This window comes from Pseudomonas sp. R4-35-07 (genome assembly GCF_003852235.1).
Lineage (GTDB): Bacteria > Pseudomonadota > Gammaproteobacteria > Pseudomonadales > Pseudomonadaceae > Aquipseudomonas.
The window spans coordinates 2,964,985-3,195,670 of record NZ_CP027732.1; the positions used below are offsets into that span (position 1 = coordinate 2,964,985).

Sequence of the window (230,686 nt, forward strand, 5' to 3'; positions counted from 1 at the left end):
GGCTCAATGGTCAGCAAAGCGCATTTTGAGAAAGTGCGGTCCTACATCGAGCATGCCAAGGACGAAAAGCTGACTGTTCTGGCGGGCGGCAATACTGTTGACAATATCTTCGTAGAGCCGACCATCCTGGACGGAGTAGGGCGTAGCAGTCGCCTGTTCCAAGAGGAAATTTTCGGCCCTGTGCTAAGTGTCACCACCTTCAATACCCTTGATGAAGCCATCAAGCTGGCCAACGATACGGCCTATGGTTTGGCAGCGTCGGCGTATACCGGCAACCTGCGTAATGCGCTGAAGCTCTCACGCGGCATCCGCGCCGGCATTGTGACCGTCAACTGTTTTGGAGAGGGGGATGCGTCTACACCCTTCGGTGGTTACAAGGAGTCGGGGTTCGGTGGGCGGGACAAATCCATCTGGGCGCACGACCAATACACCGAGATAAAAACCATCTGGATCGACGCCTCCTGAGTGCTGCAGAGGGCGTGACGGCCTTATCGCCCCAGTCGCGGGACTGGGGCAATTCCGAGGCTGTAAAGGGGTGGGGCGAGCTGGGAAGCAACCGACGGAGTTGTCGTGAATAGCGAGCAAGGTCTCTACGAACGGCTGAAGCAACAGATCCTGACATTGCAACTGTCGCCCGATCAGTTGCCTGCCCAACGACACCTAAAGACTCTCAGGGTCGCCAAAAAACATCTGAATCCGCGACCGCAACCAACGCTCCCCCGGATCATTATCCTGCGACCCACGCCACGCCATGTGCAGCTCAAACGAACGCACCGGCAGCGGTGGGTCTTCGGCTCGCAAACCACCCGCTGAGGTCAGCGCCTCAGCCGCATAATCCGGTACGGTGGCGAGGATATCGGTGCCCGCCAGTAACGTGCCCAGCCCATTGAACTGGGGCACGGCCAGCACGACGTGGCGTTTGCGATCGAGCTTTTCCAGCTCTTCGTCGATAAACCCGCTCAGGTCACCGGCAAACGATACCAAGGCATGCGGGCGGGCGCAGAAGTCGTCCAGGCTCAGTGGGCCGGGTACGCTGTCGGCGCGCAGCAGTTTCGGCAGGCTGCGGCGCAGGACCTTGCGCTTGGCGTTGGCCGGCAGGTCGGCGGTGTAGCTGACGCCGATGGAGATTTCGCCGGAGGCCAGCAAGCCAGGCATCAGGATGTAGTTGACGCGACGCACCACCAGCACGATGCCGGGGGCTTCGGCGCGCAGGCGTTTGAGCAATTGCGGCAGCAGGGCGAATTCCACGTCATCGGACAGGCCGATACGGAATACCGCAGTGCTGGTAGCTGGGTCGAATTCGGCGGCGCGGCTGACGGCGGTGGAAATCGAGTCCAGGGCCGGGGAGAGCAGGGCGAAGATTTCCACGGCGCGGGCTGTTGGCTCCATGCTGCGCCCGGTGCGTACGAACAGCGGGTCGTCAAACAGCCCGCGCAGGCGTGACAAGGCCGCGCTGATGGCCGGCTGGCCGAGAAACAGTTTCTCGGCGGCGCGGGTCACGCTGCGCTCGTGCATCAAGGTTTCGAATACGATCAAGAGGTTAAGGTCGACACGACGCAGGTCGTTACGGTTCATCTTGTGTCCTGGAAGAGTCAGCGAACTTGACGAGAGCGGCCATATCCAGAACCTCCAAGGTTCCGTTCAGAAGCATGACCGGCATGAATCTTACGGGGAAAGGCTGGTACTCTGCACAAGATAATTGAGTTTTCCTACGATAGCTGAGGTCTATGCCTCACATGCGGAATCAATGACAGACATGTCGACTATTAATGGCGACCGGTGGTCTTACCGGGAAAGCCCAGATAGAGTTCATGGCATTAGAGGTTACTTTGACGAGGTTTGCGATGTCCCGCACGATTCGTTTTCACAAGTTTGGTCCGGCCGAGGTGCTCAAATGCGAAGAGCATGCAACCGCGCAGCCCGCACCGGGCGAAGTGCAGGTGCGTGTCGACGCGATTGGTATCAGTTGGTACGACGTTTTGTGGCGTCAGAACCTGGCGTCGTCCCATGCACGCCTGCCGTCTGGCCTTGGCCATGAAATGGCCGGCGTGGTTGTCGCCCTGGGCGACGGCGTGGACGACTTGGCGGTGGGCGACAAGGTCGCCAGTTTTCCTGCCGAAAGCCCTAACGATTACCCGGTGTATGGCGAGCAGATCGTTCTGCCCCGTTCGGCCCTGACCCGTTACCCGGATGTCTTGAGCCCCATTGAAGCGAGCGTGCACTACACGCCGCTGCTGATTGCCTACTTTGCCTACATGGACCTGGCGCGGGTCAAGCCTGGGCAATTTGCGTTGGTGACCGATGCCAGCCACTGCGCCGGGCCTTCGTTCGTGCAGTTGGGCAAAGCCTTGGGGGTACGGGTGATTGCCGCGACCAAAGACAGCGCGGAACGTGAATACCTGCTGTCGCTGGGGGCGGAAAAGGTCATCGTCACCGAAGAGCAGGACCTGCTCATGCAAATCAACAAAATCACGGGTGACCGTGGCGTCGATGTGGTGTTCGACGGCCTGGGCGGGCCGCAGATGTCGCTGCTCGGTGACGTGCTGGCGCCGCGTGGCAGCCTGGTTTTGTATGGCCTGCAAGGCGGTAACCAGACACCTTTTCCGGCCTGCGCCGCGTTCCAGAAGAATATTCAGTTTTTCGTGCATTGCATCGGCAACTTCACCGGCAAGCCGGAGTTGGGCATCATCCAGGACCAGGTGGCGTTGCAGCGCGCTTTGCGGGATATCAACCAACTGACTGCCGACCGGGTACTGGTGCCGTTGAAAACCACGGTGTTTCCGTTCAGTCAATTCGTCGAAGCCCACCGCTATATGGACGAATGCCCGTGCCGCGAACGAGTTGCGTTGCAGGTTGAAGCTGTTTGAGCTGTAGGAGTATTCGCAAATGAATACTCCAGCGTCTGCGCGGATGCAGCAGATGCGCCATTTGTCAGGGCTTAACCCACGATCGGGTTGAGCCACTCCGAGGGCGTTGCGCCCTGCAAACAATACCTTTGGCCCTTATGCCGCCCTGAAATCCAGCGCGGCGCTGTCGTGTGGGCGTCACTGAAGTTCGCGCCGCAGATCATCTGAACTGCTTTCCTGCGCGGTTCTGTATCTATTAATCATTAGTTGAGTGCCGATAATTGCGGCTTAACCATCATCTCAAGGATTGAGCAATGATCAGCTGCCCGACATTACTGTCTTGTATCAGCAAACTAACGAGGCGTTACCTTGCCCGTCGAAAAAAACGTTCGAAACATCCCTTCTTCTTGCAAGAAGCCAGATTAAGTGGGTGATTTATTATTTGTCGGAGGTTTCGCTAATTAATTAGTTAACGCGCTGTAGGATAGTGTCGGAACATTCCTAGGAGTTGCCACTTGAGCACACGCGACTGCGGGTTAGCGCGTCTGTCTGTGGGATGGGGTGCCCGCGACTCAGGTGTCCGCTCCGGTAATTTTGTTGCAGGGTGCTAATGTTTAATCATTCTTATGCCCTGCCGCGCAAGACAGACCTACAGATGTAATGGGTCAGGCAACGACGTCACAGAGTTGCTTGAAACTGATATTTCAACTCAGGTAGTAGAACAATGAGCGCAATTCACGAACAAGCCATGAACTATGTTTATCAGCAAGTTCTGCAACGTTTGATGGGGCACTTCACGCGTGCCGAACGGACTGCACTTCAATTGTTGATCCAGCGAATCGTGGTGGCGGCAGGCGGCATGGAACATGTGGGTAACTATAAAGTATTGATCGCCCACGGCGGCGGCGAAGTCAGCAGTTATACCCTGGCGCTGCTGCGCGCGGCACAGTTGAGCATCGCCGGCCGTACGCCCAAGACCTTTCACCTGCGCGTGGCGACGCTGCGGCATGCAGGGATGACCCAGGCCACACTGGGCAGGCTGAATGAGGGCTATAGCGCGCTGTTTTTTCACGATGACCCTCGGGTGGAGGTGTTGATGGTGGAAAATCAGGAGGTGCAGCCTTTCAATCATCAGCGGCCCGCTTCCAGCGCCGGCCGTGAGGTCAACCAACGCGACCGGCTAATGATCGGGCACCTGACGTCCGGGGATGTGCGTGCCACGCTGTGCAATGACACTTACCTGGCCCTGGGGGATTTCTACCAGCGTGTGAGCGCGTGGAACGGCGGCGTGCATGCGCTGGTCAGCGGCGATTCTGCGCGCAAGCAAAGCCAATACCTGGCCTGGCTGAAGCGTTCGGCCCTGGCTGCGGGTGTCGCTGTCCCGCCGCGCCAGTCCGCGTCGCTCAATATTCTGTTCGCGCGCATGGAAGAGTGGAGTACCGGTTGCTACCGCGACCTCTACGGCGAGCAATACGTGGAGGCCCAGAGCCCGGGGCATGGCGGGCACCGCCATCTGGCTTATATCGGGGTTGCCGACCTGCTCGACGAGGTTGACGTTGCCTCGTCACCGCTGCTCACCGAGTTCCTGGCCCACAAACCGGACCCGTTCGACTTTCACTTCAGCCATCCTGACTATCCCAACCCGTTGCTCATGGCGCATCTGCACGGGTTGCAGGCCCAATGCCTGCGTGAGCTGTCCTACGGCGAAGGCGTCGAGGCTTTTGTGCGGCAGGCGAGAGACGCGATGAGCCATCGACACATTCCAGACACCTTGATCGACGCATTGGGCGGCCACGATGGGCGCGTATTGTCGACGACCTATGCCCAGGAGTTCTTCGGCCTGGACGAGGGCCAGTTGACTTGCCTGTTGTTCTCGCCCTTCATCCATCATGGCGAGCGCCTTGAGGGTTACCTGCGCCAATGCCACCCCGGCATGCTGGTGGGGCTTCCCGAGTTGCACAAGGCGCTGCAGGGCAAACCCGCCGCAGATATGCTGCAGCAGTGGCTGATTGATACCAGCGGCCTGCCATTGCCTCTGTTACAAAACCTGTACCGCAAGCGTCCTCAGCAGGCGGGTCGTTGCACCCAGGCGCGCAAACGGCGTGGGGCCCAGGCGCAGATTGCGCAAGTGTCGGGGCGTTAGCCGCGTGCCTGTGCGTGCGAACTCGGGCGGGCGCTCATGAGACTGCGCGGGGAGCGGCAAGCGGATTTTGCCTACCAGGCGGTGTACCGCTACATGATCAACCTGATCAACGAAGTCAGCCTGGAAAAACCGGTAAAGCTGCCGTCCCTGCGGCAGTTGTCGACCCGCTTGAAGGTGTCGATCTCGACGATCCAGTACGCCTACTCGATATTGGAAAAGGAAGGGCGGATCTACTCGGTGGCCAAGTCCGGCTACTTTGCCTGGCCGGTGGCCGCTAACGCGCCAATGGCCACGAGTGGGGACTTGCTTGAGCGCCTTTACGCGGCAGCGCGGCGGCCTGGCATGGTGGTACTCAGTGGCGACGAACCGGCGCTGCTGGGCTCACTCGATGGTGCGTTGCTTTCACTGGAGCGCCAACTGATCCGCCGCTATCCGCACCACCTGCAAACCCACTCGCAACCCTCCGGCGTCTGGGAGCTGCGCGCGGCGCTGGCGGCACGTTATACCTCATCGCCCACGCGCTGCTGGCAGGCGGATGAGGTGTATATCGGCGCCGACGTGCGTGGCGTCCTGGAGATCCTGATTGACGCCCTGGGCCTCAAGGGCACCGTGGTGGTGGCCGAATCACCCTGCGATTATCTGGTCTTGCGCCTGTTGCAGGGGGCCGGCGTGCGGGTAATCGAATTGCCCTGGCTCGCCGACGGCCGCTTCGATCTGAGTACCTTTGAACACCTGCTCAGCCACGAGCCGGTGCACCTGGTGGTGCTGTCATCGGTGGTGAGCATGCCGTCGGGCAGCGTGCTGTCGGTTCAGGAGCGCATGCAGGTGGCGCAATTGCTGGACCGATTCGGCTGCTGGCTGCTGGAGAATGACACCTTTGGCGAACTGAGCTTCGCACCGTCCTCCGTGTCCCTGCGGCACCTGGTCGACCCTGAACGGCTGATAGTGTTCTCTTCGTTCGAGAAGATCCTTGGCCCGGAAGCACCGTTTGGTTTTGTACTGTCGCGCCAGCTGAGCCGCGAGCTGCAGCGTCAGTTTTTATTGCGTGCATTCCGGTTGTCGTCGATTCGTCAGCGCGCCATTGCCCGCTTGTACGAAAGCGGACGGTATGACCAGCATGTGCAGACGTTACGCCAGCGCCTGCGTGAGCAGGCACAGGCTATGGGCCTGCGCCTGGATGCACGTCTGGAGGGGTGGGTGAGCTATCGGATGCCCGTCGCCGGCGCAAGTTTCTGGCTGCAGTCGACGGCGGCTGTGGACATGCGCCATGTGTTCCAGCGCATGGTCACGCAGCAGGTGGTGATCGCTCCCGGTGAGCTGTTCAGTCTCAGCGGTTTGCATCACCAGCATATGCGCCTGGGGCATGCGTTCAGCGGGCATCCGAACCTGGACATCGCCTTGGATACATTGGCCGAGGCACTGCAGCAGGCGCAGATTTGACGCGTATGAAATTTCTATATTAGTTGTGGGATCGATACCGTCGCGCCGTAGTCCAAGTCACCGTAAACTGTCATTTTTCCGAATCCTTATTTTTCTCGAGGTTTATGCATGACTATCAGTCCTTTTGCGGGCAAGCCGGCGCCAGCCCAGTTGCTGGTGGACATCCCGCGACTGGTCACGGCCTATTACACCGGCCAGCCTGATGCAGCGATCTCCACCCAGCGCGTGGCCTTTGGTACCTCCGGGCACCGTGGCAGCTCGTTCGAACTGAGCTTCAACGAATGGCATGTGCTCGCGATCAGCCAGGCCATCTGCCTGTACCGCCAGGCCCAGGGCATCGACGGCCCGTTGTTTGTCGGCCTGGACACCCACGCGCTGTCGACGCCAGCCGGCGCCAGTGCGCTGGAAGTGCTCGCCGCCAACGGTGTACACGTGATGCTCGCCGAGGGCGACGAATACACACCAACGCCGGCAATTTCCCACGCGATCATCTGCTACAACCGTGGCCGCACCAGCGGGCTGGCGGACGGTATCGTCATCACGCCGTCCCACAACCCGCCGCAAAGTGGCGGCTACAAGTACAACCCGCCTAACGGTGGCCCGGCCGACACCCACGTCACCAAGTGGATCGAAGCCAAGGCCAACGAGCTGCTGGCCAACAAGCTCGCCGGAGTCAAGCGCATCACCCACGCCCAGGCGCTGAAGGCCGATACCACGCACCGGCATGATTACCTCAACAGCTACGTGGCCGACCTGGTCAATGTGATCGACATGGACGCCATCCGCAGCGCCGGCCTGCGCCTGGGCGTCGACCCGCTGGGCGGAGCAGGGGTGCGCTACTGGTCGGCGATTGCCGAGCACTATCGGCTGAACCTGGAAGTGGTCAACACCGAAGTCGACGCTACCTTCCGCTTCATGAGCGTCGACTGGGACGGCCAGATCCGCATGGACCCGTCTTCCAGCTACGCCATGCAAGGCCTGATCGGCCTCAAGGAGCGCTTTGATGTGGCGTTTGCCTGCGACCCGGACCACGACCGTCACGGCATCGTGACCCCGTCCGGCGGGCTGTTGGCGCCGAATAACTACCTGGCGGTGTCCATCGACTATCTGTTCCAGAACCGTCCTGACTGGCGCGCCGATGCGGCGGTGGGCAAAACCGTGGTCAGCAGTGGCCTGATCGATCGCGTCGCCGCGCGCATCGGTCGTCGTTTGTACGAAGTGCCGGTGGGCTTCAAATGGTTTGCTGACGGTTTGTTTGATGGTTCGCTGGGGTTTGGTGGCGAAGAAAGCGCCGGGGCTTCATTCCTGCGCAAGGACGGTACGGTCTGGAGCACCGACAAGGACGGCCTGATCCCGGCTTTGCTTGCGGCCGAAATGACCTCGCGCAAAGGCCAGGACCCGAGTCAGATCTATCGCGGCCTGACTGACGCCCTCGGCGAACCCTTTGCCATCCGCGTTGATGCCAAGGCCACGCCAGCGCAAAAAGCCCTGCTGGGCAAACTGTCGCCGGAGCAGGTGACGTCCACGCAATTGGCCGGCGAAAGCATCCAGCAGATCCTCAGCCATGCGCCGGGTAACAACCAGGCGATCGGCGGCTTGAAAGTGATGACCGAAAACGGCTGGTTCGCCGCGCGTCCATCGGGCACCGAGGACATCTACAAGATCTATGCCGAGAGCTTTATCGACGAAGATCACCTCAAGCAGCTGGTGGAAGAGGCTCAGGTACTGGTAGACGGAGCAATCTCCCAGTAATCACGCAACACCCATGTGGGAGGGGGCTTGCCCCCGATAGCGATGTGCCAGTCGATATATTCGATGCTGATCCACCGCCATCGGGGGCAAGCCCCCTCCCACATTAGATGCCAACATGGCTTGAGGTCAGGCTAAGTCAACCAACACAATCTCGCTGTCTTCAATCGCCGTCACCCGCAACACCTGCTCATCGGCAACCGCCACGCCGTCTCGAGCCTGCGCACGCAAGCCGTTGACTTCAATCGTCCCCGTTGCCGGCACCAGGTACGCCCGGCGGCCGCTGTCCAGCCGATACTCGGCACTTTCCCCGGCCTTCAGATTAGCCGCCACCAGGCGTGCATCGGCACGAATGCGCAGGCTTTGCGTGTCTCCGGCCTTGCCGCTGGCCAAGGTCACGAAGCCTTCGCGCGCACCCTGTGGAAACGGCCTGGCGCCCCAGGAAGGCGGCAAGCCGGCCTCATTCGGGATGATCCAGATCTGGAAGATCTTGGTCGGCGTGGCTTCCAGGTTGTATTCGCTGTGGGTGATCCCGGTGCCAGCGCTCATCACCTGTACGTCGCCAGCCTCGGTACGGCCCTTGTTGCCCAGGTTATCGGCATGACTGATCGCGCCTTCGCGCACGTAGGTGATGATTTCCATGTCACGGTGCGCGTGCTGCGGGAAGCCGCTGCCCGGCGCAATGATGTCGTCGTTCCACACCCGCAGGTTGCCCCAGTGCATACGCTCGGGGTCATGGTATTCGGCAAATGAAAAGTGATGATGGGCGTCGAGCCAGCCATGGTGGGCGCCGCCCAGGGTGTTGAAGGGTCGAAGTTCAAGCATGATCGTCTCCTGTGGATAGCCCTATGGTCCGTCAGTGCATGATCGATAAAAAGCGTAAAAAATGCCTGATTCCTATCTGTTTATTTGATGTTTATCTCAGGTATCAACTTTCACTTCATCGCCTAACCGCATGAGATCAAAGCATTTGGCTGGAACTGAGCGGCAATTCCGGCGACCATGGCGCACTGTAAAAACCTAGCTCATCGCAGGAGTCCGCGTGCCGCACCCACAGCCTGATCTGCCCCCTGAACTGCGCCCCCTGGCTGAAATGCCGCTACTGAAACGGCTTGCCGCGCGCCTGTTCGGCCATGGCCTCACGCGTTTGCGCGCGCAGCACCGGTTTTCGTGGTTGCATGGTCAAGCCGACGGTTTTCGCAGCGGGCATGAAGCCGGGGTGGAATACGGTTATCGCGAGGGCAAGGCGGACGGTTTGGAGGAGGGCCGGCAAGTCCTGCTGATCCGCGATTTCCGGTCCGATGAACACCGTGCGCCAGGTATTGATGACAGCCTGTTCGACGACTGGCGCTTGCCGCTTACCGCTGACATCAAAAAGCGCATCAAGGCCGACGTTGCACGTTTGCTGCCGACACACGCCCAGCCCAGTGCGGCGCAGTGGAAGATGATCTTCAGCGACACGCCGTCCACTTCGGTGATTGCCGGGGCCGGCGCGGGTAAGTCGACCTCTCTGGTGCTGCGCATCCTGTTGCTCACCCATTACCTGGGCTTCGAGTTGAGCTCGATGACCGTGGTGACGTTTACTCGCGAATCGCGCAAAGACTTCATCCAAAAGCTCATGCACATTCTCAGCTTATGGGGCCAACCCCTTGACCATAAAGAAGCCCAGGCGGTGGTGCGCACCTTTCACTCACGCATCCTGCCGATGGTGCGCAGCCTGCCGGGCTTTGAGCGACTGCAAGCCTTCGAGAACCTCAGCGCCGGGTTCGAGGATGCCGACAGCAACCCGTTCGACCTGCGCATCAACGACGCCCAGCGCCAGCAGATGAACGCGTGTTACCACCGCTTGCACGGCCGTCATGCACGTTTTCGCGAGTTGATCGCACCGCTGGCACGCCATGGGCTGCAGCTCAAGGAACTGGAGCGTGATCATCCCGATGTGCAGAAGCGCGTGGCGGTCACGGAATTGGCGGCCAAGCGTGACGAAGAACTCTGTGACGTCATCGAGGACCTGTGGTTTCGTGCAGGCGCCTGGCCCATCAAGGGCATCGAACCGAGCCGGCAAACGTTTGAGATCAATGGCGCGCAGTTTCATTGCCATGGCTATATCCCTGAACTGGACGCCTGGGTAGTGCTGGGCTTCGATTCGCGGGAAAACCCTCAGATCAGCCGGCCAAATGCCAAGCTGTCCGTGCGCGCAGAGTGGGCGGTAAAGCGCACGCTGTTTCAAGCTTTCTGTCGTAAGCCATTGATATGGTTGGATAGCTACGATTCTTCACGAAGAGTGTTAAGTTGCCTGGCGGGCGATGCCACGGCCGGGCCCGGGTTTGATTACAAGGTCAAGGGCGAGCTTGCCTCGGCGCCGCTCCTGGACAGCTTCGTCATGGCCGCCGGCTTTATCGAGAACCTCGGGTTGGATGTGCCCACCGCCGTGGGCCGGATGAGCTTCGCCAAAGACGATCCGGACCGCTTGTTCTTCGAGGCTCTGGGTATTTTCTGGAAGGCTCTGGAAGACCACTTGCTTGAGCAATCGCCGCCGATCATGACCTATAACCGCATGTTTTCGTTGTTTGGCGAAAACACCCCCGAGAACCTCAAGCTGCTCAGCGACGCGCTGCTGCGGCCGATGTCGCACTTGATGATCGACGAATTCCAGGATGTGTCGCCGCAGATCGTCTCGTGGATCCGCGCCAGCCTGCGTGAAATCCGCAGCCGTGGCCCGGCGATGCACGTTGGTCGCGGGGCGCAGCGTTCATCGTTGCTGTGCGTAGGGGATGACTGGCAGTCCATCTATGGCTGGCGCGGTAGCTCGCCCAAGTACTTCATGGAATTCAACAAGGAGTTCACCTCGCCGAGCACCACCCGCGTCATGCTGAGTGAGAATTACCGTAGCCACCAACACATCATCGACGCTGCCGAGCACATCGTGCGCAGTGCCCCGGCCATTCCCGGCAAGAAGGCGAAGGCCGCTGGCGAGCCCAGGCCCTTGGTGCCCGTGGTGGTGCTGGAGCGCGACGACGCGGCGTTGGCCCGGTAGTTGATCGAGCACTATCAGCGGGGCGATACAGTATTAATGTTGTATCGAAAAAGCAGCGATAAGCTGTTGATAAAAGAGCATATTCAGGCGGTAGTTAATCTGGATTCCAGCTTGCCGCCCCAGGCGCGCAGGCTGAAACAGCTGACCTACCACAGCGCCAAGGGCCTGCAGGCGGATGCGGTGTTTCTACTCGGGGATTGCCAACACCTGACCAGCTCGCCTTACAAGAACCAGGTCTACCGTATGGCGGGCCTGGGCAAGGATGGCGACAGTGAGGCGTACGACAACGCTCAAAAAGACGAAGTGCTGCGCCTGGCCTACGTCGGCATCACTCGCGCGGTCAGCCACTGTTATTGGTATGTGGAAAAGCCCGAAGGCCAGGCGGTGAATGTGCCAAGGGCATCGGAGCAAGTAGACGGCAGGAAAGTATTTTTTGAAGATTTGCGCGGTTAATGTGGGAGGGGGCTTGCCCCCGATGGCGGTGTGCCAGTCGACCTTTCAGTGGCTGACCCAGCGCTATCGGGGGCAAGCCCCCTCCCACAATTGGATTTCACAGGTCTGCGGATATTGATCAGGCCCGCAACGACAGAGGCGGCACAAAACACTCCAGCTCAGCCTCCACCGCCTCGATAATGCGCTCCACATCGGCGGCGTTCATCACGGTGGCGCAGGGAATGCCGGCGATCGCGATCAGCGTCTCGCCGCTGGCCCGGTCGAACAGGCGGGCAACCATGCTGCCGGGGGCGTCCATGCTCCCTTCGAAGCCCATCGGATGAAAATGCCAGCGCATCAGCTGACAGGCGTTGGGGAATGTCACTTTGTTCATGTTGCCTACCTTGTTCATTGAGCGCTTCCTTTAGCTCGCGGCAGGGGCCAGGACCTTCACTAGTCATGGCATCGAACCCTCAAAATAGCATTCGTTCGCAAGACGAGGTGTTTTTTTCAGGCCCGTTCGGCGGTTCTTTACCTGACATTGACCTGGATCATGTTCCAAGCCTACGGATTGTCCAGGTCATGCTCCAATGACTGGATAAACAACATCGGCCTGCTGGCGTTGTCGGTGATTCTGTATTGCATCAGTGGCCGGTTGAGTCCGGTCTTTCAGAAATTGTAAGGAGTGGTTATGCGCGCACGTCAATTGGGCATCACCCTGGGGCTGGGCACGCCTGGGAAATGGAATGCGATCACCGATGTGCCCGGCGTCCGCGTCGGCCATGCCACGCTCAACAGCGAGGTCGGCGCCAAGCAGGTACGCACAGGCGTCAGCGTGATCCAGCCGCGCCCTGGCGAAGCACGCCATCAACCCTGTTTTGCCGGGTACCACGTGCTCAACGGCAATGGCGACGCCACCGGCCTTGAGTGGATCCGCGAAGCGGGGCTGTTGACCACGCCGATAGCCATCACCAACACCCACAGCATCGGCATCGTGCGTGACAGCTTGATCGCTCTTGAGCGTGAGCGCCTGGCTGACCCGGCGGTGTACTGGTGCATGCCGGTGGTGATGGAAACCTATGATGGCTTGCTCAACGACATCTGGGGTCAGCATGTGCGCCCTGAGCATGTGCGTGAAGCTCTGGACAAGGCTGAGTCGGGCCCGGTGCAGGAGGGCGCGGTGGGGGGCGGCACCGGGATGATCTGCCATGAGTTCAAGGGCGGCATCGGCACGGCGTCGCGGCGGTTGCCGGCAGAGCAGGGCGGCTGGACCGTCGGCGTACTGGTGCAGGCCAACCATGGCAAGCGCCAGGAGCTGCGGATCGATGGTTATCCGGTCGGTCGCTACTTGATGCAGATCGCTTCGCCGTTCGCCGACCGCGGCACACCGGGCATGGGCTCCATCGTGGTGATCATTGCCACGGATGCGCCGCTGTTGCCCCATCAATGCCAGCGCCTGGCGCAGCGCGCCTCCATCGGTATCGCGCGCACCGGCGGCGGCACCGAGGATTCCAGCGGCGACCTGTTCCTGGCCTTCGCCACGGGTAACCAGGACTTGCCGCCCGCCGATTACGGGCGCAGGGACTTGCCGCACAGTACGGTATTGCGCATGGTCAACACCGACCACATCTCCCCGCTGTTCAGCGCCGCCGCCGAGGCGGTGGAGGAGGCGATCATCAATGCCTTGCTGGCCGGAGAGGACATGACCACCCAGGACGGCGTCACGGTGCCGGGCCTGGCCGGCGAGACGGTATTGGAGGCGCTGCACACATGTGGCTGGCGTAATGTCCCGGTAAAAGGGGGCAACGCAGTTTAATGGTGTAAGTAGTGGCTCTTTAATGTTGCCAATGACACCGTGACAATATATTGGATCCCTTATTCAAGTAGGCCGCGCAACTAGCGCGGCTTTACCTGTATTTAATATTTAAATATCGCTGCGCGCTATTCGGTCACCTAAACACAACCGTCCCCAACAAACGCTACGCACGACTTCCTCAAGTTGCATCTGGGTCAGCTTTTCCCCGCTGAAATATGTGTAGACGAAAGATTTCAAATTGTGTCAGTTTTCTTACGCCTTCAAAAGAGGTGAGTGATAGGACTATCCTCGCCCGCGAGGTTCCTATCGAACAAAGACTGATGCACTTGCAAACAAGGAAGTACGTTTATGTCAAAAGTAAAAGACAAGGCTATTGTATCTGCCGCGCAAGCCAGCACTGCTTACTCGCAAATCGATAGCTTCAGCCATTTGTATGACCGTGGCGGCAACCTGACGGTCAATGGCAAACCGTCCTACAGCGTGGACCAGGCAGCCACCCAGCTGTTGCGGGATGGCGCCGCGTACCGGGACTTTGATGGCAACGGCAAGATCGATCTGACCTATACCTGCCTCACCTCGGCATCCTCGAGCACCATGAACAAACATGGCATCTCGGGCTTCAGCCAATTCAACGCCCAGCAGAAAGCACAGGCCGCACTGGCCATGCAATCCTGGTCGGATGTTGCCAATGTGACATTTACCGAAAAGGCTTCCGGCGGTGACGCACACATGACCTTCGGCAACTACAGCGGCGGCCAGGATGGCGCGGCGGCTTTCGCCTACCTGCCCGGCACCGGTGCAGGCTACGACGGCACGTCGTGGTACCTGACCAACAACAGCTACACGCCGAACAAAACCCCGGACCTGAACAACTATGGCCGGCAGACCCTGACCCACGAAATCGGCCACACCCTGGGCCTGGCTCACCCTGGCGACTACAACGCCGGGAATGGCAACCCGACCTATAACGACGCGACCTATGGACAGGACACGCGTGGCTATAGCGTCATGAGTTACTGGAGCGAGAGCAACACTAACCAGAACTTCAGCAAAGGCGGGGTCGAGGCTTACGCTTCCGGTCCGCTGATCGACGATATCGCCGCGATCCAGAAGCTCTACGGTGCCAACCTCAATACCCGCGCCGGTGACACCACCTACGGTTTCAACTCCAACGCCGGGCGCGATTTCCTCAGCGCCACGTCCAATGCCGACAAGCTGGTGTTCTCGGTATGGGACGGTGGTGGCAATGACACCCTGGACTTCTCCGGCTTCACGCAAAACCAGAAGATCAACCTCAATGCCACCTCGTTCTCCGATGTCGGCGGCCTGGTGGGCAACGTTTCCATCGCCAAGGGCGTGACGGTCGAGAACGCCTTCGGTGGCGCGGGCAACGACCTGATCATTGGTAACCAGGCCGCCAACCTCATCAAGGGCGGGGCCGGCAACGACCTCATCTACGGTGGCGGCGGTGCGGACCAACTGTGGGGCGGCGCCGGCAGCGACACCTTTGTGTTCGGTGCCGTGTCCGATTCCAAGCCAGGAGCGGCGGACAAGATCTTTGACTTCACCTCAGGTTCGGACAAGATCGACCTGTCCGGTATCACCAAAGGCGCGGGCGTGAGCTTCGTCAACGCGTTTACCGGGCATGCCGGCGACGCGGTGCTGTCCTACGCATCAGGTACTAACCTGGGTACGTTGGCCGTTGACTTCTCCGGGCACGGCGTGGCGGATTTCCTCGTCACCACCGTTGGCCAGGCGGCTGCCAGCGACATCGTGGCGTGATGTAAAGCGCGGCGCTCCGGCGCCGCGCTCCAGGATGGAGCCAGGCAATGCAGCGTTTTTCCAAAGGGGTCACCCTATTGATCGTGTCGGCAGGAGCCCATGCAATGGCGAGCAGTCTTGTTTTACCCACTACCGCACAGTTGGCGGGGCATTGGCAGTTGCACCAGGATGACCAGGTGTGTGCGCTGGACCTGCTCGAGCAGCCCAACAGCCTGGGGGGCGATGTGGCGTGTGCCGCGCAATGGCTGGGCGATAAACCGCTGACGTGGTCGCCGACGCCGGACGGCATCTGGCTGATGAATGCCGAAGGCAGTGGCATTACGCACTTGAATCGCCAGAAGGAAGGCGAATATCAGGCCCGCACTAAATCTGGAGCCATCGTGGTGCTGCAACGTACACCTTAGTTTCAGGTTATAAGCTTATAACTTCATTTATTAGTTGGCCGCCCGCTATTCAGGGGGTAGGGCAACTAGTGCGCGTACTTTGGGTTCATGGAAGATAAGAAGATATGGCCAAGCCCCATACCGTTGCACCCTTGTTCAAGGCGCTGGGTGAATACAAGAGCATCTTGATCAGCGTTTGCTGTTTTACCGCGCTGATTAACCTGTTGATGCTGGTGCCCTCGATTTACATGCTGCAAGTGTACGACCGCGTGCTGTCCTCCCAGAATGAAACCACCCTGGTGATGTTGACGTTGATGGTCGTGGGGTTCTTTGCGTTTATAGGCCTGCTGGAAGTTATCCGCAGTTTTATCGTGATCCGCATCGGCGCCCAGTTGGAGCGGCGGTTCAACTTGCGCGTGTACACAGCCGCATTCGAACGCAACCTGCAACGTGGGCAGGGGCACGCCGGGCAGTCCCTGGGCGACCTGACCCATATTCGCCAGTTCATTACCGGGCCTGCGTTATTCGCGTTTTTCGATGCACCGTGGTTTCCCATCTACCTGTTCGTGATTTTCCTGTTCAACCTGTGGCTCGGCGTGTTGGCCACGGCCGGCGCGGTGCTTTTGATTGCACTGGCCTGCCTCAACGAATATCTGACCAAAAAGCCCCTGGGCGAAGCCAGCGGTTATTCCCAACAGTCGACTCAGTTGGCCACCAGCCATTTGCACAATGCCGAAACCATCCAGGCCATGGGCATGCTCGGCGCGCTGCGCCAGCGCTGGTTCGCGGTGCATTCGCAGTTTCTCGCCTTGCAGAACAAGGCCAGCGACACCGGTTCGGTGATCACCTCCCTGAGCAAATCTCTGCGCCTTTGCCTGCAATCCTTGGTGTTGGGCCTCGGTGCGCTGCTGGTGATCAAGGGCGATATGACCGCCGGGATGATGATCGCCGGTTCCATCCTGATGGGCCGGGTACTCAGCCCCATCGACCAGTTGATCGCCGTGTGGAAGCAATGGAGTTCGGCCAAGCTGGCCTACCAGCGCCTCGACGAGCTGCTGCGCGAATTCCCGCCGCAGGCCGAGCAGATGGCCTTGCCGGCGCCCAACGGCCAGGTCAGCTTCGAACAGGTCAGCGCCGGCCCGCCGGGTCGGAGCCTGGCGACCCTGCACCACGTCAACTTCAACCTCGGCGCCGGTGAAGTGCTCGGTGTGCTCGGCGCCTCGGGTTCCGGTAAATCCACCCTGGCGCGCGTACTGGTAGGCGTGTGGCCGACCCTGGCCGGCACCGTGCGCCTGGACGGCGCGGATATTCACCGCTGGGACCGCGACGACCTCGGCCCGCATATCGGCTACTTGCCCCAGGACATCGAACTGTTCAGCGGCAGCATCGCCGACAACATCGCGCGCTTTCGCCAAGCCGACCCGCAGCTTGTGGTGAAGGCGGCGCAACAGGCCGGGGTGCACGAGTTGATCCTGCGCCTGCCCCAAGGCTACGACACCCTGCTGGGCGACAACGGCGGCGGCCTGTCCGGCGGGCAGAAGCAACGCGTGGCCCTGGCCCGCGCACTGTATGGCGGCCCGCGCCTGATCGTGCTGGATGAGCCCAACTCCAATCTCGACACCGTCGGCGAAGCGGCGTTGGCCAGCGCCATTATGCAGATGAAGGCCCAGGGCAGCAGCGTGGTGCTGGTGACGCACCGTTCCTCCGCATTGGCTCAGGCTGACAAGTTGCTGATCCTCAACGAAGGCCAGTTGCAGGCCTTCGGACCCAGTCAGGAAGTGCTGCGCGCGTTGTCCGGGCAGCAGGAGGCACCGAAGGAAAAAACCGGCGTCAGCTTTAGTCGCCAGTATCAGGCCGGAAGGAATCCAGGCGCATGAGCAGCCTTATAGTTGAACAACACGACGCACGTTTCTTCGTCCGCATGGGCTGGCTGCTGACCGTGGTCGGCGCCGGCGGTTTTTTCCTCTGGGCCAGCCTGGCGCCGCTGGATCAAGGCATTCCGGTGCAGGGCACGGTGGTGGTGTCGGGCAAGCGCAAGGCCGTGCAAACCCTCAGCCCCGGCGTGGTCAGCCGGATTCTGGTGCGCGAAGGCGAGGCCGTGAAGCAAGGCCAGCCGCTGTTTCGCCTCGACCAGACCCAGCACCAGGCCGACGTGCAGTCGCTGCAAGCCCAATACCGCATGGCCTGGGCCAGCGCTGCGCGCTGGCAGAGCGAACGTGACAACCTGCCAGGTGTGCGCTTTCCGGCCGAACTGAGCGCCAACCCCGACCCGGCCCTGGCGCTGGTGCTCGAAGGCCAACGCCAACTGTTCAGCAGTCGGCGCGAAGCCTTTGCCCGTGAGCAGGCCGGCATCCGTGCAAGCATCGATGGCGCCACCTCGCAGTTGGGCGGCATGCGCCGCGCCCGCAGTGACTTGAGCGCCCAGGCGCAATCCCTGCGTGAGCAACTGAGCAACCTGCAACCCCTGGCCGACAACGGCTACATCCCGCGCAACCGCCTGATGGACTATCAGCGCCAGTTGTCCCAGGTGCAGCAGGACCTGGCGCAAAACGCCGGCGAGACTGGCCGCGTCGAGCAGGGCATTGTCGAGTCGCGCCTCAAATTGCAGCAGCACACCGAGGAATATCAGAAGGAAGTGCGCAGCCAACTGGCCGATGCGCAACTGCGCAGTCTGACCCTGGAGCAGCAACTGACCTCCGCCGGGTTCGACCTGCAGCACAGCGAAATCAACGCGCCGGCCGACGGCATCGCGGTCAACCTCAGCGTACACACCGAAGGCGCCGTGGTGCGGGCCGGTGAAACTCTGCTGGAGATCGTGCCCCAAGGCACGCGCCTGGAAGTGGAAGGGCACTTGCCGGTGCACCTGGTGGACAAGGTCGGCACGCACCTGCCGGTGGACATCCTCTTCACCGCCTTCAACCAGAGCCGCACCCCGCGCGTGCCGGGGGAGGTGAGCCTGATTTCCGCCGACCAGATGCTCGATGAAAAGACCGGCGCCCCCTATTACGTGCTGCGCACCACGGTCAGCGAGGCAGCGCTGGAAAAACTCCACGGCCTGGTGATCAAACCGGGCATGCCCGCCGAGATGTTCGTGCGCACCGGCGAGCGCTCGTTGCTCAATTACCTGTTCAAGCCGCTGCTCGACCGCGCCGGCTCCGCGTTGACCGAGGAATGAGCATGAAACCTGTGTTCATCGCCTTGCTGTTCAGCTGCGCCAGCGCGCACGCCGCCATGGGCCCGTTCGATGTGTACGAGCAAGCCCTGCGCAATGACCCGGTGTTCCTCGGCGCGATCAAGGAGCGCGACGCCGGCCTGGAAAATCGCACCATCGGCCGCGCCGGCTTGTTGCCCAGGCTGTCGTACAACTACAACAAGGGCCGCAACAATTCCGAAGCGCACCTGCCCGATGGGCGCGGTGGCAGCTATCGCGACGACCGCAACTACAACAGCTACGGCTCCACCTTCAGCCTGCAACAGCCGCTGTTCGACTACGAAGCCTATGCCAACTACCGCAAGGGCGTGGCCCAGGCGCTGTTTGCCGATGAAAGCTTTCGCGACAAGAGCCAGGCGCTGCTGGTGCGGGTGTTGAGCTACTACACCCAGGCGCTGTTCGCCCAGGACCAGATCGACATCGCCCGCGCCAAAAAGAAAGCCTTCGAGCAACAGTTCCAACAGAACCAGCACCTGTTCCAGCAAGGCGAGGGCACCCGCACCGATATTCTCGAGGCGGAATCGCGTTATGAGCTGGCCACCGCCGAAGAGATCCAGGCCCTGGATGAGCAGGATGCGTCCCTGCGCGAGCTGGGTGCGTTGATTGGCGTGCAAAGCGTCAACATCGACGACCTGGCACCGCTGAACCAGGGTTTCGCCGCGTTCACCCTATCGCCGGCCAACTATGACACCTGGCATGAACTGGCAATCAGCAACAACCCGACGCTCGCCTCCCAGCGCCAGGCCCTGGAAGTGGCGCGCTATGAAGTGGAGCGCAACCGCGCCGGGCATTTGCCCAAGGTCACTGCGTACGCCAGTTCGCGCAAGCAGGAGTCCGACAGCGGCAACACCTACAACCAGCGCTACGACACCAACACCATCGGCGTCGAAGTCAGCGTGCCGCTGTATGCCGGTGGCGGCATCTCGGCGTCCACGCGCCAGGCCAGCCGCGCCATGGAACAGGCCGAGTACGAGCTGGAAGGCAAGACCCGCGAAACCCTGATCGAACTGCGCCGCCAGTTCAGCGCGTGCCTGTCGGGGGTGAGCAAGCTGCGCGCCTATCAAAAAGCCCTGGCTTCCGCCGAGGCGCTGGTGGTGTCGACCAAGCACAGCATCCTGGGCGGCGAGCGGGTCAACCTTGATGCATTGAATGCCGAGCAGCAGCTCTACAGCACCCGCCGCGACCTCGCCCAGGCGCGGTACGACTACCTGATGGCCTGGACCAAATTGCACTACTACGCGGGCAACTTGCGTGACACCGACCTGGCCAAGGTGGATGAAGCCTTCGGCCCGGAGAGAAAGCTGTAAGGGCGGCAATAACAATAAACAGGAGTGTACGGATGATCACGGATTCACCACGTTTCAAACCTTTCACCGCAGGCTCATTGCTGCTGTTGTCCGTTGCGGCACAGGCGCAATACGCCGAAACCGGCCAGCCGGGTGATCCCGCCAGCTGGAGTTCCGCCGAGTTCCAGAGCGACTGGGGCCTGGGGCGCATGAAGGCGGATGAAGCCTATGCCGCCGGGATCAGCGGCAATGGCGTGAAAATCGGTGCGCTGGACTCGGGTTTCGATACCAATCACCCCGAGGCGGCCAAAGACCGTTTCCACCCGGTCACCGCCAGCGGCACCTACGTCGATGGCAGCGCCTTCAGCACTACCGGCGCGCTCAACCCGAACAACGACTCCCACGGCACCCACGTCACCGGCACCATGGGCGCGGCCCGCGACGGCGTGGGCATGCACGGCGTGGCGTATAACGCGCAGGTGTATGTCGGCAACACCAACGCCAACGACAGCTTCCTGTTTGGCCCCACCCCGGACCCCAAGTATTTCAAGACGGTGTACACCGCTCTGGTGGATTCCGGCGTGCGCGCCATCAACAACAGCTGGGGCAGCCAGCCCAAGGACGTCAGCTACCAGACCCTGGACGACCTGCACGCGGCCTACGCCCAGCACTACAACCGCGGCACCTGGCTGGATGCGGCGGCGGATGTGGCCAAGGCTGGCGTGATCAACGTGTTCAGCGCCGGCAACAGCGGTTACGCGAACGCCAGCGTGCGCTCGGCGTTGCCGTACTTTCAGCCGGAACTGGAAGGCCACTGGCTGGCGGTGTCGGGGCTGGATAAAGCCAACAACCAGAAGTACAACAAGTGCGGCATCGCCAAATACTGGTGTATTTCCACGCCCGGTGCGCTGATTAACAGCACCATCCCGGACGGCGGTTATGGTGTGAAATCCGGCACCTCGATGTCGGCGCCCCATGCCACGGGCGCGTTGGCGCTGGTGATGGAACGCTATCCCTACATGACCAACGAGCAGGCGCTGCAGGTGCTGTTGACCACCGCCACGCAGCTCGACGGTTCGATCACCCAGGCGCCCAACGCCATCGTCGGCTGGGGCGTACCGGACCTGGGCCGGGCGATGCACGGGCCGGGGCAGTTGCTCGGTGCGATGGACGTGAACCTGGCGGCCGGGCAGGGCGATGTGTGGAGCAACGGCATGTCTGACCAGGCATTGCTCCAGCGTCAGGCGGAAGACCGCGCCGAGCACGGCGCCTGGCAGCAAACCCTGCTCGATAAGGGCTGGCAAAACGGCGTGGGCGCCACGGCCAGCCAGCAGGACCAGACCGACTACGCCGTTGGCAACGCGCGCGATCAAGCCGCAGCGAATCGCGTGTACGAAGGCAGCCTGATCAAATCCGGCGCGGGTAGCCTGGTGCTCAGCGGCGACAGCACCTATCGCGGCGCGACCACCGTCAACGGCGGCCTGCTGGCCGTGAACGGCTCGTTGACCTCGGCCGTCACCGTCAATAACAGCGCCACCTTGGGCGGTTCCGGGCGTATCGGCGCGCTGTCGGTCAACAACGGCGGGCGTGTCGCGCCGGGCAATTCAGTGGGCACGTTGCAGGTGGCGGGGGATGTGAACCTGGGCGCAGGCTCTACCTACGCGGTCGAACTGACCCCGACCAGCAGCGACCGCATTGTCGCCGGCGGCAAGGCCGTGCTCGGCGGCGGTACAGTGACCCTGGCCCTGGAAAACAGCCCGACGCTATTGAGCCAGAGCCAGGCCCAGAGCCTGATCGGTCGCCAATACTCGATCCTTGAAGCGGCCGGCGGTATCCAGGGCCAGTTCGGCCAAGTGCTGCCGAACTACCTGTTCCTCGGCGGCACCCTCGACTATGCCGCCAACGGCGTGCAACTGGCGGTCGGGCGCAATGACGCCAGCTTTGCCAGTGTCGGCGCCACCCGAAACCAGCGCGCCGTCGCCACGGCCGCTGAGCAATTGGGCGCCGGCAATCCGGTGTATGAAAGCCTGCTGCAGTCGGACTCGGTTGCCACGGCGCAGCAGGGCTTGCAGCAGTTGTCCGGTGAAATCTACCCGGCCGTGGACGCGATGTTGATCAACGACAGCCGCCAACTGCGCGACGCGGTAGGCGAGCGTCTGCGCCATGTGCCGGTGGCCGGTGAAAGCAACCTGTGGCTCAAGGCCCTGGGCGCCTGGGGCAAGTCGGACACTCGCAGTGAAACGGCGGGCGCCACCACCTCCGTCGGCGGCTTGCTGGCCGGGATCGACGGCGCACTCGACGAACAGACCCGCATCGGCGTGGTCGCTGGCTACAGCGATAGCTCGTTGAGCCTGGGCGGCGGCACGCATTCATCGGCGTCTATCGACAGCTACCACTTCGGTGCCTATGCCGGGCGCGAGCTGGGCGACTGGCGGGTGAGCGTCGGCGGTGCCTACAGCTGGCATCGTGGCGATGTGAAACGTGACCTGCAATACGACGAGGTCAGCGGCAAGCAGAAAACCAAGCTGGATGCGCGCACCGCGCAGCTGTTCACCGAAGCCGCCTACCGCATCCACCTGCAACCGCTGGCACTGGAGCCGTTTGCCAACCTGGCCTACGTGCACCTGGACAGTGAGTCGTTCCACGAAAAAGGCGCCGCAGCGGCCCTGGAACGTGGCAGTGATCGCCGTGATGCCGTGCTCGGCACCCTGGGCCTGCGGGCGTTGAAAACCCTGGCGTTGAACGACCATCAGCAACTTGAGCTGTCGGGTTCCCTGGGCTGGCAGCACAGCCTCACTGCCGTCGAATCCGAAGAGCATCTGGCGTTTGTCGCGGGAGGGCCTTCTTTCGCCGTGCGCAGCGCGCCGTTGCTGCGCGATGCGGCCCTGGTGGGCGTGCAGGCGAGCCTGGCGCTGAGCCCGTCGACGCGGGTCAACCTGGATTACAACGGCCAATTGGGTGGACGCGAGAAAACCCAGGGCGTGGGGCTGAGCCTGAACTGGCAGTTCTAGGGGGAACACCGCAGTTCAACTGTGGGAGGGGGCTTGCTCCCGATGGCGGAGTGTCAGCCACCGAATGTACTGACTGATCCACCCCCATCGGGAGCAAGCCCCCTCCCACCTTGGAAGTGGTTCACATACTGGCAACAAGAAAACTAAGGAAGGTCACCGTGAAAAAACGCAAGTCAGGGTTAACTACCGCCATCCCCACCGGCCCGGGCTATCCGCTCAAGGCCTTGAGCAGCGTGCCATACGGCGCGTTGTTGTGTTGCCTGGCAAGCCTGGGGACCGCCCAGGCCGCACCCTATGTGGAAACCGGCAAGCTGGGCGACGCCGCCAGTTGGCGCAGCAATGAGTTCAAGGCCGATTGGGGCCTGGGCGCGGTACATGCCGACACCGCGTATGCGGCGGGCTACACCGGCAAGGGCGTCAAGCTGGGCATCTTCGACCAGCCGGTGTACGCCCAGCACCCGGAATTCGCCAGCCCCAACAAAGTGGTGACGATCGTCACCGAGGGCATCCGCCAATACACCGACCCGTATATCCCGGTGAAGGCCGGTGATGCGTTTCGCTATGACGGCACGCCGTCCCTGGGCTCCAACGGCAAGCTGGGCAACCACGGCACCCATGTCGGCGGCATTGCCGCCGGTAACCGCGACGGCGGGCCGATGCATGGTGTGGCGTTCAACGCGCAAATCATCAGCGCCGAAAACGGTGACCCAGGCCCGGAAGACGGGATCATCCTGGGCAACGATGGTGCGGTGTACAAAGCCGGTTGGGATGCACTGGTGGCCAGTGGCGCGCGGATCATCAACAACAGTTGGGGCATTGGCATCGGTGATCAGTACGCCAAGGGCGGCCGCGATCCCGCCTTTCCGAACTTCACGGTCAATGAAGCCCAGGCGCAATTCAACACCATTCGGCCGATTCTCGGCACGATTGCCGGTGGTGCCTATCAAGGTGCGATCGACGCCGCCCGCAGCGGGGTGCTGACCATTTTTGCCGCCGGCAACGACTACAACCGCAACAACCCGGATGCCATCTCCGGCCTGGCGTACTTCGTCCCCGAGATTGCACCGAACTGGCTGTCGGTGGCGGCCCTGCAGCAGAACCCGGACACCAGCAGTGCCAACCCGTACGTGATCAGCACCTTCTCTTCGCGCTGCGGCTATGCGGCGAGTTTCTGCGTGTCGGCACCGGGCACCAAGATTTTCAGTTCGATCATCAACGGCACCAATCTGGACAACCTCACCACCGACTACGCCAACTTCAACGGCACTTCCATGGCCGCGCCCCATGTGGCCGGCAGTGCAGCAGTGCTGATGGAGCGCTTCCCGTACATGAGTGGCGACCAGATCTCCACGCTGCTCAAGACCACCGCCACCGACCTCGGCGCGCCAGGCATCGATTCGCTGTACGGCTGGGGCATGATCAACCTGGGCAAGGCAGTCAATGGCCCGGGGATGTTCATTACCGCCGAGGATATTCCGGCTGAGTTTCGCATCGACGGCGCCTATGGCACTGGCCAGTTCGTCGCGGACCTGCCGGGCATCGGCGCGGTGGTGGATGCCGGCAAACCGACCCAGCGCGTGTGCAACGACGTGCATTGCGGGCTGGATGTATGGAGCAACGACATCGCCGGGCATGGCGGCCTGACCAAGCAGGGCATTGGCACCCTGGTGCTGACCGGCGCCAACACCTACAGCGGCCCGACCCTGGTCAACCAAGGCTTGCTGGCGGTCAACGGCTCGGTTACCTCCGACGTGACCGTCAGCCAGAGCGGCGTTGTCGGTGGCTCCGGGCGTATCGGTTCGCTGAGCGCAAACAGCGGCGGCACCGTGGCACCGGGCAACTCCATCGGCACGCTGAACGTGGCGGGCAATGTCACCTTCGAGCCGGGCTCGACTTACGCGGTGGAATTGTCGCCCACCAGCAGCGACCGTATCGTTGCCGGCGGCACCGCCACGCTGAACGGCGGCACCGTGACCCTGGCCCTGGAAAACAGTCCGACCCTGTTGAGCGCGACCCAGGCGCAAAGCCTGATCGGCCGCCAGTACAACATCCTGCAAGCCGCCGGTGGCGTCACTGGCAGCTTTGGTGCGGTACTGCCTGACTACCTGTTCATCGGCGGCACCTTGAACTACGCGGCCAATGGTGTGCAGCTGGACGTGGCACGCACCAACAGCTTCGCCAGTGTGGCCGCCACACCGAACCAACGCGCCGTCGCCGCCGCCGCCGAGCAATTGGGCGCGGGCAATGGGGTGTATGAAAGCTTGCTGCTCGCCCCGACAGCGGCTTCGGCACAAGGAGCGTTCCAGCAACTGAGCGGCGAAGTCTATCCGGCGTTGGAAACCGCGTTGGTCAATGACAGCCGCTACGTACGCGAAGCGGTAGGCGAGCGCCTGCGCAACGGTGAAATGGGCGCGACCAGCCAGGCCATCGACAGCCGTGGCAACGTGTGGGTCAAGGCGCTGGGTGCATGGGGCAAGACCGACAGCCGCAACGACACAGCGGGCTACACCACTTCGATCGGCGGCATGCTGGCCGGTGTCGACGGTGCCCTCGACGACGCGACACGCATCGGCCTGGTGGCGGGCTACAGCGATACCTCGTTGAACATGGGCAGCGATACCCATAGCCGTGCGTCGGTCGACAGCTACCACTTCGGCGCGTATGCCGGGCATGAAATCGGCGCCTGGCGCCTGAGCGGCGGCGCCACCTACAGCTGGCACCGCGCCGATGTGAAGCGCGACCTGCAATACGGTGACGTCAGCGGCAAGCAAAAAGCCAAGGTCGATGCCCACAGCACCCAGCTATTCACCGAGGCGGCATACCGCGTCAACCTGCAACCACTGGCCCTGGAGCCGTTCGCCAACCTGGCCTACGTGCACCTGGACACCGATGGCTTCGCCGAGAAGGGCGATGCCGCCGCGCTGAAAAGCGGCGACGACAGCCGCGACCTGGTGCTGAGCACCCTGGGTGTACGCGCCTTGAAAACCTTCAACGTTAACGATCACCAGCAACTGGAAGTGTCCGGCACCCTGGGCTGGCAGCACAACTTGAGCGGCACCGACTCTGAGCAGCACCTGGCGTTTGCCTCGGGTGGCCCTTCGTTCGCGGTGGAAAGCGCGCCGATGGTGCGTGATGCCGCACTGGTCGGTGCGCGGGTGAGCCTGGCGTTGAGCAAGGATGCGCGGGTGAACTTCGATTACAACGGTTTGCTGGCCAGCAAGGAGAAGGTGCACGGCGTCGGTTTGAGCCTGGACTGGGCGTTCTAAGGCTACACACCCCCTGATGGAGTCCGTCAGGGGGTGACAGGTGTTTTCGCTTTCTCTACAAATCCAACAACAGAGAGGCAATACCATGGGTATCTTTGACTATAAAAACCTCGGGACCGAGGGCTCCAAAGTGTTGTTCGCCGATGCGATGGCGATCACGTTGTATTCCTACCACAACCTGGATAACGGCTTCGCCGTGGGGTATCAGCACAATGGCCTGGGCTTGGGCCTGCCGGCCACGCTGGTCGGGGCCTTGCTGGGCAGCACCGATTCCCAGGGGGTGATTCCCGGCCTGCCCTGGAACCCCGATTCGGAAAAAGCCGCCCTCGACGCGGTGCAACAGGCCGGCTGGACGCCCATCAGCGCCAGCACCCTCGGCTACACCGGCAAGGTCGATGCCCGGGGTACCTTTTTCGGTGAAAAGCCAGGCTACACCACGGCCCAGGTCGAGGTGCTGGGCAAGTACGATAACGCGGGCACGTTGCTGGAGATCGGTATCGGTTTTCGCGGCACGTCCGGGCCGCGTGAACATTTGATCACTGATTCTATCGGCGACCTAGTCAGCGACCTGCTCGCCGCCCTCGGCCCCAAGGACTACGCAAAAAACTACGCTGGCGAAGCCTTCGGCGGCCTGCTCAAGAACGTCGCCGAGTATGCCGGTGCCCACGGCCTGAGTGGCCACGACGTGGTGGTCAGCGGCCACAGCCTGGGAGGGCTTGCGGTCAACAGCATGGCCGACTTGAGCGACAGCAAATGGTCGAGCTTTTACAAGGATTCCAACTACGTGGCCTATGCCTCGCCGACCCAGAGTGCCGGTGACAAGGTGCTGAACGTGGGCTACGAAAATGACCCGGTATTCCGTGCGCTGGATGGCTACTCCTCCAACCTGTCGTCGTTTGGCGTGCACGACAAGCCCCATGAGTCCAGTACCGATAATATCGTCAGCTTCAACGACCACTACGCGTCGACGCTATGGAACGCGCTGCCGTTTTCCATCCTCAACCTGCCGACCTGGGTGTCGCACTTGCCCACCGGCTATGGCGACGGCATGACGCGCATCCTCGACTCCGGCTTCTACGAGCAGATGACCCGCGATTCTACGGTGATCGTTGCCAACCTGTCCGACCCGGCGCGGGCCACCACCTGGGTGCAAGACCTCAACCGTAATGCCGAAGCGCACCAGGGCAATACCTTCATTATCGGCAGCCACGGCAACGACCTGATCCAGGGCGGCAAGGGCGCAGACTTTATCGAGGATGGCAAAGGTAACGACACGATTCGCGACAGCAGCGGACATAACACCTTTCTGTTCAGCGGGCAGTTTGGCAATGACCGGGTGATCGGCTATCAGGCGACGGATAAGCTGGTGTTCGACGGGGTAGGGGGCAGCACGGATTATCGTGACCACGCCAAGGTGGTGGGCGGCGATACCGTGATCAGCTTCGGCGCCGACTCGGTGACACTGGTGGGTGTGAGCAGTTTGTCGGGGGAGGGGATCGTGATCGGCTAACTATTGGAACGCGGTCAAAACTGTGGGAGGGGCGGTGCGACGATTCGACTTGCTCCCGATGGCGGTGGGTCAGCTACACATAAGCTGGCTGACAGACCGCCATCGGGAGCAAGCCCCCTCCCACAGTTTTATTGTTCCTTGCGCACCGTCGCCACGTCAGCGGCCTTGATACGGATGCGCTTGCCGGCGATATCGGTGAACTCATAGAAGCCGTCGGCGGTTTTGGCGTTGGGTGTGTCCTTGGTCAAATACTGTGTGCCGTTTTGCAACGTCACCACGGTTTGCGTGGAGCAACCGGCCAATACCAGAAAAGTGAGTGCAACCAGCGGCAGACCCAAATTCTTCATGTTCATTACCCTTACCTTTACCTTGAAAAGCCCCGCAGCGTCTGGCTGCGGGGCATAAATGTTACGCGATCAGCTCCCACATCTGATCGCTTTTTTGCAAAAAGTTGCAGGCGCCATTTATCTATTACCGATTGCAACAATGCGTTTGCGACGGCACTCTGTATGCATAACCAGTAGTTGATTGCTCTGCGCCATGGCCCACCCCCTTGAAGACCCCTTGTATTACCTGCACAACTTCCGCCAAGTGCTGATCGGGTTGCAGCAGCGCTACGCCGATTTGCTCGACCCGGACGAATTGCAGTTCATTCAGCAATTCGACAGGTTGCCGCAAGCGTCCCAGGCGTTATTGGTACGCATGGTCATGCGCAAGGGTGTGCATTTTCGTGGAGCAAAGCTCGATTACCTGGAAATCGGCTGCCCCCATGCGGCCATGCAGCCACTGCTGGCGAGCGGTTGGGTCGATGATCAATGCCTGTTGGGCTTTGATGAACTGTTCGGCTTGCTGCAAAAAGGCGAACTGCTCATGGCCTTCAAGCCCTGGATCGACCAGCCCAGCGCCAGGAAGTCCGACTGGCTGGCGCCATTGGCTGCGCGGTTCAATGAACGCCGCAGCTTTGCCCGTTGGTGCCCCGAACTGCAGGACGTGCTCTACAGCCTCACCGTGATGGAGCTGTGCGACCGCCTGCGCCTGATGTTTTTCGGCAACCTCTACCAGGACTGGTCGGAGTTCGTGCTGGCGGACCTGGGCATTTACACCTATGAGAAGGTGCCGTTCTGCGCCGAGTCCCGTGGGTTGCGCAGCCGCGCCGACGTGGAGGGCTGTGTGTTCCTGCACCAGTGCCAGCAAGCGTTTGAGGCGGGTGAGGCGCTGGAAACGGTGTTGGCCCACATCGCCAGCTTGCACACCGACAACCCCTGGCTGGAAAAACGCCGCGCCAAGTTGCTGTTCCAGATCGGCCAATGCTGTGAACGCAGCGCCGAACTGGGCTTGGCCGAGCAGATCTATCGCGGCTGCAGCTATCCCGGCGCGCGCGCACGATTGATCCGCGTATTGGAACGCCAGGAGGCTTATGCGCCCGCCCTGGCGTTGGCCGTCGCCGCGCAACAGGCGCCGGAAAGCGCCGCCGAGCAGCAACACCTGCTGCGCGTAGTGCCGCGCCTGCGGCGCAAGCTGGGTGAGCCGAAGGTGGCGAAGGCCAAGCCGCGGCCCCTCACGCGCCTGGACCTCGCCTTGGCATTCCCCGAGCCGCTGATGTCGGTGGAATATTGCGTGCAGGCCCATCTGAGCGAGCCGGACGCGCCGGTGCATTATGTGGAAAATGGCCTGATCAATTCGCTGTTCGGCCTGCTGTGCTGGGATGTGATTTTCGCGCCGCTGCCGGGCGCGTTTTTCCACCCGTTCCAGCGCGGGCCGGCCGATTTGCACAGCGAAGACTTCCAGCAACGCCGCGCCGCCTTGTTCAGCGCGTGCTTCGAGCAACTGCGCGACGAGCGCTACAAAACCACTATCCGCCAACGCTATGTGGACAAATGGGGGATTCAATCGCCCTTCGTGTTCTGGAACCTGCTCAGCGAAGAGCTGCTGGAGCAAGCGCTGACGTGCCTGCCTGCCGAACACTTGCGCTACTGGTTCGAGCGGCTGCTGCTGGACATTCGCGCCAATCGCACCGGGATGCCCGACTTGATCCAGTTCTGGCCGGCGCAAAAAACCTACCGCATGATCGAGGTCAAGGGGCCTGGCGACCGCCTGCAGGACAACCAACTGCGCTGGCTGGAATTCTGCGGTGAGTACCAGATGCCGGTCACGGTCTGTTATGTGCGCTGGGCAGAGTCCGCTTGAGCTATAGCGTCGCGGTGCGGGCGTTGTGTGAGTTCACGGCCAAGGTCGGAGACCTGGACCTGCGCTTTACCCCATCGCCCAGCGCTCAGGAAGGCATCGTCGGCCATCGCACGGTGGCGTCGCGGCGCAGCGCCCACTATCAGAACGGAGTGGCGCTCGAAGGCGAGTATCAGCAACTCAAGGTACGCGGCAGGGCGGACGGCTATGACCCGGACAGCAATCGCCTCGAAGAAGTAAAAACCTATCGCGGTGACCTCCAGGCCCAGCCGGCCAACCATCGGCAACTGCATTGGGCCCAGGTCAAGGTCTACGGTTGGTTGATGTGCCAGAAGCTCGGGCTCGATGACATCGAACTGGCGCTGGTGTACTTCGATATCGTCGGCGAGGGCGAAACCCTGCTCAAGCAACGCTTTACCGCGCCCGACCTCGAACATTTCTTCAACCAGCAATGCGCGCTGTTCCTGCACTGGGCCCACCAGCAGATGCAGCACCGTGAAGCGCGCAACCGCGCCGCCCAGAGCCTGGCGTTTCCCCACGCCGAGTTTCGCAGCGGCCAGCGCGCGCTGGCCGAGTCGGTGTACAAGGCGGTGAGTACCGGCCGCTGCCTGATGGCCCAGGCGCCTACCGGCATCGGCAAGACCGTCGGCACGCTGTTTCCGCTGCTCAAGGCCCTGGCACCGCAGCAATTGGACACGGTGTTTTTCCTCACCGCCAAGACGCCTGGGCGCAAGTTGGCGCTGGACGCCGCCCAGGTGCTGTACGACAGCAGCCCCGACTTGCCTCTGCGGGTGCTGGAACTGGTGGCGCGGGACAAGGCGTGCGAGCACCCGGATAAAGCCTGCCACGGCGATTCGTGCCCGCTGGCCAAGGGCTTTTACGACCGCTTGCCCGCCGCGCGCCAGGCGGCGTCCGGGATGCGACTGCTTGATCAACGTAATCTGCGCGAGGTGGCGCTGGCCCACGACGTGTGCCCGTATTACCTGAGCCAGGAAATGGCGCGCTGGACCGACGTTGTGGTCGCCGACTACAACTACTATTTCGATTTTGGCGCGATGCTCTTTGGCTTGGCCCAGCTCAATCAATGGCGGGTTGCGGTGCTGGTGGACGAAGCCCATAACCTGGTCGAGCGCGCGCGTTCGATGTACAGCGCCAGCCTCGATCAGTACAGCCTCAAGACCCTGCGCGAGAGTGCGCCCGAGGTGCTGAAAAAGCCCTTGCAGCGCCTGAACCGTGAGTGGAACGCTTTGCACAAGGACCAGCTCGCGCCGTATCTGGCCTACGCGGCCAAACCCGACAAGCTGCTCCAGGCCCTGAGCTTGTGTGCCAGCGCCATGGGCGATTACTTCAACGAGCATCCCGAAGCGCTCAATGGCGACCTGCAAGCCTTTTACTTCGAGGCGCTGCAATTTGCCAAGGTGGCTGAGCTGTTCAATGAGCATTTCATCTTCGATATCAGCAAACGCACATTCAGCGGCAAGCGCAGCAGTTCGACCCTGTGCCTGCGCAACGTGGTGCCGGCCGAATTCATCCGGCCCCGGTTGACCGCCGCGCGCAGCAGCGTGCTGTTTTCCGCAACCCTGAGCCCACGCCACTATTACGCCGACCTGCTCGGGTTGCCGGCGGACACCGCCTGGGTCGACGTCGAATCGCCGTTCCAGGCCGAGCAATTGCGGGTGAGCATCGTCGAGCGTATTTCCACGCGCTTTGTGCATCGCCAAGCGTCGCTGGAACCCATCGTGGCCTTGATCGCCCAGCAATTTGCCGAGCAACCCGGCAACTACCTGGCGTTTTTCTCAAGCTTCGATTACCTGCAACAAGTGGCGCAGCTGATGGCCGAGCGTCATCCGCAGATTGCGCTGTGGTTGCAGTCGCGGGGCATGGCCGAGGCGCAGCGCCAGGCCTTTCTGGACCAGTTCACCCAGCACAGCCAGGGCATCGGCTTTGCGGTGCTGGGCGGCGCCTTTGGCGAAGGCATCGATCTGCCCGGTGCGCGCCTGATCGGGGCGTTTATCGCCACCTTGGGCTTGCCGCAGCTCAACCCGGTGAATGAACAGATGAAGATTCGCATGGGCGCGATCTTCGGCGCGGGGTATGACTACACCTATTTGTACCCCGGTATCCAGAAAGTCGTGCAGGCGGCGGGGAGGGTGATCCGCAGCCAGCACGACCGCGGGGTGGTGATGTTGATCGATGACCGTTTTGGCGAAGCGCGGGTGCGGCAGTTGTTGCCCAGGTGGTGGTCGATTGATAGCTGACAGGTGGACTGCGGTCCATGTGGGAGGGGGCTTGCCCCCGATACCGGTGGGTCAGCTACACATAAGCTGGCTGATAGACCGCCATCGGGGGCAAGCCCCCTCCCACAGTTTGATCCGGGGTGGGCTTAGACCACTTCCAGATAGGAGCTTTGTATCGATCGCGCCAACTCGCGCACGCTGTCGATAAAGTCCGTCAGCCGTGTGTGCAGCCCGTCTTCCAGGATCTCATCGATGCCCGTGTACCTGAGCCGCGCCTCGAACTCCGCCGCCAGGCGCTGCGCCGTGCGCCCGTAGCTGCCGGGCAGGTCCGCGAGGATATGGCTCAGTTCCTCGATGCACGCATGCAGCGAGCGCGGCACATCACTGCGCAGCAGGAGCAACTCCGACACCGAGCGTGCATTCAAGGCGTTCGGGTACAACTCGGTATACGCCTCGAACGACGATAACGCGCGCAGCAGGGCGCTCCACTGGTAATAACCGCGTGCCGACAGGTCGCTGACTTCTTCGGACTCTTCACCAAACATCTCATAACGCGCATCCAGCAGGCGCAGGGTGTTATCCGCGCGCTCGACAAAGGTGCCCAGGCGAATGAATCGATAGGCGTCATTGCGCATGATGGTGCCTGAGGTCGCGCCGCGAAACAGGTGCGAGCGTTGCTTGACCCAGTCACAGAAGTGGCTGATGCCGTGTCGCGCCAGGCCGCCGGCGGCGATGCTGCGCATTTCCAGCCAGGTGGCGTTGAGGTTCTCCCACATGTCGGCGGTGATGCGTCCGCGCACCGCGTGGGCGTTGCTCCGGGCGGCGCGCAGGCAGTTGTAGATGCTCGCCGGGTTTTCTTCATCCAGGGCGAAGAAATGCAGCATGCGTTCGGCGTCCAGTTGCGTGTGGCGCTCCAGGTAACTGTCCAGGGTGCCGCTGCTGAGCAGTGACATCGCCAGTTCATCCAGCCCATCGCTGCGCCCGGCCTGGGGCATCAACGACAGCGAATAGCTGACTTCCAGCATGCGCGCCAGGTTCTCGGCGCGTTCCAGGTAGCGGGACATCCAGTACAAGTCTGCGGCGGTTCTACTCAACATACTCAGCCCTCCACCACCCAGGTGTCCTTGGTTCCGCCGCCTTGCGACGAGTTGACGATCAGCGAGCCTTCACGCAACGCCACGCGCGTCAGGCCACCGGGCACCAGGCGCGTTTCCTTGCCCGACAGCACAAAGGGGCGCAGGTCGATATGCCGTGGCGCGATGCCGTTTTCGACAAAGGTCGGGCAGGTCGACAGGCTCAGGGTCGGCTGTGCGATGTAGGCGTGGGGCCGGGCCTTGATGCGCTGGCGGAAGTCCTCGATCTCGGCGGCGCTGGACGCCGGGCCGACCAGCATGCCGTAGCCGCCGGAGCCCTGGGTTTCCTTGACCACCAGATGCTCAAGGTTGGCCAGCACATGGGACAACTCCTCCGGCTTGCGGCACTGGAAGGTCGGCACGTTTTGCAGCACCGGCTCTTCATCCAGGTAGAAGCGGATCATGGCCGGGACATAGGGGTAGATCGACTTGTCATCCGCCACGCCGGTGCCGATGGCGTTGGCCAGCACCACGTTGCCGGCGCAATACGCCGCGACCAGGCCGGGCACGCCGAGCATCGAGTCGGGATTGAACGCCTCGGGGTCGAGGAACGCGTCGTCAATGCGCCGATAAATCACGTCCACAGCCTTGGGGCCGTCGGTGGTGCGCATGAACACCTTGAGGTCGTGGACGAACAGGTCGGCGCCTTCCACCAATTCCACGCCCATCTCCCGGGCGAGGAAGGCGTGTTCGAAAAACGCGCTGTTGAAGCGGCCCGGCGTCAGCACCACCACGTTGGGGTTGTCCAGGCGGCTCGAGCTTTTCAGGGTCTTGAGCAGCAGGTTGGGGTAGTGGTCGACCGGCGCAATGCGCTGCTTGGCGAACACTTCCGGGAACAGGCGCATCATCATCTTGCGGTCTTCGAGCATGTAGCTCACGCCGCTGGGAGTGCGCAGGTTGTCTTCGAGCACGTAGTAGGTGCCGTCGCCGTCGCGCACCAGGTCCACCCCGGAAATATGCGAATAGATGCCCCGGTGCAGGTCGAGGCCGACCATTGCCTGTTGATAGCCCTCGTTGCCCAGCACCTGGTCGGCCGGGATGATCCCGGCCTTGATGATGCGCTGGTCGTGGTAGATGTCGGCGAGGAACATGTTCAGCGCGTTGACCCGCTGGATGCAGCCACGCTCGATCACGCTCCATTCGCTGGCGGGGATGCTGCGCGGGATGATATCGAAGGGGATCAGGCGCTCGGTGTCCTGTTCGTCGCCATAGAGGGTGAAGGTGATCCCGGCGCGGTGGAATAACAAATCGGCTTCGCGGCGTCGCTGGGCCAGCAGTTCCGGCGGCGTGTTGGCCAGCCAGCGGGAGAAATCCTGGTAGTGCGCGCGGCAAACGCCTTGCGCGTCATTCATTTCGTCAAAGAAAGATCGAGCCATTCCAGTACCTTGTCAGTGCCGAGGGGAGCGCGGGGGGCACTGCCGCTTTTAAACGCATTTTTTATGAGCCCGTGGTCGAGGGTGCCAACGGGCCTGGTCCTTACTTTCTTATGGGGTCGGCTCTGGGTCGGGGGGTAACGAATGCTCCTGAATGTGGGCAGATGAATGGTTTAAGCAAGGCGTGTGCCGGAACCGCTGAGACACGCTGATTCTCCCGCTGGAGTGCGCAGCACGTCCTGTTGCAGGGCCATTGCCGCCCGGCGCAAGCAAGCGCCCGCGCCACAACGCTTCAATTTGGTGCGCGACAAACTTGAACTTCACCCAAGCGCGCTTCTTCTAATAAGCCTTGAAACCTTGTGGAGCCCCTCGTCGTGCCCAGAATCATTTCGCCCAACACCCCGGAAGCGGCCCTGACCGACCACAGCGAGCACAACGCCAAGATCTTCGGTTCGCCCAAGGACCGTCTCGACTTCTATCGTCGCGAGATCCAGTACGAAACCAGCATCCTGGCCAACCGCACCGACGCCTACCTCACCGCCCAGTCATTTCTGGTCATTGCCTTCGTCTCCGGGATGGGCAATCTCAACCCGGAGTGGGGCAAGCTGTTCACCCTGCTGGTGCCGGCCATTCTCGCCGCGCTGGGGATCCTCAGCTCACTCAACGCCTGGCCGGGCATACGCGCCGCCTACGAGATCATCGATCACTGGCACTACAAGCAAAGCGAGCTGCTGCGCAGTGAACCGGTGATGGGCATGGCCTACGATGACTCGCCGTTGTTTTCCGAAATGGAGTCGACCCACAAGGGCTATCGCAAATCGCTGCTGTTTTCCATGCGCGCGCCTTGGCTATTCATGGGGTTCTGGCTGGTATTGGGCATCTACGCCTTCTACATCCAGGTCGACAACCCGTTGCGATGAGCAATCGTACGGAACTTCATCCAGTAACGCGGCGCCTTAGCATTACGGGGTATAGATTCCCCACAGGCCTGTAAGAGGTGTGCCATGACGACAAACAACGATCCCCAAACCAGTAACCGCAACGACCCAGCGATCGACGGTGGCGAGCCGGCCCCCAGCACTGGCGCCGATGCGCCCAAAGATCCAGCGCCAGCAAGCGACCCAAAGGCCAAGGAAAACGACTACAGTCCAGACTTCAAGCCTGAGCCGCTCGAGCCCAAGCCTGAAACCGATGCTGATATCGACACCCAAGGCGGTTAGAGGAGACAGTTATGTCAAAAGAACTGGATGAAGAACTCAACGATCCTGGAAATGAAGACCCAGGTTCGTTGATGGACGATGCCGAAGTGCCGCTCAACGACTTGGATGAAGCGGCGGACGTCGGCAACACCGAGGAGCAGGACTGATCCGATGGCTGCCAAGGGGGCTCGAGCTTGCAGCAAACGTCTTGCTCGGGCTGCCCACCGGCCTGCGCCCGTTGCGATTACAGCGGCCAGGCGTCACGTTTTTTGCACGGCACGGCGCTCGTACCACGCCAGCATCGGCTGAGTGCTCAGGCCATGCACGACAATGCTCAAGGCGATCACCGACACCGTAAGGTCCACGGCTACCGCGCTGCTGGTGCCGATCAGGCCGTGATTGAGGGCATAGAACAGGTAGAAGATACTGCCGATCCCGCGAATGCCGAACCAGCCCATCAAGCCGCGTTGGCGAAGATCGATCAGGCGTCCCCAGGGCATCGCCAATACGCTCAGCGGCCGGATCACGCAGAACAACAACGCCGCTATCGGCAGGGCGCGCCAATCCCAATGACTGGCCAGCACGATCCCCAGCACCGTCACCAGGAACACTTCCATCGAACGCTCCACCAGCCCGCCGAACGCGAGCATGTCGCCCATCATGACTCCGGCGGCAATTTGCGTGTCTTCCAGCGCGCTGACATCGCCGTGCAAGGCTTTTTCCGGCGCGACTTCCAGATGCCCGACCACGGGTTGGGCCAGGTGCTCGGACGGTGTCTGCGCTTTGCCGCTGGATTTGAATTCGGCCTGGCGCAACCCCAGCCCGGCGGCGAATACCGCCAGGAAGCCATAGCCACCCACGGCTTGCGCCGCCACGTAGGCCAAGGCAATCAAGGCCAGGGTCAGGTAATCGTTGGGCGACAGGGTGCTGTCGGCATTGGCGATGCGCATGCGCAAGGTCACACGCCCGATGCCCCGGCCCATCCAGTAGCCAATCAACAAGCCGGCCGGCACCGCCCACAGCAGGTTCTTCAGTACCCAGCCACCCAGCCAGTCACCGTCGAAGCCGCCGTGCTGCATGAACAGCAGCGCGAAAATCACAAAGGGAAAAGCCGTGCCATCGTTCAGCCCGGCTTCACCGGACAAGCCGAAACGCAGCGGGTCATCGTCCTGGGCATTGTTGACCTGGACCAGGCCGGCCAGCACCGGGTCAGTCGGTGCGAGCATGGCGCCGACCAGCAATGACGCGCCCCATGACAACGCCAACAGATAGTGCAACGCCAGGCACACGCCGAAGATGGTCAATAGCATCACCGGCCCGGCCATGCCGAAGGCGATACGCCAGGTGCGATGCTTGAGGGGCAGGCGCAGTTTCAAGCCGCTGACGAACAGTGAAAACAGCACCGCAACTTCAGTCAGGTGCTCCATCCAGCGGGCCGAGCCCTTGATGTCCAGGTGCAGCAGGTTAGCGCCCATCGGGCCGATGGCGACCCCAAGCAACAGGCACACCGCCGAGGTAGTCACCGGCATCCAGCGCAGGTAGGAGGAGGTGAGGGCCAATATCAGCAAAATAGCCCCGAGTACGGCCATCCATAAAATAAATGTCATCAAGCGTGCATCCGGCCGTGGTCTATGCAGATTGGAGAGGCATGGCCGGACACAGGTTCAATGTGGTTTGACGCTTGCTAGCCGCAGTATCAAGAGCGCCGGAGTCATCGGTCAACGCGCGGGTACCAGGCGCTCCAGCAGCAGACGCTCCAGGGTGGAAGCCGGCAATGGTCGGCTGAACAGGTAGCCCTGGATCTGGTCACACCCGGCCTCCTTCAAAAACGCCAGCTGATCCTGGGTTTCCACGCCTTCGGCCACCACTCGCAGGTTCAGGCTGTGGGCCAGTTCGATGATGGTGCGGGTGATGGCCGCATCCTGTGGGTTGGAGGTGACTTCGCGGATGAAGGCGATGTCGATCTTCAGGGTGTCGATGGGAAAACGGCGCAGATACGCCAGGCTTGAATAGCCGGTGCCGAAGTCATCGATGGAGATTTTCACGCCCATGGCGCGCAGGCGCTGCAGGCTGGCGATGGTGCGCTGAGTGTTCTCCATCAGCGAGCTTTCGGTCAGTTCGACCTCCAGGTAATGGGCCTGAACCCCGGTCCTGGCCAGGGTATGGGCGATATCGGCAATCAGGTCGCCTTCGATCAATTGGTGACCCGAGACATTCACCGACACTTCCACAGCGCCGATAACGCCGCGTTGCCAGGTCGCGATCTGTCGGCACACGCTGTCGATCACCCAGCGCCCGACAATCACGATCAAGCCAATGCTCTCCAGTATGGGAATGAACACCGCCGGAGACACTGGCCCATAGCCTGGGCGCTCCCAGCGCAGCAACGCCTCCAGGGCGCATATCTGGCCACCGGCCAACTCGATCTTGGGCTGGTAGTGCAGGGTGAAATCCTGTTGCTCAACCGCCAGGCGCAAGTCCTTTTCCAGGTCCTGGCGCGCCAGGTCGTGCACGCTCATGCCGGTGGTCTGATCGGTTTGCCGCTGCAGTTGCTGCTCGAGCAACAGGCTATGGTTTTTCAACTGGTCGCCACGGGCCTTGAGCCGCAGCAGGTTGCGCACCCGCAGCCATAACTCGACGCGCTCCACCGGCTTGCTGAGGAACTCCTCAGCGCCGGTTTCCAGGCCACTGACGCGGGCGCTGGACTCGCTCAGGGCCGAGAGCATGATGATCGGGATGCTGGCCGTGGTTTCATCACCCTTCAAGTGGCTGGCCACTTCGTAGCCGTCCATGCCCGGCATCATGATGTCCAGCAGGATCAGGTCTGGCGGCTGTTGCGCCACGAACAGCAGGGCTTCTTCACCGCTGGCGGCGCTCAGGGTCTGGTAGCCCTCATGCTGCAGCAGGGTTTCCAGCAGCTTGCGAACCTGGGGTTCGTCGTCAACGATCAACAGCGTGGCGGGTTGGCTGGCCATGGAGAGGGCTCATGTGAGGGGGTTGATAGTCTTTTGCAGCAAGCTGTCGATCACCTGGTACAGCTCTTTGTAGCGCAGCGGCTTGATGATGTAGGCATCGCAACCGGCCAGGCGGGTTTTTTCGCGGTCCTCCTTCATCGCCATCGCGGTCAGGGCGATCACCGGGATATGGGCGGTGATGGGGTCTTGCTTGAGCAGAGACGTGGCGGCCAGGCCGTCCATGCCCGGCAGTTGGATGTCCATCAGGATCAGGGCCGGTTGTTTTTCCCGGGCCAGGGTCAGGCCGATTTCGGCATCGGCGGCCCACAGCACCGTGTGCCCGGCGTTGATCAGCAGCAAGCGGGCCAGGCGCATGTTGGCCTCGTTGTCTTCGACGATCAGGATGTCGGCCATGACGCCTCCGGGGCACGATGCAATGGCAGCCACACTACGAAGCGGGCGCCCAGGCCCACGCGACTGGCCACAGCGACGCTGCCGCCGTGCAGGTCGGTCAGTTGCTTGACCATCGCCAGCCCCAGGCCCGTGCCTTCAAACTTGCGCGCCAGGCTGCTGTCGATCTGGCTGAAGGCCTTGAACAGCTTGCTCATGTCGTCTTCGGCGATACCGATGCCGGCGTCGCTCACGCTCAGTTCCAGAAACCGCTGGTGCGCGCTGGGTTGCAGGGCGAAGCCATGGGCCGGCCAATCCCCCGGCACCTGGCCGACCTGGGCGCGGCTGACTTCGCGCACCGCCAGGGTCACGCGGCCGCCGTGTTCACTGAACTTCACCGCATTGGCCAGCAGGTTGTAGATGATCTGCTTGGTCTTGCGCAGGTCCAGCGCCAGCACGCCGAAATCCGTCGCACATTCGAGCTTCAACTCGATGCGCTGCAGCGCGGCCTTTTCCCGCACGATCAGCAAGCTGTTGGCCAGCAACCCGTCGAGCGCCACGGCTTCCAGCTCCAGGTCCATCATCCCGGCCTCGACCTTGGACAGGTCGAGAATGTCGTTGATCAGCGACAGCAAGTGCTGCCCGCTGGTGAAAATATCGCCGATGTATTCGCGCTGCACTTCGCTCATATCGCCCACCAGGCCATCCTTGAGCGCTTCGGAAAAGCCGATCACCGCGTTCAGCGGCGTGCGCAACTCGTGGGACATGGTCGCAAGGAACTCGGACTTCATGTGGCTGGCGTGCTCCAGCTCCAGGTTCTTTTCTTCCAGCGCGCGCTCGAAGCCTTTGCGTTCGGCTTCCTCCTGCTTGCGTGCGGTGTTGTCGGTACCGATCAGCAGGTAGCCAATGATGGTGTCATGGCGGTTGCGCAAGGCGGTCACCGAGACCATGGCCGACAGGCGACTGCCGTCCTTGCGGATATAGGTCAGTTCATAAATGTCTTCGATGCCACGGGAAGCCTTGAACACCAGGGCTTCGAAACCCGGTGTGATCGGCGTGTCGAGTTCCAGGCTGAGGGCAGCGGCGCGGGTGATCAGTTCGGCAGGGTCGGAGATGTCGGCGGGGGTGATGCGGTTGAGCACATCGGCAGCGGCGTAACCGAGCATGCGTTCGGCGCCGACATTGAAAATCTGGATCACGCCTTTTTCGTCGGTGGCGATGCTGGAGAAATACGCGCTGTTGAAGATCGCATCCTGCAGCGCACCGGTCTTGAGCAAGGTTTTCTGGCGTTTGAACTCAACGATCTTTTCAGCGCGTGATTGGGGCGGGTCGGGTAGAGGGGTGTCCATTGCCAAGCATTCCGTGAACTTCAGGCCTGCCATCGGCAGAGCACGATGGCGTGGAGCATGCTCATTGACGATCGCGCGAACGCGACGCGCAGGAGATGCGTTCTTGGGACAATAGCAGAAAACATAGCGTTTTGATGGCTACGCCATTCATTTGACGCTTAAAAGCCGGCGCTACAGGGCTTTGCGTATTTTTGGCTGGGTGAAACGTTTCATCATGCAAATAAATGCGCACGCAAGCGCTTGCGTAAGCAAATGTATCTGGACTAGAGTCGGCAGCACTCGACAACAAAAACAATAAATCCAGGAGCTCATCCATGAGCCTTGAACCCTTGCTTGAGATGCAGGGCATCAGCAAAACCTTCAACGGTTTGCGCGTGCTCAAAAGCGTCGGCCTGAAGGTCTACCCCGGCGAAATCCACGCTTTGATGGGGGAGAACGGTGCCGGCAAATCCACGCTGATGAAAATTCTCTCCGGCGCCTATCAAGCCGACCCTGGCGGCGAAATCCGCATCGATGGCCAGCCCGTCGCGACCTTCACGCCTGCTACTGCAAAAGCCCTCGGCATCGCCGTGATCTACCAGGAATTGAGCCTGTGCCCGAACCTGAGCGTGGCCGAGAACATCTACCTGGGCCGCGAGCTGCGGCGTGGCTGGACCATCGACCGCAAGGGCATGCAGGACGGCTGCGTCGAGGTGTTGCAACGCCTGGGCGCCGAGTTCAAACCCTCGACGCCGGTCAGCGGCCTGTCGATTGCCGAGCGTCAACTGGTGGAAATCGCCCGCGCCCTGCATGCCCACGCCAGGATCCTGGTGATGGACGAGCCGACCACGCCGCTGTCCTCCCGCGAGACCGACCGCCTGTTTGCGCTGATCAAACAGCTGCGCGGCCAGGGCTTGGCGATCATCTACATCAGCCACCGCATGGCCGAGATCTACGAGTTGTCGGACCGTGTGTCGGTGCTGCGCGACGGCCAGTACATCGGCGAACTGAGCCGCGATGCGTTGTCGGCCGAAGTGCTGGTGAAAATGATGGTCGGCCGCGACCTCTCCGGCTTCTACAAGAAAGAACACGCCGCCTATAACCCTGGCAACGTGGTGATGCGCGTGCGTGACATGGCCGACGGCAAACGCGTGCGCCACTGCAGCTTCGACCTGCATGCCGGCGAAGTGCTGGGCATCGCCGGGCTGGTCGGGGCAGGGCGCACGGAGCTGGCGCGACTGATCTTCGCCGCCGACCCACGCACCAGCGGTACCCTCGAAGTGGTCGGCAAGCACGTCACCCAATTGCGCACCCCGGCCGATGCGATCCGCGCCGGCGTGGTGTACCTCACCGAAGACCGCAAGGCCCAGGGCCTGTTCCTCGACATGAGCGTGGCCGACAACATCAATGTGTGCGCCTGTGTGCCGGATGCCCACGCCGGCGGTGTGCTGGATCGCAGCCATGGCGCACAGCGCGCCAACGACGCGATCAAGGCGCTGTCGATCCGCGTGGCGTCGGGCAAGGTCAATGTGGGCGCGCTGTCCGGTGGCAACCAGCAGAAGGTGTTGCTGGCGCGGCTGCTGGAGGTCAAGCCCCATGTGCTGATCCTGGATGAGCCCACCCGTGGCGTGGACATCGGCTCCAAATCCGAGATCTACCGCATCATCAATCAATTGGCCCAGGCGGGTGTCGGCATCGTGGTGATTTCCAGCGAGCTGCCGGAAATCATCGGCACCTGCGACCGTGTGCTGGTCATGCGCGAAGGCCAGTTGGTGGCTGAAGTCGGCGGGGCCTCCGGTCACGTCATCTCCCAGGAACGTATTATCGACCTCGCCACCGGTGGCGATCAGGTGGTGGTCAATGGCTGAATCGAATATCGCAACACCAACGACGGGCAAGGCTGAACGCGTACGCGAGCTGATGCGCACGGTGGGCATGTTGCCGGTGCTGGTGCTGCTGCTGGTGGGCTTTGCCCTGGCCAGCGAAAACTTCCTGACGATGCAGAACCTGTCGATCATCACGCAGCAGGCCTCAGTGAATGTGGTGTTGGCGGCCGGCATGACGTTCGTGATTCTCACGGCGGGTATCGACCTGTCCGTCGGCGCGATCCTCGCGGCGTCGGCGGTGGTCGCCCTGCAGGCGTCGATGTCGCCGCAGTTCGGCATGTTCGGGATTGCCGCCGGTATCGGCTTCGGCCTGTTGCTGGGCCTGGTCAACGGCGGATTGATCGCGTTCATGCGCCTGCCGCCGTTTATTGTCACCCTCGGCGCGCTGACCGCCATGCGCGGCTTGGCGCGCTTGCTGGCCGATGACAAGACGGTGTTCAACCCGGATTTGCCGTTTGCCTTTATCGGCAACGACTCGATCCTCGGCGTGCCGTGGCTGGTGGTCATCGCCGTGGCCGTGGTGGCGCTGTCGTGGTTCATCCTGCGCCGCACAGTGATGGGCGTGCAGATCTACTCGGTGGGCGGCAACCCGGAAGCCGCGCGGCTGTCGGGAATCAAGGTGTGGAAAGTGCTGTTGTTCGTCTACGCCATGTCCGGCGCCCTGGCCGGGCTTGGCGCGGTGATGAGCGCCTCGCGCCTGTTCGCCGCCAATGGCTTGCAATTGGGCCAGTCCTACGAGCTGGATGCGATCGCGGCGGTGATCCTCGGCGGCACCAGTTTCACCGGCGGCGTCGGCACCATCGGCGGCACGCTGATCGGCGCACTGATCATCGCGGTGCTCACCAATGGCCTGGTGCTGTTGGGGGTATCGGATATCTGGCAGTACATCATCAAGGGCATCGTGATCATCGGCGCGGTGGCGCTGGATCGCTATCGCCAGTCCGGCGCCCGAACCTGAGTTCATTCCTACAACAATCACAAGAGAGACCGCCATGAACGTCAAACGTATCTTCCCCGTCATTGCCTTGGCTGCCCTGATGTCCCAGGCCGTGCAGGCCCGCGAACTCAAGGCGCTGGGCATCAGCATGGGCTCGTTGGGCAACCCGTATTTCGTGACCCTGGCCGACGGCGCCACGGCGCAGGCGAAGGCACTCAACCCCAACGTCAAGGTGACGTCTGTGTCGGCTGACTATGATTTGAGCAAGCAGTTCTCGCAGATCGACAACTTCATCTCGTCCAAGGTCGACCTGATCCTGATCAACGCCGTCGACCCGTCCGCCATGGCCTCGGCGATCAAGAAAGCCCGCGACGCCGGCATTGTGGTGGTGGCGGTGGATGTGGACGCCAAGGGCGTGAACGCCACGGTGCAGACCGACAACGTCGAAGCCGGCAAGCTGGCCTGCCAGTACCTGGTGGACAAGCTGTCGGGCAAAGGCAATGTGATCATCCAGAACGGCCCGCAAGTCACCGCCGTGACCGACCGTGTCAAAGGCTGCAAGGCCGCCCTGGCCACCGCGCCGGACATCAAGGTGCTGTCCGACGACCAGGACGCCAAGGGCTCGCGCGAAGGCGGCCTGAACGCGATGCAGGGTTACCTGACACGCTTCCCGAAAATCGACGGGCTGTTCGCGATCAACGACCCGCAAGCCATCGGCAGCGACCTGGCGGCCAAGCAGCTCAAGCGCAGCGGCATCATCATTACCTCGGTGGACGGCGCGCCGGATATCGAGAATGCGCTCAAGACCGACACACAGATCCAGGCCTCCGCCAGCCAGGACCCATGGGCCATGGCCCAGACTGCGGTGAACGTCGGCAATGACTTGCTCAATGATAAGGCCCCGGCCGAAGCGGTGACCCTGCTCACGCCCAAACTCATCACCCGTGACAACGTCGGCAGCTACAGCGGCTGGTCGAGCAAGCACTGATTGACTCAAGGGGAGCGCGCCGTGGTCACCATGGACGACGTGGCAAGCAGGGCCGGCGTGTCGCCGTCGACCGTGTCCCACGTGTTGAACGGCACCCGCAAGGTCAGCCCGGCCACGGTGCAGGCGGTACAGCGTGCGATCCGGGAGCTGGGCTACATCCCCAACACCCTGGCGCGCGCGCTGGCCCGTTCCACCACCAACACCATTGGCGTGGCGATCTCGGCGCTGTCCAACCATTACTTCAGCGAGACGGTGCACGCGATTGAAACCGAGTGCGCCCGGCACGGCTACATGATGCTGTTTGTCGACACCCACGACGACCCGGAGCAGGAATTACGCGTGGTCACCGCGCTGCATCACCGACGGGTGGACGGGATTGTGCTGGCGCCGTCGAACGGCTCGCTGGCGCTGGACTACCTGCGCGCCAATGAGCTGCCTGCGGTGCTGGTCGATCGCATGATGAGCGAGCAGTTCGATCAGGTCGGGGTGGAGAATAGCCAGGCCACCCAGGCGTTGATCGAGCACCTGATCGCCCACGGGCACCGGCGCATCGGCTTTATCGCCGGGCGTGCGGGCTTCAGCACCACCGATGAGCGGGTGGCGGGCTACCAGGCCGCGTTGCAGGCGGCGGGGCTGGCGTTCGATCCACGGTTGCTGGTCAACGGCGGCTCCAATACCGAGCCGGCCCGCCAGGCCACCCGGCAGTTGCTGAGCCTGGCCGAACCGCCGACCGCCATCATGGCCGGCAATAACCTGATGACCCTCGGCGCCATGCACGCCCTGCGTGATGCACAGATCGAAGTGCCGGGGCACATGGCGTTGGTCGGCTTCGATGATTTCGAATGGGCGGACTTTTTCGTGCCGCGCCTGACCTTGATCGCACAGCCGGTCCAGCAACTCGGCGCCCGCGCGGTCGAGCTGTTGCTGCAACGCATGGCGACCCCCACTGCACCCAAGCACAGCGTGCGCCTGGCGCCACGCCTGCAGGTGCGTAATTCCTGTGGCTGTGATTGATCGGACCCACCCCGTATGAACCGTCCCGTTTCCCTTGGTATAGACCTTGGCACCTCCGAACTCAAAGCCATCCTCATGGACCTCGACGGCAACGTGCTGGCCCGCGCGGGCGTGCACTTGAGTGTGTCGCGCCGCCATGGCGGCTGGTCCGAGCAGGCGCCCGAAGACTGGTGGCAGGCCTGCCTTCAGGCACTGGATTCACTGCGCACCCATGAGGCGTTTGCCCGCGTGGCCTGTATCGGCCTGTCGGGGCAGATGCACGGCGCGGTATTGCTGGGGGCCGACAACCGCGTGTTGTACCCGGCAATCCTGTGGGACGACTCCCGCGCGGTTCGGCAGGCAGAACAACTGGGCACCGGCTATGCCGAGATCACCGGCAGTTTGCCGATGGCCGGGTTGACCGCGCCGAAACTACTCTGGCTGCAACAGCACGAGCCCGAGGTGTTCAAGGCGATTGATTGCGTGCTGTCGCCCAAGGATTACCTGCGCTTGCGCCTGTGCGGGGAGCGGATCAGCGAGATGTCGGACGCCGCCGGCACCCTGTGGCTGGACGTGGCGCGGCGTGAATGGTTTACCCCGATGCTGCGCGCCACCGGCCTGACGCCTGCGCACATGCCCCGACTGGTGGAGGGCGGTGCCGCAAGCACTGGTGTCACGGCCGCTGGCTTGGGCTTGTCGCCGCAGGTGGTGATCGCCGGGGGCGGCGGCGATAACCCGGCAGCGGCCGTCGGGATCGGCGCTATCGATGCCGGTGACGGGTTTATCACCCTGGGCACCAGCGCGGCGATTGTCGCGATTACTGCGCACGCCGCCGGCAACCCGGCCAGTGCGGTGCACAGCTTTTGCCATGCGCTGCCCGAGCGCTGGTACACCATGGGCGCCATGCTGGCCGGCGCCAGTTGCTTGCGCTGGGTAACGCGCCTGACGGGCACGGCGGATGAACAAACGCTGTTGGAGCAGGTGCAGGCGCAACTGCCAATCGAACACGCGGTGCCGCTGTCCACCCCGTTGTTTCTGCCGTACCTGGCGGGTGAGCGTACGCCGCATAACGACCCCTTGCTGCGCGGCGGCTTCATGGGGCTTGGCCATGACTGCGCACCGGCGATGCTTGGCTATGCGGTGATGGAAGGCGTGGGGTTTGGCTTGCTCGACGCCTGGCGCGCGGTGCAGTCGACCGGGGCTGAGGTCAAATCCTTCGCGCTCGTCGGCGGCGGGGCGCGCAGTGAGTATTGGGCGCAACTGCTGGCGAATATTCTGCAGCGGGAGGTTTTTACCCTGCATGGCAGCGAACTGAGCGCGTGCATCGGGGCGGCGAAATTGGGGTTCATGGCCATCGGGGAGGGCGCTGATTTGCTGGCGGCGGGGATGCCGGTGAAGGCGCGGTATGTACCCGATGAGCAAGTGCAGCCGGTGTTGGCGGCGCGGTATGGCAAATTCCAGGGGTTGCTTGCTGCAGCCAAAGCCCTCCGGGATTGAACAGGATCATTCCCACGCTCTCGCGTGGGAATGCAGCCCGTGACGCTCTGCGTCATCTGCTCACTTGCAGCGGTTGGCGAGACGCGGAGCGTCCCAGGAGGCGTTCCCACGCAGAGCGTGGGAACGATCAGTGTTCTGCGTGCTGTCAGTCGGTCAACGGCGGCAAGCGCCGTTTCACCGGGGTTTTTTTAACGATGGCGGTGTTGGTTTCGGCATACCCATTAATCCGGTCGAGCAGGCTGTCCAGGTGGTCCATGGTGCGCACATGCAGGCGGGCGATGAAGCAGTCTTCGCCGGTGACTTTGTCGCATTCGGTGAATTCGGGGATTGCCTGGATCTGGCGTTCCACTTCCTGCAACTTGCCGGGCAGGGGACGGATGCGCACGATGGCCTGCAGCAGGTAGCCAAAGTGTTTGGGATCGATATCGACGGTGTAGTGGGTCAACACGCCGCGCTCCTCCAGGCGGCGCAAGCGCTCGCCGACGCTTGGCGAAGACAGCCCGGTGATGCCGGCCAGGGCTTTGAGGGACAGACGCGAATCATCCATCAAGGCTGCGATCAGTTGCTGGTCGATGGTGTCAATCATGGTACTCGCCTAATAAGAAAAGGTAACTTGAGGTTTTGGCCTTTTTTAGTCGCTGGAGCGGCTGTCGGGCAGCTTGCCATAATTGCGCCTCACTTGAGGAGCATCAATCATGGATACAGCTGTCCGTCGCGGAACCTGGGAAATGATCGCCGCCATGCTGATCTCCGGCACCATCGGCTGGTTTGTGCTGGTGTCGGGCGTGTCGGTGATCGAAGTGGTGTTCTGGCGCTGCGTGATCGGCGCGCTGGCGCTGCTGCTGGTGTGCGCCTGGCTCGGCTACCTGAGGCTGGACTTGCTCAGTTGGGCCAGGTTCGGGCTGGCGGTACTCAGCGGTGTAGCCATCGTCGGCAACTGGCTGCTGCTGTTCGAATCCTACTCGCGTGCGTCAATCGCCATCAGTACGGCGGTGTACAACGTGCAACCGTTTCTATTGGTGATGCTGGCGGCGCTGTTTCTCGGAGAGAAAATCACTCTGCAGAAAATGGCCTGGTTGAGTGTGGCGTTCCTGGGCATGCTGGCGATTGTCACGGCCCATGGTGAACAACCGGCTGGCGAGGACTATTTGACCGGCATCGCGCTGGCCCTGGGCGCGGCGTTGTTGTACGCGATTGCAGCGCTGATCATCAAGCAACTCAAGCAAGTGCCGCCGCATTTGATGGCGTTGATCCAGGTGGCCACCGGCGCGGTATTGCTGGCGCCGCTGGTGCCTTGGGACCGCTTGCCCACGTCGACCGATGCCTGGGCAGCACTCGCCACCCTCGGCCTGGTGCACACGGGGTTGATGTATGTGTTGTTGTACGGGGCGATACAGAAGCTGCCGACTGCGATGACCGGCGCCTTGTCGTTCATCTACCCGATTGCGGCAATTTTCGTCGACTGGATCGCCTTCGGGCATCGCCTTGGATGGCTGCAATGGTTGGGCGTGGCGGCGATTCTGCTGGCGGCGGCAGGGTTGCAGCGGGGCTGGTGGTGGCCCCGTAGCTTCGGTAGGAGCGAGCTTGCTCGCGAAGAACGCTAACGATAACGCAGCTCATCGGGTTAACACGCCGGCGTTCTCAGGTTTTTCGCGAGCAAGCTCGCTCCTACAGAGGGTCAGTGTGTGCCCTGGAAAATGATGTTTTCCGGGTTGAAATGCTCCACCGCGCTGCCCGGCTGCGGCAATCCGAGGATGTGCCCCTTGATCTTGCCGACCACGTGCATTTCGCACGGTTTGCAGTCGAACTTCAGCGTCAGTACCTCATCGCCATGGATCAACTGCATCGGCGCCACCTTGGTTTTCACCCCCGTCACGCCCTTGGCCTGTTTAGGGCACAGGTTGAACGAGAAACGCAGGCAGTGCTTGGTGATCATCACCGGCACTTCGCCGGTTTCTTCGTGGGCCTCGAAGGCGGCATCGATCAGCTTCACACCGTGACGGTGGTAAAAGTCGCGGGCCTTCTGGTTGTAGACGTTGGCCAGGAACGACAGGTGCGCGTCCGGGTACACCGGCGGCGGCGTGGTCTCGGCCTTGCGTCCACCGCGCGGGTGCGCGGCGACGCGAGCGACGGTCAGCGCTTCGATCACTTCACGGCGTAGCGCCTTGAGCTGCGAGTTGGGAATGAAGAACGCGTGCGGCGCGTCCAGCTCGATGCGGGTGGCGTGGTACTCGGTAGTACCGAGCTGGCCCAGCAGGTCGCGCAGGGTATCCAGGGCCTGTTCCGGCTTGTTGGCCACGCCAAACGGGCCGGGCAGGGTGACGCTGGCGCTGATGCCTTCTTCGCTGGTGGCGGTGATTTGCAACTGTTCTTCACGCAGGCGCGCCACCCACGCCAGGCCGATACGGCGCTCGGCCGAGGTCTTGAGCAGCGCCTGTTGCCAGTTATGGTCCAGATTGCGGTTCAACGGGTGATTCGGGCGCAGCTGGTGCAGGCCCGCCGGCATTTCGTTCGGTTCGACGCGGTAGCGATAGCGCTTCTCGCCGTCTTCCTCGAATTCGCCCTTGGGCTCGGCGATGTTGGCGCGGAACCCCACCACTTCACGCTTGACCAGTACATTGAGGCCGTCGCCGTTGGACAGCGGCTCATGGGTGACCACCTGCAAGTCGCGCTTGCCGGCTTTTTCCACCACACCCACCGGCAGGCCGGTGAAGGTCGGGGTGTCGAAGGCGCCGATATCGATCTTGCGGTCGCTGACAAAGTAGTCGGTACTGCCACGGTGGAAGGTTTTTTCCGGGTCGGGCAGGAAGAAGTGCGCGGTACGCCCGCTGGAAGCGCGGGCCAGGTCCGGGCGGTCTTCGAGGATTTCGTCGAGGCGCTGGCGGTAATAGGCGGTGATGTTCTTCACATAGCCCATGTCCTTGTAGCGGCCTTCGATCTTGAACGAACGCACGCCGGCTTCGACCAGTGCGCGCAGGTTGGCGCTCTGGTTGTTGTCTTTCATCGACAGCAGGTGCTTTTCAAAGGCGACGACGCGGCCCTGATCATCTTTCAAGGTATACGGCAGGCGGCACGCCTGGGAGCAATCGCCACGGTTGGCGCTGCGGCCGTTCTGCGCGTGGGAAATATTGCACTGCCCGGAGAACGCCACGCACAAGGCGCCATGGATGAAGAACTCGATGGCGGCATCGGTCTCGTCGGCGATGGCGCGGATCTCTTGCAGGTTCAGCTCGCGGGCCAGTACCAACTGGGAGAAACCGGCCTGGTCGAGAAACTTGGCGCGGCCCAGGGTGCGAATATCGGTCTGGGTGCTGGCGTGCAGCTCGATGGGCGGAATATCCAGCTCCATCACGCCCAGGTCTTGCACGATCAAGGCATCGACACCGGCGTCGTAGAGCTGGTGGATCAACTTGCGCGCCGGCTCCAGCTCGTTGTCATGCAAGATGGTGTTGATGGTGGTGAAGACGCGAGCGTGGTAACGGCGGGCGAATTCCACCAGTTGCGCGATATCGCTCACCTCGTTACAGGCATTGTGACGGGCGCCGAAGCTCGGCCCACCGATATAAATGGCGTCGGCGCCATGCAGGATAGCCTCGCGTGCGATGGCCACATCGCGGGCAGGGCTGAGCAATTCCAGGTGATGCTTGGGCAAGGACATAGTTTTTTTAGTCAGGCTTGTCACGGTCGAGGCGGGCATTGTAGCTGCGAAAAGTCTTACCGGCATCTACCACAGGGCTGTCGGGCTCATGGACCTGCCGCTGATGGCGGTGGGTCAGTCACACATGCACTCACTGACACTGCCTCATCGGGGGCAAGCCCCCTCCCACAGTTTGACCGAGTTCGGCATCCCGACCCGGTTGGCTCCGAGACCTTCTCGCTGTGTTTACCCAGGCTGTCGGTATGCGCCGATCCAATGTGGGAGGGGGCTTGCCCCCGATGGCGGTGGGTCAGTTACACATGCACTGCTGACACTGCCCCATCGGGAGCAAGCCCCCTCCCACAGTTTTGACCCAGTCAGGCCTTGGCCGCCATCGCCGTTACTTCAACACGCATACCTTCTACAGCCAACGCGGCAACACCCACCGCAGCCCGTACCGGCCATGGCTTGGCGAAAAAGCGTTTGTAGACTTCGTTGAACGCGGCGCGGTCGGCCATGTCGGTCAGGTAGATGGTCAGGTGCATGACCCGGTCCATGGAACTGCCGGCGTTTTCCAGCGCGACTTTCAGCGCTTGCAGGGTGCATTCGCTTTGCAGCGTGATATCGCCCAGCTCCAGGCTGCCGTCGGCGTGGGTTGGAATCTGGGTGGAGACCAGGATGCCGTTGAAGCCGATCACGTCGGAAGAGATCGAGTCGGCATCCGGGTCAGGTGTGAAGGTCAGGTCGTGGTTGGCCATGGGTGCCTCATGTTGGCAGGAACGAAAAGGCGCCATGGTCCCTGAAAAAACCACCTGGGGCAAACCAGGGGTTTACTCTTTCACGTCCATGAACTCCTCAGCCCACGCCACATAGCTCTCCGGCAATGTGTAGGTGTGGGTCAGCTCGGTCGCGCTGAGGTTCGAGGTGCTGTGGGTCAACTGCCGTTGCGCGCGCAGGCTGTCGTAAGTGGCCTTGATCGCGGCAAAGTAGGCGCCATGCCCGGCCACCACGATGCGCACGCCCAGGCTCGCCAGGCGCTCGCTGTCGTGCAGTTGGGGGTTGCCGTAGGTCACCAGCATCAGCGGTACCGTGAGGTTTTCGGCGATTTTTTCCAGGTGGTCGAAGTCTTTGACGCCGACCATGCAGATTCCGTCGGCGCCGGCCTTTTCATAGGCCTGGGTGCGCGCAATCACGTCTTCGGTGGGCAATACGCCGGCGTTGGTGCGCGCGATGATCGACAGTTCAGGATCGACACGCGCCTCCAGAGCCGCCTTGACCTTGCCGATGCCTTCTTCGACGGAGATCAAGTCCGTGGATTTACGCCCGAATTGCGCAGGCAGCAGGGTATCTTCAATGGTCAGCGCCGCGACGCCAGCGCGTTCCAGCTCTTCAACCGTACGCATCACGTTCAGGGCATTGCCGTAGCCGTGGTCGGCGTCGGCAATGAACGGCAACTGTGCGACGCGGCCGATGCGGGTGGCCTGTTCGACGAACTCACTCAGGGTAATCAACGCGAAATCGGGTGCCGCCAGTACCTGCAGGGAGGCGACGGAGCCGCCGAGAATACCCACCTCAAAACCCAGGTCGGCCGCGATACGGGCGGACATGGGGTCGAAAACCGAGGCGGTTTCAACACAGATGGGCGTGGCAAGCAGTTCGCGGAAGTGACGGCGCAGCGCTGAGTGAGAAATCTTGGGCATGTTCTTTCCTGGCTTTGGTCATCGTCAAGTGACGATCAATGTCTATTCGTGGTGGCGTGAGATTACCACGCAGACGGGCAGGGGTTGATGACGTTTGAATGCGCAAGAGGCGTCTTGCGCGGCGATGCGCGAATAAAATGCAATATGTGCATTTTTAGTGAATTACGTTATGCAATATAAATATTTTACATGTCTTTCTTATAACCTCATCGTAATGCCCCTTACGACTATCGCCGAGACCGCACGCGCGGATCGACTTGACGTGCCTCCCATGGCATCTGGAGACGAACGTGCGTTACCTGTCAAAACTGGCGACCGGCATGGCCGCCGCATTGATCTGCTTCACCGCCCATGCGCAAACGCTGGTAGTGGGCGATCAAAGCTATAACGCCCAAGCCGCGATGGAAGCGGCGGGGGTGCTTGAGGATCTTCCCTACACCCTTGAATGGAAGCAGTTCACGGCCGGATCGCCGGTGGCCGAAGCGCTCAACGTCGGCAGCCTGGATATCGGCCTGCTCGGCGACGCGCCGGTGTTGTTCCTGGGCGCATTGGGCGCGCCGATCAAGGTGATCGCCGTCAGCCGGCAAAACCTGGCGGGCGTGGCGATTCTGGTCAAGCAGGATTCGTCGATCCACAGCCTGGCGGACCTGGCGGGCAAACGTGCAGCCATCTGGAAAGGCTCCTGGAGCCAGCAACTGCTGCTGAGCGCACTGGATAACGCCGGCGTTGCCCGCGACGCGCTGCAGTTGCGTTACCTCAGTGCACTGGATGCGTCCCATGCGCTGGAAGGCGGCTCGGTCGATGTCATCGCCACCTGGGAGCCTTATGTGACCCAGCAGGAACGCCAAGGTGCACGGGTACTCGCGACGGCCGAGGGGTTGATTCCCGCCCAGAGTTTTATCGCCGCCAATGCCACTGCGGTCGACGACAAACGCGCGCCCATCAACGACTTTCTCCAGCGCCTGAAAAAAGCCCGTGACTGGGCACGCCAGAGCCCGGCCAACACCAACGCCTACGCTGACGCATGGGCCAAACGCACCCGCGCCGACGCTGAAATCGCCCGCGCCTGGTTTGCCAGGGCACGCACCACGGTTGAACCGCTGACTGCCCAGGCACCGGTCGAAGCGCAAAAGACCGTGGACTTCTTCGCCAGCGAAGGCCTGATCAAGGCTTACCCGGCCGCCAGCCTGTTCGACCCGTCATTCGCTGCGGCCCTGCAGCCCGCCGTCGCCCAGGCACAGCCCTGAATACACCAAGGAATCTCTCTGACATGACCAAACGACAGCTCAAACTGGGCGCCTTGACCATGGGTTGCGGTGGGCCGGGTCGCCACAATTTGTGGCTCGACCCGCAATTGCCGGCCGACGCCAGCGTAAACATCGACTGGTACATCGATATCGCGCGCCAGGCCGAGGCGGCGTTGTTCGACTTGATCTTTATCGTCGACAGCCAGTTCATCACCCCGGGCTCGCCTTCCCATTACCTCAATCGCCTGGAACCGCTGACGCTGTTGTCGGCGCTGGCCGTGAGCACGCGGCATATCGGCCTGGTCGGTACGCTGACCACCTCCTACAACGCGCCGTATAACGTTGCGCGGCGCCTGGCTTCCCTGGACCTGATCAGCAAAGGCCGCGCCGGCTGGAACGTGGTGACCAGCGGCGATGCCGGTACCGCCGGCAATTACAGCCTTGATGAGCATTATGACTACACCACGCGCTACAGCCGCGCCGCCGAACACGTCCAGGTGGTGCAGGGGCTGTGGAACTCCTATGAGGACGACGCCTTCGTGCGCGACCGCGCCACCGGCCAGTTTCTCGACCCGAGCAAACTGCATAGCCTGAATCATCAGGGCGAACACTTTGCGGTGGCCGGCCCGCTGAACATCCAGCGCTCACCCCAGGGGCAGCCGGTGATCTTCCAGGCCGGGGATTCAGAGCAAGGCCGCGACCTGGGCGCCGCCACCGCCGACGTCATCTTCACCCATGCCGCCAGCATCGAGCAGGGCCAGGCGTTTTACCGGGATATAAAGGGCAGGGCGCTGCAACGCGGACGCGATCCGGAGCAGGTATTGATCATGCCCGGCGCGGAAATCTATGTGGGCGACACCGATGCCCACGCCCGCGAAATCGAGCAGCATTATCATCAGGTCGACCATAGTTTCGAGCTTGCGCTGAAAGAATTCGGGCGTAATTTCGGCTGGCACGACTTCAGCCAGTACGACCTGGATGCGCCATTCCCTCAAGAAAGCCTGGAGGCTGCGCGCAGCAGCTTTTTCACTGCGGCCAAACGCATCGCCGATCAGGCCCGCGAGAAGGGTTTCAGCCTGCGCCAGGCCGTCGAGTTTGGCCGCCAACTGCGTCCAGGGGCCTTCACCGGCACGGCCGACACGGTGGCGCAAAAAATGGCGGATTGGCTGCACGCCCGCGCCGTGGATGGTTTCAACATCTACATCGGGCACCCGGAGCAGTTCACTCGCTTTACCCGAGAAGTCATTCCGTTGCTGCAGGAACGCGGTGTTTACCGGACCGCGTATGAAGGGAGTACGTTACGCGAGCGCCTGGGGCTGGAAATTCCGCAGTTTGCACGGCGTTAAGCCGTGCCTGGCGCAATTGCCGTGCGGATCTCTATAGTTCACTCACCCCCACAGCGCACTCAACGGCGCTGTGCAAACCAGCCGAAGACTGAGGTGAGCCTGATGAACCGTGAATTCAGCCGCACATTGTCCGATCCCCACCAAGTGGACGCCGAGTACTTCGAGTACAGCAAGGCCGCCAACCCCATCAGTGCCAATCTCATACCGCGCATTCCCTACCACAGTTTTCCTGCCGCGCTGTATGACAGCGGCCCTTCACGCGTCGTCCCGCTGGACCTCAGCGACGCCCTGGGCTGCGAAGGCCCGGCCACAGGTCCCGGATTGTGCGCCAACTTTATGCGACTCAACCGTGGCGACACGCTGGCCGTGCAACCCAACGCCACCTCCCAGGTGTTCTACGTGATCGCCGGGGAGGGCCGCGTGGTGCAGGCCGAGCATGAGATTCAATGGTCCAAAGGCTGCTTTATCGCGCTGCCGGGTTTGCAGGCGGCGCACTTCAGCGCCAGCGCGGATGCGCGCCTTTACTACGTGCACGATGAACCGTTGCTGCGCTACCTCGGGGTGGCACCCAGTGCAGATCGCTTCACACCGACGCTGTACCCCGCAGCGCTGGCCAACGCCAAGCTGCGCGAAGCGGCGGATGATCCGCGTGCCCAGGACCGCAGCCGCATCAGTATCCTGCTGGGCAATCGCAACTTTCCCCAAACGCGCACCGTTACCCACGTACTGTGGGCGATGTACGGCATCCTGCCGGCCGGATCGGTGCAAAAGCCCCACCGGCACCAGTCGATTGCCCTGGATTTCATCATTGACTGCCCGCCAGGCTGCTACTCCCTGGTCGGCACCGAGCTGGACACGGATGGGCAGATCCGCAATCCGGTACGGGTCGACTGGTCGCCCGGCCTGGCGTTCGTGACGCCGCCTGGGTATTGGCATGCGCACTTCAATGAATCCGACACCGAGGCGTTCCTGATCCCGATCCAGGACGCGGGGCTGCAAACCTACCTGCGTGCGTTGGATATTCGCTTCAGCTGAGTCGTGCGTCTATGGTGATAACAACGATCACACAGACACGAGGAGGTTTACCCATGAACGATTACCCAGCGGGCGACACCGATTCAGAAGCGCGCAACCGTTCGATCGGTAATGCCATAGGCCTGGCCGCCGATGAAGTCGAGTTGTGGGTGGCTTCGGTGGAAGAAGACGGCAGCGGCATGGGCTATGTGCTGACGTTTTCCACGGACACGCCCAGCGAAATCCTCGCCAAGGTCGAGGGGCTGGGCGCTGACCGCACGATTAATATCGGTCCGATTGACTGAGCCCTGTAAGGCCGGTAGCCATTCACGGCTGCTGGTGAAATGCGATTTGTCGAACATGACTGTTCCTCCGTTACACTTAGCAGCGCCTGATGCCAGGTCACTGTAGGAGCGAGCTTGCTCGCGAAAAACGCCCAGGCAATGCGTTTATTCTGGATAAACGCGGGGGCCCTGAATTTTTCGCGAGCAAGGGCTAGCCGCCCGCCTCGCTCCTACAAAAAGCCTTGACTGACCAACACGATGTCCACCATGGAGCAGGTCAAATGATTCGCCCGCTGTTCATTTCGCTGGACGGGCCCAAGGGCACCGGCAAGACCACGCTGCTGGAGGCTGTTACCTCAGCATTGAGGGCAGACGGCAAAAAGGTGATCCGACTATGCGAAAAAAAGAGCGATCCCTATCGGGGTGAAACCATGATGCTGGTCAACCAGCTCGTCAGGCATCCCAGCCCGGCACTGGAGTTGGCGGTGTGTGAGCGATTTGCTGACAGCCGTGGCTGGATTTCCCGGCATGTACTGACCAAACAGCCTTCTGACAGCATCATCCTGATTGACCGCTGGTACCCGTCTGACGCGGCGTTTCGTCGACTGATGCCATTCGCGCAGATTCTAAAGTTGAACATCGAGCGAGGCGTGCAGGTGCCAGACCTGCATGTCGGGGTAGTCACTGACGCTGAAACGTCATGGGCGAGGGCGGCGGCACGAACACGTGGGCTGGGCAGTACGGTGCTGCACTCCGTGGAAGAACAGGTGGCCTGCACGCTGGGGTTCGAGCGAGAGGTTGCCGATCACGGTTGGGTGCTATGCCGTAATGAAGGATCGATCGAGGACGCCACGGCGCAGGTGGTTGCTGAGATCTATGGCGTGCTGAGTGAGCGCTAGCAGTTCCGTATCGCACTGTATCTACAGGCCCTGCGGATACTTGCGGATTCAATAGACCGCTTTACCGACATATCCGCGATACCTGCAGGCGATTCAATTGGCGCCAGCGAGGGACACCCCCTCGGCCAATTGAGCAGGTAGCGCCATGTTATTGATCGCCTTTCTCGGCGGCATCGTCACGGTACTCAGTCCGTGCATTCTTCCCGTCGTGCCGTTTTTATTCGCCCGTGCCGATCGCTCGCCAGCGTCGGTGGTGTGGACACTGCTCGGCCTGGCGCTGACCTTTGCCCTTGTGTCCAGCCTCGCCGTGGTCAGCAGTGACTGGGTGGTGACCGCCAACGGCATTGGTCGCCAGCTCGCCCTGGTGGTGCTGGTTCTGTTCGCCCTGTCGTTGCTTTCCGCCAAAGTCGGTAACGGGTTGATGCGGCCGTTGACGGCACTGGGTAATCGCCTCGATCCCGCCACGCGCAGATTGTCGGGGCCCGGCGCATCGCTGCTGATCGGGGTCGCAACCGGATTGCTCTGGGCACCGTGCGCGGGGCCCATCCTCGGAATCATCCTGACCGGCGCAATGCTTCAAGGCCCGAGCGCGCACACCAGCCTGCTGCTGTTGGCCTACGGCTTGGGCAGTGGCGTCTCGTTGGGCGTGCTGATCTTCGCGGGCCGAGGCCTGGTGTCTCGGTTGAAGTTCTCACTGCCCGTGATTGCCTGGCTGCGACGCGGCACAGGGCTGGCCGCGCTGGTGGTTGCGGGGCTGATCGCCAGTGGCTCACAGAGCCAATTACTCGCCGGCACTTCATCCCAGGGCGCTGCCAAGCTGGAGCAGTCGCTGCTGAGCGGTGTGCCCAAAGTCACTGATTACCTGGTGGACAGCGTCAAGGCCGCGACCACACCTGACCTGAGTGCCAAGGGTGAAATGCCGTCCCTGTCGGGCGCCGTCCAGTGGCTGAATTCACCCGAACTGAGCAAGGAGTCGTTGCGAGGCAGAGTGGTGTTGGTGGACTTCTGGACGTTCGACTGCATCAATTGCCAGCGCAGCATTCCGTATGTGAACGAGTGGGCAAAGAAGTACGAGAAGGAAGGGCTGGTTGTCATCGGCGTGCACACCCCGGAGTATCCCTTTGAAAGGGTGATAGACAACGTGCGCAAAAACGTAGCGAAGCTGGGCCTCAACTACCCGATCGCGATCGACAATAACTATGCGATCTGGCGCGCATTCGACAATCAATACTGGCCCGCACACTACCTCGTCGACGCCGAAGGCAAGATCCGCTACACCCACTTCGGCGAAGGCAGCTACGACACTCAGGAAAAAGTGATCCAGCAGTTGCTGGCGGAGGCTAAGAACAAGGGGTGATGACTATTGGGGATGATCCATAGGCGTCTTTGCGGAAAGTTTCAGGGTTCGCGGCAGTGTCAACTCCACACACAGACCGCCGCCCTCCCGGTTAACCAAGCGCAGGGCGCCTTGCAGGGTAAGCGCCAGTTGTTGCGAAATCGCCAAGCCCAGCCCTGTGCCACCGGTTTCCCGGTTTCGCGAATTCTCCACGCGATAAAAAGGTTTCAGCACTTCGGGCAATTGGTGGTCAGGTATGCCGGGGCCACGGTCCAGCACTTGAATCAGCAGCCCACCGTCCGGCTGGCGCTGCGCGATGATTTGCACCTCTGACCCGAACTTCAAAGCGTTGTCCACAAGGTTCACCAACACTCTGCGAAGCGCGTGGGGGCGGGTATCGATGGCTGCGCCGCCGTCAGCTTTTAACGCCACTTGCTTGCCGGTATCGAGGTAGTCAAAGACCAGGCTTTCCAGAAAGGAATCGACATCCACGCGCTGGCTGGGCTCATTGGAACCCGCCATGCTCCGCGCGTAGGCCACGCCTTCCTGGACCAGGTGCTGCATTTCCTCCAGGTCGTTGCAGAGCTTGTCCTTTTCCATCGAATCGTCCATGAACTCCGCGCGAAGCTTCATCCGTGTGATCGGGGTTTGCAGGTCGTGGGAAATCGCTGCCAACAGTTGCATGCGTTCCTTGACGTAATTCGCAATGCGCTCCTGCAGGGTATTGAAAGCCACGGCCGCGTAGACCACTTCGATTGGCCCTTCCTCCTTGAGCGGTTCGCCCTGGCCATTCGGATCCAGGCCGTCTACCGCTTGGGAAAGCCGCGTCAGTGGCCGTATGACCGTGCGTACGGCGAGCCAGGTGCAGACGAACAGCAGCAACAGTTGCGCAACCAGAACTGCCGGTAACCAAGGTGATAGCGGCATCACCAAGGGTCGTACATCAATCGTCAGGGGGCTGCCGTCCTTGAGGCGCAAGTGGGCCTGATAATGAGGGCGCGCATCGGCAATATCGCTGAAGCTCAATGGGTAGTCCCGGCCCAGCGTGGCTTGCATGGAGCGCACGGAGACGGGAGCGCTGGTCATGTCCATTGGCGTGCCCGGCTGGCCCTCATCAAGTTCGTATCGGTAGTTGGGGTGTTCCAGGCGCGGCAACCAGGCCTCACGCTCATTGTCCGGCAACCGCTCGAGTATCGCCAGTGAGGTGGTCAGGTCTTGTTCGAAATTGTCCAGCATCAACATCTTGGCACTTTGGTAGCGCTCATAGAACTGCAGCCCGAATGACAATCCATGGGCCACCGCCAGGCTCACCAGGAAGATCAGTGTCAACCGCGAGGCCAACGTGCGCGGCCAACGCGTCATGGTCATGGCTGTGCTCCTGACACTTGCACCGCATAGGTAAAGACATAGCCCTCGCTGCGAACAGTCTTGATGTAGGCAGGATCGCGGGCGTCGTCCTGCAGCCGGTGGCGCAACCGGCTGACGAGCAAGTCAATCGATCGGTCGAAGAGGTCGGCGTCCCGGCCCTGGGTGAGGTTGAGCAACTGATCGCGGTTCAGCACGCGCTGGGGGTGATCGAGGAAGACGCGCAGCAAGCGATACTCCCCGCCACTTAACGTCACGATGGTGCCTTCGCTGTCCAGCAGGTGTCGAGCCGTGGTGTCCAGCCGCCATTTGCCGAATGCGAGCAGCCGGCCTGCTTCGGTGACGATCAGGTTGGGCGGCAACATGCGGGTGCGGCGGAGCACGGCGTTGATTCGCGCCAGTAACTCCCGGGCGACAAAGGGCTTGGCCAGGTAATCGTCGGCGCCCATCTCCAGGCCGATGATTCGATCCGTATCGTCATTGCGCGCGGTCAGCATCAGAATCGGCGTGGCCTTATGCTTGCCTGCGCGCAGTTCCCGACACAGCACCAGCCCATCGTCTCCGGGCATCATGATGTCCATCACAATCAAGTCGACCGGCGTGGACGCCAGAAAGGCACGCATCTGGCGACCGTCCGCCACTACCGTCGTGCGCAGCCCGTTTTTCTGAAGATAATTTCCCACCAGCTCTCTGATCTCGCGGTCATCGTCGACGATGAGGATGTGATCTACGTGCTCCACTTGACTCACCTTTATCCCTGTTTAACGGCGTTGAAGAAGGTGGCGTCGAGTATATCCAGGTGACGCTTTCCAGCTGATAAAACTTTTGCACCAGACTCGCCTGGGTGGGTTTGTATCGTTGTGTATCTGCGCCGCAGCCAGATACACAGTGATTCGTTCAAGGCGGTTGGTGACACATACCGGATACCTGCGGGGCGTTAAATGAACCCATCGAGAAGGCGCAGCCCCTCTCCAACTGATGGCTCATCTAACGCTCGGAGATCTCGTTATGCCCTGGAAAAACCCCGTGAGGATGGGCGTGTTTGGTTTGGCCCTGGTCGCAGGCAGCGGCGGTGCCTGGGCCGCCGAAGCGTCAGTTGCCAGTTCGGCCACGATCCAACCCGAATCGATCCGGCCTTACCGAATTCATGTCGATGAAGCTCAACTGACCGATCTCAAACAGCGCATCGCCGCGACCCGCTGGCCAGATAAAGAGACGGTCAATGACGTCTCCCAAGGCGTGCAGCTGGCCCAGGTTCAGGCGTTGGTGAAGTATTGGGGCAACGGCTATGACTGGCGTAAGGCCGAAGCGAAGCTCAATGCGCTGCCTGAATTCATCACCACCATTGACGGCGTGGATATTCAGTTCATCCATGTCCGCTCGCGCAACCCGAATGCAATGCCGCTGCTGCTGACACACGGATGGCCGGGCTCGCAGTTCGAGTTCCTGAAGACCATCGGCCCGCTGACCGACCCTGTGGCTTACGGCGGTAAGGTCGAAGATTCGTTCGACGTGATCATCCCCTCGATCCCCGGTCACGGCTTTTCCGGCAAGCCCACTGAATTGGGCTGGGGGCCGGATCGCGTCGCGAAGGCATGGGATGTGCTCATGAAGCGTCTCGGATACTCCCGCTATGTTTCCCAGGGTGGCGATCACGGCTCGGTGATATCGGATGCACTGGGTCGCCTGAATCCGCCGGGTCTGTTGGGCATTCACTTGAACATGCCGGCCACCATTCCGCCCGAGCTGGTCAAGCCGATCAACAGTGGTGACCCGGCACCTGTCGGGCTCAGCGAGCCTGAACGCAAGGCGTTTGAGTCCCTGAGTACCTTCTTCGGCCGCAACGCGGCATACGGCGCAATGATGGTGACCCGCCCGCAGACCATCGGCTACCTGCTGGCCGACTCGCCCACCGGTACGGCGGCGTGGATGTATGAAAAGTTCGCCGCCTGGACCGACAGTGACGGTCAGCCTGAGCGGGTACTCAGCCGTGACGAGATGCTGGACGACATCAGCCTGTATTGGCTGACGAACGTCGGCGCATCGTCATCGCGCTTCTACTGGGAAAACAACAACAACAATTTCAGCGCCGCCGCGCAGAAAACCGCAAGTATTAAGGTGCCGGTGGCAATCACGGTCTTCCCCCACGAAATCTATCAGGCACCCAAAAGCTGGGCGCAACGCGCTTATCCCTCACTGGCCTACTACAACCAGGTTAACAAGGGCGGCCACTTCGCTTCCTGGGAACAACCGCAACTATTCAGCGAAGAATTGCGTGAGGCCTTCCGGCCACTGCGCGCCAAGCTCGGCGTAACGAAGACCGCTCAGTAACGCCTACCCAACCCTGTCAATACACCGGGCCGTTATGCGGCGGCTCGCTACGGAGAAACATCATGGAGATGACCTTGCTGAACAACCAGAATAAATCCGGCCGCCTGCGGGGTGTTGCCCCCTCGCTACTGGCAGCAGCGTTGCTGCAATTCGGCGCCGTGGCGGCAGGGTTTGCCCAGGCCAGCGCTGCTGACGTACCGGCCTCCACGGTGGCCGCTATTACGCCGGGCGCTCACACTTCGCTGGGTGACCTCAAGCATGTGAAAGCGGGTCTGCTGGACGTTTCCTACGCGGAACTCGGCCCCGCCGATGGCCCGGTGGTTATTTTGCTGCACGGCTGGCCCTACGATATCAACGCCTTCGCTGATGTCGCGCCGGCTTTGGCGGACAAGGGCTATCGGGTGTTGATCCCGTCTGCCCGTGGGTATGGCGACACGCATTTTCTCTCGGCCAAGACCGTTCGCAATGGGCAACCCGCTGCGCTGGCCACCGACCTGATCGACTTCATGGACGCACTGAAAATCAACAAAGCCGTGCTGGGTGGATTCGACTGGGGCGCCCGCACTGCCGATATCGTTGCCGCACTATGGCCGGAGCGCGTGAAAGCCCTGGTGGCGGTCAGCGGATACCTGATCGGCAGCCAGGAAGCGGGCAAAGCACCACTGCCACCCGCCGCCGAGTTGCAGTGGTGGTACCAGTTCTACTTCGCAACCGAGCGCGGGCGTCTAGGCTACGAGAAAAACACCCATGACTTCGCCAAGCTCATCTGGAAGCTGGCGTCGCCAAAGTGGAATTTCGACGACGCCACGTTTGACCGCAGCGCGGCATCCCTGCAAAACCCGGATCACGTGGCCGTGTCGATGTTCAACTACCGCTGGCGCCTCGACTTGATCAAAGGCGAGCCCAAGTACGACGCGATCGAGAAGAAGCTGGCGGCATTCCCTACCATCAGCGTGCCGACCATCACGATGGAAGGCGATGCGAACGGTGCGCCCCATCCACCGGCTGAAGCGTATGCAAAACGGTTCACCGGCAAGTATGAGTATCGCCTTGTCAGCGGTGGAATAGGCCACAACCTGCCTCAGGAAGCGCCGCAGGCTTTCGCCCAGGCGGTGATTGACGCCGATCATCTCTGACAGGGAGCGTCACCATGAAACTCATGCATCTGTCCGGGGCTGTTGCAGCGCTTGCGCTCACCCTCGCTGGCGTCGCAGCGGGCGATTCCGCTGGCGGTGACGCTTCGCCGATCTACGGCGTGAAGATTCCCGAAGGCTATCGCCAGTGGCCGCTGATTGCGCCAGCGCAGGAAGCCGCGCCCTTGGATGAACTGCGCGCCGTGGTCGGCAATAACCTGGCAATCAAGGCCTACCAGGATTCAGCGCTGCCGTTTCCCGATGGCACGGTGCTGGTGAAACTGGCGTGGAAGCACGTCCAATCACCCGAGTTCGAGCCCGCCTCAATACCCGGTGCGGCCACCACGGTTCAAGTCATGGTGAAGGATTCGAAGCAGTACGCGGCGACCGGTGGGTGGGGCTTTGGGCGTTTTATCAACGGCAAAGCGGTCGACCAGGCTCAGCACGAGACGTGTTTTGCCTGCCATCAAGCGCGCGTCAAAAACCATGATTTCGTGTTCACCCGGTACGCCCCATAACCCCAAGTTCAAGGAGTTCTCCATGAAGAAAATCATTGCCTCGCTGGCAGTCGCTGCCTCTGTGTTGGTCGGTGCTGACGCGTTCGCGCAGACTGTGAAGCCGACGGTCGTGCTTGTTCACGGCGCCTTCGCCGACGCCTCGAGCTGGAACGGCGTGGTCAAGATCCTCGAAAAGGATGGCTACACCGTTGTCGCCGCAGCAAACCCGTTGCGCAGTGTGAAAAGTGATGCCGCATCCGTCGCCTCGCTGATCGCGAGTATCAAGTCGCCCGTTGTGCTGGTGGGGCATTCCTACGGCGGCAACGTCATCAGCGAAGCGGCCAATGACCAGGCCAACGTCAAGGCGCTGGTCTACGTGAGTGCGTTCGCTCCCGACACCGGCGAAACCGTCGCCGGCCTGGCTGGCAAGTTTCCCGGCAGCACCTTGGGGCCAACCCTCGCAGCGCCGGTGCCATTGAGTGAGGGTGGCAAGGATCTGTACATCCAGCAGGACAAATTCCACGCGCAATTCGCCGCTGACGTGCCCGCCGCTGAAGCGGCAGTGATGGCCGCCACCCAGCGTCCGGTCACCGAAGCCGCGCTGAATGAGCCGTTTGGGACGCCAGCGTGGAAGCACATTCCAAGCTGGGCTATCTACGGCGACAAGGACAAGAACATTCCGCCCCAGGCACTGGCCTTCATGGCCAAGCGCGCGGAGGCTAAAGCCGTGGAAGTGGTGAAGGGCGCCTCCCATGTGGTGATGGTTTCAAACCCGGCGCCCGTTGCTCGCTTGATCGAAAGAGCCGCGACGGCGAAATGAGCGCCCTATAAAGCCCCCAAGGTGAAGCCTATGTACACCCTCAGCACGAGCTATATAGACGGCACATTTGTCCCGGTTCGGGGCACGGAGAGCTTGCTGATTATTTCTCCCACGACCGAGAACGTCCTCGGGACGGTCACGCTGGCAAACCGCGAAGATGCGGTGCTGGCCATCGAAGCAGCCGCGCGGGCCCAACGTTTATTCGCCAGAAGTCCTAAGGCGCAGCGGATTGACATGCTCAGAGCGCTGCAAGCTGCGGTATTAAGGAACGCCGATAGCATTCGCGACTCTGCCATTGAAGAGTACGGCGGGGTCTACTCGCGTACTCAATGGGTAAGCCAGTACGTCTCGCAGAGCTTTGCGAATGCTATCCAGACGCTTGAAGACTACCCTCTGGTGCGAACAATCGGCGCGGCGCGGGTATCAATGGAGCCGGTGGGTGTCGCAGCGCTGATTGTGCCGTGGAACAGTGTCGCCGGAACCGTCTGCAGCAAATTGGCCTCGGCTATCGCCGCAGGTTGTACCTCTGTGATCAAGCCCAGCGAGCTCAGCCCCCTCCAGACACAGGTGATTACCGAGGCGCTTCACAGCGCGGGGTTACCGGATGGACTGTTCAATGTCTTGCTGGGCAGAGGGCACGACGTTGGAGATGAACTGAGCACCAACCCGACGGTTGCGAAAATTTCATTCACGGGCTCTACCCCAACCGGCAAGTTGATTGCGCGTGCAGGCCTCGACAGCCTGAAGCGGGTGAGCCTGTCGTTGACCGGCAAGTGCGCCTCGATTCTGCTGGAGGATGCAGATTTGGCGAGTGCCATCCCGATGATCGTGAATGCCGCGTTCATGAACAACGGCCAGGCCTGTGTCGCTGGCTCGCGACTCCTGGTGCCGAGCCAGCGGGCAGACGAGGTCGTTGCTGCCGTGAAGGCCTGTGTTGATGGGTTGGTGGTGGGCGACCCATGGCGTCCCGATACCAGCCTGGGGCCGCTGGCCAGTGCAGCGCAGTTTGATCGAGTCCAGCATTTCATCCGCCAGGGCTTGGAACAGGGGGCCCGACTCGTCGCTGGCGGGGCAGGGCGCCCGGACGGCATCGACAGAGGCTACTTTGTCAAACCAACGGTATTTGCCGATGTGACGAGTTCAATGGCGATCGCGCAGGAAGAGATATTCGGGCCGGTGCTGTCAATCATGACCTACGACTCCGAGGAACAGGCTGTCGAGATTGCCAATGACACCATTTACGGACTGCAGGCCTATATCTTCGGTAAAGATCTCGACCGCGCCAAGCGTATGGCCTCCCAGCTTGAGGCTGGCACCGTCTTGATCAATCGTGCCACTCCAGAATTACTTGCACCCTTTGGCGGTTTGAAGCAGTCGGGGATAGGCAGAGAGTTTGGCGTGCATGGCCTGGAAGCGTTTCTTGAGGCTAAATCGGTGGTGGTGGGTTAGGCGTCAGCGTTATGTCTCCTAGCTAACGACAAATGGGGATGTCAGTGAAACGGTCACAGCGCTGCGAGCGAGGACAACTCGACCTTGTGGCGGGCGAACGCACCCCAATGCCGATCAGTTAAGCGAAAGTGGTTCATTGTAGGAGCGAGCCTTAACTGGCGGGCGCCAGGGCTTGCCTGCGTTGGGGCGGAGAAATAACTCCAAAACCAGGCGCTGCAATCGCGCAGCGCCCACCCATAAATCAGGGCTGCAAACGCCGCACCCTCCAGCCCGTATCGCTGCGGTCATAGCGCAACCGCTCATGCAACCGTTCCTGCCCATTCCCCCAGAACTCCAGTGACTCAAGTCGCAACTCGAACACGCAATACCCCTCGGGACGCGGCAGTGGGCCTTGCGCCTCGGCCAGTTGCCTGGCGGCGTTGCGCATGGCTTGCACGTCTTCTAAATCTTCACTCTGGTGCGATACCGATGACATCGGGTGCGTCGCATACGGGCGCTTGAGCCATGCTTCATCGGCCTTGGCATCTGGCAGGCGCACGGCCTGGCCATTGAGGATGATCTGCTGACTGGTCTCGCGCCAATACAGCACACCCGACGCCCACGGGTTGTCGGTCAGTTCACGGCCTTTCTGGCTGCCAGCATGGGTGCTGAACAACAGCCCGGCGTCGCTGATTTCACTGATGACCACGATCCGCGTGGAGGGCCGGCCCTGGCGGTCGGCGGTGGCCAGCGCCAGGGCCTTGGGTTCGCGGATGCCCACGCGGCGGGCACGCTCCAGCCAGTTGTGCAGCACGCTCATGGGGTCGGCGGGCAGTGTCTGATATTCGGGGAAGGGCGCATCCAGTGTGCCGGTGAGGGATTCCGACATACCTTTACCCAGCAGCGGCTTGCCTTGCAGTGAAAGGTTCATAACACGATGCTCCCGCGTCCGAACGTGACGCCATGACCGGATACCTCGACTCGCGTCAGTTGATCGGCGCGGCCCTCGGCTTTGGCGAACATCAGTGAAGGGCGGCCGATTTCCACGCCCTGCAAAATCTCCACGGGTTGGCCGAACGCTATCTGGCCGTGACGCGCCAGGTGAATCGCCAACGGCCCGGCAGCAGAACCAGTGGCCGCATCCTCGACCACGCCGTAGGCCGGCGAGAACATCCGGCTGCGCCAATGCCGTCCCGCGCCGGCAAAGCAGTTGATGGCCATGTCGTGGAAGCTGGACAGCGCGCGATGGTCGGGGTGCAGGGCCGACAAGGCTGCAATGCTCGGCAGGCCGACGAACACATGGCGCGGCCCGTTGTGATAAATCTCGATGGGAAAGGTCGACTCGCTGATGCCCAGGGCCTCGAGCAATTCAGCGTCGCGGCCCAGGGCCGTCCAGGTCGGGATCGGCTGGTCCATGCTGGCGGCGATCACGCTGCCGTTCTGGCGCTCGAGTTCAAAAGCGATGGTGCCCATTTCGGTTTCCAGGTACAGCCGGTGATTGTCGGTGTGCGCACCCAGGGCAATGGCCGTACCCAGCAACGGGTGGCCGGCGAAGGGCAGTTCGTTGACCGGGGTGAAAATCCGGATCAGCGCATCCCCACCGTTACGTGGCTTGAGCACGAAGGTGGTCTCCGACAGGTTCATTTCTCGGGCGATGCGTTGCATCTGCGGGGCCGGCAAGTCGTCGGCGTCAAAGAACACCGCGACCGGATTGCCTTCCAGCGGCACGCTGGCAAAGGCGTCGATGATGACGTAGTTGTGCATGGTTATCTCCCGGCGGCCGAAACGGTGCTGTCGACAGGTGCGTGGATGAGGGCGTGCCGCAGCAGGTCGGCGATGATGCGCGGGCCTTCCTGGGTCAGCAGCGACTCGGCATGAAACTGCATGGAGGCAAACGACGGCCCGCGCAGCGCGTGGACCTCGCCGGTCTCGCTGTCGCGGCTGATCTCGACCGTGCCGATGCCATCGATGTCCAGGCGGTCACTGGAACTTTGGGCCGCGAATGTGTTGTAGAAACCCACCCGTTCGGCGTTGCCGAACAGGTCGATCTGTTTTTGCACGCCCTGGTTGGGAATGGCCTTGCGTTGCAACTGCAGGCCCAGGCACAGGCTTAGCACCTGATGACTCAGGCACACCGCCAGGAACGGTCGCTGCTGGCTGAGCAGGGAACGGATGGCTACGTGCAGATGGTCGATTTTCGGCAGTTGGACATCGCTTGGGTTGCCAGGACCGGGGCCCATGATCACCAGGTCGTAACCGTCGAAACTGTACTCGTCGCTGAAGCTGCACACCGTCACCACCAGGCCCAGCGCCCGCAGCTGTTTGGCGATCATCGAGGTGAAGGTGTCTTCGGCGTCGACGATCAGCACATGTCGCCCGCTGAAGTCGGCTTGGGTTTGTTGGCGCTGCTGGCTGTCCATCAACCAGAAATCCGAGACGTAGGCATTGCGGCTGGCCAATGCTGCGCGCACCTGCAGATGGCCACCGAAGCGCGAAGGTGCCTGGTTTTTCAGTGCGGCGATCAGGCCGGCGGCCTTGGCCCGGCTTTCAGCAGCTTCGGTCAGCGGCTCGGAGTGGCGCACGATGGTCGAACCCACGCTGATGCGTACCTGCCCGCTGTTATCGATGTCGGCGGTGCGAATCAGGATCGCCGAGTCCAGGGAGCGTCCGCCTTTACCATCGCTGCCGATCAGCGCGGCCATGCCACTGTAGTACGCACGGCCTTGCGGCTCATAGCGCTGGATCACCCGGCAGGCGCTCTCCAGCGGGCTGCCGGTGACCGTCGGGGCGAACAGAGTTTCGTGCAGGATCTCGCGCACATCGCGGCGGGTCTTGCCTTCGATGAAGTACTCGGTGTGGGCCAGGTGCGTCATTTCCTTGAGGTAAGGACCGAGGACGTGTCCGCCGTCTTCACAGATGCGCGCCATCATTTTCAGCTCTTCGTCGACCACCATGTACAGCTCATCGGCCTCCTTGCGGTCAGCCAGGAAGTCCATGACGTCGGTCAGGCTGGGTCCGGCGGGAGGGTAGCGATAGGTGCCGCTGATGGGGTTCATCACCGCGAGCCCGTCCTTTACGCTGATGTGGCGCTCGGGGGACGCGCCGACAAAGGTGCGACTGCCGGTGTGAATGATGAATGTCCAATAGACGCCTTTTTCCCGCTCCAGCAGATGACGAAAGAACGACAGCGCACTGGCCGGGCCGTACTCACTGATCTCGGCCAGAAAGGTGCGCTTGATCACGAAGTTGGCGCCTTCCCCGGAGCCGATTTCGTTGGCGATCACTTGGCTGACGATCTCGGCATAGGTGGCGTCGCTGAGGTCGAAGCGTTCGTTGTTCAATTGAATCGGCACGTTGGGCAGCGACGCCAGCAACTGCTCAATGCCGATGGACTGCTGCTCGGTGATGTTCATCGCCAGCAACGGTGACCCATCGTCCACCGCCTCGAAGCCGCGTTCGGCAATCTGGCGGTAGGGAATCAGCGTCAGTACATCCAGGCGCGGGGCACCGATCGACGGGGCAGGCAAGTCGATATCGGCCAGTACCTGCGGCTGCGACATCTCGCCGATCAGCACGTTCAGCAGCCCGGGACCGCTGGATTCCGGACGATACAAGAGGGCAAACGGTTCGGGCGTCGGTTGCAGGATGCGTTCCATGAGGCGGGCGGCGGCTTGGCTCATAGCACCACCTCGTCGGTGGTGACGACCATGGCGCAACGGCTGGCGGCGTATTCCATGGCCATCCAGTGATGCTCCTTGCTGAAGTCGGCGATCGCGTCGGCAACGAGGAAGGGTTGGATGTCGTTGGAGTAGGCATCCACGCTGGAAATCAGTACCCCGACATGCGCATACACCCCGCACAGGATCAACTGGTCGCGCTCGCCGGCGTGCATGCGTTGCAGCAAGTCGGAATTGAAGAAGGCGCTGTAGCGCCACTTGGTCAGCAGCCAGTCACCCGGTTTGGGCGTGAGGGCGTCGACCACCTCGCGGTCGGCCGGGCTGGCCTGCATGCCTGGGCCCCAGAAATCCTTGAGCAGCCCGCGTTGCTCCGCGTTCATGCTGCCCGGTTGGGCGGTGTAGGCCACTGGCACGTCGTTGTCGGCGGCCCACTGGCGAATGCGCGCGGCATTGCTCACGACTTCTTCACGCAGGGCCTGGGGCAAGGGCCGCAGGAAGTAGCGCTGCATGTCATGCACCAACAGCACGGCGCGCTCGGGGTCGATACGCCACTGCGCGAGGTTGGAGGGCAGGTCGCGGGAGGTGGGCAGGGCGTAAGGGACGATCGATGGAATGCCGGTCATGGCGACAAACTCCAGTCAGAGGGAACCAAGGGTGGAGGAGGGCAGGTTTGCCAGGCCATCACCGCAGCAATGGCTTGCCTGGGGTTCAGGCGCGGGTCGCACAGGCTTGTGTAGTGGCTGGCAACCTGGTTCAGGCCGGCGGCATCGGAGGCGCACTCGCTGACGTCATCGGGGGTGGTTTCCAGGTGCAGTCCGCCGGCCACGCCACCAGCGGAGATCACGGCATGTTTGAAGGCGGTGATTTCCTCGGTGATGGTTTGCACCATGCGGGTCTTGTTGCCGCAGGGCGCGACGATGGTGTTGCCGTGCATCGGGTCGCTGAGCCAGATGATCTGGTGGCCGGCACGGCGCACCGCTTCAACCAGCGGTGGCAGGCGGTCGGCGACCTTGTGGGCGCCCATGCGGGCGATCAGCGTCAGCCGGCCGGGCTCGCGCCTGGGGTCCAGGCGCGAGCACAGGCTCAGCAGCTGGTCCTGGGTGATGTCCGGGCCGACCTTGCAGGCCACCGGGTTGAGTACTTCGCTGAGCAACGCTACGTGAGCGCCGGTCAACTGGCGGGTACGCTCGCCAATCCAAGGCCAGTGGGTTGAGCCGAGAAATACCCGGCCCTGTTCGTCCTGGCGCACTTGCGGCAGTTCGTAGTCGAGCACCAGCATTTCGTGGCTGGTCCAGGCGGGAGAACCGCTGAGCGACTCCTTGCCGGCCGGGTCCTTCCACCCCAGATGCTGCATGATGTCCTGCGCGGCGCGATAGCCGCGCACCAGGCGTTGCGCATCATGCTGGCGATGGCCGCTGACTGCCTCCCGACCGTTGACCATGTCACCGCGATACACCGGCAACTCGACATCGCCGATGCGTTCGCTGTGGTTGGAACGCGGTTTGGCAAACTGCCCGGCAATCCGCCCCACCCGCACCACCGGTTGCTGGGTTACCAGCCGGAACGCACCGGCCAGAATGTCCAGCACCGCGGCTTTGCGCGTCACATGGCTGGGCGCGCTTTCATCCATGTCCTCGGCGCAGTCGCCGCACTGGATGATCATCGCTTCGCCAGCCGCGACCCTCGCCAGGGTGGCACGCAGGACCAGAATGTCTTCGACGCGAATCAGTGACGCGCTGTCCCTGAGGTAGGCCTGCGCGTCATGCAATTGTGAGGGTTCGCTCCATTGAGGCTGCTGGAACGCTTCACAATTTAGAACCCGTTTCAGTAAGTCTTCCATGATGCGATCACTCTCCCAAAGGATTAAGTAGGGATGCCTTCACGCTTGATGTGCGGTACCGCAATACCCAAGGCGCGCAGTTGTTGAAAGACGTTCATGAATTCACGATTGCGTTTTACTTTGCCGTCCTCCAGTTCGAAAGAGTGCAGGAAGTGATTCTCGTAATAACCTTCCGGGTAACCCGGAAAGAGAATCTTGCCGTGACCATCGCACTCGACCCAAATATGGTTAGGGTCATCGGTTTCAAACACCTTGACGTTGTACCATTCCCAATCCGGGAAGCACTTGAGTGACCAAACAGCGTGTTCGGCCAATTTGGCTTTGCCACTGATTACAATCGGGGCGCCGGTATCCGTGGTCCATAAGCCGCCGGAACCGTCTTCAGTGAATAGTTCATGACGACGCAGGCGATCCTGGCCTTTGGTGCGCATGTATTGCTCGACCGTGGCGCGGTTTTTGCGACGTAGTTCAGTGTCATTAGTTGTCAGTTGTTGTGCTGCGCTGGTAGACATGCTCAATCTCCAATGGATAAAGGGCTTATGAGGCGGGGATCCCTTCACGCTTGATGCTTGGAATCGGGATGCCCAAGGCGCGAAGTTGCTCGAAGGGGTTCATGAATTCACGGTTTTGCGTGATCTTGCCGTTGTCCAGCTCGAAGGAATGGATGTAATGGTTTTCGCAATACCCCTCCGGGTAACCGGGCACCAGGGACTTGCCACGGCCGTCGCTTTCCACCCAGAAATGGTTGGGATTGTCGGTTTCAAACACCCGGACGTTGTGCCATTGCCAGTCTGGAAAGCACTTGTCCAGCCACACGCCGAGGGCGGCGAGTTTCGCGTGGCCTTTAAACACAAGGGGCTCACCGGTTTCGGTGTTCCAGGAGCCGCCGCTGCCATCCGGCGTGAACAGCTCATGCCGGCGCAGGCGATCTGCGCCGTTAGTGCGCATGTACTGTTCAACCGTGGCGCGATTTTTTTGGCGAAGTTCGAGCTGATCATTAAAACCGCCAGTGATAAGCGAAGCAGGCATGGGCAGCGTTCTCCTTAGTTGATTAAGGTTTAAAAAATCAAGTAAATATTTAGTTAATTACGCATGGCCGTATCTAACAGTTGTTTTAACTGTCGTGCCTTCGCGGCTGTTCCGAGCGGTGTTGTTTATACACCCGCATTTCCGGGGCTTGGAACTACCAGATCTTGTAGTGGCTCAAGCCTGAGTGGTGCGGTGCGGGCTGTCGGATAGGTTGTTGCAGTATTATGAATGGGCAGGTTCATTCGTCGGCCGAGAAACAGTGGCCTATGGCTAGTTAGTTGGGTTAGTCATAAGAAATCTAGTGCTAGTGCGAAGCAGTCTATGGCGCTGGGATTTTGTGTTTGACATGAGTTCAGGTTGGTTTAGTCTCATATCTCCTTTGGAGCTTTATAGGTGTTCAAAATGGAATTAGGACAGCTGTTGGGATGGGATGCTTATTTTTACAGTATCTTTGCGCAAACCATGAACATGGAGGAATTCACGGCGGTTTCATTGAGGGTCTTGCGTGAACTGCGGTTTGATTTCTTTGCTTATGGCATGTGCAGTGTGACGCCGTTCATGCGGCCCAGAACCCATATGTACAGCAATTATCCCGAAGACTGGATACAGCGCTATCAGGCAGCTAACTACGCAACGATCGACCCTACGGTGAAACACAGCAAAGTCTCGTCGGCCCCTATTTTGTGGAGCAATGAGCTGTTCCGGGGCTGCCCGCAGCTGTGGTCTGAAGCCAACGATTCGAATCTACGCCACGGCCTGGCACAGCCCTCGTTCAACACCCAGGGGCGTGTCGGGGTGTTGAGCCTGGCACGCAAGGACAACGTCATCAGTCTTCAGGAGTTCGAAGCATTGAAGCCGGTGACCAAAGCGTTTGCCGCGGCGGCCCTGGCGAAGATTTCCGAGTTGGAAAGCGACGTTCGTGCGTTTAACACCGATGTGGAGTTCAGCGAGCGGGAATGTGATGTGTTGCGCTGGACCGCAGACGGCAAGACCTCGGAAGAAATTGGCGTGATCATGGGTGTGTGCACCGACACCGTGAATTACCATCACCGCAATATCCAACGCAAACTCGGTGCCAGCAACCGCGTGCAGGCCGTGTCTTACGCGGTCGCGCTGGGCTATATCTGAGGTTCATCGACTGCGCCGAGTCGTCCAGCAGGACGACTCGGCCGGTATCATGCGGTCTCTTCCAGAAACGCCCCGGACGTGAAGGCTGAAGGCATGCGCGCACCACGGTGGTGTTCACGGTGAGCCGAGAGTTTGATCGCGAGGATTTTTTCGTCCTGGTGCAGGGTGACCGGCCCCAGGCGTTCGTAGTTGACCCCATTGATTTTGTAATAGCGCTCCATCGTGCTGTTGACGATGCCGACGATGGCATCGGCGCCTGCCAAGCGAGCGGTCTTGAGACTTTTCCAGAACAAGGGCATGGCCAATTGCGGTTCGCGGGTGGTGAAACGTGTCATTTCCCAGATGGCGGTATGCTTGGGCGGTGTGCCTGCGCAGGTATGGCTGAAGACGCCCTCCAGCAGGTTGGGGAATATTGTGGGTATCAGGCGGGCGCAGCCTACAATGCAATGATGCTCGTTGAACGCCAGGAGGTAGCGGGCGTGCTCCGTGTCGTATTGGTCCCACTCACAACCGGCCTGATGCGGCTGGATGGGCAATCGCCATCCAAGTTTCTCGACGAATTGTTCGTGCCGAAAGCGACCTAACATGAGTTTGAGCTCGTCACTCATTTCGCTCAGCGTATGCTCTTCCATGTGCATGACAGGATGTTCCTTGGGGAGGGGGCAAGTGCGGGTTTTTATAGAGGACTTGTAGAGGCTTGGCACCTACAAGATCTTGTAGTGGGCTCTATGCGCCATTTTTACTGAACTACCGAAACCCATAATGATCTAGCGTCCATTGCAGGCTCAGAAAAGATCTTTGCGGGTGAAATGAGATTTATCTGAAGTGGAACGCCGTCTCAGGCAGAGTAGGCCCTAAGACGGTGAAAACAGATGCGTTCCAATCAGGTGTTTGAGGAATGAACGATGTTGAATTTTGATGAGCGCCCCAGAGACGCGCGCGAGCCCAGCGAGTACGAGAAGCTGGTCGCGATGGGAACTCAAACGCTCGATGCCATTCCCGGGGCTATCTATCTCTGTGACCACAACGGGTGGCTCGTCCGATTCAACAGCGAAGCGGTCGAGCTGTGGGGCAGGACGCCGGCGCTGGGGGAGGGCGCAGACCGCTTCTGCGGTTCGTATCGCCTTTATTCCACAGATGGCACGCCGTTGGCCGTTGACGAATGCCCGATGGCCTCGACCCTCAAGGCGGGCCAGTGCGCGCGTAACCAGGAAGTCTTGATCGAGCGCCCTGACGGATCGCGATTCGTGGCACTCATGAGTATCCGCACGCTGAGAGACCGGGAGGGACACATCCAGGGCGCAATCAACTGCTTTCAGGATGTCTCGACGCACCACGCCATCGCCGAGGAGCTGCGACGCAAAAGCTGCGACCTTGAGGACTTTTTCGAAAACAGCGCCGTGGGCCTTCATATCGTCAGCGGCGAAGGCATTATTCTGCGGGCCAACAAAGCCGAGTTGTCGCTGCTGGGCTATTCAGCGGACGAGTACATCGGCCGTCACATCACCGAATTCCATGTGGATGAGCCGGTTATCGGTGACATCCTCACCAAGCTTGGCAGCGGCGATTGCCTGAACAGCTATCCGGCGCGCCTTAAAGCCAAGAACGGCACCATCAAGCATGTCGCGATTACCTCCAATGGGCGCTTTGAAAACGGCAAATTCTTCAATACCCGTTGTTTCACTATCGACGTGACCCGCGTGCACGACGCCGAAACCGAGCGCCAGGAGAGCGATGACCGCTTGGCGGCGACTTACGAGGCGGCGACCATCGGCATTGCGGAAGCAGGGGAGGACGGTCGCCTGCTGCGGGTGAACGATGCCCTGTGCACCATGCTCGGTCGGTCTCGCGAGCAACTGCTGGCGATGACCTTCTTGGACTACACCCATCCAGACAGTGTCGAGCAGGACGCGGCGTTATACGCACGGCAGGTGGCGGGCGAACTGGACAATTACGTGTTGCGCAAACGTGCCGTAAAGCTCGATGGCCAGCCGATCTATCTGGATATTCACAGCTCATCGGTAAGGGCTGCCGATGGCAGGTTCCGCTACGGCGTGCGGGTCATCCAGGACGTGACGCTGGCCCGAGAGATGGAACACCGCGTGCGCGAAAGCGAGCGACACATGCGCAACCTGCTGGAGGCGCTGCCGGCGGCCGTCTACACCACCGACGCCGAAGGGCGCATCAACTTCTATAACGGCGCGGCCGTCGAGTTGTCGGGGCGCACACCGCAACTGGGCGACCTGTGGTGCGTCACCTGGAAACTGTTCAACACCGATGGCACGTATCTGCCTCACGACCAATGCCCCATGGCCGTGGCGCTCAGGGAAAATCGGCCGGTGCGGGGCGTGGAGGCCATTGCGGAACGCCCGGACGGCACTCGCGTGTCCTTTGCGCCGTATCCGACCCCTCTGCACGATGCCGACGGAAACCTGATCGGTGCGATCAACATGCTCGTGGACATTACTGAGCGAAAGCAGGCAGAAGACCGACAGAAAAACCTGATCGATGAACTCAATCACAGGGTCAAGAACACCCTGGCCACGGTCCAGTCCCTGGCGGCGCAAACCGCGCGCAGCGCGCAGGATGCCAACGAAGGCTATGTCCGCTTCGAAGCCCGGCTGCTCGCGCTGTCGCGTGCCCACGACCTGCTGACGAAGCGGCATTGGGGCCACACTCCACTGAGCGTGCTCGCCCATGAAGTGCTAATGCCGGTATTCGGCGATGAACCTGGGCGCATCATGATCGCCGGTGATGCCATTGATGTGGACACCCGCGTCACCCTGAGCCTCACCATGACCCTCAATGAGCTGGCAATCAACGCCCTGAAATACGGTTCGATGTCGAACGAGACCGGGACACTTTACGTGAACTGGAGCGTTCAACCCCAACCGGACGGCGCGCTACTCACCCTGGACTGGCGCGAGGAGGGCGGCCCTGCGGTGATCACGCCAGAGCGCAAAGGGTTGGGTTCACGTTTGATGCAGCGCTGCATCGAGCGTGATCTAGGCGGTTCTTTCGAACTCGACTTTGCCCGGGAGGGCGTTCATTGCCGCTTTTCGTTCATGGTCGTTGAGAACACACCATGACCGTGTTCCCAGGGCTCAGGGTGCTGCTGGTTGAAGACGAAGGCGCCATCGCGATGTTGATCGAGGGAATGCTCGAAGACATGGGATGCACGGTAGTCGCCTCCGTGGCCCGACTCGCGAAGGCACTCGAAAAGGCCAGTGTGCTCGACGTCGACCTGGCGATTCTGGACGTGAACCTGGCGGGAGAACGCGTGTTTCCGGTTGCCAGTGTTTTGCGTGCACGCCACATTCCGTTTTTATTCAGCACGGGGTATGGAGCCAGCGGTTTGCCGGAAGAGTTTGCTGACTGCCCGGTTTTGCATAAGCCGTTCGCGGAAAAGGATCTTCGGTTGAAGATGGCGCTGACGTTGAATGAGGCGTGATCAGAGCGCGGTTTATTGACGTCAAATCATAATTGTGTAGGACGCCATTCAGTTGCCCGATTGTCCGCCGATACCTATTCAAGTCGTATCCGTTGACGGTAAAACCGAGGGTCAGTCCATGTTCAATAAAACTATAAAAGATGAACTGGAGGCCAGGAAGGCTGAAGTAATGGGTTACAAGGGATTGTTCGAAGCACTGGGCCGCTCCATGGCGGTGGTCGAGTTCGATCTGGACGGAAAAGTGCTGCGAGCCAACGATAATTTTCTCGCCACCATGGGCTATAGCGCCGACCAATTGCTTGGTAAGTCGCATCGAGACTTCTGCCCCCCTGCGTTAACTCGCAGCGCGGATTACAGCCAGTTTTGGGCGCAACTGCGTGCCGGTACATTCGTGTCGGGGACTTTCCAGCGAATTAACGCGATGGGGCAGAATGTCTGGCTTGAAGCCAGTTACAACCCGGTGCTCGACGAGCGCGGCCAAGTGAACAGGATCGTCAAGTATGCATTGGACGTGACTGAAAAAGTCGCTCAAGAAGCGCTGGCGCAGGGCAAGCTGGCCGCGCTGGATCGCGCCATGGCTGTGATTGAGTTTGACCTCACGGGCAATATCCTCTCGGCCAACGACAACTTTCTACACACCATGGGCTACGGCCTAAACGAGCTCAAGGGTAAGCACCACCGGCTGTTTTGCGAGCCAAGCTTGGTCAATAGCAGCGAATACAGCGACTTCTGGCGTCGATTGAACGCCGGAGAGTTTTTCAGTGGTCAGTTCAAACGTATCGGCAAAAACGGACGGGTAGTCTGGCTGGAAGCGACCTATAACCCGGTGTATGACGCTGACGGCAAATTGTCGAAGATCGTCAAGTTCGCCAGTGATATCACCGCGCGCATCGAGCGCTTTGAAGAGGACTCGCGCGGCGCTTCCCGGGCGTACCATATTTCCGCCGAGACCGAGAAAGTCGCCGAACAGGGCGCCCAAGTCATCCAGGAAACAGCCAGAGAGATGCGCCAGATAGCCGAAAACATTGGTGCGTCGGCGCGGCTGGTCGGTCAGTTGGGTGACCGTTCCGAACAGATCACGGCCATCGTCAATACCATTCGCGGTATCGCTGATCAGACCAACCTGCTGGCCCTCAACGCCGCCATTGAAGCCGCTCGAGCGGGCGATCAGGGCCGAGGCTTTGCGGTAGTGGCCGACGAAGTCCGGCAACTGGCAGGGCGCACCAGTCGCTCGACTGCGGAAATTGCCGAAATGATCGGCAAGATCCTTTCCGAAACCCGTGATGCCGTCGCCAGCATGAACGCTACTCAAGAGGGTGCGCAACGCGGCGTAGGCCTGGCCGATCAGGCTGGCTCGGTGATATTGCAGATTCGCAGCGGCACCAGCGACGCCGTCGCGGCGGTGAGCATGTTCGCCTCCAAACTCGACGAGTCAGAAGTGATTCCCAAAACTGCTGTTAGTTGGGTTGGGTAAGAGGTTAGAGCAGGTGCGTACTTAAATTGTAAGGGTACGGGGTCATGCCCATTCATGCGTGCAGACTGGATCACGCGCGTAATGGCTGCCGCCGGAAATTATCAGCTCGGTACAAACCGGCGCCATTGATGCTGCACTGACCATTCAAAACAGCCAGGCACGTTGCATGGCGTAGAGTCAGCGGTGGAGGTTTGATTGGGACATGCCTGCCTTAATACTCAATTTAACAAGTGAACTATGTCAGATGTTTTATCGAGAGCATAACGTTCAAAAACAAAAACCTGAACTAAAAAAAGCGACTCGTAGGTTCGCCACAATAGGTTCACATCCGACCTTTCATTCGGCACTTCGGGAGGAATAATGGATACTGGCATTGTGCCCCCGTTTTCTATTAACATCAAACGACTAGCGGGCATTTCGTTCGCTCAATAGGGCATACGGTATGGACACCTTCTCGCAACTGAATGCACTGCGCACCAGTTCTGGTTTTGCCTCTCTTAGCCGTTACACGAGGGCATTTGATCTTTTCAGAGTGATGGGCGTGAGCTCCAAAGAGCTCGTTCATTCGAACATTCTCGCCGCCCTCATGGATGAGCATGATGCTCATGGTATGGGCGCGTTGTTCAGAGATGCTTATGTGGTGTCACTTGGACAATTGCCTTGTATCGGAACGCCTTTGTCACAACAAGTACGAGAAAGCACGGCCGGGGCAAAGGCAAAGATTGCCAGGGAACTAGCTCACATTGATATTTTGCTCGACTTCCCCTGCCTGCGCCTCGTCATTGCGGTTGAAAACAAGATATGGGCGGCGGACCAGCACAACCAGGTCGCCAGCTATCAGGAGGCGTTGTGCGAACTTTACCCACACTATGAGTCACGCGCGTTGGTTTACCTCACCCCGACGGGGAGGGAATCTCCCACTGTCGACGTCCACTCCAGCGTGCCTGTGTATTACCAATCCTATGGTGAGTTGGCGGCCCTTTTACATCAGTATCAACCCATGGCTACCCAAGCTGCCGGCTATTTTATTGACCAGTTCATAACTCATATAGAGAAGACGATGTCAGGTAACACTGAGTTGAGCTGCCTTTGTTGGGAGGTATTCCAAAAGAACGAAGAGGCTTATGCCCACCTCGTCAAGCACTACGAATACTGCAAGACGCGCAAGATGACTGAATTGTTTAACCGTCTGCGTGAGCGTTTGGCTAGTGATCGCCTGTTTGAGCATTTTGAGGGCGAGATGGAAACTATGTTCTCATCTAATCCAGACAAACAAAAATACGATTTGGATATTCGCCTGCGAAGTTGGCCTGAGGGCGTAGGGGTCAAGATATACAAACACAGTTGGTTTGGGGTATTTCCATTCTTTCGCGCAAAGGATCTTGAAGCGCTGATCCCTCGGCTGCCCTCGTTCACGAAACCTGCACATGCCGTTCCGGACTGGAAAGATTTGTACTTCGCCTCGACTCGCTTTTTGATCAAGGAGGATCGTTGCGTGCTGGAACAGGGTGACAAGCTGACGGAGGCCTATCTTGATGACGCGCTGACGCGTGTGCATGACTGCATAATTGAAATCAGTGTAACGCTGGAAAAGTCGTGTTCCAGTAGTAGCGAGAAATAGTCACCAAAGGCTCCGTGGCGGATTGCCGGCATCAGGTGTTCGACGCAGATGTCCGCCAGAGGGGCGAGCCGACGTGAGGTGACGCAGGTCAATAATTTCTAATTTACCAAGGACGAAAAAACCAATGGCGCTATTTATTCAGAAACCGATTTTTTGGAATACGGGCGACTACCTAGCCCCTTCGGGAGTCATCGGATCAAGTGGGTTCCCTGAAGCAAACGGATATGGTCATGAAGAGTGGAACAACTCTCCCAAAATGGTCCTGTCGCGTGGAAATAATCGTTTTCGGGTGTTTCACACTGAAGGATTGGGCGTAGCGCCAATAGACGAAAATGCGGGGCAGACATTTGTATTCTTGACGGCATCGCACGATGGTATTCAGCAGCTAGTTGGCATAGCAGGTAACGCATTTGGTCTGTTGGATGAGCACCATCGGGCGCAACGTGAAGACATTGTTCGCGAGTTATCGCTGAGCGGTCTTTGGGAAGATGCTTGGCGGATTGAGAATGTCCGAAAGCAGTTTGAAGGGAACCAAAGGAAATTTCTAAAAGCGTGGAAAAAGGACCTGCATTGGATTCCAAACTGGATTTGTCCCGAAGATTTTTTCTGGTGGTTTGATAAACCGATCACTTTAGACCCACGGACGATTACGGGGAAGAAAAGGATGCTTGGAATGTACAGTAGATACACCTATTTGGACCTGCCCACAGTGGGTCGAATTATGGATGCCATTCCAGGGGGGCAGCGAAATGAAAAATGGAATCGCCTGATCGACGCTATTCAATGTGCCCCTGCCGAACCATTGCCACCCGGGGAGATTGACGAGGGAAATGAACCCATCACGGAGGTGCTGACTAGAGTTAACGCACGTCGGGGCCAGGGTAAATTTCGCGAGGATCTGATGCAGGTTTGGGGGGGAGCCTGTTCAGTAACGGCGTTGGCGTGCAAAGAGATTCTTCGCGCGTCTCATGTGAAGCCTTGGGTGGACTCTAATGCTAAACAACGCCTCGACCGTCATAACGGCCTTCTCTTGTCGGCGAATTTGGATGCCTTGTTCGATAAAGGGCTTATCACGTTCGATAGCTTGGGCCAAATGCAGATTTCGAAACGCCTTGATGACAAACATAGGCAGACTTTAGGTCTACCTAAACCGCTTCGTTTTGTCCCAAAGGAACTTGTTCCTTACCTTGAATACCATGAGAAAGAGGTCTTCCAAGACAGCAGAAGCGGCATCACACTCTGATCGGAGCGGATTGTCGTTAGTGCCGAGTGGATTCTTGGCTTCAGTCATTTTGCGCCGTCCGGGCAGCCTAACGATGAATGTTTATGCTGTCTTTCCGCTTTCCAAGTGCCAATCCTTCCGTATCCCCCTTGCTGAGTAACGCCAACGCCAGTCCCGTAGCAGGACTGGCGATTGTATATCAGCGCTTGTCAGGTGGCGTCTGCCGGTTTACGACCGGCTCTTCGGATCTTCGCTGATATTCCGTGGTAGGCGGCGGAGGAGGCGTCTTGTTTTCGTTGTTGTGTACTTTTTTATCAGTCATTCCGTGAGCACTCTGATGGTTGTGAGTATCGCGAGTAGCATGAAAAAACCGGCGCCCCAAACAAGCTCTTTGTAAGCCAATTCCAGGGGTCTGGATTTTTCATCAATGGCGGTTTTGAGTTTTTCCAAGGTGTCGATGTAGCAATTATAGATGTGAAGCTTTTGCTGCTCAGCGTCAACGACCAGCAAATAGTCAGCTGTGCGGCGACTTGAAGGAAGACTTGGACATTCGCTGATGCGCAGGGCGCTTAACGCATGCCCCCATGAGCAGGTCACGCAGAAAGCGGCGGCGGCAAAAGATAAAAATATCATCAAGCCCAGCGGGGATGAAACCTGGAAAAGTATTCCGTTTTTCAGTCCAGCCAACGCACTTACTGCTGCAATCACAATCGAAACGGCAGTCAGGAATTTTGCGCATTTGTTTTCAAAATGATCGAAGCGGTCATGTTCTTCTTTAAAACGGTCCTTCAAGTAACTGATTGTCTCGTCCATACAATTGTGTACCCGTTGAAAATTCATGAGGTCGAGCAAATATTCGGGCTAACTACTCTACAGGGATTGGTATGATCAGTGTTCAGTCGGGGGGTGGTAAATGAGCATCGAAACTTACCGAAAGCAGGTAACCACCTGCCAGCAAAATATTGCCAAGCTGCAGTCTGACAAGGGGAAGGTGGCCGTTAAAGCCGCAGCGGCGTCGAAAAAAAAGCAAGATGCTTTGACTGCTGCACGCCGGTCGACAAGCGCTTCCATAATCAATTTGAGGGAACGGGAGGCAGAGCGCCATGCCTCCGACCAGAGCAAGGCCCAGGTCGACATGGCTAAGCTTGATAGTAAGATTGCCGATGAGCATAAGAAGCTTGCTGCTGCTCAACACAAGTTTGACCAGGAAGTGGCCCGCGAACAGAAAAAGCACGATGAGGTAAAGAAAAAGCGCGAGGCCGATCTGAAAAAACAACAGACCGAACAGAAACGTGCGGAGCAGGCTCAGGAGCGTCGTATGCGTGAGATTGGGGCGGGGTTGGCTAGACATGAGGGTTTGCACGCAGAAACTGCTTCGCAGATTAAAATGCTAAAGGCATTACCAGAGCAGATCACTGTACTTTTTATGGCGTCAGATCCAGGAACCAATAAGCTTGCGCTTGATGAGGAAGCACGATCTATTGGGGAAAAGCTTCGGGCCTCAGAGCATCGGGATGCCGTAAATTTTCAGACGCGTTGGGCAGTCCGACCGATGGATATCCTTCAGGCTATCAACGAGCTTAAGCCCACGGTTGTGCATTTCAGCGGCCATGGAACGTCTGCTGATGCGCTGGTGCTTCAAGATGATTCCGGAAGGCCAAAACATGTGTCCAAAGAGGGGATTGTTAGTGCAATCGCATTCGGTTCTGAAAGCGTGAAACTCGTGTTCTTCAATACGTGTTTCTCCTTCAATCAAGCGCAGAGCTGTATTGAAAATGTGGACGCTGCAATCGGCATGAGGCGGGAGATTGGCGACGATGGTGCTCGTGTCTTCTCTTCGCAGTTTTACTCAGGTATCGGTTTCGGACACTCAATTCCTAAGGCGTTCGCGCAAGCCAGATCTGCGCTGATGATGGAGGACCTTTCCCAGGCCGATATTCCCGAACTCCATTTGAAGGAGGGGCTTTCTGAGGAAGAGTTGACGCTGGTGCGGCCCCGGAGGGTCTGAGAATAATGACCGCTAGTATGTCGTGAGCACGATGCTGAGATTGAGCTGACGTAGATGAATGAAAAGAGTTTGAGCAATAGAGCTGCTTAATTATCCTACACAACAAGCGACAAGCGCTGACCGGAGCAGCCACGTTATTCAATGACTCGCCATGAACATGAACCGCATGGCCCGTTGAGAGATTGGACGTCAGAAGCGGGTTTGTCGAATCAGTACCTTATGAACCTCATGAACGTTTCTGACATAGCACCTCGTTTAACAAGTGGGCGATGTCAGATGTTCATAAGACGCTCCCCAGCGCACTGCACTTGGCTCAATAGCTCAAAACGAATGCGATTGTTCATCGAGTTATGTTCATGGACGAGATTTTCCGCTCGTCTGGTCGATCCGAACTAGCGAATTCGAACCGTGAAGATTGAACTGGCGCGGCATCACTTTGTAGAAGGTGGCGTCAGTGACCTGATTGAAATTCGCGAAGGCGATGCACTCGACAGCCTTGCCAGCAACCTGCCGCGGACGGTCGATCTGTTGCTGCTCGATGGCGCCAAGGCGTTGTACGGCGACGTATTGAGTCTGGTTGAAAAACACCTGCGCCCCGGTGCACTGGTGATCGCCGACAACACTGACTATTGCCCGGAATACCTGGCTCACGTGCGCTCGCCGCAGAACGGTTATCTCAGCGTGCCGTTCGGCGATGACATCGAAGTATCGATGCGTCTGGGCTGAGTCATCACCTCGCCGGGCCTCGGGCGGCGACCCGGCGTCGCCTCAGCGCGAACGATCAGATCGCTGCCCTGGCGGGGCGGACAGCCTCAACCAGTTGAAGGTAGTTGCCCAGCATCGCCAGGCCTTGCTGGGTCATCACTGACTCGGGATGAAACTGCACGCCATAGATCGGCAATTCCCGGTGCCTCAGCGCCATGATCTCTCCCGGGTTGCCGTCGTCATCCAGCGCATGTGCCGTTGCGATCAACGGGTCGGGCAGGGTGCCTGCCACCAACGAGTGATACCGGGCGACTTGCAATCCGTCGGGCAGGCCGTTGAACAAGTCGCGACTGTCGTGACGGATACGCGACACTTTCCCATGCAGGACTTGGCGGGCCCTGCGCACCTCACCGCCAAAAGCGGCGGTTATACACTGATGACCCAGGCAGATGCCCAGGATCGGCAAGCGGCCCGCAAAGTGCTGGATGGCTGCAAGAGAAATGCCCGCTTCGGCCGGAGAGCAAGGCCCGGGCGAGATAATCAGCGATTGCGGGGCCAGGTCTTCGATTTCTGCCAGGGTGATTTCATCGTTACGACGCACTTCAATATCAGCCCCGAGCATTCCCAGGTATTGCACGACGTTCCGGATCAACTGACTTTTCTCCATGGTTTCCTGCCACTCGCGTTCGGCGACCGAGTCCTGCACCACGCCGGCACCAGCCTGAACATAGAGGCGAGCGTCGTGCAGCAGGGCGGTTCGGATCGCAATCGCCAGGTCGGCCCGGCCGTTCCAGTCCAGGTACCCGATGGCCCCGCCATAGACTCCGCGAGAATGCGGTCCAGTTCGGCAATGATCTCAAGCGCCCGCACTTTCGACGCCCCGCTCAGGGTGCCAGCCGGGAAAATGCTTTTGAGCAGCTCCAGGCCACTGACATGGTCAGGTATCTGGCCGGTCACCGTCGAAACGATGTGCATGACATGGGAAAACAGTTCCACATTCAGCAATTGGGTCACGTGCACGCTGCCCACGCTGGCCAAGCGGCCGAGGTCATTACGCGACAGATCGACGAGCATCATGTGCTCGGCAATTTCCTTCGGATCAGCGAGCAACTCCTCCTTCAGGCGATGGTCTTCGGCCACCGCATTGCCCCGGCGACGCGTGCCTGCCATGGGCCGGGTCGTGACCGTTTGCGCTTCCTGTCGAAACAACATTTCGGGTGATGCGCCGACCACCTGGCAGTCGCTAAGGTTGAGCAGGTAGCGGTAGGGCGTGTCACATAAGTCATACAAGGAGCGATAAAACGCGACGGCGTCTTCCTCGAAAGGAAGGCTCATGCGTTGGGATAAAACGACCTGCATCACATCGCCTGCAGCGATGTAGTCCTTGATACGTGCCACGGCCTCAACGAACGCCGGCTGCGGGAAGGCCGACTGAGCGCCAAGCGGAGTCACTTCAGTCAATTGCACGCAAGGCGCGGGCGCAACGAGCAGTGGACGCAAATGCGCAACCATCCGGTTCAGCCGATCCAGCCCGTGCTGATAATCACCCAGCGCCTTCGGGCATTCATGCACGATGCAAAAGGCCAGACGCTTGCGATGGTCCAGCACGATCAGGTCGGTGCTGATCAATTGCAGTACGTCAGGGAGATCAAAACCTGAGGGTTTGCGCGGGACTCGACGCAGACGAGGCTCGATCAGGCGAGTCGTTTCGAAACCGAAATAGCCGAAGAATCCTCCGCTGAATGGCGGAAGACCTGGGCAGGACGGGATACGAAAGTCCTTTTGTACCCGAGCCAGTTCTGCCAGCGGATCGCCGCATTCAGTCCTGATGGACAGTTCGCCGTCGCGATAAAGGCGCAGGCCCCCTTCATCAGCGCGTTATCGAGCGATTTGATTTCCAGTCACTGTGTAAGGGTTACCGGATTTATGTATCCGTCACACCTTTGACAATCATCGTTTCTTTGTAATGACGTCACTCATGTATTGATGCAAGTCACGCAGATCATTCACGCTCCAGGCATGTGGCGGTATCTTCACGCCATTCTCTCGCAACGTTTTTGGAATCAGGCTTCCACTGGGGCGAAGTATTATTGAGGACACAATCACGCCCGGATAATCATTGAGACGCTTCTTGAACGCAGCCGTTGTAAGGTCTGGCGTTGGTGGATTGCTTTTATTGGCCAGCGGCCCTGTTCCCTTGATGTCGGGGCCGTGACACACGGCGCATCGCTGTACAAAAAGGGCTTTTCCGTTGGCGTTGTCGGCAAAGGAAAGTGATGTCTGAAGCAGCGATAAAAATCCTAGTAAACCGATAAGTGATCTTTTCATTTTTCTGTGGCCTTGTTGATCCATCAAGTCGCAAGCGACACCGCCATGCACCGCGCTATCTCTGTGGCCAGAAGTCGCAAATGTACCGATGTTGATTCATGAGGCCGATAAAATTCGTCGCGCGCTTCAGAAAAAGAAACGAGCGGCGCGTCGTTACGCATATGTTTGAACGTCATGCCGTAAAGGCTTTATTTGATTTGAGTACTCGTCAACCGACGAGGGACGACTTCATGCCGAGGACGTAATAACGCCAATCATTGATGCGGCATCGAACAGAGGCTGAAAGTGTACGAAGTGCCCGGGAGGGAAAGGCAAGCGAAAGAGAAGATGGATTTATAACAGTGATATGAAACATGCCAATCCCTTGAGCGTTATTGTGGTTATTACAATGAGTACTATCCTCACTCATGGGCGTTACGATCACATTTGTTTCTGGATATGTCAATATCAAAAATCAAATTGACAATATTGCTTTCAACGCTTGTTCCGGGAACGGATTCTCCGCAGCGCCAGGGCGAATCAGTGTGCGAACGATCTGTAGTTGCGTATCTGTCAGGCTGCGGTAACGAGTGCGGTCGGGACGAGCATTGATGATGTGGCCCTCAAAGCGCCGCTCAATGACGTCAGCAACATCGGCAAATACCACGTTGATGTCAGCCTGTGCGGCTGAATTCTGACGGGCGCGCGGGATGTAACGGGTGACACACCAAGATAGGTATTTCTTCAGCAGGCGCAGGTACTGGTCACGTGTTCGTGAACTGATCTGCTGAAAAAGTACAGTGCCAGGTTTGCCGATTCGGGCAATCAGATTATCGGCATGACGGCCACTTTGGAGCCAAATAGCGTAACCATCCAGCAAAGCCAGAATCGCCTCAAAGTGGCAGGCCAAAATGGCCTCATCGATATCCAGATCTCGGCGTTTGGCATAGGCGTAGAAAGCCTGGATCGCGCGCAGGTGCGCCGCAGCCGTATTGTAAGCGCGGTGCCTGAGTTTGAGTTGGACGTAGATGAACGGAATGAGTATGGGCAACGGAGTCGCATCACCAGCTTGTACAAGTAGCGGTAGTCGTTGACCTGAAGAGAAACGGCACTGAATCAGTCTCATCGGCAGCCACCTCATTCAAGGATTCGTCATGAACACTATGGACATAGCCCGTTGAGAGAGTAGGCGTCAACACGAATTCGTCGAATCAGTCACTTAGGCAGCTCATGAACATTTATGACATGGCCTGTCGTTTAACATAATATACATTATGCGTACCTATAGATATTCCATACAGGGCGTCTCCCAGGTACATTTCATACCCCAGCCACATCCCCTCAGGATTCTTCCTCATGCATGAAGCAGCCCATCAGATCATCGATCTTTACGAACGTCACGCTCAAACATGGGATCAAGTTCGTTCACGGCGCCTCGTTGAACAATGCTGGCTGGATCGTTTTCGTCAGGCCATGCCGATTGCGGCTGGTCATGTCCTCGACGTTGGCTGTGGTTGCGCCGAACCCATGGCAGCTTATTTGATCGACGCCGGTCACGCTGTATGTGGGATTGATTCGTCCATGGCGATGATCACCCTGTGTCGGCAACGTTTCCCGCAGCACGCCTGGCATGTGGCCGACATGCGCCAGTTGGCGCTGAATCAGCGTTACGCTGGCATTCTGGCGTGGGACAGTTTCTTTCACCTGACGCCTGATGATCAGCGTCGAATGTTCCCGATTTTCCAGGCCCATGCCCAGCCTGGTGCCGCAATGATGTTTACCAGTGGCACGGCACATGGCATTGCGCTGGGCAGCTTTGAGGGCGAAACGCTTTATCATGCCAGCCTGGACCATGGTGAATATAATGCGCTGCTCAATGCCCACGGTTTCAGCGTCGTTGAGCAAATAACAGAAGATCCGGAATGTGGCGGGCATACGATCTGGCTGGCTGTTTTCGGCTGAAATCGACCTGTTGCCCTGCCCGTTTATATAGATATATCGTATAACTCAACTAAATGACTATTTAGTATAGTTATATCTACCGATCACTAATCAGCAAAGAATCTTCAATAACCACCCGCCGCCGTCATCGCTCCGCCCACGATCGCAATTCCTGAACTACTGCCCAAACGTGTCGCCCCGGCTTCAATCATCTTTAAAGCCGTCGGATAATCGCGCACACCGCCGGACGCCTTTACACCAACCCCTGCACCCACGGTCTGGCGCATCAGTGCCACATCTTCGACCGTAGCTCCGCTTCGGCTGAAGCCGGTGGAGGTCTTGACGAACGCCACACCCAAGTCGCGGCAGATTTCGCAGGCCTGGACCTTCTGCTTGTCGTCGAGCAGACAGGTTTCCAGTATGACCTTCAACGGCACGGCGCCGCAGGCCTTGTGGACCAGGGCGATGTCTTCGCGCACGGCGTCCAGCAGCCCGTCTTTCAACCATCCGATATTGAGCACCATATCGATCTCCCCTGCCCCGGCGGCAATTGCCCGTTGGGCTTCGAAAGCCTTGGTGTCACTCAGGCCGGCCCCCAATGGAAAGCCCACAACAGCACAAATCACTACGCTTTTGTCTATCAGGCATGACGCGGCGTAAGGTACTTGACCCGAGTTCAGGCATACGGAGTAAAAGCCGTGTTCGCGGGCCTCTTCGCACAAGGTTCGGATCTGCTCACGGGAGGCGTCGGGAGCCAGCAGGGTGTGATCGATGTACTTGGCCAATGCTGCGGGTGGAAGATTGTTCATTTAACGAGCCCTTGCCTGTATGTTGCCAATGATTGTGGCGCGCGCGTCACAGTGCGCACATAAAATAGTTACAATAATAACATTTAATGTTACTTATTTAACAACAACAATCAACCCCTGGAATACTCGTGGACAGTAGAAAAGCCGAGCGACTGAAGCTCATTCAACAAGCCTTGCAGGACCAGAATGCCATTCACTTGAAGGAAATGGCCGCGCTGCTGGAGGTTTCCGAAATGACCCTGCGCCGCGATCTCAACCACTTCAGCGATCATTTGCGCCTGCTGGGCGGCTACATCACGCGAGTCGGCAACGAGGCCGGCGATTATCGCGTGGCGGAGCAGGACACGCGTCACGTTGAGGAAAAACGCCGCATCGGAAAGCTCGCTGCCCAGTTGATCCAGGCCGGTGACACGGTATTTTTTGACTGCGGCACCACCTCGCCTTTTGTGGTTGATTTCATTCCCGATGCGCTGGAGTTCACGGCGGTGTGCAGTTCGCTGAACGTGCTGCTCAAACTGCAGAACAAGCCCAATTGCCACATCGTGTTGTGCGGTGGCACCTTTCACCGCAAGAACCAGGTTTTTGAAAGCCGCGCCGAAAGCAGCATCCTCGACAGCGTGCGCCTGACATGGGCCTTTGTGACCGCCGCCGGCGTCAGCCAGGAATTCGGCGTGACGTGCTTCAACTTCAACGAAGTCGAGGTCAAGCAAAAGGTCATACGCCAGGCCCAGCAGCGCGTGCTGCTCGCCGATTTCAGCAAGTTCGACACGGTGCGCACCGCTCACTTCGCCGCCCTGGAAGACTTTCATTACGTGGTCAGCGACAAGAAAATCCCCCGTAGCTACAAGGAAGTCATCCAGGCCAACGGCACGCAATTGCTGGTCTAACCCAACAGCTTCTGCCGCTCCTGCGCACTCAAGTAGCCGGTGGTGACACTGAACGAAGCGCTGGCTCCAGCCGCCAGCACACGCACGTGACCTTTGGCTTTCTCGGCGTTATAGCCCTCGGGTTCACAGGTGGACGGCAGAACGAACGCCGCCACTTGCTGATCCGGCGTGTACAGGATCCAACGCGCGGCGTGCTCGAACTGTTCGGGACGGTAACGGGTGTAAAACGCCGCGCCATTGGGATGATCGAGTAGAAAATGCGCCTGGCCCGCGGCGTCAGTGGCAACACCATCAAAGAAAAACACGATCTCGGGGTCGTACAGTGACGGCTGTTCAAGGCAGGCCAACTGAGTCGGGTGCTCGGCCAGTCGGGCCATGTAGGCGCTCCAGGCTGGCGTCGGCTTGACGTGGTCCGGCACGCTGGTACGCAGGCGCAGGCGTTGCACGCCCAACGGTTCGACAAACCGCGCACCGGTCACAAACGCGTAGTTCATGTGGGCCATGTACATCAGGTCCATGGGCTTTCTGGCCAGGTTCGTCACGTCCATATTGATATCGAACAAGGCCGAATCGGCGCGCAATGTGACGCTGGGGCAAGCCAGGTAACGATCGCCGAACCCCTTGGCGTACTGATACGAGCCGCCCAGGCGCAAAAAGCCCTCGCCCACTTCCAGCCAGGCCGTGTCCAGGGGCGCGCAGGGCATTTCGCCGTGCAAGGCGTGCGTGTCGTCCGGCGTCGGGCAACCATTGCGCAGCAGGCCACTGTGAAACATGAAGCAGCCATAGGTGTCGATGACCGTCGGGCTGGGCCGAGGTTGCTCGAACAGGTTGTTCATAGTCAGGTTGCAACCGTCGAACTCGGCTGACCAGATCATCTGTCCTTGATAAGGCAGTACCACCAGCTTGCCACGGCTGTTCTCCAGGCTCAGGGCCAACACACCGGACGCATAGGTCCAGGCACTGACCTTGAATGCAGGGGATTGCAGGAGGATCTTTTCCTGCTCGCCAAACACCGCTCGGTACAGTGGGATACGTGTATTCATGAGGCCACCGCCCCGGTGGCGCCCGCCGGTAAGGTGCCGGGTTGGCGCATGCACTTGAGCGCATACATCACGATCACGATAAAGCACAGTAACGGCACGCTGTAAGCCAGCTGCATGTTGCCGCCGCTGGCGTCGGACAGCAGGCCCTGGAAGATCGGGATCACCCCGCCGCCTACAATGCTCATCACCAGCAATGAGCCACCGACACCGGTGTCTTCACCCAGGCCATCGATGGTCAGGCCGTAGATGGTCGGCCAGCAGGGGCCGAGGAAAATGCTCACGCCGACTGCTGCATACACCGCCGAAATGTTCGGCACCAGAATGGTATAGGCCAGCAGCACGATACACAGCACGCCGTAGATTGCCAGGACCTTCGCGGGGTGCAGCCGCCGCATCAACAGGTTGGCGATCAGCTTGCCGACAAAATACGCGGCAAAGGTGGTCAGCAAAAACCAGGAGGCGCTGCGCTCGTTCATACCGCCCATTTGCATGGCCAGGCGAATGGTGAAACTCCACACGCCGACCTGGGCGCCCACGTAAAGAAACTGCGCCAATACGCCAAAGGTAAAGCGTGGGTTGCGCCACAGCCGGCCCAGGCTCTGACGCAGACTGCCGGGCTTGCTGCCAGCGGGCTTATTGCCCTTGCAGGCGGGAAATCGCGTAATGGCGATCAGGATAAAGATCAGCACCAGCACGGCGATCATCCACTTGTAGGGCAAGAGCGTGGACTGGATCATTTGCAACTGCGCAACCGCCGCCTCGGAAGCGCTCATCTGCGTCAGTTGTTCCCTGGTGGCGTCCGTGTCCTTGAACATCACAAAGCTGCCTACGTACACCCCGGCCATTGCGCCGAATGGGTGGAAGGTTTGCGAAATGTTCAAGCGTCGGGTCCCGGTTTCCCGTGGCCCCATCAGTGTCGAATAGGTGTTGCACGCAGTTTCAAGGAACGACAGCCCGGCGGCTATCACAAACAGCGCCAACAGGAACATGCCGTACTTGGCCGTGGACGCCGCCGGAAAAAACAACAGGCAGCCGAACATATACAGCAGGAGGCCGATCAGGATCGTGCTCTTGTAGCTGAAGCGACGCACCACCATCGCGGCCGGGATCGCCACGAAAAAGTAGCCCAGGTAAAACGCCGACTGCACAAAGGCGGTCTGGAAATCACTGAGCAGAAACGCTTTCTTGAAATGGGCGATCAGCACGTCGTTCATACTCGCCGCCGCCGCCCACAGCGCAAAGATGCTGCACAGCAGGATAAAGGCGAACCAGGGCGTGCGGTTCAGGTAGAAGCCATCGGGAGTCGGTTGCAGCGCAGGTTTGTTCATTATTGTTCTCCGGGCTGGGTTGGGTATTACCGCTGTTGCTGGAAACGCGTGAACGTTTCGTGGTCGGGATAAGACGTTTGCGTACCCAGCGCCATGACCGAGCACGCGGAATACGCTACCGCCTGTTCAATGGCCTGACGGATATGGCCGTCGCGGTTCCAGTGGTGAATGAAGCATCCGATAAAGGCATCGCCGGCCCCCGTGGTATCACGGGCCACCACCTGTACGCCGGGCACATGGAATTCGCCCTCTTCGCCCACGTACAACGCACCGTGCTCGCCAAGGGTGACGATCACGTGGCGAATGCCGCTGGTGAGAAGGCTGCGCGCGGCGGCCTGGGCCGAGGCCGGCGAGTTCACGACGTGACCGGTGATCAGCGCCAGTTCCGATTCGTTGGGGATCAGGAAGTCCAGCTGCGCCAAGTGCTCGGCGCTCAACCCGGTCAGCGCCGGTGCCGGGTTGAGCAGCACCGCGATAGCGTGTCGGTGAGCGAATTCGATGGCGTGGTAGACCGTCTCCACGTTGATTTCCAACTGCAGCACGATCAGCGTGCACTCACGCAGGTCCGCTGCAGCGGCATCGATGTCCGCCGGCGACAGATGCGAATTGGCTCCTTTGACGATCAATATGCTGTTGTGCGAGTCAGTTCGCACGAAGATCGGCGCGACGCCGCTGGAAACACCCGGCACGCGCTGCACGTAACGGGTGTCGATGCCAAAGCGTTGGAAGTTGGCCACAGTGTTGTCGGCAAACATGTCGTCGCCGACCTTGCTTAGCATTAGGACATCAGCCCCCAACTTGGCGGCCGCGACGGCCTGGTTGGCCCCCTTGCCGCCGCAACCGAGGGCAAAACCCGGCGCTTCGAGGGTCTCGCCCTGGGCCGGCATGCGGTCGATGTAGGTAATCAGATCAACCATGTTGCTGCCGATGACTGCGATCTTGCTCATTGCTATTCCACCTTGTTACGGCACGACGAGGCAAGGCGTGCCGCTCTTGTTTTGTTATTTAAATAACATTAGGTGTGAATATTCAATCTTTTTTTGTGGGATCGAATCAATTTTGCCGGATGGTCTTACCCGGTTCCCCTTTCTGCGGACAAAAAAAACCGGCCTCAGAGGCCGGCCCTTGATCAACAGGTCTACACGCTGAACCGATCCACCGACTGCGACAATTTCCCGGCCAGGCCGGCCAGCTCATCGGTGGTCGCGGCTGTTTCACCGATGACGCGGCTATTGTTTTGCGACATACCGGCAATCATTTCCACTTGATGGGCAATTTCATTGCTGGCCAGGCTCTGCTCGCCGATGGTCCGGGAGATGTCATTGACCAACTCCGTGGTGCTCAAGGTGGCCTGCAGAATCTCGCGAATGGCGCGCTCCACATCGGCGGTCACGGCCATGCCTTTGTCCACCTGGGCGACGCCCTCCTCCATACTGGTCACCGCCTCCCGGGTGCTTTGCTGGATACGCCCGACCATGCTGGCGATTTCCTGGGTGGAGGCGCTGGTGCGGCCGGCCAGGCTGCGCACCTCGTCGGCAACAACGGCAAAACCGCGCCCTTGTTCACCGGCGCGAGCGGCTTCGATGGCGGCGTTGAGGGCCAGCAGGTTGGTTTGGTCGGCGATGCCCTTGATCACTTGGATGATGCTGTAGATGGCCTCGGATTCCTTGTCCAGGGTGCGAATGACCAGAGCCGATTGCTGGGCGGAACGAGCAATGCCGTCCATGTCGCTGACCACTTGGTGAATCACCCGGCCGCCGTCCTTGGCCAGGGCTTCGGCCTGGTTGGCCATGTCCAGCGCGCGCCCGGCGTGGCGAGTGATTTCTTCGATGCTGGCGGTCATTTCGCTGGCGGCGGCGGCCATGGTGCTGGCGGCGGCGCTTTGCTGCTGGCTGCTGCCCGCCACTTCATGGCAGCCCTGGCTCAGTCGTTCGCTCACGCCATTGACGCCATGGGCATTGCTGCGCACCACGTCGATCATGCCGCGCAGGTCGCGCTGCATGGTGGCCAGGCTGCGAATCAATGAACTGGCTTCGTCCTTGCGGTTGGGCTCGACAATCGGTTCGCTCAAGTTGCCGCTGGCGATACTCGCGGCGATGCGGCTGGCTGCTTGCAGAGGCCCCATGATGCTGAGGATTACCCAGCGTCCCTGGGCCAGCAGTAGCAACAGGCTGGCGATCAGTACCGCGCCCAGGATCAGATTGGCGTTATGGATGGTGCGTTGGGTGGCTTCGCCCGTGCGTTCGGTATGGCTTTCGATCAACTCGCTGAAGGCGCCCATTTGATCTTCAAGCTGGCTGAAGGCTTTATTGAAGGTTTCAAGCTCCCCGCGAGCGCCTTCGGGGTTGCCCAAGGCCAGCGCGACGATACGCTCGGCGGCGCCGATGTAGGTGTCCAGGCTGGGCTTGATGTTGTCGAGATTGATTTTGAGCGTGGCTTCCAACGGCAACTTGAGGTTGGCGTCCAGCGACTGGCGAAAGTGCTCGGCGTGCTCCTTGAGCGAGCTGTTGACCTCTGCGGCGCTGGTGGTGCTTTTGCCCAGGCCTACCAGCATGGCGGACAACACATCGGCTCGCAGCGCGTCATGCATCATGTCGGCTTCCATGTGGTTGCGCAAAACGGTCATGCTGACCTCGTTTTCCTGCACGGCAGCGCTCATCTGCCGGTTTCCAAGGTAACCGGCCAGGCTCATGACCGCGGCGGTCAGCAACCCGGTCGCAATCAACAGCGTTAAGCGTAACTTGATCGTCATGCGGATATCCCCCTACCCAAGCGCCGATGCGTCGTTACTAGCGTTATCGGCATCACTGGCTGTTAGTGAAGCTCAAGTTTGCGGATCTGCGCGGATACCTTAAGCTGGGCGTCTTTTGCCTGCCCGGGACACCCATGCCTCAACGTATTGCCCACCTCGCCTTGCTGCTGGGGTTGATCACCGCCATCGGCCCGTTCGCCATCGACAGCTACCTCCCCGCCCTCCCCACCCTGGGCGCCAGCCTGCAGGCGTCGCCCGCCGCCGTGCAGATGAGCCTCACGGTATTTTTCATGATCATCGGCGTCTGCCAGCTGTTCTACGGGCCGCTCAGCGATGTATATGGGCGCAAGCCGCCGATCTATGCCGGCCTGGTGATTTTCGCCGTGGCCAGCGTCGGTTGCGCACTGGCGCCGACCATTGAAGTGCTGATCGGGTTTCGCGCCCTGCAAGCATTTGGCGCGTGCGCCGGCATGGTCATCCCGCGAGCGATCGTGCGCGACCTCTATACCGGCCATCAGGCCGCGCGCTTGATGGCGTTGCTGATGCTGGTGATGAGTGTGTCGCCGATCCTCGCGCCCCTGGCCGGCAGTGTGGTGATTTCACTCTGGAGCTGGCGCGAGGTGTTCGCCGTGCTGGCGGTGGTGGCCGTGCTGTGCCTGGTGATGACCGTTGTACAACTGCCCGAAACCCACCCGGCCGAGCGGCGCCTGGGCATAACCCTGGGCGGTGCGATCCGCAGCTACGGCGCGCTGCTGCGCGACCCGGTGTTTATCGGCCTGGCGGTGGTCAGCGGTTTTGGCCTGGCCACGTTCTTTGTGTTTATCGGCAGCGCGCCGTTCGTGTATATCCAGTATTTCGGCCTGACGCCTACCCAGTTCAGCCTGTGCTTTGCCGTCAACGCCGCCTCGTTTTTCGCCATGAGCCAGCTGACGGCCCGCCTGAGCGCGCGCTTTGGCCTGGCACCGTTGATTCGCTGGTCGGTAATTGCCGTGGCGGCCGTGATGGCGTTGCTGGCGGCCACCACGCTGTGGGGCGATAGCCTGGCGTTGATGATGACCCTGCTGTTTGTTGGCTTCGGTTTTCTCGGCCTGTTGTTGCCGGCCGCCGGAGTCTTGTCGCTGGAGGATCACGGTGCGGTGGCAGGGTCGGCGTCGGCGTTGCTGGGCGCGATTCAGATGGTCACCGCCGCTGTGTCCATGACGCTGGTGGGGCTGTTCGCCGACCATACGCCTGCGCCGATGCTGGTGGGGATCGCGCTGTGCGCGGCCGCCGCCCTGCTCACGGTGATATGGACGCTGCGCCGCTTGCCGCCGCACCTGGCGAGTGCTTGAACCTTACAAATCGAAGCGATCTACCGCGCGCCGCCGCTCATTGTCGTCACGCACGTCATAGCTGGCGGTGGTCTGGATGTTGGTGTGATGGGCCAGCTTCTGCGCGATCGACAGGTCATGCTCCTCGATCACCCGGGTAATGAACGAGCGGCGAAAATCATGGGGCATGATCTTCACGCCCACCTGGTCCCCGCGCTGGCGAGCGATGTAGTAAATCGCGTGTTTAGTGATGCGTTCCCGGGTGATATGGCTGCCGCGACGGATACGGTTGAACAGGAACGGGTCGTCCTGTTCGCCCTCCTTGAGTTGCCCGCGACGAAACTCCAGCCAGGCTTGGAGCTTGGCGAAAGCCCAGTCTGGCGCGTACTTGATCAGCTCTTTATCGCCCTTGCCGATCACGCGCAAGCTGCGCTGCTCAAAATCGATCTGCGCCAGGTCAAGGTTGACCGACTCCGATTTGCGCATGCCCGAGCCGTACAGGATGCCGATCACGGCGGCATCGCGCAGGCCTTGCGGGCGCGGGTCGGCGGCGCAGACCTCCATCATTTCGCGGATCAACGTGCGGCGCAGGTTACGCCCCTGCCCCAGGCGCGTACCGGACGCGGCCTTGACCGAGCGCATCTTCAACAAGTGTTCCTGGCTGATCAGGCTCATCCGCCATGCTTCGTTCATCACCCCGCGCACGGCATTCACATACAGCGACGAGGTGTTCGGCGCATAGCCGTCTTCGCGCAACGCAGCAACCAGGGCGATTACCTGTTCGGGCTGCAGCAGGTGCCAGTCGATGTCTTCAAGGTTGACGTCTTCAAAGCCCAGGCGGTCGGCGGCGTCCTGCAGCACGTAGCGCATGGTCAGCTGGCTGGAGGGCGCCAGGCGGGTGAGATAAAGGGTCAGCGGGTTGCGGATGGACTCAGTCAAGGTAGATCAGCCTTTGGATTAAATATCACGAGCAATCTATTGATTAATCGCGATATTTATTGAATTGGCGAGGGCCGAGTCTAGCGCAATCCGGGCACTGCCATCAAATCACGGCGCCACGTCATCCTCTTCCGTGGGCTGCTGGGGTTGGGTCTGGGACTGGCTCCAGTCGGCGTCCTGTTTTTTCATCAGCGCAAACCAGTGCTGACGCATGAACGCCAGGTAGCTGTCCGGCGCCTTGGCAAAATCCTTCTCGTCGCCATAGCAGCCCGGCAGCGGTAGCTCGGTGCCCTGCTCTTTGTACTGGCTGACCAGCGCCTGCTGCGCGGCAACGCTGCAATCGGTCGGCAACGGCATGCCGCGCAGGGCGCCGGCGTCTTCGTCCCACCAGGCTGCGCCGAAACGGTCGACGCCGCGCAGGCGATACTTCTCGGATTTGCCGGCATGCATGATCAGCTTGAATTCATTGGGGCTCACGTCGCTGGTGCAGGTGCGCGAGTAGCCGACAGTCGCCTGGGTCGTGCCGTCACCCAAAAGGTCGGTGACTCGGGTGGCTGCCGTGTCAAAGTGCAGCCCGGCGTCGAACTCGCACTGGCGCACATCGTCGTAAAGCATCCACACGCGCTTGGGATGCTCGCCGGCCAGCAGGTACTGGGCCGCGTAGACAAAGGCCGACTGGGTGCCATCGTCGTCTCGCTCGCTGACCTGTTCGGCCAGCACCAGCAGGTTCTTGCCCTGGCGGTCGTCCCAGGTATAGGCAGCGACCTGCTTGCCGCGTACTTCGACGCCCTCCGGTACCTGGTCAATGCTCGCCAGGGTCACACCCTCATCGGCCCGCACTGTGGTGACACAGGCGACGCACACTAACAATCCGATCAACACCGGCCGCAACTGGCCGCGTAAAAGCTGCACGCTATTCATCCGAGTACCCTGGCAAGAGATGGCTTACTTTACCGGCACTTGAAGGGCAATGCAGAGAAGATTGTTGAATACAGGCAGTGGAGCCATCACGTGCGCCGATCACCTGAACCAAATACGTGCCAGCCCGTTCCTATTCGGCTGAACATTCACAAGGTTTAACACCTTGGCCACATAGCTGAACACTGGCTGTCTACCTGTCAAATAAACGAGTTTTTCATCCGCCTTTCATATTCGTTGAACATTTTTGCGCTTAACCTTATAGGCATCACTTCAGAACAATCCGGGGTTTATCGACTAACCTGTTGATTACACTTTATCTTTAGTGCCGTTTTGTCATCTGCGGGCCGTAGTTTTGCCCAATAATCGCTGCTGTTTTCGCGCTCCAAGTTGCTCCAGCCGAGGTCATTAATCTTTGAAACCCTACCCCATTCATTGCGTATCGATCGTTATTCCGGTCTATAACGAGCAAGAGAGTCTGCCTGAGTTGCTGCGCCGCACCACGGCCGCTTGCCAACAGCTGGCCTACGACTACGAAATCATCCTGGTGGATGACGGTAGCCGCGACAATTCGGCGCAATTGCTCGAAGACGCCGCCGCCGAAGATGGCAGCAAGGTGGTGGCGGTGATTCTCAACCGTAACTATGGCCAGCACGCCGCTATCATGGCGGGTTTCGAACAGTGCCGCGGCGAAGTGGTGATTACCCTCGACGCCGACCTGCAAAACCCGCCGGAAGAAATCCCGCGCCTGGTGGAACAAGCCGCGCTGGGCTACGACGTGGTCGCCACGGTGCGCAACAACCGCCAGGATTCGGCCTTCCGTCGCTGGCCTTCGCGCCTGATCAACCTCGCCGTGCAGCGCTCCACCGGCGTGGCCATGACCGATTACGGCTGCATGCTGCGCGCCTACCGCCGCACCATCGTCGACGCAATGCTGGCTTGCCGCGAACGCAGCACCTTTATCCCGATCCTGGCCAACGGCTTCGCCCGGCACACCACGGAGATCCTGGTGCACCACGCCGAGCGTGAACACGGCGAATCCAAATACAGCGCTATGCGCCTGATCAGCCTGATGTTCGACCTGCTCACCTGCATGACCACCACGCCGTTGCGCCTGCTGTCCATCGTCGGGTTCAGCCTGGCGGCGCTGGGCGTGCTGTTTGCCTTCGCGCTGATCGTCATGCGCCTGGCCTTCGGTGCCACTTGGGCGGGCGACGGCCTGTTCGTGCTGTTTGCCGTGCTGTTCGTATTCACCGGTGGCCAGTTCATCGGCATGGGCCTGCTGGGCGAATACCTGGGGCGCATGTACAGCGATGTGCGCGCACGCCCGCGTTTCTTCATTGAAAAAGTGCTGCGCAACCAACCGGCAGCACCGGCTCCCGTGGTCGTCGTCGATGGCCTGGTGTCTTCCCATACTTCTACTTCTTCTTCCGATCAGGTCCAGTCATGAGTTCAAAAGCCGTTGTATTCGCCTACCACGATATTGGCTGTGCGGGTATCGAAGCCCTGCTCGCTGCGGGCTACGACATTGCCGCCGTGTTCACCCATGCCGACGACCCCAAGGAAAACAACTTCTACGGCTCCGTCGCCCAGCTGTGCGCCCGCAACGGTATCCCGGTGCACGCCCCGGAAGACGCGAACCACCCGCTGTGGGTCGAACGCATCGCCAAGCTGAACCCGGATTTCATCTTCTCGTTCTACTACCGCAACCTGCTCAGCGAACCGCTGCTGGCCCTCGCCCGCCAAGGCGCATTCAACCTGCATGGTTCGCTGCTGCCCAAATACCGTGGCCGCGCGCCAGCCAACTGGGTGCTGGTCAACGGTGAAACCGAAACCGGCGTGACCCTGCACCGCATGGTCAAGCGTGCCGATGCCGGCGCGATCCTGGCCCAACACAAAGTCAGCATCGAGCGCAGCGACACCGGCCTGAGCCTGCACGCCAAGCTGCTAGAGGCCGCCAGCCACCTGCTGCGCGACGCCCTGCCGCAACTGGCCCAGGGCAAACTGGCTGAAACTGCCCAGGACGAAAGCCAGGCGACCTGCTTCGGCCGCCGTACCGCCGCCGATGGCAAGATCGACTGGAACAAGCCCGCCGAAGCATTGTTCAACCTGGTGCGCGCCGTGACTCAGCCTTACCCTGGCGCCTTTTGCGCGGTGGGCGAGCACAAGCTCATCGTTTGGCAGGCCGACGTGGCCAAAGGCAACGAAGGCCTGGCGCCGGGCCGCGTGATCAGCGTCAACCCGCTGCGCATCGCCTGCGGTGAAGACTCGCTGGTGATCAAGTTCGGCCAGCGCAACGACAACGGCCTGTACCTGGCCGGCCCGTCCCTGGCCGATGAACTGGGCCTGGTGGACGGCTCCGTGCTGCGCGGCGCCGAGTCGGGCCGCAAGCCACGCCGCACCCGCGTGCTGATCCTGGGCGTGAACGGCTTTATCGGTAACCACCTGTCCGAGCGCCTGTTGCGTGACGACCGCTATGAAGTCTACGGCCTGGATATCGGTTCAGACGCCATCGAGCGCCTGCGCAGCCACCCCAATTTCCACTATGTGGAAGGCGATATCAGCATTCACACCGAGTGGATCGAGTACCACATCAAGAAGTGCGACGTGGTGCTGCCGCTGGTGGCCATCGCCACGCCGATCGAATACACCCGCAACCCGCTGCGCGTGTTCGAGCTGGATTTTGAAGAAAACCTCAAGCTGGTGCGCTACTGCGTCAAGTACAACAAGCGCGTGATCTTCCCCTCCACGTCCGAAGTCTATGGCATGTGCCAGGACCAGTACTTCGACGAAGACACCTCCAACCTGGTAGTGGGCCCGGTCAACAAGCAACGCTGGATCTACTCGGTCTCCAAGCAGCTGCTCGACCGCGTGATCTGGGCCTACGGCGACAAGGGCCTCAAATTTACCCTGTTCCGTCCGTTCAACTGGATGGGCCCGCGCCTGGACCGCCTGGACTCGGCGCGTATCGGCAGCTCCCGCGCCATCACCCAGTTGATCCTGAACCTGGTGGAAGGCACGCCGATCCGCCTGTTCGACGGTGGCGAGCAGAAGCGTTGCTTCACCGACATCGCCGACGGCATCGAAGCCCTGGCGCGCATCATCGATAACGACAAGGGCGTCTGTGACGGCCAGATCATCAATATCGGCAACCCGGAAAACGAAGCCAGCATCCGTCAGTTGGGCGAAGAGCTGCTGCGTCAGTTCGAAGCGCACCCGCTGCGCGGCAACTTCCCGCCGTTCGCCGGTTTTCGCGACGTGGAAAGCAAGGCGTTCTACGGCACCGGTTACCAGGACGTGGCACACCGCAAGCCGAGCATCGAGAACGCCAAGCGCCTGTTGAACTGGGAGCCGACCGTGGCGATGAGCGAGACCATCGGCAACACGCTGGACTTCTTCCTGCGTGAAGCAATGCTTGAAATAGCGGATAAAAAGTAATGAAGGCAGGCCTGCGCATCGACGTCGACACCTACCGAGGCACCCGTGAAGGCGTGCCACGGCTGCTCGAGTCCCTGGACGAAGCCGGGATTAAAGCGACGTTCTTCTTCAGCGTCGGGCCGGACAACATGGGGCGCCACTTGTGGCGCCTGATCCGCCCGCAGTTCCTGTGGAAAATGCTGCGTTCCAATGCCGCCGGCCTGTATGGCTGGGACATCCTGCTGGCCGGCACCGCCTGGCCGGGCAAGCCGATTGGCCGTGACCTGGGGCACTTGATGCGCCAGGCCAAGGCCGCCGGGCATGAAGTCGGCCTGCACGCGTGGGACCACCACGGCTGGCAGGCCAACACCGGGCGCTGGAGCGACGCACAACTGGTCGAGCAGATCCGACGCGGCGTGGATACCTTGAGCGACATCCTCGGTGAGCGGATCGACTGTTCCGCAGCCGCCGGTTGGCGCGCCGACGAGCGTGTTGTGCAAGCCAAACAAGCCTTCAACTTTCGCTACAACAGTGATTGCCGGGGCACCAGCCTGTTTCGACCGACCCTGGCCGATGGCAGCGCGGGCACCCCACAAATTCCGGTAGACCTGCCGACCTTCGACGAAGTCGTCGGGCCGGTAGTGGCTGCCAAGGACTTCAACACGTTCATCCTTGACCGGTTCAATGCGTCGAAGCTGAACGTCTACACCATTCACGCAGAAGTAGAAGGGATTCTGATGGCCCAGGATTTTCGCCAGATGCTCGCCCAGGCAGGGCAGCGCGGCATTGAGTTCACCCCGTTGGGCGAGCTACTGCCCGCCGATGTGACCACCCTGCCCCAGCAACAGCTGGTGCGCGGCGCATTGAGCGGCCGCGAGGGTTGGCTCGGAGTGCAGCAGGCATGATCCGCCGCTGGGCATTGCCCTTGCTCCTGTTGGCGTTTGGCGTGCTTTACCTGTTACCGCTGGCCACCCACGGCCTGTGGATTCCGGATGAAACCCGCTATGCGCAGATCAGCCAGGAAATGCTGCTGACCGGCAAGTGGGCCGCGCCGCACTTCATGGGCATTCGCTATTTCGAGAAGCCGGCGGCGGGCTACTGGATGATCGCGCTGGGCCAGGCGATCTTCGGCCAGAACCTCTTCGGCGTGCGCTTTGCGTCGGCCTTGAGCACCGGCTTGAGCATCCTGCTGGTTTACCTGATGTCCCGCCGGTTGTGGAACGACCCGCAGAAAAGCCTGATCAGCAGCGTGCTGTACATGAGTTTCGTCAGCGTGGCGATGCTCGGCGGCTACGCCAATCTGGACCCGCAGTTCACCTTCTGGGTCAACCTCACAGGCGTAGCCTTGTGGTTCTGCTTCGACAGCCGCACGCAACGGGCCAGGTTGTGGTCCTGGGCCGTAGTCGGCCTGGCCTGTGGCATGGGTTTCATGACCAAAGGCTTCCTGGCGTGGTTGCTGCCGGTGTTGATCGCCCTGCCCTACGCCCTCTGGCAGAAACGCTCGACGGAACTGTTCAAGTTCGGCCCGGTGGCCGTGGCTGCGGCGATCCTGGTCAGCTTGCCATGGGCCCTGGCCGTGCACCTGCAAGAGCCGGATTACTGGCACTTCTTCTTCTGGCATGAGCATATCCAGCGCTTTGCCGGTGAAGACGCGCAGCACGCCGAGCCGTTCTGGTATTACCTGCCGTTGCTGGTGGCGTTTACGCTGCCCTGGGTTGCGCTGCTGCCGTCCAGCCTCAAACAGGCGTGGCTGGACCGGCGCCTGCCGAACACCGCGTTCCTGCTGCTGTGGCTGCTGATGCCCCTGGCCTTTTTCAGCCTGGCCAAAGGCAAACTGCCCGCCTACATCATGCCGTGCCTGCTGCCCCTGGCCTTGCTGATGGGGTCGACCTTGAGTGACAAGCTCGCTCAAGGCCGTGGCCGCGTATTGCGCATCAACGGTTGGCTGAACCTGGTCATCGGCGTGCTCGCCCTGTTGGCAATCATCTGGTTCCAGTGGAAGAAACCGGTGTACGAACCCGGTGAAGAAACCCTCAGCCTGGTGCTGCTGTTTACCTGTCTGTTCGGCTGGATCCTGGCCAACCTGTTTCAGGCGGCGCGCCCGTTGACACTGTGGGCCGCGCCGCTGATCGGCAGTGCCTTGCTGGTTGCCCTGGTGCCCGCCGCACTGCCCCATTCGGTGGTTTATAACAAGACCCCGGACCAGTTCATCATCGATCATGCCGAAGAACTCAAGCCTTCCATTGCGCTGTTGAGCAACGACCTGGGCGCCTCCGCTGCGCTGTCGTGGCGCCTGAAACGGCCCGACATCACGCTCTACAACACCTCTGGCGAAGTGAAATACGGCCTGGCTTATGCGGACACCGCCCAGCGTCTGGTCGACCGCAATCGAATCCAGGCCTGGATGGCCGAAACCCGCCGCAGCGGCGCCGTCGGCGTGGTGATGCGCGTCAACAGCCAGGGCGAAAGGGAAGAGCTCGCCCTACTGCCTGCAGATGGCAAGCGCTATGCGCAGGGCAATATCGTGATTCTGATTTTCCCGCAGGTCGCGCAATGATCACCCTGCTTCTGTTACTCAGCGCCTGCCTGCTCACATGCGCGGGCCAGGTCTCGCAGAAATTTGCCGTGGAAAGCTGGCGTGAATTGCCCGACGGTTGGGCGCTGAAGCTGCGCTCACCCTGGTTGTGGTCGGCCCTGGTGTGCCTGGGCATGGGTTTGCTGGTGTGGCTGCTGGTGTTGCAGCGCCTGGAAGTCGGGATTGCCTACCCGATGCTCAGCATGAACTTTGTCGTTGTCACGCTGGTGGCGCGCTTTGTGTTTGCTGAACACATCGATGGCCGCCACTGGCTGGGCGTGGTGCTGATCATTGCCGGTGTTGTGCTGCTGGGGCGCCAGGTATGAGCCGGATGCGCGGTTTCGCCCTGGCCCTGGGCAGTGTCGGCCTGGTCAGCGTGGCCCAATTGGGCATGCGCTGGAGCATGACACGCCTTCCGTTGCCGGATGCGTGGCTGAGCGCCTTGAGCAGCGCCAGCATCGACCTGAGCGCCCTGGGCGTGGTGGCCCTGGCGATCAGTGCCTATGCACTGTCGATGCTCTGCTGGCTCGGCGCGCTGAAGCACTTGCCCCTCGGGCGCGCTTACTCGCTGCTGAGCATCAGCTACGCGCTGGTGTACCTGCTGGCCGCCTGCCTGCCGGTATTCAACGAACACTTTTCGCTTGCAAAAACCCTGGGGGTGGCCTTGGTCATCCTCGGCGTACTGGTTATCAACTCTCGTCGTGCTAGCACCTCAAGTCCCAGGAATACCCCATGAAAATCAGTGTATTTGGTAGTGGTTACGTCGGCTTGGTACAGGCCACCGTATTAGCCGAAGTCGGTCACGATGTTATTTGCATGGACGTTGACCGGAGCAAGGTCGAGTCGCTGCAGAAAGGCCATGTGACGATCTTCGAGCCGGGCCTGGCGGCCATGGTCAAGGAAAACCTGGAAAGCGGACGCCTGCATTTCACCTACGACGAAAAACTCGCCGTCGAGCATGGTGAGGTGCTGTTCATTGCGGTGGGTACGCCGTCGGATGAGGACGGTTCGGCCGACCTCAAATACGTGTTGTCGGTGGGTGACGCGGTGGCGCGCCATCGCGTGGCGCCGGTAATCCTGGTGGAAAAGTCCACTGTTCCCGTCGGCACCGGCGACACCCTGCGCGCGCATATCGAAAAAAACCTGCGCGCCGCCGGCCGTGAGCTGCAATTCGATATTGTCTCCAACCCGGAATTCCTCAAGGAAGGCTCGGCCGTGGCCGACTGCCGCCGCCCGGACCGCATCATCATTGGCTGTGAGCGCGAAGAAGTGCGGGAGGTGATGCGCGACCTGTACGCACCGTTCAACCGCAACCATGACCGCATTATCTTCATGGACCTGCGCAGCGCCGAACTGACCAAGTACGCCGCCAACTGCATGCTCGCCACCAAGATCAGCTTTATCAACCAGATCGCCGAGCTGGCCGAACACCTGGGCGCCGACATCGAAGCCGTGCGCCTGGGCATTGGCGCCGACTCGCGCATCGGCTACCACTTCATTTATCCCGGTTGCGGCTACGGCGGCTCCTGTTTCCCCAAAGACATGCGCGCCCTGATCCACAGCGCCAAGCAGGCCAACTGTTCCAGCGACCTGCTGGAAGCCGTGGAAGCGATCAACCAGCGCCAGAAAAGCAAGTTGTTCGAGCGCATCAACGCGTTCTTCAAGGGCGACCTGCGCGGTAAGACCTTCGCCCTGTGGGGCCTGGCCTTCAAGCCCAACACCGACGACATGCGTGACGCGCCGAGCCGCGTGCTGATGGAAGCCTTGTGGGCCGCCGGCGCCAATGTACGTGCGTTCGACCCCGAAGCCATGCAGGAAACCCAGCGCATCTATGGTGACGACCCACGACTGATGCTGATGGGCACGCCGGAATCCACCCTGGGCGGCGCCGATGCGCTGGTCGTCTGCACCGAGTGGCAGCAATTCAAGGCACCGGACTTCGACCTGATCCACCAGCGCCTGAAAACCCCGGTGATCTTCGATGGTCGCAACCTGTACGACGGCGAGCGCCTGACGCGCAAAGGCTTCAAATACTTCCCGATTGGCCGTGGTGACTCGTGCGAGTTGCCGATCCCCCAGCAAAACTGGGTGCAACAGGCCAAGGCAGGCTGATCAGTGCACAAGGTTCACCCGCCCCTGCTCACGCCAACGCTGCGCCGACAGTCACTGGGTCTGGGGCTGTTGGCGCTGCTGCTGTTCATCGCCGGCAGCTGGCACCAGGCGATTATCGGCTTCGACTCACGCTTCGTGGTGTTTGCCCAGGAGATGCTGCGCCATGGGCCGAGCTTCTTTCCCACCACTTACGGCCAGCCGTATGCCGATTACCTGGCCACCTCGACCCTGCTGACCTGGCTGCTCTCCCTGCCTATCGGCCAGGTCACCAGCTTCACGGCCTGGCTGCCCAGCGCTGTGGCTTCGGCGTCGATCGTAGTGCTGGTCTATCGACTCACCGCGCCCTACTCCGTGCGCTGGGGCCTGCTGAGCATCGCAATGTTGCTGCTCAGCAGCACCTTTATCAGCCAAACCCGCGCCGTCTCCCTGGACCAGATGCTCGCGGCCGTGACCCTGGCGGTGTTCTACCTGGGGTATGCCCATGAGCATTTTGCTGCGGCCAAACGCCTGCACTGGGTGTTTGCGCTGTTGATGCTGGGGTTTGCGATTCGTGGGCCAATCGGCCTGGTGATTCCTACCGGGGTGCTTTGCAGTTATTACCTGATCAACCGTCAATGGCGCCAGTTGTTCAGCTTCGGGCTGCTGGCGCTGGCCTTGCTGGCGGCGTGTATCGGCCTGCTGTTGCTGCTGGCCAAGCTCAGCGGTGGCGAAGACTTCATGCGTGAGGTGATTCGCATGCAGTTTCTGGGGCGCATGGATGGCAGCGAAGGCTCTGGCGGCGTGCTGTATTACTTCACCAGCTCCCTCGGCAACTACGCCCTGGCCTATCCGGTGGCGCTGCTGGTGCTGCTGGCCGTGGTGAGCGGCGGCCGCCGAGCGCCAGACCCGGCGTTGAAGCTGGTGCTGTACTGCGCGGCGGCGGGTGTCTTGGTGATGCTTGGCTTGTCGGTGCCCCAGGCTAAAAAGGCGCGGTATATCCTGCCGATGCTGCCGATGGCAGCGATCATTGCCGCGTATCCGTTTCAGGTCGCCCAAGGCCGTCTGTTCAGCGGATTACGCGGTTTGATGCTGGCGCTGTGGACGCTGCTGCCGGCGCTGTTGGCGGTGGGCCTGATCGTTGCGCGACGGCGTTACCCGCAACTGTTGGCCGATCTCGGGCCGATGTTTGGCGTACTGGCGGTGCTGCAGGTACTGGCGTTGTTGGCACTGTTCCGGGCTCGACTGCGCCCGGTCGGTGCGGCATTCGCCGCAGTCATGGCGATCTGGACGACTTACATCATGGTGGTCGAACCCTTGGAGCGCAGCCTTTACGACACCCGTACGTTCACCCTGGCGGCCAAGGAGCAGATCCTGCAACAACCGGCGCCATTGGTCTTGCATGCGTTGGGCAAAGACGCAAAAGCCATCAAGTTCATGGTCAACTTCAATTGCGACAAGGTTCCACTATTTACCCAGTTGCCCGTCGAGCTCCAGCCTGTTCAGGCGCCCGCCTGGCTGGTGATGAGCCAGGCCGACTTTAACAGCCTGACTGACCCACGCTTGCGTGCGCTCACGCCGACGCTCACCGGGGCGTTCGATATGACCCCCTACGTGTTGTTGCACCTGGAGAAAAAAGCACCTCTTTGAGTGTGTTTGCAGCCGTCACGTAAGAAAAACGCCCGCTTATAAACCCCCTGGGCGTTTTTCATCATAATCACCGAGAAACCCCCTACAGTGCTTTGCGTAACGGCCGCTGAACTTCGCCTTCCGGTGCCCGGAGCCCAACTGTAGACTCGTTTGCAAGGGCATTAACTATCTACCACCCGTATCAAGGGCTGCCTGTAACAGCCCTGGTCAGGGAACCTGCATAACGACATAACAACAAGGAGGGCAATGCCGTGCGAGAGGATCGGTTATCTGTAGCCGCGCCGAGACTGGATCGGTTGAGGGGCTTACGTGACGCGCTGGTAGCGTTGAAGGGGCCGCTGGCCGACGAACCAGGCTTGCAGGCGAACCTGCAAAAACGCCTGTTCAATGAGGAAGTCGACAGCCTTGTACTGGGCAAGATCTGCACGCCCGCCGCCCATAACACCAATCGGATCTTTTTTGACGAAGCTCCTTAAGTACATAATTTTTGCATTCAACCCTCATTAATATGCATTGGCGCCGCTGCAACTCAGTTGGCACACTGTTTGGGTTCCTTCCCCCAATGTTGGAACTTTCAAGGGCTTTTCCGGGAAACCAGGCAGGCCTTTTTTTTCGCCCTCAGTTTCAGGACCCCTCTTCAATGCTCGCTCGCTGGTTACCTGCTGCCATCAATACCCGTCCTTCCGAATGGAGTCGCGCCGCCATCGGCATGGCCTTGGGCACACTGCTCAGTGTCTGGGTGTGTGCCCAGGTGTTCGGCATGGAAGTCGCCCTGCACCTGCTCGGCCCGCTGGGGGCGTCGGCGGTGCTGCTGTTTGCCGTGTCGTCGGGGGCGCTGGCACAACCCTGGTCGATCATGGGCAGCTATCTGTGTGCTGGCGTGGTGGCATTGCTCGTGGCGCGGGTGTTGGGACGCACCCTGGGCAGCGCTTGCCTGGCGGCGGGCATGACGGTCGTGCTGATCTGCTGGCTGCGCTGCCTGCATCCCCCGGCCGGTGGCCTGGCCATGACGCTGGTACTGGCCGACCCTGCCTCCATCGCCCTCGGCTGGCACGAACTGGCACCGGTCATGCTCGGCGCCGCTGCCCTGCTGGCGTGTGCGCTGGCCTACAACAATGCCACCCGCACGCGTTATCCCAAGGGACAAGCCGAACCGGTACCTGTCATGCTCGGCAGCGCGCCGGTGACCGACCCGGCCATCACCGCCGCCGACCTCAAGTTGGCATTGGCCGACATGGAGCAGTTCTTCGACGTCGAGCCCACGGAGCTGGAGCAATTGATTCATGCCGCCGAAGGCCATGCGCGACGGCGCAGTATCGGCGAAGTCCTGGCCAGTCGCGTGGTTTGACGCGGTGTGCATAAATGCAACAACGACCTGCATGATTCCGGGTTGTAGGCGGCAAATTTGCGCTGGTACGATCACGCGATAGTTCGCCCGCGAACATCTTGATAAAGAACAATAAAAGCAGGGAGTTAGTGATGACTGCTCAGGTGTCCTCCGAAGCACGCCACACCGATATTCAGCAGGAAGAAGTACTCAGTGAGGTGCGTAACCATATCGGTTACCTCACCCTCAACCGCCCCACCGGCTTGAATGCCATCACCCTGGACATGGTGCGTCTGCTGACGACGCAGCTGCAGGCCTGGGCCGATGATCCGCTTGTCTACGCCGTGGTGCTGCGCGGTGCCGGCGACAAGGCCTTCTGTGCCGGCGGCGATATCCGTTCCCTGTACGACAGTTTCAAGCGTGGCGACACCCTGCATGAAGACTTCTTCGTCGAGGAATACGCGCTCGACCTGGCCATCCACCATTACCCCAAACCCGTGCTGGCCTTGATGGACGGCTTCGTGCTCGGCGGTGGCATGGGCCTGGTACAGGGCGCCGACCTGCGCGTCGTGACCGAGCGCAGCCGGCTGGCGATGCCGGAAGTGGCCATCGGCTATTTTCCGGATGTGGGTGGCAGCTACTTCCTGCCGCGTATTCCAGGCGAGCTGGGGATTTACCTCGGCGTCACCGGGGTGCAGATCCGTGCGGCGGACGCCCTGTACTGCGGCCTGGCCGATTGGTACCTCGACAGCGTCAAACTGACGGAGCTTGGGCACGCGCTCGACAGCCTGCAATGGCGCGACTCGCCCCTCAAGGACCTGCAAGGCGTGCTCGCCGGTCTGGCCGTACAACAACTGCCGGATGCGCCGCTGGCGGCCTTGCGCCCGGCCATCGACCATTTCTTCGCGCTGCCGGACGTGCCGAGCATGGTCGAGCAGCTACAGCAAGTCACCGTCGCCGACAGCCACCATTGGGCGCTGACCACCGTCGCCCTGATGCAGACCCGTTCGCCCCTGGCCATGGCCGTCACCCTGCAGATGCTGCGCCGTGGGCGCCACCTGCCGCTGGAACAGTGCTTTGCCCTGGAGCTGCATCTGGACCGCCAGTGGTTCGCACGCGGCGACCTGATTGAAGGGGTTCGCGCGTTGATCATCGATAAAGACAAGAACCCGCAGTGGAATCCGCCCACCCTGCAAGGGCTGGACGCCGACCATGTCGACAGCTTCTTTCACGACTTCAAGCAGATTGAGAAATAAGCCATGCAAGATCTTGAATATACTGAAGAACAAGTGATGATCCGCGACATGGCGCGTGACTTTGCCCGAGGTGAAATCGCACCCCACGCCCAGGCCTGGGAAAAGGCCGGCTGGATCGACGACGCCCTGGTGGCCAAGATGGGCGAGCTGGGCCTGCTCGGCATGGTGGTGCCGGAAGAATGGGGCGGCACCTACGTGGATTACGTCGCCTATGCCCTGGCCGTGGAGGAAATTTCCGCCGGGGATGGCGCCACGGGCGCACTGATGAGTATCCATAATTCAGTGGGTTGCGGCCCACTCCTCAACTACGGCACAGAGGCGCAGAAACATACCTGGCTGGCCGCGCTTGCCAGCGGCCAGGCCATCGGTTGCTTCTGCCTGACCGAGCCCCAGGCCGGCTCTGAAGCCCATAATCTGCGCACCCGTGCCGAACTGCGCGATGGCCAGTGGGTGATCAACGGCGCCAAGCAGTTTGTCAGCAATGGCAAGCGCGCGAAGTTGGCCATTGTGTTCGCCGTGACCGACCCGGAGCTGGGCAAGAAAGGCCTTTCGGCATTCCTGGTCCCCACGGATACCCCGGGCTTCGTGGTCGACCGCACCGAACACAAGATGGGCATTCGCGCATCGGACACCTGCGCCGTCACCTTCAACCAATGCACGGTGCCCGAAGCCAACCTGCTGGGCGAGCGCGGCAAAGGCCTGGCCATCGCCCTGTCCAACCTGGAGGGTGGGCGCATCGGCATCGCCGCCCAGGCCCTGGGCATCGCGCGGGCCGCTTTTGAGGCGGCGCTGGCCTATGCCCGTGACCGGGTGCAGTTCGACAAGGCGATCATCGAACACCAGAGCGTGGCCAACCTGTTGGCCGACATGCAAACCCAACTGAACGCCGCACGCCTGCTGATCCTGCACGCCGCACGCCTGCGCAGCGCCGGCAAGCCGTGCCTGTCGGAAGCGTCCCAGGCCAAGCTGTTTGCTTCGGAAATGGCTGAAAAGGTTTGCTCGAAAGCGATGCAGATTCATGGCGGGTATGGGTATCTGGAAGACTATCCGGTGGAGCGTTACTACCGGGATGCGCGGATCACGCAGATATACGAAGGCACCAGCGAGATTCAGCGGATGGTGATTGCCAGGGAGTTGAAGAATTATCAGCTCTGACTGATAAGGGTTGATCATTCCCACGCTCTGCGTGGGAATGCCACCTGGGGCGCTCCGCGTCCCGCTAACGATGGCCACGGGTGACGCAGAGCGTCACGGGCTGCGTTCCCACGCGGAGCGTGGGAACGATCTTGACTCTCCACAGCTACTTGTCTTTGAACTCCGGTGCGCGCTTGGCCACAAACGCCGCCATCCCTTCCTTCTGATCCTGGGTCGCAAACGCTGCATGAAACACGCGGCGCTCAAACCGCACGCCTTCGGACAGGCTCACTTCAAACGCGCGGTTCACGCTTTCCTTGACCATCATGCTGATCGGCACCGATTTGCCGGCGATCAGGGTGGCCACTTTCAACGCTTCGTCCAGCAGCTCGTCAGCAGGCACGATGCGCGCAACGATGCCGCAACGTTCGGCTTCTACAGCATCGATAAAGCGCCCGGTCAGGCACATTTCCATGGCCTTGGCCTTGCCCACCGCACGGGTAAGCCGCTGAGTACCGCCCATGCCCGGCAGCACGCCCAGGTTGATCTCCGGCTGACCGAACTTGGCGCTGTCACCGGCCAGGATGAAGTCGCACATCAGCGCCAGCTCGCAGCCACCACCGAGGGCGAAGCCGTTCACGGCGGCAATGATCGGCTTGCGGCGGTTGGCCACGCGGTCGCTGTCGCTGAACAGGTCGTCCAGGTAGATCTGCGGGTAGGTCAGCTCGGCCATTTCCTTGATGTCCGCGCCAGCGGCGAAGGCTTTCTTCGAGCCGGTCAGCACGATGCAGCCGATTTCCGGATTGGCTTCCAGGCCATCCAACGCCAGGTTCAACTCGCTGACCAGTTGGGCGTTCAAGGCGTTCAGTGCCTGCGGGCGGTTGAGGGTAATCAGCCCGACGCGGCCCTGGACTTCGAGCAAAATGGTTTCATAACTCATGTATCGGCTCCTTAAAGATTGCGTGAGATGACCATGCGCTGGATATCGCTGGTGCCTTCGTAAATCTGGCAGACACGCACATCGCGGTAGATCCGCTCCAGCGGGAAGTCGCTCAGGTAACCGTAACCGCCGAGGGTTTGCAAGGCGGCCGAACAGACTTTCTCGGCCATTTCCGAGGCGAACAGCTTGGCCATCGAGGCCTCGACCAAGGCCGGTTTGCCGCTGTCACGCAGCGCTGCCGCGTAATGGACCATCTGCCGGGCGACGGCAATTTGCGTGGCCATGTCGGCCAGGCGAAAGGCCACGGCCTGGTGTTCAATCAGCGCCTTGCCGAAGGTTTCACGCTCGCGGGCGTAGTCGCGGGCCGCTTCAAAGGCGGCGCGGGCCATGCCCACCGATTGCGCGGCAATGCCCACGCGTCCGCCTTCGAGGTTGGCCAGGGCGATCCTGTAGCCCTCGCCCTCCTCGCCCAGACGGTTGGCGACCGGCACCTTCATGTCTTCAAACAGGATCTGGCAGGTATCCGATGCGTGCTGTCCCAGCTTGTCCTCGACCCGCGCCACGGTATAGCCCGGCGAGTCGGTGGGAACGATAAACGCACTGATGCCGCGCTTGCCCGCCGCCGGGTCAGTGACCGCAAACACAATCACCACGCCGGCGTTTTGCCCGGAAGTGATGAATTGTTTGCAGCCGTTGAGCACGTAATGATCACCGTCAAGGCGTGCGCGGGTTTTAAGGCTGCTGGCGTCGGAACCGGCCTGGGGTTCGGTCAGCGCAAAGGCGCCGAGCATGGCCCCGCTGGCCAGGGGCTTGAGGAACTGGTCTTTCTGCTGGTCATTGCCAAATTTGAGGATCGGCACGCAACCCACCGAGTTATGCACGCTCATGATGGTCGAGCAAGCCCCGTCGCCGGCGGCGATTTCTTCCAGGGCCATGGCGTAGGCCAGGTAACCCGTGTCGCAGCCGCCCCATTGTTCCGGTACCAGCATGCCGAAAAAGCCCAGTTCGGCCATTTCACCGACGGCCTCCCTTGGAAAGCGATGCTCGCGGTCCCATTCGGCGGCGAACGGTTTCAGACGCTCCTGGGCAAACTGCCGGGCCGCGTCGCTGATTTGCAATTGTTCGTCATTAGGCAGCATGGTCAGTCCTTAATACAGGCATTCAACGGCCATGGCCGTGGCTTCACCACCGCCGATGCAGATGGCAGCGACCCCGCGTTTGAGGCCTTTCTGGCGCAGGGCCGAGAGCAAGGTCACCAGGATGCGCGCGCCCGAGGCGCCGATCGGGTGGCCCAGGGCGCAGGCGCCGCCGTGCACGTTGACCTTGCTGTGGGGAATCTCCAGTTTGCTCATGGTCACCAGGCTGACCACCGCGAACGCTTCGTTGATCTCGAACAGGTCGACATCCGCCACGTTCCAGCCGGTTTTGCTCATCAACTTACGGATCGCGCCGACAGGCGCCACCGGAAACAGCCCCGGCTCATCGGCGAACGCCGCATGCCCATGAATCACCGCCAGCGGCTTGAGGTCGCGTTGCCGTGCATCGGACTCACGCATCAACAGCAGCGCCGCCGCGCCATCGGAGATCGAGCTGGAGTTGGCTGCAGTCACCGTGCCGCCGTCGCGGAAGGCCGGTTTGAGGCTGGCGATCTTGTCCAGCTTGGCCTTGGGCGGCTGTTCGTCATGCATGATGGTCTTTTGTTCTTTGCCAACGGTGACCTGGACCGGGACTATTTCGGCGGCAAAACTGCCGTGGGTGATGGCTTCCTGCGCACGCGTCAGCGAGGCAATCGCAAAGGCGTCCTGGGCTTGCCGGGTAAAACCGTTGTGCTCGGCGCAATCTTCGGCAAAGGTGCCCATCAGGCGGCCCTTGTCGTAGGCGTCTTCCAGGCCGTCGAGGAACATGTGGTCGAGCACCTTGCCGTGGCCCATGCGATAGCCGCTGCGGGCGCGGTCGAGCAGGTACGGCGCGTTGGACATGCTCTCCATGCCGCCGGCAATCACCACGTCGACGCTGCCGGCGCGCAACGCATCGTGGGCCAGAATCGTCGCCTGCATGCCGGAACCGCACATCTTGTTGAGGGTGGTGCAGCGGGTGGCTTTGTCCAGCCCGGCGCCCAACGCTGCCTGGCGTGCCGGCGCCTGGCCGAGGCCGGCGGGCAGCACGCAGCCAAACAACACCTCATCGACGGCGTCGCTGGCGATACCCGCGCGCTCCACCGCCGCACGAATCGCGGCGGCGCCCAGTTGCGGTGCGGTCAGGCCCTTGAGGTCGCCCTGGAACCCGCCCATGGGCGTGCGCACGGCGCTGACGATAACGATAGGATCGTTCATGAAGAGACCTCCTTACTTGGCAGCCATACGCAAGGCACCGTCAAGACGGATCACCTCGCCATTGAGCATGCTGTTTTCAATGATATGCCGCACCAGGGCCGCATATTCGGCGGGTTTGCCCAGGCGCGGCGGAAACGGCACGCCGGCGGCAAGGGAATCGCGAACTTGCGGGGTCATGCCGGCCATCATCGGGGTTTCGAAAATGCCGGGCGCGATGGTCATCACCCGGATACCAAAACGCGCTAATTCCCGTGCGGCCGGCAGGGTGAGGCTGGCAATCGCGCCTTTGGAGGCGGCATACGCGGCTTGACCGATCTGCCCGTCGAACGCCGCCACCGAAGCGGTATTGATGATCACACCGCGTTCGCCATCGGCATCCACAGGTGTTTCAGCGATAGCCGCTGCAGCCAGGCGCAGCAGGTTGAAGCTGCCGATCAGGTTGACGTTGATCACCTGGGCGAAGCTGGCCAGGGCGTGCGGGCCGTTTTTGCCGAGGATTTTCTCACCGCGCACCACACCGGCGCAGTTGACCAAGCCATGCAACCCGCCAAAGGCGGCAACGGCGGCGTGCACGGCGGATTCGGCAGCGGCTTCCTGGCTGATATCCGCCACGGCGCTGCGGGCGTTATCGCCAAGTTGCCGGGCCTTGGCGGCGACGGCATCGGCGTTGAGGTCTACCAGCATGACCTTGGCACCCGCTGCGACCAGCATGTCGGCAGTGGCCGCACCGAGGCCCGAAGCGCCGCCGCTGACCAAAAATACCTTGTTTTCAATCTGCATCATGGTTTCCTTTTCAACGGATCACGCCACGGCCGCCTGGGCCTTGGCGATTTCCTGATTACGCAAAATAAAGCGTTGCAGCTTGCCGCTGGGGGTCTTGGGCAAGTCGCTGACGAATTCGATTTCCCGCGGGTACGCATGGGCCGCCAAGCGCTGGCGCACATGCAGGCGCAATTCTTCGGCGAGTTCCGGAGTCGCGCGGTACTGCTCGTTGATCACCACGAAGGCTTTCACCAGTTCGGTGCGCTCCGGGCAGGGCTTGCCGACCACGGCGGCCTCGACCACCGCCGGGTGTTCGACCAGGGCGCTTTCCACGTCGAACGGTCCTACGCGGTAGCCGGAGGTGGTAATCACGTCATCACTGCGCCCGACAAAACTGATGCTGCCGTCCGGGTTGAGCTCCACGGTGTCGCCACTGAGGTAGTACTTGCCGACAAAGGCTTTGGTGTTGACGCCTTCATACCCGGCGAACCAGCACATTGGCGATTGCTCACGGTCGATGGCGAGAATGCCGGGCTGACCGGCAGGCAGTTCCTGGTAATTGTCATCCAGTACCACGATGCGATGCCCAGGCGAGGCGAACCCTGCCGAGCCGACATGCACCGGATGCACCAGGCCATGGTGATTGCACAGCACCATGCCCAGTTCGGTCTGCCCGTAGTGATCATGGATGGTCACGCCAAGGTTGTCGGCGAACCAGCGGATCACCTCGGGGTTCAGGGGCTCGCCGGCGCTGCTGACGATGCGCAGCTTGCCCTTGATCGAGCGGGCGAACGGCTCGCCGCCGGCGATCAACAGCCGATACGCGGTAGGCGAACCGGTGAGGTTGGTGATGCCGTATTTGTTGATGATCCGGCAGGTGCTTTCAACGCTGAAGGGGCCATCGTAGAAGGTGATCGGATGCCCCAGGGACAGCGGCCCGGTCACGCCGAAGTAGATGCCATAGGCCCAGCCCGGATCGGCCACGTTCCAGAACGCGTCTTCTGGGCGCAGGTCCACCGCGTCGCGGGTGTAGCTCTGGAACGCGACAATCGCCTTGAGCGGTACCGACAGGGCTTTGGATGGGCCGGTGGTGCCCGAGGTGAACATCAGCAGGAAGGGCTCGTCGCCCCCCAGCAGCACGGGCTCGCAGACGTTCGAGTGGTTGGGCAGTTCGGCCCAGAAGCTGAAATCGCCGCGTACCAGGCCTTCGCCCTTGGCCCCGGTGACCGTCACGATGGTGGGGCAGCCGTCCACGTCGGTGAGCTTGGGCCGGTTCATGGCATCGGTGACGACCAGCGCGGCGCCGGAACTGTTCAGGCGATGCTCGATCGCCTTGGGCCCGAATGCGGTAAACAACGGTTGATAGACCGCGCCGATACGCCAGGTGGCGAACACCACCACCAGCAGTTCGGCCGTGCGCGGCAACAGGCCGGCGACTTTATCGCCGCGCTTGACGCCCTGGGCCAGCAGGAAATTGGCGAAGCGTGAGGCCTGGTCCTGCAAGTCGGTGAAGGTCGCCGTGGCGCTGCGCCCGTCCCTGCCCTCCCAGAACAGCGCAATGCGCCCAGGCAATGCGTGACGGTCACAGCATTCCACACAGGCGTTGAGCGCCTGCAGGTTGCCGGCAAGGGCGGCGTCGACGGTGTGTTGGTAATCGAACTCGGTGGTGGCGGCCAGGTAATCACGCATCGCTTCAGTTCCTTGTGTGTTTTTGTTTTAAGGACACTTTCCAGGCGGTCAATCGCTCTCAAATAGTCGCCCTGCAGCGGCGCTACGAGCAATGGTCAAAGCCTTCAACATGGCTGACCGGTTTGGCCAATCGGGTTTGACACTCGCCCTGCACTGGCCGAAGCTTGAGGCTTTGTACCTGTACCCTGCCTTCGGACGCCTGCATGTCAAAGTCACGCCGTTACGCCATCGTCGGCCTGTGCGCCCTGTTGTCGATTTTGTTGATCACCTGGTTTTTCGCCCGCGCAACGCCGGTGGCCGTGCCGCCGGCGATTGCCCACGGTTATTCCCAAGCCTTGAAGCAGGCGCGCAACGGTGAGCCGGGCGCGGCGCGGGTGTTGTATCAACAGCTGGGGCGGCCGGACCTTTCACCTGAGCGCCGCGCCGCGCTGCATGCCGAGCTGCCCAACTACCCCAGCCCCCAGGCGTTGAAGTTGGCAGATAAAGACTTGGCCAATGAATCGCCACGGGTGCGTGAAGCGGCAATTCACAGCATTGTCGGCCTGGTACCTTCCGGCCAACGCACCTTGTTGCTCGGCCCGGTGCTGGATGACCCCGAGCAGCAGGTGCGCTTTGCCGCCGCCAACGCCCTGCTCGGCCTGTCGCCGGACACCCTGGGCCTGTACTTCGGCCCGCTGCAGCAAGTGCTCGACGAGTTCGCCAATGCCCTCAAGGCCCAACCCGAGACCGCCGAAAGCTGGATTCAACTGGCGCGCCTGTATATCCACAGCGCCCTGCTGCCGGAGGCGCAAAATGCCCTGCAGCAGGCCATGCGCCTGCAACCGGACAACCTGCAAGCGGTGGTGGCGCAGATCGAGCTGCTGGATAAACAGGGCAAGACCGACGAATCGCGCCAGCTGCTCGCACAGCAATTGGCGGCGCACCCGGAATCGGCTTACCTGCAACACGCCCTGGGCATGTGGCTGCTGCACCATGGCGCGCGCCCCTATGCCTTGCTCGGCCTGTCCAAGGCGGTGGAGCTTGAACCGGACAATCAGGACTACCGCTACGACCTGGCCACCACGCTGCACGACCAGGAAGAGCTCGAGGCTGCCCAGCGCCAGTTGGAAGACATCGTGCAGCGCCACCCGGCCAATCGAAAAGCGCGGGTGCTGCTGGTCAATTATTGGAAAGAGAGCGGCCAGTTGCAGAATGTCCAGGTGCTGCTGGCACAGCTTGAGCAACAGAACCCGGATGACCCCGCGCTGCAGCAGGGTCTGTGACCGCGCTCAAAAAAATGCATGGAAGATGCCGGCGCCGCGCACAAATAATTCAAAACGTTGAACCGCCACAGGTCGATACGGTCAAGTGAATATGGCGCGCCACAGCGGCGCGCACCCAACTTGTACGTGACCTGAGGGCACTTCTTGTCTACATCTAATTCGCTTTTAAGTGAAAAGGCAGCCACTGGTATCGAAGGTCTTGATGACATTCTTGCCGGGGGGCTATCGCGCAGCCACTTGTTCCTGCTGGAAGGCGAGCCTGGCACGGGTAAAACTACCGTCGCCCTGCACTTCTTGCAGGCGGGAGCGAAAGACGGTGAAAAATCTCTGTATATCACCCTGTCCGAAACCGAACATGAGCTGCGCCAAGGCGCCAAGTCCCATGGTTGGGACTTGGACGACAACATCCATATCTTCGAATTGACCCCGCCGGAAAGCCTGCTCAACGCCGAGCACCAGCAGAGCCTGCTGTACTCCTCGGACCTTGAGCTGGGCGAAGCCACGCGGCAGATTTTCGAGGTGGTGGAACGGGTCAAGCCGACCCGCGTAGTGGTCGACAGCCTGTCGGAGATCCGCCTGTTGGCGCAGAGCTCCCTGCGCTATCGCCGGCAGATCCTGGCGATCAAGCACTACTTTGTGCGGTATGACGCCACGGTACTGCTGCTCGATGACCTGACCACCGAATCCCTCGACAAAACCGTTCACAGTGTGGCCCACGGCGTGATTCGCCTGGAAGAACTGACACCCAGTTACGGCGCCGAACGCCGCCGGGTGCGGGTAGTGAAATACCGTGGCCAGAAATACCGTGGCGGCTTTCACGATTTCACCATCATGGGCGACGGTGTACACGTATTCCCTCGCCTTGTCGCCGCCGAACATCGCGGCGGCTACACGCGCCAGACCATGAGCAGCGGCATCCCCGAACTCGACGCCCTGATGGGCGGCGGCGTCGAAACAGGTTCCAGCAGCCTGATCCTTGGCCCGGCCGGCACCGGCAAATCGCTGATTTCAATGGTCTTCGCCGCCGCCGCCGTACAGCGTGGCGAAAAGGCCGCGCTGTTTATCTTTGACGAAGAGATGGGTTTGCTGTTCGAGCGCATGCATAACATGGGTATCGATCTGGCTGCGATGCAGGCCACCGGCAACCTGTTGATCGAACAGGTCGACGCGGCCGAGCTGTCTCCTGGGGAATTCTCCCACCGAGTACGGCGTTGCGTGGACGAAGGCGGCATCAAAACCGTGGTCATCGATAGCATCAACGGCTACCAGGCCGCCATGCCGGAAGAGAACGCGCTGATCCTGCACATGCATGAACTGCTGCTGTACCTGAACCGACGGGGTGCCGCGACGTTCATGACCGTGGCCCAGCATGGCCTGGTCGGCGATATGCAGACGCCCGTGGATATCACCTACCTGGCCGACACCGTGATCCTGCTGCGTTACTTCGAGGCACTGGGCAAGGTTCGTCGGGCCATTTCGGTGATCAAGAAACGCACCGGTACCCATGAGTCGACGATTCGCGAGTACCGCATCAGCAGTCGCGGCATGACCGTTGGCGAACCCCTGGATAATTTCCAGGGCGTACTGCGCGGCATCCCGATCTACATGGGCGCCGGCTCGCCTCTGCTCAAGGAAGAGGGAGTGTGACGTCCCTTACCCCAGTCTCCGAACGGGCCGTTATTCTTGCGCCTTTGGGGCGCGACAGCTCGTTGGCGCTGATGATGCTCAAAGAGGCCGGCTACCATGGCGTGGTTGCCGGCAGCCTGGCCGACTTGTGCGAAGCACTGCACGAGGGCGCCGGCGTGCTGATCATTGCCGCCGAAGCCTTGCGGGGCGTGGACATGGAGCCGCTGCTGGAGTACCTGCACCAGCAGCCGGCCTGGTCGGACTTGCCCATTGTACTGATGACCCATCACGGCGGCAGCGAGCAAAATGGCTCGTCGCATCTGAGCGGACTGTTGGGCAATGTCACCTTCCTTGAGCGCCCCTTTCATCCTGTCACCCTGATCAGCCTGATCAGCACCGCCCTGCGTGGGCGGCGCCGGCAATACGAAGCCCGGGACCGTTTGGTCGACCTGAGCGCCAGTGAACTGCGCCTGCAACGCACCCTGGAAACCCTCGAACAGCAAGTGGAAGAACGTACCGCGCAATTGCGCAGCAATGAAGAAGCCCTGCGCCAGTCGCAGAAAATGGAAGCCGTCGGCCAATTGACCGGTGGCATCGCCCATGACTTCAACAACATGCTGACCGGCATCATCGGCAGCCTGGAACTGCTGCGCCGGCGTGTGGCACGGGGCAAGCTGGACGATCTGGACAGCCTGATCGACCTGGGCGTCACCTCGGCCAACCGCGCTGCTGGCCTCACCCATCGCCTGCTGGCGTTTTCGCGCAGGCAATCGCTGGACCCGAAACCGGTGGAGATCAATAAACTGGTGACCTCCATGGGCGAACTGCTGGAACGCAGTATCAACGAAAGTATCTGCCTGCAAATGCGTTTGAGCGACACCCTGTGGACGGCCGAAGCCGACCCGAATCAATTGGAAAGCGCCCTGCTCAACCTGGTGATCAACGCGCGTGACGCGATGCCCAGCGGCGGCAGCCTCACCGTGGAAACCACCAACCGTCACCTCGACAGTGTATTCACAGCCGCCTATGGCACCTTGAGCCCGGGTGACTACGTCGAGTTGAGTGTCAGTGACACCGGCTGCGGCATTCCAGAGAGTGTCATGGGCCGAGTGTTCGACCCCTTCTTCACCACCAAGCCGATCGGCCAGGGCACGGGCCTGGGGCTGTCGATGATCTATGGGTTTGCCCGTCAATCCCGGGGGCACGTCACCCTGCACAGCGAAGTGGACAAGGGCACCACCGTCAGTTTGTTCCTGCCGCGTTTTGTCGGGGAAATGGTTGAGGATGCCGCAGTGAATCCGGCCCTGTTGCCGTTCGCCAATGACGGAGAGACCGTCCTGATCGTCGAAGATGACCCGGCGGTACGGGTGCTGGTGAGCGCGGTGCTCAAAGAGTTGGGATACGCCTTTGTCGAAGCCGGTGACGCCAGCACGGCGGTACCGATCATCGAATCCGATCAGCGTATCGACCTGTTGATCAGCGACGTTGGCCTGCCTGGCATGAACGGCCGGCAATTGGCGGAAATCGGTCGACAAATCCGCCCTGACCTCAAAGTGCTGTTCATCACCGGTTATGCCGAACATGCAGCGGTGCGTGGCGGGTTTCTTGACCCCGGCATGCAGCTGATTACCAAGCCGTTCACGTTCGACCTGCTGACCGAGAAGGTGCGCGAGATGATCAGGGACTAGGGCTGCACGGCAGCCCTGGAGGGCGTCAGGCCAACAGGCGCTGGATATGCTCCTGCAGCGTATCCAGGTCAAACGGCTTGGCCAGGATCGGCGCATTGCGCGTGATCGGGCTGTCGCAGTCGAGAATTTCCTGCGGATAACCGCTGATAAAGATCACTTTCAACTCCGGGCGCACCTTGAGCGCCGGTTCGGCGATCTGCACGCCGGAAATGCCGCCGGGCAGGCGGTAGTCGGTGACCATCAGGTCCAGGTGCGGTTTGGTCGCGAGGATTTCAAACGCCTCTTTTCCATTGACCGCCTTCAACACCCGATAACCCAGGCCCGCCAGGTATTCACCCAGCACAAACATAATGGATTCGTCGTCTTCGACGATCAGTACGACATCTTGCGCATCTTCACTCATGGGAAGCCTTTGTTCGGTCAGTTGCTGGTGTTACGACCATGGGGTCACGTAGAGGTTGCGTCCAGGTGACGATTGATTTCATGCCGTCGCCTGAAGCGGCAGGCACACCCGGAACAGCGCGCCCTCGCCTATCTGGCTTTCGACCTCGATGGTACCGCCGTGGGCTGCGACGATCTGTTCGGAAATGAACAGCCCCAGGCCCAGGCCGGCCGCCGCGTGGTTGACGGAAACCCGCTCGAACTGCTGAAAAATGCGCTTCTGGTTCTCTTCACTGATACCAATGCCGTGGTCACGCACTTCCACGCGCGCTTCGCCGTGTTCGGTGTAAACCCGCACCTCGACCGGGCTCTTGGCGCCGTAGCGCAGGGCGTTGGTCAACAGGTTGGTGACCACCTGCTCGATGCGGAACTCATCCCAATGGCCTTCCACCGGCTCGTCGGCGACCAGATGCATTGACGATTCGGCGGCAGCGACCTGCGGCTCGAAGTTATGCACCAGGTTGCGCACCAGTTGCGCCAGGTCAAAGCGCGCCGGGCGTATCGACAGTTTGCCGGTGCGGATGCGCGACACGTCGAGCATGTCCTCGATCAGGCGGATCAGGCTTTTGATCTGGCGCTCATCGCGGTCGACCATCGCGTGCATCTTGTCCAGCGTGAACGCCGCAGCGTTGTCGCGGGCCAGGTGCATCTTGCGCAATTGGGTTTCCAGGATCAGCCCGTTGAGCGGCGTGCGCACTTCGTGGGCGACGATCGACATGAAGTCATCGCGCATGCGCACGGCCTGCTCCAGCTCGGCCTGGGTGGCCTGCAGGCGCGTCAGCAGCAGTTCCTGCTCGCGGCGGCTGCGCTCCAGGGCTTCGACCTGCAGCTTCATCGCCTTGCTCTGACGGTACAGGTCAACGAATACATTGACCTTGCTCTTTACCGCGTGGATATCCAGCGGTTTGTGCAGGAAGTCCACCGCGCCGCTTTCATAGCCCTTGAAGGCGTAATTGAGTTCGCGGCCGGCGGCGCTGACGAATACGATCGGGATGTTCTTGGTCTTTTCGGTGCCGCGCATCAGTTCGGCCAGTTCGAAACCGTTCATGCCAGGCATCTGCACGTCGAGGATCGCCATGGCGAATTCATGTTCCAGCAACAGGGACAACGCCTCGTCGGCACTCAATGCCTTGAATACCTGGCGGTCTTCGCGCTTGATCAGCGCTTCGAGGGCCAACAGGTTTTCCGGCAGATCGTCGACGATCAGCAGTTTGGCCTGGACAGTACTTAACATGGGGAAGGTTCCAGGGAAGCCAGCAATGAGCCAATCTGGCTCAAGGAAAGAATATGGTCGGGTGTGTGCAACGCCAGGGCCGCCAGGGGCATCACGGCAATCCGGGCTTCAGCGGGATCCTGCACAACGGTGATGCCGCCCGATTGCTTGACGTGGGCCAGGCCGCGCGCGCCGTCCTGGTTGGCGCCAGTCAGCAGGATCGCCAGCAGGCCTCGTCCGTAGGTATCGGCGGCTGAGGCGAAGAGAAAATCGATGGCTGGCCGGGAATGGTGCACGCGGTCCTCCTGGCTCATGGATAGGCTGCGGTCGTGCTCCACCGACAGATGATAGCCGGGGCCGGCGAAATACAAGGTGCCCGCCTCGATCGACTCTTTGTCCCGCGCCTCCTTGACCGGAATGCGCAAGCGCCGCGCAAAGACCTCCGCCAATTGGCTGCGACGTTCATCCGGCAGGTGCAGCACGGCAATGATCGGCAGGCCGAACGTATTCGGCAGCCTGCCGAAAATACTCAGCAACGCCTCCACGCCGCCGGCGGAGGCGCCGACGACGATGGCTCCAATCCCGATAATCGGGGTGATTGCAGCGTCGCTCATAATTTGCGGTAGATCCGTTCCTGTTTGACCAAGGGTTCGAATTGCTTGCTGTAGGCGGAAAAATCCAGGGTTTCCTTGCTGCCCAGCACCAGGAAACCGCGATGGCACAGCGACTCATGAAACAACCCAAACGCCCTGTCTTGCAACTTTTTATTGAAATAAATCAAGACGTTGCGACATGAAATTAATTGAGTTTCTGAGAATACGCTGTCGGTCGCCAGGCTATGGTCGGCGAACGTGACGTTCTCGCGCAGCGTCTTGTCGAAGATCGCGTTATCGTAAGCTGCGGTGTAGTAGTCGGCAAATGAGCGTTGTCCACCGGCCTGCTGGTAATTGGCCGTGTAGGCGCGCACGTTCTCCAGGGAGAAGATGCCTTGCTTGGCCTTGTCCAGCGATGCCGGGTTGATGTCGGTGGCGTAGATGATGGTGCGCTCGAGCAAGCCTTCTTCGCGCAGCAGGATCGCCATGGAGTAAACCTCCTCGCCCGTGCTGCAGCCGGCGATCCAGATCTTGATCGACGGGTAGGTCTTGAGCAGCGGCACCACTTCCCGGCGAATTGCGAGAAAGTGCGAGGGGTCGCGAAACATCTCGCTCACGGGGATCGTCAGGAACTGCAGCAACTGCATGAACGCGGCCGGGTCGTGCAGCACCCGCTCCTGCAGCGCGGAAATGGTCGCACAGTCGAACTGGCGCAAGGCATGGGCCACCCGCCGTTTGACCGACGCACCGGAGTAGTCGCGAAAGTCGTAGCTGTACTTGAGGTAAATCGCCTCGATCAACAGGCGCAGCTCAATGTCGCTGCTTTTGTCCAAAAAACTTCGCTCCACTTAAATGCGTTCCATCTTTGGTAGCCACACGCGAATCAACGAGAACAGCCGGTCCAGATCAATCGGTTTGGCCAGGTAGTCGTTGGAACCTGCCGCCAGGCAACGCTCCTGGTCGTCCTTCATGGCCTTGGCCGTCACGGCGATGATCGGCAGCTTCTTCCAGCGCGGGTCCTGGCGGATCAGGGCGGTGGCTTCGTAACCGTCCATCTCCGGCATCATCACGTCCATCAGTACCAGATCGATATCCTCGACTTCATTGAGCTTGTCGATCGCTTCGCGGCCGTTGCGCCCGATCACCACCACGGCGCCTTTGTGCTCCAGGGCGCTGGTCAGGGCAAAGATATTGCGCACGTCGTCGTCCACAAGCAGGATCTTGCGCCCTTCGAACACCTTGTCGCGGCTGCGCGCGGTCTTGAGCATCTTCTGGCGGTCATGGGACAGCTGGGATTCGACTTTGTGCAGAAAGAGTGTGACTTCATCGAGCAGGCGCTCCGGAGAACGGGCGCCCTTGATGATGATCGAGCGCGAATACTTGCGCAGTTCGGCCTCTTCGTCGCGGGTCAGGTTGCGCCCGGTGTAGACAATTACGGGCGGGAACGAGCAGATATCCTCGGTGGCCATGCGCTTGAGCAGCTCGTTGCCTAGCATGTCCGGCAGCTTGAGGTCGATGATCATGCAGTCGTAGACATTGGTGCGCAGCAGGTCCAGTGCAGCCTGGGCGTAGCCGACATCGGTGATTTCAATGTCATCGTCGCCGATCAGGCGGGCAATGCTGTCGCGCTGCAGGTCGTCATCCTCGACCAGCAGCACGCGCTTGACCTTTTGCGTCAGCTTGGCTTCCAGGCGCGCGAACACGTCCTTGAGCTCTTCACGGGTGGTGGGCTTCACCGCGTAACCGATGGCGCCCATGTGCATGGCGGCTTCGACGCGGTCTTCCACGGAAATCACATGCACCGGAATGTGCCGGGTATTGGCGTGCGCCTTGAGACGCTGCAGCACCGTCAGCCCGGAATGGTCCGGCAGGCGCATGTCGAGCAGGATCGCGTCGGGGACGAACTCCTCGGCCAGGCTGTAGCCTTCGTCAGCACCGTGGGCGACCAGGCAGTTGTAGCCCAACTCATGGGCCAGGTCGAAGAGGATGCGCGCAAAGTTCGGTTCATCTTCCACCACCAGAATGCAGCGGGTAGTGAATGGCCCTTTGTCACGGTCGTCGGCAAAGCGCGGGATAGGCTCGGCATCGGCAACCGGCAACGTCGCAACCTTTACGGGCGCGGGGGCCGGTACCGCTACGGCCTGGCGCGGGGCCTCGATCGGCGCGGCGTCTTCAGCGCGCTCAACATACTGTTCCGGCAATACCAGCGTGAAAATGCTGCCCTTGCCCGGCTCGCTGGCCACGCTGATGTAGCCGCCCAGCAAGTTAGCCAGGTCACGGGAAATGGACAGGCCCAGGCCGGTACCGCCGTAACGGCGATTGGTGGTGCCATCGGCCTGGCGGAAGGCTTCGAAGATGCTTTCCTGTTGATCCTGGGCGATACCGATGCCCGAGTCGCGCACGGTAAAGGCAATGCCCTCCCCCGGTGCGCGGGACACCGTCAGGCTGACATCGCCCTGCTCGGTGAACTTGATGGCGTTGGACAGCAGGTTCTTGAGGATCTGCTCCAGGCGCTGGCGATCGGTGAACAGCAAGGCCGGTGCGCCTTCCTGCAGGTCGATCTGGAAGCCCAGATTACGATCCTTGGCCAGCGGCTCGAACATGCCGCGCAGGCCATCCACCAGGCGTTCGACGCTGGAGTTTTCCGGGCGCACTTCCAGCTTGCCGGCTTCTACCTTCGAAATATCCAGGATGTCATTGATCAGGTTGAGCAGGTCATTGCCGGCCGAATAGATCGACTCGGCAAACTTGACCTGTTCGGCACTGAGGTTTTCCTGGGGGTTCTCGGCCAGCAACTTGGCCAGGATCAACGAACTGTTCAGCGGCGTGCGCAGCTCGTGGGACATGTTGGCGAGGAACTCGGACTTGTACTTGCTGGAGCGTTGCAGCTCATCGGCGCGGTCTTCGAGTTCCAGCTGCACCCGGTTGAGTTCGATGTTCTTGCGGTCCATGGCATCGCGCTGATCGGCCAGGGTCTGGGTCTGTTCGGCCAGTTGTTCGTTGGTCTGCTCAAGCTCCGCTTGCTGGGTTTCCAGGTGCGCCTGGGACTCCTTGAGGATGCGTGACTGCTCTTCCAGCTCTTCGTTGGCGGTCTTGAGCTCTTCCTGCTGCACTTGCAGCTCTTCGTTGAGCTGCTGGGTTTCAGCGAGTACTTCCTGCAAACGCTGGCGATAACGCGCGGCTTCGATGGATGTACCGATATTGCCCGCGATCAGTTCCAGCAATTCGACATCGCGTTCTTCCAGCGGGCGCAGGAAGCCCAACTCGATCACGCCGTTGACGCGGTCGTCATCGCTGGTCGGCACTACCAGTACGCTGCGGGCCGCGCCCTCGCCCAGCCCCGAGCTGACCTTGAAGTAGTCCACCGGCACGTCGTCCAGGCGGATCAGGCGATCGAGCTGGGCGGCCTGTCCCACAATGCCTTCGTCGCTGTAGATCGCTTGTTCCAGCTGCGCCTGTTCGCGGGAGAAGCCGTAGGTGGCCACGCGTTTGAGCCCGCCGTGTTCTTCGCGCACATACAACGCTCCAACGGCCGAGCCCATGTATTGGGCAAAGAACTGCAGAATATTGCGGCCCAACAGGTTCAGGGTCAGCTGGCCGAGCACCTGTTCGGCCAGTTCAGTTTGGCCGTTGCGCAGCCAGGCTTGCTGCTCCAGGCGCTTGGCGATCTTCTTTTGTGACGCGAGGCTTGCGCTGTAACTGTTTGATAGTTCAACTAAGTTTTTTCGGCCGACATACGCCAGAAACCCACTGAGCCCGAGTACGAACACCAGGTACAGGGTGACGCTGAGCACCGTGGTGCGGGTGACCTCTTCATTGCGGGTGATACGGAACTGCTGCTCCATCGCCACCGCGTCGTCATATTCCTTGCGAATTTCATCAGTCAGGCGCTTGCCCCGGCCCGCCTTCACCGCACCGCGGAAGTCGCCGCTGTCGCGCTGCAATTCAATCATCGACTGCGCGTAGTTGTTCCACTCTGCCTGCAACGCTTCAAGACGCTTGAGGCGGTCGACCTGCTGCGGGTTGTCGGCCACCAATTCCTGCAAATTGCGCAGGTCGGCAATGATTCGCGGCTTGGCCACCTCGTAAGGGTCGAGGAAATGCTCGTCACCGGTAATCAGGAAGCCGCGCATGCCGGTTTCCAGGTCGACCGTCAGTTTGGACGACTCATTGAGGTTGTTGATGACCCGGTCGGTGTGCTCCACCCACTGGATCACCGACAGCAAGTAAGTGATCAGGAAAACGAAAAACACCGCACTGAGCACACCCACGCCCAATGGCAGGGCCACATTGCGACCCAGGAGTTTACGGAAGCTCTTTTCATCAACTGACGACGCGGGAGTCATGGGCATGCCTTGGCCAAGTGCGGAAAAACCGGGAGTTTGCCCCAAAGTGACGGCCAAGACCATTTTTCTGGAATGATTTGGTACAGATTCCTACGATAGAACAGGCTATTCTGACTGGTCTTTTCTATCGTTTTTACCGCCCGACGGAACTTGTCGATAACCTGCGCTTACTCAAGTAACAGGTCGGTCAGAACGGCCGCTGGTAAAAACCTCGTCTTTTTTGGGAACGCCTTATTATGTCTAGCTCCACCATCCTTGTTGTCGAAGATGACGCTATCGTGCGCATGCTGATCGTCGATGTGCTTGAGGAGTTGGAGTTCACGGTACTCGAGGCCGCCGATGCCGAAGAGGCGCTGAAGATTGTCGAAGGCAAAGACACGGTCATCGACCTGATGATGACCGACGTCGGCCTGCCGGATATGGACGGTAAGCAACTGGCGACCAAGGTGCGCGAACTGCGCCCCGCCCTGCCCATCCTGTTCGCCAGCGGCTATGCCGAAAACATCGACGTGCCAGCCGGTATGCAGGTGATTGGCAAGCCATTCTCGATCGATCAACTGCGCGATAAAGTCAAATCGATGTTGCCCACATGATCCCTTGTCCTTTTGCAGGTTTTTAACGTGACGTCCGGGAAATAAAACAGGAAACTCATCGCCTTTATTTCCCCGTCAGTCAAACGAACTCTGGAAGGACGCAACAACATGATTGGACAACCCGCGCGCCTGGTGTTGGCGAGCCTCTCGATACTCCTGAGCACCAGCGCCTGGGCCGACTTCACGGCGACGCCGACCGAAGCACGGGCCATTGCCAAGGAAGCCTATTTGTACGGCTATCCTGTGGTGCAGATGTACAAGACGCTCTATACCCAGGCCGTTGATAAAGGCGGTGTCAACTACAAGGCCGCGTTCAATCACATCGGCAATACCGCGCAGGTTTTCACCCCCAAGGACACCGCGTTCGTGACCCCGAACTCGGACACGCCCTACTCCTTCGTCTGGATGGATCTGCGCAAGGAACCCTTGGTGCTGACCCTGCCCAAGGTCGAAGACAACCGTTACTACTCGGTGCAGTTGATCGACCTCTATACCCACAATATTGCCTACCTGGGCACGCGCAGCACCGGCAACAATGGCGGTCACTACATGATCGCGGGGCCCGACTGGAAGGGTCAGCAGCCAGTCGACATCGACCGCGTGGTCTACAGCGAAAGCAATATCGCCTACGCGCTGTATCGTACCCAGTTGTTCGATGAAAAAGACTTGAGCAAGGTCAAGCAAATCCAGAGCGGCTACAAAGTGCAGCCGCTGAGCAGCTACGTGAAACAAGCGGCCCCGGCCAAAGTGCCGAAGATCGAGTGGCCCAAGCCAATGGCGAACATGAGCGACAGCCCGCAGTTGTTCCGCTACTTGAACTTCATGCTGGCCTTTGCTGCGCCGCAGGACAGTGAGAAAGACCTGCTGGCGCGTTTTGCCACCATCGGCATCGCCCCCGGCGCGCCCTTCAAGTTGAACCAACTGACCGCCGAACAGCGTAAAGCGCTGGAGGACGGGATTGCCGATGGCAAAGCCGAATTCGCCGCCTTCAAGAAAGACAAGATCGACACCCACCAGGTCTCCAGCGGGGAGCTGTTCGGCAGCCGTGACCGCCTGAAAAACAATTACCTGTACCGTTACGCTGGCGCCAACCTGGGTATTTTCGGCAACTCTACCGACGAAGCCGTTTACTTCACCTACTTCGATGACAGCGAAGGCAAGCCGGCCAACGGCGCACGCCGCAGCTATACCGTGCACTTTGCCAAGGACCAGCTGCCGCCCGCCGATGCGTTCTGGTCGCTGACCATGTACGACGCCAAGACCAAATTGCTAGTGCCCAACCACAAGAAACGTTACCTGATCAACTCACGCATGCTGCCTGAGCTGAAGCGGGACGCCGACGGAGGCCTGACCCTGGCGCTGCAGCATCATGAGCCACCGAAGGCCGAACAGAGCAACTGGCTGCCCGCCCCCACCGGGCCGTTCTTCGCGGTGCTGCGTATTTACCTGCCCAAGCCTGAAATCAGTCAATGGACGTTGCCGCCGTTGACGCCGCTCAAGTAACACCACGCGTGGCGGGACTCGACTCACAGTGGCCTCCCGTCGCGCGTTTATGCGTCATTGCTGTTTGAGCTTCAGAAAAGACTGATGCAGGTCGGTTGCCCATCCATCGATGACGTTTTTTACATCACCGGCCTTCATCACTTGAGTGTCGTTTGCCAGCGGCTTCCCTGTGCCTTTGCGCACCACCTGGGCAATCACTTTTGCGTTGGCGCCATCAAGGAACTGCGCCTCGGTGCCCAAGGTGGTTTGCTGGTCGCGAATCCCCGTGCCGGTACTTACCGCCGCCGCGACAAACGCAACCGGAATGAACTCGTAAGGCTTGAGCCCTTCGGTTTTACTGCTGACGGCCGTAATCGCTGCGCGCACGACGATCACCCCGGGGCCTGGGCCATTTGCCAACGGCATTGAACGGGCCAGTTCACGCTTGAGCGCCTGGTTGTAATAGTCGTTGATGCCGCGCAGGGTGCTGTCTGGAATCCGGGGGGTGGCTTGAGGCTTGGGATAGAACTGCGTGGGTTCGATGTACACCGCGCTGTAGCGGTTCAGGTCCAGTGTGGGATCGACCCAGCGCATTACTTCGGCTCCGGAGGGCGACTTGGCTTCCTTGAGTCGGCTGTAGTCCGACAGAAAGCCCGAATATTCGTCCGGTTGCGTGACCTTGCTGGCGCAGCCCGCCATGCTGATCGAGGCGATGCACAGCATGCTGACCATTAGCCTGAGTTTCATCGTTGGAGCTCCCCATCGATAGTTTGAGCTCTAGGTATAGCCAATCTTGGCAAAACGGGCTGCTTATTTTGGCCATGAGCCTTGGGGGGCGAAGCCACAGGTTGTCGGTGACGGCTCGGGAGCCGAAGCCTCTTAACTGGCGCCTCGCGTTCCAAATGTGGGAGGGGGCTTGCCCCCGATGGCGGCCTGACAGCCGACCAGAACGCTGGATCAGAGCAAGTACATATTCAGATCAAGAGCTTCGCATCGTGGTTACTTAGGCTGCAACAAAGGTGTGTAGATACCTATGCCCCGACGAGGGAGCGTCTGTAAATGCATCTGCTACTGACCCATCGCCATCGGGGGCAAGCCCCCTCCCACATTTAGCTCGCGGAGCATCAGTCAGGCAGTCGTCGGCCGCCTCGCCCCTCATGATCAGAATTGCTCAGCCGCGTTCGCGGGGGATCAGGCTCTGCAACTGCGCAGCCAGGAAATTGGCGTCGAAGCCGAAGGTATCCGGGTCTTTCAGGCCATTGGTCTTCTTCCAGAGCCAATCATTTTTATCCGCCGGCAGCACCAGCGACACGCTGCCATGCCGGGCGGCGGTCAGGCCCATTACCGCGACAGAAATAAACCCGTCCGCGCCCATCACGTCCGGCACGAACTCCACGCTTTTACCTGTGATGTTCACATTCAACTTCTCGGTCTTGAAGGTCGATGCCTCCACTGGCATGCTCGGACTGCTAGCGACATAGGCTTCCCGACGCACCTCCAGCAAACCTGCGCTTTTGACCGGTTCCAGCCACTGTTCGATCTGCTCGAACAACTCGCCAAGCTTCAGCGCCCAGCGCGCCGACTGCACCTCGAATTGTTGTTTTTTCTGCGCTTCGCTCTCGGCGTAATGACGAAGCATCTCGCCCAGTTGCTGTACATCGTCCATTGCGGATTTCCTTGGGTGAGCCAGGTTGCGAAGCCCGATCATGGCAGATACGTGCCTTCGGCGTACGGGTTATGGGCGACTGCGCCAGCGCCAGGCAGCAGACAGGTCATATCCGCTCAGTACCAGAGCAGTCCCAGGCCACCAAACGCGCATGAACTGCTCTGGTGAATTGACGGGCAACTGCACATGACTAATCCACCTTCGGTGAGTATGGTGGAATCCACATCCCCTGCCCGGAGCATCGCATGCGCACCATCGGCCTTATCGGCGGCATGAGCTGGGAGTCCAGCGCCGAGTATTACCGCATCATCAACCAGCAAGTACGCGACCGACTCGGCCCGCTGCGTTCGGCGCAACTGTTGATGTACAGCGTGGACTTCGGCCCGGTGGAACAGGCCCAGCACGCCGGGCGCTGGGACGATACCGCGCTGATCCTGGAAGACGCCGCGCGCCGTTTGCAGGCCGGGGGCGCCGAGTGTGTGGTGCTGTGTACCAACACCATGCACCGGGTGGCGCCGCGTATCGAGGCGGCGGTGTCGATTCCCTTCCTGCATATCGCCGATGCGGCGGGCGCTGCCGCCGTACAGGCGGGCACCTTGACCGTGGGATTGCTCGGCACTGCATTCACCATGGAACAGGACTTCCTCAAGGCCCGCCTGGTCGCACAGGGCCTGACCGTACTGGTGCCGGATGCGGACGAACGCAAAGCGGTGCATCGGATCATCTATGAAGAGTTGTGTGTGGGAGTGATCAGCGCCGAATCACGCGCCGTCTACCAGCGGGTGATCGAATCCCTGGCCGCGCGAGGTGCCCAGGCGGTGATTCTCGGCTGTACCGAAATCAGCCTGCTGATCAAACCCGAGCACTGCGACCTGCCGCTGCTGGACACCACCGAGCTGCATGCGCGGGCTGCGGTGGCGTTTGCGCTGGAGGACTAAACCGGCGTGCGCAGGCGCGCCATGCTCAAGGTGTCGACGAACACACCGTCACGCAGGGCGTAATCGCGCAAACAGCCTTCGACCTCGAAGCCGAATTTGCGGTACAGGTTGTGCGCCGCTTCGTTGTCGGCGTACACCGTGAGTTCTACGCGATGCAGGTTCATCCAGTTGTCGGCCACATCCAGCGCGGCGGTCAGCAACTTCGAACCCACGCCCTTGCCCTGCCAGGCCGTCGCCACCCCCATGCCGAGCGACCCCACATGCGCCTGGCGCACGCGCAGGTACTGTTCCAACCCCAATTGGCCAATCACTTCGCCGCCGTGCACCGCCACCAGTTGCAAACGGCGTTCGTTATCCATTACCAGGCGCTTGCGCCACGCTTCCACTGACTGAAAAGGCATTTGCAGCACCTGACGGCATACCGCCGGTTCGTTATAGAGCGCAGCAACGCCCTCAAGATGGGCCTCGGTGAAACGCTGGATCACGATATGGGGCTCGGGGGTGTGCATCGTATTTCATCCTTTGAAAGACACGTGGCCGCCCAGTGTAGGAGCAAATTCGGCGCCCTGGCGAGCCCTTGACCTCCCGTGTACCAGGCGGCTGGGTCGCAGGCTGGTTGAGTATTATCGGAAGTTGCTGACCAAACAACCGATACGGTCCTACATTCACGGCAGGCTTTACTTGAAAAACTCGGGCGGGTCCAACCCTGCAACCGAGTGTCTGCCAATTGATAAAACAACGAACGCTATCAGCCTGCTTTTTTGTCTCTGTGCTATTGGGGGGCAGCGCTTGTACGACGAAACAACTGCCTGAGTGGGGTATCCGCTGGCTGCCGGATTGCGCCGGCCGGCCCTTCGCCGGGCTGGATCCGGAGGTGGTCGCCAGGACGCAATGCGGCATCGCCACCGTGCCCCTGGACCACCTGAACCCCAGCCTGGGCAAGCTCAAGCTGGATATCACCCGCGTTTCAGCGTTGCTGCCCGCCGAGCGCGAAGGTGCCCTGTTTACCAATCCGGGCGGGCCCGGCGCCGAGGCCGACGGATTCACCGTGCTCCTGGCCTCCATATGGAAAGGCTACGCCGATCAGCCACAGGGTGAGGCCTATCGGCACCTGCTCAATACCTATGATGTGATCGGAATTACACCAAGAGGGATGGGCAGTGACCCTCAATCGCAACTGGTGTGCCGATCCGACGAGGACATCGTTGCGCAAAACGACATCACTGAAGATCGCAGTCCGGCCAATATCGAGGCTATCGGGCATAACGCTGGCGTACTGGCCCGGGGTTGTGCCAGCCAGAGCCTGGCGCCCTATATCAATACTGAACAAACGGCGCGGGACATGGAGCTGGTGCGTGTGCTGCTCAACGAACGCCAGCTCAACTACTTCGGCAACTCTTACGGCACATGGCTGGGCGCCTGGTACGCCGGCTTGTTTCCAAAGCAGGTCGGGCGCATGGTGCTCGACTCGAGTACAGATTGGACCGCCACGTTCCAGGACGCCTCGTTGGTTCAAGCACCGGAAAAAGAACGCGTGTTCGCGCGATTTGTTGCCCAGCGCGCCGCCGACGATCCGCACCGCTACCAGATGGGAGGCACCCCACAGGCAATAAGCGCGGTTTTCCTCGACCTGTTGCCTCAAGTCAGGGTGGCGCTGCGTTCAGACAACGAGTACTACAGCGCGCCTGAATACCTGATGGCTGCCCGCGCACTCAATCAGTGGCTACGTGAGTCGCCAGACCTGCCAGACGCCAAGCTGTTGGCCAACGCCGGAGCCCATCGATTCAGCCCCGACGCTGGCGTAAATGCGCTGGCGAAACAGGCCTTTGCACGCCTGCTCGACGTCATTCGCCGCCCGTCACCGTGGAATGGTCTGGCGCTTGGCCCCTTGAACCTCACGCCCCAGGAGTCCGTCCGTAGCACCGTGTTATGCAACGATTCAGTGTCCGCAGGCGAAGCATTCTGGACCGAAAAAGAAAACCAGTACGCCATCCAGTATCCGGTGGGGGGCAGTTTCTTCCCGTCGAGGCATTGCGCCGAGTGGCGCGGCCAACAGCTTGACGGGGTCCCGCAGCGAAGGCTGGCGCAGGTCGACGGCCTCTTTATGGTTCAGGCCGAATATGACGATCAGACGCCCGCAGCAGGTGCTCTCAAAGCGTTCAGAAGCGTGCCTGCTGCGCACATGACGCTGCTCAAGGGCGCCTACCGACACGGCGTTTCGTTCTCCGGGTTCAACGTCTGCGTAAACAGGAACGTCGGAGATTTTCTGGCCTATGGACGTAAACCTGACCGCTTCTCGATCTGCTACGAATCCCCCTGAACTCAGGTTCAGCCTCGCAGCGCTGTCCGCCATAGCCGGGCGATGTCCGCCGCACGCTCACGCAACAATCGCGGCGCCTCGCTGCATGCCTGGGCAAGACTCATCGGCCCCGAGGGCAGCGCAAAGGCGGCATCCACGCCGTGGGCGTACATCTGCTCGTAGCCATCGCCCAGGGTTCCGGCGATCACGATCACCGGGACATTGTGTTGCCGGGCAATACGCGCCACGCCAAACGGGGTTTTCCCGCGCAGGGTCTGGGCATCGAAGCGGCCTTCGCCGGTGATGACCAGGTCGGCGCCACGCACCACGGCGTCGAGGCCAACCAGCTCGGCCACCACTTCAACGCCGGCGCGGAACTGCGCGCCGAGGAATGCCTTCGCGGCGAACCCCAAGCCGCCAGCGGCGCCGCTGCCCGGTTCGTCACGCACGTCCTGGGCCAGCACCCTGGCGCAATGGTCGGCAAAATGACCAAGGGCAGCATCCAACTGCTGCACCTGTTCGGGGTTGGCGCCTTTTTGCGGGCCGAAAATCGCCGAGGCGCCGTGGGGACCGCACAGCGGGTTGTTCACATCCGCCGCGATTTCGAAGCAGACCCGCGCCAAGCGTGGGTCGAGGTTTTCCAGGTTAATACGCGCCAGGCCGCTCAACGCCAAGCCACCGGGTGCCAAGGGCTGGTTCTGGGCGTCGAACAACTGCACGCCGAGCGCTTGCATCGCGCCTGCGCCGCCATCGTTGGTGGCACTGCCGCCGATCGCCAGGATAATGCGCCGGGCGCCCAGGTCGAGCGCGGCGCGGATCAGCTCGCCGGTGCCATACGTGCTGCTGGAGCAGGCGTCACGCTGGCCCGGTGCAACCAACTGCAGGCCGCTGGCCTCAGCCATTTCGATGATCGCGGTGTGGCTGTCGGCCAACCAGCCCCAATGCGCCTGCACCGTATCGCCCATTGGCCCGCGCACGGCCTGGCTGCGCAATTGGCCGTTACACGCGGCGAGCACTGCTTCGACCGTCCCCTCACCGCCGTCCGCCATCGGGCATTGCACCAGCTGTGCGTCAGGCCAGACCTGAGCCAACCCTTGCGCAATGGCCTGGGCGACCCCTTCGGCACTCAGGCTGTCCTTGAACGAGTCGGGGGCGATGATGATTTTCATGGGCGTTCTCCGGTTTTTATAACGCCCATGCTGCCAGTTGGCACGGCGGATGACGCCGGTCCGATGCACAAGTGCGGCTGAGGTTTGTTGTTCATTTTTACAAAGCCTGGGGCAACAGTTGCACGCCCAGGTACAGCGCAAGCATGCCATCCAGGCTCAGCGGGTCGACGCCGCTCAGTTCGGCAATCCGTTCCATGCGGTAGCGCAGGCTGTTGCGGTGAATCCCCAGGGCATCGGCACAGGCCTGGCTTTGCCCGTCGTGGTCGCACCATGCGCGCAGCGTGGCCAGCAGTTGGCCGTTGTTGTCCCTGGCGAGGACTTTGCGCAGCGGGTTGAGCAATTCATCCAGGGCATCGTCGTTACGATGGCGCCAGAGCATGACCGGCAGACGATAGCGGTTGAGGATCAACAGGCGCGAATGCGGCAGGATATCGCGACCGTAGGCCAGCAAATCGCTGACACGGCGATAGCACCGGCGCAACCCGGCCAAACCTTGCGCCTGCCCGCCTACGGCGACCCGCAATACAGTCCAGCCCAGGCCGTCGAGCTTTTCCAGCAGGCGCGGGTTATCGATCTGCACTGACGCGGGTCGACACCACAACAGCGACAACGGCGCTGAACTGACGCACCAACTGTCCGGATAACGCGACGTCAGCCAGGCACTCAAGGCTTCGGCCGACTGCCCCGCGCCCAGTTCGAACAGGTAAGGCGTACGCGCCAGTTGCGGCTTGAGGCCCAGTTGTTGCGCTTCGTCGACCAGGCGCGGCGAGTCACCGGTATCGGCCAGCAGCAATGCCAGCAGGTCGTCACAGCGCTGGCGCCGCCACTGCTGCTCGGCCTGCTGGTGGCGGTGACTGACCAGCATCTCGGCGGTCATGCGCACCAGTTCGGCGTAGGTGCGCAGGCCTTGGGGTTCGCCGGTGATACCCAGCACACCGATCAAGCGCTGATCATGCATCAGCGGCAAGTTGATGCCAGGCAGCACACCCTTGAGGTGCTTGGCGGTCTGCCCATCGATTTCCACCACGCGCCCGTTCGCCAGCACCAGTTGGGCGCCTTCGTGGCGGGTGTTGATGCGTTCCGGTTCGCCGCTGCCGAGGATCAGGCCCTGGTTGTCCATAACGTTGACGTTGTAGGGCAGGATCGCCATGGTGCGATCGACGATATCCTGTGCCAGCTCATGATCAAGCTCGAACATGGGGCTATTTTCCTTCCAAAGCGAATTGGTCACCGGCACAGCGCAAAGCGGGCATGGCTGTGCGCAAGCACAAAGACAGTTGCCCATCGCGTCGCCGAGACTGTTTGGGCGATCAACGTTACCCTCGCATCGCTAAAAAACATAATAAAGAGAGACTCGCCATGTCACAGAGCGCCGCCGCAGCACTGGCCACCGATGACGATAAAAACGCCATCTACAAGCGCGTTACCCTGCGCCTGATCCCCTTCATCTTTATCTGCTACCTGTTCAACTACCTTGACCGGGTGAACGTTGGCTTTGCCAAGTTGCAGATGCTCGACGCGTTGAAATTCAGTGAAACCGTGTACGGCCTGGGTGCCGGGATCTTCTTTATCGGCTACGTGCTGTGTGGCGTGCCGAGCAACCTGGCGCTGACCCGGTTCGGGCCAAGGCGCTGGATAGCGCTGATGATGATCGTGTGGGGCACCTTGTCCACCTGCCTATTGTTCGTGACCACCCCGACGCATTTCTACACCTTGCGCCTGTTCACCGGCGCCGCCGAGGCGGGGTTCTTTCCCGGTGTGGTGCTGTACCTCTCGCAGTGGTTTCCGACGTTTCGCCGAGGCCGGATCATGGCGCTATTCATGTCCGCGATTCCGGTCTCCGGCCTGCTCGGCAGCCCGTTCTCCGGCTGGATTCTCAACCACTTTGCGGCAGGTCAAGGCGGCCTCGCCGGTTGGCAGTGGATGTTCCTGTTGCAAGGCATTCCCACCGTGATCCTCGGCGCCCTCGCCTACTTCCTGCTCAGTGACAGCTTCGCCCACGCCAAGTGGCTCAAACCCCACGAACGCGCGGTACTGGAAGCCGACCAGGCCACCGATCTTGCGAACAAACCGAAGACCACCACCGACTCCCTGGCCGAGGTGTTCAAGAACCCGGCGATCTGGGCGTTCGGCCTGATTTACTTCTGCATCCAGAGCGGCGTCTACGCGATCAACTTCTGGCTGCCGTCGATCATCAAGAACCTGGGGTTCAGCGATAACCTGGTGATCGGCTGGCTAAGTGCGATCCCGTACCTGCTGGCCGCAGTCTTCATGTTGCTGGTGGGCCGTTCCGCAGACTTGCGCAAGGAACGCCGGTGGCACTTGGTGGTGCCGATGCTGATGGGCGCAATTGGCCTGGTGATCGCGGTGAATTTCGCTACCACCCCGGCTATCGCCATTCTCGGCCTGACGATCGCCACCATGGGCGCCCTCACCGGGCTGCCGATGTTCTGGCCGGTGCCCACCGCCATGCTCAGCGCGGGCGCGGCGGCGGGTGGGCTGGCGTTGATCAACTCTATGGGCCAGATGGCCGGGTTTCTCAGCCCCTACATCGTCGGGTTCGTGAAGGATGCGACGGGCTCCACGGATGTGGCGTTGTACTTGCTGGCAGCGGTGATCGTGGCCGGCAGTGTGTTGGCGTTGCGCATGACACGCACCTTGAAGGTGTAAAGCGCCCATCGCCTGCAGGTATCGGAACGGGTGAAAGTGCTGCGGCGTTTTCTACAGGCGCTGCCAGACGTTGCTGAGCGCGTGAAGAAATACGCACAGGGCTTGTTCCAGAGCGTTGGTGTCTGGTATTGCATGAGCCACGTTTGCCTGCCATGAGGAGCTTTGCATGATTTACCGCACATTGGGCCAGTCCGGGTTGAAGGTCAGCGCACTGACACTGGGCACCATGATGTTTGGCGAACAGACCAGCACCGAAGACTCGCTGCGCATCATCGATAAGGCCTGGAGTCAAGGCATCAACTTTATCGACACCGCCGACATCTACACCGGCGGGCGCTCCGAGGAGATCGTCGGCGAGGCCATCGCGCGCAACCGCCAGGACTGGGTGGTGGCGTCGAAGGTCGGGATCGGCCCGGTGGATGGCGTGCCCAACCGCAACGGGCTGAGCCGCAAACGCCTGTTCAACGCGCTGGAGGCGAGCCTAGCGCGTTTGGACACCGATTACCTGGACATCTACTACCTGCACCGCGAGGACCACGACACGCCGCTGGAAGTCACGGTATCAGCGATCGGCGACCTGATTCGCCAGGGCAAAGTGCGCTACTGGGGGTTATCCAACTACCGTGGCTGGCGTATTGCCGAGGTCATCCGCGTGGCCGAGCGCCTGGGCGTTGACAGGCCCATCATCAGTCAGCCGTTGTACAACATCGTCAATCGCCAGGCCGAGGTCGAGCAAATCACCGCCGCGGCTGCCTATGGACTGGGCGTGGTGCCCTACAGCCCGTTGGCGCGTGGCGTGCTCAGCGGCAAGTACGCCCCCGACCTGACACCTGAACCGGGCAGCCGCGCGGCACGCCAGGACAAACGCATCCTGGAAACCGAATGGCGCGTCGAATCGCTGCGCATCGCCCAGCAGATCCAGCAATACACCCAGGGCCGTGGCGTGGGAATGGTTGAGTTCGCGATCGCCTGGGTGCTGAACAACGCGGCAGTGAGTTCGGCGATTGTCGGCCCGCGCACCGAGGCGCAGTGGGATGCATATACCGGGGCATTGGCGGTAGAGATCACGGCGCAGGATGAGGCGTTCGTCGACTCATTGGTAACGCCGGGGCATTCGTCCACGCCGGGCTTCAATGACGTCGGGCATTTCGTGTCGGGCCGAGTGACGCGTTCTCGCTGACCACGAAAACGCGTTCAAACCGCGCATTACACGAAAATTTACGCAAGCCCGCCCCAAAACAGCGCAGCGCTTTGACGCTAAAAGCACCATAATCCTCTGCTGGAATTGGATCTGAATCGGCTTTCGCGAGGACAGCGTGTCTAAAGGTGTTGCGTTATCGGTATTGGCCTCGGTGTTGTTCGCCGTGATGTATTACTTCACGTCCCTGCTCACACCGTTGAGTGGCCTGGAAATTTTCGGCTGGCGCATGTTGCTGACCGTGCCCTGCATGACCGTATTCATGGTAGTCAGCGGCGAATGGCGGCGGGTGTGGGAGTTGCTGCGTCTGCTGGCGGCCAGGCCGCGCTTGATCGGCGGCGTGCTGGTGTCGTCTGCGTTGCTCGGCGTGCAGTTATGGCTGTTCATGTGGGCACCGCTCAATGGCCGCAGCCTGGATGTGTCGGTGGGGTATTTCCTGTTGCCGCTGACCATGGTGTTGACCGGACGCCTGGTCTACGGCGAACAGTTGTCGCGCTTGCAGCAGATCGCCGTGGTATTTGCCGCATTGGGTGTGCTCAACGAGCTGTACCAGGCCGGCGGTTTTTCCTGGGCGACCCTGGTAGTGATCATCGGTTACCCCGTGTATTTCGTGGTGCGTAAATACCTGACCACCGACCATCTGGGCGGCCTGTGGCTGGACATGGCGTTGATGCTACCGGTGGCCTGGTGGTTCGTGCAAAGCGGCGAACAAGGCTTTGCGGTACTGGATGCACAGCCCAAGCTCTACGCGTTGATTCCCATGCTGGGCGTCATCAGTGCCTCGGCGCTGGTGAGCTATATCATCGCCAGCCGTTTGCTGGCCTTCAGCCTGTTCGGCCTGCTCAGTTATGTGGAGCCGGTGTTGTTGCTGGCAGTCGCGCTACTGCTGGGTGAAGGCATCAAGGGCGGGCAATGGCTGACCTATATCCCGATCTGGCTGGCGGTGATGGTGCTGGTGTATGAGGGATTCAAGCACTTGGTGCGTCAGCGCAAGGCTTGACTCGGTCAAAAATGTGGGAGGGGGCTTGCCCCCGATAAGGCAGTGTCAGTCAGCGCATATGTGACTGAGCCACCGCCATCGGGGGCAAGCCCCCTCCCACATTTGATCGCTATTGTGTCAGGGATTATTGCTTAGTCAGCGGTCAACACACCGCGACGCACCTGATCACGCTCAATGGACTCGAACAACGCCTTGAAATTGCCCTCGCCGAAGCCATCATCGCCTTTACGCTGAATGAATTCGAAGAACACCGGGCCCATCAGGGTTTCCGAGAAGATCTGCAGCAGCAGGCGCTTGTCGCCCTCGATCGAGGAGCCATCGAGCAAAATGCCGCGCGCCTGCAGTTGGTCCACCGGTTCGCCGTGGTTCGGCAAGCGGCCTTCGAGCATCTCGTAGTAGGTGTCCGGCGGCGCGGTCATGAAACGCATGCCGATCTTCTTCAGCGCGTCCCAGGTCTTGACCAGGTCGTCCGTGAGGAACGCCACATGCTGGATGCCCTCGCCGTTGAACTGCATCAGGAACTCTTCGATCTGGCCGGCGCCCTTGGAGGACTCTTCGTTCAACGGGATGCGGATCATGCCATCCGGCGCGCTCATGGCCTTGGAGGTCAGGCCGGTGTATTCGCCCTTGATATCGAAGTAGCGCGCTTCACGGAAGTTGAACAGCTTCTCGTAGAAGTTGGCCCAATAAGCCATGCGGCCGCGGTAGACGTTGTGGGTCAGGTGATCGATCACCTTCAGGCCGGCGCCCTGCGGGTTACGGTCTACGCCTTCGAGGTAGACGAAGTCGATGTCATAGATCGAGCTGCCTTCGCCAAAACGGTCGATCAGGTACAGCGGCGCCCCGCCGATGCCTTTGATCGCTGGCAGGTTCAATTCCATCGGGCCGGTGTCGATATGAATCGGCTGGGCCCCGAGTTCCAGGGCGCGCTTGTAGGCTTCCTGCGAGTTCTTCACGCGAAACGCCATGCCGCACACCGACGGCCCATGCTCGGCGGCGAAGTACGAGGCCAGGCTGTTGGGCTCATTATTGAGGACCAGATTGATCTCGCCCTGGCGGAACAGGTGCACGTTCTTGGAGCGGTGGGTTGCAACCTTGGTGAAGCCCATGATCTCGAAGATCGGCTCCAGGATGCCCGGGGTCGGCGAGGCGAATTCAATGAACTCAAAGCCCATCAGGCCCATCGGGTTTTCGTATTGGTCGGTCATGTTCGGTGCCTCATCATGCTTGCGGTAACAACTAGTTATTTACTAGCTATATGGTTATTTGCGGGCAAGGATGAGGTCAGCGGGTGGCGCACAGGAAAGGCCTCGCACGCTGCGGGCGAGGAAGTCACCAAAGATGAGGGGCGAACCGAGTTGCTTCATGTCATCAGTCTCTGACGGCGAGGCTTGCGTGAGCGCAAGTCCATATTCTTGTATGCGTAAATCGATTCTACACAGCGTAACCGTGTTTGTCCGTACTCTTATCAAATCTCCATTGCCTTGCCTTGCGCAAGGGGTTTGTTACACAGGTAAATGCCCAGCAGGATCACACCGCCGCCAAGCAGCATGGGCAGCGTCAGGTGTTCGCCAAGTAACAACGCCGCGCAAATGACGGCGGTCAGCGGGTTGAGCGCAATGAACACACCGGAACGCGTCGCGCCGATGCGCCGAATGCCATCGTAATAGCCGATATAGGCCAGGGCCGAGCCCATTATGCCCAGGTACCCCAAGCTGGCCCATTGCGACACATGCAGCACGCTCAGGCCCGCCAGGGTCATGCGCCCGGTGACAAGGATCGCAGCCAGGAGCATCACCGTGCCCAGCAGAATTGACCATGTCACGGTTTGCAACGGCCCCAGGCTTTGATTCAACTGGCGCGAGCCCAATGAATAGACGCCCCACCCGACGACGCAGCCGAGTATCAACAGATCGCCACGCCAGGCATCCACATTGCCCTGCAGCAATAGCGGGTTGCGACTGATAATGACAGCCGCCGCCCCGCCCAGGCACAGCGCAATACCCACGCACTTGGCGCGCTCCAGACACTCGTTGAACAACCACCAACCCGCCAGGCCGATCACGGCCGGGTTCAAGGCGACAATCAGTGAAGCCCGCGACGCATTGACGTAATGCAACCCATAGAAAAAGCACAGGTTGTAGAAAAAAATCCCGAAGAAACCCAGCGTCGCCAATTGCACCCATTGCCGTGGGCTCGGGCAGGTCAATCGGACCCGGGCGAACAGCATGTACAACGACAACGCCACGCTGGCCAGCACAAAGCGCAAGCTTGCCGCCAGTAACGGGTCTACCTGATCGGCCAGGTAGCGCCCGGCAACGAAGGTTCCGCCCCAGATAACGCTGACAGCGGCAAGCTTGAGATAAGTGAAACCATCAGCAATGCGGCGCATAAATTTGCTCGAAGAATAAGGGAGAGCCTATTCTTCAAGTAATGATCAATCATCGTAAAATGAGTCTTTCCTCATGACCCTGACCCAGTTGGAAATCTTTTCCCTGGTAGCTGAACTGCAAGGCTTTACCAGCGCCGCTCACCGCCTGGGTATCAGCCAGTCGGCGGTGTCCCATGCGATCAAGGCACTGGAGCAGGAGTTGGGTGTGGAATTGTTCCGACGTCACCAGACCCTGGTTGAACCGAGCGATACCGGCGTGCAATTGCTGGGGCGCGCCCGTGCCATGCTGGGCCTGGCCAACACGTTGCAGCAGGAAGCCGCCGACGCACGTGGCATGAAGCGCGGTACGCTGCGTATAGGCTCGTTCGGGCCCACTGCTTCAATCCGCTTGCTGCCCAACATCCTCAGCCACTTTCGGCAGGCTTACCCAGGCATAGAGGTACACATCGACGAAGGCCCCGACCGGCAGGTCATACACTGGCTGGATGAGCGGCGGGTGGATGTCGGGTTTGTCGTTTTGGAGCAGGACCGCTTCGATACCGTGGCGCTGTTGCAGGATCAATGGGTAGCGCTGTTACCGGCCGGGCATCGGTTAACCGCCCAGGCCGCGCTGCCCCTGCAAACGTTATGTGACGACCCGTTTATCCTGACTGAAGCCGGATCGTCGGAATGGGTCACGCACCTGTTCAGCCAGGCCCGATTACAGCCGAAGGTGCGTTACCGCTGCGCGCAGTTGCTCAGCACGCTGGAAGCGGTCAGCCGTGGCGACGGACTGAGCATTGTCGCGCAGGCATCGCTGCCGGCAGTCATCGATCCGCGTTATGTGGTGCGGCCATTGGCGCCTCAAGTGCCGCGCCAGATTGGTCTGGCTGTGCTCGACCGTCGCCAGTCATCACCCGCGACACTTGCGTTCATTGCAGTGGCGCAAAAGTTGTATCCCGCCCCGGTTTGAACTCGATCAAGCGCTGTTACGTTTTGCCGAGCACCGTGTGGCAATGCCATCTATCATCGGCATAGTCTCCCCTTTTCTGCATGGCTGCCCCTGTATGCCCCTGACCTCCCAAGGCCCACGAAACCGAGTCGCCTGCTATGTGTTCAGCGCAGTCTGCGGCCTGCTTCCCGTTTTGCTTGGGGTGGTAATTCTTTATTGGCAGGCCGAGCGCACGCTTGAGCAAAGCACCGCGCAAACGGCGCAGGAAGCCGTGCGTCAGTTCGACTTGATGCTCGACAACACCGCCGCCGCCGCCCAAGCGCTGTTACCACTGGCCGGCTTGCCGTGTGATAAGGCCGCGAAGCTGGCGCTGCGTGAGCAGGTCACTCGTCGGCCGTTCGTGCGCGCCACCACCTTGTCCTGGCAGCGAAACATTTATTGCAGTTCGTTGTTTGGCAGCGGTTATGAGTCGCCGGTCAACCCAGATGACTACGTTGACGGCAGTTTGTGGTTGATGAACGGTAATCCCGTCACGCCGGATACCGCGCTGCTGGTGTACCGGTTGGTCGACGGTGATCGAGCCGCGTTCGCCTCGATTGACGGCTATCACCTCACCAATGCCCTGCGCCTGATCAGCCGCTATGCCTTCCTGGTGCTGAAGGTCGGCCCCCATTGGCTGGACGCCGGGGGCAAGGTGCATACCAGCGCGTCACCGACGTTTGCCGTGGCCCAGCACTTTTTGGCCTCCAACCGCTATCCCTACAGCGTTGATGTGGGCATGCCCGAGGGTGAGGTGTGGCGTTACATGCAGGCGCGTTACCCGGCGGTGTTCAGTCTGGTGGTGTTTTTTGGGGTGCTGGCCGGCGTCCTGGCCCATTGGCTGCAGAAGCGCTCATCGTCGCCTACCCACGAGTTGCAACGGGCCTTGGGCGCCAACGAGTTCATTCCCTATTTCCAGCCGGTGGTGCGCGGCGACACTCGCCAATGGGCCGGCTGCGAAGTGCTGATGCGCTGGAAGCACCCTAAAGAGGGGCTGGTGCGGCCGGACCTGTTCATCCCCCTGGCCGAGCACTGCGGACTGATCGTGCCGATGACCCGCGCCCTGCTCCGCCAGACCGCCGCGCAATTGGCGCCGCATGCCGAGCACTTCAGCCCGGGCTTCCATATTGGTGTGAACATCACCGCGCGGCATTGCCACGATCTGGATCTGGTGGACGACTGCCGGGAGTTCCTCGCGGCCTTCCCGCCCGGCCAGGTCACCCTGGTACTCGAGTTGACCGAGCGCGAGCTGATCGAACCCACCGACATCACGCGCCGCTTGTTCGACGCTCTGCACCAGTTGGGCGTAATGATCGCAATCGACGACTTCGGCACCGGGCACTCCAGCCTGGGTTACTTGCGCAACTTCAATGTGGATTACTTGAAGATCGATCAAAGCTTCGTCGCCATGATCGGAGCGGATGCGCTTTCCCGGCATATTCTCGACAGCATCATAGAACTGTCCGCCAAGCTGGACCTGGGTATCGTGGCTGAGGGTGTGGAAACAGCGCAACAGTGTGATTACCTCATTGCAAAAGGCGTGGACCTTTTGCAAGGTTACCTGTTCGGCCGTCCGGTGCCCTGCGATGAATTCATTAAGGCGTTGACCCGCCATTGAATAGCCATCGACTTTAGATGAAACAATCTTATTTGGACAAAGACATGATTTACTCGAAGTGGATTAACCACTACAATTTTTCGTGCCGGCGATACACTCACGCAGGTGTTTTCGTTGAGTTAGCTTAATCCTCTTGGCTTAAGGCTTTCTTCGCAGTAGCTATCAGCTAACTACACTATTGGAGTACAGATTTTGTCCAGACTCGCCGAATTTCGCGCAGCAGAAAAAGCCCTTCAAGAGCAGCTCGCCCAGCTGGAATCGCTGAAGAACGACGCCGGGCTGAAGAAAGAAATCGAATTCGAAGAAAAGCTTACAAAGCTGATGAGCAGTTATGACAAGAGCCTGCGCGATGTGATCGCCATCCTTGATCCAAACCCGGGCAAATCGGCTGCTGCGGCCGTTCGTGCGCCGAAACAGCGCCGCGCACGTGTGGTCAAGGTTTACCAGAACCCGCATACCGGCGAGCTGATCGAGACCAAAGGCGGCAACCACCGCGGCCTTAAAGCCTGGAAAGAAGAGCACGGCGCAGCCACTGTAGACTCTTGGCTTCGCGGTTGATTAACATGCACTAACAGAAAGCCCCGCTTACGCGGGGCTTTTCGTTTGTAGGTTCACAAACGAAACTAACTTAAGTTCACATTCGTTCGCCTAGAACCATTCAAAGTTTGAGGCTATCACGCACCGAACTGACCTCATCTTTGCTGGCCTCGTACGCTTGCGCCTGGCCCGCATATGAAAACACGTAGGCTTTATCGACATCCACTGCCCCCACTAGTGTTTGCGACAGCACATGTCGACCGTTCTCGGTAATCACACAGGTAGTTTCCAGCGCCTCAAGACGGCTCAATGTAGCGGGGTGCATTTTGGTGCACACGCTTTGATAACCACCCTGGGCAAAATCTTTCTGGATGGATTTACGCATTTCCAGCAAAACGCCTTGAAGATTGACGTTATGCCCAGCCTCGATCGGCGTACCGGTCAACTCCATCACCATCAAGGTCTTGCCATTTTCATCATTTTTGATCGCGCGCTGTCGCGACACGCTCTGGGTCTTTCCGGTTGCGTTGCCATCGGGCTCAACTTCCTCGACCTGCCAGCCGCTGGGCCAATGAATTTCCGGCTCGGCCGCCAGTACGAACGGGCTGCCCAACACTAAGCACAACGTAGCCAATAACGGTTTACGAAACTCGATCATTGCCAAAAGCATCCAAGGTTCCAGCACCAAAGTTTGCGACCCGAGCCCCGCCCCTCGCAAGGGCCGCGTGAGCTTTTTCATTTGGCGCGATCGGCAGGCCTTGCGTATCATGGCTCGGCTGCACGGATGCTTGCCGCAAGCCAAGGGACCGCTTTGCCCCATTTTTTCTGGAGGGCCCATGAGCCTGCACGAACTGAACACCTTTCCCGGCGTTACTGCCCAACCCGACACCGCCACCACGAACTTCGTGTTCAACCACACCATGTTGCGGGTCAAGGACATCACCAAGTCGCTGGATTTCTACACCCGCGTCCTGGGTTTTTCCCTGGTTGAAAAACGCGATTTCCCGGAAGCCGAATTCAGCCTGTATTTCCTGGCCCTGGTGGACAAGGCACAGATCCCGGCTGACGCTGCCGAGCGCACCCAGTGGATGAAGTCGATCCCAGGCATTCTGGAACTGACCCACAACCACGGCACCGAAAACGACGCCGACTTCGCTTACCACAACGGCAACACCGACCCGCGTGGCTTTGGCCATATTTGCATCTCGGTGCCGGATATCGTCGCGGCATGCGAACGCTTCGAGGCCCTGGGCTGCGATTTCCAGAAGCGCCTGAGCGATGGCCGCATGAAAAGCCTGGCCTTCATCAAGGACCCGGACGCCTACTGGGTTGAAATCATTCAGCCAGCACCGCTGTAAAACAAAAACCCCATGATCGCTCGTGGGGTTTTTTATTTGCGCGCTGTTTTTACGCCGGCGCGGACGTGCGGATCAGATGGTCGAACGCGCTAAGGGAAGCCTTGGCGCCCTCGCCTACCGCGATGACGATCTGCTTATACGGCACGGTCGTCACGTCACCGGCGGCGAATACACCCGGCAATGAGGTCTCGCCACGCGCATCGACGATGATCTCGCCGCGAGGCGTCAGTTCCACGGTGCCTTTGAGCCAGTCGGTGTTAGGCAGCAAACCGATCTGCACGAAAATGCCTTCCAGGTCGATGGTCTTGAACTCGCCGCTGTCGCGGTCCTTGTAGGCAAGACCAGTGACTTTTTGGCCATCGCCCTTGACTTCACTGGTCAGCGCGCTGGTGATCACATCGACGTTTGGCAGGCTGTACAGCTTGCGCTGCAACACAGCGTCAGCACGTAGCTTGCTGTCGAACTCGAGCAACGTGACGTGGCTGACAATGCCGGCCAGGTCGATGGCCGCTTCGACGCCGGAGTTACCGCCACCGATCACCGCCACGCGTTTGCCCTTGAACAGCGGGCCATCGCAGTGCGGGCAGAAGCACACGCCCTTGGCCTTGTATTCCTGCTCGCCCGGCACACCCATTTCACGCCAGCGCGCACCGGTGGCCAGGATCACGGTCTTGGACTTGAGCGTCGCGCCGCTTTCGAAGCGAATTTCGTGCAACTCACCGGCATTCTTCGCGGGTACCAGGCTGCTGGCACGCTGCAGGTTCATGATGTCGACGTCGTACTGACGCACGTGGGCTTCCAGGGCACTGGCCAGCTTCGGGCCTTCGGTTTCCTGGACCGAGATAAAGTTCTCGATGGACATGGTGTCCAGCACCTGCCCACCAAAACGCTCGGCGGCCACGCCGGTACGGATGCCTTTGCGTGCAGCGTAGATCGCGGCCGACGAGCCCGCCGGGCCACCGCCGACAACCAGTACATCAAAAGCATCCTTGGCACTGATTTTCTCAGCCGCTTTTTCGATGCCGCTGGTGTCGAGCTTGGCGAGGATTTCTTCCAGGCCCATGCGGCCCTGGCCGAAGTTCACACCGTTGAGGTAGACACTGGGCACTGCCATGATCTGACGCTCATCGACTTCGGCCTGGAACAGCGCGCCGTCGATGGCCACGTGGCGGATATTGGGATTAAGCACCGCCATCAGGTTCAGCGCCTGGACCACGTCCGGGCAGTTCTGGCACGACAGCGAGAAGTACGTCTCGAAGCTGAACTCGCCTTTCAGCGCACGGATCTGTTCGATCACTTCGACACTGGCCTTCGACGGGTGGCCACCGACTTGCAACAGGGCCAACACCAAGGACGTGAATTCATGGCCCATGGGGATGCCGGCGAAACGCAGGCTGATATCGGCACCCGGGCGGTTGATGGAGAACGACGGCTTGCGCGCATCATTGCCATCGGTGTTCAGGGTAATCAGCGTAGTGAGGCTGGCTACGTCCTGCAAAAGAGCGAGCATTTCCTGGGATTTCGCACCGTCGTCGAGGGAGGCGACGATCTCGATCGGCTGGGTGACCCGCTCCAGGTAAGATTTCAACTGAGCTTTAAGATTGGCGTCCAACATACGGGCGATTTCCTTTAATTCTGGTATAAAAAAACGCCCGAACGAATCTCGCCCGGGCGTTTTTTGAGGGCGGTTGCAGCTTACTGGGTAGGTGCGGTTACCCGCCCTTGGGACTTCACAGACTTAGATCTTGCCGACCAGGTCAAGGGACGGAGCCAGAGTGGCCTCGCCTTCTTTCCACTTGGCTGGGCAGACTTCGCCTGGGTGGGCAGCGACATACTGAGCAGCCTTGATCTTGCGCAGCAGCTCGGAAGCGTCACGGCCAACACCGCCGTCGTTCAGTTCAACGATCTTGATCTGGCCTTCCGGGTTGATCACGAAGGTACCGCGGTCTGCCAGGCCAGCTTCTTCGATCAGCACGTCGAAATTGCGGGAGATGGTCAGGGTTGGGTCGCCGATCATGGTGTACTGGATCTTGCCGATGGCTGGCGAGGTGTTGTGCCAGGCAGCGTGGGCAAAGTGGGTGTCGGTGGACACGCTGTAGATTTCGACGCCCAGTTTCTGGAATTCGGCATAGTTGTCAGCCAGGTCTTCCAGTTCAGTCGGGCAAACGAAGGTGAAGTCGGCTGGGTAGAAGAACACTACGGACCACTTGCCTTTCAGGTCAGCGTCGGTCACATCGACGAAGCTGCCGTTTTTGAAAGCGGTGGCTTTAAACGGTTTTACTTGGCTGTTGATGATAGGCATCGTTGACTCTCCGTCAGGGGTTAAGAAGTTGATGAGGTGAATCCTACCCACTCCGACCGACGATGGCTCATTGGCAAACCTGATGCTGACGATTGGTTTTCCCTATCAGGCGGCTGTATTAATAGAAGAAATCTCACAGCAGCGGTTGAGTCGCCAGCGTCATGCCGAGAAAGGGCGTCGCTTCAACATAGCGCATGGCCGATTTCATGTCGCTCCAGCCGACGTAACTCATCAATGACTTCAAATCCCAGCCGCTGCGATGGGCCCAGGTAGCGAAGCCACGTCGCAGGGAGTGGCTGGTGTACTGCTCGGCGGGGATGCCTGCGCGCTCCAGGGCTTGACGCAATAAGGGGATCACGCTGTTGGGGTGCAGCCCCTCCTCCCCCAGATTGCCCCAGCGATCGATCCCGCGAAACACCGGGCCACGTACCAATGCCGAGGCACTGAGCCATTCGCTATAAGCCTGTACCGGGCACAAGCGCAACAGCGCGGGGGTGTGGTAGGTCTTGCCGAGGTTATCGCGGTCACTTTTGCTGCGCGGCAAGTACAGGCTGATGCCGGCCCCAGGCACTGCCTGGACATGCTCGATGCTCAAGCGACACAGCTCATCGCTGCGAAAGCCGCGCCAGAAGCCCAACAGGATCAGCGCCGTGTCGCGTTTGGCACGCAGCAAGCCGGGCTGATCCTGGTTTTCGGCGGCTTGCCTGGCGTCATTCTCAAGCGATGCAACCACCTGCTCCAGATGCGCGAGCTGCAATGGCTGCGCTTGCCGCTCCTGCGCCGGGTGCACGGCGCGGATGCCCTTGAGCACCTTGCGCACCACCGGCGCCTTGGTCGGGTCGGCAAACCCCTGACTGGTGTGCCACTGCGCCAAGGCCGAGAGCCGCAACTTCAAGGTGTTCACGGCCAGCACGCCCGCATGCGCCACCAGATAGCGCGCCACGCTGTCGCTGGTGGCCGGCAGGAACCCACCCCAACTGACTTCGAAATGCTCGATGGCCGCGCGGTAGCTACGGCGGGTGTTATCGCGGGTAGCGGCATTGAGGTAACGGTCGAGATCACTCATGACAGGGCCCATTCGTACTGCGAACGCCTGTATCGACGTTGAAAATGCGTGTGACACGGGATAATACGCCAATATCCCATCTGTTAAATAATGAATTCAAAGAGTTTTTCAGTCGTGATACAGTATGTATATACATATCATGTACCACAGTACGAAATCGATGGAGACCCCATGGCACGCGGCGGCATAAACAAAGCAGTAGTTCAAACGGCACGCCTGGCAATCCTCGCCCGCGGTGAAAACCCCAGCATTGATGCTGTACGCATCGAGATGGGCAATACCGGCTCGAAAACCACGATTCATCGTTATTTGAAGGAGCTGGACGAAAGCGAAACCCGGCAAACCATCACCGAAGCGCCTATCGACGATGAGCTGGGTGAATTGGTGGCACGCCTCGCACAACGCCTGAAGGAGAAGGCTCAGGAACCCATCGACCTCGCCCTGGCGCAGTTCGAACAGCAGAAAAGCGCCCTCCTCACTCAGCTTGAAGCCCTGCAGGAGGCCCATCACCAGTTGCAACAGCAGTTCGATATCCAGGCCGCCGCCCTCGCTGAGGAAAGCGCCGCCCTGCACACCGCCAGCACCAGCCTGCAGGCCGAGCAAACGCGTAATGCCGGGCTAAGCCAGGCATGCAGCGATTACGAACTGAGGATCAACGACAAGGACGAGCAGATTCGCTCCCTGGAAGACAAACACCTCCACGCCCGCGATGCGCTTGAGCACTACCGCAATGCCGTCAAGGAGCAGCGTGAGCAGGAGCAGCGCCGCCATGAAGGCCAGTTGCAGCAGGTACAGGCCGAACTGCGCCAGACCCAGCAGAGTGCACTGGTGCGTCAGGATGAAATCACTCAGTTGCATCGAGACAATGAACGCGTGTTGATCGAGCATCGGGTGACTGCCAAGGCGCTGAGCGCACTGCAGGAGCAGGTACGCAAAGACCAGGCGCTGCGGCTCGAATTGAACGAGAGGATTAGCCAGGTCGACAGCGAGCGCACGCTGCTTCAAGAGCGCCTGCGGGTTGCGCTGCTGGAAAGTCAGTCACGAAAGGACGCGCTGACCGAACATCAACAGGCCAACAAGGCGCTGGAACTGGACCTGATCAAGGCCCAGGCCAGCATTGAAGCGTTGCGCCTGGCCGCCGTCGTTGCAACGACGCCAGAGGCAACGCCCGAGTCCTGATCAGCTCTCCACAGGCGTGCGCATGGTGACGAACTCTTCCGCCGCCGTCGGATGCACGCCAATGGTCTCGTCGAAATGCTGTTTGGTCGCGCCTGCCTTGAGCGCGATCGCCAGGCCCTGCACGATCTCGCCGGCGTCGGGCCCAACCATGTGGCAGCCCAGCACTTTGTCGGTGTCGGCGTCGACCACCAGCTTCATCAGGGTCTTTTCCTGGCAGTCCGTCAGGGTCAGCTTCATGGGCCGGAAACGGCTTTCGAAGATCTGCACCTTGTGGCCGTTCTTCTTCGCCTCTTCTTCCGTGAGGCCCACCGTACCGATGTTCGGCAGGCTGAACACAGCCGTTGGGATCATCGCGTAATCCACCGCGCGGTATTGCTCGGGTTTGAACAGGCGACGCGCCACCGCCATGCCTTCGGCCAGGGCCACGGGCGTCAATTGCACGCGGCCGATCACATCACCAATGGCCAGGATCGACGGCTCGGCGGTCTGATACAGATCATCTACGCTGACAAAGCCACGCTCGTCGAGTGTGACACCGGTGTTTTCCAGGCCCAGGTTGTCCAGCATCGGCCGGCGGCCGGTGGCGTAGAACACACAATCGGCTTCCAGCACGCGACCGTCTTTCAAGGTGGCCTTGAGGCTGCCATCGGCTTGCTTGTCGATGCGCTCGATATCGGCATTGAATTGCAGGTCGAGGCCGCGCTTGGTCAGCTCTTCCTGCAAATGCTTGCGCACCGCGCCATCGAACCCGCGCAGGAACAGGTCGCCGCGGTACAGCAACGAGGTCCGTGCGCCCAGGCCATGGAAAATGCCTGCGAACTCAACGGCGATATAACCACCGCCCACCACCAGTACGCGCTTTGGCAGCTCTTTCAGGAAGAACGCTTCGTTCGAGCCGATGGCGTGCTCACGCCCTGGAATCTCAGGGATCTGCGGCCAGCCGCCCGTGGCGATCAGGATATGTTTGGCGGTGAAGCGCTGGCCGTTGATTTCCACCTGATGGGGATCAACCACGCGCGCATGCCCTTCGTGCAGGGTCACGCCGCTGTTGACCAGCAAATTGCGATAGATGTCGTTGAGACGGTTGATCTCGCGGTCTTTGTTGGCGATCAGGGTCGCCCAGTCAAAGTTCGCTTCACCCAACGACCAGCCAAAACCGCTGGCCTGTTCGAAGTCTTCGGCAAAGTGCGCGCCGTACACCAACAGCTTCTTTGGCACGCAACCCACATTCACACAGGTACCGCCCAGGTAGCGGCTTTCCGCCACGGCCACCTTGGCGCCAAATCCGGCGGCAAAGCGCGCCGCGCGAACACCGCCGGAACCGGCGCCAATTACATACAGGTCAAAATCGTAGGCCATTTCATTCTCCTCGGCAGGCCATCAGCATACCGACTTACATGGGGCTGAAAAACGAAAAAGCCACCCGAAGGTGGCTTTCACTTGAAACAGATGAGCAACGCTAAAATCAGTAAGCCTTGCCAGTCTTGTAGAAGTGCTCGTAGCAGAAGTTGGTAGCTTCGATGTAGCCTTCAGCGCCGCCGCAGTCGAAACGCTGGCCTTTGAACTTGTAGGCAATCACGCAACCGTCTTTGGCTTGCTTGAGCAGGGCGTCGGTGATCTGGATCTCGCCGCCTTTGCCTGGCTCGGTTTCTTCGATCAGCTTGAAGATGTCCGGGGTCAGGATGTAACGGCCGATGATCGCCAGGTTAGACGGTGCATCTTCCGGCGCAGGTTTTTCGACCATGTCACGCACGCGGATCAGGCCATCACCAATGTCGTCACCGGCAATCACGCCGTACTTGTTGGTTTCTGTCGGGTTGACTTCCATCACTGCAACGATGGTGCAGCGGTATTTCTGGTAGAGCTTGACCATCTGGGTCAGCACACCGTCGCCTTCCAGGTTCACGCACAGGTCATCGGCCAGTACCACGGCGAACGGTTCGTCACCGATCAGCGGACGACCGGTGAGGATGGCGTGGCCGAGGCCTTTCATCTGGGTCTGACGGGTGTAGGAGAACGAGCATTCGTCGAGCAGCTTGCGGATACCGACCAGGTATTTTTCCTTGTCGGTGCCCTTGATCTGGTTTTCCAGCTCATAGCTGATGTCGAAGTGGTCTTCCAGCGCGCGCTTGCCACGGCCGGTCACGATGGAGATTTCATTCAAGCCGGCATCCAGTGCCTCTTCGACGCCGTACTGAATCAGTGGCTTGTTCACCACCGGCAGCATCTCTTTGGGCATGGCTTTGGTCGCTGGCAGGAAGCGAGTGCCGTAACCGGCTGCTGGGAACAAGCATTTCTTGATCATATGAGTCCTTACAAAGGGCTGTGCGTACGGAATTCGGCGCAGTCTAATGAGGCCGCAGTCACCTTACAATGGGTCCTGCTGGCGCCGCGATGTCATCATAGAGAAAAAATGTCGGCGTAAGTTCCGCTGATCTTTCAACAGGCAGACTGACCGGCGCTTGGGGGTTGATGTTTCCAAGGGCTGCACCCTTTGTAGCACGCTTTTCGGCGTCCGGCACCGGGCTTGAATTACTTGGGCAAACCCGGAGTATTTGCGGCTATCATTGCACCCTTGAATCAGCTTACGAGATTGCTAATTAGATGTCAGAACCAAAAGGCGTAAACGGCTACCTGATCACCCAACGTACGGACGGCTGGCACCTGATCAACTTCCATGGCGACAGCGTCGCAGGCGTTTTCGAGACCGAAGCCATGGCGATTGCGGTAGCCGAAGTGTTTGTGGATGAAGCAGGTCATGCGTCGAGCAAGCGGCCAAAAGGCAAATAATCCACGTTGCCTTGCATCAAAAGCCCCGCCAAGCGGGGCTTTTTTGTGTTTGGCTGTACCTAGATGGCAGTTCGCTATAATCTTCCGCCAACGCCCCACAATAGTGTCAGCGCTCCCCTCAACACCTTCGAAGACGACTCTCTATGAACAAGATCCTGGCACTCACTGCGGTATTGGCGCTGGCTGGCTGCACCACCACGTCGGACACCTACCTGAAAAATGGTGAACAAGGCCTGACCATTGACTGCTCGGGCGAAGCCAACTCGTGGGCCAGTTGCTATGAGAAAGCTGACGCCTCGTGCGCAGGGACTGGCTACCGTATCGTCGGCACCGACGGCACCCCATCACTCAAGGAAAGCGAACAGACACTGGGCAAGGACGTGGGCAATTTCAAAAGCCGCAGCGTAGTGGTGGTGTGCAAGTAAGCCGTAGCACTACAGATGAACTTCGGCGAACTTGATCCCAAGGCTGCGCAGGATCTCAATCAAGTCATCCAGGCGCGGAAATGACTCGACCTCATCCTGATCATCCACCAGGAAGTAACTGCGGCCGTCACTCTTCTTGAAAAAGACGATCCACTCGCCCAGGTCGGCGGGGTTCTGGATGACGTGGGTCGCCGTGATCTGACCTTCAGCATGGCGGGCTTTAACGTGTTCTCGCTTCATAATGGGCGTTCCAGGCAGGGCATGCCGCTCAGGCCCAGGGGTTTGAGCGGCATTTTTGTAGGCGGTGACCGACAGTTTACCGGATGCCTTGCCCGATCAACACGCCATCTACCGTCTGGCCATAGAGATTGACGCCATCATTGGCGTGAAACTTGATGCGGGTCTTCTCTATCGATCCCTCGACCAGCCTCGGATCCTGGGGCCGCTCGTGGCTGTTGATGTACGCCGCGACATCCCATGCCTGCTGATCGCTCAAGCTGCCGACCTTGCCCAACGGCATGTTGTGCTTGATGAAGGACGCCGCCGTGTTGATCCTGTGCATACCGGCGCCCCAATTGTAGGAATCCTTACCCCATAACGGCGGCATGACATAACCCTCGCCCACCTTCTGCCCCTGCCCTTCAACGCCATGGCACACCGCGCATTGCCCGTTGTACACCTGCGCGCCCTGGGCCAGGTCGTAGCCTTTAGCCGGTTGCGCCACCTCGGGATAGCCGCGCCCGGGTAATTCAACCCCCAAGGGCGCTTTGCTGGAGAGCCAGTAGGCATACACCGACAGCGCGGTGATTTCGGGACTGTCCGCCGCCGGAGGGGTACCGCCGTTCATACTGAACTGGAAGCAGCCCTGCAAGCGTTCGGCAAAGGTATTGACCTTGTCATTCTTCTTGCGATAAGCCGGGTACATCGGGTACGCACCCCACAATGGCGCCGAGTTGGCCATGCGGCCTTGATCCAGATGGCAATTGCTGCAGTTGAGCCCGTTACCGACAAATTGCGGCGCCAGGCGCTTGGTGTCGACGAACAAACCATACCCCTGCCTGACCAGCTTGCCGTAGGCATTGTCCGGCAGTTCGCTTTCCTGAGGGGGTTGAAAGGCAGGGGCATTGGGGTGCGCAGCGGCCTGCAATTGGGATTGGTCTTCCATGGCGATCGGCGTGGCATAGGCGGGCACTGCCATCAACATCCCCATCAACATGAGCGCCTTCATGGCTTGGCCTCCAGCGGTAATGAGGCGAAGTACTGGGCCACGCCCTGCACCTCATCCGGGGTCAGGGATTTGGCGATGTGCCCCATCAGGTCATTGGGATCGTCGCGCCGTGCGCCGTTCTGCCAGGCGCCCAATTGCGCGGCCAGGTACGCCGCCGGCTGGCCGGCCAACGGCGGGAATGCGTCCCCCACACCGACACCGGAAGGGCCATGACAACTGACGCACGCGGGAATCTGCCGCTCCCACGCTCCTTGCAGGACCAGTTTCTGTATCGGGTTGGCAGGCATTTCGCTGCGGGGCATCCTGGCGGTTAAAGGGGCTGGCATCGCGGCCACAGCCTCGCTTAGCGCGGCGATTTCGGCGTCGGTGAGCGCCTTTGCCAACGGCTGCATCACCGGATTACTTCGCGCCCCACTGGCAAAGTCCGACAATTGCCTGCGCACGTATTGTGCGGGCAACCCCGCCAACCTGGGGAAACCTGCCGCCGCAAGCCCCAGCCCATCGGCGCCATGACACGCCACACACGGCATGGCGCCGGGCTGAGAGCCGCCCTCGGTATAAATTGTGTTGCCGTCGAGCGCGAAGGCATTACCCAACAGCAGCCATAACGCGCTTCCCACCAGTGCTCGTTCCAGAGACTTCATCACAGCTCCATCTTTATGGTTATAAGCTTAGGCATAAAAAGCATAACCATGCAGATAGTATGGGAATTAACCCAGCGTCACAACACCCCGAAACAGCCAAAAAAAAGCCCCACCCTGTAGGAGCGAAGGTGCTCGTGCCTACAGGGTGGGGCTTTTATCGGGTCAGTGCGTGGGATTCGCCTTGGCTTAACCGGAAATGCAATCTTCCCCGGCTTTCTTCACATCGCCCGGCCGAATCGGCACGTTGGACATGCTTTCATAAAGCTTGATGCTGCTACCGCTGGAGCGATCCTCGATTTCGAAGATCGCCGATGGATCGGCCGAGAACTTCTGCGGCACGATCACTTGAAAACCCTCTTTATGGCGCTCGATCTGCGGTGGACGACGTGTCGCCTCCAATTTGCGCACTACGCACGCAGCATATTCCTGCGGTTTTTTCCCGGAAATGACCACCAACGTAGGTGGGGTCTGCTTGATATCTGCAACCGAAGCACAGCCACCTATCGCCAAGGCCAGCACCAACACACTCCACTTCATACTAAAACCTCCGATAAAGACCCTACGACAGCGGGCGCAGGAGATTTCTCCCGCCGATGTAGGATTTATCTCTGAAAACTCGGTAAATAACTGTTTTAAATTGTCGAAGTCGTCGACGACGACCCGATAATAAACGCGCTGGGGCTGATAAACTCCATCTTATCCTACGTATCGTTCTGATTTTTCAGAAAAAGCCCTTCTGGAGACACCCCATGAAATTTATCCATCAACGTGAGCACCTCAACGAGGGAGACATTGTCGTCATCGAATGCTCGCAGACCTGTAATATTCGTCTCATGAGCGACGCGAATTTTCGCAGCTTCAAGAACGGCGGTCGCCATACCTACCACGGTGGGGCATTCGACACATTCCCGGCAAAAATCACCGCACCCAGCACTGGTTTCTGGAACATTACCCTAGATGTGGTCACGCGCCGCGCCATCAGCGTTACCCGCAAGCCCGCGTTGTCCCACAAGATTCGCATCGTTCGTCGCACCGGCACCAAGCTGAGCTGACCCCGAACACCGCAAGGAAAAAAGCTGTGACCACCACGACCAAATACGTCATCAAGTACAAGCTCAACGGCGAACGTCGCTTCGAATTTGCCCAGTTGACCAGCAATAGCGTTGAGGAAGCCAAGCAAGCCCTGGCGAAAATCCACGATGCGAGCGACGAAATTACTGACATCAACGTGAGCAAGGCGCTGTAAGCCATGCCGGGCCCTCCTGCTGACCTGTTTGCCGACGACGCCCTGCAACAGCCCGCAAGGCGCGAGAAGATTGGCGAAGAGTCTTATGTTCTGGGAGGCTACGCCCTGCCCTGGGTTGAGCGTTTACTGCCAGAGTTGCGGCGTATCCTGGCCCAATCGCCGTTTCGGCAGATGGTTACGCCCGGCGGCTTTACCATGTCGGCCGCGCTGAGCAGTTGCGGCAAGCTGGGCTGGACCACCGACACGTCCGGCTATCGTTACAGCCCGCTCGATCCGCGTAGCCAGCAACCTTGGCCGCCAATGCCCGACGTGTTGCGCGAACTGGCGATATCGGCGGCAAACGCGGCGGGCTTCCCCGATTTCTCACCGGATGCCTGCCTGATCAACCGCTATGTGCCCGGCGCAAAAATGTCCCTGCACCAAGACAAGAACGAGCGGCGTTACGATGCACCGGTGGTCTCGGTGTCCCTCGGTCTGCCGGCGATTTTTCTGTTCGGTGGTCACCAGCGCAGTGACAAGGCGCAAAAGATTTCGCTGTTCCACGGTGATGTGGTGGTCTGGGGCGGCGTGGATCGCCTGCGTTACCACGGGGTGATGCCAGTCCGAGAAGGCGTTCACCCGATCATGGGGCCGCAACGCATCAACCTGACCTTTCGCACCGCCGGCTGATTTGACCGCAAGCTTCGCCCGTTAACCCGCTGCACAACGCACCGCCCCCGTCCAGTGAATAAAACAGACTGGCCGGGCGCCAGGGGGCCTGCTAAAACAGCGCAACGCCTTACTGAAGCTGGAGACGCACCCCATGAGCACCTGGCCAGACACGCGCATTATCGATCTGCTGGGCATCGACCTGCCCATCATCCAGGCCCCGATGGCGGGAGCGACCACTACCGCCATGGTGATCGCCGCCTGTCAGGCCGGTGCGCTGGGTTCCATGCCTGCGGCGGCGCTGAGCATCGAGCAACTGCGCGAGGCGTTGACCGTCATTCGGCAAGCCGGCGTCCGCCCGCTCAATGTCAACTTTTTCTGCCATCAGGCGCCCGAGGCGGACGAAGCGCGCGACCGCGGCTGGAAAGCATTGCTTGCGCCCTACTACCGCGAACTGGGCGCCGATTTTGATGCGCCAACGCCAGTATCCAATCGTGCGCCCTTCAACGAAGCGGCGTGTGAAGTGGTTGAAACCTTCCGCCCTGAAGTCGTCAGTTTTCACTTTGGACTGCCGGAAAAATCCTTGCTGGCCCGGGTAAAAGCCACCGGCGCCAAAGTGTTGTCATCGGCTACAACGGTGGAGGAAGCGGTCTGGCTGGAAGAAAACGGTTGTGACGCCGTGATTGCAATGGGCATTGAAGCCGGTGGGCACCGGGGGATGTTTCTCAGCGACGACCTCAACAGCCAGATCGGCTTGATGGCGCTGCTGCCGCAAATCGTCGACGCCGTCAGCGTGCCGGTGATCGCGGCTGGTGGTATCGCCGATTCGCGCGCAATGGTCGCGGCCTTTGCCTTGGGTGCCTCGGCGGTGCAGGTCGGCACCGCGTATCTGTTCACCCCTGAAGCCAGCGTCAGCGCTGCCCATCACCATGCGTTGCGACATGCCCAGGCCAGCGAAACAGCCCTCACCAATCTGTTCACCGGGCGTCCGGCGCGGGGCATTGTCAATCGGGTGATGCGTGAGTTGGGCGCGATCAACCCCGCTGCGCCGGCGTTTCCACGGGCCGGTGGCGCGTTGATGCCGCTTAAGGCCAAGGACGAAGCCGGCTTCAGCAACCTGTGGGCAGGCCAGGCCTTGCGCCTGTGTAATGAACACTCAACTTATGACCTGACCCGCCATCTGGCAGCGCAGACCTTGGCCAAACTGCAACGGCAGCGTTAGCGCTTGGAACAACGCGGCACTGTACCGGCAGCAGGCAACCGCTATATATTCTCCTACATAGCGATACCCAGCCGTACATCCTCAAGGAGTTGTTTAATGTTGATCCGCGCCTCACGCCTGGCCCCCCTGCTTGCCGCCTTTGCCTTGGGTTCGGCGCATGCCGATGAGGTGCAAGTCGCCGTGGCCGCGAACTTTACCGCGCCGATCCAGGCCATTGCCGCCGACTTCGAAAAAGACACCGGTCACACGCTGATCGCGGCCTACGGGGCGACCGGGCAGTTCTATACCCAGATCAAGAACGGCGCGCCGTTCGAAGTGTTCCTCAGTGCCGACGACACCACCCCACAAAAACTCGAGGCCGAAGGCGATACCGTCAAGGGTTCGCGCTTTACCTACGCGGTCGGCACCTTGGCCCTGTGGTCGGCCAAAGAAGGCTACGTGGATGCCAATGGCGACGTGCTCAAACAGAATGCATTCAAGCACCTGTCCATTGCCAACCCGAAAGCCGCACCCTACGGCCTGGCAGCCACCCAGGTGCTGGCCAGGGAAGGCTTGATCGACAAGGTCAAGGACAAGCTCGTCGAAGGTCAGAACATCACCCAGGCCTATCAATTCGTCTCCACGGGTAACGCCGAGTTGGGCTTTGTGGCGTTGTCGCAGATCTATAAGGACGGCAAGGTGTCCAGCGGCTCGGCGTGGATCGTGCCGTCGTCCTTGCATGACCCGATCAAACAAGACGCTGTAATTCTCAATAAAGGCAAGGACAGTGCTGCCGCCAAGGCACTGGTTGACTACCTGAAAGGGCCGAAGGCCGCTGCGGTGATCAAGTCCTACGGTTACGCGCTGTAAATGCCGCTGACGAGCGCCGATTTTTCCGCGATCTGGTTGACGGTCAAACTGGCGTCGCTGACCACTGTGATCCTGTTGGTGATCGGTACGCCGATCGCCCTGTGGCTGTCGCGCACCCGTTCCTGGTGGCGCGGCCCGGTGGGGGCCGTGGTTGCGTTGCCATTGGTGTTGCCGCCGACGGTCATCGGTTTTTACCTGCTGTTGTCCATGGGCCCCCATGGCTACTTCGGCCAGTTCACCCAATGGCTCGGCCTGGGCACCCTGACTTTCAGCTTCGCCGGGCTGGTGATAGGGTCGGTGATCTACTCCATGCCCTTCGTCGTGCAACCGCTGCAGAACGCCTTCTCAGCCATCGGCACGCGCCCGCTGGAAGTGGCCGCGACCTTGCGCGCCGGTCCTTGGAACACTTTTTTCACGGTGATCCTGCCGCTGGCACGCCCGGGCTTCATTACGGCGTCGATTCTCGGCTTCGCCCACACCGTCGGCGAGTTCGGCGTGGTGCTGATGATCGGCGGCAATATCCCGGACAAGACCCGGGTGGTTTCGGTGCAGATCTACGACCACGTCGAAGCCATGGAATATGCCCAGGCCCATTGGCTGGCCGGCGCGATGGTGGTGTTCGCATTCCTCGTGCTGCTGGCGCTCTACTCCAGCCGTAAAACCAACATGGGCTGGAGTTGAGCGCGATGATTGAAGTACGTCTGCACTTGAAATACTCCGGCTTCGCACTGGACGTGGAGCTGCAACTTCCCGGCCGTGGCGTGACCGCCCTCTACGGCCCATCGGGCTCCGGCAAAACCACCTGCCTGCGCTGTATCGCTGGCTTGGAGCGCGCCGAAGACGGATTTGTGCAGATCAACGATGAAGTCTGGCAAGACAGCCGTAACGGGCGGTTCGTGGCGCCGCATAAACGCGCCTTGGGTTATGTCTTCCAGGAGGCGAGCCTGTTCCCTCATCTGTCGGTGCTGGCCAACCTGGCGTTCGGCCTCAAGCGCATCCCGCGTTTGCAGCGGCGTGTGGAGATGGCCCACGCCACTGAGTTACTGGGCATCGCGCACCTGCTTGAGCGCAATCCGCAGCATCTGTCCGGCGGTGAGCGCCAGCGCGTCGGCATCGCACGCGCGTTGCTCACCAGCCCCCGATTGCTGCTGATGGATGAACCCCTGGCGGCCCTCGACAGCCAGCGCAAAAATGAAATCCTGCCCTATCTCGAACGCCTGCACGACGAGCTGGATATCCCGGTGCTGTACGTCAGCCATGCCCAGGACGAAGTGGCGCGGCTGGCCGACCACCTTGTCCTGCTCGGCGACGGCAAGGTCCTGGCCAGCGGGCCCATCGGCGAAACCCTGGCGCGGCTCGATCTGCCCCTGGCACGAGGCGACGATGCCGGTGTGGTGGTCACGGGCAGCGTGATCGCCTACGACGATCACTATCAGTTGCTCACCCTGCAATTGCCCGATTGCCCGCTGCAGATACGCGTGGCCCACACGCCGATGGCCGTGGGCAAACAGCTGCGGGTAAAAATTCAGGCGCGGGACGTCAGCCTCAGCCACCAGGCGCAGGAACACAGCAGCATCCTCAATCGCCTGCCGGTGACGGTCATCCAGGACGTTGCCGCGGATAACAGCGCCCATGTACTGGTGCGCCTGGATGCCGGTGGCACGCCGTTGCTGGCGCGCATCACGCGGTTCTCGCGGGACCAACTGCAAGTGCAGCCGGGCCAGGCGCTGTGGGCGCAAATCAAGGCGGTGGCGGTGCTGGCCTAAACCATTTGGCACGACCGCAGGGCGACGCGGTCAATCAGACATACCGGCCTGATCCATTGCCAAGGAACCTGCACCATGCCCGACTCTTCGCCGCCCGTCGCTCTGCCCCGCGACCTGCATTACGTTGACGACACCCAACCCGGCATCCGCCGCAAAAAAATGCGCGGTAAGTTCCAATATTTCGGCCCCGACGGCGAGCGCATCACCGATGCCGATGAGATCAAGCGCCTGAATGCCCTGGCGGTACCGCCCGCCTACACCGATGTGTGGATCTGCGCCGACCCGCAGGGGCACCTGCAAGCCACTGGCCGCGACGCCCGTGGCCGCAAGCAGTACCGTTACCACACGCGTTGGCGCGAAGTGCGCGACAGCGACAAGTACGCGCGGCTGCAGGCATTCGGCAGCGCCCTGCCCAAGTTGCGCAAACAGCTGGAAGCCCAGATCGCCGAACCCGGCTTCACCCGCGAAAAGGTGCTGGCCACGGTGGTGATGTTGCTCGATGCCACGCTGATCCGTGTCGGCAATACTCAGTACGCCCGTGACAATAAATCCTACGGCCTGACCACCCTGCGCAACCGCCATGTGGACATCAAGGGCAGCGAGATAAAATTCCAGTTTCGCGGCAAAAGCGGCGTAGAGCATCAGATCAGCGTCAAGGACCGGCGCCTGGCCAGTGTGGTCAAGCGGTGCATGGAGTTGCCGGGGCAGAACCTGTTCCAGTACCTGGACGAGGACGGTCAGCGCCATACCGTCAGCTCCCAGGACGTCAATGCTTACCTGCATAGCCTGACCGGCGAAGATTTCACCGCCAAGGACTACCGCACCTGGGCCGGCACGGCCATGGCGCTGGCGGTGTTGCGCGAGTTGGCGTGGCAGCCGGAGTCCGATGCCAAACGGCACGTGGTGACCATGGTCAAGGACGTCGCCCGGCAGTTGGGGAATACGCCGGCGGTGTGTCGCAAGTGCTATATCCACCCGGCGGTGCTGGAGCATTTCAGCCTGGGTGAGTTGTCGAAACTGCCCAAGCCACGGGTGCGCAAGGGGCTGAAAGCCGAAGAAGTCGCCCTGGCCATGTTCCTTGAACAACTGGCCGCCGACTTGCCCGGGCAAGCCAAGGTGGGTTAGCCTCCGCCTCCCTTCTGAATCGCGGGACGATCGCCGACGTGAACAACTAAGCCTTCCAAAATGTATCTGCAACAAGCCCGCCTGGCGCGCTTGTTGGCCTGTTCGACATTTTCCTGGAGGTGCTGATGACTCACGTCAACCGGCTGCCCGTACTGGTCTCCCTGCAACACCTGTCTTTCCAGTTCGCCAATGGCGAAACCTTGCTGGAAGACCTCACCTTGTCCATCGACCACACGCCGACCGGCATCGTCGGTCGCAACGGGCGCGGCAAAAGTATCCTCGCGCAACTGATCGCCGGCATCCTGCGACCCTCCTCCGGTACGCTGAACGCACCGGCCCAGGTGGCTTACGTGCCCCAGACCGTGGTGGTGCGGCCGGGTGCGACCGTCGCCGATATCACCGGCACCGCCCAGTGCCTGGCCGCCCTTGCACGCATGGCCCAGGGCACAGGAGTGGCCGGTGATCTTGAACTGATTGATGATCGCTGGGACCTCGCCGAACGCCTGCGCGTGGCCCTGGATACGGCGGGACTGCCCTCGCTCAGCGCGACTTCCCGGGTCGACCGGCTCAGTGGTGGCCAATTGGCCAAGGTGGCGCTGATCGGCGCATTGTTGGCGGCGCCGCCGTTACTGATCCTCGACGAACCCAGCAACCACCTCGACAGCCTCGGGCGCGTTTGGCTGCTGCAGCAATTCGCGCAATGGCGCGGTGGCCTGGTGGTGGTCAGCCACGATCGCCAATTGCTCAACGCCATGGGCCGGATCATCGAACTGTCGCCCCTGGGTGCGCAGGTGTATGGCGGCAACTACGATGCCTATCTTCAGCAACGCGACACACAACGGCAGGCGGCTATCGCGGCGTGGGAACACGCCCGCGAACAGCGCAGCCGCGAACGCCGACGCTTGCAAAAAGATCATGACAACCTGCAGCGCAATGCGGCGCGTGCACGCCAATATGCAGCGACCGCCAACGTCGACCGGTTTACCAAGGCACGATGGAAAAGCGCGGCCACGCAAATCGTCAGCACTCTGGGCAGCGCCCATCATGATCAAAAAGACACCCTCAATGCGCAGGTGCGCCAAGCTTACGAGCGCGTGGTGGATGAGACGCCGACCTTGTTGGCCTTGCCGGGTGCGGCGGTGCCCAACGGCCGCCAGGTTCTGAGCCTGCAACAGGCACAGTTGCCCTGGCTGGATCCGCAGGCACCTTCCACCTTTCTGACGCTTGACCTGATCGGCCCCATGCGGGTGGCTGTGCGCGGGCCGAACGGTTGCGGCAAATCCACCTTGCTCAAGCTGCTTGCCGGGCAATGGCAAGCGCCCAGTGGGACGTGCACGGTGGCGCTGTCCTGCGCGTATATCGATCAGCACCTGACGCTGCTGGATGACCAGCGCACTGTCGTCGAACAGCTCAACCTGCTCGACACGCCGCTGGTCGAAGCCGAACTGCGCACGCGCCTGGCCTTGCTGCAACTGGATGCCTCGCGGGTGACCCAGCCGGCAGGCCAACTCAGCGGTGGCGAGCGGTTGAAAGCGGCGATGGCGATCGCTTTGTGGCGCGGCGTGCCGGCGCAACTGTTGCTGCTGGATGAGCCGACCAACCACCTCGACCTGGAGACGGTGAGTGCGTTTGAACAGGCCTTGAAAGGTTTTACCGGGGCATTGCTGGTGGTGTCCCACGATGAAGCCTTCCTACAGGCGACCGAGCCCAGCCATTACTTGAGCTGGCATAGCACGGGCTGGCGCCTGGAGCCGGTGTGAGGTGATTGCGCGCACACGCAAAGCGCCCTAGGGTAGTGGCCGAATAACTTCACTGGAAAGCCCTATGCTGCCTTCGCCCGCCAAGCCTTACACCAACGCCGCGCTCGCCCATCGACAGCGCTGGCGTGGGCGTGTGGGCTTAATGCTGGTGGCCGGTTTGTCGGTATTGGCAGGCATGACCGATGCCATTGGTTTCATGGCCAGCGGCGATTTTGTCTCGTTCATGAGCGGCAACACCACGCGCCTGGCGGTTGCGATCAGTGCGGGCGACCTTGGCCTTACCGGGCGGTTGCTGTTGCTGATTGCCACCTTCATCGTCGGCAATGCCTTGGGCGTGGTTGTCAGCCGCGTAAGCAAGCGTCGCGCGCTGCCCTTATTACTGAGCATCGCCGCGCTGCTCTGCGGTGCGGCGCTGCTGCCATGGGCCGAGACCTTGCCCGCCCTGTTAGCGGCGATTATCGCCATGGGCATGCTCAACGCGGCCGTCGAGCAAGTGAACGGGGTGCCGGTAGGGCTCACCTATGTCACGGGGGCGCTGTCGCGTTTCGGTCGCGGGCTGGGCCGCTGGTTGTTGGGCGAGCGCCGCAATGGCTGGCGCATGCAGCTGATACCTTGGGCGGGGATGTTTATCGGCGCCGTGATCGGCGCGCTGCTGGAGCAGCAGATCGGCCTGAGCGCCCTGTGGGTCAGCGGTGCGTTGGCGGGATCATTGGGCCTGGCGACCCTGGCGATTCCCCGGCGCTGGCAGTTGGGCTTCATGCCACGCTGAACAGTGGCCCCGGAAGGAGGTGCCCGCCCGACGTTTAAGCCTCGACATCCGTGTACCGGTAAAGAGCCATTACGTCGGGCGAGCGGTTGAATAATAGGCCAAATATGACCAAGGCAAGGTATTAAAGACAAGTGGCGAGTGCGGCCAAACGGCGTTTGGCGGGCATCGTGTCTTCTGCGGCGTAATACTTGACGGTAGAACCTGCGCCCGTGCTCAGCACATCCACAAAGTAGTCACCGCCGGTGGTGTACACCGTGAAACCCCCGGCCTCGGTGGCTTCCTTGAAGCCGCCGGCGTCGACGCCAAACACGCTTTCGTCCTGCCAGCCGTACTGGATGCATTGGGCGACCACCAGGGTCGCCTTGTCCGAGGCCATGGTCTTGTAAGGGCTGCCCGCGCGCGCCTCTTTCATCTTCGAACCCGCGCAACCGGCCAGTGCTGCCAGTACCAATGCGCCTATCACCGCTTTATGCATGCTCGTGCTTCCCTGGAAAAACCGTGACTCTACCATTGCGCCGCCGCCAACTGACGCGCCATGAATTTTGTTTCACTGTGCAGGCAAAACCGGATGCTTATAGTGGCCAGGCTCATTTTCAAGAAGTCCTCCTTCTGCCCGCCCTCCCGCGGGCTTTTTTTCGCCCGCGGCTCACAACCACCAGCGCAACAGATAGAACAGCACCATGCTCGACAACACGGTGATGAGCACGCTGCGCGTCCAAATCATCAGCGCCACGGCGCAGATCCCAGCCAGCAAATAGGGGTTGCTCGGGCTCAGGTTGAGCTGGTGGTCTTTGATGAAAATAATCGGCCCGCAAATCGCGGTGAGCATGCCCGGCACGGCGAACCCGAGGAACTCACGCGCCCCCCGGTTCAGCCGCACCGGCAGGCGCGGTTCGATAAACAGGTAGCGATTGAAAAACACCACTAGCCCCATCGCCACAATCATCAGATAGATCATCGCTGGCCGACTCCCAGGCGCTTGCAGGCGAACCCGGCGCCCATTCCCAACACCCCCGAGACCACCACCGCCGATTCCCAGTGCAGGTAACTCAGCCACACCGAGCACAACAGCGAGACGGCAACGCAGACCACCGTCGGCACGTCGCGCACTACCGGCGTGATCAGGGCGATAAAGGTTGCGGCAATCGAAAACTCCAGCCCCAACTGGTCCAGGCCGGGAATGCTTTTGCCCAGGACGATGCCGGCCAGGGTGAACAGGTTCCAGATGATGTAGAACGTCAGGCCGACACCCAGGGCATACCAGCGATTGAAGGTCTGACGGTCATAGTGGTTGACCAGCGCGAAGAACTCGTCGGTCAACAGAAAGCCCAGGCTCATGCGCCAGCGGGTGTTGAGCGAAGACAGCGTCGGGCGCATGTGCATGCCGTAGAGCAAGTGCTGGGAGGTCAGCAGCAAGGTGGTCAGCACGATGGAGATCAGGCTCGCGCCGCTTTTGACCATGCCGATCGCCACCAACTGAGCGGCGCCGGCGAACACGATGGCGGACAACCCTTGGGCTTGCAGCGGGGTGAACTGCGCATCGATTGCCATTGAGCCGGCGAGCAAGCCCCAGGGGGCACAGGCCAGGGATAGCGGAATAACAGCGATTGCGCCACGCGTGAACGCGTCATGAGGCAGGGCAGTAGGCATGGATGAGGCTCATCGACAGACAGTCGGCAAGCATGCCAGCGCGCCCAGGCACTTGTCTTGAACGATCTTGCTCAGGCGAGCTTTACCGACACCAGCTCCACCGAGTCGCGCGCTTCGCGCAGTTCGTAGGCGTCCTGGTTCAACCGGTGAATGGTGTTGAGCAGGCGCTGGCGCAGCACCTCATCGCTGAGTTTTTCGACGGCACGCATCAGGTCGAACGCAGCGGTTTCGTTATTTTCCGCGACGGAATCCAGGGTCTTGCGCAGGTTGCGAGTGGCTCGGGTCACGCGGGATCTTCCTTCATCAGCAATGGGCGGCACTTTAGGACATTCGTGTTTCAGTTTAATTTCAATCACTTGTGGCCGATTACGAGGCAGTTGATCCACGTCAAACGAAATCAGGATTTGGCTTACATCGAGGCTTATCCTCCTGTGCGAAGTCGCAAACAGGCAAACGCCATGGATAGGTCGGCCCCTACCCTGTTTAAATGCCTGGCCAACGCCACCCGAGCACAGCTGATGCGATTGATCCTGCGCAAAGGCGAACTTTACGTGGGCGAACTGATCCATGCCTTGGATGACAGCCCGCCAGGGTTGCAAAACGACGCGCGGCGTCTGGATGCAATGGGCGACAGATCACAACAGGCCAGCACTTGCTGAGCCATCGGAGCGTTTATTCATGCTTGTCGCAATTGCTATTTTCATCATCACCATCGTGCTGGTCATCTGGCAGCCCAGGGGCCTGGGCGTCGGCTGGAGCGCCTCCCTGGGCGCGATCCTGGCCCTGGCCTGCGGGGTGATCAGCCTGGCGGATATTCCGGTGGTGTGGCACATCATCTGGAATGCCACCGGCACCTTTGTCGCGTTGATCATCATCAGCCTGTTGCTGGATGAAGCCGGGTTCTTTGCCTGGACCGCGCTGCATGTGGCGCGCTGGGGGCGTGGCCGGGGCCGGCGATTGTTTGCCTATATGGTGCTGCTGGGCGCACTGGTGTCGGCGTTGTTCGCCAATGACGGCGCGGCGTTGATCCTCACCCCGATTGTGATGTCGATGCTGTTGGCCCTGCGCTTTTCGCCGGCGGCGACGCTGGCATTCGTCATGGGCGCGGGCTTTATCGCCGACACGGCAAGCCTGCCGCTGGTGGTGTCGAACCTGGTGAATATCGTCTCGGCGGACTATTTCAAGATCGGCTTCAATGAATACGCCGCCGTGATGGTGCCGGTGAACCTGGTCAGCGTCGCCGCGACCCTGGCGGTGCTGCTATGGTTTTTCCGTCGCGATATTCCGCAGTCATACGACCCCGCCGACCTGGAACAACCCGCCAGTGCCATACACGACCGTGCGACCTTTCGCGCCGGCTGGTGGGTGCTGGGTATTTTGCTGGTGGGCTGCTTCGCACTGGAACCGCTGGGCATTCCCATCAGTGCAATTTCCGCAGTATGCGCCGTGCTGTTGCTGGTGATTGCCGCCAAGGGCCACACGATCTCCACACGCAAAGTGCTGAAAGACGCGCCGTGGCAGATCGTGATCTTTTCCCTGGGGATGTACCTGGTGGTCTATGGCTTGCGTAACGCCGGCCTGACCGACTACCTGGCCACCTGGCTCGACACCTTCGCCAGCTACGGCGTGTGGGGCGCGGCCATGGGCACCGGCGTGCTCACCGCGCTGTTGTCCTCGGCGATGAACAACCTGCCAACGGTGTTGATCGGCGCGCTTTCCATCGAGTCGAGCCATGCCGTGGGCGTGGTCAAGGACGCGATGATCTATGCCAACGTGATCGGCAGCGACCTGGGCCCGAAAATCACCCCTATCGGCAGCCTGGCGACCTTGCTGTGGCTACATATTCTGGCGCGCAAAGGCATCACCATCACCTGGGGTTACTACTTCAAGGTCGGGATTGTGCTGACCGTGCCGGTGCTGTTGATCACCCTCGCCGCGCTCGCTTTGCGCCTGAGTTTGTGAAGGCAGGCGGTGTTCATTCATCCCGACACTGACGTATGCTCTCGCACTTTCTCGAAAGGACGCGGGCATGCTGACGATCTTTTTCTATGCGCTGGTTTTCGGTTTTGTGTTTTGCCTGTCTCCCGGCGCGGTGCTCGCTGAAACCCTGCGCCGAGGCTTGCTCTACGGTTTCACACCGGCCCTGTTGGTGCAGATTGGCTCGTTGGTGGGCGATGCGGTCTGGGCGGTGATCGGGCTGACTGGCATCGCGCTGCTGATCCAGCATGACGCGGTGCGCGTGCCGCTGACGGTGGTCTGCGCGCTCTACCTGGCCTGGCTGGGCATCCGCAGCCTGGTGGATGCGTGGCAGCTACCGCAAGTCGAAAGTGCACCCACCAGCTCCGGGAAAAACGCCCTGGCGGTGGGCGCGGCGATCTCACTGGCCAATCCGAAGAACATCGTCTACTGGGGCGCCCTGGGCAGCGCGTTGTCGGGCATCGTCGGCACCACCCCGAGCCATGGGCAAACGCTGATGTTTTTTGCCGGCTTCATGCTGGCGTCGGTGCTGTCATGCTTTCTGACTGCCGCGCTGGTCAACGTGCTGCGCAAGAATGCTTCGCCAACTTGGCAACGCATCAGCTATGGCGCCTGTGGCCTGGTATTGATTTATCTGGCCATTCTCGCGGCGCAGGGTATTTAACAGGCCGGGGCGCGACGGTGAGGTTTCAGGCCTTGGTCTGGTGCTCCAGCTGCACTTGCAACTGCGCATCGATTTGCAACTGGGCGGCTAAATCGTCCAGGTAATTGCGCTCCGCGTCCTGCTGGTCATCCACCAACATGACGCTGGCCAGATACACCTCGGCCGCCAACGCCGGGTCGCTGGCGAACTCGGCGAAATCTGCCGCATCCAGAGGCTTGGCGACTTCAGCGTCGAGCCACTGCTGCAATTGCGGGTCGTCGGTATGCTTGCCCAGCTCATCGGAGATCAACTGCTGCTCGTTCGCATCGATCCGGCCATCGGCCTTGGCGGCAGCGATCAGTGCGCGCAATACGGCGTGGCTGTGCGCTTCGATTTGCGCGCCCGACAGCTGATCGGCCGTTTGAAAGGCCTGCTGCGGCTGGCTCGCCTGTTGGCTCTGCCAGGCCTGATACGCCTTGTAGGCCATCATCCCCAGAGAAGCCAACGCAGCATAGTTCATACCACCGGCGCGCCCTTGCGCCGGGCGCGTTGCGGCGCCACCGCCCAACATGCCCCCCAGCCCACCCAATAGTCCACCCAGGCCGCCGCCGGCCGAAGCATTGCCGGCGCTGGTGCCTTTGAGCAGCCCGCCAAGCAGACCGCCCAACCCGCCGCCCGAAGAAGCACCGCCCTGCCCTGCGCCGCGCAAAAGTTGTTCCAGTAGATCGCTGGTATTCATGGTGTCGCCCTCCAAGGCGCATAGTGGTGTTAAATCAACCTTAGTCCGCCCCCGATGGAACACCATGACCGCCGGGCGGGCAAGCTTTATGATGGCGCCACCCCGCCATTCGAGAGGACGCATCGGTGAACCGCATTGAGCACATTGGGTTGATGGCCAGCTACAACCAATGGATGAATCGCAAGGTCTACGAAGCCGCCGGCAAGCTGACAGACGCGGCGTTGGTTGCGAACCGACAAGCGTTTTTCGGCTCGATCCTCGGCACCTTGAATCACCTGGTGCTGGGCGACACGGTCTGGCTCAAGCGCTTTGCCGAGCACCCGGCAGACTTTTCCGCGCTGCTACCCCTGAGCGCCATCGCCACACCCGTCGACCTGAGGCAGTTGGCGTTCGCAGACATACGCGAACTCTCGGCCCAGCGTGCCTGGCTGGATCAATTGATCCTCAATTGGGCCGACAGCCTGCAGGAAACCGACCTAGACCAGCGTTTGCGCTACCACACCATGCGCGGGGCAGCGGCTGAGAAACCGTTCTTCGGTCTGCTGGTGCATTTTTTCAATCACCAGACACATCATCGTGGCCAGGTGACCACGTTGTTGAGTCAGGCCGGGGTGGATGTGGGCGATACTGATCTACTGGCGTTGTTTGACTGAGAGCGACTGATCATTTCACCTTGCTGCTCAGCGTCTCCACACTGCGCTTCAAATCATCCAGGCTGCGCTTTAAGCCCTCGATCTCGCTTTTCTGCCGATCGATAGTGCTCTTCTGCTCGTCCAATGCACGCTTGAGGCTGGCAAGCTGACTCTCATTGCTACCGGTGCTGGAGCTATCCTTGCGCTTGAATTCGTCGAAGGCGCGGTCCTGATTCTCTACTTTACTTTTGAGGCTTTGCAGTTCGCTGGCGGTAAGTTTTCGCGCCTCTTTAAGCGCCTCAATATCCCCGACTTTGATACTCGACGGGTTCAACACTAACGCGGTACCCGGCCCCAATGTGGCAGCGGTCAGCGGGTCTTCCGACCACGCTCTGCGGTCACCCCACTGCACCGCACTCGCAGCCCGCGCCGGGGCGATTATCGCAGCGCTCAAAAAACCAACCATGCCTGCAGCCATCATCCAAGAATGCATACGGACCTTGCGCATCAACTGACTCCCTAAAGAACTGCCGAGGTGGCATATCGCTATGACTGTCAATTATAGAGCTTGTTCCTGGGTTGGGCCCATGCCATGGGAATAATCTGGAAGGCTGCGTAGATCACTGATCTGGCAGGTTTTTTCGGATAACTGTTTGTGCAGGAAAGCGTGCATCGAGGTTGCGTCGAAGCCGCTGGATCTATATATTCGCAACCCTGCTGCACCGCGCTACCGCCCGAATGGCGAAACTGGTAGACGCATGGGACTTAAAATCCCCCGCTCGTAAGGGCGTCCCGGTTCGATTCCGGGTTCGGGCACCATAGATATCAAGGGCTTGCCAGGGAAACCTGGGCAGGCCCTTATCTTTTCTGCTGCGCAATTACCCTTCTCCAGCGTTCTGCCGATCGATTGACTCCCACAGAAAATCAACCGAACTACGCACGCATCCCAAGGTTCTATCAGGAGACGCCTGGACATTTCCAGGCCAACCCGCATGGAGCTGAACATGTCTGACGATCTGAAAAACCGTGGCCCGCAAGACCGTGCTCGAGTGAACACCTCCGAAGCCTGGGAGTTGAAACATTGGACGAAAGAGTTTGGCGTGACTGAGCAACAGCTCAAGGAGGCAGTGAAAGCTGTTGGTCCAATGGTCGAGGACGTGCGTAAAAAACTCGGCAAGTGAGAGTGGTGACGCCCCTGCTGCATCAATTGAAGCCGCACCTGTTGCGGCTTCGATCATTGGCCAGATAGCCGTGAGAATGCGCTCTACGTCAACGAAGAAAAACCTTGTGGGCTTCTGATTTTCTTAATAAAGACGTACAGAACCAGCCCAACGACGCTAACCACTAAAAAGCTAAACCAGATCGCCCAGAGGGTCTTTTTAGCAGCCTCATGAAACGACATCGTGCCGGTATAATCCCGCTGGCTAAGGATGACATTGGACAACAGGTTGGTTGCAAGGCCTGCACTGAAAAAAGGGATCAAATACAGCACGACCTGATATTGATTTCGAAGATCCCTTTCTTCGGCGGTCGAGTCTGGCAAGAGTCCAAAAATGCTTTGAACCATCCCCAGAAAAAGTGCTGCCCATACGAGCAATAGTATCGATGCCGCCACATCCATCCATTTGGGGGTCTTGGGGTCGCGTATGGCAACCAACATTGCTGCTGCACCTAGACCGCCCAGAAGGGTAGCACCGATGTGAAAGTTTTTAATTAAGTCGAACAACTGCGCAATCTCCTGTCCAGGCTGAGATATTTGTCTTACAAAGAACCAAGACAAAAAAAGACAACCGTTTTAGCCTATTTCCATGCCCCTGCGAGGGCACTTAATTAATAGGATCACTCCATCCCCAACAATAAAAATCCGCCGCCCTACAAGCACCTCCACTTGAATATCCAATTAATTCATCCTGAACGGGTCAAATAGAACACTTTGTCCTAAAAGCTTCACTTTACGTATAAATTCCACCGTTAGCTTGACTGCTTCGGAAATCTTTGGATTTAAGCTGGCGGCTGCTAATAATTCGTCTACAAGTGCGTCAATCTGCGAACCAGAAAATATATCGTAGTCATCAAAACTCAAGTTGGAAAGCATTGGAAACTGCTTGCTATCCAGCTTGAAGAAAAGATTCGCAGCACTTAAAGGGATTTCAATTTTATCAAGACAACCCTCTTGCCCAGTGGCTGCTAGATCTTTATCCCACATCATTAAGTAATACATGATTTAAGTCTTAATAACTCATTAGTGTGCAGATAGGCCCCACAGCGCTGGCCGATGTAGGGTTTGATCAGACGCGTGCGCTCAGCCTCGGTCAGCGCATCGGCGCCGCCCAGCTCGATGGTTCTGATCGGGAAGCAGCGGGTGTCGACGGGGGTGGCCGGTGCTGCTGTCGCAGCGGACTGCCCGGCAGGTCTTTGAGTTCGTCGATGCGCCGTTGCTGCTGTTCGAGCAAACGGTCTTGGCGGTCGCGAATCAGGTCGGTGATGCCCGGCGTGTTCTGCGCCGTGGCGGCTTGCACCCACCCGGTGGTGCTCAAGCAAACGATAACGGACAGGCCGTCCAGACGTATCAAACGCCACATGTCTAGATCCCTCTATGTGGCTCAGTGCCACCAACGGGCGCGGATCTTAAAGTGGCATTTTGATGGCGTCAATTAAATGTAGAAATGTGTTTCGCTGGGCAGCCCTGCGCGATTCACACAAAAAAGGCGCTCCGTAGAGCGCCTTCTTACCGCCGATTGCGTTACTGCAAACTGACCTGACGCAACTCAGGCTTTGCCTCGCTACCAATCGTGATGCGTTTGGGTTTGGCCTCTTCAGGCACCTCGCGCAGCAGGTCGATGCTCAGCAAGCCGTTGTTCAGGGATGCGCCACGCACTTCGATGTGGTCCGCCAGGCGGAACGACAGCCGGAATGCACGTTGGGCGATGCCCTGGTGCAGGTAAGCGACCTTCTCGTCAGTTTCGCGTTTTCCGCCGGAAACCGTCAGAACGCCTCGTTCGACCTGAATATCCAGATCCTCCTCGGTCAGGCCAGCCACTGCGATGACAATCCGGTAGGCGTCATCACCGTGCTTTTCCACATTATGAGGTGGATAGGAGTTCGGAGCCTCGCTGCGCAGCGCCGACTCGAACAGGTCATTGAAGCGGTCAAAGCCCACCGATTGACGGAACAGTGGGGCCAACGAAAGGGTAGTAGCCATTTTAAAATCTCCTGAGTTTCTCCAAGTGATTTAGTACGCGACCCGTCTTCGGCATCGCGTGATCAAAAATTTATGGACGCACAAAAAGAATTCAAGAGGGCTGAGAAAAAATTTTTATCTGGCGGATAACGCTATCGCGAGAACTGCGGCGTTACCGCTTGTGCTCTAATCTTAAGCCCAGGCGTGCTTTAACCCGTGAGCGCCTGAGACAGCCCTTGAGGTACAAAAAAATGAAAATGACTCTCCCTGCCCTCGCATTGGGCATCCTGATTTCCCAAGGCGCCATGGCCGCCGGGGATGGCACAGCCGCCCTGGGCGGCGGTGTCGGCGGTGTGCTGGGCAATGTCGTGGGCCAGCAGCTCGGTGGTTCGACCGGCGCGGCCATCGGCGCTGGTGTAGGTGGCGCAGCCGGCGGCGCGGTGGGCGCGCAGAAAGGCAATCGCACGGAAGCAGCGCTTGGCGGCGGGGTCGGGGCTGCAGGGGGTTCGGTTATCGGTAACCACCTGGGCGGCAGTACCGGTTCGACCATCGGCGCAGGCCTGGGTGGCGCCGCCGGTGGCGCGGTGGGCAACAACCTGGCGGATGACGAGAGCAGCCATCGCTCCGACGGCCGCAAGCACAAGGGCAACAAGCATAAACACAAGAACAAGCACCGTTGATCTGACGCTGCCCGGGCTAAACGACGTTAAGCGCCGTTCAGCCCGGCCTGCCAGCCTTACATCGGCGTACTGCTGACCACGCGCAACGCCAGCCCTTCATACGCATCCAGCGTAATCGTGAACGTCCCCTCTTCCGTCAGGTCCCCTTCCACACGCTCATTGATGATGTCCACCACCGGCCCCGGCGCGATGTTGGGCAGGTGCAGGGATTCGGTGATCGGCGTGGCGCCGAAGTTCAGCGCAGTGATCTGCGTGCCCTTACCCGCCGGCAATTCATGAACCATGATCAGCAGGCCTGGGTGTTCTACATCCGGGATCAGGATCTGGCGGCTGGCGGCGATGTCATAGGCGCGGCGCACGCCGAGGATTTTCTGCAGCTGCGAGGCGAATGAGTCCGGGTCCTGCAACTGGCTGTTCAAGCTGCCATACAGGCTTCTGGAACGCGGCATCTGCCCGGCCGACAGCTCGGCGTCGGGGTTGAGGTCGACCAGATCGTAGGCGCCACGATGAATCCAGCGCGTATCGCCATCGGCCATCAGATGCGCGACTTCTTCGGCGGCCAACGGCAGCGCGCCCACCAGGTCCCAACCCGATAGCGCAAACACCCCAGGCTGCATGGCGTTGTACATCACCAGCAGCAAATGAATCTGGCGAATCTGCTGGATATCGGCGGCAGTGATGGTCTCCAGGTCACGAATGCCGAGGGCGGCGGTAATGATGCTGGCGGTGGTGCAGGACACGCCGTTGGTGACGAACTTGAGGTTATACGGCGCATGTTCACCGGTCAGGCGTTCGTACATCTGCTCACGGATATGCTCGCGCAGGATATTGCCGGGGAAGGTCTGGCCCTGGAACATAAAGCTGTCATGGGCATGCAACGTCCAGAAGTGAACCAGCTCCAGGGTCAGTTCATCGTGGTTTTGCAGCGCGTGGATCAGCGAGCCAGGGTCGATGCCGAGGCTGTGCATCTGGCGCAGCATCAGGCGCAGGAATTCAGTGTCGCCCATCAGCAACGCGTGCTGGTAGGCCGGCCGGGTGATGAAGTCATAGGACAGGTCGGCGCCGCCATGGGACATGGAAGCGATGTCGTCCACGGTGAGGTTGAGTTCCTGGAAACTGAAACCGCCGGCCTTGCGGATCGCCCCGCCGAGCAACTGGTTGCCGGTGATCGACAGCGGATGGCTTTCCGACCAGGCGCTGCCGTCAAGCTTGCGCTCTACGCCGAGGAAGCCGTTGGCGTCCAGGCGCAGGATCTTCGCACCCATCACATCGATGGCGTGCAGCGCGTCACCGATGATCATCTGCTGGGCGGCGAACGATGGATCGAGCCAGTTCAGCGACGGCTGCCCTTCCTTGAAGTAATGCAGGTATACCCAGCGCCGCGGCTTGCCGTCGACGCCCAGCACCACCGGCGTGGCGCTCCAGTCGGTTTCCTTGACGCCGGGCTCGAAGAAGATCACCCGCTGCAATTGGCCGACGATGTAGTGCTTGTCGCGCAGCGCATCCACCTGCGGTGGGCTTAGGTTTTGCGCGTCGCGGCCCTCGGCGACGTCCGGCAGCAACGGCCAGTCTTCTTCGCGGATTTCGACCATGTGGTACAGGCCGGGGTAGTCTTCATAGGCCATTTCCGCCAGGCGAAAATCCGCGCCCTTGCCGGTGTGCGAGGGGATCACGTCGTCGATGATCACCGCGTTGTGCGCGGCGGCCATGCGTGTCAGCGCCTGCAACTGCGCCTCGGTGCCCAGTTGTGGGTCGATGTCGAAGCTGATGCGGTCGAAGTTGCCGTCGATGGTCGGCGTATGTTCGGTACCGGACAAGCCGCCGGATTTCTTCAGCGGCCCGTTATGGATGCCCTGGATGCCGATCTTCGACAGCACATGCCACAGGGTTTCGTCGCCAAGCGCTTCCAGCACCGTGCCGTCTTCGCGGGTCACGATCGATGCCGGATACGCCGTGAACCACACCGATGACAAGGCTGACGCGTCACGCGGCCGGGTTTGCGCAAAGGGCTGCTGCCACATCCGCCCCTGGCCCGAATAGAGTTTGGCCCGCTGGCGCGCCGCGTGCAGCATGGAGCATTGCACCAGCCAATCCACATGATCGTTGTCCGCCGCCGTCATAAGCCTGATACCTGTGGTCGTGAAAGGTTACTCGTACGCATAGGAGCGACGCGCGGGGCGATTCGTTGCATTGAGATGCAGATTCAACTGTGGGAGGGGGCAAGCCCTAATGCCAGTCAGTTGCTGATCGTCCCCACGCTCTGCGTGGGAATGCCTCCTGGGACGCTCCGCGTCCCGCCGACCGCTGCACCTGGGAGCGACTGCGCATAGGTGACGCAGAGCGTCACGGGCTGCATTCCCACGCGGGAGCGTGGGAACGATCGTCATTAGGGCTTGCCCCCTCCCGCATTGGATAGCAGCTATATCAAGTCTTGCGTCGCCTGCCGGTACTGTCTGGGCGTGAACCCCGTCGACGCCTTGAACTGCCGGGTAAACGCGCTGTGGTCGGTGTACCCGCACTGCAACGCCACGTCGGTGATCGGCAGCGCGGTATGCAGCAATCGGTGGGCATGTTCCAGCCGCACCTTCTGGATCATCTGCCGGGGCGTGAGGTGGAACACACGCTTGCAGTAGCGCTCCAGCTGCGCCACGGAAATACCGGCGATGCGCGTCAGCTCGCCGAGGGTGACACGGCGGTTGAAGTGCGCGCGGATATGCGCGTCCACTGCCGCCAGGCGCTGGTAGGCCGGGTGGGTTTCGCTGGCCGATTGAAGGTCGACCGAGATACCGGCCAGGCCGATGATCGTGCCGCTATCGCTATACAACGGCCATTTGTGCGTGAGGCACCAGCCGGGTTCGCGGCTGCCGTACAGGTGCAGCTCAAGCTGGTCTTGCAGGACGAACCCCTGTTGCAGCACCCGTCGGTCCTGCTCGGTATAGCCCGGCCCCAGTTGCGCGGGGAACACTTCGGCGCTGGTCTTGCCCAGCAGCGGTTGCAGGTGCCGCAGGCCGCAGCGCTGCACCAGGGTGCGGTTGGCGAGCACGTAGCGGGCGTCGATGTCCTTGATGAAAATCGCCGCGTTGGGGATCACGTCCAGTAACGGCAACAGCTGCGCAGCGCCCGTCAGCAGTTGCTCGATGCTGTGGGGGCGGCCGCCCTGCAAGAGACTCGCCAGCATGTTCTGCACCATGACATTCATCGCCCGTTTCTGACCCCGACGCCGAGCAGAGTGCCCCATGCCCGGGACGCTGTCGAGCGCCGGCGATTGTGCTGAATTCGTCATCCATCCCCACAAAAAACATCAATCGCCGTGGGTTTATCGGGGTCACGATAAAGCCACTGCATGCCTATCCAATAACTCACAAGAAGGCGCCGCTATGTCAGGCCAAGGCAAGTTCAAGAAACAGCTGTCATTGATGGACCTCACCTTTATCGGGTTGGGTGCCATCTTCGGTTCGGGTTGGTTATTCGCCGCCAGTCATGTGTCTGCAATCGCCGGTCCCGCCGGGATCATCTCCTGGCTCATCGGCGGCTTCGCCGTGCTGCTGCTGGGCATTGTGTACTGCGAACTCGGCGCCGCCCTGCCCCGTGCCGGTGGCGTGGTGCGTTACCCGGTGTATTCCCATGGCCCGCTGTTGGGTTACCTGATGGGGTTTATCACGCTGATCGCGTTCTCCAGCCTGGTGGCGATCGAGGTGGTCGCCTCGCGCCAATACGCTGCGGCGTGGTTTCCCGAGCTGACCAAGGCCGGCTCCAGCGACCCCACCACCCTCGGCTGGCTGGTGCAGTTCGCCTTACTGTGCCTGTTCTTCCTCCTCAACTACCGCAGCGTGAAGACCTTCGCCATCGCCAATAACCTGGTGAGCGTGTTCAAGTTCATCGTGCCGCTGCTGGTGATCGGCGTGTTGTTCACCTTTTTCAAGCCGGCGAATTTTCAGGTGCAGGGCTTTGCGCCGTTCGGGCTGTCAGGCATCGAGATGGCGGTGTCGGCCGGCGGGGTGATTTTCGCCTACCTGGGGCTGACGCCGATCATTTCGGTGGCCAGTGAAGTGAAGAACCCGCAACGTACGATTCCGATTGCATTGATTCTTTCGGTACTGCTGTCGACGGCAATCTACGTGCTGCTGCAAACCGCGTTCCTGGGTGGCGTGCCCACCGAGATGCTTGCCAACGGCTGGGCCGGGATCAGCAAGGAATTGGCGCTGCCCTACCGCGATATCGCCCTGGCACTCGGCGTGGGCTGGCTGGCCTACCTGGTGGTGGCCGATGCGGTGATCTCCCCCAGCGGCTGCGGCAATATCTACATGAACGCCACCCCGCGCGTGGTGTATGGCTGGGCGCAGACCGGCACATTTTTCAAGATTTTCACCCGCATCGATGAAAAATCCGGCATCCCGCGCCCGGCCCTGTGGCTGACCTTCGGCCTGTCGGTGTTCTGGACCCTGCCGTTCCCGTCCTGGGAAGCGCTGATCAACGTGGTCTCCGCTGCGCTGATCCTGAGTTACGCCGTAGCCCCGGTCACCGTTGCCGCGCTGCGCCGCAATGCACCGCAGTTGGCGCGCCCGTTCCGGGTCAAGGGCATGGCGGTGCTGGGACCACTGTCGTTCATCATCGCCGCGCTGATTGTGTACTGGTCGGGCTGGAGCACGGTGTCGTGGCTGCTCGGCCTGCAGATCCTGATGTTCGTGGTGTACCTGCTCTGCGCACGCTGGGTGCCCACCGCGCACCTGAACCTCAAGCAACAGGTGCGCTCGTCGGCCTGGCTGATCGGTTTCTATGCGGTGACTATCCTGCTCTCCAAGCTCGGCAGTTTCGGCGGCATCGGCCTTATCAGCCATCCGTTCGACACCGTCGTCGTGGCGGTCTGCGCCCTGGGCATTTACTACTGGGGCGCTGCCACCGGCGTACCGGCCCACCTGGTGCGCCTGGAAAGCGAAGACGATGAAAGCGAAGCCGTCAGTGACGATCGCTACAGCCCACCCCTCTCTGCAGCCACTCACTGATGGAGCCTTGCATGAAACGCCTGCACGTCATCGACTCTCACACCGGCGGCGAACCTACGCGCCTGATCATGAACGGCTTCCCGGCGCTGGCGGGGGCCACTGTCGCCGATCAGCTCGACGACCTGCGCAGCCACCACGACCAATGGCGCCGCGCCTGTCTGCTGGAACCGCGCGGCAACGATGTGTTGGTGGGCGCACTGTATTGCGCGCCGGTCACCCCAGGCGCCACCTGCGGCGTGATCTTTTTCAACAACGCCGGCTACCTCGGCATGTGCGGCCACGGCACCATCGGCCTGATTGCCTCGTTGCACTACCTGGGGCTGATCGAGCCCGGCGTGCACACCCTCGACACCCCGGTTGGCCCGGTGGCGGCTACGCTGCACGACGACGGCACAGTGACCCTGCGCAACGTGCCCGCCTATCGCTATCGCCGGCACGTCGCGGTGGACGTGCCCGGCCATGGCGCGGTGATGGGTGACATTGCCTGGGGCGGCAACTGGTTCTTCCTGGTGTCCGACCACGGCCAGGCGTTGCAGATGAGCAACGTCGACGCCCTCACCGACTACACCTGGGCCATGCTCAAGGCCCTTGAGGCCCAAGGTATCCATGGCGCAGACGGCGCGCTGATCGACCACATCGAACTGTTCGCCGATGACGCCCATGCCGACAGCCGCAACTTTGTGATGTGCCCCGGCAAGGCCTACGACCGGTCCCCTTGCGGCACCGGCACCAGCGCCAAGCTCGCCTGCCTGGCCGCCGACGGCACACTCGGCCCCGGCGAGCCGTGGGTTCAGGCCAGCATCACCGGCAGCCAGTTCCAGGCCCGCTATGAATGGGACGGCGAACGCATACGCCCGTTCATCACCGGCCGCGCCCACATGACCGCCGACAGCACCTTGCTGATCGACGAGCAAGACCCTTTTGCCTGGGGCATCTGAGCCCCTTTTCCTACTCAAGTACCAAGGAGTCAGCACCATGAGCGACAACATCTTCACCGGCTGCATGCCCGCCCTGATGACGCCCTGCACCCCGGCGCGCACACCCGACTTCGATGCCCTGGTGGCCAAGGGTCGCGAGCTGGTCGATATCGGCATGAGCGCCGTGGTGTATTGCGGCTCCATGGGCGACTGGCCGCTGCTCACCGAAGCTGAGCGCCAGGAAGGCGTGGCGCGCCTGGTGGCCGCCGGCGTACCGACGATTGTGGGCACCGGCGCGGTCAACAGCCGCGAGGCCGTGGCCCACGCCGCGCATGCCGCCAAGGTCGGCGCGCATGGCTTGATGGTGATTCCGCGCGTGCTGTCCCGTGGCGCTTCCGCCACCGCGCAAAAGGCCCACTTCGCGGCGATCCTCAACGCAGCGCCGAACCTGCCGGCGGTGATCTACAACAGCCCGTATTACGGTTTCGCCACCCGCGCCGAGCTGTTCTTCGAACTGCGCCGCGAGCACCCGAACCTGATCGGCTTCAAGGAATTCGGCGGCGCTGCCGACCTGCGCTACGCAGCGGAAAACATCACCTCCCAAGACGATGACGTGACCCTGATGGTGGGCGTCGATACCCAGGTGGTGCACGGCTTCGTCAATTGCAACGCCACCGGCGCGATCACCGGCATCGGCAACGCATTGCCACGGGAAGTGCTGCAACTGGTGGCACTGAGCAAAAAGGCCGCCAAGGGCGATGCCAAGGCCCGTCGCCAGGCGCGGGAGCTGGAAGCGGCGCTGGCAGTGCTGTCGTCATTCGATGAAGGCTGCGACCTGGTGCTGTATTACAAGCACTTGATGGTCCTCAACGGTGACCAGGGCTATGCCCTGCACTTCAACGCAACCGACGTGCTCAGCGACGCGCAGCGCCGCTATGCCGAGCAGCAGTACGCGCTGTTCCGCCAGTGGTACGCCAACTGGTCGGCTGAGCAGAACGTCGATTGATCCTTGTGGCGCGGGAGCTTGCTCCCGCTGGCTGCATAGCAGCCTCCGGCCTTTATTGGGGGGCGCTGCGCACCCCAGCGCAAGCAAGCTTGCTCGCCACAAATGTCTCGCGCCTACTTACTCTTTGTGTTTTCCAGGATGATCCCATGACTCTGACGGGCAATATGCTGATCGGTCAGCAATCCCTTTGCGGCACGCGCGAAGCGATCCGGGCCGTTAACCCCGCCACCGACACGCCCCTGGAGCCCGCCTATGCCGGCGGCGACAGTCAGCATGTCGAGCAGGCTTGCGCGCTGGCGTGGTCCGCTGCTGACGCTTACCGCGAAACCTCCCTGGCCGCCCGTGCCACGTTTCTCGAGACCATCGCCGACAACATCGAAACCCTTGGCGATGCGCTGATCGACCGCGCCATTGCTGAAACCGGCCTGCCCCGTGCCCGAATCCAGGGCGAACGCGGCCGCACCTGCGGGCAGTTGCGCACCTTTGCCCGCACTGTGCGCCTGGGCGAATGGCTGGACGTGCGGGTGGACCCCGCGCAACCCGAGCGCCAGCCCTTGCCCCGTGCAGACCTGCGCCAACGCCACATTCCCCTGGGCCCGGTGGCGGTGTTTGGCGCCAGCAACTTTCCCCTGGCTTTCTCGGTGGCCGGCGGCGATACCGCGTCGGCACTCGCCGCCGGTTGCCCGGTGATCGTCAAGGCCCACCCGGCCCACCCTGGCACCAGTGAGCTGGTGGGCCGCGCCATCGCCCAGGCGGTGCAACACTGCGGCTTGCCACACGGGGTGTTTTCACTGCTCTACGACGCCGGGCATGAGGTGGGTACCGCGCTGGTGACCGACCCGCGTATCAAGGCGGTGGGCTTTACCGGTTCGCGCAGCGGCGGCATCGCGTTGTGCCGGGCGGCCCAGGCACGCCCCGAGCCGATCCCGGTGTATGCGGAAATGAGTTCGATCAACCCGGTGTACCTGTTTCCAGCTGCGCTGCAAGCCCGGGGCGCGGCGCTGGCCGAAGCGTTTGTCGCCTCACTGACCCAGGGCGCCGGCCAGTTCTGCACCAACCCAGGCTTGGTGATCGCCGTGCAGGGCGCCGCCCTGGAGCGCTTCATCCACAGCGCCAGCGACGCGCTCCAGCGCTGCCCGGCGCAGACCATGCTCACCCCCGGAATCTTCCAGGCCTACGAACGCGGCGTAGCCAGTCTGACCCAGCATGCGCGAACCGCCGCACAGGGCTTAGCGGCGAGCGGACCGAACCAGGGCCAGGCCCAGCTGTTCGTGACCCAGGCCGAGGCATTCCTGAGCAATCCACACTTGCAAGCCGAAGTCTTCGGCGCCGCCTCGCTGGTGGTGGAATGCCGCGATGCCGAGCAGGTGCGCCAAGTGTCTGAACGCCTGGAAGGCCAACTCACCGCCACCCTGCATCTGGATGAACCTGACCTGGCACAGGCACAGGCGTTGTTGCCGGTGCTGGAGCGCAAGGCCGGTCGCCTGCTGGTCAACGGCTGGCCGACAGGCGTGGAAGTGTGCGACGCCATGGTGCATGGCGGGCCGTTTCCGGCCACCTCGGATGCGCGCAGCACCTCGGTGGGTACGGCGGCGATCCTGCGGTTCCTGCGCCCGGTGTGCTACCAGGACTTTCCGGACGCTTTGCTGCCCGCCGCACTGCAGCAGGGCAACCCGTTGCAGTTGCGCCGCTTGCTCGACGGCCAGAGAGAGGCGTAGGCGATGGCCACGCCCAACTCAGCGGATATCGTCGTGGTCGGCGCCGGCATCATCGGCCTCGCCTGTGCCGTGCAACTGGCACGACAAGGGCGCCAGGTGCGGATGATCGACGCGCAGGCGCCCGGGCTGGGCGCCTCCTATGGCAATGCCGGACACCTGGCGACCGAGCAGGTGTTTCCCATCGCCGACCTGTCAATCCTCAAACGGTTGCCGGCCATGCTGCTGGACCCCACGGGCCCGCTACGTCTGGACTGGACCTACCTGCCCCGCGCCCTGCCCTGGTTTATCCGCTTGCTGCTGAACCTGCGACCGGCCCCCTACCAGCGCAGCGTGGCCGGCATTCGTGCATTGAATGAAGCCAGCCTCGGCGCGTGGCAGCGCTTGTTGCAGTCCATCGGGCAACCTCAGTTATTACGCGAAGACGGTTCGCTGCTGGTGTATGAGCGCGCCGAATCTCGCGCAGCACTGGATGCCTTGCAGCAACGCATGATGGCGCAAGGCGTGCCGGTGGCGTTCTGGTCGGCTGAAGCGGTGCACGCGGCGGCGCCGCAGTTGAGCGAGGCCATACGGGGCGGCTTGTTTTTCCCCGCTACGGGGCATTTTCTCGACCCGTACACGGTGGTTGGCGCCCTGGTGGATGCGGCCAAAGCCCTGGGCGTGGACTTCCTGCAGCAGCGCGTCCTCGACGCCCGCGTGGACGGCAGCGGCGTGTCACTGTTCACCGACCAAGGCGCAGTCACGGCGCGCCAGGTCCTGATCGCCTGCGGCGCCCACTCGGCGGCGCTGACCGCCGCACTCACCGGCAAACGCGTGCCGCTGGACACCGAGCGCGGCTATCACCTGATGCTGCCCCACGAACACGCGCGCCTGCCCTTCGCCGTCACCTCGCTGGAGCGCAAATTCATCATGACCCCCCTGCCCGGCGGCCTGCGCCTGGCCGGCACCGTCGAATTCGCCGGCCTGCAACGCCCGGCGAACATGCAGCGGGCGTGGCAGTTGCATCGCTTGGCCAACGGGCTGTTCCGCCAGCCGTTGAATGCTGACGAAGCCACGCCATGGATGGGTTTCCGGCCGTCGCTGCCCGACTCATTGCCGATCATTGATCGGGTGTGCGATGGCAAGGTGTTGCTGGCGTTCGGTCATCAGCATTTGGGGTTGACCCAGGCGGCTGTGACGGCGGAAAGAATCAGTGAGCTGGCAAGCGGTGAGGCGGTGCCTGGGTTGCAAGCGTATCGACTGGACCGGTTCTGATAACCCGAGTCGATTCTGTGGTTCTAAAGCGATCAATGTGGAAAGGCAGCAAACAAGCCATCGGCGATCTCTTGAATATCGTCGCGCAGGTAGAGCTTTTCCAGCCAGCCGCTCGGGATAGCCTGGACGCCATAATACGCACCGGCCAGCTGCCCCACGATGGCGGCGGTAGTATCGGCGTCGTCACCCAGGTTTGCAGCTGCGAGCACCGCTTCGGCGAAACTCGCGGTGTGGTCGAAACACCAGAAAGCCGCTTCTAGCGAGGCGACTGCGTAACCGGACCCTACGATGTCTGCCTTTGCCTTATCGCGATAATCACCCCGGGCGATTCCCATGACCTTGGGCGCAGTCAATCCGGTGGCTGCGAGACGCAACACCTCGTTCTTCGACACACCGCTCAAGGCATTGCCGATGGCCTCAGCGAGCAACAGACAGCAGTCTATCGCCTCCTGGGCAGCGTGAGTGGTACGCGAACTGAGCGCGCTGAATCGGCGGATGTTCGCACGGTCCGGAAAGTAAAACAGCACCACGGGGGCGAGCCGCATCATCGAACCATTGCCGGCCGAATGCGGGTTCGTAGACCCTGCGAACGCCTCGCCATCGGTCTCAAATAACGCCAGCGCTTCGCGAACGGTCATGCCGATGTCGAAGCATTCACCAGTCGCGCTCAAGTAGCCCCACTTCCACCAATTCAGATAACGCCCCATCTGATCCGCCGCGTCAAAACCGCCCTTGCGCAGCAAGCTTTCCGCCAGGCAAAGCGCCATGGAGGTGTCGTCAGTCCACTGGCCGGGCTGGAGGTTGAAAGGTCCGCCGCCCACCATATCGGTGACGGGCGAAAAGGTACCGCGAGGCATGAACTCAACCGTGGTGCCCACTGCGTCGCCACAGGCCAATCCAAGCAAGCTGCCGCGATAACGATCCAAAAGCGTGATGTCCATGACACTCCTTGAGAGAACCTTGCAACGCCCATGCTACTTGACCAGCCGCTTCTCCTTGGAGGGGCGATATCCGAAATACGCGCTGTAACACTTGCTGAAATGACTCGGCGACACGAACCCGCACGCCACGAGTACGTCGACTTGCGACAGCTCGGTGTGCTGCAACAGGCGCCGCGCTTCGGTGACGCGCAATTCCATGTAATAGCGTTGCGGCGTGGTGCCCAGTTGCTCCTTGAACAGGCGCTCCAGCTGGCGGCGCGAGCGGCCGGCGTATACGGCGAGCTGGTCGAGTTCCAGGGGTTCTTCGAGGTTGGCGTCCATCAACTTGACCACTTCGCGCAGCGGTGCGCTGACGCAGACGTTTTCGGTCGGTTTGATACGCCGGTAGCGCGACTCCTCGAAGGCGAGGATGTCTTCGATGCCTTCGACCAGCGCCTTGCCGTGCAGGCTCTTGATCCAGTCCAGGGCCATATGGAAGGCGCCCGACGGGCTGGAAGCGGTCAGGCGGTCGCGGTCGATCACATAGGGCTCGCTGGTCACCTGCGCGGCCTTGGACACCTCCGCCAGCGCAGGGCGATGCTCCGGGTGGATGGCGCAGCGGTAGCCCTGCAACAACCCGGCGCGGCCGAGGAACCACGAGCCGTTCCACAAACCGGCAAGCCCGATGCCGTGTTCGGCGGCGGCGCGCAGGATGTGAATGAAGTCTTCACTGGCCTTGAGTTCGGTGCGAAATCCACCACAGATCACCAGCAGGTCCAACTCCGCCAGCACGGCCAGTTCCAGGCGCGCATCGGGGCGGATGACCAGCCCAAGGTCGCTGATGACCTCACGCTCGTCCCAACCGAACGTGCGCGTCGCGAACAGCTCGGGGCGCAGCAGGTTGGCGGTGACTAGGGTGTCGAGGGTTTGGGTGAAGGCAGGCAAGGAGAAGTGTTCGAGCAACAAAAAGCCGATGCGGGTGACCGCAGCCGGCTGCCGGGGGTTGTCATTGAGGTAGCGCAGGTTCTTGCCCTTCATGCCACCGCTGAACTGGCGTCTTTCCATCGAGGGTTGGCCCACTCTTCTTGTTGATGCAATGGGCGCTATCTTAGGGGCAAATGGGGTACCTGTCTCAATCCATGCCGCTGATCTTTAAAAACCGTGGGGCTTTTAACCCCCCCGGTTCAGCGGCTGCGGCGCAATCTGATACGGTTTTTTGCGCGCCATCTGCGTCTGTATCGAAAACCGCCCGAAGCGGACAATGGCGCTACCCCGACATTCCTGTCGCCCCCTTCCCTTCGGAGGCCTTATGACCAAGATGGCTATTTTCCTGTTCGGTTTTCTGGTGCTGACCATCGGCATCGGCTTGCTGGCAACCATCTCGCCGGTTTGACGGGCCTGTCACCCGGCAACGAGCATCGGATACAACGACAGCACCAACAGACCCGCCATCGTCCAGTTGAACACCTTCAACCAGCGCGGTTCGCGCAATACGCTGCGCAAGCCGCTGCCGCAGCCGACCCACACGCACACACTGGGCAAGTTGACCACGGCAAACACCAGCGCGATCACCAGCACATTGGTCACATACCCCTCGGCCGGCGTGTAGGTGGTGATCGCGCCCAGCGCCATGATCCACGCCTTCGGGTTGACCCACTGGAAAGCCGCCGCGCCGAGAAAAGTCATCGGTTTGCCCTGTTCGTCGGTGCTGTCCGCCATGCCGCCAGCGTTGGCGATCTTCCAGGCCAGGTACAGCAGATAAGCAGCACCGACATAGCGCAACAGCGTGTACGCCCAGGGGAACAGCTTGAACACTTCGCCCAGGCCCAACCCCACGCAAATCACCAGCACCATGAAGCCAATACTGATACCCAGTGCATGAGGCATCGAACGCCGAAAGCCGAAATTCACGCCAGAGGCCAGCAACATAGTGTTATTGGGGCCCGGCGTGATCGAGGAGACGAAGGCGAACAGCACAAAGGCTGACAGAAGGCTGGTGGACATGAACATGGCGCGGCATCCAAGCGGGGTTGATGTCCTGCGACAGTAGAGGGTTGCGCAGTTTATCGCCCCATACAGCTGGTGTTGGATCGAGGAATACACTTTGATGACATGGGTTTCACAAAGCTTTCACAGACGCAGGCCTAAGGTTATCCCAGCTCCTACATGAACACCTTTTAGCCCGCTCCCCCATCGCGGGCTTTTCTTTGCCTGTGATTTTTCCCGGATAAACAGGGTGAACGCTGTGATAGACGATCTTGGCGGTCCCAGAACCGCACAACAAGCACTGTTCTACGACCTTGAAGATGCCAGCGCCGTAATCGGCTGGTCGGTGGTTGAACTGGCGGCCCTGGCGGCCAGCGGCAAGACGGGCGATCAAGCGGCGCTGCTGACCAAAGTGTGCACACTGCTGGCCGTCCAGCAGAAACGTCTTGAGGCCTATGCACATGAAGTCAAAGAGCAGCGAATCAATCGATCTGAAGCGGCTGGCTGAGACCAGCCGCATCGCTGCATAGGACTGATCAGCGGTGTTGCGTCAAATGCTGACCGCCATCAGGATGTTGTTTTTTTACACGCTTTCGCGCCCTGAGTTCGTATTGATGATGAAAGAACCAGGCCACCAAGAGTAGGCCTGTCACACCGAAAACCAGGATCAACAGCTCTAATGCAGTACCTTCGTGTGAAAACATTTTTCGTTCCTCGTCCTGAAGCCGTGTGACTGGAAAACAGTCGCACCGAAATTGTTTGTAACAATACAAACAATTCCAGGGTAGTCGGCCAAGACGCTGATGACAACCCTGACCGGGCTATAACCCTCGGTCTAGACGCGTCACCCGTCGAAAAACCACTCAAGAACCCTGTGGCGAGGGAGCTTGCTCCCGCTGGACTGCGCAGCAGTCCCCTTCCAGCCCCCCGCCCGAGCCGAGCAAGCCCTCCCGTACGCACCACGAGCGCAAAAAAACCCGGCACCAGGCCGGGTTCGGAAAATTGAATCAACCACTAGTTATCCGGATGTTCACTCGCCACCGAATCGGCCGCATCCACATCGGACATATCCTCCTCCAGAGGCGCCTCGTCGTCCGGCGGCAACGGAATGCCATCTTCGTCGCGCTTGGGATCGTGCCCGGTTTCGTTGTCCGTGCCGCGAGTCACTGCCTGCTGGGAAAGGTTTCCTGGGGCATTTTCATTGATGTGCATGCTGGCTCTCCGTTCAAAAACGCTCGGGATATCCGCGCTTAATATTCAGAGACAGCATGGCAGGCAGAGTGCCGGCTGTTAGACGAATGGTGGTCGGCTCAGCATTCCCGGAGTCGGCGCAAACACGTCCTTAGTTGCATGCGACCTGCCTGAGCTGCCGGTAGGCAACCACCAGCTGCTCCAGGCTGAACGCCAAGTTTCGCCCACTGGGATTGGGCAAGACCCACACGGCGGCATTGCCGAACGTCCTGCTCTGCAGCCCCCACTCCACGTGGCGCTGCCCGGATAACGCCGCATACGCCGCCTTGCCGAGAAACGCCACATAGCGCGGTGCATAACGAGCGATCTTCTGTTCGAAAGCCGCTGCCGCTGCGATGAACTCCTGCCTGGACAATTGATCGGCCCGCGCCGTCGGCCGTTCGACCACGGCGGTCAGCCCGCACTGGTACTGAAGCAGCGTGCGATCACTTTGCGCAGGCACTTGCCCAGGGGTAAACCCGGCCAGATGCAGCGTGCGCCAGAAGCGATTGCCTCGGCCCGCAAAGTGATGCCCTTGGGCGGCAGCGGTCATGCCGGGGTTGATTCCGCAAAACACCACCGCCAACTGCTCGGCCAATATGTCTTCCAGGCCTTCATTCACCGCAGATTACCCTTATTCGGAGCTATCGCCAGACGACCATCGAGTTTACAGCGTAAACGTAGCCCCACGCGTATTCACAAACAGCGAATAGATCGAGTGACTACTGGCCATGAACAGCCGATTCCCTTCACGTCCCCCAAAGCACACATTCGGGCAGCGCTCTGGCAGCGAAATGTGCCCGATGGCCTTGCCCTGCGGATTGAACACGCGCACGCCATCGAGCTTTTCCAGGTCGGCCTTAGGATCCCCATTGCCGCCCCACCCACACCACAGGTTGCCGGCTTCGTCGCATTTGATGCCGTCGATCGCGGCATAGTCCAACCCCTCGATGTGCTTGCGGCGTTCGCCCAGCGTGCCGTCGTCCTTCACGGCAATCGCCCAGATCAGGCGATTGGGCTTGGCGCGACCTTCGACGACGTACAGGGTTTTTTCATCGGGAGAAAAGCACAGGCCGTTGGGGCCGTTGAGGTCATCGATTACCCGCGTGACTGCTTGGCTCTCGCCATCGATGCGGTACACAGCGTGGGGCTGGGTCGGGGTGATTTTGTGCCCTTCGTAGTTGTTGCCGGTCTGGAATGGCGGGTCAGTGAACCAGATCGATCCATCACTCTTGCAGACGATGTCGTTGGGCGAATTGAAGCGCTTGCCGTCGAAGCTGTCGGCCAGCACGGTGATCGTGCCATTGTATTCGGTGCGCGTGATGCGGCGGCCTTCGCTGGTGGTGGTCGAGCCTTCGCAGACGATCAGACGCCCCTGGCGATCCCGGCACATGCCATTGGAGAAATTCGAATGTTCGCGGTACACAGTGAAGGTGTCGCTGATTTCGTCCCAGCGCATGATGCGATTATTCGGAATGTCGCTGACCAACAAATAGCGGCCATCACCGACCCACACCGGCCCTTCGGCCCAGCGCATACCGGTGGCGAGCTTTTCAACGCTGGCGTTGAATACGCGTAGCTCGAGAAAACTGTCGTCGAGGATGTGGACCAGGGGATCAGGGTAACGCTGGCTCAAGGGTTCGGCTGCCTCGGAGAATCGGCTCAGTGAGGTGCCGCCGACGGTGGCGAGCGTAGCGGAAACAGCGAGGGATTTTTTCAGGAAGCTGCGGCGGGTATTGCCCTTCGCGGGGTCGAGGCTTTGAGGCTTGGCGGACAGGGATGAGTCCATGTAGCGGTCTCCGTGATTTTATTTTTGTTGGGGAGGCGTAGTAATACCGCGTGGTAGGACATCGTACAAGCGGTTGTTGCGGGGGCATGACGCATGAGGTTCTGAAGGCCGGGCGAGACCAAACCACAGGCAATAAAAAACCCCGTAGACGTTAATCTACGGGGTTTCTAAGAGTGGAGGCCGAGGTCGGAATCGAACCGGCGTAGGCGGATTTGCAATCCGCTGCATAACCATTTTGCTACTCGGCCTCAAACGATCAATACCTGTGTTGCCGGCATTCATCGCATACAAACTTGAGTGGGCTCTGTGAAGCGCGCCTCTACTCTAACTCATTGAATACATTGAAGTTTTTAATGCTTCATTGCGTTCGATGGGCGCCATTATGTACTCATTTGCTTTTGGCTGCAACCCCTTGATTTCAAAAATATTTCGCATTGGCATCAAGGGGTTGCGTGCCTGCCCTACTCCTGGATGCGTTGCTCCTGGTACTGCGGGTCGGCTTTGATTTGGGCGTCGGTGAATGGCAGTGGGCGCAGGTTTTTCGCGGAGAAAGCCTGGGTCTGGTCCTTGGAATAGTTTGAGTCAGGATTGCTGGACTCGGAGAACGCCAGTACGCCTACCGCCTGGGGCCCTTTGTCGTCGAAGGTGACGATTTGCAAATAGCTGGTGCCGCTGACGACTTCGCGTTTGCCGTCGGCGCGGGGCACGGTTTGCATGGCGTTGTAGATGCCCAGTTCTTGCGGGCCGCCGTGGATGGGGGTTTGGCCGAAGACTTGGATGTCACCCCAACGGCTCAGGCCGAGTTTGTCGACAGCGGTGCTTGAGGCCAGCATGGCTTCGCGCAGGGCTTTGGCCACGGGTGCGCGGTCGATGGCCAGGCCGCTGGGGGTGGTCAGCGGGTGGGCCGGGTCGAAGGCGACGCGCCAGGCATCGGGTATTTGCTGCAGGTGTTCCACCAGGTTGATGAAGTGCACCAGGCCCAGGCCGCTGTCGAGGTTGGCGCGTTGGTCCCAGGTTTTCAGGCTGGTGCACAGCGGCTGCAGCGCGGCAGCATCGTTGCCCAGGTGTTTGGCGCAGAACTGCAGCAGGTCGGGCATGACTTGCCCGGCGAGGTACACCTCGTTGTCCATGACCATGTTTTGCAGGGCGCTGACGGTGATGGGTTGTTTCTCCAGGGATTGCAGGCGTTGCAGGGCGAATCGGGCGCGGGGGCCGAGGCCGATGTGGTCCTGGCTGATTACCGGGGAGAAGCCGGTAAGCGGCGCCTTGGGGTTGGCCATCCACGCGGAGTCGTTGGAATGCTGCACATAGTCCGTGCGTTGCAGTTGCGGCAATTGGGCGGCGGCGAAGATGCCGGCTTGGGCGGCCCGTGGGTCGATGTCCCAGGCGCAGGCGCTGCGGCTGCCGTCGAGCATGATCATTTGCAGGCCGGCGCGGGGGTCGCTGCATTGCGCCAGTTTGGCGGCGCTGACGTTGGGCACCACCGACAGGTTCATGTACAGGCTCTGGCCCTGATCATCGGCGGCCAGGGTGTTGACCCAGGGGATGCCTTGCAGGCTGTGCACCGAGGTTTGCAACTCCGCGAGGCTGCCGGCGCGGTTCATGGCGTACCACTGTTGCAGCACGCGGTCGTTGCCGAGGTTGGCGTCGCGCAGGCTGAAGGCGTAATGGTTGTCCCAATCCAGCTTGCCGGGCCATTGCACCACCGGGCCAAACTGCGAACTGTAGACCGTATGGGTGACGTCCTTGACGCTGCCATCGGCCTGCTTGACCTGCAGCGTCAGCGTGGTTTTATCCAGGGGCACGGACTTGCCATCGAGCAGGTAACGGGTGGCGTCCTTGGGGTCGAGCGTCAGGCGATACAGGGTGAAATGCTTGGAGGTGTCCACCGTATGCGTCCAGGCCACGTGCTGGTTGAAGCCGATGTTCACCACCGGCAACCCAGGCAGCGCCGCGCCCATCACATCCAGTTGGCCGGGGATCGTCAGGTGCATCTCGTAAAAACGCATGCCGCCCACCCACGGGAAGTGCGGGTTGGCCAGCAACATGCCACGCCCATTGAAGGAGCGATCGCGGCCCACCGCGACGGCGTTGCTGCCTCGGTCAAGGGTGAAGCGCTGTTGATTGGCCGCAGCCAGTTCGAATGCCTTGGCATCGGGGTGCACGGCGGCACTGGCCTGGGGTGGCGTCGCGCCCACCAACGCTTCGGCGAATTGGCCGACACCGCCTTCTACCAGCAGCCTACGGGTCAACTTGATCAGGTCTTCCTTGACCAGCGGACGCACCCACGCCGCCTGACACTGCGCCGGCGCGCCCTGCTCTTTCAGATAACGGTTGTAGCCGGCCACATAGCCTTCGATACGCTGGCGTATCTGCGGCGTTTGCGCCTTCCAGAACGCCTCCACCGCGTCCGGTGTGTTGAGCCAGGTAAAGAACACATCACTGGCCAGGTTGTTGCGTTCCTCCAGGGTTGCCTGCTCGGGGCCGAAGAACCGGGCGCGCTGGCCGTTCACCGTGATCACTTCATTGGCCAGCAGGCACAGGTTGTCCTGGGCATACGCATAGCCAATGCCGAAACCCAGGCCGCGCTCATCATTGGCGCGGATATGCGGCACGCCGTAGGTGGTACGCCGAATCTCTGTGGACGCCTGCGCCACTGACTCCCGCGCCGATGCCGCCAGGCTCATTCCCAGCAACAGCCCTGCCACGCATACCCTGGACAACCCGTTGAAAATAATCACGCCGACTCCACAGTCAAATTGAACACCCTCGGTAGGGACAACTCCCCCACCGTAAGGACGCAGCCAACCGAAAATAATTTAATGGCGTGGGCGGTTTATTCCAGGCGCTCGCTCTGTGACAAACCCGATACCGACAAAATTTCTACATCCTGCACTTCATGATTTTGCGCGTTCGTTCGTCTTATTGAATAAGAGCACCATCATTTTCCTGATCAGGCTCTGATAAGGAGTTTTTGCATGTACAACCCGCAAGTGCCCACGGATGGACATTCATCGACCGCCGAGGCCAATGTCGGCAGCACCCCCCTAGGGTTCGGCAAAACGCCCGAACAGCAGGGCAACCAGCGTATTCGCCATTTGCTCAAGTGCTTCGGTCTGCGCACCAGCCTGATCCGGCTGAAGGTCATCGACGCCCTGCTCACCGCTGCCGGCAACCAGCGCACCCTCGGCGTGCGCGGCGTGCACAGCCATTTGCTGGAGCTGGGCATCCCGTTGTCGTTTCTCAGTGTGCGCGAGGTGCTCAAGCGCCTGTGCAGCGAGGGCGTGATCACCCTCAATGCCGACAAGAGCTACAGCCTCCACGAAGAGGCCGCCAAAGTGCTCGAGGGACGCGCCTGAATCGCGCGCGCATCAGAAGTGTGGCTTGACCTTGCGACGCATGATGCCGTTGATCACGACCACCACCACGGCAATCGCAATGGCCAGGTACTGGAAGGTTTTTTCGCTGATAGCGCCAATGTTCTGCAGGTAGGACAGGCCGAACATCGAGGCCAGCACGGCCAGGGCAATCAGAATCGAGTATTTCAAGCGTTGTTTCTGGGTCATGACGAGTTCCTGAACCTTAAAGAATGTATCCAGTGTGTATCGCCGCAGATGCCAAGCACATACCCGAAAACGGGGATGGACGCTGGGCGGCAAGGTCTCATGTTACAGGCGATGAAAAGCTTTGGCTCGTTCCGCGCCCGATTGACCTTGTGAGCCCCTGGAGGATTGCCCAAATGCTGCGTCGCATCACCCTGCTGATTCCCTTGCTGATCATGTTGACCCTGAGCGGCTGCTTCTTTTTTCCACGAGGTGGCGGCGGCTGGCATGACCATCGCTACGGCGGTGGCCCAGGCTACGAGCACCGCTGAATGAACGAGCGTCTCGCTGCCGGCGAGACGCTCACCCTGGAAAAACCGCTATCCGCCATGCACCCAGCGCTGATGCAGCCACCGCGCCAACGCGTCCAGCGCAAACCCCAGCAGCCCGATCAGCAACACCATCGCCATAAGTTCCGAATACGCCAGCCGGTCACGGGTATCGAGGATGTAATACCCAAGCCCCGCACTGACCCCAAGCATCTCGCACGGCACCAGCACAATCCACAGAATGCCGATGGCCAGGCGCACGCCCGTCAACACGTGCCCCACCACGCCCGGAATGACCACTCGGCGCAACGTCTCCCAGCGCGTCGCGCTCAAGCTCTTGCTCAATTGCAGCCAGCGCGGGTCGAGCTGGCGCACGCCCGCCGCCGTGTTGAGCATGATCGGCCACACGGCGGCGAACGCCAGCAGGAAATAGATCGGCTGGTCCCCTACCCCCATCAGCATCACCACGATCGGCATCCAGGACAGGGGCGAGATCATCCGCAAAAACTGGAAGGCCGGCGTGGTCGCCGCCTCCAGGTTGCGCGAACTGCCTACCAGCAGACCCAGCGGAACTCCAACCAGCAAGGCCAGGAACAGCCCGACGAAGATGCGCTTGAGGCTCACCGCGATGTGCACATACACCTCACCGCGTCCGAGCAATTCCCACAGGCTGCTGAACGTCGCCGCCAGGGAAAAGCGCGCCGACAGGCCGTCCGCCACGCCAAACAGGTTCACCCCCAGCCACCACAACACCAACAACCCGGCCAGGCCGCCGAACCCGAGCAACCAGCCCGGCCACGCGCCGGTTTTTCCGTTGTTCAAACGCCAATCTCCTCATGCCGCGCGTAACCCTCGGGCAAGCCGAAGGTCTGCATGCCGCCGACGGCCTCGATGGCGTTGCGCACAAAGCGGTCGTCCACCAGGTCCTTGGCAACGAACGCCGGGTCGAGGTCGGCGAGGAATCGCTTGTCGCCTTCGATCAAGGTGTCTTTGAGGCGGCGCACCAGCTCTTCGGTGTAGCTGGGGAACGGGTAAGGTTGGAAGTCGATGCGGTGCTCGTCCCAGTTGGCGTGCTGGATCGCGCCATCGGCCAGGTACCCGGCGCGATCGGCGGAGGCAGGCGCGAGCACCTTGCTCAACACCGGTTCGGCATGCGGCGTGTAGCGATTCGGGCCGTCCTTGGACAGTAGCTTCACCGCTTCCTCGCGATGGTCACGGGTCCAGACCTGGGCCTTGACGATGGCGTTCACCACTTTCTGCGACCATTCAGGGCGGTTGGTCAGGTCATGCTCATGCATGAACACCACGCAGCAGGCATGGTTGCGCCATATGTCGCCGGTAAAGCGCTGCACCCGGCCGACCTTGAGGTTCTCGGCCAGGGCGTTGAACGGCTCGGCGACGATGTAACCGTCGATGCGCTTGCTGGCCAATGCCGGCGGCATGTCCGACGGCGGCAACACGATCAGGTTGACTTCATTGGCGCCAATCGCACCGCCCGCCGCGCGTGCCACCGGCGTCAGCCCGTTATCGCGAAACAACTGCTGCACCACCACGTTATGAATCGAATACCAGAACGGAATCGCCACCGACTTGCCGCCCAGCTGCTTCACATCGGTGATGCCCGGCGCCACGGTCAGGCCCGAACCACCAACGTGGTTCCATGCCACCACTTTGGCCGGCACCTTGCTGCCGTAGCGCGCCCACACGGTCATGGGCGACAACAGGTGAATCACGTTGACCTGCCCCGAGATGAACGCTTCGATCACCTGGGCCCAGCTGCGCAGCAACACCGGGCGTTCAGCCTTGATGCCTTCGGCTTCGAACAGCCCATTATTGTGCGCGACCAACAGCGGCGTGGCGTCGGTGATCGGCAGGTAGCCGATGCGCACCGGCGCGTCGGGCTCACTGGCGGCGCGCGCCTGCAGGCTGCTCAGCAACGGCAAGGCGCCAGCGGCACTGAGCACCGCCGAGAGTTTGAGAAAGTCGCGACGCGAGTGGGTCAGGTCATCCAGACACATGGCTAAGCTCCAGCAGATCAAGGGGGTTGGGTTGAGGGCGGCTCGCCTGCCGCAGGGTTTTAAGAATGTCGATGCGCAATGCGCCAATGGCTTCGACCTGGTCCTCACGCGGTTGCGGCAAGTCGATTTGCCACTCGCCCAACGTGCGCGCGGGGCGGTTGCCCAGCAGCAGGATGCGGTCAGACAGCAGCAAGGCTTCGTCGATGTCGTGGGTGATCAGCACTGCCGCCGAGCCCTGTTCGCGATTGACCTTGAGCAGCAGGTGCTGCATGTCCGCGCGGATCACTTCGTCGAGGGCGCCGAAGGGCTCGTCCAGCAGCAACACCTGTGGCTGGCGGGCCAGGCAGCGGGCCAATGCGGTGCGCTGGGCCATGCCGCCGGACAGCTGCGCGGGAAATTGGTGGCGGGCGTGTTCCAGGCCGACAGCGGCGATCGCATGGTCCACACGCTGGCGGCGCTGTTCATTGCCCAGGTGCGGTTGCCGGGCGAAATCCAGGCCGAAGGCGACGTTCTTTTCCAGGTTCAGCCAAGGCAGCAGGCTCGGGTCCTGAAACGCCACCGCCACCCGTGGATGCGGGCCGTTCAAAGGCTCACCCAGCACGCGCACGCTGCCATCCTGGGGCGCCTGCAAACCGGCCAGCACACGTAACAGACTGGACTTGCCCACGCCGCTGGGGCCGAGGATTGACACCACTTCGCCGGGCTGCAACTGCAGGTCGAAGCCTTCCAACACCGGGCCACTGGCATACCCCAGGCAAACGCCCTGCGCCGTCAATACCGCGGGGCTCATAGGTTGGCCTGGCGGTGCAGCTCGGTGCGCAGTTGCACCAGGCTGGGCGTGACGATGGGCACAAATGCCGATTCACGCCAGCGCCGGGCAAAGCCGCTGCCGTGGGCGGTGAGGTAGGCCTTGCCGCCGCTGGCCTGCAATTCCAGCTGCACAGCGCTGGCGGCGGTTTCCGCCAGGGCGATGCGCAGCTTGAACAACGGCACCGGTTCAGCGGCGAACCGCCCAGCCAGCAGGCCGTTCTTGAGTTCGTTGACCAGGTGATCGAGGGTCACGCGCAGCGCTTCGAGTTCTTCGCGCAGCACGGTGCGCGAAGCGCCCAAATGATGAGCCACCTCCGCCAGGGAGCGGCGCGCCAGCCCGATCGACAGGCCGCATTGCAAACCCAGGAACGCCGGGCGCACGGCGGGCAGGAACTGGCGCGCGTCCTCATGCAATAACCAGTCGCGGCTCAGCTCCACGCCTTCCAGGCCGAGGGCGGCGGTATTGCTCGACTGCAGCCCGAGCAACTCCAGGTCACGAGAGCGCAGCAAGCCGGCCACTGAATCCGGAATCGCCAGGATAAACGGCGCGCCGCCAGCCGCGTGTTCAACGGCCGCAGCGGCGACGAAGCCGCTCTTGCGCAGGTTGGTCACCCAATGCAGGCGACCGTTGAGGGTCCAGCCGTGATCGTTGGGTTCGGCGCTGATCTGCAGCGTCTCGATGCCGGACAGGAACTTCATCGCATTCGACAGCCCGGTGGCACCGGCCAGCTTGCCGCTGAGCAAGTCCGGCAGCAATTGCTCGCGCAGCGGCGCGTTGGGGCTCTGCAGCAGGTATTCGATAAACGAGCGTTGGCCCCAGCAAACGAACGCGGCCGCCAGGGAATGGCTGGCAATATTGGCGATGGCCTCCACGGCCCCGGCCACGTCGCCGCCGAGGCCACCCAAGGCTTTGGGCACGCCAACGCGCAACACATTGGCCTCTGCCAGCCGTGGCAGCACTTCCTGTGGATCGCAACTGCCCACGTCCAGGGCCTGCGCTTGAACATCGAGCCAACGGCTCAAGATTGGGTCAAGCATGTACGTTTCTCCTTGTTCCTACAGATGGACCATCGCCGGTTCAGCTTGCCGGTTTTTCCCAACGGTATTGCGCCAGCTCCGGGTTCAGCGGCGTGCGCGCAAACACATTAGCGAAATTGCACAGCGTGGCCAGGCTGACGCCCAGAATCACTTCCAGCGCATGCCCGTCGCTGTAGCCGGCGGCGCGGAACGCGTCATAGCCTGCATCGCTGACATCACCGCGGGTGGCGATCACTTCGCGGGTGAACGCGGCGAGTGTCTCATAGCGCGCATTGGGCAACTCACCGCGCTGGCGCAGCGCGTCAATCACGTCTTCGGGCAGCTTGGCTTTGTTACGCGCGACGGCGGTGTGCCCGGCAACGCAAAAATCGCAACCATGCTGGGTGGCAGCGATCAGTTGCACCACTTCGCGGTCAGCCAGGCTCAGTTCCGACTTGGCATTCAGGCCGGAAACGGTGATATAGGTTTCCAACGCGGCCGGAGCATTGGCCAGCACGGCGAGCAGATTGGGAATGAACCCCGAGCCTTTCAGCGCGTTTTCCAGAAAGGGCCTGGCGGCTTGCGGCGCGGTTTCAAGGGTGAGCAGCGGTACGCGGGACATGGAGTGGTCTCCTCATGGGTGAATGACTCCAGTCTGTTGGTTATAAAAAAACCGCTCAATAGGCTAAAGTAGCGATTACTTGCTCTAGAGTCTTTTCATTAGATGAATTCGTCCAGCGCGCTCGTCGATTGGTTATTAGACAGCCTCGAACTCAACACTAGCCTGTTCCATGTCGGCCGCTATTGTGGCGACTGGCATGCGAGCACCCATGGGCTGGCCAGGGCGAGTTTTCATCTGATTGTGCAAGGCGAATGCTGGCTGCACATCCACGGCCAGCCGGCGCAGTACCTGAACAACGGCGATGCGGTATTCCTGCTGCGCGACCTGGAATATCGGCTGTCCGGCGCAGACACTGCGCAGGGCGCGCAGGAATGCCCGCGCCGCCCGATGCTGGCGCTCGACAACAACGCCACGGACGGTGTGGGCCTGGTCTGCGGCTTCTTTCATTTCCAGTCCGGGCTGTCGGCGATGATCGTCGACAACCTGCCCGCCTGGATTATCCTGCGCGCCGGCGACCCGTCGTTGACTGCCGCGCGCAATCTGTTCGAACTGATCCTGCAAGAGTGCGAGCGCCAGCCAGCGCCCTCCTCGGCCATGCTCGAACGGCTGTGCCATCTGTTGTTTTTGTATGTGCTGCGTCAACAAGTGCTGGATAACCGCGAATTGGGCGGGCTGGCGGCACTCGCTCGGCACCCGGCGTTTTCCAATTTGTTGGAACAGCTGATTGCACGCCCGGCCGAAAACTGGACGCTGGAGAGCATGGCCGCCTGCACCGGGCTGTCACGCTCGGCGTTTTTCAAGCGTTTCAATGAACTGTGCGGACAATCACCCGGCCAGGTGTTGTTGATGATGCGCATGCGCCACGCCTGCCAGTTGTTCAAGGCAGACCAGACCGTGGCGGATGCATCGCTGGCGGTGGGCTATCAATCGGTGGCAGCGTTTACCCGAGCCTTTCATAAAGTCACCGGGCAACAACCGGGCGCCTACCGCCGCGCGCAAAGCTAGCGCCGCAACCCATTGCCCGGCGCGGCGCACAGTTGCACCAGCCAGTCGACAAACACCCGAACCCGCTGAGACAGCTGACGATGTGGCGGGTACAGCGCGGTCAACGCCATGGTCGGCACCGCCAGCTGCGGCAATACCTCCATTAGCGTGCCCTCGGCCAGTTGCTTCATGGCGTGATAATGCGGCGCCTGGATCAGCCCGTAGCCGGCTTCGCAGGCGGCGAAATACCCATCGGAACTGTTCACGGCTACCACCTTCGCCAAGTTGATCGTGCGCAATTCGGCGCCGAGCTGGAACTCCAGGCCAAAGCGCTTGCCGCTCGCGCTGGAGACATACTCGATCATCTGGTGCCGCGCCAGCTCGTCCAGGCTGGCGGGCACGCCCATGCGCTGCAGATAGGCGGGGCTGGCCAGGGTCAACTGGTCCATCATCGCCAGCGGACGCGCCACCAGCGACTCGTCCAACGCCAGGCCACCGCGCAGCACGCAATCGACCCCTTCGCGGATCAAGTCCACCGGGCGATCATTGAGCCCGATGTCCAGCTCGATCTGCGGGTACAACGCGGTGAATGTCGGCAACGCCGGAATCACGATCAAACGGCCGATGCCCGACGGCATATCGATGCGCAAGGTGCCTCGCGGGTTTTGTCGGCGCGAGGAGAACACCGCCTCGGTTTCCTCCAGGTCCGTCAGCAACTGCACGCAACGCTGGTAGTACGCCGCGCCGTCGAGGGTCGGGCTGACCTGGCGCGTGGTACGTTGCAGCAGTTGCACGCCCAGGTGCGCCTCCAGTTGCTTGATCAGGATAGTCACTGAGGCACGCGGCAATTGCAGGCTGTCCGCAGCCTTGGCGAAACCGCCCAACTCCACAATCCGGGTGAAAACGCGCATGGCGTTGAAACGGTCCACCGTGCCCCCCTTGAGGATTGTTTAGATTTTATAAATAGTCATAGTGCTTTTAGCCGGTTTATCCAGGTTTTGTCGAGGATAACAATGGACGCCTTCATCCAAGGAGCTCCACCATGCGCACTCGTCAACTGGGTAAAAACGGCCCGCACGTCTCCGCCATCGGCCTCGGCTGCATGGGCATGAGCGATTTCTATAGCCCCGGCGTCGACACCACGCAAGCCGTCGCCACCCTGCACCGCGCCCTGGAACTGGGGGTCAACTTTCTCGATACCGCCGACATGTACGGCCCGCACACCAACGAACAATTGATCGGCAAGGCCATCGCCGGCAAGCGCGACCAGGTGTTCCTGGCCAGCAAATTCGGGATCCTGCGCGACCCGGCGAACCCGGCGCTGCGCGGCGTGAATGGGCGCCCCGAGTACGTTCGCGCGTCCATCGACGGCACGCTGCAGCGCCTGGGCATTGAAACCCTGGACCTGTACTACCAGCACCGCATCGATCCGCAGGTGGCCATTGAAGAAACCGTCGGCGCCATGGCCGAGCTGGTGCAACAGGGCAAGGTGCGCTACCTGGGCCTGAGCGAAGCGTCAGCCGCCACCCTGGAACGGGCGCATAAGGTCCACCCCATCAGCGCCCTGCAAAGCGAATATTCACTGTGGAGCCGCGACCAGGAGCACAACGGCTGCCTCGCCGCCTGCCAACGCCTGGGCATCGCCTTCGTGCCTTACAGCCCGCTGGGCCGGGGCTTTCTGACCGGCGCGCTGAAAAGCCCGGAAGATTTCGGCGCTGACGACTACCGCCGCTTCAACCCGCGTTTCCAGGGCGAGAACTTTGCCAAAAACCTGCAACTGGTCAAACAGGTGCAGGCGCTGGCGGCGGACAAGGGCATCACGGCGGGCCAACTGGCGCTGGCCTGGGTATTGGCGCAGGGCGACTACGTTGTACCGATCCCAGGCACCAAGCAGCGCAAATACCTGGAAGAGAACGTGGCGGCCGTGTCGATCAGCCTGACCGCGACTGAAATGGCAGCACTGGCAGCGATCTTCCCGGCGCACGCAACAGCCGGCATGCGTTACCCCGAGGACGTGATGGCCATGCTCCAGATCTGACCTGGCGGCGCCGCTCGACGGCGCTGGCACTTTCTTGCACACACCTACCTAAAGCTCCTACCGTCCAAGCCGATAGCCCTACGAAGCTCTAACAAAGCCGCGCCGACAATAACGCTTCGTAAGGACGATCCCATGCCCCCACTGCGCTCCATCCAAGCTCGCTATACCCTGTTCCTGGTGCTGTTCGTCCTGGTGTTATTGGTGTTGACTGTCGTGGGTATCGGCCAGTTGGTCGCACCCAAGCTGCAATACACCGAAGAACAGGTGGTACTCAATCGCATCGGCGAAGTGGCCGAACAGATCCAGGGCGAACTGAACAAGGTTCAGGCCCAGCAACGCACCATCACTCAAACGATTCCGCTGCTCGACAGCGACGCCATCGACAAGGTCCTGCCCGGCCTGGTGGATCAATACGGCGAGCTGAAAGTATTCGGCGGCGGTATCTGGCCGCTGCCCAACCAGCGCACGCCTGGGCGTAACAAACACAGCACGTTCTGGCACCGTGACGCCTCGGGCAAGTTGGCGGTCAACACCTTCTGGAACAGTGACCCCGCGCCCAACTATTACGACCAGAGCTGGTACAAGGGCGGCCTCGCCTCGCCCCGTGGCCAATGCGCCTGGGCCGCCGCCTACAAGGACGACGCCAGCCAGGAGCCGCGCACTAACTGCGCCATGGCGATCCAGCGTGACGGCGCCGCCTATGGCGTGGCGACCATCGACGTGACCCTGGGCTTCTTCAATGACCTGGTGGCCAGCAAGGAAAAAGACATCGGCGGGCAAATGCTGATCGTCGAAGGCGACGGCAAGATCATCAGCAACAGCTCGCGCATCAGCAGCCCGGTGGTGTTGAAGAACATCAGCGAACTGACCGGCACCTCGGCCTTTGCCGCCCAGGTCAGCAAAGCCCTGGCCCATCGTGACCAGGCCTTGCAACGCAGCGAGTTCGACAACCAGGGCGTGGCCAGCACGTTCTACATGCGTCCGATCGAGGGCACCCCGTGGTTCCTGGCGACCGCCCTGCCCACCTCACTGATCACCGCCCAGCGCAATGACGTGCTCGGCAGCCTGGCGTTGCTGCAAATCCCGATGGTGATCCTGCTGGTGCTGCTCGCGGCGTATGCCATTCGCCAGTTGGTACAGCGCATGAAAGCACTCAAGGGCAATATCGACGCGCTGTCCGCCGGCGACGCCGACCTCACGCGGCGCATCACCATCCGTGCCGAAGACGAACTGGGCGCTATCGGTCACTCGGTGAACCACTTTATCGTCTACCTGCAAAACATGATCGGCGAAGTGACCCAGGCCACTGGCGCCATGGCCTCGGGCCTTGCGCAACTGCAGCAGACCTCGGCGCACACCAACCAGATCCTGGTGCGCCACGCTTCAGAAACCGACCAGACGGTGACCGCCATCACCGAAATGAGCTCCACCGCCGACACCGTCGCGCAAAACGCCGCTGAAACCGCAGCGTTCACCCAGCGCGCCAACGAACACGCCGATCGTTCACGGGTGGTGGTGGGCGAAGCGTCCACCAGTGTCAGCGCATTGATCGGTGAGGTGGCCAGCGCGACCCACACCGTCGAGAACATGCGCCAGGACGCCGCACGTATCACCGAAACCCTCGGCGTGATCGGCGCCATCGCCGGCCAGACCAACCTGCTGGCGCTCAACGCCGCGATTGAAGCGGCGCGCGCCGGCGAACAAGGCCGCGGTTTTGCTGTAGTGGCCGATGAAGTACGCGCACTGGCCGCACGTACCCAGGCCAGCACCTCGCAGATCAACGAGATGCTGGCGCGCTTGACCACCGGCGTAAGCTCATCGGTCGCCGCCATGGAAAACACCCAGGCCAGCTGCCAGTCGGCGGCGGATGCCACCGCGCGGGTGAACACCGGGCTTGACGAGATGGCTGGTTCAGTCAGCCATATCAACAACCTCAGCACCCAGATCGCGACGGCCGCCGAGCAACAAAGCGCCGTGACCGAAGAGATCAACCGCAGCATGGTGCAGATCCGACATATGGTAGAAGAGCTGGTCGAAAGCGGCCATGCCACTGAAACCAATACCCACAGCCTGCTGGAAGCGAATGGCCGGGTGATTGCCTTGATGGGGCGCTTCAAAGTGCGTTGATCCACGCCTGAATACTCCCGTGCAAAGCGCGGGAGTCGGACTATTCTCACAGCTCCTGGTTTAAAACCCGCCACACAGGAGGTGTGTCATGCACGCTATCGAGCAACCGATCCGCGTGGAGCGAATCAGCCAGGAACGGTTCATCCACGCCCCGGTCGAGGCCGTCTACGACTACGTGACCCAACCCGACCGCTGGCACGAATGGCACCCCACCTCCCTCAGCGCCGACACCGGCACCCACGGCTCCCTGCCGACCGGTACGCGGTTTACCGAAATCATCGACCTGCTGGGTATCCGCGTGCCGCTGAGCTACCGCGTAAAAATCGCCCGCTGCCCCTTTGAGTTCATGACCGTGTTCACCTCGCTGGTGGTCGACGGTTCCCTGCATTATTGCCTACAGACACAGCCTGGCGGCACGCTGTTTACGCGGGTACTGACCTATGAGACCGAACTGCAACTGGAGACCTTGCATGAGCGCATGATCGAGCTCTCGCGTATCGCGCTGGACCGGCTCAAGCACCGGCTGGAAAACGCTGGGGGCTTGGCGCAGTAACGATAGGTATCTACACAACTTTCGCGCGGCCCTGAACCTATGACGGCTCGGCAGCCGAAGCCTCTCTAACTGGTGCCCCGCGACCTAATGTGGGAGGGGGCTTGCCCCCGATGGCGGCCTGACAGCCGACCAGGATGTTGGATCAGAACGAGTACATATCCGTTGCTGCGGTAACGGCGGCTGAGGGTTCCGCCCCCCCCCCCCGCAGCGGGTGTGTTAATCCCCCGTTAATCCCCCCCAAACAGCATCCAGAGCATCTTTTCCCGGAGTTGATGCCCATGCCTTCCATCCGTGACTTATGCGTCGCCGGCCTGCTCACCGCCAGCGCAGCGCCTGTGTTCGCCGCCACTTACGGCCCTGAACTCCAGGGCTTCCAGTACCCCTATCCGGTCGAACGCTTCAATTTCGAATCCCAAGGCAAAAGCCTGCAGATGGGCTATATGGACGTCCCGGCCAAAGGCAAAGCCAACGGCCGCAGCGTGGTGCTGATGCACGGCAAGAACTTCTGCGGCGCCACCTGGGAAAGCTCGATCAAAGCCCTGAGCGACGCGGGTTACCGAGTGATCGCGCCGGACCAGATCGGCTTTTGCACCTCCAGCAAGCCTGAACATTACCAATACAGCTTCCAACAACTGGCCCTCAACACCCATCAGTTGCTGGAAAAACTCGGCATTCAAAAAGCCACGCTGCTCGGCCACTCCACCGGCGGTATGCTCGCCACGCGTTATGCCTTGATGTACCCCGAACAAACCGAGCAACTGGCGCTGGTCAACCCGATCGGCCTGGAAGACTGGAAGGCCTTGGGCGTGCCCCACCAAAGCGTTGACCAGTGGTATCAGCGCGAGCTGAAACTGAACGCCGACGGCGTGCGCAAGTACGAGCGCGACACCTATTACGTGGGCCGCTGGAAGCCCGAATACGAGCGCTGGGTGGACATGCTCGTCGGCCTCAACCAAGGCCCGGGGCATACCCTGGTGGCCTGGAACTCGGCGTTGATTTACGACATGATCTTCACCCAACCGGTGTACTACGAGTTCAAGGACGTGCAGGCACCAACCCTGCTGCTGATCGGCACCAGCGACACCACCGCCATCGGCAAAGACCTGGCGCCACCGGACGTGAAAGCCAGGGTCGGCAACTACCAGGTGCTGGGCAAGCAGGTGGCCAAGCTGATTCCCCATGCGACCCTGGTGGAGTTCGACGGCTTGGGCCATGCGCCGCAGATGGAAGAACCGGCGCGGTTTCATCAAGCGCTGTTGCAGGGTTTGAAGGCCCTTTAACCTGAGTGAGGCACGCGTGCATGTCGCTACAGATCGCAGTCATTGATGATTGGCAGCAAGTGGCCAGCAACGTGGTGGATTGGTCGGTGCTGGCGCCCTTGGGCCAGGTGCATTTTCTCCATGACTACCCCGCCGATACCGCCACGATGGTCGAGCGTCTGCAGACGTTCGACGTCATTTGCGTGATGCGCGAGCGCTCCCCCTTCGACCAGGCGTTACTGCAGGAGCTGCCCAGGCTCAAATTGCTGGTGACCGGTGGCATGCGCAACGCCGCCCTCGACATCGCCGCCGCCAAGGCATTGGGTATTCAGGTGTGCGGCACCGACAGCTATAAGCAGGCCGCGCCGGAGCTGACCTGGGCGCTGATCATGGCCTCGACGCGCAACCTGCTGGCCGAAGCCAATTCCCTGCGCGCAGGCGGTTGGCAAGTCGGCCTGGGCGGCGATCTGTATGGCAAGACGCTGGGCATCCTGGGGCTAGGCAGCATCGGGCAAAAAGTTGCGCAGTTCGCTCAGGTCTTCGGCATGCGCGTAATCGCCTGGAGCGAAAACCTTACGCCGCAACGGGCAGCCGAGTCCGGCGTGACCTGGGTCAGCAAGCGCGAGCTGTTCGAACAGGCTGACATTCTGACCATTCACTTGGTACTCAGCGAGCGCAGTCGCGGTCTGGTCGATGCGCAGGCGTTGAGCTGGATGAAACCCAGTGCCCGGCTGGTCAACACGGCACGCGGGCCGATTGTGGATGAACAGGCACTGGTTGAGGCATTGAGCAGCGGGCGACTGGCCGGCGCGGCGCTGGACGTATATAGCCAAGAGCCACTACCGCTTGAACATCCCTTCCGCTTGCTGCCGAATGTGCTGGCAACGCCCCATGTCGGTTACGTGAGCGAACAGAACTACCATCAGTTCTATCAGCAGATGATCGAAGACATCCAGGCCTGGACGAACGGCGTGCCCATTCGGGTGCTCGGCTGACGCACCATTTCGGGGCGACACCTTGAATGAAATGACTACGTGCCCCTTGTAGAAGCGAGCTTGCTCGCGAAAAACCCAAGGGCGCCGCGTGCATTCAGGATGCCTGCGTCATCATTGACGTCCTTCGCGAGCAAGCTCGCTCCTACAGGGGCGACGCACATCCGCAGGCATAGGGTTAAAACTATTTTGTCCTACAAAATTCCCGTTTAAACCCTATGGATGCTGGAATCTGTCCTAGACTGATGACCGATGGGTCCGTTCCAAAACAAAAACCCCGCAAAAAATCGAAACTTTCGAACTCTGCCGCAGGTCCAGTTTTAGGTAAGGCGAACATATCCGGTTCAGGCCGCATGCCCGCCCATCCAAACTATTTCAGCTAACCGTGCAACTGGCATACGCCTTGCCAGTTTGTATTGCGCTTGTGCGCCTGGCCGCAGGATGCGGTCAATCGGAGCTGATGGCAGCGGGCCATTAGCCGACCAACGAAACAAGGGGAGTGCATTATGATCAGTGCCGCAGTAGTAACTCAGGGAGAGCGTTTTAGTCAGCCGGCAGGGGGGCCTACATCGTTGGCCGACCTGCCCAACACTGTGCGGCCGATCGTGAGTAAGAACCCGAATCGAAAGAAAGTGCTGTTTGTTACCTCCGAGTTTGCCGACTTGGTGAAGACTGGTGGCCTGGGCGACGTCTCCGCCGCCCTGCCCCGCGCCATGGCGCACCTGCACGATGTGCGGGTGCTGATTCCCGGCTATCCGCAGGTGATGGAGAGCGACAACCCGATCCATATCGTCGGTGAGCTGGGCGGCCACGCGGCGCTGCCACCGTGCAAGATCGGGCGCATGGACCTCAAGGATGGCCTGGTCATCTATGTACTGATCTGCCCTGAGCTGTACGAGCGCGAAGGCACGCCCTACGGCGCCAACAATGGCCGCGACTGGCCGGACAACCATATCCGCTTCGCCCGCCTGGGCCTGGCCGCCGCCGACATGGCCGCCAACCTGGCGCAGATTCACTGGTGCCCGGACCTGGTGCACGCCCACGACTGGCCCGCTGGCCTGGCCCCGGCGTATATGCACTGGCGTGGTTCACGCACGCCCACCCTGTTCACCATTCATAACCTCGCCTACCAGGGCGTGGTGAGCCTGGGCTGCACCCCCGAACTGGGCATCCCGCCCCATGCCCTGCAACAGGAAGGCATGGAGTTTTACGGCAAAATGTCGTTCCTCAAGGCCGGCATGGCCTATTCCAGCCACATCACCACGGTCAGCGCCACCTACGCCGAGGAGATCACCACGCCGGAATTCGGCTGTGGCCTTGATGGATTCCTGGCCAGCAAGACCCAGCAAGGCCTGCTCAGCGGGATTCCCAACGGTATCGACGAAAGCTGGGAAACGTCCACTGACACTCACCTGACCCATAACTTCAATATTGGTGACTGGGAAGGCAAGGCCATCAACGCCGCCCACGTGCGCGAGCTGTTCGGCCTGCACGATTCCACCGGCCCGTTGTTCGCCGTGGTGTCGCGCCTGGTCTACCAGAAAGGCCTGGACCTCACCGAAGCGGTCGCCAGCTTCATCGTTGAGAACGGTGGCCAGATCGCGATCATCGGGCGTGGCGAGCCGGAAGAAGAACAGGCCATGCGTGAGCTGGCGCTGCGCTTCCCAGGCCAGGTTGGCGTGCGCATCGGCTTCAACGAGACCGACGCCCGCCGTATGTTCGCCGGCAGCGACTTCCTGCTGATGCCATCGCGTTATGAGCCCTGCGGCCTGAGCCAGATGTATGCCCAGCGTTTCGGCTCGTTGCCGGTAGCGCGCAACACTGGCGGCCTGGCCGACACCATTGAAGACGGCGTCACCGGATTTCTGTTCAACGAATCCACCGTCGACAGCTACAAAGCAGCCCTGGAGCGCGCGTTCAAAGTGTTTTCCTTCCCTGGCCTGCTCAACGCCATGCGCAGCCGCGCCATGACCCAACCCTTCAACTGGTCACAGGCGGTGGAACCCTACGCCGAGCTGTACGAACAACTGGTGGTTAAAGCACTGGGGAAATCGACTAAATAATCAAGAGAGGTCTTCATAGATGCCGTTACGGACTTTGGAAACCTGGCCCCACGGCGCACTGATGCTGGACGCGCAACACACGCGTTTTGCCTTGTGGGCGCCAGACGCGTTTTATGTCAGCGTTGAATTGCAGGACGGGAAATCCATCGCCATGCTGCCCCAGGCAGATGGCTGGTTCGAAGTAGAAGTGGCCTGCCCTGCCGGAACGCTTTACCGCTTCAATATCGACGGCGAACGGGATGTTCCCGACCCTGCCTCCAGGGCCCAGGCGCTGGATGTGCACGGTTGGAGCCGCGTCGTCGACCCGCTCGCATATGAGTGGCGGCACAGCCACTGGCAAGGCCGCCCCTGGCACGAGGCAGTCATCTACGAACTGCACGTTGGCGCCATGGGCGGTTACGCTGAAGTCGAGAAGCAGCTGCCGCGCCTGGCCGAGCTGGGTGTAACCGCCATCGAACTGATGCCCCTGGCCCAATTCCCCGGTGAGCGCAACTGGGGCTACGACGGGGTACTGCCCTACGCACCCCACTCTACCTATGGCTCACCCGAACAACTCAAGCACTTGATCGACAGTGCCCACGGGCATGGCCTGGCGGTGATCCTCGACGTGGTCTACAACCACTTCGGCCCGGATGGCAATTACCTGGGCCAGTACGCCAAGGGCTTCTTCCAGGAAGACGTGCACACCCCATGGGGCGCGGGGATTGATTTTGAACGCCGTGAAGTACGGGATTTCTTCCTCGATAACGCACTGATGTGGCTGCTTGAATACCGCTTCGACGGCCTGCGCCTGGATGCCGTACACGCCATCGACAACCCCGAGTTCCTGCGGGAGCTGGCGCAGCGGGTACGCCAGCAGGTCGACACCGGCCGCCACGTGTGGCTGATGCTGGAGAACGAGCTGAACCAGGCCAGCCTGCTCGAACAGGATTTCGACGCGCAATGGAACGATGACTTCCATAACGTGCTGCACGTACTGCTTACCGGCGAAACCGATGCCTATTACAGCGATTTCGCCGAGCAGCCCACTGCCAAACTCGCACGTTGCCTGGGTGAAGGCTTTATCTACCAAGGCGAGCCCACCCGCCACGGCCATGCACGCGGCGAACCCAGTGCGGAGCTGCCGCCGACCGCTTTCGTGGCGTTCCTGCAGAACCACGATCAAATCGGCAACCGCGCCCTGGGCGAACGCTTGCACCAACTGTGCTCGCCTCAGGCGTTGAAGGCGGCGACCGCGCTGTTGCTGCTGTCGCCGATGATCCCGCTGATGTTCATGGGCGATGAAGTCAATGCCGCGCAGCCGTTCCTGTTTTTCACCGACCATCACGGTGAACTGGCGCAGGCCGTCCGTGAGGGCCGACGTAACGAGTTCGCCGATTTCGCCGCGTTTCATGACCCCGAGCAGCGCGAACGAATTCCCGATCCCAACGCATTGACGACCTTCCTGCAATCGAAGCCGTCCCTGGTCGAAAACGAGCATGCCCAGCTCTATCGCCACTTGCTGGGCCTGCGCCATCAATATGTGGTGCCCCATCTGCCCGGCAGTGTGGCCCTGGGTGCGCAGGTGCTGGCGGACAGCGCCGTCACCGCGCGCTGGCGCCTGGGCGACGGCAGCGTGTTGCAAATCGACCTGAACCTGAGCGCCGAGCCTATCGACCAGCCCGCCTCGCCACATGTGATCTTTCAAACGCCTGCCGAGCCCGTGGCGCACCTGCCGCCCCTCAGCGCACGCGTGTCCTTATTCCCCGTCGGAGAAGAGTTTTGAGCGAAGCGAACCTGGAACTACTCGCCAGCCGCGCGGGCCTGGCCGTCGATTGGATCGATGCCAACGGTCGCCCGCAACATGTGCAGCCCGACGCCCTGCGCGCCGTGCTCAAAGGGCTGGGGCACCCGGCCGATACCGAGGCCGAGATCGACGCCAGCCTGCAAGAACTGGAGCAGGCCCAGCAGGACAAGCATCTGCCGCCGCTATTGACCGTCGACAGCGGTGAAGGCCTGGACCTGGCGCGTTTCTTTGCACCCGACACGCCGTGCCGCGTCCATCTGGAAAACGGTGAAGTCCTGGAACTGCGTCTGGACGGTGATGCTGTGCTGCCCGGCGTCATCGCCACGGGCTACCACCAAGCGCATATCGACGGCCAGACGTTTACCCTCGCGGTTGCACCCGCCCAATGCTATAGCGTGGCCGAAGCGGTCGACACCAACCCCGCCCGCGCCTGGGGCCTGAGCGCCCAGCTCTACTCGCTGCGCCGCCTGGGCGACGGTGGTTTCGGCGACACCCTGGCCCTGGAGCACCTGGCCCGCTCAGCCGCCGAGCGCGGGGCCGACGCCCTGGCGATCAGCCCGATGCATGCCATGTTCAGCGCCGACGCCGAACGCTACAGCCCTTATTCGCCTTCCAGCCGGCTGTTTCTCAACAGCCTGTATGCCTCGCCGGCCTGCATTTTGGGCGAGCGTGAAGTGCGTAATGCCATCGAAACCGCAGGCCTGGCCGAGGAGCTGCATGAGCTGGAACAGCTCACGCTGATCGACTGGCCCGCCGCCGCCAAGGCCAAGCAACGTCTGCTGCGCGCCCTGTATGAAGATTTCCGCCACGGCCACCATCCGCAACACGCCGATTTCCAGAGCTTTCGCCAGAATGGCGGCGAGGCCCTGGAAAACCACTGCCGTTTCGAAGCCGTGCAAGCGTTGCGCGCCGCCGCCGGCGAAGAACTTGACTGGCGCCACTGGCCGCAAGACTGGCGTACACCGCAGAGCCCGGCGCTGGTGCAGTTTGCCGAGGAACACCGCGAGGAGATCGGCTACTTCGCCTTCACCCAATGGCTGATCGCGCGCAGCCTGCAACGTGCGCAACAGGCAGCGCGTGGCAGCGGCATGGGTATCGGCCTGATCGCCGACCTGGCGGTGGGCGCAGATGGCGCCGGCAGCCAGGCGTGGAGTCGCCAGGATGAATTGCTCGCCGACCTGACCGTCGGCGCGCCACCGGACATTCTCAACCGAGCGGGCCAGGGTTGGGGCATTTCCGCGTTTTCCCCCGAGGGGCTCCAACGCAACGGTTTCCGCGCGTTCATTGAAATGCTGCGGGCCAATTTCGCCCATGCGGGCGGCCTGCGTATCGACCATGTGATGGGCCTGCAACGCCTGTGGGTCATCCCCAATGGCGCGTCGCCGCGCGAAGGCGCCTATCTGTATTACCCGGTGGACGACATGCTGCGCCTGTTGGCCCTGGAATCCCATCGCCACCAGGCCATTGTGCTCGGTGAAGACCTGGGCACCGTGCCCGACGGCCTGCGCGAAAAACTCAGCAGCCGGGCGATTCTCGGCATGCGCGTGTTGTTGTTCGAGCAAAACCACGAAGGCCAGTTCAGGCCCATCCTCGACTGGCCCGACAACGCCCTGGCCACCACCAGCACCCACGACTTGCCGACCCTCAATGGCTGGTGGCACAGCCGCGACATCGAATGGAATATCCAACTGGGCCTGATCGACGCGCCAACCGTAGACCAGTGGAGCGAACACCGCCTGCGCGAACGTCAGGCCCTGCGCCAGGCCTTGAGCCAGGACCCGCAGAACTTCGTCGATGAGATCCGCAACGACACCGACCACATGATCGATGCCAGCGTGCGCTACCTCGGCCATACCCGTGCGCCGCTGGTGTTGCTGCCGCTGGAGGATGCGCTGGGCATGGAGGAACAACCCAACCTGCCCGGCACCACCGACACCCATCCCAATTGGCGCCGCCGCCTGCCAGGCGAAGCGTCCAGCCTGCTCGATAATGCCGGCGCCGCACGCCGCCTCGAGCTGCTGGCCGTCGCGCGCAACCAAGCTTATGAGCGTGATCGATGAAAGCACTGCCCTTGCGCGCTACTCAGCGCCTGCAATTTCACAAAGGCTTCACCCTGGATGACGCGGTGCCATTGGTGCCGTATTTCGCCCGATTGGGCATCAGCCACCTGTATGCCTCGCCCCTGCTCAAAGCCCGTGCCGGTTCGATGCACGGCTACGACGTGGTCGACCCTACCCGCGTCAACCCGGAACTGGGCGGCGAGGCGGCGTTGCAGAGGCTGGTGGCCGCGTTGCGCGAACACGACATGGGCCTGATCCTCGACATCGTCTCCAACCATATGGCCGTCGGCGGCGCCGATAACCCCTGGTGGCTGGACCTGCTCGAATGGGGGCGCCTGAGCCCCTACAGCGAATTCTTCGATATTCAATGGCACTCCCCGGACCCGCTGCTCAAGGGCCAATTGCTGATGCCGTTCCTAGGCAGCGATTACGGCGAAGCACTGCAGAGCGGCAGCCTGGTGCTGAAGTTTGACGCGGCGCAGGGCGCGTTTTACGTCGAGCACTACGAACACCGTTTCCCGATCTGCCCACGGGATTACGCCCTGGTGCTTGGCGGCGACGAGGGGCTCAAGCCCTTGGCCGATCGCTTCGCCACCCTGGCTTATCAGGATGACGCCTACGCCGAAGCCGGCCTGCTCAAACAGGCCTTGGCCGAGCGCGCCAACGAACTGCTGCCCGCCATCGAACAGCGCCTCGCCGCGTTCGACGGGCGTACGCCGGAAGGTTTCGAGCGCCTGCATCAACTGCTGGAACAACAAAGCTACCGCCTGGCCAGTTGGCGCACGGCGGCGGACGACATCAACTGGCGCCGTTTCTTCGATGTGAACGAGCTGGGCGGCCTGCGCGTGGAGCGCACGGCGGTGTTCGAGGCCACCCACGGCAAGATTTTCGAGTTGATCAGCGCAGGCTTGATCGATGGCCTGCGCATCGACCATATCGACGGGCTGGCCGATCCGCGCGGTTACTGCCGCAAGCTGCGGCGCCGGGTTGATGCACTGTCGCCGCAGCGGCATTTGCCGATCTTCGTGGAGAAGATCCTCGGTGAAGGCGAGACCCTGCGCGAAGACTGGCAAGTGGACGGCACCACCGGCTACGAATTCATGAACCAACTGTCGTTGCTGCAACATCATCCGGACGGTTTCGCGCCGCTGGCCGAGTTGTGGTCACGCCACAGCGAACGGCCCTCGGCATTTATCGAAGAAGCCCGGCTGGCGCGCCAGCAGATTCTCAATGGCTCGTTGGGCGGCGATTTCGAAAGCGTGGCCCAGGCGCTGTTGCAAGTGGCCCGTGACGACGTAATGACCCGCGACCTGACCCTGGGCGCGATCCGTCGCGCCTTGCAGGAACTGATCGTGCACTTCCCGGTGTACCGCACCTATATCAGCGCACGCGGGCGCAGCGCGGCTGACGACAAGGTGTTCCAGCAAGCCATGGAGGGCGCGCGCAGCACGCTGAGCGAAGGCGACTGGCCGGTGCTCGATCACCTGGAAAAATGGCTGGGTGGGCAACCCTGGCGCAATCGCCCGGTGGGCCGCGAGCGCAAGATGCTCAAGCATGCCTGCGTGCGTTTCCAGCAACTGACCTCGCCCGCCGCCGCCAAGGCCGTGGAAGACACGGCGTTCTACCGGTCTGCGGTGCTGTTGTCGCGTAACGATGTGGGCTTCAGCACCGAGCAGTTCAGCGCGCCGTTGGCCGATTTTCACGCGGTCAACCAGCAGCGGCTGCAGTGCTTTCCGCACAACCTGCTGGCCACCGCCACCCACGACCATAAACGCGGCGAAGATACCCGCGCCCGTCTGGCTGTGCTGAGTGAATGCGCTTCCTGGTATGCCGAGCAGGTCGAACAATGGCGCAGCCTGGCCGCGCCGCTGCGCGACAGCGCCGACAGCCCTTCGGCAGGCGATGAACTGATTCTGTATCAGGTGCTGCTCGGCAGCTGGCCGCTGGAGCCGAACCCCGACCTTGAGGCCTATCAGCAACGCCTCTGGCAGTGGCAACAGAAAGCGCTGCGCGAAGCCAAGCTGCAGAGCAGTTGGAGCGCGCCCAACGAGGCCTACGAACAGGGCGTTGAAGCGTTCCTCAAGCGCGTTTTGCTCAGTGAAGCCGGCGCCCCGCTGCGCAGCGCCCTTACCGCTGCGGCCGAGGCGATTGCACCGGCTGGTGCCTTGAACGGGCTGGCGCAGTCTTTGCTTCACCTGAGCGTGCCGGGCGTGCCGGACGTCTATCAGGGCGATGAGTTCTGGGACTTCAGCCTGGTAGACCCGGACAACCGCCGCCCGGTGGACTTCCAGGCGCGGCAACGCGCGTTGGAGGCGCCAGTGGACACCGCTGAACTGTTGGCCAACTGGCGCGACGGGCGTATCAAACAGGCGTTGATCGCGCAGGTACTGACCTTGCGCAAGGCTAACCTTGAGCTGTTCAGCGACGGTGCCTACACCGCCCTGGAGGTGGTTGGGCAACAGGCCGAGCACGTCGTCGCCTTCTGCCGCGAACACCAAGGCAACTATGTGCTGGTGGTGGTGCCACGCTGGTCCCGTTGCCTGCTCGAAAATGCACTGCAGCCGTTGATTCCTGCGCAGGTTTGGGGCGATACGCGGGTGAAATTACCGTTCGCCGCCGCAACGCAAAACTGGAAGGGACTTTTTCAGACGAGCGTAGTCACACCAGACAAGGAGCTGTTGATCAGCGCTGCCCTGGGGGATTTCCCGGTCAATGTCTTTATCAATTCCGATAGTCAAGAAAGCTGAACATTTTCTCTGAGGAGTGTGTGATGAGTAATGAAGACAAACGCATCCGCGAACTAGCGCATCAGATCTGGGAGTCCGAAGGCAAGCCTCACGGTGAAGATGCCCGTCATTGGGAGATGGCGCGCAAGCTGGCCGAAGCCGAGGCGCTGACGCCAAGCAAGCCCAAGCCGGCCGCCAAGCCGAAGACGGCCCCAAAGGCAGCGGCCAAAGCCAAGCCGGCTGAGCCTGCCGCCGCCAAACCGGCGCCAAAGAAGCCCGCTGCGCCGAAAAAGCCCAAACCTCCCGCTCATTGATCGCCGCGCCCCCTGACTGCATTGCTGTCGGGGGAGCCTTTATCTCTTTACGTCATACGCTGAATAACTGTCAGTACGGCCGCGTTCGGCCCGAAAAAAAGAATCCCTGCAGGAGCAACACCATGAGCAAGCCCGAAAAAGCCTCAACGACGCCGGACCACGAGCCGTCGCGGATTCGTGAAGGTTTGCCCTTCCCTCTTGGCGCCACCTGGGACGGCCTGGGCGTCAACTTCGCGCTGTTTTCGGCCAATGCCACCAAGGTCGAACTGTGCCTGTTCGATGATGCCGGCGAGGTGGAACTGGAGCGCATCGAACTGCCCGAATACACCGACGAGATCTTCCACGGCTACCTGCCCGACGCCCACCCCGGGCTGATCTACGGCTACCGTGTGTATGGTCCCTACGACCCGGCCAACGGCCATCGTTTCAACCACAACAAATTGCTGATCGACCCCTATGCCAAGCAACTGGTGGGCGAACTCAAATGGTCCGAAGCCCTGTTCGGCTATACCATCGGCCACCCCGACGACGACCTCAGCTTCGACGAGCGCGACAGCGCGCCCTTCGTGCCCAAATGCAAGGTCATCGACCCGGCGCACACCTGGGGCAATGACCAGCCGGTGCGCGTGCCGTGGGACCGCACCATTATTTACGAGACCCACCTGCGCGGCATCAGCATGCGCCACCCTTCGGTGGGCGAATCCGTACGCGGTACCTGCGCCGGGCTGATGGAAGATGACGTGCTCAAGCACATCCGCCAGTTGGGGGTTTCTTCGGTCGAGCTGTTGCCAGTCCACGCCTTCGTCAACGACCAGCATTTGCTGGAAAAAGGCATGACCAACTACTGGGGCTACAACAGCATCGCGTTTTTTGCGCCCGACCCGCGCTACCTGGCCAGCGGCAAGATCGCCGAGTTCAAGGAGATGGTCGCGCACCTGCATGAGCAGAAGCTCGAAGTGATCCTCGATGTGGTCTACAACCACACCGCCGAAGGCAACGAGCGCGGCCCTACCCTGTCGATGCGCGGCATCGACAATGCCTCGTACTACCGGTTGATGCCCGATGACAAGCGCTTCTATATCAATGATTCCGGCACCGGCAACACCCTGGACCTGAGTCACCCCTGCGTGCTGCAGATGGTCACCGACTCCTTGCGTTACTGGGCCACCGAGATGCACGTCGACGGCTTCCGCTTCGACCTTGCGACGATTCTGGGTCGCTACCGTGACGGCTTTGACGAACGTCACAGCTTCCTCGTGGCGTGCCGCCAGGACCCAATCCTGCGCCAGCTCAAATTGATCGCAGAACCCTGGGACTGCGGGCCAGGCGGCTATCAGGTGGGCAATTTCCCGCCGGGCTGGGCAGAATGGAACGACCGTTTCCGCGACACCGTGCGTGCCTTCTGGAAAGGCGACGACGGCCAGCTGGCGGACTTCGCCGGGCGCATGACCGCCTCGGGCGAGATGTTCAACCACCGTGGGCGCCGGCCTTACAGCTCGGTGAACTTCATCACCGCCCACGACGGTTTTACCCTGCACGACCTGGTGTCGTACAACGACAAGCACAACGAAGCCAACGACGAGAACAACCAGGACGGCAGCAACAACAACCTGTCGTGGAACCATGGCGTCGAAGGCCCTACCGACGACCCAGAAATCAACGAGCTGCGCCTGCGCCAGATGCGCAACTTCTTCGCCACCCTGCTGCTGGCCCAAGGCACGCCGATGATCGTGGCTGGCGATGAATTCGCCCGCACCCAGCACGGCAACAACAATGCCTACTGCCAGGACAGCGAAATCGGTTGGGTCAACTGGGACCTGGACGACGATGGCAAGGCGCTGCTCAAGTTCGTCAAACGCCTGATCAAGTTGCGCCTGGCGTACCCGATCCTGCGTCGTGGGCGCTTCCTGGTCGGCGACTACAACGAAGACATCGGCGTGAAAGACGTCACCTGGCTCGCGCCGGATGGCAATGAAATGACCACTGAGCAGTGGGAAGACAGCAATGGTCGTTGCCTGGGCATGCTGATGGATGGCCGCGCCCAAGAGACCGGGATTCGGCGTGCTGGTGCCGATGCGACCCTGTTGCTGGTGGTGAATGCCCATCACGACATGGTCAATTTCCGCCTGCCACCGGTGCCACAGGGCGAGTTCTGGAATTGCCTGCTCGATACCAACGACCCTGCGGTGCGTGGCCAGGAGCGCTTTGACTTCGAACACGAGTACGCCGCCACCGGCCGCTCGTTGCTACTGTTTGAGCTTCACCACGACGACGAGGTGTGAGATGGCGTTGCACGGATTCCTTTCCGGCTACCGGGGTTATGCGGACACGCAAGCCCTTGGTAAGGCCTTGAAGGACCTTCAGGAAGAAGGCCTGGACCAACTGCCGTTGCCCGGCAGCGGCCAGACGCTTTCGCGCTATAGCGGGCTGGCGCAAGTCGCCGGCCATGACCTGCGCCTGTGCAAGCTGTTCGAAGGCCACACCGATGCGCTGGCGATCATTGCTGAACTCGACAGCCCGCTGCCGCCCTTGGGCAGCACCTGGGGGATGTGGGCCGCCGAGCCGCCGAGCGCCAAGGTGCGCGTGCAGCGCGACGGCCAGCGCTTGATCGTTGACGGGCGTAAAGCCTGGTGTTCCGGTGCGTCCGTGGTCTCGCACGGGTTGTTGACCGCGTGGGACGAGGAGGACCGTCAGCAACTGGTGGCCGTGAAGATGGACCAACCGGGCGTCAGGGTAACGGATGAAGGTTGGGATGCGGTGGGCATGGCCGCCACAGGCAGTGTCGAGATCGTCTTCAGCGAGGCCAGGGGCCTCGCAGTCGGCGGGCCGGGCGACTATCTGGCGCGCCCGGGCTTCTGGCACGGCGGCATCGGCATTGCGGCGTGCTGGTATGGCGCGGCGCAGCGCCTGGCCGAAGTGCTGCGCGAGCAGTGTGCCAAGCACTCCGAGCCGCATGCGATGGCCCACCTCGGCGCGGTGGACAGTGCATTGAACAGCGCAGCCTGCGTGCTGCGCGCCAGTGCCGAGCAGATCGACCGGGCACCGACCGCCGATGCCCGGTTGCTGGCCCAGCAAGTGCGCGCGTGCGTCGAGGAAACCGTCGAGCAGGTGATCCAGCATGTCGGGCGTGGCGTAGGCGCGGGGCCTTACTGCAAGGACCCGCACTTCGCCCAATTGATGGCGGACTTGCCGGTGTACGTGCGCCAAAGCCACGCCGAACGCGACTTGGCCGCCCTGGGCGTACAGGTAGCCGGCGAGCCCTCCGGGAGGTGGCAGTTATGAAACCCAATCCGATTGTCGGCCAGGGCACATCGCTGCATTACTGGCAAACCTCGTCGCGCCTGGCTGAACTGCCGCACATCAGCGTTGAGCAACTGGTACCGGAGGGGCACCGTGCGGTCATCATCGCCCCGCACCCTGACGATGAAGTGCTCGGCTGCGGCGGTTTGCTGCAAGGGCTGGCCGACCTGGGCCGGCCCATTCAGTTGATCTCGGTCACCGACGGCAGCGCCAGCCATCCAGGCTCGCAACGCTGGCCGGTGCAACGTCTGAGCGTGGTGCGCCCCCAGGAGTCGGCCCAGGCCCTGCACCGCCTGGGCTTGCCGATGCACAGTCTGAAGTGGCTGCGCGCCGGGTTCACCGACAGTAAAGTCGCCGAGCGCGAAGAAGAACTGGCCGTATTCATCCAGCGCTACCTCAAACCCGACGACGTGGTGTTCGCCACCTGGCGCGAAGACGGGCATTGCGATCATGAAGCCGTCGGCCGCGCCAGTGCGAAAGCCGCCCAGGCCGTGGGCGCCACCTTGTACGAACTGCCCGTGTGGACCTGGCACTGGGCGACCGCCGAAGACGGCATGGTGCCGTGGGACCGTGCGCGCAAGATCCCTTTGACGCCTGAGAGGGTGGCGCGCAAACGCCATGCCATCCACGCTTTCGCCAGCCAGCTGGAGGGCGACCCCCAGATCGGTCTGCCCCCCGTGCTGGCGCCCTATGTGGTGGAGCGCTTACTGCAACCTTTTGAAGTGGTGTTCGTTTGAGTGTCACAACCCCTTACTTTGACCAGATGTTCGCCGGCAACGACGACCCCTGGGCATTTCGCCAACGTTGGTACGAACGGCGCAAACGCGCCATGACCCTGGCCGTACTGACCCGAGCGCGTTATGCCTCGATCTTCGAACCCGGCTGTGCGAACGGCGAGTTGAGCGCCGAACTGGCGGCGCGCTGTGATCGCTTGCTGTGCTGTGACACGGCGAGCGCTGCGGTGACGCTGGCCAAGAAGCGGCTCGCAGGATTTTCCAACGTGCAGGTGGAGCAATGCCGGTTGCCCGAACAGTGGCCATCGGGGCAATTCGAGCTGATCGTGTTAAGTGAGCTGTGTTACTACCTTGACGCCGCTGATCTTGGGCGCCTGATTGACCGCTGCCTCGATACCTTGACGGATGACGGCCAACTGCTGGCGTGCCATTGGCGCCCGCCCATTGAAGGCTGCCCGCAAACTGCCGAGCAGGTCCACGTCTTGCTCCAGCAGCGGCTGGGCCTGCATTCGGTCGTTCGCCACCATGAAGAAGATTTCCTGCTCGACCTGTGGGGCCGCGACGGCGCCTCGGTCGCCAGCCTTGAGGGCCTGCGATGATCGGCATTCTGATTCCAGTGCACAACGAAGAAGCGTTGCTGGGCGAATGCCTGAGGGCTGCACAAATAGCCGCGCGTCATTCGGATCTGCACGGCGAAGCGGTACAGATCCTGGTGGTGCTCGATAGCTGCAGCGACGGCAGTGAAGCCATTGCCCGCGCGCACGGGGTGCACAGCCTGGCGGTGCAGGCACGGAATGTCGGGCATGCCCGTGGGGTTGGCGCGCAACACCTGCTGAACCTGGGCGCGCGTTGGATCGCCTGCACCGACGCCGACAGCCTCGTGGCTCCGGACTGGCTGGTGGCGCAACTGGCGCTGGGCTGCGACGCCGTGTGCGGCACCGTGACCGTGGACGCCTGGAGTGCAGACTTCGACGCGGCGGCGCAGATTCGCTATCACCAGGCTTACCAGGCCCGCGACGGGCATCGGCACATCCACGGCGCCAACCTCGGCGTAAGCGCCAGCGCCTATCTGCAGGCCGGTGGCTTTGAACCCCTGGCGTGCCATGAAGATGTGCAGTTGGTGCGCAACCTGGAACGTTGCGGTGCTTCCATCGCCTGGAGCCACAGCCCGCAAGTGATCACCAGTGCACGCCTGGAGTGTCGCGCCCAAGGTGGTTTCGGTGACTATTTGAAGAGCCTGATGCAGGTTTCGTAAAAACAACCACATTTCTTGTCTATGCTTATAACCTATCGCACAGCGCTCCAGGATCGGAGCGCCGCGCACTCACCGCAGCGGAGCCTGGGGTGAACACACACGCTTGAACCGACAAGGATGTGACACTTGATGAAAACCGCCTCGTTAAGCGAGGGCCGTCGCGGCCCCGCGCAAATCTGGAACAGCGCGCCGCAGTTGGCGCATATTCCCGCTATCTCGCTGACCAGCCTGGTACCGCCCGGCGCCCGGGTGGTGGTGATTGCCCCCCACCCCGGCGATGAAGTGCTCGCCTGCGGGGGCCTGCTGCAGCTGCTCAGCACCCGCGCGCACCCGTTGAAATTAATTTCCATCACCGATGGCAGCGCCAGCCACCCTGGCTCCCAGGTCTGGTCGGCCAACCGCCTGAGCGCGGTGCGCCCCCAGGAAAGCGCCGAGGCCCTGCGCCGCTTGGGCGTGCCACTGCACAGCCTGAAATGGATTCGTGGCGGCTTTCGCGATAACGCCCTGGCCAGCCATGAACAACCGATCAGCCAGTTCATCGCCCGCTACCTGCAGCCAGGTGATGTGGTGTTCACCACCTGGCGCCATGATGGCAACGATGACCACGAAGCCGTCGGCCGTGCCAGCGCCAAGGCGTGCAAACTGGTGGGCGCGCAACTCTATGAATTGCCGATGTGGGCCTGGCACTGGCCCGCACGCGAAGGCTCGGTGATCCCTTGGCAACGCGCGCGCAAGTTGTGCCTCGACACTTGGAGCGTGGCGCACAAGCTGCACGCCGTGCATGCCTACGCCAGCCAGCTGATGGGCGACCCCGCGATCGGCTTGGCGCCGATGCTTGCCCAAGTGTTGCTGGAGCGCATGCGCGAGCCCTACGAAATAGTGCTCATCTAGGCAAAGGTGGCAAAACGCCGGTGCCCGGCGTATGAAAATTTCGTTAACTGATTCATCTCGTAGGCTTTTTCCCACAAGCTCAATCTGCCACACTGATGCGAATAATTATCAACAGATTTATTATTCGCTAAGGATGGCGTTCAGGGAGAGCTACATTCATGTCTGTGCGACACTATGGCGGCAAAGGGTTTTCACCGAGTTCGATAGCAATGGCTATCTGCCTGACCACCACCCAGGCGACCTTCGCGGCCGAGGCCGACGCCCCGCCCACTACCATTGAGCTCGGCGCTACCGAGGTATCGGGGCACCAGCTTGGCGAAACCACTGAAGGCAGTGAGTCGTACACCACCGGTTCGATGAAAACCGCAACCAAACTCCCCCTGACCCTGCGTGAAACCCCACAGGCCGTCACCGTGATTACCCGTCAGCGCATGGACGACCAGGCGATGACCAGCATCAATGATGTGGTCAACGCCACGCCAGGACTGTTCCTCAACTACTCCAGCGGCCCCGGCCGGCAGGGCTACACCGCGCGTGGTTTCAACGTCGACAACCTCATGTACGACGGCATTCCCAGTGGCTATGACGGCGTTAACGTCGGTGCCCAGCCGAACCTGGCGATGTTCGATCGCGTCGAGGTGGTTCGCGGTGCCACTGGCCTGGTGACCGGCGCCGGTAACCCCTCGGCGGCGATCAACCTGATTCGCAAGCGGCCCCTGGCCGAGCAGAAAGTCACCTTGACTGGCGCCGCCGGCAGTTGGGACGACTACCGTGGCGAACTCGACGCTTCCAGCCCGCTTAATGACAGCGGCACCTGGCGTGGCCGAGTGGTCACCTCTTATCGCGACGCCAACAGTTTCATCGACAAGGCCGAGCAGGATCACGGTTTGTTCTATGCCGTGACCGAAGCCGACCTGAGCGAAGACACCCGCTTGACCCTTGGCTACTCCAACCAGAAAGACAAGACCAACTACTTCTGGGGCTCGTCGATGATCGGCCTGGATGGCCATCACCTCGACCTGTCGCGTTCGTACAATCCCGGCACCGACTGGGAGAACAAAGACCAGGAGATCAACACCGTCTTCGTCGAACTGCGCCAGCAGCTGGCCAATGATTGGGCACTGCAGGTCAACGCCAACTACGCCGTACAAGACGCATTGTTCTCCGGTTCCTACCAGTCGCGCTGGACCGACAACACCCTGGCCCGCACCGTGTACCAGTCCGCCGCCGATGAAAAGCAGGCCGGGTTCGACGCCTTTGCCAGCGGCCCGTTCCAGGCGTTCGGGCGCACCCATGAGCTGGTCGTGGGCGCCAGCAAGCGCATCTACGATCTGACCACCCGCAACTACAGCCCGTACGATCTGAATTGGCCGATCAACGCCGGCAAACCGAACTTTACCCACACCAACAACCAGCGCGATGTCACCACTCAGGACGGTGTCTACGTCACCACCCGCTTGAGCCTGGCCGACCCGCTCAAGCTGATCCTCGGCGGGCGCCTGGACTGGTACGACTACGACAACCGCGATGGCGACGGCGACTATAAGGTCACCCGTAACCTCACCCGCTACGCGGGCCTGATCTACGACCTGGACGACCAGCACTCGGTGTATGCCAGCTACAGCGACATCTTCACGCCGCAACGTGAAAAAAGCACCGGAGCCACCCCGCTCAAGCCCATCGTCGGCAAAAACTATGAAGTCGGCATCAAGGGCGAATACCTGGGCGGCGCGCTGAATGCGAGCGTGGCGCTGTTCCGTGTCGACCAGGAAAACCGCGCCGTGCAGATCGTCGTGCCAAACTGCCCGCAGGCCTCCTGCTACCAGGCCTCGGGCGAGATTCGCAGCCAGGGTATCGACTTCGAACTGCAGGGCGCCTTGACCGAGAACTGGCAGGTCGGCGGTGGCTACACCTATGCGCGCACCCACACCCTCAAGGACGACGCCAACCCGCAGAAGGTCAACAAGCAGTTCGACACCGACACCCCGGAGCACCTGTTCAAGGTCACCACCCGCTACAACTTCCAGGGCCCGCTGGAAAAACTCCGCGTGGGCGGCAACGTCTCCTGGCAGAGCCGCATGTACAACGACATCCAGTTGGCGGACGGCAGCACCTATCGGCTCAAACAAGGCGGCTACGCTGTCACCGACCTGATGGCCGGCTACCGGGTCAACCAGCACCTGGACTTGCAGCTCAACGCCAACAATATCTTTGATCGTCACTACTACCAGTCCATTTCCAACGCGGTCACCTATGGCGGCGATTCCTACGGCAGCCCACGCAACATGATGCTGACGGCCAAGTACAGCTTCTGATCGTCATCCGCGGCTGCCCGCTCGGGCGGCCGTGCTTAAAGTCCCCTCTCGACTGGCCGATAACCGTCTGTCGGATCTTGTCCGGCCCCCATCGCCACACCTGCTTTTCCTGCGGCCAGCGTGGCACGCCGCATGCTTGGTTCCTGGCCAAACCACATGGAGTACACGTGAATGCTCAACCGCACACGCTTTATGGAGCACTACCGCAAGGCCGACCGCATCATGCTGGCGTTGATCTGGCTGATGTTCCTGTTCTCCTTGGGCCTGGCGTTCTGGCATGACACCTTCACCCAGGCGCTGATCGTCGGGGGCGGCACCGGCGTGGTGCTGACCGCGCTCTACCGCGCCATCGGCGGCACCCGCGTGATGCGTTGCGTGCTGGGTGCCGGCCTGATGGTGATGGCGGCCTTGCACATCAATCAGGCGCAGGGGGTGATCGAAGCGCACTTCGGTATTTTCGCGCTGCTGGCGGTGCTGACGTTCTACCGTGACTGGCTGCCGATCCTGGTGGCGGCGCTGACCATCGCCGTGCATCACCTGGTATTCCATGCCCTGCAGCATCAAGGCCTGCCCGTGTTTGTGATGGCGCATCACGGCGGCTGGACGATGATTTTCGTGCACGCGTTCTACGTGGTGATGGAAACGGTCGCCCTGCTCTACCTCGCCGTGCACAGCCACGCCGAGGCGGTCGAAAGCCAGGAAATGCTCGAAAAAATGCTCGCTGTCACCTCGCAATTCGAAGCCGAAACCGCCAAGGGTGAAGACAAAGTGCGTGTGTCCCTCGCCAAGCGCTTCGACCACTTCCTGCAGCAACTCACCCACCTGATCGACGGCGTCGCACGCGACTCCCATGGCCTCGGCCAACTCGGCCAGGAACTGGCCACGGCCAGCGGCACCCTGGAAAAAGGCGCGCGGCATCAACTAACGCAGATCAATGAGATGACCGGCTCGATGCAGCGCATGGAAGACGCCATGGGCCATATCACCCTGCACGTCGAACAAGCGGTGGAACACGCCGGCCAGGCCAGCCAGCAGATTGTGCGCGGCCAGGAAAGCGTTGGCCGCGCCCGGCATGAAATCACCCAACTGGCCTCGCGCATCAATGGCACGCAATCTACCGTACAGTCGTTGGCGGTGCAGGCCGAGCAAATCGGCTCGGTGCTGGAGGTGATCAGCAGCATCGCCAACCAGACCAACCTGCTCGCACTCAATGCCGCCATCGAAGCCGCCCGCGCCGGCGAGCAAGGCCGTGGCTTTGCAGTGGTCGCCGACGAAGTGCGCAGCCTGGCCCAACGCACCGCCCTCTCCACCCAGGAAATCAAGACCATCATCGAAGGCCTGCAGCAAGGCAGCCGCCAGGCCGTCGAAGCCATGCACGACAGCCGCCAGGGCGTGGAGCGGTGCGTGGAAGACAGCCAGATGGCCGTCGACATGCTGCGCGCCGTGGGCGAAGACATCGCGCATATCGATCAACTCAACGGCCGCATCGTCACCACCACCCGCGAGCAGACCTCGGCAAACCTGGAAATTGTCGAGCGCCTGCAATCGGTGCAGCACATCGCGCAAAACACCGCCGACGACGTGGAAACCCTGGCCCGCAGCAGCGAACGCCTGCCACCGATCGCCGTGCGCCTGGATGCGCTGGGGCGCAGGTTTCATCCGTGATTCATGCCATCGGCTCAGCAGCCGAAGCCTCTCTAACTGCAGCCCCGCGCTCCAATGTGGGAGGGGGCTTGCCTAATGCCAGTCAGTTAAGCAAAAGGTGCTCACTGTAGGAGCGAGCTTGCTCGCGAAAAACGCTCAGACAACGCGTTCATTCTGCATAAACGCGGGGGCGCTGAGTTCTTCGCGAGCAAGCTCGCTCCTACAAAAAGCCTTAACTGACTGGCATTAGGGCTTGCCCCGATGGCGGTCTGAAACTAGCGAACAACTGTACCTGTAACACTGCAAGTCATCGCCTCCCGCTCGCGCACTACGAAACTCCTGCACTTTCCCCCGGTCGATGCTTTCAAGAGGCCGACAGTGCCTCGGGTGCTTTGTGTGTGTAGTGAATGCCTGCGGAGACGGCCATGAAAGAAGCCATTAGCGATTTGCCCGGCCCTATAAAACGACAGGCTGACCGAATTTTGCGTGAGATCGAACTGGCAGGGTCGATGATCCTGGCTGTCAAAAGCGGTGCCAAAGCCCAGGGGTTTGTGCTGGGCATCACCTGCTGTGAAGGGCTGACGTCGGAGCGCTGCGAGCAGCTGGCAAGCCATTTCGACAGCGTGGTAGAACAGAGGCTGAGGGCCCTGACATTGGGCCTGTAGGGTCAGGCGCATGACCGCTGTGCGCGCGTAGATTGGATCCATGGCAGCCCCGGCACCGGCCGCGCTTTAAAAGCGGCGAACAACCTCCTACACTGCCGGGAATTTCCCTTCATCTGCGCAGCCTCGCTCTTCTGCCCGACTCGCATCAGGATTTACAGACATGCGCCTGCCCGATTTCATCCTGGAAAACCTTGAGCCGATCCTGCAGGCCTGGGAAGATTTCGCCAGAACCATCGAGACACCGGGCGAGGAACTCGACAGTGTCGGGCTGCGCGACCATGCCGAGCAGATGTTGCGGGCCATCGTCAGCGACCTGCGAACCAAGCAGACCCGTCAGGAACAAATAGCCAAGGCTCAGGGCCAGGCGCCGGCGGACGACCAGGAAACCGCGGCGGAAACCCATGCCATGACGCGGCTGATGGCGGGTTTCACCATCGATCAGATGGTCTCGGAATACCGCGCGCTGCGCACCAGCGTGGTCAGCCAGTGGATGCGCCAGATCAAGGACGGCACCCCGATCAATGTCGACGACATGACCCGCTTCCACGAAGCCATCGATCAGGCCCTGGCCGAATCCATCGCCAGCTATTCACGCGCGGTCGAGGCGTCACGCAACATGTTCCTGGGCATCCTTGGCCACGACTTGCGCACCCCGCTCGGCGCGATCCTGCTGGGGTCCGACGTGCTACGCCGTTCACAGGACGCCGGCGCCCGCGCGACCAAAATCGCCAACCAGATCTACACCAGTGTACGCCGCGCGAGCCAGATCGTCGGCGACCTGCTCGACCTGACCCGCTGCCAGATGGGGCCGGGCATCCCGGTCAAAACGGCCGATATCGACCTTTCACCGCTGTGCCAACGCGTCATAGAAGAAATCCGCACCTTTCATCCTGAAGCTATCGTGATGTTCGACGCCAAAACGCCGGTTGCTGGGCAATTCGACGGCCCGCGCATGGAGCAGGTCTTCTCGAACATCGTCAGCAACGCGGTGCAGCATGGGGACACCACCCGGCCGATCCAAGTCGAGCTGGGCATACGCGAGGGCTTCGCGGTCTTCACCGTGCACAACAGCGGTGAAGCGATCCCCGAGGACGTCCTCCCGTTCATCTTCAACCCCATGGGCCGCTTCTCCCAGCGTACCGCGATCAATCACGGCCCCACGGAGGGTTTGGGTTTGGGCCTGTTCATTGCCTCGGAAATCGTGGCGTCTCATGGTGGGGCGATTGAGGTGAGTTCTGATACGGAACAGGGGACGGTGTTTAGTGTAAGAGTGCCGCTCGATAAACCAGAGAACAGCGTTGCCTGAGAAACGAGCGGCGCCCCGATTCGCGAGGGGTGTAACCACTATGGAATACGACGAAAAGATGATAGAGGAAGCCGTGCTGGCCCTGCTGACAGTCTTCAGCACCGATGACGGAAACTCATGGAAGGGGCACGATTTTCAGGTCATGAACCGATTACATGAACAGGGTTTTATCGATAACCCGGTAAACAAGAACAAATCGGTCTGGTTGACGCCACAAGGGCTGGAGCGCGGTCGGGAACTGGCTGATCGGCTGTTTGGGACGAGGGCTTAGGTCAGGACAACCTGTACCTTAGTCGACATAACGCAGCCGTGATTGCCGCACCGCCCC

Annotated in this window: 210 protein-coding genes, 2 tRNA genes and 7 pseudogenes (1 of these 219 cut by a window edge); 126 read left to right on the forward strand and 93 right to left on the reverse strand. The window is 61.0% G+C overall.

The genetic code is table 11. The features are described from left to right. Positions 1–465 carry the 3' portion of an aldehyde dehydrogenase gene (locus C4J89_RS13510; RefSeq protein ID WP_124414691.1) on the forward strand. 1,026 nt of this gene lie to the left of the window's left edge, so 465 of the gene's 1,491 nt are visible here — the last part of the coding sequence; its start codon lies beyond the left edge, outside the window; the stop codon is at positions 463–465. Positions 466–660: 195 nt separating this feature from the next. Here C4J89_RS13510 and C4J89_RS13515 read toward each other — a convergent pair whose 3' ends face one another. Continuing rightward, positions 661–1,575 (reverse strand): LysR family transcriptional regulator, encoded by a 915-nt coding sequence (locus C4J89_RS13515; RefSeq protein WP_124362827.1) that lies wholly within the window; start codon positions 1,573–1,575, stop codon positions 661–663. 269 nt (positions 1,576–1,844) lie between these two features. Between C4J89_RS13515 and C4J89_RS13520 the strand changes: the two genes are divergently transcribed. From C4J89_RS13520 to pgm, 4 genes are all read left to right on the forward strand, one after another. Next, positions 1,845–2,867 carry a zinc-dependent alcohol dehydrogenase family protein gene (locus C4J89_RS13520; protein WP_124362828.1) on the forward strand — a complete coding sequence of 341 codons (1,023 nt, stop codon included), beginning with the start codon at positions 1,845–1,847 and terminating at the stop codon, positions 2,865–2,867. Between the two features lie 703 nt (positions 2,868–3,570). Continuing rightward, positions 3,571–4,989 (forward strand): hypothetical protein, encoded by a 1,419-nt coding sequence (locus C4J89_RS13525; RefSeq protein ID WP_177413011.1) that lies wholly within the window; start codon positions 3,571–3,573, stop codon positions 4,987–4,989. Positions 4,990–5,025: 36 nt separating this feature from the next. After that, positions 5,026–6,429: a PLP-dependent aminotransferase family protein gene (locus tag C4J89_RS13530; RefSeq protein ID WP_124362830.1), complete on the forward strand. Its 1,404-nt coding sequence runs from the start codon at positions 5,026–5,028 to the stop codon at positions 6,427–6,429. Positions 6,430–6,537: 108 nt separating this feature from the next. Beyond that, positions 6,538–8,181: a phosphoglucomutase (alpha-D-glucose-1,6-bisphosphate-dependent) gene (pgm, locus tag C4J89_RS13535; protein WP_124414692.1), complete on the forward strand. Its 1,644-nt coding sequence runs from the start codon at positions 6,538–6,540 to the stop codon at positions 8,179–8,181. A 126-nt stretch (positions 8,182–8,307) separates the two neighbouring features. Here the strand turns inward: pgm and C4J89_RS13540 are convergent, their stop codons facing one another. Then, complete coding sequence (locus C4J89_RS13540) at positions 8,308–9,003, reverse strand: pirin family protein (RefSeq protein ID WP_124414693.1); 696 nt, start codon at positions 9,001–9,003, stop codon at positions 8,308–8,310. Between the two features lie 217 nt (positions 9,004–9,220). Between C4J89_RS13540 and C4J89_RS13545 the strand changes: the two are divergent. Continuing rightward, positions 9,221–11,668 (forward strand): annotated as a pseudogene (locus C4J89_RS13545) (UvrD-helicase domain-containing protein). Between the two features lie 118 nt (positions 11,669–11,786). Here C4J89_RS13545 and C4J89_RS13550 read toward each other — a convergent pair. After that, positions 11,787–12,059, reverse strand: coding sequence for a DUF1652 domain-containing protein (locus C4J89_RS13550; RefSeq protein ID WP_124367027.1), 273 nt, complete (start codon positions 12,057–12,059; stop codon positions 11,787–11,789). A gap of 141 nt (positions 12,060–12,200) precedes the next feature. Between C4J89_RS13550 and C4J89_RS27180 the strand changes: the two genes are divergently transcribed. The 10 genes from C4J89_RS27180 to C4J89_RS13595 all read left to right on the forward strand — a co-directional run bounded on the left by C4J89_RS27180 (position 12,201) and on the right by C4J89_RS13595 (position 27,912). Then, entirely contained in the window at positions 12,201–12,329 is a 129-nt protein-coding gene (locus tag C4J89_RS27180) for a hypothetical protein (RefSeq protein WP_256681741.1), read from the forward strand. Between the two features lie 9 nt (positions 12,330–12,338). Next, on the forward strand, positions 12,339–13,463 hold the full coding sequence (locus C4J89_RS13555) for a P1 family peptidase (protein ID WP_124414694.1): 1,125 nt from the start codon (positions 12,339–12,341) through the stop codon (positions 13,461–13,463). A gap of 348 nt (positions 13,464–13,811) precedes the next feature. Then, positions 13,812–15,245 (forward strand): serralysin family metalloprotease, encoded by a 1,434-nt coding sequence (locus C4J89_RS13560; protein ID WP_124414695.1) that lies wholly within the window; start codon positions 13,812–13,814, stop codon positions 15,243–15,245. Between the two features lie 47 nt (positions 15,246–15,292). Then, a complete protein-coding gene (locus C4J89_RS13565) occupies positions 15,293–15,649 on the forward strand; it encodes a protease inhibitor Inh/omp19 family protein (protein ID WP_124362837.1) in 357 nt (118 codons plus the stop codon). 104 nt (positions 15,650–15,753) lie between these two features. Beyond that, positions 15,754–17,505 (forward strand): type I secretion system permease/ATPase, encoded by a 1,752-nt coding sequence (locus C4J89_RS13570; RefSeq protein WP_124414696.1) that lies wholly within the window; start codon positions 15,754–15,756, stop codon positions 17,503–17,505. Then, the gene (locus C4J89_RS13575) at positions 17,502–18,803 is read left to right on the forward strand and encodes an HlyD family type I secretion periplasmic adaptor subunit (protein WP_124414697.1); all 1,302 of its coding nucleotides are present in this window, start codon (positions 17,502–17,504) and stop codon (positions 18,801–18,803) included. The genes C4J89_RS13570 and C4J89_RS13575 overlap by 4 nt, the downstream gene beginning before the upstream one ends. 2 nt (positions 18,804–18,805) lie before the next feature. Continuing rightward, positions 18,806–20,146: a TolC family outer membrane protein gene (locus tag C4J89_RS13580; protein ID WP_124414698.1), complete on the forward strand. Its 1,341-nt coding sequence runs from the start codon at positions 18,806–18,808 to the stop codon at positions 20,144–20,146. A gap of 32 nt (positions 20,147–20,178) precedes the next feature. Continuing rightward, a complete protein-coding gene (locus C4J89_RS13585; protein ID WP_124414699.1) occupies positions 20,179–23,136 on the forward strand; it encodes an autotransporter serine protease in 2,958 nt (985 codons plus the stop codon). Between the two features lie 158 nt (positions 23,137–23,294). Next, positions 23,295–26,402 carry an autotransporter serine protease gene (locus C4J89_RS13590; protein WP_124414700.1) on the forward strand — a complete coding sequence of 1,036 codons (3,108 nt, stop codon included), beginning with the start codon at positions 23,295–23,297 and terminating at the stop codon, positions 26,400–26,402. 85 nt (positions 26,403–26,487) lie between these two features. After that, on the forward strand, positions 26,488–27,912 hold the full coding sequence (locus C4J89_RS13595) for a lipase (RefSeq protein WP_124414701.1): 1,425 nt from the start codon (positions 26,488–26,490) through the stop codon (positions 27,910–27,912). A gap of 128 nt (positions 27,913–28,040) precedes the next feature. Here the strand turns inward: C4J89_RS13595 and C4J89_RS13600 are convergent, their stop codons facing one another. After that, complete coding sequence (locus tag C4J89_RS13600) at positions 28,041–28,265, reverse strand: YgdI/YgdR family lipoprotein (protein ID WP_124362844.1); 225 nt, start codon at positions 28,263–28,265, stop codon at positions 28,041–28,043. A 187-nt stretch (positions 28,266–28,452) separates the two neighbouring features. Between C4J89_RS13600 and C4J89_RS13605 the strand changes: the two genes are divergently transcribed. Both C4J89_RS13605 and C4J89_RS13610 read left to right on the forward strand, forming a co-directional pair. Next, positions 28,453–30,099 (forward strand): VRR-NUC domain-containing protein, encoded by a 1,647-nt coding sequence (locus tag C4J89_RS13605; protein ID WP_124414702.1) that lies wholly within the window; start codon positions 28,453–28,455, stop codon positions 30,097–30,099. Further along, positions 30,096–32,354 carry an ATP-dependent DNA helicase gene (locus C4J89_RS13610; protein WP_124414703.1) on the forward strand — a complete coding sequence of 753 codons (2,259 nt, stop codon included), beginning with the start codon at positions 30,096–30,098 and terminating at the stop codon, positions 32,352–32,354. The genes C4J89_RS13605 and C4J89_RS13610 overlap by 4 nt, the downstream gene beginning before the upstream one ends. A 125-nt stretch (positions 32,355–32,479) precedes the next feature. Here the strand turns inward: C4J89_RS13610 and C4J89_RS13615 are convergent, their stop codons facing one another. Together C4J89_RS13615 and C4J89_RS13620 are read right to left on the reverse strand one after the other, a co-directional pair. Then, positions 32,480–33,430, reverse strand: coding sequence for an alpha-E domain-containing protein (locus C4J89_RS13615; protein ID WP_124362847.1), 951 nt, complete (start codon positions 33,428–33,430; stop codon positions 32,480–32,482). A gap of 2 nt (positions 33,431–33,432) precedes the next feature. Beyond that, positions 33,433–34,842: a circularly permuted type 2 ATP-grasp protein gene (locus C4J89_RS13620; RefSeq protein WP_124362848.1), complete on the reverse strand. Its 1,410-nt coding sequence runs from the start codon at positions 34,840–34,842 to the stop codon at positions 33,433–33,435. Positions 34,843–35,213: 371 nt separating this feature from the next. Here C4J89_RS13620 and C4J89_RS13625 point away from each other — a divergent pair, with 371 nt between their 5' ends. The 3 genes from C4J89_RS13625 to C4J89_RS27185 all read left to right on the forward strand — a co-directional run bounded on the left by C4J89_RS13625 (position 35,214) and on the right by C4J89_RS27185 (position 36,205). Beyond that, positions 35,214–35,759, forward strand: a complete 546-nt coding sequence (locus C4J89_RS13625; protein WP_124362849.1) for a hypothetical protein — start codon at positions 35,214–35,216, stop codon at positions 35,757–35,759. Between the two features lie 84 nt (positions 35,760–35,843). After that, entirely contained in the window at positions 35,844–36,059 is a 216-nt protein-coding gene (locus tag C4J89_RS13630) for a hypothetical protein (RefSeq protein WP_124362850.1), read from the forward strand. An 11-nt stretch (positions 36,060–36,070) separates the two neighbouring features. Next, the gene (locus tag C4J89_RS27185; protein ID WP_256658857.1) at positions 36,071–36,205 is read left to right on the forward strand and encodes a hypothetical protein; all 135 of its coding nucleotides are present in this window, start codon (positions 36,071–36,073) and stop codon (positions 36,203–36,205) included. Between the two features lie 93 nt (positions 36,206–36,298). On the opposite strand, the gene C4J89_RS13635 is transcribed toward C4J89_RS27185, so the two are convergent. From C4J89_RS13635 to C4J89_RS13655, 5 genes are all read right to left on the reverse strand, one after another. Beyond that, the gene (locus C4J89_RS13635) at positions 36,299–37,645 is read right to left on the reverse strand and encodes a sodium:proton antiporter (protein ID WP_124414704.1); all 1,347 of its coding nucleotides are present in this window, start codon (positions 37,643–37,645) and stop codon (positions 36,299–36,301) included. Between the two features lie 111 nt (positions 37,646–37,756). Beyond that, positions 37,757–39,013 carry an EAL domain-containing response regulator gene (locus C4J89_RS13640; RefSeq protein WP_124414705.1) on the reverse strand — a complete coding sequence of 419 codons (1,257 nt, stop codon included), beginning with the start codon at positions 39,011–39,013 and terminating at the stop codon, positions 37,757–37,759. Positions 39,014–39,022: 9 nt separating this feature from the next. After that, complete coding sequence (locus C4J89_RS13645; RefSeq protein WP_124362853.1) at positions 39,023–39,406, reverse strand: response regulator; 384 nt, start codon at positions 39,404–39,406, stop codon at positions 39,023–39,025. Further along, on the reverse strand, positions 39,391–40,731 hold the full coding sequence (locus C4J89_RS13650) for a HAMP domain-containing sensor histidine kinase (RefSeq protein WP_124362854.1): 1,341 nt from the start codon (positions 40,729–40,731) through the stop codon (positions 39,391–39,393). Before C4J89_RS13650 ends, C4J89_RS13645 begins: the two co-directional genes overlap by 16 nt. Before the next feature lie 61 nt (positions 40,732–40,792). Continuing rightward, positions 40,793–41,047 (reverse strand): hypothetical protein, encoded by a 255-nt coding sequence (locus C4J89_RS13655; protein WP_124414706.1) that lies wholly within the window; start codon positions 41,045–41,047, stop codon positions 40,793–40,795. Between C4J89_RS13655 and C4J89_RS13660 the strand changes: the two genes are divergently transcribed. From C4J89_RS13660 to xylB, 5 genes are read left to right on the forward strand one after another with little or no spacing between them, the layout of a single operon-like run. Continuing rightward, entirely contained in the window at positions 41,046–42,578 is a 1,533-nt protein-coding gene (locus C4J89_RS13660) for a sugar ABC transporter ATP-binding protein (RefSeq protein ID WP_124414707.1), read from the forward strand. The genes C4J89_RS13655 and C4J89_RS13660 overlap by 2 nt on opposite strands. Further along, positions 42,571–43,554, forward strand: coding sequence for a ribose ABC transporter permease (locus C4J89_RS13665; RefSeq protein WP_124362856.1), 984 nt, complete (start codon positions 42,571–42,573; stop codon positions 43,552–43,554). The genes C4J89_RS13660 and C4J89_RS13665 overlap by 8 nt, the downstream gene beginning before the upstream one ends. A gap of 34 nt (positions 43,555–43,588) precedes the next feature. Beyond that, positions 43,589–44,521 carry an ABC transporter substrate-binding protein gene (locus tag C4J89_RS13670; RefSeq protein WP_124414708.1) on the forward strand — a complete coding sequence of 311 codons (933 nt, stop codon included), beginning with the start codon at positions 43,589–43,591 and terminating at the stop codon, positions 44,519–44,521. Positions 44,522–44,542: 21 nt separating this feature from the next. After that, the gene (locus tag C4J89_RS13675; RefSeq protein WP_124414709.1) at positions 44,543–45,535 is read left to right on the forward strand and encodes a LacI family DNA-binding transcriptional regulator; all 993 of its coding nucleotides are present in this window, start codon (positions 44,543–44,545) and stop codon (positions 45,533–45,535) included. A 15-nt stretch (positions 45,536–45,550) separates the two neighbouring features. After that, complete coding sequence (gene xylB / locus C4J89_RS13680; RefSeq protein ID WP_124414710.1) at positions 45,551–47,011, forward strand: xylulokinase; 1,461 nt, start codon at positions 45,551–45,553, stop codon at positions 47,009–47,011. Between the two features lie 145 nt (positions 47,012–47,156). Here xylB and C4J89_RS13685 read toward each other — a convergent pair whose 3' ends face one another. Beyond that, complete coding sequence (locus C4J89_RS13685; protein WP_124362860.1) at positions 47,157–47,597, reverse strand: Lrp/AsnC family transcriptional regulator; 441 nt, start codon at positions 47,595–47,597, stop codon at positions 47,157–47,159. Positions 47,598–47,706: 109 nt separating this feature from the next. On the opposite strand from C4J89_RS13685, the gene C4J89_RS13690 reads away from it, so the two are divergent. Beyond that, a complete protein-coding gene (locus C4J89_RS13690; protein WP_124414711.1) occupies positions 47,707–48,615 on the forward strand; it encodes a DMT family transporter in 909 nt (302 codons plus the stop codon). Between the two features lie 74 nt (positions 48,616–48,689). Here C4J89_RS13690 and C4J89_RS13695 read toward each other — a convergent pair whose 3' ends face one another. The 3 genes from C4J89_RS13695 to C4J89_RS13705 form a co-directional block, all read right to left on the reverse strand. After that, complete coding sequence (locus tag C4J89_RS13695) at positions 48,690–50,669, reverse strand: U32 family peptidase (RefSeq protein WP_124362862.1); 1,980 nt, start codon at positions 50,667–50,669, stop codon at positions 48,690–48,692. 356 nt (positions 50,670–51,025) lie between these two features. Continuing rightward, positions 51,026–51,406 (reverse strand): RidA family protein, encoded by a 381-nt coding sequence (locus tag C4J89_RS13700; protein ID WP_124414712.1) that lies wholly within the window; start codon positions 51,404–51,406, stop codon positions 51,026–51,028. Positions 51,407–51,478: 72 nt separating this feature from the next. Beyond that, positions 51,479–52,348 (reverse strand): oxaloacetate decarboxylase, encoded by an 870-nt coding sequence (locus C4J89_RS13705; RefSeq protein WP_124362864.1) that lies wholly within the window; start codon positions 52,346–52,348, stop codon positions 51,479–51,481. A 290-nt stretch (positions 52,349–52,638) separates the two neighbouring features. Here C4J89_RS13705 and C4J89_RS13710 point away from each other — a divergent pair, with 290 nt between their 5' ends. From C4J89_RS13710 to C4J89_RS13735, 6 genes are all read left to right on the forward strand, one after another. Continuing rightward, on the forward strand, positions 52,639–53,595 hold the full coding sequence (locus C4J89_RS13710; RefSeq protein WP_124414713.1) for an ABC transporter substrate-binding protein: 957 nt from the start codon (positions 52,639–52,641) through the stop codon (positions 53,593–53,595). 23 nt (positions 53,596–53,618) lie between these two features. Next, positions 53,619–54,941, forward strand: coding sequence for an LLM class flavin-dependent oxidoreductase (locus tag C4J89_RS13715; RefSeq protein WP_124414714.1), 1,323 nt, complete (start codon positions 53,619–53,621; stop codon positions 54,939–54,941). 102 nt (positions 54,942–55,043) lie between these two features. Continuing rightward, positions 55,044–55,976: a cupin gene (locus C4J89_RS13720; RefSeq protein WP_124414715.1), complete on the forward strand. Its 933-nt coding sequence runs from the start codon at positions 55,044–55,046 to the stop codon at positions 55,974–55,976. A 53-nt stretch (positions 55,977–56,029) separates the two neighbouring features. Beyond that, positions 56,030–56,260, forward strand: coding sequence for a DUF317 domain-containing protein (locus tag C4J89_RS13725; RefSeq protein ID WP_124414716.1), 231 nt, complete (start codon positions 56,030–56,032; stop codon positions 56,258–56,260). 260 nt (positions 56,261–56,520) lie between these two features. Continuing rightward, positions 56,521–57,138 carry a dTMP kinase gene (locus C4J89_RS13730; protein ID WP_124414717.1) on the forward strand — a complete coding sequence of 206 codons (618 nt, stop codon included), beginning with the start codon at positions 56,521–56,523 and terminating at the stop codon, positions 57,136–57,138. Positions 57,139–57,283: 145 nt separating this feature from the next. Next, the gene (locus C4J89_RS13735) at positions 57,284–58,495 is read left to right on the forward strand and encodes a cytochrome c biogenesis protein DipZ (protein ID WP_124414718.1); all 1,212 of its coding nucleotides are present in this window, start codon (positions 57,284–57,286) and stop codon (positions 58,493–58,495) included. Positions 58,496–58,498: 3 nt separating this feature from the next. Here the strand turns inward: C4J89_RS13735 and C4J89_RS13740 are convergent, their stop codons facing one another. Both C4J89_RS13740 and C4J89_RS13745 read right to left on the reverse strand, forming a co-directional pair. Beyond that, a complete protein-coding gene (locus tag C4J89_RS13740) occupies positions 58,499–59,842 on the reverse strand; it encodes a HAMP domain-containing sensor histidine kinase (RefSeq protein ID WP_124414719.1) in 1,344 nt (447 codons plus the stop codon). Then, on the reverse strand, positions 59,839–60,579 hold the full coding sequence (locus C4J89_RS13745) for a response regulator (RefSeq protein WP_124362883.1): 741 nt from the start codon (positions 60,577–60,579) through the stop codon (positions 59,839–59,841). Before C4J89_RS13745 ends, C4J89_RS13740 begins: the two co-directional genes overlap by 4 nt. Positions 60,580–60,847: 268 nt before the next feature. On the opposite strand from C4J89_RS13745, the gene C4J89_RS13750 reads away from it, so the two are divergent. The 5 genes from C4J89_RS13750 (at position 60,848) to C4J89_RS13770 (ending at position 66,069) form a co-directional block, all read left to right on the forward strand. Beyond that, positions 60,848–62,170, forward strand: coding sequence for an epoxide hydrolase family protein (locus tag C4J89_RS13750; RefSeq protein ID WP_256681742.1), 1,323 nt, complete (start codon positions 60,848–60,850; stop codon positions 62,168–62,170). Positions 62,171–62,232: 62 nt separating this feature from the next. Continuing rightward, entirely contained in the window at positions 62,233–63,306 is a 1,074-nt protein-coding gene (locus tag C4J89_RS13755; RefSeq protein WP_124414721.1) for an alpha/beta fold hydrolase, read from the forward strand. A gap of 14 nt (positions 63,307–63,320) precedes the next feature. After that, a complete protein-coding gene (locus C4J89_RS13760; RefSeq protein ID WP_124414722.1) occupies positions 63,321–63,821 on the forward strand; it encodes a cytochrome P460 family protein in 501 nt (166 codons plus the stop codon). A 22-nt stretch (positions 63,822–63,843) separates the two neighbouring features. Next, entirely contained in the window at positions 63,844–64,620 is a 777-nt protein-coding gene (locus C4J89_RS13765; RefSeq protein ID WP_124414723.1) for an alpha/beta fold hydrolase, read from the forward strand. A 30-nt stretch (positions 64,621–64,650) separates the two neighbouring features. Further along, positions 64,651–66,069, forward strand: coding sequence for an aldehyde dehydrogenase family protein (locus C4J89_RS13770; RefSeq protein WP_124414724.1), 1,419 nt, complete (start codon positions 64,651–64,653; stop codon positions 66,067–66,069). 241 nt (positions 66,070–66,310) lie between these two features. Here C4J89_RS13770 and phzG read toward each other — a convergent pair whose 3' ends face one another. The 7 genes from phzG to C4J89_RS13805 are packed head-to-tail and all read right to left on the reverse strand — an operon-like array spanning position 66,311 to position 72,594. Next, positions 66,311–66,979, reverse strand: a complete 669-nt coding sequence (phzG, locus tag C4J89_RS13775) for a phenazine biosynthesis FMN-dependent oxidase PhzG (protein WP_124404195.1) — start codon at positions 66,977–66,979, stop codon at positions 66,311–66,313. Then, a complete protein-coding gene (locus C4J89_RS13780; RefSeq protein ID WP_124362890.1) occupies positions 66,976–67,812 on the reverse strand; it encodes a PhzF family phenazine biosynthesis protein in 837 nt (278 codons plus the stop codon). Before C4J89_RS13780 ends, phzG begins: the two co-directional genes overlap by 4 nt. A 2-nt stretch (positions 67,813–67,814) precedes the next feature. Beyond that, positions 67,815–69,704, reverse strand: coding sequence for an anthranilate synthase family protein (locus C4J89_RS13785; RefSeq protein WP_372238986.1), 1,890 nt, complete (start codon positions 69,702–69,704; stop codon positions 67,815–67,817). A 20-nt stretch (positions 69,705–69,724) separates the two neighbouring features. Continuing rightward, positions 69,725–70,348 (reverse strand): isochorismatase family protein, encoded by a 624-nt coding sequence (locus C4J89_RS13790; RefSeq protein ID WP_124414726.1) that lies wholly within the window; start codon positions 70,346–70,348, stop codon positions 69,725–69,727. Beyond that, entirely contained in the window at positions 70,345–71,565 is a 1,221-nt protein-coding gene (locus C4J89_RS13795; protein WP_124362893.1) for a 3-deoxy-7-phosphoheptulonate synthase, read from the reverse strand. The genes C4J89_RS13790 and C4J89_RS13795 overlap by 4 nt, the downstream gene beginning before the upstream one ends. A 23-nt stretch (positions 71,566–71,588) precedes the next feature. Then, positions 71,589–72,077: a PhzA/PhzB family protein gene (locus C4J89_RS13800; protein WP_124367076.1), complete on the reverse strand. Its 489-nt coding sequence runs from the start codon at positions 72,075–72,077 to the stop codon at positions 71,589–71,591. Positions 72,078–72,102: 25 nt separating this feature from the next. Then, positions 72,103–72,594: a PhzA/PhzB family protein gene (locus tag C4J89_RS13805; RefSeq protein WP_124362895.1), complete on the reverse strand. Its 492-nt coding sequence runs from the start codon at positions 72,592–72,594 to the stop codon at positions 72,103–72,105. Between the two features lie 402 nt (positions 72,595–72,996). Here C4J89_RS13805 and C4J89_RS13810 point away from each other — a divergent pair, with 402 nt between their 5' ends. Continuing rightward, on the forward strand, positions 72,997–73,722 hold the full coding sequence (locus C4J89_RS13810; RefSeq protein ID WP_124365155.1) for an autoinducer binding domain-containing protein: 726 nt from the start codon (positions 72,997–72,999) through the stop codon (positions 73,720–73,722). A gap of 47 nt (positions 73,723–73,769) precedes the next feature. Here the strand turns inward: C4J89_RS13810 and C4J89_RS13815 are convergent, their stop codons facing one another. Then, positions 73,770–74,360 carry an acyl-homoserine-lactone synthase gene (locus C4J89_RS13815; protein WP_124362896.1) on the reverse strand — a complete coding sequence of 197 codons (591 nt, stop codon included), beginning with the start codon at positions 74,358–74,360 and terminating at the stop codon, positions 73,770–73,772. Positions 74,361–74,627: 267 nt separating this feature from the next. Here C4J89_RS13815 and C4J89_RS13820 point away from each other — a divergent pair, with 267 nt between their 5' ends. From C4J89_RS13820 to C4J89_RS13840, 6 genes and pseudogenes are all read left to right on the forward strand, one after another. Beyond that, the gene (locus tag C4J89_RS13820) at positions 74,628–76,811 is read left to right on the forward strand and encodes a PAS domain S-box protein (RefSeq protein WP_124414727.1); all 2,184 of its coding nucleotides are present in this window, start codon (positions 74,628–74,630) and stop codon (positions 76,809–76,811) included. After that, positions 76,808–77,173 carry a response regulator gene (locus tag C4J89_RS13825; protein ID WP_124414728.1) on the forward strand — a complete coding sequence of 122 codons (366 nt, stop codon included), beginning with the start codon at positions 76,808–76,810 and terminating at the stop codon, positions 77,171–77,173. Before C4J89_RS13820 ends, C4J89_RS13825 begins: the two co-directional genes overlap by 4 nt. Before the next feature lie 208 nt (positions 77,174–77,381). Next, positions 77,382–78,011 (forward strand): annotated as a pseudogene (locus tag C4J89_RS27475) (PAS domain-containing protein); the annotation flags it as partial. 159 nt (positions 78,012–78,170) lie between these two features. Then, a pseudogene (locus tag C4J89_RS27480) lies at positions 78,171–78,647 on the forward strand (methyl-accepting chemotaxis protein); the annotation flags it as partial. A 442-nt stretch (positions 78,648–79,089) separates the two neighbouring features. Beyond that, entirely contained in the window at positions 79,090–80,268 is a 1,179-nt protein-coding gene (locus C4J89_RS13835) for a PD-(D/E)XK nuclease family protein (protein ID WP_124414730.1), read from the forward strand. A gap of 124 nt (positions 80,269–80,392) precedes the next feature. Then, positions 80,393–81,511, forward strand: a complete 1,119-nt coding sequence (locus tag C4J89_RS13840; RefSeq protein ID WP_124414731.1) for an HNH endonuclease — start codon at positions 80,393–80,395, stop codon at positions 81,509–81,511. A 297-nt stretch (positions 81,512–81,808) separates the two neighbouring features. Here the strand turns inward: C4J89_RS13840 and C4J89_RS13845 are convergent, their stop codons facing one another. Continuing rightward, entirely contained in the window at positions 81,809–82,303 is a 495-nt protein-coding gene (locus C4J89_RS13845) for a hypothetical protein (RefSeq protein WP_124414732.1), read from the reverse strand. A 100-nt stretch (positions 82,304–82,403) separates the two neighbouring features. On the opposite strand from C4J89_RS13845, the gene C4J89_RS13850 reads away from it, so the two are divergent. Together C4J89_RS13850 and C4J89_RS13855 are read left to right on the forward strand one after the other, a co-directional pair. After that, positions 82,404–83,498 carry a hypothetical protein gene (locus tag C4J89_RS13850; RefSeq protein ID WP_124414733.1) on the forward strand — a complete coding sequence of 365 codons (1,095 nt, stop codon included), beginning with the start codon at positions 82,404–82,406 and terminating at the stop codon, positions 83,496–83,498. A 394-nt stretch (positions 83,499–83,892) separates the two neighbouring features. Further along, positions 83,893–84,224 (forward strand): annotated as a pseudogene (locus C4J89_RS13855) (O-methyltransferase); the annotation flags it as partial. A 55-nt stretch (positions 84,225–84,279) separates the two neighbouring features. Here C4J89_RS13855 and C4J89_RS13860 read toward each other — a convergent pair. From C4J89_RS13860 to C4J89_RS13875, 4 genes and pseudogenes are all read right to left on the reverse strand, one after another. Continuing rightward, entirely contained in the window at positions 84,280–84,825 is a 546-nt protein-coding gene (locus C4J89_RS13860) for an aminodeoxychorismate/anthranilate synthase component II (RefSeq protein ID WP_124420052.1), read from the reverse strand. A 96-nt stretch (positions 84,826–84,921) separates the two neighbouring features. Then, a pseudogene (locus C4J89_RS27195) lies at positions 84,922–86,063 on the reverse strand (anthranilate synthase component I family protein); the annotation flags it as partial. A 90-nt stretch (positions 86,064–86,153) separates the two neighbouring features. Next, positions 86,154–86,531 (reverse strand): c-type cytochrome, encoded by a 378-nt coding sequence (locus tag C4J89_RS13870; protein WP_124365156.1) that lies wholly within the window; start codon positions 86,529–86,531, stop codon positions 86,154–86,156. A gap of 454 nt (positions 86,532–86,985) precedes the next feature. Continuing rightward, on the reverse strand, positions 86,986–87,636 hold the full coding sequence (locus C4J89_RS13875; protein WP_256681743.1) for a hypothetical protein: 651 nt from the start codon (positions 87,634–87,636) through the stop codon (positions 86,986–86,988). Positions 87,637–87,866: 230 nt separating this feature from the next. On the opposite strand from C4J89_RS13875, the gene C4J89_RS13880 reads away from it, so the two are divergent. Further along, the gene (locus tag C4J89_RS13880; RefSeq protein WP_124414736.1) at positions 87,867–88,472 is read left to right on the forward strand and encodes a class I SAM-dependent methyltransferase; all 606 of its coding nucleotides are present in this window, start codon (positions 87,867–87,869) and stop codon (positions 88,470–88,472) included. A gap of 104 nt (positions 88,473–88,576) precedes the next feature. Here C4J89_RS13880 and deoC read toward each other — a convergent pair whose 3' ends face one another. Then, complete coding sequence (gene deoC / locus C4J89_RS13885; RefSeq protein ID WP_124362917.1) at positions 88,577–89,260, reverse strand: deoxyribose-phosphate aldolase; 684 nt, start codon at positions 89,258–89,260, stop codon at positions 88,577–88,579. A gap of 128 nt (positions 89,261–89,388) precedes the next feature. Here deoC and deoR point away from each other — a divergent pair, with 128 nt between their 5' ends. Continuing rightward, positions 89,389–90,147, forward strand: a complete 759-nt coding sequence (gene deoR, locus C4J89_RS13890) for a DNA-binding transcriptional repressor DeoR (RefSeq protein ID WP_124414737.1) — start codon at positions 89,389–89,391, stop codon at positions 90,145–90,147. Here the strand turns inward: deoR and C4J89_RS13895 are convergent. The 5 genes and pseudogenes from C4J89_RS13895 to C4J89_RS27490 all read right to left on the reverse strand — a co-directional run. Continuing rightward, entirely contained in the window at positions 90,144–91,190 is a 1,047-nt protein-coding gene (locus tag C4J89_RS13895; protein WP_124414738.1) for an aldose 1-epimerase family protein, read from the reverse strand. The genes deoR and C4J89_RS13895 overlap by 4 nt on opposite strands. After that, positions 91,187–92,518, reverse strand: coding sequence for an L-fucose:H+ symporter permease (gene fucP / locus C4J89_RS13900; RefSeq protein WP_124362920.1), 1,332 nt, complete (start codon positions 92,516–92,518; stop codon positions 91,187–91,189). The genes C4J89_RS13895 and fucP overlap by 4 nt, the downstream gene beginning before the upstream one ends. 26 nt (positions 92,519–92,544) lie before the next feature. Continuing rightward, entirely contained in the window at positions 92,545–93,465 is a 921-nt protein-coding gene (rbsK, locus tag C4J89_RS13905) for a ribokinase (protein ID WP_124414739.1), read from the reverse strand. 191 nt (positions 93,466–93,656) lie between these two features. After that, positions 93,657–94,520, reverse strand: coding sequence for a methyl-accepting chemotaxis protein (locus C4J89_RS27485; protein WP_372238019.1), 864 nt, complete (start codon positions 94,518–94,520; stop codon positions 93,657–93,659). A gap of 42 nt (positions 94,521–94,562) precedes the next feature. Next, positions 94,563–95,270: pseudogene (locus tag C4J89_RS27490) on the reverse strand (methyl-accepting chemotaxis protein); the annotation flags it as partial. 134 nt (positions 95,271–95,404) lie between these two features. On the opposite strand from C4J89_RS27490, the gene C4J89_RS13915 reads away from it, so the two are divergent. Continuing rightward, complete coding sequence (locus C4J89_RS13915; protein WP_124414741.1) at positions 95,405–96,601, forward strand: multidrug effflux MFS transporter; 1,197 nt, start codon at positions 95,405–95,407, stop codon at positions 96,599–96,601. A gap of 3 nt (positions 96,602–96,604) precedes the next feature. Here the strand turns inward: C4J89_RS13915 and xerC are convergent, their stop codons facing one another. Together xerC and C4J89_RS13925 are read right to left on the reverse strand one after the other, a co-directional pair. Further along, entirely contained in the window at positions 96,605–97,519 is a 915-nt protein-coding gene (gene xerC / locus C4J89_RS13920; protein ID WP_124414742.1) for a tyrosine recombinase XerC, read from the reverse strand. Positions 97,520–97,627: 108 nt separating this feature from the next. Then, positions 97,628–98,440 carry a M949_RS01915 family surface polysaccharide biosynthesis protein gene (locus C4J89_RS13925; protein WP_124414743.1) on the reverse strand — a complete coding sequence of 271 codons (813 nt, stop codon included), beginning with the start codon at positions 98,438–98,440 and terminating at the stop codon, positions 97,628–97,630. Between the two features lie 412 nt (positions 98,441–98,852). Between C4J89_RS13925 and arnC the strand changes: the two genes are divergently transcribed. The 12 genes from arnC to C4J89_RS13985 all read left to right on the forward strand — a co-directional run bounded on the left by arnC (position 98,853) and on the right by C4J89_RS13985 (position 111,905). Beyond that, positions 98,853–99,887, forward strand: a complete 1,035-nt coding sequence (gene arnC / locus C4J89_RS13930) for an undecaprenyl-phosphate 4-deoxy-4-formamido-L-arabinose transferase (RefSeq protein WP_124362926.1) — start codon at positions 98,853–98,855, stop codon at positions 99,885–99,887. Beyond that, entirely contained in the window at positions 99,884–101,875 is a 1,992-nt protein-coding gene (arnA, locus tag C4J89_RS13935; protein WP_124414744.1) for a bifunctional UDP-4-amino-4-deoxy-L-arabinose formyltransferase/UDP-glucuronic acid oxidase ArnA, read from the forward strand. Before arnC ends, arnA begins: the two co-directional genes overlap by 4 nt. Next, a complete protein-coding gene (gene arnD / locus C4J89_RS13940) occupies positions 101,875–102,759 on the forward strand; it encodes a 4-deoxy-4-formamido-L-arabinose-phosphoundecaprenol deformylase (RefSeq protein ID WP_124414745.1) in 885 nt (294 codons plus the stop codon). The genes arnA and arnD overlap by 1 nt, the downstream gene beginning before the upstream one ends. Continuing rightward, positions 102,756–104,411: a lipid IV(A) 4-amino-4-deoxy-L-arabinosyltransferase gene (gene arnT, locus C4J89_RS13945; RefSeq protein WP_124414746.1), complete on the forward strand. Its 1,656-nt coding sequence runs from the start codon at positions 102,756–102,758 to the stop codon at positions 104,409–104,411. Before arnD ends, arnT begins: the two co-directional genes overlap by 4 nt. Then, positions 104,408–104,755: a 4-amino-4-deoxy-L-arabinose-phosphoundecaprenol flippase subunit ArnE gene (arnE, locus tag C4J89_RS13950; RefSeq protein ID WP_124362930.1), complete on the forward strand. Its 348-nt coding sequence runs from the start codon at positions 104,408–104,410 to the stop codon at positions 104,753–104,755. The genes arnT and arnE overlap by 4 nt, the downstream gene beginning before the upstream one ends. Next, positions 104,752–105,165 (forward strand): 4-amino-4-deoxy-L-arabinose-phosphoundecaprenol flippase subunit ArnF, encoded by a 414-nt coding sequence (gene arnF / locus C4J89_RS13955; protein ID WP_124414747.1) that lies wholly within the window; start codon positions 104,752–104,754, stop codon positions 105,163–105,165. The genes arnE and arnF overlap by 4 nt, the downstream gene beginning before the upstream one ends. After that, entirely contained in the window at positions 105,162–106,541 is a 1,380-nt protein-coding gene (locus C4J89_RS13960; RefSeq protein ID WP_124414748.1) for a UDP-glucose/GDP-mannose dehydrogenase family protein, read from the forward strand. Before arnF ends, C4J89_RS13960 begins: the two co-directional genes overlap by 4 nt. 3 nt (positions 106,542–106,544) lie before the next feature. Then, a complete protein-coding gene (locus C4J89_RS13965; RefSeq protein WP_124414749.1) occupies positions 106,545–108,167 on the forward strand; it encodes a glycosyltransferase family 39 protein in 1,623 nt (540 codons plus the stop codon). Between the two features lie 296 nt (positions 108,168–108,463). Further along, positions 108,464–108,643, forward strand: a complete 180-nt coding sequence (locus C4J89_RS13970; RefSeq protein WP_124414750.1) for a hypothetical protein — start codon at positions 108,464–108,466, stop codon at positions 108,641–108,643. A gap of 164 nt (positions 108,644–108,807) precedes the next feature. Next, the gene (locus C4J89_RS13975; RefSeq protein ID WP_124362935.1) at positions 108,808–109,515 is read left to right on the forward strand and encodes an HPP family protein; all 708 of its coding nucleotides are present in this window, start codon (positions 108,808–108,810) and stop codon (positions 109,513–109,515) included. Positions 109,516–109,646: 131 nt separating this feature from the next. After that, positions 109,647–110,750 (forward strand): enoyl-CoA hydratase/isomerase family protein, encoded by a 1,104-nt coding sequence (locus C4J89_RS13980; protein ID WP_124414751.1) that lies wholly within the window; start codon positions 109,647–109,649, stop codon positions 110,748–110,750. A 3-nt stretch (positions 110,751–110,753) separates the two neighbouring features. Then, positions 110,754–111,905, forward strand: coding sequence for an acyl-CoA dehydrogenase family protein (locus C4J89_RS13985; RefSeq protein WP_124404224.1), 1,152 nt, complete (start codon positions 110,754–110,756; stop codon positions 111,903–111,905). A 145-nt stretch (positions 111,906–112,050) separates the two neighbouring features. Here C4J89_RS13985 and C4J89_RS13990 read toward each other — a convergent pair whose 3' ends face one another. Genes C4J89_RS13990 through C4J89_RS14010 form a run of 5 tightly spaced genes read right to left on the reverse strand, consistent with a single transcriptional unit; the run spans position 112,051 to position 117,608 of the window. Continuing rightward, positions 112,051–112,824, reverse strand: a complete 774-nt coding sequence (locus C4J89_RS13990; RefSeq protein WP_124362938.1) for an enoyl-CoA hydratase — start codon at positions 112,822–112,824, stop codon at positions 112,051–112,053. Positions 112,825–112,835: 11 nt separating this feature from the next. After that, positions 112,836–113,963 carry an acyl-CoA dehydrogenase gene (locus C4J89_RS13995; protein ID WP_124414752.1) on the reverse strand — a complete coding sequence of 376 codons (1,128 nt, stop codon included), beginning with the start codon at positions 113,961–113,963 and terminating at the stop codon, positions 112,836–112,838. Positions 113,964–113,972: 9 nt separating this feature from the next. Then, the gene (locus tag C4J89_RS14000; protein WP_124414753.1) at positions 113,973–115,157 is read right to left on the reverse strand and encodes an acetyl-CoA C-acyltransferase; all 1,185 of its coding nucleotides are present in this window, start codon (positions 115,155–115,157) and stop codon (positions 113,973–113,975) included. A 12-nt stretch (positions 115,158–115,169) separates the two neighbouring features. Next, positions 115,170–115,937 (reverse strand): SDR family NAD(P)-dependent oxidoreductase, encoded by a 768-nt coding sequence (locus tag C4J89_RS14005; protein ID WP_124362941.1) that lies wholly within the window; start codon positions 115,935–115,937, stop codon positions 115,170–115,172. A gap of 21 nt (positions 115,938–115,958) precedes the next feature. Then, a complete protein-coding gene (locus tag C4J89_RS14010) occupies positions 115,959–117,608 on the reverse strand; it encodes an AMP-binding protein (RefSeq protein ID WP_124414754.1) in 1,650 nt (549 codons plus the stop codon). Between the two features lie 203 nt (positions 117,609–117,811). Between C4J89_RS14010 and C4J89_RS14015 the strand changes: the two genes are divergently transcribed. From C4J89_RS14015 to C4J89_RS14025, 3 genes are all read left to right on the forward strand, one after another. After that, complete coding sequence (locus C4J89_RS14015; protein WP_124414755.1) at positions 117,812–118,870, forward strand: tetratricopeptide repeat protein; 1,059 nt, start codon at positions 117,812–117,814, stop codon at positions 118,868–118,870. Positions 118,871–119,014: 144 nt separating this feature from the next. Further along, the gene (locus tag C4J89_RS14020; protein ID WP_124362944.1) at positions 119,015–120,517 is read left to right on the forward strand and encodes an ATPase domain-containing protein; all 1,503 of its coding nucleotides are present in this window, start codon (positions 119,015–119,017) and stop codon (positions 120,515–120,517) included. After that, positions 120,514–122,184 carry an ATP-binding protein gene (locus C4J89_RS14025; RefSeq protein WP_124414756.1) on the forward strand — a complete coding sequence of 557 codons (1,671 nt, stop codon included), beginning with the start codon at positions 120,514–120,516 and terminating at the stop codon, positions 122,182–122,184. The genes C4J89_RS14020 and C4J89_RS14025 overlap by 4 nt, the downstream gene beginning before the upstream one ends. A gap of 25 nt (positions 122,185–122,209) precedes the next feature. On the opposite strand, the gene C4J89_RS14030 is transcribed toward C4J89_RS14025, so the two are convergent. From C4J89_RS14030 to C4J89_RS14050, 5 genes are all read right to left on the reverse strand, one after another. Beyond that, a complete protein-coding gene (locus tag C4J89_RS14030; RefSeq protein ID WP_015372062.1) occupies positions 122,210–122,587 on the reverse strand; it encodes a response regulator in 378 nt (125 codons plus the stop codon). Positions 122,588–122,665: 78 nt separating this feature from the next. Further along, positions 122,666–123,859 (reverse strand): hybrid sensor histidine kinase/response regulator, encoded by a 1,194-nt coding sequence (locus C4J89_RS14035; protein WP_124362946.1) that lies wholly within the window; start codon positions 123,857–123,859, stop codon positions 122,666–122,668. Next, positions 123,853–124,452, reverse strand: a complete 600-nt coding sequence (locus C4J89_RS14040) for a chemotaxis protein CheB (protein WP_124414757.1) — start codon at positions 124,450–124,452, stop codon at positions 123,853–123,855. The genes C4J89_RS14035 and C4J89_RS14040 overlap by 7 nt, the downstream gene beginning before the upstream one ends. Next, complete coding sequence (locus C4J89_RS14045; RefSeq protein ID WP_372237478.1) at positions 124,449–125,279, reverse strand: protein-glutamate O-methyltransferase CheR; 831 nt, start codon at positions 125,277–125,279, stop codon at positions 124,449–124,451. Before C4J89_RS14045 ends, C4J89_RS14040 begins: the two co-directional genes overlap by 4 nt. Continuing rightward, the gene (locus tag C4J89_RS14050; RefSeq protein ID WP_124414758.1) at positions 125,280–128,777 is read right to left on the reverse strand and encodes a response regulator; all 3,498 of its coding nucleotides are present in this window, start codon (positions 128,775–128,777) and stop codon (positions 125,280–125,282) included. A gap of 236 nt (positions 128,778–129,013) precedes the next feature. On the opposite strand from C4J89_RS14050, the gene C4J89_RS14055 reads away from it, so the two are divergent. Beyond that, positions 129,014–129,370: a response regulator gene (locus C4J89_RS14055; RefSeq protein WP_124414759.1), complete on the forward strand. Its 357-nt coding sequence runs from the start codon at positions 129,014–129,016 to the stop codon at positions 129,368–129,370. 108 nt (positions 129,371–129,478) lie between these two features. Beyond that, positions 129,479–130,873 carry a DUF1254 domain-containing protein gene (locus C4J89_RS14060; RefSeq protein ID WP_124414760.1) on the forward strand — a complete coding sequence of 465 codons (1,395 nt, stop codon included), beginning with the start codon at positions 129,479–129,481 and terminating at the stop codon, positions 130,871–130,873. Positions 130,874–130,927: 54 nt separating this feature from the next. Here C4J89_RS14060 and C4J89_RS14065 read toward each other — a convergent pair whose 3' ends face one another. Together C4J89_RS14065 and C4J89_RS14070 are read right to left on the reverse strand one after the other, a co-directional pair. Continuing rightward, entirely contained in the window at positions 130,928–131,599 is a 672-nt protein-coding gene (locus tag C4J89_RS14065) for a DUF3313 domain-containing protein (protein ID WP_124414761.1), read from the reverse strand. Positions 131,600–132,023: 424 nt separating this feature from the next. Then, entirely contained in the window at positions 132,024–132,518 is a 495-nt protein-coding gene (locus C4J89_RS14070) for a hypothetical protein (RefSeq protein WP_124414762.1), read from the reverse strand. Between the two features lie 245 nt (positions 132,519–132,763). On the opposite strand from C4J89_RS14070, the gene C4J89_RS14075 reads away from it, so the two are divergent. Further along, positions 132,764–133,456, forward strand: coding sequence for an aspartate/glutamate racemase family protein (locus C4J89_RS14075; RefSeq protein ID WP_124414763.1), 693 nt, complete (start codon positions 132,764–132,766; stop codon positions 133,454–133,456). Here C4J89_RS14075 and C4J89_RS14080 read toward each other — a convergent pair. Then, positions 133,453–133,965, reverse strand: a complete 513-nt coding sequence (locus tag C4J89_RS14080) for a GNAT family N-acetyltransferase (RefSeq protein ID WP_124362955.1) — start codon at positions 133,963–133,965, stop codon at positions 133,453–133,455. The two genes, C4J89_RS14075 and C4J89_RS14080, sit on opposite strands and share 4 nt — an antisense overlap. A gap of 218 nt (positions 133,966–134,183) precedes the next feature. Between C4J89_RS14080 and C4J89_RS14085 the strand changes: the two genes are divergently transcribed. Beyond that, positions 134,184–135,776 (forward strand): alpha/beta hydrolase, encoded by a 1,593-nt coding sequence (locus tag C4J89_RS14085; RefSeq protein WP_177412829.1) that lies wholly within the window; start codon positions 134,184–134,186, stop codon positions 135,774–135,776. 8 nt (positions 135,777–135,784) lie between these two features. Here C4J89_RS14085 and C4J89_RS14090 read toward each other — a convergent pair whose 3' ends face one another. Next, positions 135,785–136,924, reverse strand: a complete 1,140-nt coding sequence (locus tag C4J89_RS14090) for a glycerate kinase (RefSeq protein WP_124414764.1) — start codon at positions 136,922–136,924, stop codon at positions 135,785–135,787. 97 nt (positions 136,925–137,021) lie between these two features. Further along, on the reverse strand, positions 137,022–138,122 hold the full coding sequence (locus tag C4J89_RS14095; protein ID WP_124414765.1) for a sugar diacid recognition domain-containing protein: 1,101 nt from the start codon (positions 138,120–138,122) through the stop codon (positions 137,022–137,024). 161 nt (positions 138,123–138,283) lie between these two features. On the opposite strand from C4J89_RS14095, the gene C4J89_RS14100 reads away from it, so the two are divergent. From C4J89_RS14100 to rarD, 3 genes are all read left to right on the forward strand, one after another. After that, positions 138,284–139,594, forward strand: a complete 1,311-nt coding sequence (locus tag C4J89_RS14100) for an MFS transporter (RefSeq protein ID WP_124404242.1) — start codon at positions 138,284–138,286, stop codon at positions 139,592–139,594. Positions 139,595–139,760: 166 nt separating this feature from the next. Continuing rightward, a complete protein-coding gene (locus C4J89_RS14105) occupies positions 139,761–140,774 on the forward strand; it encodes an aldo/keto reductase (RefSeq protein ID WP_124414766.1) in 1,014 nt (337 codons plus the stop codon). 136 nt (positions 140,775–140,910) lie between these two features. Continuing rightward, positions 140,911–141,792 carry an EamA family transporter RarD gene (gene rarD, locus C4J89_RS14110; RefSeq protein ID WP_124362960.1) on the forward strand — a complete coding sequence of 294 codons (882 nt, stop codon included), beginning with the start codon at positions 140,911–140,913 and terminating at the stop codon, positions 141,790–141,792. 131 nt (positions 141,793–141,923) lie between these two features. Here rarD and hppD read toward each other — a convergent pair whose 3' ends face one another. Further along, a complete protein-coding gene (hppD, locus tag C4J89_RS14115) occupies positions 141,924–143,000 on the reverse strand; it encodes a 4-hydroxyphenylpyruvate dioxygenase (RefSeq protein ID WP_124414767.1) in 1,077 nt (358 codons plus the stop codon). A gap of 260 nt (positions 143,001–143,260) precedes the next feature. Beyond that, entirely contained in the window at positions 143,261–144,184 is a 924-nt protein-coding gene (locus C4J89_RS14120; protein ID WP_124414768.1) for a DMT family transporter, read from the reverse strand. 73 nt (positions 144,185–144,257) lie between these two features. On the opposite strand from C4J89_RS14120, the gene C4J89_RS14125 reads away from it, so the two are divergent. The 3 genes from C4J89_RS14125 (at position 144,258) to C4J89_RS14135 (ending at position 147,330) form a co-directional block, all read left to right on the forward strand. Further along, complete coding sequence (locus tag C4J89_RS14125; protein WP_124414769.1) at positions 144,258–145,136, forward strand: LysR family transcriptional regulator; 879 nt, start codon at positions 144,258–144,260, stop codon at positions 145,134–145,136. Between the two features lie 94 nt (positions 145,137–145,230). After that, entirely contained in the window at positions 145,231–146,772 is a 1,542-nt protein-coding gene (locus C4J89_RS14130) for an EAL domain-containing protein (protein WP_124414770.1), read from the forward strand. Between the two features lie 192 nt (positions 146,773–146,964). Next, complete coding sequence (locus C4J89_RS14135) at positions 146,965–147,330, forward strand: histone-like nucleoid-structuring protein, MvaT/MvaU family (protein WP_124362963.1); 366 nt, start codon at positions 146,965–146,967, stop codon at positions 147,328–147,330. Between the two features lie 100 nt (positions 147,331–147,430). On the opposite strand, the gene C4J89_RS14140 is transcribed toward C4J89_RS14135, so the two are convergent. After that, the gene (locus C4J89_RS14140) at positions 147,431–147,967 is read right to left on the reverse strand and encodes a DUF4946 domain-containing protein (RefSeq protein WP_124365158.1); all 537 of its coding nucleotides are present in this window, start codon (positions 147,965–147,967) and stop codon (positions 147,431–147,433) included. Positions 147,968–148,145: 178 nt separating this feature from the next. Between C4J89_RS14140 and gloA the strand changes: the two genes are divergently transcribed. Continuing rightward, a complete protein-coding gene (gene gloA / locus C4J89_RS14145; RefSeq protein WP_124362964.1) occupies positions 148,146–148,667 on the forward strand; it encodes a lactoylglutathione lyase in 522 nt (173 codons plus the stop codon). Positions 148,668–148,716: 49 nt separating this feature from the next. On the opposite strand, the gene ahpF is transcribed toward gloA, so the two are convergent. From ahpF to C4J89_RS14160, 3 genes are all read right to left on the reverse strand, one after another. Then, the gene (gene ahpF / locus C4J89_RS14150; protein WP_124367134.1) at positions 148,717–150,282 is read right to left on the reverse strand and encodes an alkyl hydroperoxide reductase subunit F; all 1,566 of its coding nucleotides are present in this window, start codon (positions 150,280–150,282) and stop codon (positions 148,717–148,719) included. A gap of 123 nt (positions 150,283–150,405) precedes the next feature. Then, positions 150,406–150,969, reverse strand: coding sequence for an alkyl hydroperoxide reductase subunit C (gene ahpC, locus C4J89_RS14155; protein WP_003191303.1), 564 nt, complete (start codon positions 150,967–150,969; stop codon positions 150,406–150,408). A gap of 133 nt (positions 150,970–151,102) precedes the next feature. Beyond that, positions 151,103–152,035 carry a site-specific integrase gene (locus C4J89_RS14160; protein ID WP_124414771.1) on the reverse strand — a complete coding sequence of 311 codons (933 nt, stop codon included), beginning with the start codon at positions 152,033–152,035 and terminating at the stop codon, positions 151,103–151,105. Positions 152,036–152,206: 171 nt separating this feature from the next. Here C4J89_RS14160 and C4J89_RS14165 point away from each other — a divergent pair, with 171 nt between their 5' ends. Beyond that, the gene (locus C4J89_RS14165) at positions 152,207–153,214 is read left to right on the forward strand and encodes a DNA-binding protein (RefSeq protein WP_124414772.1); all 1,008 of its coding nucleotides are present in this window, start codon (positions 152,207–152,209) and stop codon (positions 153,212–153,214) included. Here C4J89_RS14165 and gorA read toward each other — a convergent pair whose 3' ends face one another. Beyond that, a complete protein-coding gene (gene gorA / locus C4J89_RS14170; protein ID WP_124414773.1) occupies positions 153,215–154,573 on the reverse strand; it encodes a glutathione-disulfide reductase in 1,359 nt (452 codons plus the stop codon). It abuts the gene before it with no gap. Between the two features lie 106 nt (positions 154,574–154,679). Then, positions 154,680–155,519, reverse strand: coding sequence for a UTP--glucose-1-phosphate uridylyltransferase GalU (gene galU / locus C4J89_RS14175; protein ID WP_003173830.1), 840 nt, complete (start codon positions 155,517–155,519; stop codon positions 154,680–154,682). 299 nt (positions 155,520–155,818) lie between these two features. Here galU and C4J89_RS14180 point away from each other — a divergent pair, with 299 nt between their 5' ends. Together C4J89_RS14180 and C4J89_RS14185 are read left to right on the forward strand one after the other, a co-directional pair. Further along, on the forward strand, positions 155,819–156,004 hold the full coding sequence (locus C4J89_RS14180) for a hypothetical protein (RefSeq protein WP_124414774.1): 186 nt from the start codon (positions 155,819–155,821) through the stop codon (positions 156,002–156,004). A gap of 143 nt (positions 156,005–156,147) precedes the next feature. Continuing rightward, positions 156,148–156,429 carry a hypothetical protein gene (locus C4J89_RS14185; protein WP_124362970.1) on the forward strand — a complete coding sequence of 94 codons (282 nt, stop codon included), beginning with the start codon at positions 156,148–156,150 and terminating at the stop codon, positions 156,427–156,429. 9 nt (positions 156,430–156,438) lie between these two features. On the opposite strand, the gene C4J89_RS14190 is transcribed toward C4J89_RS14185, so the two are convergent. From C4J89_RS14190 to C4J89_RS14205, 4 genes are all read right to left on the reverse strand, one after another. Continuing rightward, the gene (locus tag C4J89_RS14190; RefSeq protein ID WP_124362971.1) at positions 156,439–156,669 is read right to left on the reverse strand and encodes a hypothetical protein; all 231 of its coding nucleotides are present in this window, start codon (positions 156,667–156,669) and stop codon (positions 156,439–156,441) included. 76 nt (positions 156,670–156,745) lie between these two features. Beyond that, entirely contained in the window at positions 156,746–157,657 is a 912-nt protein-coding gene (locus tag C4J89_RS14195; RefSeq protein ID WP_124414775.1) for a c-type cytochrome, read from the reverse strand. Then, positions 157,654–158,301 (reverse strand): c-type cytochrome, encoded by a 648-nt coding sequence (locus tag C4J89_RS14200; RefSeq protein WP_124414776.1) that lies wholly within the window; start codon positions 158,299–158,301, stop codon positions 157,654–157,656. The genes C4J89_RS14195 and C4J89_RS14200 overlap by 4 nt, the downstream gene beginning before the upstream one ends. A 186-nt stretch (positions 158,302–158,487) precedes the next feature. Next, positions 158,488–158,838, reverse strand: coding sequence for a hypothetical protein (locus C4J89_RS14205; protein ID WP_124362974.1), 351 nt, complete (start codon positions 158,836–158,838; stop codon positions 158,488–158,490). 212 nt (positions 158,839–159,050) lie between these two features. On the opposite strand from C4J89_RS14205, the gene C4J89_RS14210 reads away from it, so the two are divergent. The 10 genes from C4J89_RS14210 to C4J89_RS14250 all read left to right on the forward strand — a co-directional run bounded on the left by C4J89_RS14210 (position 159,051) and on the right by C4J89_RS14250 (position 167,686). Further along, positions 159,051–159,353: a DUF1883 domain-containing protein gene (locus C4J89_RS14210; protein WP_124362975.1), complete on the forward strand. Its 303-nt coding sequence runs from the start codon at positions 159,051–159,053 to the stop codon at positions 159,351–159,353. A gap of 26 nt (positions 159,354–159,379) precedes the next feature. Then, positions 159,380–159,547 (forward strand): hypothetical protein, encoded by a 168-nt coding sequence (locus tag C4J89_RS26925; RefSeq protein WP_164484542.1) that lies wholly within the window; start codon positions 159,380–159,382, stop codon positions 159,545–159,547. Positions 159,548–159,550: 3 nt separating this feature from the next. After that, the gene (alkB, locus tag C4J89_RS14215; protein WP_124414777.1) at positions 159,551–160,216 is read left to right on the forward strand and encodes a DNA oxidative demethylase AlkB; all 666 of its coding nucleotides are present in this window, start codon (positions 159,551–159,553) and stop codon (positions 160,214–160,216) included. Positions 160,217–160,349: 133 nt separating this feature from the next. Further along, on the forward strand, positions 160,350–161,417 hold the full coding sequence (locus C4J89_RS14220) for a nitronate monooxygenase family protein (protein ID WP_124414778.1): 1,068 nt from the start codon (positions 160,350–160,352) through the stop codon (positions 161,415–161,417). A gap of 96 nt (positions 161,418–161,513) precedes the next feature. Next, the gene (modA, locus tag C4J89_RS14225) at positions 161,514–162,266 is read left to right on the forward strand and encodes a molybdate ABC transporter substrate-binding protein (RefSeq protein WP_124414779.1); all 753 of its coding nucleotides are present in this window, start codon (positions 161,514–161,516) and stop codon (positions 162,264–162,266) included. Next, complete coding sequence (gene modB, locus C4J89_RS14230; RefSeq protein ID WP_124414780.1) at positions 162,267–162,947, forward strand: molybdate ABC transporter permease subunit; 681 nt, start codon at positions 162,267–162,269, stop codon at positions 162,945–162,947. A 5-nt stretch (positions 162,948–162,952) separates the two neighbouring features. Further along, positions 162,953–164,032, forward strand: coding sequence for a molybdenum ABC transporter ATP-binding protein (gene modC, locus C4J89_RS14235; protein ID WP_124414781.1), 1,080 nt, complete (start codon positions 162,953–162,955; stop codon positions 164,030–164,032). Between the two features lie 75 nt (positions 164,033–164,107). After that, positions 164,108–165,157 carry a DNA topoisomerase IB gene (locus tag C4J89_RS14240; RefSeq protein WP_124362981.1) on the forward strand — a complete coding sequence of 350 codons (1,050 nt, stop codon included), beginning with the start codon at positions 164,108–164,110 and terminating at the stop codon, positions 165,155–165,157. 125 nt (positions 165,158–165,282) lie between these two features. Further along, on the forward strand, positions 165,283–166,917 hold the full coding sequence (locus tag C4J89_RS14245; RefSeq protein ID WP_124414782.1) for an ATP-binding cassette domain-containing protein: 1,635 nt from the start codon (positions 165,283–165,285) through the stop codon (positions 166,915–166,917). A gap of 64 nt (positions 166,918–166,981) precedes the next feature. Beyond that, entirely contained in the window at positions 166,982–167,686 is a 705-nt protein-coding gene (locus C4J89_RS14250; RefSeq protein WP_124414783.1) for a YoaK family protein, read from the forward strand. Positions 167,687–167,807: 121 nt separating this feature from the next. On the opposite strand, the gene C4J89_RS14255 is transcribed toward C4J89_RS14250, so the two are convergent. From C4J89_RS14255 to C4J89_RS14270, 4 genes are all read right to left on the reverse strand, one after another. After that, entirely contained in the window at positions 167,808–168,161 is a 354-nt protein-coding gene (locus tag C4J89_RS14255; RefSeq protein WP_124362984.1) for a hypothetical protein, read from the reverse strand. Between the two features lie 171 nt (positions 168,162–168,332). Continuing rightward, positions 168,333–168,644, reverse strand: a complete 312-nt coding sequence (locus C4J89_RS14260) for an AzlD domain-containing protein (RefSeq protein ID WP_124362985.1) — start codon at positions 168,642–168,644, stop codon at positions 168,333–168,335. Then, on the reverse strand, positions 168,641–169,336 hold the full coding sequence (locus C4J89_RS14265) for an AzlC family ABC transporter permease (protein ID WP_124414784.1): 696 nt from the start codon (positions 169,334–169,336) through the stop codon (positions 168,641–168,643). The genes C4J89_RS14260 and C4J89_RS14265 overlap by 4 nt, the downstream gene beginning before the upstream one ends. A 71-nt stretch (positions 169,337–169,407) precedes the next feature. After that, positions 169,408–169,623 carry a hypothetical protein gene (locus C4J89_RS14270; protein ID WP_124414785.1) on the reverse strand — a complete coding sequence of 72 codons (216 nt, stop codon included), beginning with the start codon at positions 169,621–169,623 and terminating at the stop codon, positions 169,408–169,410. A 171-nt stretch (positions 169,624–169,794) separates the two neighbouring features. Between C4J89_RS14270 and C4J89_RS14275 the strand changes: the two genes are divergently transcribed. From C4J89_RS14275 to C4J89_RS14285, 3 genes are all read left to right on the forward strand, one after another. Continuing rightward, positions 169,795–169,995, forward strand: coding sequence for a helix-turn-helix transcriptional regulator (locus tag C4J89_RS14275; protein WP_124414786.1), 201 nt, complete (start codon positions 169,795–169,797; stop codon positions 169,993–169,995). A gap of 19 nt (positions 169,996–170,014) precedes the next feature. Further along, complete coding sequence (locus tag C4J89_RS14280; protein WP_124414787.1) at positions 170,015–171,298, forward strand: arsenic transporter; 1,284 nt, start codon at positions 170,015–170,017, stop codon at positions 171,296–171,298. Positions 171,299–171,365: 67 nt separating this feature from the next. Further along, the gene (locus C4J89_RS14285; protein ID WP_124362989.1) at positions 171,366–171,977 is read left to right on the forward strand and encodes a LysE family transporter; all 612 of its coding nucleotides are present in this window, start codon (positions 171,366–171,368) and stop codon (positions 171,975–171,977) included. A gap of 25 nt (positions 171,978–172,002) precedes the next feature. On the opposite strand, the gene C4J89_RS14290 is transcribed toward C4J89_RS14285, so the two are convergent. Then, positions 172,003–172,695, reverse strand: a complete 693-nt coding sequence (locus tag C4J89_RS14290; RefSeq protein ID WP_124414788.1) for a tellurite resistance TerB family protein — start codon at positions 172,693–172,695, stop codon at positions 172,003–172,005. A gap of 125 nt (positions 172,696–172,820) precedes the next feature. Here C4J89_RS14290 and C4J89_RS14295 point away from each other — a divergent pair, with 125 nt between their 5' ends. Next, positions 172,821–173,348 (forward strand): DinB family protein, encoded by a 528-nt coding sequence (locus tag C4J89_RS14295; RefSeq protein ID WP_124414789.1) that lies wholly within the window; start codon positions 172,821–172,823, stop codon positions 173,346–173,348. 10 nt (positions 173,349–173,358) lie between these two features. On the opposite strand, the gene C4J89_RS14300 is transcribed toward C4J89_RS14295, so the two are convergent. Beyond that, positions 173,359–173,835, reverse strand: a complete 477-nt coding sequence (locus C4J89_RS14300; protein ID WP_124414790.1) for a hypothetical protein — start codon at positions 173,833–173,835, stop codon at positions 173,359–173,361. A 224-nt stretch (positions 173,836–174,059) separates the two neighbouring features. Here C4J89_RS14300 and C4J89_RS14305 point away from each other — a divergent pair. Both C4J89_RS14305 and C4J89_RS14310 read left to right on the forward strand, forming a co-directional pair. Further along, positions 174,060–174,146, forward strand: a tRNA-Leu gene (locus tag C4J89_RS14305). A 185-nt stretch (positions 174,147–174,331) separates the two neighbouring features. Then, positions 174,332–174,508 (forward strand): DUF3606 domain-containing protein, encoded by a 177-nt coding sequence (locus tag C4J89_RS14310; RefSeq protein WP_124367159.1) that lies wholly within the window; start codon positions 174,332–174,334, stop codon positions 174,506–174,508. A gap of 83 nt (positions 174,509–174,591) precedes the next feature. On the opposite strand, the gene C4J89_RS14315 is transcribed toward C4J89_RS14310, so the two are convergent. From C4J89_RS14315 to C4J89_RS14330, 4 genes and pseudogenes are all read right to left on the reverse strand, one after another. After that, the gene (locus C4J89_RS14315; RefSeq protein ID WP_124414791.1) at positions 174,592–175,053 is read right to left on the reverse strand and encodes a hypothetical protein; all 462 of its coding nucleotides are present in this window, start codon (positions 175,051–175,053) and stop codon (positions 174,592–174,594) included. A 174-nt stretch (positions 175,054–175,227) separates the two neighbouring features. After that, positions 175,228–175,548: a hypothetical protein gene (locus C4J89_RS14320; RefSeq protein WP_124363000.1), complete on the reverse strand. Its 321-nt coding sequence runs from the start codon at positions 175,546–175,548 to the stop codon at positions 175,228–175,230. A 5-nt stretch (positions 175,549–175,553) separates the two neighbouring features. Beyond that, positions 175,554–175,909 (reverse strand): annotated as a pseudogene (locus tag C4J89_RS14325) (ShlB/FhaC/HecB family hemolysin secretion/activation protein); the annotation flags it as partial. A 161-nt stretch (positions 175,910–176,070) separates the two neighbouring features. Further along, positions 176,071–176,529 carry an Hsp20 family protein gene (locus tag C4J89_RS14330; protein WP_124363001.1) on the reverse strand — a complete coding sequence of 153 codons (459 nt, stop codon included), beginning with the start codon at positions 176,527–176,529 and terminating at the stop codon, positions 176,071–176,073. Between the two features lie 230 nt (positions 176,530–176,759). Here C4J89_RS14330 and C4J89_RS14335 point away from each other — a divergent pair, with 230 nt between their 5' ends. Beyond that, positions 176,760–177,188, forward strand: a complete 429-nt coding sequence (locus tag C4J89_RS14335; protein WP_124363002.1) for a hypothetical protein — start codon at positions 176,760–176,762, stop codon at positions 177,186–177,188. Between the two features lie 56 nt (positions 177,189–177,244). Here the strand turns inward: C4J89_RS14335 and treS are convergent, their stop codons facing one another. Together treS and C4J89_RS14345 are read right to left on the reverse strand one after the other, a co-directional pair. After that, positions 177,245–179,308 (reverse strand): maltose alpha-D-glucosyltransferase, encoded by a 2,064-nt coding sequence (treS, locus tag C4J89_RS14340; RefSeq protein WP_124414792.1) that lies wholly within the window; start codon positions 179,306–179,308, stop codon positions 177,245–177,247. A gap of 299 nt (positions 179,309–179,607) precedes the next feature. Then, the gene (locus tag C4J89_RS14345) at positions 179,608–180,378 is read right to left on the reverse strand and encodes an AraC family transcriptional regulator (protein ID WP_124416028.1); all 771 of its coding nucleotides are present in this window, start codon (positions 180,376–180,378) and stop codon (positions 179,608–179,610) included. A 187-nt stretch (positions 180,379–180,565) separates the two neighbouring features. Between C4J89_RS14345 and C4J89_RS14350 the strand changes: the two genes are divergently transcribed. The 5 genes from C4J89_RS14350 to C4J89_RS14375 all read left to right on the forward strand — a co-directional run bounded on the left by C4J89_RS14350 (position 180,566) and on the right by C4J89_RS14375 (position 187,083). Then, entirely contained in the window at positions 180,566–182,191 is a 1,626-nt protein-coding gene (locus C4J89_RS14350; RefSeq protein WP_124414793.1) for an APC family permease, read from the forward strand. A gap of 11 nt (positions 182,192–182,202) precedes the next feature. Next, complete coding sequence (locus C4J89_RS14355; RefSeq protein WP_124414794.1) at positions 182,203–183,129, forward strand: 4-hydroxyproline epimerase; 927 nt, start codon at positions 182,203–182,205, stop codon at positions 183,127–183,129. Positions 183,130–183,166: 37 nt separating this feature from the next. Next, positions 183,167–184,114, forward strand: a complete 948-nt coding sequence (locus tag C4J89_RS14360) for a dihydrodipicolinate synthase family protein (RefSeq protein WP_124410012.1) — start codon at positions 183,167–183,169, stop codon at positions 184,112–184,114. 146 nt (positions 184,115–184,260) lie between these two features. After that, the gene (locus C4J89_RS14370) at positions 184,261–185,832 is read left to right on the forward strand and encodes an aldehyde dehydrogenase (NADP(+)) (RefSeq protein WP_124414796.1); all 1,572 of its coding nucleotides are present in this window, start codon (positions 184,261–184,263) and stop codon (positions 185,830–185,832) included. Between the two features lie 3 nt (positions 185,833–185,835). After that, positions 185,836–187,083 carry an FAD-binding oxidoreductase gene (locus tag C4J89_RS14375; RefSeq protein WP_124414797.1) on the forward strand — a complete coding sequence of 416 codons (1,248 nt, stop codon included), beginning with the start codon at positions 185,836–185,838 and terminating at the stop codon, positions 187,081–187,083. Between the two features lie 32 nt (positions 187,084–187,115). Here the strand turns inward: C4J89_RS14375 and C4J89_RS14380 are convergent, their stop codons facing one another. The 3 genes from C4J89_RS14380 to C4J89_RS14390 all read right to left on the reverse strand — a co-directional run bounded on the left by C4J89_RS14380 (position 187,116) and on the right by C4J89_RS14390 (position 190,013). Then, positions 187,116–188,024, reverse strand: a complete 909-nt coding sequence (locus tag C4J89_RS14380) for an ADP-ribosylglycohydrolase family protein (protein ID WP_124414798.1) — start codon at positions 188,022–188,024, stop codon at positions 187,116–187,118. A gap of 33 nt (positions 188,025–188,057) precedes the next feature. Then, positions 188,058–189,041, reverse strand: coding sequence for a GlxA family transcriptional regulator (locus C4J89_RS14385; protein WP_124365160.1), 984 nt, complete (start codon positions 189,039–189,041; stop codon positions 188,058–188,060). Positions 189,042–189,404: 363 nt separating this feature from the next. After that, positions 189,405–190,013, reverse strand: a complete 609-nt coding sequence (locus C4J89_RS14390) for a LysE family translocator (protein ID WP_124370832.1) — start codon at positions 190,011–190,013, stop codon at positions 189,405–189,407. Positions 190,014–190,239: 226 nt separating this feature from the next. Here C4J89_RS14390 and C4J89_RS14395 point away from each other — a divergent pair, with 226 nt between their 5' ends. After that, entirely contained in the window at positions 190,240–190,497 is a 258-nt protein-coding gene (locus tag C4J89_RS14395; RefSeq protein WP_124363015.1) for a hypothetical protein, read from the forward strand. Positions 190,498–190,525: 28 nt separating this feature from the next. Here the strand turns inward: C4J89_RS14395 and C4J89_RS26930 are convergent, their stop codons facing one another. The 6 genes from C4J89_RS26930 to C4J89_RS14420 form a co-directional block, all read right to left on the reverse strand. Continuing rightward, positions 190,526–190,693, reverse strand: a complete 168-nt coding sequence (locus C4J89_RS26930; RefSeq protein WP_164487597.1) for a hypothetical protein — start codon at positions 190,691–190,693, stop codon at positions 190,526–190,528. A 310-nt stretch (positions 190,694–191,003) separates the two neighbouring features. Then, a complete protein-coding gene (locus tag C4J89_RS14400) occupies positions 191,004–191,201 on the reverse strand; it encodes a hypothetical protein (RefSeq protein WP_124414799.1) in 198 nt (65 codons plus the stop codon). A 130-nt stretch (positions 191,202–191,331) separates the two neighbouring features. Continuing rightward, positions 191,332–191,841: a G/U mismatch-specific DNA glycosylase gene (mug, locus tag C4J89_RS14405; RefSeq protein ID WP_124414800.1), complete on the reverse strand. Its 510-nt coding sequence runs from the start codon at positions 191,839–191,841 to the stop codon at positions 191,332–191,334. A gap of 45 nt (positions 191,842–191,886) precedes the next feature. Beyond that, on the reverse strand, positions 191,887–193,008 hold the full coding sequence (locus C4J89_RS14410) for an SMP-30/gluconolactonase/LRE family protein (protein ID WP_124414801.1): 1,122 nt from the start codon (positions 193,006–193,008) through the stop codon (positions 191,887–191,889). Between the two features lie 174 nt (positions 193,009–193,182). Further along, a tRNA-Cys gene (locus C4J89_RS14415) sits at positions 193,183–193,256 on the reverse strand. 213 nt (positions 193,257–193,469) lie between these two features. Further along, a complete protein-coding gene (locus C4J89_RS14420) occupies positions 193,470–195,749 on the reverse strand; it encodes an acylase (RefSeq protein WP_124414802.1) in 2,280 nt (759 codons plus the stop codon). Between the two features lie 237 nt (positions 195,750–195,986). On the opposite strand from C4J89_RS14420, the gene C4J89_RS14425 reads away from it, so the two are divergent. Further along, entirely contained in the window at positions 195,987–196,367 is a 381-nt protein-coding gene (locus C4J89_RS14425; RefSeq protein WP_124414803.1) for a fe2+ zn2+ uptake regulation protein, read from the forward strand. A gap of 12 nt (positions 196,368–196,379) precedes the next feature. On the opposite strand, the gene C4J89_RS14430 is transcribed toward C4J89_RS14425, so the two are convergent. Then, positions 196,380–196,574, reverse strand: a complete 195-nt coding sequence (locus tag C4J89_RS14430) for a hypothetical protein (RefSeq protein ID WP_124363023.1) — start codon at positions 196,572–196,574, stop codon at positions 196,380–196,382. Positions 196,575–196,747: 173 nt separating this feature from the next. Between C4J89_RS14430 and C4J89_RS27200 the strand changes: the two genes are divergently transcribed. Continuing rightward, positions 196,748–196,882: a hypothetical protein gene (locus C4J89_RS27200; RefSeq protein ID WP_256657411.1), complete on the forward strand. Its 135-nt coding sequence runs from the start codon at positions 196,748–196,750 to the stop codon at positions 196,880–196,882. A 48-nt stretch (positions 196,883–196,930) separates the two neighbouring features. Here the strand turns inward: C4J89_RS27200 and C4J89_RS14435 are convergent, their stop codons facing one another. From C4J89_RS14435 to C4J89_RS14455, 5 genes are read right to left on the reverse strand one after another with little or no spacing between them, the layout of a single operon-like run. Continuing rightward, positions 196,931–197,701, reverse strand: a complete 771-nt coding sequence (locus C4J89_RS14435) for an ABC transporter permease (RefSeq protein ID WP_124414804.1) — start codon at positions 197,699–197,701, stop codon at positions 196,931–196,933. Then, a complete protein-coding gene (locus C4J89_RS14440) occupies positions 197,698–198,897 on the reverse strand; it encodes an ABC transporter substrate-binding protein (protein WP_124414805.1) in 1,200 nt (399 codons plus the stop codon). The genes C4J89_RS14435 and C4J89_RS14440 overlap by 4 nt, the downstream gene beginning before the upstream one ends. Further along, on the reverse strand, positions 198,884–199,687 hold the full coding sequence (locus C4J89_RS14445; RefSeq protein ID WP_124414806.1) for an ABC transporter ATP-binding protein: 804 nt from the start codon (positions 199,685–199,687) through the stop codon (positions 198,884–198,886). Before C4J89_RS14445 ends, C4J89_RS14440 begins: the two co-directional genes overlap by 14 nt. Next, positions 199,684–200,745: an acyl-CoA dehydrogenase family protein gene (locus C4J89_RS14450; RefSeq protein WP_124414807.1), complete on the reverse strand. Its 1,062-nt coding sequence runs from the start codon at positions 200,743–200,745 to the stop codon at positions 199,684–199,686. Before C4J89_RS14450 ends, C4J89_RS14445 begins: the two co-directional genes overlap by 4 nt. Positions 200,746–200,785: 40 nt before the next feature. Next, positions 200,786–201,346 (reverse strand): carboxymuconolactone decarboxylase family protein, encoded by a 561-nt coding sequence (locus tag C4J89_RS14455; protein WP_124363028.1) that lies wholly within the window; start codon positions 201,344–201,346, stop codon positions 200,786–200,788. A 102-nt stretch (positions 201,347–201,448) separates the two neighbouring features. Here C4J89_RS14455 and C4J89_RS14460 point away from each other — a divergent pair, with 102 nt between their 5' ends. Continuing rightward, on the forward strand, positions 201,449–202,351 hold the full coding sequence (locus tag C4J89_RS14460) for an AraC family transcriptional regulator (RefSeq protein ID WP_124370847.1): 903 nt from the start codon (positions 201,449–201,451) through the stop codon (positions 202,349–202,351). On the opposite strand, the gene C4J89_RS14465 is transcribed toward C4J89_RS14460, so the two are convergent. Beyond that, positions 202,348–203,259, reverse strand: a complete 912-nt coding sequence (locus tag C4J89_RS14465) for a LysR family transcriptional regulator (protein WP_124363030.1) — start codon at positions 203,257–203,259, stop codon at positions 202,348–202,350. The two genes, C4J89_RS14460 and C4J89_RS14465, sit on opposite strands and share 4 nt — an antisense overlap. A 113-nt stretch (positions 203,260–203,372) precedes the next feature. Between C4J89_RS14465 and C4J89_RS14470 the strand changes: the two genes are divergently transcribed. The 21 genes from C4J89_RS14470 (at position 203,373) to C4J89_RS14570 (ending at position 230,629) form a co-directional block, all read left to right on the forward strand. Beyond that, complete coding sequence (locus tag C4J89_RS14470; RefSeq protein WP_124414808.1) at positions 203,373–204,368, forward strand: aldo/keto reductase; 996 nt, start codon at positions 203,373–203,375, stop codon at positions 204,366–204,368. Positions 204,369–204,500: 132 nt separating this feature from the next. Further along, positions 204,501–206,495, forward strand: coding sequence for a methyl-accepting chemotaxis protein (locus tag C4J89_RS14475; RefSeq protein ID WP_124414809.1), 1,995 nt, complete (start codon positions 204,501–204,503; stop codon positions 206,493–206,495). An 88-nt stretch (positions 206,496–206,583) separates the two neighbouring features. Continuing rightward, positions 206,584–207,048, forward strand: a complete 465-nt coding sequence (locus tag C4J89_RS14480; protein WP_124414810.1) for an SRPBCC family protein — start codon at positions 206,584–206,586, stop codon at positions 207,046–207,048. 278 nt (positions 207,049–207,326) lie between these two features. Continuing rightward, positions 207,327–208,328, forward strand: a complete 1,002-nt coding sequence (locus C4J89_RS14485; protein ID WP_124414811.1) for an alpha/beta fold hydrolase — start codon at positions 207,327–207,329, stop codon at positions 208,326–208,328. Between the two features lie 20 nt (positions 208,329–208,348). Continuing rightward, complete coding sequence (locus C4J89_RS14490; protein WP_124414812.1) at positions 208,349–209,302, forward strand: D-2-hydroxyacid dehydrogenase family protein; 954 nt, start codon at positions 208,349–208,351, stop codon at positions 209,300–209,302. 503 nt (positions 209,303–209,805) lie between these two features. After that, positions 209,806–211,362 carry a glycogen synthase GlgA gene (gene glgA, locus C4J89_RS14495; protein ID WP_124363036.1) on the forward strand — a complete coding sequence of 519 codons (1,557 nt, stop codon included), beginning with the start codon at positions 209,806–209,808 and terminating at the stop codon, positions 211,360–211,362. Between the two features lie 19 nt (positions 211,363–211,381). Continuing rightward, positions 211,382–213,127, forward strand: coding sequence for a malto-oligosyltrehalose trehalohydrolase (gene treZ, locus C4J89_RS14500; RefSeq protein WP_124414813.1), 1,746 nt, complete (start codon positions 211,382–211,384; stop codon positions 213,125–213,127). Further along, entirely contained in the window at positions 213,124–215,208 is a 2,085-nt protein-coding gene (gene malQ, locus C4J89_RS14505) for a 4-alpha-glucanotransferase (protein WP_124414814.1), read from the forward strand. The genes treZ and malQ overlap by 4 nt, the downstream gene beginning before the upstream one ends. Continuing rightward, entirely contained in the window at positions 215,205–217,955 is a 2,751-nt protein-coding gene (locus tag C4J89_RS14510) for a malto-oligosyltrehalose synthase (protein ID WP_124414815.1), read from the forward strand. Before malQ ends, C4J89_RS14510 begins: the two co-directional genes overlap by 4 nt. Before the next feature lie 23 nt (positions 217,956–217,978). Beyond that, positions 217,979–218,248: a DUF2934 domain-containing protein gene (locus C4J89_RS14515; RefSeq protein WP_124363040.1), complete on the forward strand. Its 270-nt coding sequence runs from the start codon at positions 217,979–217,981 to the stop codon at positions 218,246–218,248. A 122-nt stretch (positions 218,249–218,370) separates the two neighbouring features. Next, positions 218,371–220,530, forward strand: coding sequence for a glycogen debranching protein GlgX (gene glgX, locus C4J89_RS14520; protein ID WP_124404339.1), 2,160 nt, complete (start codon positions 218,371–218,373; stop codon positions 220,528–220,530). A 1-nt stretch (position 220,531) separates the two neighbouring features. Beyond that, positions 220,532–221,530: an acyl-CoA dehydrogenase family protein gene (locus C4J89_RS14525; RefSeq protein WP_124363042.1), complete on the forward strand. Its 999-nt coding sequence runs from the start codon at positions 220,532–220,534 to the stop codon at positions 221,528–221,530. After that, a complete protein-coding gene (locus tag C4J89_RS14530) occupies positions 221,527–222,285 on the forward strand; it encodes a PIG-L deacetylase family protein (protein ID WP_124363043.1) in 759 nt (252 codons plus the stop codon). Before C4J89_RS14525 ends, C4J89_RS14530 begins: the two co-directional genes overlap by 4 nt. Then, complete coding sequence (locus tag C4J89_RS14535) at positions 222,282–222,881, forward strand: SAM-dependent methyltransferase (protein ID WP_124414816.1); 600 nt, start codon at positions 222,282–222,284, stop codon at positions 222,879–222,881. Before C4J89_RS14530 ends, C4J89_RS14535 begins: the two co-directional genes overlap by 4 nt. Next, complete coding sequence (locus C4J89_RS14540; RefSeq protein WP_124414817.1) at positions 222,878–223,537, forward strand: glycosyltransferase family 2 protein; 660 nt, start codon at positions 222,878–222,880, stop codon at positions 223,535–223,537. The genes C4J89_RS14535 and C4J89_RS14540 overlap by 4 nt, the downstream gene beginning before the upstream one ends. A 129-nt stretch (positions 223,538–223,666) precedes the next feature. Beyond that, entirely contained in the window at positions 223,667–224,428 is a 762-nt protein-coding gene (locus C4J89_RS14545; RefSeq protein ID WP_124414818.1) for a PIG-L deacetylase family protein, read from the forward strand. 158 nt (positions 224,429–224,586) lie between these two features. Next, positions 224,587–226,743, forward strand: coding sequence for a TonB-dependent siderophore receptor (locus C4J89_RS14550; protein WP_124414819.1), 2,157 nt, complete (start codon positions 224,587–224,589; stop codon positions 226,741–226,743). Positions 226,744–227,715: 972 nt separating this feature from the next. Next, positions 227,716–228,408: a methyl-accepting chemotaxis protein gene (locus C4J89_RS27495; protein ID WP_256658987.1), complete on the forward strand. Its 693-nt coding sequence runs from the start codon at positions 227,716–227,718 to the stop codon at positions 228,406–228,408. A 404-nt stretch (positions 228,409–228,812) separates the two neighbouring features. Beyond that, on the forward strand, positions 228,813–229,052 hold the full coding sequence (locus tag C4J89_RS14560) for a hypothetical protein (RefSeq protein WP_124363049.1): 240 nt from the start codon (positions 228,813–228,815) through the stop codon (positions 229,050–229,052). 160 nt (positions 229,053–229,212) lie between these two features. Next, positions 229,213–230,358 carry a sensor histidine kinase gene (locus C4J89_RS14565; protein WP_124414820.1) on the forward strand — a complete coding sequence of 382 codons (1,146 nt, stop codon included), beginning with the start codon at positions 229,213–229,215 and terminating at the stop codon, positions 230,356–230,358. A 40-nt stretch (positions 230,359–230,398) separates the two neighbouring features. Next, positions 230,399–230,629: a DUF6429 family protein gene (locus C4J89_RS14570; RefSeq protein ID WP_124414821.1), complete on the forward strand. Its 231-nt coding sequence runs from the start codon at positions 230,399–230,401 to the stop codon at positions 230,627–230,629. Positions 230,630–230,686 lie beyond the last annotated feature (57 nt).

Coding starts and splice junctions, on each gene's coding strand:
- C4J89_RS13515 (WP_124362827.1), bottom strand. CDS start 1,575: ATGAACCGTAACGACCTGCGTCGTGTCGACCTTAACCTCTTGATCGTA.
- C4J89_RS13520 (WP_124362828.1), top strand. CDS start 1,845: ATGTCCCGCACGATTCGTTTTCACAAGTTTGGTCCGGCCGAGGTGCTC.
- C4J89_RS13525 (WP_177413011.1), top strand. CDS start 3,571: ATGAGCGCAATTCACGAACAAGCCATGAACTATGTTTATCAGCAAGTT.
- C4J89_RS13530 (WP_124362830.1), top strand. CDS start 5,026: ATGAGACTGCGCGGGGAGCGGCAAGCGGATTTTGCCTACCAGGCGGTG.
- pgm (WP_124414692.1), top strand. CDS start 6,538: ATGACTATCAGTCCTTTTGCGGGCAAGCCGGCGCCAGCCCAGTTGCTG.
- C4J89_RS13540 (WP_124414693.1), bottom strand. CDS start 9,003: ATGCTTGAACTTCGACCCTTCAACACCCTGGGCGGCGCCCACCATGGC.
- C4J89_RS13550 (WP_124367027.1), bottom strand. CDS start 12,059: ATGAACAAGGTAGGCAACATGAACAAAGTGACATTCCCCAACGCCTGT.
- C4J89_RS27180 (WP_256681741.1), top strand. CDS start 12,201: ATGTTCCAAGCCTACGGATTGTCCAGGTCATGCTCCAATGACTGGATA.
- C4J89_RS13555 (WP_124414694.1), top strand. CDS start 12,339: ATGCGCGCACGTCAATTGGGCATCACCCTGGGGCTGGGCACGCCTGGG.
- C4J89_RS13560 (WP_124414695.1), top strand. CDS start 13,812: ATGTCAAAAGTAAAAGACAAGGCTATTGTATCTGCCGCGCAAGCCAGC.
- C4J89_RS13565 (WP_124362837.1), top strand. CDS start 15,293: ATGCAGCGTTTTTCCAAAGGGGTCACCCTATTGATCGTGTCGGCAGGA.
- C4J89_RS13570 (WP_124414696.1), top strand. CDS start 15,754: ATGGCCAAGCCCCATACCGTTGCACCCTTGTTCAAGGCGCTGGGTGAA.
- C4J89_RS13575 (WP_124414697.1), top strand. CDS start 17,502: ATGAGCAGCCTTATAGTTGAACAACACGACGCACGTTTCTTCGTCCGC.
- C4J89_RS13580 (WP_124414698.1), top strand. CDS start 18,806: ATGAAACCTGTGTTCATCGCCTTGCTGTTCAGCTGCGCCAGCGCGCAC.
- C4J89_RS13585 (WP_124414699.1), top strand. CDS start 20,179: ATGATCACGGATTCACCACGTTTCAAACCTTTCACCGCAGGCTCATTG.
- C4J89_RS13595 (WP_124414701.1), top strand. CDS start 26,488: ATGGGTATCTTTGACTATAAAAACCTCGGGACCGAGGGCTCCAAAGTG.
- C4J89_RS13600 (WP_124362844.1), bottom strand. CDS start 28,265: ATGAACATGAAGAATTTGGGTCTGCCGCTGGTTGCACTCACTTTTCTG.
- C4J89_RS13605 (WP_124414702.1), top strand. CDS start 28,453: ATGGCCCACCCCCTTGAAGACCCCTTGTATTACCTGCACAACTTCCGC.
- C4J89_RS13615 (WP_124362847.1), bottom strand. CDS start 33,430: ATGTTGAGTAGAACCGCCGCAGACTTGTACTGGATGTCCCGCTACCTG.
- C4J89_RS13620 (WP_124362848.1), bottom strand. CDS start 34,842: ATGGCTCGATCTTTCTTTGACGAAATGAATGACGCGCAAGGCGTTTGC.
- C4J89_RS13630 (WP_124362850.1), top strand. CDS start 35,844: ATGACGACAAACAACGATCCCCAAACCAGTAACCGCAACGACCCAGCG.
- C4J89_RS27185 (WP_256658857.1), top strand. CDS start 36,071: ATGTCAAAAGAACTGGATGAAGAACTCAACGATCCTGGAAATGAAGAC.
- C4J89_RS13635 (WP_124414704.1), bottom strand. CDS start 37,645: ATGACATTTATTTTATGGATGGCCGTACTCGGGGCTATTTTGCTGATA.
- C4J89_RS13640 (WP_124414705.1), bottom strand. CDS start 39,013: ATGGCCAGCCAACCCGCCACGCTGTTGATCGTTGACGACGAACCCCAG.
- C4J89_RS13645 (WP_124362853.1), bottom strand. CDS start 39,406: ATGGCCGACATCCTGATCGTCGAAGACAACGAGGCCAACATGCGCCTG.
- C4J89_RS13650 (WP_124362854.1), bottom strand. CDS start 40,731: ATGGACACCCCTCTACCCGACCCGCCCCAATCACGCGCTGAAAAGATC.
- C4J89_RS13660 (WP_124414707.1), top strand. CDS start 41,046: ATGAGCCTTGAACCCTTGCTTGAGATGCAGGGCATCAGCAAAACCTTC.
- C4J89_RS13655 (WP_124414706.1), bottom strand. CDS start 41,047: ATGGATGAGCTCCTGGATTTATTGTTTTTGTTGTCGAGTGCTGCCGAC.
- C4J89_RS13665 (WP_124362856.1), top strand. CDS start 42,571: ATGGCTGAATCGAATATCGCAACACCAACGACGGGCAAGGCTGAACGC.
- C4J89_RS13670 (WP_124414708.1), top strand. CDS start 43,589: ATGAACGTCAAACGTATCTTCCCCGTCATTGCCTTGGCTGCCCTGATG.
- xylB (WP_124414710.1), top strand. CDS start 45,551: ATGAACCGTCCCGTTTCCCTTGGTATAGACCTTGGCACCTCCGAACTC.
- C4J89_RS13685 (WP_124362860.1), bottom strand. CDS start 47,597: ATGATTGACACCATCGACCAGCAACTGATCGCAGCCTTGATGGATGAT.
- C4J89_RS13690 (WP_124414711.1), top strand. CDS start 47,707: ATGGATACAGCTGTCCGTCGCGGAACCTGGGAAATGATCGCCGCCATG.
- C4J89_RS13695 (WP_124362862.1), bottom strand. CDS start 50,669: ATGTCCTTGCCCAAGCATCACCTGGAATTGCTCAGCCCTGCCCGCGAT.
- C4J89_RS13700 (WP_124414712.1), bottom strand. CDS start 51,406: ATGGCCAACCACGACCTGACCTTCACACCTGACCCGGATGCCGACTCG.
- C4J89_RS13705 (WP_124362864.1), bottom strand. CDS start 52,348: ATGCCCAAGATTTCTCACTCAGCGCTGCGCCGTCACTTCCGCGAACTG.
- C4J89_RS13715 (WP_124414714.1), top strand. CDS start 53,619: ATGACCAAACGACAGCTCAAACTGGGCGCCTTGACCATGGGTTGCGGT.
- C4J89_RS13720 (WP_124414715.1), top strand. CDS start 55,044: ATGAACCGTGAATTCAGCCGCACATTGTCCGATCCCCACCAAGTGGAC.
- C4J89_RS13725 (WP_124414716.1), top strand. CDS start 56,030: ATGAACGATTACCCAGCGGGCGACACCGATTCAGAAGCGCGCAACCGT.
- C4J89_RS13730 (WP_124414717.1), top strand. CDS start 56,521: ATGATTCGCCCGCTGTTCATTTCGCTGGACGGGCCCAAGGGCACCGGC.
- C4J89_RS13735 (WP_124414718.1), top strand. CDS start 57,284: ATGTTATTGATCGCCTTTCTCGGCGGCATCGTCACGGTACTCAGTCCG.
- C4J89_RS13740 (WP_124414719.1), bottom strand. CDS start 59,842: ATGACCATGACGCGTTGGCCGCGCACGTTGGCCTCGCGGTTGACACTG.
- C4J89_RS13750 (WP_256681742.1), top strand. CDS start 60,848: ATGCCCTGGAAAAACCCCGTGAGGATGGGCGTGTTTGGTTTGGCCCTG.
- C4J89_RS13755 (WP_124414721.1), top strand. CDS start 62,233: ATGGAGATGACCTTGCTGAACAACCAGAATAAATCCGGCCGCCTGCGG.
- C4J89_RS13760 (WP_124414722.1), top strand. CDS start 63,321: ATGAAACTCATGCATCTGTCCGGGGCTGTTGCAGCGCTTGCGCTCACC.
- C4J89_RS13765 (WP_124414723.1), top strand. CDS start 63,844: ATGAAGAAAATCATTGCCTCGCTGGCAGTCGCTGCCTCTGTGTTGGTC.
- C4J89_RS13770 (WP_124414724.1), top strand. CDS start 64,651: ATGTACACCCTCAGCACGAGCTATATAGACGGCACATTTGTCCCGGTT.
- phzG (WP_124404195.1), bottom strand. CDS start 66,979: ATGAACCTTTCACTGCAAGGCAAGCCGCTGCTGGGTAAAGGTATGTCG.
- C4J89_RS13780 (WP_124362890.1), bottom strand. CDS start 67,812: ATGCACAACTACGTCATCATCGACGCCTTTGCCAGCGTGCCGCTGGAA.
- C4J89_RS13785 (WP_372238986.1), bottom strand. CDS start 69,704: ATGGAACGCATCCTGCAACCGACGCCCGAACCGTTTGCCCTCTTGTAT.
- C4J89_RS13790 (WP_124414726.1), bottom strand. CDS start 70,348: ATGACCGGCATTCCATCGATCGTCCCTTACGCCCTGCCCACCTCCCGC.
- C4J89_RS13795 (WP_124362893.1), bottom strand. CDS start 71,565: ATGGAAGACTTACTGAAACGGGTTCTAAATTGTGAAGCGTTCCAGCAG.
- C4J89_RS13800 (WP_124367076.1), bottom strand. CDS start 72,077: ATGTCTACCAGCGCAGCACAACAACTGACAACTAATGACACTGAACTA.
- C4J89_RS13805 (WP_124362895.1), bottom strand. CDS start 72,594: ATGCCTGCTTCGCTTATCACTGGCGGTTTTAATGATCAGCTCGAACTT.
- C4J89_RS13810 (WP_124365155.1), top strand. CDS start 72,997: ATGGAATTAGGACAGCTGTTGGGATGGGATGCTTATTTTTACAGTATC.
- C4J89_RS13815 (WP_124362896.1), bottom strand. CDS start 74,360: ATGCACATGGAAGAGCATACGCTGAGCGAAATGAGTGACGAGCTCAAA.
- C4J89_RS13820 (WP_124414727.1), top strand. CDS start 74,628: ATGTTGAATTTTGATGAGCGCCCCAGAGACGCGCGCGAGCCCAGCGAG.
- C4J89_RS13825 (WP_124414728.1), top strand. CDS start 76,808: ATGACCGTGTTCCCAGGGCTCAGGGTGCTGCTGGTTGAAGACGAAGGC.
- C4J89_RS13835 (WP_124414730.1), top strand. CDS start 79,090: ATGGACACCTTCTCGCAACTGAATGCACTGCGCACCAGTTCTGGTTTT.
- C4J89_RS13840 (WP_124414731.1), top strand. CDS start 80,393: ATGGCGCTATTTATTCAGAAACCGATTTTTTGGAATACGGGCGACTAC.
- C4J89_RS13845 (WP_124414732.1), bottom strand. CDS start 82,303: ATGGACGAGACAATCAGTTACTTGAAGGACCGTTTTAAAGAAGAACAT.
- C4J89_RS13850 (WP_124414733.1), top strand. CDS start 82,404: ATGAGCATCGAAACTTACCGAAAGCAGGTAACCACCTGCCAGCAAAAT.
- C4J89_RS13860 (WP_124420052.1), bottom strand. CDS start 84,825: ATGCTCGGGGCTGATATTGAAGTGCGTCGTAACGATGAAATCACCCTG.
- C4J89_RS13870 (WP_124365156.1), bottom strand. CDS start 86,531: ATGAAAAGATCACTTATCGGTTTACTAGGATTTTTATCGCTGCTTCAG.
- C4J89_RS13875 (WP_256681743.1), bottom strand. CDS start 87,636: ATGAGACTGATTCAGTGCCGTTTCTCTTCAGGTCAACGACTACCGCTA.
- C4J89_RS13880 (WP_124414736.1), top strand. CDS start 87,867: ATGCATGAAGCAGCCCATCAGATCATCGATCTTTACGAACGTCACGCT.
- deoC (WP_124362917.1), bottom strand. CDS start 89,260: ATGAACAATCTTCCACCCGCAGCATTGGCCAAGTACATCGATCACACC.
- C4J89_RS13895 (WP_124414738.1), bottom strand. CDS start 91,190: ATGAATACACGTATCCCACTGTACCGAGCGGTGTTTGGCGAGCAGGAA.
- fucP (WP_124362920.1), bottom strand. CDS start 92,518: ATGAACAAACCTGCGCTGCAACCGACTCCCGATGGCTTCTACCTGAAC.
- rbsK (WP_124414739.1), bottom strand. CDS start 93,465: ATGAGCAAGATCGCAGTCATCGGCAGCAACATGGTTGATCTGATTACC.
- C4J89_RS27485 (WP_372238019.1), bottom strand. CDS start 94,520: ATGCAGCGCGACCTGCGCGGCATGATCGACGTGGTGCGCAGCAATGCC.
- C4J89_RS13915 (WP_124414741.1), top strand. CDS start 95,405: ATGCCTCAACGTATTGCCCACCTCGCCTTGCTGCTGGGGTTGATCACC.
- C4J89_RS13925 (WP_124414743.1), bottom strand. CDS start 98,440: ATGAATAGCGTGCAGCTTTTACGCGGCCAGTTGCGGCCGGTGTTGATC.
- arnA (WP_124414744.1), top strand. CDS start 99,884: ATGAGTTCAAAAGCCGTTGTATTCGCCTACCACGATATTGGCTGTGCG.
- arnD (WP_124414745.1), top strand. CDS start 101,875: ATGAAGGCAGGCCTGCGCATCGACGTCGACACCTACCGAGGCACCCGT.
- arnT (WP_124414746.1), top strand. CDS start 102,756: ATGATCCGCCGCTGGGCATTGCCCTTGCTCCTGTTGGCGTTTGGCGTG.
- arnE (WP_124362930.1), top strand. CDS start 104,408: ATGATCACCCTGCTTCTGTTACTCAGCGCCTGCCTGCTCACATGCGCG.
- arnF (WP_124414747.1), top strand. CDS start 104,752: ATGAGCCGGATGCGCGGTTTCGCCCTGGCCCTGGGCAGTGTCGGCCTG.
- C4J89_RS13960 (WP_124414748.1), top strand. CDS start 105,162: ATGAAAATCAGTGTATTTGGTAGTGGTTACGTCGGCTTGGTACAGGCC.
- C4J89_RS13975 (WP_124362935.1), top strand. CDS start 108,808: ATGCTCGCTCGCTGGTTACCTGCTGCCATCAATACCCGTCCTTCCGAA.
- C4J89_RS13980 (WP_124414751.1), top strand. CDS start 109,647: ATGACTGCTCAGGTGTCCTCCGAAGCACGCCACACCGATATTCAGCAG.
- C4J89_RS13985 (WP_124404224.1), top strand. CDS start 110,754: ATGCAAGATCTTGAATATACTGAAGAACAAGTGATGATCCGCGACATG.
- C4J89_RS13990 (WP_124362938.1), bottom strand. CDS start 112,824: ATGAGTTATGAAACCATTTTGCTCGAAGTCCAGGGCCGCGTCGGGCTG.
- C4J89_RS13995 (WP_124414752.1), bottom strand. CDS start 113,963: ATGCTGCCTAATGACGAACAATTGCAAATCAGCGACGCGGCCCGGCAG.
- C4J89_RS14000 (WP_124414753.1), bottom strand. CDS start 115,157: ATGAACGATCCTATCGTTATCGTCAGCGCCGTGCGCACGCCCATGGGC.
- C4J89_RS14005 (WP_124362941.1), bottom strand. CDS start 115,937: ATGCAGATTGAAAACAAGGTATTTTTGGTCAGCGGCGGCGCTTCGGGC.
- C4J89_RS14010 (WP_124414754.1), bottom strand. CDS start 117,608: ATGCGTGATTACCTGGCCGCCACCACCGAGTTCGATTACCAACACACC.
- C4J89_RS14015 (WP_124414755.1), top strand. CDS start 117,812: ATGTCAAAGTCACGCCGTTACGCCATCGTCGGCCTGTGCGCCCTGTTG.
- C4J89_RS14030 (WP_015372062.1), bottom strand. CDS start 122,587: ATGAGTGAAGATGCGCAAGATGTCGTACTGATCGTCGAAGACGACGAA.
- C4J89_RS14035 (WP_124362946.1), bottom strand. CDS start 123,859: ATGTTAAGTACTGTCCAGGCCAAACTGCTGATCGTCGACGATCTGCCG.
- C4J89_RS14040 (WP_124414757.1), bottom strand. CDS start 124,452: ATGAGCGACGCTGCAATCACCCCGATTATCGGGATTGGAGCCATCGTC.
- C4J89_RS14050 (WP_124414758.1), bottom strand. CDS start 128,777: ATGACTCCCGCGTCGTCAGTTGATGAAAAGAGCTTCCGTAAACTCCTG.
- C4J89_RS14055 (WP_124414759.1), top strand. CDS start 129,014: ATGTCTAGCTCCACCATCCTTGTTGTCGAAGATGACGCTATCGTGCGC.
- C4J89_RS14060 (WP_124414760.1), top strand. CDS start 129,479: ATGATTGGACAACCCGCGCGCCTGGTGTTGGCGAGCCTCTCGATACTC.
- C4J89_RS14065 (WP_124414761.1), bottom strand. CDS start 131,599: ATGAAACTCAGGCTAATGGTCAGCATGCTGTGCATCGCCTCGATCAGC.
- C4J89_RS14070 (WP_124414762.1), bottom strand. CDS start 132,518: ATGGACGATGTACAGCAACTGGGCGAGATGCTTCGTCATTACGCCGAG.
- C4J89_RS14075 (WP_124414763.1), top strand. CDS start 132,764: ATGCGCACCATCGGCCTTATCGGCGGCATGAGCTGGGAGTCCAGCGCC.
- C4J89_RS14080 (WP_124362955.1), bottom strand. CDS start 133,965: ATGCACACCCCCGAGCCCCATATCGTGATCCAGCGTTTCACCGAGGCC.
- C4J89_RS14090 (WP_124414764.1), bottom strand. CDS start 136,924: ATGAAAATCATCATCGCCCCCGACTCGTTCAAGGACAGCCTGAGTGCC.
- C4J89_RS14095 (WP_124414765.1), bottom strand. CDS start 138,122: ATGTTCGAGCTTGATCATGAGCTGGCACAGGATATCGTCGATCGCACC.
- C4J89_RS14100 (WP_124404242.1), top strand. CDS start 138,284: ATGTCACAGAGCGCCGCCGCAGCACTGGCCACCGATGACGATAAAAAC.
- C4J89_RS14105 (WP_124414766.1), top strand. CDS start 139,761: ATGATTTACCGCACATTGGGCCAGTCCGGGTTGAAGGTCAGCGCACTG.
- hppD (WP_124414767.1), bottom strand. CDS start 143,000: ATGACCGACCAATACGAAAACCCGATGGGCCTGATGGGCTTTGAGTTC.
- C4J89_RS14120 (WP_124414768.1), bottom strand. CDS start 144,184: ATGCGCCGCATTGCTGATGGTTTCACTTATCTCAAGCTTGCCGCTGTC.
- C4J89_RS14125 (WP_124414769.1), top strand. CDS start 144,258: ATGACCCTGACCCAGTTGGAAATCTTTTCCCTGGTAGCTGAACTGCAA.
- C4J89_RS14130 (WP_124414770.1), top strand. CDS start 145,231: ATGCCCCTGACCTCCCAAGGCCCACGAAACCGAGTCGCCTGCTATGTG.
- C4J89_RS14140 (WP_124365158.1), bottom strand. CDS start 147,967: ATGATCGAGTTTCGTAAACCGTTATTGGCTACGTTGTGCTTAGTGTTG.
- gloA (WP_124362964.1), top strand. CDS start 148,146: ATGAGCCTGCACGAACTGAACACCTTTCCCGGCGTTACTGCCCAACCC.
- ahpF (WP_124367134.1), bottom strand. CDS start 150,282: ATGTTGGACGCCAATCTTAAAGCTCAGTTGAAATCTTACCTGGAGCGG.
- ahpC (WP_003191303.1), bottom strand. CDS start 150,969: ATGCCTATCATCAACAGCCAAGTAAAACCGTTTAAAGCCACCGCTTTC.
- C4J89_RS14160 (WP_124414771.1), bottom strand. CDS start 152,035: ATGAGTGATCTCGACCGTTACCTCAATGCCGCTACCCGCGATAACACC.
- C4J89_RS14165 (WP_124414772.1), top strand. CDS start 152,207: ATGGCACGCGGCGGCATAAACAAAGCAGTAGTTCAAACGGCACGCCTG.
- gorA (WP_124414773.1), bottom strand. CDS start 154,573: ATGGCCTACGATTTTGACCTGTATGTAATTGGCGCCGGTTCCGGCGGT.
- galU (WP_003173830.1), bottom strand. CDS start 155,519: ATGATCAAGAAATGCTTGTTCCCAGCAGCCGGTTACGGCACTCGCTTC.
- C4J89_RS14180 (WP_124414774.1), top strand. CDS start 155,819: ATGTCAGAACCAAAAGGCGTAAACGGCTACCTGATCACCCAACGTACG.
- C4J89_RS14185 (WP_124362970.1), top strand. CDS start 156,148: ATGAACAAGATCCTGGCACTCACTGCGGTATTGGCGCTGGCTGGCTGC.
- C4J89_RS14190 (WP_124362971.1), bottom strand. CDS start 156,669: ATGAAGCGAGAACACGTTAAAGCCCGCCATGCTGAAGGTCAGATCACG.
- C4J89_RS14195 (WP_124414775.1), bottom strand. CDS start 157,657: ATGAAGGCGCTCATGTTGATGGGGATGTTGATGGCAGTGCCCGCCTAT.
- C4J89_RS14200 (WP_124414776.1), bottom strand. CDS start 158,301: ATGAAGTCTCTGGAACGAGCACTGGTGGGAAGCGCGTTATGGCTGCTG.
- C4J89_RS14205 (WP_124362974.1), bottom strand. CDS start 158,838: ATGAAGTGGAGTGTGTTGGTGCTGGCCTTGGCGATAGGTGGCTGTGCT.
- C4J89_RS14210 (WP_124362975.1), top strand. CDS start 159,051: ATGAAATTTATCCATCAACGTGAGCACCTCAACGAGGGAGACATTGTC.
- alkB (WP_124414777.1), top strand. CDS start 159,551: ATGCCGGGCCCTCCTGCTGACCTGTTTGCCGACGACGCCCTGCAACAG.
- C4J89_RS14220 (WP_124414778.1), top strand. CDS start 160,350: ATGAGCACCTGGCCAGACACGCGCATTATCGATCTGCTGGGCATCGAC.
- modA (WP_124414779.1), top strand. CDS start 161,514: ATGTTGATCCGCGCCTCACGCCTGGCCCCCCTGCTTGCCGCCTTTGCC.
- modB (WP_124414780.1), top strand. CDS start 162,267: ATGCCGCTGACGAGCGCCGATTTTTCCGCGATCTGGTTGACGGTCAAA.
- modC (WP_124414781.1), top strand. CDS start 162,953: ATGATTGAAGTACGTCTGCACTTGAAATACTCCGGCTTCGCACTGGAC.
- C4J89_RS14240 (WP_124362981.1), top strand. CDS start 164,108: ATGCCCGACTCTTCGCCGCCCGTCGCTCTGCCCCGCGACCTGCATTAC.
- C4J89_RS14245 (WP_124414782.1), top strand. CDS start 165,283: ATGACTCACGTCAACCGGCTGCCCGTACTGGTCTCCCTGCAACACCTG.
- C4J89_RS14250 (WP_124414783.1), top strand. CDS start 166,982: ATGCTGCCTTCGCCCGCCAAGCCTTACACCAACGCCGCGCTCGCCCAT.
- C4J89_RS14255 (WP_124362984.1), bottom strand. CDS start 168,161: ATGCATAAAGCGGTGATAGGCGCATTGGTACTGGCAGCACTGGCCGGT.
- C4J89_RS14260 (WP_124362985.1), bottom strand. CDS start 168,644: ATGATCTATCTGATGATTGTGGCGATGGGGCTAGTGGTGTTTTTCAAT.
- C4J89_RS14265 (WP_124414784.1), bottom strand. CDS start 169,336: ATGCCTACTGCCCTGCCTCATGACGCGTTCACGCGTGGCGCAATCGCT.
- C4J89_RS14275 (WP_124414786.1), top strand. CDS start 169,795: ATGGATAGGTCGGCCCCTACCCTGTTTAAATGCCTGGCCAACGCCACC.
- C4J89_RS14280 (WP_124414787.1), top strand. CDS start 170,015: ATGCTTGTCGCAATTGCTATTTTCATCATCACCATCGTGCTGGTCATC.
- C4J89_RS14285 (WP_124362989.1), top strand. CDS start 171,366: ATGCTGACGATCTTTTTCTATGCGCTGGTTTTCGGTTTTGTGTTTTGC.
- C4J89_RS14290 (WP_124414788.1), bottom strand. CDS start 172,695: ATGAATACCAGCGATCTACTGGAACAACTTTTGCGCGGCGCAGGGCAG.
- C4J89_RS14300 (WP_124414790.1), bottom strand. CDS start 173,835: ATGCGCAAGGTCCGTATGCATTCTTGGATGATGGCTGCAGGCATGGTT.
- C4J89_RS14310 (WP_124367159.1), top strand. CDS start 174,332: ATGTCTGACGATCTGAAAAACCGTGGCCCGCAAGACCGTGCTCGAGTG.
- C4J89_RS14320 (WP_124363000.1), bottom strand. CDS start 175,548: ATGTATTACTTAATGATGTGGGATAAAGATCTAGCAGCCACTGGGCAA.
- C4J89_RS14330 (WP_124363001.1), bottom strand. CDS start 176,529: ATGGCTACTACCCTTTCGTTGGCCCCACTGTTCCGTCAATCGGTGGGC.
- C4J89_RS14335 (WP_124363002.1), top strand. CDS start 176,760: ATGAAAATGACTCTCCCTGCCCTCGCATTGGGCATCCTGATTTCCCAA.
- treS (WP_124414792.1), bottom strand. CDS start 179,308: ATGACGGCGGCGGACAACGATCATGTGGATTGGCTGGTGCAATGCTCC.
- C4J89_RS14345 (WP_124416028.1), bottom strand. CDS start 180,378: ATGGTGCAGAACATGCTGGCGAGTCTCTTGCAGGGCGGCCGCCCCCAC.
- C4J89_RS14350 (WP_124414793.1), top strand. CDS start 180,566: ATGTCAGGCCAAGGCAAGTTCAAGAAACAGCTGTCATTGATGGACCTC.
- C4J89_RS14355 (WP_124414794.1), top strand. CDS start 182,203: ATGAAACGCCTGCACGTCATCGACTCTCACACCGGCGGCGAACCTACG.
- C4J89_RS14360 (WP_124410012.1), top strand. CDS start 183,167: ATGAGCGACAACATCTTCACCGGCTGCATGCCCGCCCTGATGACGCCC.
- C4J89_RS14370 (WP_124414796.1), top strand. CDS start 184,261: ATGACTCTGACGGGCAATATGCTGATCGGTCAGCAATCCCTTTGCGGC.
- C4J89_RS14375 (WP_124414797.1), top strand. CDS start 185,836: ATGGCCACGCCCAACTCAGCGGATATCGTCGTGGTCGGCGCCGGCATC.
- C4J89_RS14380 (WP_124414798.1), bottom strand. CDS start 188,024: ATGGACATCACGCTTTTGGATCGTTATCGCGGCAGCTTGCTTGGATTG.
- C4J89_RS14385 (WP_124365160.1), bottom strand. CDS start 189,041: ATGAAGGGCAAGAACCTGCGCTACCTCAATGACAACCCCCGGCAGCCG.
- C4J89_RS14390 (WP_124370832.1), bottom strand. CDS start 190,013: ATGTTCATGTCCACCAGCCTTCTGTCAGCCTTTGTGCTGTTCGCCTTC.
- C4J89_RS26930 (WP_164487597.1), bottom strand. CDS start 190,693: ATGTTTTCACACGAAGGTACTGCATTAGAGCTGTTGATCCTGGTTTTC.
- C4J89_RS14400 (WP_124414799.1), bottom strand. CDS start 191,201: ATGCACATCAATGAAAATGCCCCAGGAAACCTTTCCCAGCAGGCAGTG.
- C4J89_RS14410 (WP_124414801.1), bottom strand. CDS start 193,008: ATGGACTCATCCCTGTCCGCCAAGCCTCAAAGCCTCGACCCCGCGAAG.
- C4J89_RS14425 (WP_124414803.1), top strand. CDS start 195,987: ATGTACAACCCGCAAGTGCCCACGGATGGACATTCATCGACCGCCGAG.
- C4J89_RS14430 (WP_124363023.1), bottom strand. CDS start 196,574: ATGACCCAGAAACAACGCTTGAAATACTCGATTCTGATTGCCCTGGCC.
- C4J89_RS27200 (WP_256657411.1), top strand. CDS start 196,748: ATGCTGCGTCGCATCACCCTGCTGATTCCCTTGCTGATCATGTTGACC.
- C4J89_RS14440 (WP_124414805.1), bottom strand. CDS start 198,897: ATGTGTCTGGATGACCTGACCCACTCGCGTCGCGACTTTCTCAAACTC.
- C4J89_RS14445 (WP_124414806.1), bottom strand. CDS start 199,687: ATGAGCCCCGCGGTATTGACGGCGCAGGGCGTTTGCCTGGGGTATGCC.
- C4J89_RS14450 (WP_124414807.1), bottom strand. CDS start 200,745: ATGCTTGACCCAATCTTGAGCCGTTGGCTCGATGTTCAAGCGCAGGCC.
- C4J89_RS14455 (WP_124363028.1), bottom strand. CDS start 201,346: ATGTCCCGCGTACCGCTGCTCACCCTTGAAACCGCGCCGCAAGCCGCC.
- C4J89_RS14460 (WP_124370847.1), top strand. CDS start 201,449: ATGAATTCGTCCAGCGCGCTCGTCGATTGGTTATTAGACAGCCTCGAA.
- C4J89_RS14470 (WP_124414808.1), top strand. CDS start 203,373: ATGCGCACTCGTCAACTGGGTAAAAACGGCCCGCACGTCTCCGCCATC.
- C4J89_RS14475 (WP_124414809.1), top strand. CDS start 204,501: ATGCCCCCACTGCGCTCCATCCAAGCTCGCTATACCCTGTTCCTGGTG.
- C4J89_RS14480 (WP_124414810.1), top strand. CDS start 206,584: ATGCACGCTATCGAGCAACCGATCCGCGTGGAGCGAATCAGCCAGGAA.
- C4J89_RS14485 (WP_124414811.1), top strand. CDS start 207,327: ATGCCTTCCATCCGTGACTTATGCGTCGCCGGCCTGCTCACCGCCAGC.
- C4J89_RS14490 (WP_124414812.1), top strand. CDS start 208,349: ATGTCGCTACAGATCGCAGTCATTGATGATTGGCAGCAAGTGGCCAGC.
- glgA (WP_124363036.1), top strand. CDS start 209,806: ATGATCAGTGCCGCAGTAGTAACTCAGGGAGAGCGTTTTAGTCAGCCG.
- treZ (WP_124414813.1), top strand. CDS start 211,382: ATGCCGTTACGGACTTTGGAAACCTGGCCCCACGGCGCACTGATGCTG.
- C4J89_RS14510 (WP_124414815.1), top strand. CDS start 215,205: ATGAAAGCACTGCCCTTGCGCGCTACTCAGCGCCTGCAATTTCACAAA.
- C4J89_RS14515 (WP_124363040.1), top strand. CDS start 217,979: ATGAGTAATGAAGACAAACGCATCCGCGAACTAGCGCATCAGATCTGG.
- glgX (WP_124404339.1), top strand. CDS start 218,371: ATGAGCAAGCCCGAAAAAGCCTCAACGACGCCGGACCACGAGCCGTCG.
- C4J89_RS14525 (WP_124363042.1), top strand. CDS start 220,532: ATGGCGTTGCACGGATTCCTTTCCGGCTACCGGGGTTATGCGGACACG.
- C4J89_RS14530 (WP_124363043.1), top strand. CDS start 221,527: ATGAAACCCAATCCGATTGTCGGCCAGGGCACATCGCTGCATTACTGG.
- C4J89_RS14540 (WP_124414817.1), top strand. CDS start 222,878: ATGATCGGCATTCTGATTCCAGTGCACAACGAAGAAGCGTTGCTGGGC.
- C4J89_RS14545 (WP_124414818.1), top strand. CDS start 223,667: ATGAAAACCGCCTCGTTAAGCGAGGGCCGTCGCGGCCCCGCGCAAATC.
- C4J89_RS14550 (WP_124414819.1), top strand. CDS start 224,587: ATGTCTGTGCGACACTATGGCGGCAAAGGGTTTTCACCGAGTTCGATA.
- C4J89_RS27495 (WP_256658987.1), top strand. CDS start 227,716: ATGGGCCATATCACCCTGCACGTCGAACAAGCGGTGGAACACGCCGGC.
- C4J89_RS14560 (WP_124363049.1), top strand. CDS start 228,813: ATGAAAGAAGCCATTAGCGATTTGCCCGGCCCTATAAAACGACAGGCT.
- C4J89_RS14565 (WP_124414820.1), top strand. CDS start 229,213: ATGCGCCTGCCCGATTTCATCCTGGAAAACCTTGAGCCGATCCTGCAG.
- C4J89_RS14570 (WP_124414821.1), top strand. CDS start 230,399: ATGGAATACGACGAAAAGATGATAGAGGAAGCCGTGCTGGCCCTGCTG.